This window comes from Ferrimonas sp. YIN67, from assembly GCF_057219095.1.
In genome coordinates this window covers 1-225676 of record NZ_JBXVVJ010000009.1, presented here as the reverse complement: position 1 = coordinate 225676, position 225676 = coordinate 1, and the positions used below count along the sequence as shown (strand labels likewise).

Sequence of the window (225676 nt, the reverse complement as noted above, 5' to 3'; positions counted from 1 at the left end):
GTCACTCAGTAAACATTAAGAAATGATGATTTCTCAATCCTACGTGAGTGCCCACACAGATTGTCTGACAAATTGTTAAAGAGCTTGCTTCGTTACCGAAGCGGGATGCGCATAATACACCATCCGATTTTGAAGTCAAGCAGAATTCGTAGAACTCTTTTTGACTCAAACTTCAGCTTTCTAGGCTTTCGCCTTGAATTCTGAAGAGGAGCGCCATTTTATCCAGTAAACTTAGCCAGTCAAGGACTTTTTAGCAAAGTTTTCTGTGTGGCTGCTGCCGTGCTGAACGGTTTGTTCAAGCCCCTAAGCGGCTTGTCCCCGTCAACGTGGAGCGCATTATAGGGAGGTTCTGACCGAACGCAAGCGGGTTTGGCAAAAAAACGCATCGACTGAACACACTTTCACCCATCGCTGTTTTTACCCCCGTAAACAGACCAAATCTTGCGCTACACAGGCCGGATCTGCTCAAATCCTAGCTCTCGAATGCTACCTTGCATCGCCTTGTTAGGCGTCGCCCCGGTGTAGAGGAAGATCGCCTCGGCTCGCTCAGGCAAGCGGATCCCCAGAGTATTGAGTTGATGACGTGTCCGCCTAGCGATCGCTTCGCCAGAATCGATCAATTCAACCTTGTCCCCGAGCACCTGCGCCAACTCTTCAGCCACCAATGGAAAGTGGGTACATCCCAGAACCACCTGATCCGGTGAGGGCTTGGCATCAAGAAAGGGAGATAGGATCTCTCTAAGGTGCACCATATCGGGTGGCTGGCCCGCCAGTTTGGCTTCGGCCATACGCACCAGCTCACTACTACCGATCCGTATCACCTCAACGTGTTGTGCAAAGGCGTCGATCAATTGATCGGTATAACGACGCTGAACCGTGCCTGGAGTGGCCAGAAGGCCAATGACCCGACGGCGAGATCGTTCCGCCGCAGGCTTGATGGCCGGGACCACACCGATCACCGGCACGGCTAGCTGCCGGCGCAGTGGCTCCAACACCAAAGTACTGGCGGAATTGCAGGCCACCACCACCAAAACCACCCCATGTTCGCTCACCTGTTTCTGGATCAGGGCAACACACCCTGCCACCAACTCATCGGCAGGCAATTCGCCATAGGGGAAACGCGCCGTATCGGCTAAATAGCGGATTGGCGCATGGGGCAGTGTCGCCCTAAGGTGACGGTACACCGATAAGCCACCAACGCCTGAGTCGAATAAGAGAATGGAACCCATAGATCTCGTCTGCTAAGTAATAAGCTGGAATGTGTGCATGGGCATTTTCACATAGGCCGTGCTTTCCACCAAGAACACTGGACTTGGCAACACAGGTGGTTAGAATTTGCCCCCTTCAATATTATCGCTCGGAGAATTACATGGATCTGGCTGCACTCGATCCCCGCCATTACGAAGATCAGTTGGCCGAAAAGGCCGAGCGCATGCGCGCCCTCTTCGCCCCTTACGCTACCCCGGAATTGGAAGTGTTCCGCTCCGAGCCCGAGCATTACCGGATGCGTGCCGAGTTCCGAGTCTGGCACGAAGGTGAGGCTCTGGACTACATCATGTTTGACCAGGCGCGTAAAGAGCGTGTCGCCGTGACTCAGTTCCTGCCAGCCAGTGCACTGATCAACGAGTACATGACAAAGCTGCATGCCGCGCTGCAACCCAACCCCGCATTGCGCCACAAGCTGTTCCAAGTGGATTTTCTCTCCACCCTCAGCGGTGAGTTGGTGATCAGCCTGCTATACCATCGCCAACTGGATGACGTTTGGCAGGAGGAGATCAAGGCACTGAAAGATCGTTGGGGAGAGCCTAAGGTTCACTTTATTGGGCGGGCACGCAAACAAAAGGTTTGCCTGGATCAGGACCATGTCGACGAGATCCTCCATGTTCATGGACAGCCCTATCACTACCGTCAGACTGAGAATAGCTTTACCCAGCCAAACGGTAAGGTGGCAGAAAAGATGCTGGAGTGGGCAGTCGACGCCACTCGGGGTAGCCAAGGTGATCTGCTCGAGCTGTACTGTGGCAATGGCAACTTCTCATTGGCACTGGCCCAGAACTTCCGCAAAGTCTTGGCGACCGAGCTGGCCAAGCCTTCCGTGGAGGCGGCACAGCACAACATCGCCAAAAACCAGATCGATAACGTCACCATCTTGCGCATGTCGGCAGAAGACTTTACCGATGCGGTCAATGGAGTTCGAGAGTTCCGTCGCCTCAAAGGGATTGATCTAAAAGCCTATGACTGCAACACCATCTTTGTGGATCCGCCCCGTTCTGGGCTCGATCCGGCGACGGAAAAAATGGTGCAGGGTTACGACCGGATCCTCTACATCTCCTGCAACCCGGAAACCTTGTTGCACAACATGGAAACTTTGGGCCAAACCCATAAGATCACTCGTTTCGCCCTGTTTGATCAGTTCCCCTACACCCACCATATGGAAGCGGGTGTGCTGCTAGAGCGGAAATAGCGAGACCTGTTTCAAAGTCTTGTGGGAGCACTCTTCACAGAGCCCTACCAAACCCGCCCTGTGGCGGGTTTTTTATCGGTCCCCGTCACCCATGGGTAGATTGTGCCGTAGGGACCCGCTGAGTAAAATCGCGAAAAGTCACTGTACGTTTTTTTTCTATCCCTTAGCGTTGTCTCCAACAGCAAAAAAGAGATCATGCAAACCATGGCTACAGTAGGTAAATACAAGCGGATCGCACTCGCGGCAACCATCAGTCTCTCCTTTGGCGCCGCTGCCAAACAACCTAACGTCATTATCATCCTGACGGACGACCAAGGTTGGGGGGATGTGGGCTATCACGGGATTGAAGATATCCATACGCCCAACATCGACAAACTCGCGGCGGGAGGCACCTCCTTCGCTCAGGGCTATGTGACCGCCTCGGTCTGTGGTCCTTCCCGCGCCGGACTGATCACCGGTCTGCATCAACAGCGTATGGGTTATTACGGCAACGGCCCTCTGAGTGTCATTCCTCACGAGCAGCAAAACCTGCCAGAGATGCTGAAAGAGCTAGGCTACCAAACCGGCATGATCGGCAAATGGCATCTGGGTCAGGAAGAAGACCAAATGCCCTGGCGACGGGGTTTTGATTTTTACTATGGGTCCCCGCATGGTTCGCACGACTATTTCCGCTCTGCTGACAGCAAGAATGAGAAGCGCAAGCGGTACCTGCCCATGCTGCGCAATGGCGAAGTCGACACGCCAGTTCAGGAACGGGGTGACTACCTAACCGACGTATACACAGACGAAGCGGTTAACTTTATTGAACAACATAAAGAGGAGCCCTTCTTTCTCTACCTGGCACACAATGCAGTCCATTTCCCCTGGCAAGTCGCGGATCGCTACATAGAGCGGCTGGCCGAACTACCGGTCGAGCACGAGGAGCGCCGCTTTTTCGCAGGCATGGTGCTAGCGGTTGATGACAGTGTTGGCCGCATCATGGACAGCCTCAACCAGCATGAACTGACGGAAGATACGCTGATCTTTTTCCTTAGCGATAATGGCGCCCCCAGAGGCCAGGGATTTACTGCCCCAAAGCAGAAGCAGCGGGGGGAAACCACCATGGCCAGCCCGGGCGACTTCAATGGCTTTAAAGGGGATACCTATGAAGGCGGCCTACGCGTTCCCTTTATTGCCCACTGGCCTGGCACCATTCCTGCCGGCCAAGTCTATCCACACCCCGTTGTCAGCTATGACATGGCTCCTACCATCGTGGCACGCTCAGGCATGACACAACCGAGCAAAGGATTGTCGTTTGATGGTGTCGATCTGCTCCCTTACCTGACAGGCAAGAGAGCAGAAGATGACCGACCCCATGACACGCTGCATTGGCGCCGGGATAATGATTACGCTATCCGTGATGGTGATTGGAAACTGACTTGGAATAGTCAAAGCGGTCCCCAGACCATACGCCTGTTCAATCTGGCGAATGATCCGGGGGAGCGGGAAGATCTGGTCAACAAGTATCCGGAAAGGGCCCAGATGCTGCAGGATAAGTTTGACGAGTGGGACAGCAGCTTGCCGGATAACATGGGTGGGAAGAACCCTGCCAACCGTAACTACGAGTTTTCCAAAGGCAAGCGAACCCACGTCGGACGCTTCAACGAGCAACAGGAATCTCAATAAGGGCTAAGAACTGCCAATAAGACTTCCCCGCCTTCCCGGCGGGGAAGGTCTTTAACTCTCTGTCGGTTTTCGATACTTGTTTGAGTTCTGCAGGGCTTCCCCCCCCATGGCCAGCATGGCAACCTGCAATACCAAACGCTCACTCAATGCCTGGCGCTCAGACCGAGGCAGATCCAGCGCCTCGGAGCCGGAGGAGAATACCAGCACGACCATGGCCTCCGCCTGGGCATAAGATAGCTCCTGTAAGCGGCCAGCCCGGCTCTGCAGATAGTCATTGAGCTCATCGGTAAAATGGCGGATCTCCCGGTTCACTGCGAAACGAAATGCCGCCGACGTCCCGGTACGTTCACGCAACAGCAGGCGAAACACGTTGGGGTTGCTGTCGACAAACTCCATAAAGATCTCGATGGAGGCCCGCACCACGCTGCCTCCCTGCTCGGCCCGCTGCCGTCCCTTTCGCATCAGCTGGCGCAAGGTCAACCCGCCCTCATCCACCATATTGAGCCCAAGCTCTTCCATATCTTTAAAATGGCGGTAGAAAGAGGTTGGCGCGATGCCCGCTTCGCGAGCCACTTCCCGCAGGCTTAAGCTGGAGAAACTGCGCTCGGCGCTAAGCTGGTTGAAGGCGGCATCCACCAAAGCACGCCGGGTCTTCTCTTTTTGCTGCGCTCGGATCCCCATGGCTTCTCACTCTCATCATTCAAATCAGGCAAAACAGGGTGATAGTAACCCTATTGGGGCAAATTCGCATCCGCTCAGACCCACCACTTGCATTTGCGGTTGGATTTGGGACAATGGCTTACACCTGTACGCTGAAAGTGTTGTCACGGATGAACAAACAACCCCCTCTGATCTGGCTCAATATTGCCGTCTTTAGCCTGACCTTCACCCTCTCGCTGGTGGCCGTCCCCTGGTATGGCCTGGCACAGGGCTACTCCCTGGCCAGCCTTCTGATCGCCGTCCTGTTTTCCCTGTGGAGCGGCATCGCCATCACCGCAGGCTACCATCGACTCTGGTCTCACAGAGCCTGGCAGACCCACCCCGTTATTCAATGGTGGCTGGCCATCGGCGGTGCCATGGCGGCCCAGAACAGCATCCTGAACTGGGCCTCAGATCACCGTACCCATCATAAACACGTCGATGACAATGAGCGGGATCCCTATTCCGCCGGGCGGGGATTCTGGTTCAGCCATATGGGCTGGATGCTGAGGGAATATCACGGTGAAACCGACTTGCGGAATGTGCGAGATCTGCAGAAAAACCCCATCGTCATGCACCAGCATCGACACTATGGCAAATGGGTCGCCTTAACCAACATCGGCCTTCCCTTAGGACTCGGTGCACTCTGTGGCGATCTCTGGGGCACCCTGCTGCTGGCCGGTGTTCTGCGCCTCACCCTGGTACATCACTGCACCTTCTTCATCAACTCCCTGGCCCATATCTGGGGAAGCCAACCCTACAGCGACCGGCACAGCTCGCGAGACAATGGCTTGTTGGCCCTGCTCACCTATGGCGAGGGCTACCACAACTTTCACCACACCTTCGAATACGACTACCGCAACGGCGTACGCTGGTGGCAGTTCGATCCCACCAAGTGGCTAATCCAGCTGCTCACCCGATGTGGCCTGGCCTGGGATCTACGGCGAGTTCCCGGGGAGCGGATCGAAGCCGCCCGCCTGGCGATGCAGCTCAAAACCAGTCAAGCGCAATTGGCTCAGCAGCCTAGGATGGAAGAACGGCTCGCCCTCCTCGAACAGGAGTACGAACAACTGCTCGCCAAGTTGCAAAGCTACTACTCAGAGAAGCAACGCTTGCTGAAAGTGCATCGACATAGACTGGATCGCAAGGCTCGTCGGCAGCTCAAAGAACTCAAAGCCGCCCTCGAACAACAACAGCGACAATGGCAGCAACTGCGGAGCCAGTTACACACCCAACTCTGAGCCGATAGAAACAAGAAGTCCCGCTGATCTCAGCGGGACTTCTTTGTCAAATTTCCTCGTCAGGGAGCAAAGCTGATATCCATCCACACAAGACGGGAATCTGAGCTAAGGCTCCCATCTGGCTCCCCGACGCCATTATCGTCGTACATCCATTCAGAACCATTTTCCCCTGACAGCGGCCAGAAAACACCTGAGCCAACAACTCCTTCAATATTGGGATCCGCCAACAGCTTATGGATCAACAAGTAGTCGTGGCGCATACCATCAAAACCGGTCCAAACAGCCGGCACTTCATGACTCGAAGGATTCGGTAGGCTTCCTTGATACTCATCGGCACCGGCACTTTTAGGCGTATGCACCACGGAATTAAAAGCACTGTAGCGGTCAAAGTCTGCCGCAAACAGCATCCGCTCCAAAGCAAGCCGATCACCCTTGTAGCTGGGATCACCATTAATGGCAATGGCCCGCGCATTAACGTCATGATCGTTGGCAAGGTGGCCCATCAGGACAAAAGGAGCAGAATCACTCACCCCCCCCCGGCGTCCCTGATCATCAACGATGTAATGCCCTTTGCCCTGGGCACTGATGTAGTCTGAGATAAATTGGAGCTGATCGGCATTACGCGCCGACATGTAGGTTTTCCCCTCGCGCGACATGGGAGACTCAAGCTGAGTAGCCAGAATACTAAAGCGGCGACCATCATTGAGCACCAGAGGAATATCGACGAAATTGGTGCTCATCAGATTTAATGCTTCGAACGCATCCTCGTCCATCCAGTTCGAGCTATCAAGCGCCGGCAGGCGGGCACCCAACCCAGGATTGCTCCACTTAAAGTCTCTAAACGTCCGCATTCCGTTATGATCCAGCGGATACTGAGAGAACAAGACAAAAGTATTTTGTCCTGAAAAATGCCCATACCCATGCGCATCCTCCGGCAGCCCACCGCGATTACCGTCTCCATTGACGTCAAATGAGATACCGTCGCCGGAATTTGACTCTGCGATATAACGGTAGCGATACGTCAGCCCTTCATTGCCATACTGACCAACGGCTAAGTAATTCGCTTCGAACTCGTCAATCGCCGTCGAATCAATATGGTACGGGTAAGGTTTCCCCGTAACTTTTGCCGACACACCGGTCAGCAGCAGGACATCAGGACGTTTGCCGTTCCTATCATCTATCCCCTGTTCTGACACCTTACTTTGGATTATCGCCGCCAGATTACGCAGGTAGGTCACATCATCGCGCCCTGTTTCTGCCAATAACTCAGACCACCCCTTGTCATGGTCGTACGTCATATCCACATGGAAGGTGGCAAAGCGCACCGTATCCGTGAAATAGCTGTGGTTATTGCTTGAATCGCTGCACGCCGTGAGGGCCAGGGCTGCCAGGGCCAGGCCGAGGGTTTGAAACTTCATGGGGGGAGACTCCGTACTGCGTTACCCGAAGAGTTGGCGCCAAAATATGATGTCTGTCCCCTTCATTCAAGAGAGAGAACAAAGATTTGCTGGGCTTTTAGACGAAAATCCACCCACTGGGGTAAACTCGGTCGCAGTCCCAAGACACAGGAATCCCTCATGACGGTAAGATTAACCGAATACAGCCATGGTGCCGGCTGCGGCTGCAAGATCAGCCCCAAGGTGCTCGACACCATGCTGCAAAGCCAGCTGGATCTGAAACCGGACCCCAAGCTCCTCGTGGGAAATGCGTCCCGCGACGATGCCGCCGTGTATGCCCTGGATGACAAAACCGGGATCATCAGCACCACGGATTTCTTTATGCCCATCGTCGACGATCCCTTTACCTTTGGCCGGATCGCCGCCACCAACGCCATCAGCGACATCTATGCCATGGGCGGCACGCCGATGATGGCCATTGCCATCCTCGGTTGGCCGGTGAACCTGCTGGGGCCGGAGATCGCCCAACAGGTGATCGACGGCGGCCGCGCCGCCTGCCGGGATGCGGGGATCATGCTGGCCGGTGGCCACAGTATCGATGCTCCCGAGCCGATCTTTGGCCTGGCGGTCACCGGTCAGGTAGAGCTGGACAAACTCAAGCGCAACGATACCGCCCGGGCCGGTGACAAGCTGTACCTGACCAAGCCTCTGGGGATCGGGATCCTGACCACGGCCCAGAAGCAGAAGAAGCTGGAAGCGAGTGACGATCAGATCGCCATCCAAGCCATGTGCCAGCTCAATACCATTGCCACCACCCTGAGCCAACTGCCAGGCGTCAACGCCCTGACCGATGTGACCGGGTTTGGCCTAGGTGGCCACCTGTTGGAGATGTGTCAGGGGGCCGATCTGCAAGCCCAGATCCAGCTGGACCAGCTGCCCCTGCTGCCGCGGATCGATCACTACCTGGCCCAGGGCTGCATTCCGGGTGGTACCCATCGCAACCACGACAGCTATGGTGACCAGATCGCCCCATTGGATGATCAGGCCAAGGCCCTGCTGTGCGATCCCCAAACGTCTGGTGGTCTGCTGATCGCCGTTTCGCCGGAGCATGCCAGCGCCCTGGAAGCCGTGCTGGCCGAGGCCGGTCTGCCGGATCAATGCATCGGTGAGCTGAGCGCCTACCAGGGTGCCCTGCGGATCGCCCATGTCTGATCGGATCCCGGCACGCGACTACGCCGAGTTGCTGCTTGGCAACACGCCCATGATCGATCTGCGGGCCCCGGTGGAGTTTGAAAAAGGTGCCTTCCCGACCTCCATCAGTTTGCCCCTGATGAGCGATCAGGAGCGGGCCGCCGTGGGAACCTGCTATAAAGAGCAGGGCCCGCAGGCGGCGATCGCGCTGGGCCACCAACTGGTCAGCGGCGCGACCAAGCAGGCCAGGATCGATGCCTGGCTCGCCCAGGTAACCGCTCAACCCGACACCGTGCTCTACTGTTTTCGTGGTGGCATGCGCTCCGAGATCAGCCAGCAATGGCTCAAGGAGGCAGGAAGGGATCGCCCCTTCGTTGAGGGAGGCTACAAGGGGATGCGCAGCTTCCTGATCGAACAAACGGATCAACTGACCGTCGACGCCAATATGGTGATCGTCGGCGGCATGACCGGCTGCGGCAAAACCGATTTCCTGGTGCCCCGGAGTGACAGCGTCGATCTGGAAGGACTGGCCAACCACAGGGGCTCCAGCTTCGGTCGTCAACTGACCGAACAGCCCACCCAGATCCAGTTTGAGAACACCCTGGCTTTGGCGCTGATGCGCCACCGGGCCCGTGGTGCCAAACAACTGGTTTTGGAAGATGAGAGTCGACTGATCGGTCGTGCCTCATTGCCACTGGAGATGTACGAGCGGATGGCCCTGGCCCCGAGGGTGATCCTGGAGGTGAGTACCGAAGATCGTATCGAGCAGATCCTCAAGGATTATGTGACCGACATGCAAGCCGCCTTTATTGCCCGAGATGGCCTTGAGGCCGGCCACCAGGCGTTCAGTGAGCACCTGCTCGCCAGCCTGAGCCGGGTTAAGAAACGCTTGGGGCCGGTACGCTATCAGGCGCTCAACAGCATCATGGAGGAGGCACTTCAGGCCCAGCTGAGCCAGGGCGAGTTGGATGGTCACAGGGATTGGATCGCCCAGTTGCTGAGTGATTACTACGATCCCATGTACCACTATCAGCTCAGTAAAAAAGCCAGCAAGCCCCTGTTCCAGGGGCCACCCGATGCCGTTGCCGAGTTCCTCGATCAACGTAATCGGCAAGGCTAAACACAACAAGGCCGCCCTTTGAGGGCGGCCTTGTTACGCCATAGAAGCCTTAACTGTCGCGAGGCGGCAAGATCCGCTGCCAGGGCAGCTCCTGGGAACCCAATACCATGTAGTTGGGATTCTCCAGGCTTTCTCGCTCGTTATAGCTCAGGGGCTGATAACGGGTATCGACGATGACCCCCCCGGCCTCTGAGACGATGCACTGAGAAGCCCCGGTATCCCACTCACCGGTCGGGCCCAGCCTCAGGTAACAGTCCGCAGCCCCTTCCGCCACCATGCAGCTCTTCAACGAGGCACTGCCAAAGGGCACCATCTCATAGCTGCGGGCAGGATCCAGGCGGGCCATTACGGTTTCCCGACGCTGGCGTCGGCTCACCGCTATCTTCAGTGCCTCGCTGCCACCGACATCCCGACAGTGGATCGCCTCCAATGCGCCCTGGTAATACTTGAAGGCTCCATCGCCGCGAGTCGCGTAATAGCATGCCTCACTGATTGGGGCATAGATCACCCCAAGGACGGGCACTCCCTCCTCCACCAGGCAGATGTTGACGGCAAAATCGCCACTGCCGGCGATAAACTCCTGGGTGCCATCGAGGGGATCAATCAACCAGTACTGCTGCCAATGGCAACGCTGGGACAAAGGGATCTCGGCGTCCTCTTCGGACAGGATGGGGATCTCCGGGGTCAACTGGGTCAAAGCGGAGACAATCAATCGGTGTGCGGCCAGATCGGCACTGGTCACCGGGGTGTTATCGGACTTGGTCAGGGCCTCGTACTGGCCCTCTTCATAGATCACCCGGATCTGCTTTCCTGCCTGGATCGCAATCTCCATCACCGGGTCTAGTAATGCGCGTAGGCGACTCACTTCACCACCTCTTAACTACGACACACCTTCCAGTTTCAGCCTCTTTTGAGCCAAAAACAAGGCGCTGATTGAGCGAGACTCGGAAAAGTCCGGCCTCGCCAGTAAAGAATCCATGTCATCCAGTGCCCAGGGAACCACCTCCAACGGCTCGGGCTCATCCCCTTGCAAACGGCTGGGGTAGAGATCCCGAGCCAGCAGGATATCCATCCTCGCCGAAAAATAGCTGGGCGCCAAGGCCACCTGGTGCAGTGGCTCTAGCGTACGGGCACCATAACCGATCTCTTCCTGCAACTCCCGATTGGCCGCTACCATCGGCGTTTCACCTGGATCGATCAAGCCCTTGGGGAAACCCAGTTCGTAACTGTGGGTCCCTGCCGCATACTCCCGCACCAGCAGTACGGTATTGTTATCCAGCAGGGGCACCACCATCACCGCACCACTCATGGTGCCACGCATCCGCTCATAATGGCGCTCAACGCCATTACTGAATCGCAGATGCAGCTGCTCCACTTGAAACAGGCGACTCTTGGCAACCAGCTCTGTTGCCAGGATCTCAGGTTTTTTGTTGCGGCTCATTACATGCTGTCCTTAGCTCAAAGACCGGGGATGGGTCCGTTATAGTTCAGCGGATAGGCGCCGCTGTCATCCGGCTTCCCCAGGAACACCAGGGCCTGACGCAGATCGGCTGGCTGGCCGTCGGTTTCCCGAATGCTGGCCTCAAGTTTTACCTGGTTCTGCGCCAGCAATAGCGCCTCCCCTTCGACACCTATCTGGTTCTCCGCCGGATCCACCGTCAGCTGGATATTGCCCTGCTGGCATCCCAACTCTCCGGCGATACTCCCCAGCGGATAGTGACCAAACTGGTTGCGTACATCCAGACCATTCACCAGCAGACGCCCATTCAACTGATCGCACCAGGGGCTACCCTGCGCCAGGGTGCGAAGATTAAGGGTAACGTCGCCCTTAAGCTCGGTGCGCAATGGCAGGCGGGCATCCCCCACCAGCCATCCGATCGGTGCCGACAATCTCAACCCCTGGGCCTGCAGGCCGGTAAAGCCATACTGCACCTCACCCCGTCCTTGCACCTGGGGGCCATCCAGACGAAACGCTAATGCCGCTTTACCGGTCAGCAGGCGTCCTGGAAACAGTTCCCAGCTCAACTGCTCAAGCTGACGCCCCTGAACATTGAGCTGGCCGATTTTGCCCTGCCACAGGGTACCCGAGACCCCCTGAGCATCTATTCCCGTTGGTTTTGGCGCCAACTGCCATACCCAGGCAGCGGGTACATGGGCCAGCAGAAACACCAGATACACAAAAAAGCCAGCCAGGCCGTACTTCAACATCTTCAACTTACTGTCCCTCAAGGCTTGGCGATCTGCAAACGACGCACCTGGATCAGACCCGCCTGCTGTGACGCCGTCACATCCAGGGCCTCCACCACCACGCCCTGCTCTTGACCCAAATCGGCCAGCCACGCCATCAGGGTTTCGAACTGGGTATCCTCGAGCCACAACTGCAACTTATCTCCCTGAGGCTGCATCCGGCCAATCTTGAGCCCGGCGGATGCGGCACTGCGACTGGCGATCTGGCTCAAACTGCCACCACCGCTGGTTTGCCCGCCGCTCTGACCGGCCAGGGTGACATAACGATTGGCATCCTGCTTCATCTGATTCAGGGCAATTTCGCCGCCTCGCACCGAGCTGCGAGCATCCTCGACAGAATTTGCCAGCGGCAGCCAGATCCCGTAATAGAGGATCGCCAATAGCAACAAGGGGCCGGCAATGCTCATCTTGCGACGCTCGGACTCGGTGCGCTCAAACCACCATTGCTGGAGCTGCTCCCAATACGCACCCATTATTTTGTCCTCACAGTGACGGTACCGGATACACCCTGCTCATCGTTATTCAAAGCACCAACATCCACTTGAAAATCCGATGCGATCGCCTCATTGAACGATTCGAACTGAGCAAAGCTTTTGCCATTAAGCTGCAGGCGGATCTCCCCTCGACTCGCATCGAAACGGATCCCTTCGGGCCGGATCCCCTCTTGGGCCGCAAAGGCCGGTGTCAGTTTCGCCAGCATATCGGTCAGTTCACCGCCTCCACCGCCCCCACCCAAGCCGCGCAGCTTGGCGCGCAACTGGCTGGCAGGGTTCACCACGCGCTGCTCATTGGGAAACAACTGGCGATAGATCCGCACCTGTTCATCGGCCAACTCAACGCGTTTCTGCTTCAGTTGGTAGAGGCTCAAGCCGTTGTGCGCCAGCCCCATCAGGAACAAGATCCCAGCCGCGATCCCGACTTTGGCCCAGATCTTAACGGCCTTGCCCAGCTCCCGCGCTGGCGCATAGAGGCCGGTCAGCAGGTTCATGGGGGCCTTGGCAAACCCTTGCGCCAACAACTGCATCGGCAGCTCCAGGGGCTGACCCTCGGCGGCGATCCCCTCGGGCAATTCGCAATCACTGAACAGGGCCCAGGGCAGCTCTGGATCCACCGGCAAGCGCTCGGCCAGTGCTTCAAACCAGTCCGCCTCAAACACCTGACCGGCCGCGGGCCCCTGGCGCAACAGGATCTGTGACTCCAGTTGCAGCAGCGACAGGGCTGTCTCCGGCACCAAGGGCAAGGCCAGCAGATCCGGCACCATGCGGGTACAGGGAAGCTGGGCATCCGCCAACCAGGCTTGCCATACCACCATCTGAGACTGGCTGACTACGGCCACGCTGAGCTGTTCGCCATTGCGGGGGCCCAGCACAAAGTGCAATTGCTCCACATCCTCGGCCAGCCCCTCTTCCAGCATAAAGGGCACCGCCTTCGCAGCCTGGCGCTGAGCCTTGGCTGGCAGGCTGACTTCAGTCAGATTGATGGCACTGCTGTCTACCAGCACATCCACCGGACGGCCACCGGCACGTTCGGTCAGGCTGGCCAAAGCAAATGCGTTCGGCAGCACACCGGAGCTGATCACTCCTTGCTGTTCATCGGACCAGGTGATCCAGGGGATCGCTTGTTGGGCGTGACTGCCCAAGCGTACGACCAGTCGTTCGCTCACTGTTGGCCTCCATACTGGCGGGTTAACACCGTCAGGTTGTTATCCCCACCACGTCGTAAAATACTTTCCAATCGAAACACCGCGTTGTCCACCTTGGCACCACCGCGGAGTCGAAAATAATCGCTGTCTACCGCCACCGTGCCCTTGGTCTGCTCGGACAAGTCCGATAACCGTGACAGGGCGGACTCTTCCCAGAACTTGGCGGTACTCTCCCAACCATCGCCAGGGCGATTATTGATCAGGCTTTGCGCTTCACTCAGGCTCAAGCGTCCCTCCAACATCCCCACCAGCAAAGCGGCATGTTCCTCGGTGACCGTATTCACGTTAAGCACCTGGCGATCGTTTCCAGGGATCACACAGAGATAATCGCTCAAATACTGGTACAACTGGGCCGAGCTGCCCAACACCGCACGCAATTCACTGTGATGACTCATCAGCTGGTTCGGACTCCGATAGGGAAACTGGCGCGCCTCATACTCAGGATCCTCGGCGCCAAAGCTGCCGGAGGGATCGCTGTCGGCATCGACAAAATCTTTGATCCGATCGGCCAGCAATTCGGCGGTATATCGGTCCACCTCCAAGGCTTCCAGCATGGCGATAAACTGACGGCCCGCCAAGGGGGTCTGGTAAGGATCTTTTTGTTTTTCCTGCTGAGTCAGCTCCTGAGACAGCCCATTGAGATTAAAGCAGGCGCGCAGATCTTCGATGTTTCCTCCGATCTGGCCGTGATCGACCGGATACACCACATCAGCGGTGGCCCAATACTGCTGCAGATGCACGGTACCATCGGCATCCTCGAAGTCCTGTTTCAGCACCCGCATGGCCAGGGCCTCGGAGGAGAGTGCATACCAGTAGGCCTGATCGAAGTGATTGAGATTTACCGTGCGCCGTATCGACAGCTGACTGCGCTGGGTCATCGCTGCCCCCAGGGTCACGATCACCGTCAGCACCAGCAGCACCGTCAGCAAGGCGACCCCTCGTTGTTTACGCCTCATGTGCCTGTGCCCCCGCCATTGTTGCCGGAGCCACCGTCATTCTCTTCCTCACTCTCGTCATTGCCACCGCTGCCAGCTCCCTGGTTACTGTCGTCCTGCTCATTGAGGGAGAAGCCATCGGGCAGCAGGAAGTGACGGCGGATCACCCCCAGATCGGCCAACTCCATCTCTACGGCAACGGCCTGAGGAAAGGATTCGCCATCGGTCTGGGTTTGCCAACCACCGTCGAGGTAGAAGGCAAACTTGAGATCCACCACACCATCGAGCAGATCCAGGCTGATCGGCTCCTCACCGGCAACCGGATCCGGATACAGGGTGTAGAGTCGCTGAAGCTTCTCCTCCTTGATCCGGTAGATCACCTGTTGCAGGGAGCCCCGAGGCAGACGCCCCTGGGGATTGAGCCAGCCCAGGCGATAGAAGCGGATCCCCTGGGCATCGGAGTTCACCAGATTGCCGCCATACTCAAACAGCTTGCTGGAAACATCACCGTAAGCATCACGGCTGCCCCGGGGCACCATCTGGCCAAAATCCCGCTCCAGCATGGTCATCGCCAGCTGCAGATCTTTCAACCGCCCCTGGGCTTGCTGACTGATCTCATCGGAGGCGATCACCTGCTGCATCACGTTGGCCGTGGCCACGCCCAGCATGGCGAACACCGCCATCGCCAGCAGCATCTCCATCAGGGTAAAGCCACGGAGACGCCGGGCACCACGCTTAGCTGGGATCGGCGACATAGGTCTGTACCTCGGCCACGATATTTTCGAAGCTTTGTTCCAGGCTGACCGACACCTCGATCATCCTCAATTTCTCATCGGATGCTTTCACCACCCGCTGTTGCCAGTACCAGGTCCGATCGGCCAGCTCGGTTTGACCCCGCTTGGTGCCCAGCTCGGGAAACGGGCTCTCCAGCCTCAGATCGACCAGGCGGTTGTGCACCACATAGTTGGCCAGGGTTCGCTCTTGCAGGATCGGTACCGAATTGAGCTGAATACTGGCGGTATTGATCACCGCAATGGCAGCAGTGGCGAAGATCGCCAACGCCATCATCACCTCGATCAGGGTAAAGCCACGCTTTCTCTGGCTCTGCCTTATTGGGCCCAGTGCGCTCACCGCTCCTCCTGTTCATGTACCCAGGCGATGCGGCCCAGCATATCGCCGACCAGCTCGAGATCCGCGGTGTCACTGCCCCGCTCAATCGAAGAAAAGATCAGGTTGAACCCCGTCATCTCTCCGGACGGCATCAGCAGCAACTGGGGCTCTGGACGCTTGCGCTTCTCCTCTTCGGACAGCTCAAACAGGGACTCATCCAGGCCAAAGTCGGACGCTTTGTCTTCATCCCCCTGGGAGAGGGGCAGCCCCTCCAGCTCCAGGGTCATCTCGACCTCTTCCGGCATGCGCCGCTCTCGGTAGAAGTCATCCCTCTGGTGCTCCTCCCAAGCTTGGTCATCCAGATTCCAACGGGCAAAGAAGTAATGATCCGGCTCGATCACCACCCCCACCAGTTCGCCAGTCATCGCCGCCTCTTCCAGCGCCATACCGACCACCAGGCGGAACTCGTTGCCCGCCTTCATCATCGCCTCGCGGCGCTTATCGCCGCCCAGGGTGATGGCCACAGCGCCGATCATAAAACCGATCAGCGCCACCACCAGCAACAGCTCAAGCATGGTAAAGCCCCGCTGCCGCGGGGCTTTAGCCAGGGAGTGACGGACGCCGCGGGGCATTACTGGAAGTCGGCCAGGTTATAGTTGCAGATATCGTCGTCGGTACCAAACTGCTGGTCTGGTCCGGCGGAGCAGAGATCAAAACGACCGTTCGCACCCGGGCTTTCCAGGTAGTACTGGCCACCCCAGGGATCGGTCGGCAGACGCTGGATGTAACCGCCTTCCTGGTAGTTGCGAGGCTCAGGGCGAATGTTGGGACGGCTGACCAGGGCTTCCAGCCCCTGCTCCGTGGTCGGCAGGACACTGTTATGGGCATAGTACATGCTGATGGCATTCTCCAGACCGGAGATATCCGCTACCGCCTTTTGCCGGTTCGCCGTATCCCGGTTGCCCATGATGTTCGGAGCCACCAGGCCTGCCAGGATCCCGATGATCACCAGAACCATCATCACTTCCAGCAGGGTAAAACCGCGCACGTTACGGCGCTGTCGCAGTTGTCGTTTCATTTCAGCCTTTCCTCAAAAAATCTCTTTCAATTAAATCATCTGGTTCAGTGCAAGCATCGGCTGCAGGATGGAAATTACGATAAACATCACGATCCCCGCCATGGTGACGATGATCAGGGGCTGCATCACCGCCAGGGCGATGGTCATAGTGGCCTCAAACTCCCGATCCTGGTTGTCCGCCGCTCGTCCCAGCATGCTGTCCAGTTCTCCGGATTTCTCACCGGAGGCGATCATATGCAGCATCATGGGGGGAAACAGTTTGGTTTGCTGCAGCGACGCCCGTAATGATGCCCCCTCACGCACCTTGGCCGCCGCCTCAGTCACCGCCGTTTTCACCTTGAGGTTCAGCAGCACGTCCGAGGCGATCTTCATCGCTTCGAGCATGGGCACGCCGGAGCTGGTCAGGGTACTCAGGGTGCGGGCAAAGCGTGCCGTATTGAGTCCGCGTGAGATCTTACCGATCAGCGGCATTCGCAACAGGGTCTCGTGCCAGCGCAATTTGAAATTGGGATTACGCAACGCCTGGGTGAACCCCAAGATCGCCAAAACGATCAGCCCTAGGATATAGAGTCCGTAATCGTTTAGAAATTCACTGCTGTCGATCAGGAACTGGGTGGTGGCGGGAAGCGCCTCCCCCATATGATCGAACTGGGAAACCACCTTAGGCACCACGGAGGTGAGCAGGTAGTAGACCACGGACAGACACAGGAGGATCAGGATCACCGGATAGACCAGCGCCTGGGTCAACTTAGAATTGAGCTCCTGTTTGCGCTCGGTGTGGTCGGACAGACGCTCCAGCACCACTTCCAGGTGCCCAGATTTCTCCCCCGCCGCCACCATGGCCACAAACAACTCATCGAACACGCGGGGATAGTCGGACAGGGCTTCCGCCAGGGAATAGCCCTCAACCACCTTGGCCCGTACGGCCATCATCATGCTCTTGAGCCGTGGCTTTTCATTCTGATCCGCCACCGCCTTGAGGCACTCCTCCAGCGGCAAACCACCGGCCACCAGGGTGGCCAGCTGACGGGTGATCAGGGAAAGCTCTTTAGCACCGATCTTGGGCTGGAACAGGTTGCCAAAGGAGAAACCGCTGGCCTTGGCTCGCTTCTCCCGCTGGGCAGCCTCGGTGATGCTTACCGGCATCAACTGCTTCTCACGCAGTTGACTGCGTGCCTGTTTGGCGGTGTCGGCCTCGATCACCCCCTTGACCTGGCGCCCCTTGAGATCCAGTGCCTGATATTCGAACGCGGCCATGCCTTACTCCTCGCGGGTAACCCGCAACACCTCTTCCAGGGTCGTCACACCAGCCAGTACCTTGCCAAACCCGTCTTCCCGAATAGAGGGGGTGGTTTGACGCAGGTAGCGCTCGATGGCCAGCTCGCCCTTGCCGCTGTGGATCAGCTCACGGATGGTGTCGTCCACCTCCAGCAGTTCATGGATCCCGGTTCGACCCTTGTAGCCGCCGCCATTACAGGCCTCGCAGCCCACCGGCGAGTAGATCTTGACACCATCATCTTCGGCCAGCCCAAGCAGGGCTCGCTCCCGCTCATTGGGCACATGAGGCTGCTTACACTCGGGGCACAGGGTTCGCACCAGACGCTGGGCGACCACCCCCAGCAGAGAGGAGGAAACCAGGAACGGCTCTACCCCCATGTCCTGCAGACGGGTAATGGCGCCGGAGGCGGTGTTGGTGTGCAGGGTCGACATCACCAGGTGTCCGGTCAGGGATGCCTGTACGGCGATCTGTCCGGTTTCCAGATCCCGGATCTCCCCCACCATCACCACATCCGGATCCTGACGCAGGATAGCGCGCAGGCCCCGGGCAAAGGTCATGTCCACCTTGGTATTGACCTGGGTCTGGCCAATGCCTTCCAACTCGTATTCGATGGGATCTTCTACCGTCAGGATGTTGCGATCCCGACTGTTGATCTCGGTCAGGCCCGCGTACAGGGTAGTGGACTTACCCGAGCCGGTGGGACCGGTCACCAGCAGGATGCCGTGGGGACGGCGGATCAGGTGCTGGAAACGCTCACGGATACGCTGATCCATACCCAATTGCTTGAGGTTCAGCACCGACTGGTTCTTATCCAGCAGACGCATCACCACCCGCTCACCACGGGAGCTGGGCATGGTGGAAACCCGCACATCCACGGCTCGACCGCCAATACGCAGGGAGATCCGGCCATCCTGAGGCACCCGCTTCTCGGCGATATCCAGTTTGGCCATCACCTTGATCCGGGACACCAGCAATGAGGCGATCTTACGCTGTTGCTTGAGCACTTCCCGCAAGACACCATCGACCCGGAAGCGCACCACCAGATCTTTCTCGTAGGTTTCCACATGGATGTCCGAAGCACCCAGCTTGATGGACTCAGACAACAGGGCGTTGATCAGTCGAATGATCGGCGCATCGTCATCGGCATCGAGCAGATCTTCCGTTTCCGGCAGTTCGTCTACCAGGGAGGTCAGATCGTCATCCTTGCCAATGTCCTCCATCAGCTGCTGGGCTTCGGAGGAGTCCTGCTGATACAGCTCCGTCAGACGCAGATCGAACGCGCCGCGCTCCATCACGGTCAGGGGCAGGGGCTCACCGGCAAAACGACGGGCCTCGGTGAGCGCGGGCAGGCTGGCCTCGGCGATATGGCACAGGGTCCGAGGGTCCGCCTCGTCGTCGATCATGACACCGAAACGGCGGGCAAAGGCGAAGGGCAAACGACCGCTTGCCATGCTCTCCTGCTCACCGGTCGGCTCATCTCGTGGCTCCCCGCCCTCGGGCAGTTCAGGGTGAAGGTTCTCTTCACTCATTGGCGGACTCCACCTCGTCCTTGCCCAGGGCCTTGTTCATCCACTGACGCTCGTCACGCAGCGGGGTCGGCAGATCATCGCCGCCCTGATGACGCTTGAGCAGCTCGAAGATCTCCGGGCTCATCCCCTCAGGGACCACCCACTCCTCCAGAACCGGCACATCCGTATTGGGCATCAGATTGATGCCACGGGCCTGCTGCTTGAGCTGCTCACCCCGGAAGTAGTTGTACTTGCGGCCGGACAGGCCCGACATGGTGACGTCGTCACGGATGATGGTCGGCTTGATGAAGATCATCAGATTGCGCTTGCTCTTACGGGAGCTGGTGGAGCTGAACAGATGGCCGATCACCGGGATATCCCCCAGCAACGGGATCTTGGAGACACTCTCCTGCACATCCTCGTTGAGCAGGCCGCCCAGTACCACGGTCTGACCGGAATCGGCCAACACCGTAGTCTTCAGGGTGCGCTTACCAAAGGTGACGTCCACCGAGGTACGACCGTTGACGTTGGAGGTCTCCTGCTCGATCTGCAGCTGGACCGCATCCCCTTCGTTGATCTGCGGAGTCACGGTGAGCTTGATCCCCACCTCCTTGCGCTCAACGGTGGTGAAGGGGTTGTCGTTATTGGAGCCGGCGCTGGAGCCGGTGATCACCGGCACCTCGTCACCCACCACGAAGCTGGCTTCCTGGTTGTCCAGGGTGGTGATGGAGGGGGTCGCCAGCACGTTGGAGTTGGAGTCCGAGGCCACCGCCTGGATCAAGGCGGCAAAGTCGCCGGAGGCGATGCCCCAGGCCATGCCATTGACCTTGGCCAGGGCCGAGGCCAGACCGGAGATATCGCCATCAATATCCGGATTGTCGGTACAGGTCAGGTTATCTCCTGAGCCGGTACAGGTATTCGAAGCCTTGGTCGGGCGAGCGTTCCACACGCCGGCGCCGATCTCACCGATGGTGGTGCCAAAGCCGGTGTTGTACTGCACCAGGCCACCACTGGCCGAGCCGTACTGGACGCTGAAGCCCACCTCATCGCCCTCGGCGATCTCAACGATGATCGCTTCCACCAGCACCTGGGCGCGGCGGATATCCAACTGACGGATCACGCTCTCCAGGGTCTGGATCTGGTCCGGCTGGGCATTGATCACCAGGGCGTTGGATTCGACATGGGCCATGATGGTGATCTCGTTACGGCGGCGCTGTTGCTGCTGCCCTCCATCGTCGTTCTGCAGGCTCTCGGCGAAGCCCGACAGCACCTGCTGCAGATCCTCCGCCTTGGCGTACTTGAGGTAGACCACCTTGGTGTTGCCCGAGCTCTTCATCTCCCGATCCAGCTCACGCACGAGTGTGGCGGCGCGTTTTCGGGCACGTTCATCGCCACTGATCACCACGGAGTTGGTCCGCTCATCGGCTACCACCTTGGGAACCGAGCCCGCACCGGTGGATGCAGGCTGACCACCACCCCGGTACAGGGCATCAATGATCCGTACCATCTCCCCGGCAGACGCGTAGTTGAGCTTGACCACCTCGACCTTAGTATCACCCTGCAGATCGACCCGCTTGATGATCTCCACCAGTTTGTTCACGGTCACGGCGCGACCGGTGATCATCATGACGTTGGAGGGATCGTAATTCACCACGTTACCGCCGCGGGCGTTGTCATTGAGCTGACGCAACAGGGGCGCCAACTGCTTGGCCTCGACGTTGTACAGGGGCACGATGCGGGTCACCATCTCGTCACCCACTCCGGGGTTCTCATCGTCCGCCACCCGGATGTTCATGTCCTTGGCGTCCTTGTCCTTCACCACCTTGATGATGTTGGCCTCTTCCATTTCAACAATGGAGTAGCCATAGACCTGCAGGACACTGAGAAAGAACTGGTAGTACTGATCTTCGCTGAGCAGATCGTAACTGCGCACGTTGATCTTACCGCGCACGGTCGGATCAACGATGATGGTTTTCTCCAGGTTTTTACCCACGATGTTGATAAATTCCTGGATGTCGGTGCCCTTGAAGTTGGCGGCGTACTGAGCCGGCTCCTCGGCAACCGCAAAGGCGGCGACGCCCGCTAACATCCCCGCAAGTACCTGGTTGCGAACCCAGGGCAGTCGGCGCTGCTTAAAAGTCATGGTGCTTCCTTCGCTCGAAGTCGTTTATTGGGTTGGCAGGGCAAAGTCGATCTGGGTCAGTTGCCCATCTCGCTCCACCATCAAAGAGGCATCGGTGAGATCTTTGAGCTCACCCATCAGCTGCGCGGCCTCGGCCAAATTCGTCAGATCATAGCCATTGACGGATACGGCAATGTCATTGGGTTTCAAACCCGAAGCCATAAAGAGCTCTCGCCCCTCGCGTCCTGGATTGAGGCGGTATCCCTTGAGACCCCCATCACCCCGTACCGGCGAGAAGCTAATGTAATCAGTGAGTTTGCCCGGATCGGTGAGCATCATCTCGCGCGCCTGGGCCACGGCCCGGCCGGCGGCATCGGGATCCACCGCCGTGGTAGGCCGACTCGGCTCACGCAGGCGCTGAGTTTCGCTGGAGAGTTCCCGGGTGTATTCAACACCGTCCAACATCAGGGTCTCATAGCGGCCCTGGTTGAGGATGATGGCACGGTCTGCATACACTTCGTGCAGACTGGCATTGGTGCCCTCGATCTTATCACCGATCCCATAGGTTTCCTGGGCGCCACGGTTTTCGATCACCGCGATCCCTCGGTTCTCCACCGAGCTGGCCACCAGGCCGGTCAACAGGATACGCAGGCTTGTTTTGGGCGCATCGGTGATCAGATCTCGTGCCACCGGCTCTGGCTCGGGGGCGACAGGCTTGGCATCCGGCTTACCAAACAGGTTGAGTGCCAACAGGGGATCAATAGACACGGAGGAGGACCCGCCCCCACCCTGCACGGTCGGTCGCCATTGCACTTCACCACCGTCTGGCTCGGGAAGGATCTGCCAGGTGATCAATGCCGCCAGGTACAGACAGCAGAGTACCAAAATGAGCGTAAGGACCCGGGCCGTGGCGGCCTGCGGGATCCGTGCCAGCCAGCGCTGGATCGGTAATGAAAGTTCCATCGGTCGGGAAAATGCGTCCTGCGCCTGGGCCTTGGGCCGCGCGCTAACCTAAATTCAGTTGTTTGATGCTAACTTACGCCAAGGGCAAGTAACAAGCCAGCCTTGGCGAAACGGCACTTCATGGCGGAAAATACACGATTATGTTAACTTTGCCCGCCCAAAGTTGCTGTGAAGCTCGCCCCCCTTTATCAACCGTAGGCGTTTTGTGTGGCAAAACAAGGTACAAAAGGCTCGAATGCAGGAGATTTGACCAGCGTTCGGCTCGACAAATGGCTCTGGGCCGCCCGGTTTTACAAGACCCGTGCCCTGGCCCAGGAGATGATCAACGGCGGTAAGGTGCAGGTCAATGGCCAGCGCAGCAAGCCCAGCCGCAAACTGGAAGTGGGTGCCACGGTAACCCTGTGGCAAGGCTTTGACGAGAAGGAACTTGACGTCCTTGGTCTGTCGGAGAAGCGTCTTGGCGCTCCCCTGGCCGAGGCGCTCTACCGGGAAACGGAACAAAGCGTGCAGAAACGGGCGCAACGAGCGGAGCAGCGCCGCCTGATGGCGGATGCCGATCCCCATGCCCGCCGCCCGGACAAAAAGCAGCGACGCCAACTCCTTCGTGTCAAACACCAGGACGAGTAAAGATGATGACTCAATCCGACAAGTTATACCGCTACCTGTTCGACAAGGCCGATGTCCGCGGCGAACTGGTACAACTGAAAGACAGCTACCAGCAGGTCCTGGCGGCCACCGATTACCCGGTGGCGGTACAGCGCCTGCTGGGAGAAACCCTGGCGGCGACCGCCATGCTGACCGCCACCCTAAAATTTGAAGGTGAGATCGCCGTTCAGATCCAGGGCGATGGCCCGCTCCAGTTGCTGGTGATCAATGGTACCCATGACAACGTACTGCGCGGTGTTGCCCGCTTCCAAGGCGATGTGCCCCAAGGCGATCTGCAGAGCCAGATCGGCAAAGGTCACCTGGTGATCACCATCACTCCAACCAACGGAGAGCGCTACCAGGGCATTGTCGCCCTGGACAAGCCAAGCCTGGCCGCCAACATCGAGCAGTACTTTGCCCAGTCTGAGCAGCTCAACACCCGCCTGTGGCTTCATGCCGACGGTCAACATGCCGGCGGCATGCTGCTGCAGGAACTGCCCGCCAGCAACGTCGAAACCGACGTGGAATTCGAACACTTGGAGGCCCTGACCGATACCATCAAGGCCGAAGAGCTGTTCAGTCTGGAGGGCCAGGACGTGCTGTACCGCCTCTATCACGAGGAATCCGTACAGCTGTTCGAGCCTTCTGACGTCACCTTCCGCTGCGGCTGTTCCCGTGAGCGCAGCCTGTCCGCCCTGACCACAGTGGCCCAGACCGAGCTGGATGCGATCCTCGCCGAGCAGGGTCACATCGAGATGCACTGCGATTACTGCAACAGCCATTACCGTTTCGATGCGGTGGATGTGGCGGCCGCAAAACAAGGTGCCGCCACCGGCGACAGTACTCAGCACTGACATCCACTTTCTGCCCCCTTTAATAAAGCTGCCTTATGGCAGCTTTTTTATTTTTCATGTGAGCCGCATCACAACTACCCACAAATATGCCGGGTGCGATACACTGTCTGCGCCTAAGAGCCAGGAAATGGCCACCACTTATTACAAGGATTGAGGAGAGAATCATGGCAGTGATCCGCAAGGATTTGTGCGGTGCCGAACTGATCGCTGAAGCGATCCGCCGTAACGAGGGCCAACTGGCCGACAATGGGGCACTGGTGGTGGAAACCGGAGTCAGAACCGGCCGCTCACCCAAAGATCGTTTTATTGTTCAGGAGGCCGGCAGTGCCGCCGAGATCGACTGGGGTCAGGTCAATCGCCCCTTCGACCCAGGACAGTTTGACGCCCTGTGGCAACGGGTCGAAGATCATCTCAACGCCCGCGATCATTTTCTCTCTCATCTGGAAGTGGGTGCCGATCCCGAGCACTACCTGCCCATCATAGTGCGCACCGAAACCGCCTGGCACCAGCTCTTTGCCCGCAACCTCTTTATCATCCCCGAGCAGTGGAACTGCGGCGATAAACCCGCCTGGCAGATCCTCAATGCACCGGGCTTTGTCTGTCAGCCCGAGCGGGATGGTACGCACTCCGACGGGGCCGTGATCATCAACTTTGCTGAGCGCAAAGTGCTGCTGGCCGGCATGCGCTACGCCGGCGAAATGAAAAAATCCATGTTCTCGGTACAGAACTTCCTGCTCCCCGCCAAGGGCGTGCTGCCGATGCACTGCTCTGCCAATGTCGGCGAAGGGGGCGACACCACCCTGTTCTTTGGCCTATCCGGTACGGGCAAGACGACCCTGTCCGCCGATCCCAAGCGGGCGCTGATCGGCGATGATGAGCACGGCTGGGCCCCGGGTGGCGTCTTCAACATCGAAGGCGGCTGCTATGCCAAGTGCATCGATCTGTCCCGCAAGAATGAGCCGGTGATCTGGGACGCCATCCGCTTCGGCACGGTACTGGAAAACGTGGTCCTGGATAACAGTGCAACACCGGACTACGCCGACAGTCGCCTGACCCAAAACAGCCGGGCGGCCTACCCGCTGGAGCACATCGAGCGCAGGATCCCCGCCAACCGGGGTGCCGAGCCCCATGCCGTGGTGTTCCTCACCTGCGATGTTTCCGGGGTATTGCCGCCTGTGGCAAAGCTGTCCAAGGAAGCGGCGGCCTACCACTTCCTCTCCGGCTACACCGCCAAGGTCGGCAGTACAGAGATAGGGGCCAGCAAAGCGATCGAATCCACCTTCTCCACCTGTTTTGGCGCCCCCTTCTTCCCACGCCCTGCCGGCATCTATGCCGAACTGCTGATGAAGCGGATCGAACAGTTTGGCAGCCAGGTCTACCTGGTGAATACCGGCTGGACCGGTGGTCCTTATGGCGAAGGGCAGCGTTTCGATATCCCGACGACCCGGGCCATCATCGATGCCATCGTCTCCGGGGAGCTGGACACCATCGAGACTCAGCACCTGGACGGCCTGAACCTGGAGGTGCCTGTCGCCATCAGCGGCGTCGAGACGGCCCTGCTGACGCCACGCCAGACCTGGCAGGACCCAGCCAAGTACGATGAGTTTGCCGCCAAGCTGATCGCCGAATTCAATGCCAACTTCGACCGTTACGAGGTCGCCGACAGCATTATCCAGGCTGGCCCTAAAGTCTGATCCCCTCAAATGGCAACGCCACCCCAATGGAGTGGCGTTGCCGTCTCAGATCCTCAAGATTGAATGCCATAAACGGAAAACTGGGCGATTTGCTAACACTAGTGCCCGGACTCGATCTCCGCTCCCTTGGGCAATCGCACCTTGATCTCCAGTCCGCCTTCACGCCGATTCGCCACATGGATCTCCCCACCGTGACGCTCAATGATCCGCTTGACGATCGCCAGGCCAAGACCTGAGCCAGCACCACCCCGGGCCTGATCCCCCTGCTCGAAGGGCTCAAACATTCGTCGCAACCGCTTCAGCGGGATCCCAGCACCATTGTCCTCGATCTTAAACCAGACCCACTGAGACTCCTCACCACTGCTGATGCGGATCCAGTCCTTGCCGTAACGCCGGGCATTCTCCACGAGGTTATTGATCACCCGCTTGATTGCCACCGGCTGAATCCGCACCGGCACCACCTGCCCCAGCACCAGCTCCAACTCACCGGCGCGCACCTCCTCCAGATGCGCCACTTCGGTAAGCAGTTCGTTGACGTTCAAGGCAATCACAGGCTCCGCCTCGTGGCCCCGAATAAAGGCGATAAACTGATCGATGATGGCATTCATATCGTCGATGTCATGCTCAATCCCCTCCTTGAGGAAGCCATCCTGCTCACTCATCATCTCGGCCGACAAACGGATCCGGGTCAGGGGGGTGCGCAGATCGTGGGAGACCCCGGCCAGCAACAGGTTGCGGTCCGACTCCAGCGCCACCATCGACTTGGACATCTGGTTAAACGCCTTGGTGACCTCCACCACTTCGGCACTGCCCTGCAGCGGCAACGGCTGAGGGAAATGCCCCCGTGACACCGTCAGAGCCGCCCGTTGCAACCGTCGTAAAGGGCGACTCTGCATGCGGGCAAACCACCAACCACCGAGCACCGACAGCACACCGATGGCAAACAGGTAGATCACCAGAGGATTGTTTACGAAGGAGTTATCAAAACTGGACAGAGAGACCCGGATCCAGGCCTCAGGCGCCTGGGGGGGGCTGATCCAAACCCGGAACTTCTCCCCGGTGGAGAGCTTAACCATCGAAGGGCCACCCAGATACTCGCTCATCTGATCCGACAGCAGACGGTAGTGTCGTGCTTCTGGCAACCCCGCCGTCAAAGCCTCCTCGGCAGTGAACACCTCCATATAGGGATCACTCTCCAGCTTGGCCTTCAATGCATCGAGGGGCGTCAGATGCTCAATATCCAGGCGCAACTCATGAAACACCAGATCCACCTGGCGCGCCAGCAACTGCACCATCTGCTGGGTCGACGGCTTCACCACATAGGCCAGCACCGACAAATAGGAGACCAGCTGGTTGATCACCAGCAGCGAGCCGATCAGCAACACGGTCTGGCCGAAGTTGCTGCGTGGCATCAGGCTCCAGCGCACTAGTGAGCAATCCCGTCCGGCACGAACACATAGCCCAGACCCCACACGGTCTGGATATAGCGTGGATTAGAGGGATCCACTTCGATCAGGCGACGCAGACGGGACACCTGCACATCGATGGAACGCTCCAGGGCACTGTAATCCCGCCCCCTGGCCTGGTTCATCAACTTATCTCGGCTCATGGGCTCCCTGGGGTGGGTCACCAGCACCTTGAGGACGGCAAACTCACCGGAGGTCAGGGAGATGGACTCCTCACCCTTCAACATCTCACGGGTTGCCAGATTGAGTTTGTGCTCGCCGAATTCGACGATCTCCTCGGTCTGGGAGGGCGCACCGGGCACTTCGGACGGGCGACGACGCAACACCGCCCGGATCCGGGCCAACAGCTCGCGAGGATTGAACGGCTTGGGCAGGTAATCATCCGCCCCCATCTCCAGACCAATGATCCGATCCACCTCGTCTCCCTTGGCGGTCAGCATCACGATGGGGATCGGGTTCTCCTTCTCGCGCAGACGACGACAGATGGACAGGCCATCCTCACCGGGCAGCATCAGATCCAGCACCAAGAGGTGAAAATTCTCCCGCTCCAGGTGACGATCCATCTGCTCGGCATTGGCGGCACTGCGCACCTGAAAGCCCTGCTCCACCAGATAGCGCTCCAACAAACCGCGCAAACGAATATCATCGTCGACAACCAAAACCTTTGTGGTTTCCTGTTCCATACTCTTATCCCCAAACTTTCAGCTTGTTAGCCAATCTGTTTGCATTGTAAGCCAGGCACGAGCCTTGTCACGGAGCGCTTCGTTGCAAGGTGTTTCTCCACCACTAGCCGAAGGGCTTGTAGCTGATCCGATTGACGTACCACACCTTCTCACCCGCGGGAGTGCGTACCACCACCTCGTCATCCACCTCCTTGCCGAGCATGGCCCGGGCCAGGGGCGAGTCGATGCTGATCTTGCCTTTGGCCACCTCGAACTCATCGGGCCCCACCAATTGGTAGTGTTGCACCTCGCCGTCCTCGGACTCCAGCTCCAACCAGGCCCCGAAGAAGGCCTTGCCTTCCTGGCGCGGATCCGGCTCGACCACCCGCAGCACCTCCATCCGTTTGGAGAGGAAACGGACCCGGCGATCGATCTCCCGCAACCGCTTCTTGCCATAGATATACTCGGCATTCTCGCTACGGTCCCCCAGTGCGGCGGCTTCCGACACCGCCTGGGTCACCCTGGGGCGCTCATCCTTCCACAGAAATTTCAATTCCGCTTCCAGCGCATTCCAGCCGTCTTTGGTAATTAAATTAGCCTTTTTCATTGCTCTAAAACCTAAAAAGCACCTGTGCTAAGGTGTCCATCATTTTCCGTTTGTATCCCGTCAAGGCGAACTTAAGCAAGTCTATGGAATCGATCTCTCATACTATTGCCCAGGAATTGGGCGTTCGCCCGCAGCAAGTTACGGCTGCGGTCACTTTGCTGGACGAAGGCTCAACCGTTCCCTTCATCGCCCGTTACCGCAAAGAGGTTACCGGCATGCTGGACGATACCCAGCTGCGTACCCTGGAAAGCCGCCTGGGCTACCTGAGGGAGCTGGAGGATCGCCGCAGCAGCATCCTGACCAGCATCGAGCAGCAGGGCAAGCTCAGCGACGAGCTGAAAGCCAAGATCCTCCGTGTCGCCACCAAGACCGAACTGGAAGATCTCTACCTGCCCTACAAGCCCAAACGTCGCACCAAGGGGCAGATCGCCATTGAGGCGGGACTGGAGCCCTTGGCCGACCGACTGTTGGCCAATCCCGAATTGCTGCCGGAAGACGAAGCCGAGGGCTTCTTCAACGCCGAGGCGGGCTTTGCCGACAGCAAGGCAACCCTGGATGGGGCCCGCGCCATCCTGATGGAGCGCTTTGCCGAGGATGCCGCGGTACTCAACCACGTGCGCTCCCATATGAAACAGCACGCCCAGCTCAAAGCTGGCGTGGTGCCCGGTGCCGAAACCACCGGCGCCAAGTTCTCCGACTACTTCGAGCATAACGAACCCTGGTCCAAGGCGCCCTCTCACCGGGTCCTGGCCATGCTGCGCGGCCGCAACGAAGGGGTGCTCAGCCTGAGCCTGGACGCCGATCCGGATCGCGAAGCCGGCGATCGCTCCTCCATCTGTGAAACCCTGATCGCCCAGCAGGTGGGGATCGAAAACCAGGGCCGTGCCGGCGACAAGTGGTTGCAGCAGGTGTGTCAGTGGACCTGGCGGGTGAAGCTGTCCCTGGCCATGGAAACCGAGCTGATTGGCGATCTGCGCGAGCGCGCCGAGGCCGATGCCATCAAGGTGTTCGCCGAGAACCTCTCCGATCTGCTGATGGCCGCCCCGGCGGGCATGCGCCCCACCCTGGCGCTGGATCCGGGCCTGCGTACCGGCACCAAGGTCGCGGTGATCGACGCCACCGGCAAACTGGTGGCGACCGACACCGTCTACCCCCATGCCCCACAAAACCAGTGGGACCGCACCCTGGCAACACTGGCTAAGCTGATCCAGGCCCACGATGTGGAGCTGATCGCCGTGGGCAACGGCACCGCCAGCCGGGAGACCGACAAGCTGGCTGGTGAGCTGATCAAGGCTTTAGGCAAACCCGGCCTCACCAAGGTGATGGTCTCCGAAGCAGGGGCCTCCGTCTATTCCGCCTCCGAGCTGGCAGCGCAGGAGTTCCCGGATCTGGACGTGTCCATTCGCGGCGCCGTCTCCATCGGCCGTCGACTGCAGGATCCCATGGCCGAGCTGGTGAAGATCGATCCCAAATCCATCGGGGTTGGTCAGTACCAGCACGACGTCAGTCAGACGCAACTGGCCCGCTCCCTGGATACCGTGGTCGAAGACTGTGTGAACGGCGTCGGGGTGGATCTCAACCTGGCCTCCGCACCTCTGCTGACCCGGGTCGCCGGCCTGACCCGTACCCTGGCCCAGAACATCGTCAACTTCCGTGACGCCGAGGGCCGCTTCACCAACCGCAAGCAGCTGCTCAAGGTAGCCCGGCTTGGTCCCAAGGCGTTCGAACAGTGCGCTGGCTTCCTGCGCATTCGCCAGGGCGATAATCCGCTGGATGGCTCCGGGGTGCACCCGGAAGCCTACCCTGTGGTGGAGAAGATCAGCCAGCACACCGGCGTCCCCGTCTCCGAACTGATCGGCAACAGTGGCGTGCTCAAGTCCATCGATGCCAAACAGTTCACCGACGAACGCTTCGGCCTGCCGACGATCAACGATATCCTCAAGGAGCTGGACAAGCCGGGCCGGGATCCCAGGGGTCAGTTCGAGACCGCCCAGTTCGCCGAGGGCGTGGAGAAGATCACCGATCTGGAGCCGGACATGGTGCTGGAAGGGGTGATCACTAACGTCACCCACTTCGGAGCCTTCGTGGATATCGGCGTCAAGCAGGACGGCCTGGTCCATATCAGCGCCCTGTCCAACAAGTTCGTCGAAGATCCCCGCTCCGTGGTCAAGGCGGGCGACGTGGTCAAGGTGAAAGTGATGGAGGTGGACGTACCGCGCAAGCGCATCGGCCTCTCCATGCGCCTGACCGACAAGGCCAGCGAGCTGGCCGAACAGAAATCGGCGCCTCGCGGGGAGCGCAAAGGCGGTGAACGCCGCGAGTTCCGTGGCGAGCGACCACAGCGCAACGAGCGTGGCGGCCAACGCAATACCAGCGGTGCCGCCGGTGGGCTGGGTGGCGCCTTTGCCGATGCCTTCGCCAATGCCAAGAAGCGGCGTTAACCCAGCTTTGGGAACCTGAAACACCAAAGCCGCCCGGGCTTCATAAGCCGGGCGGCTTTTTCTTGGACTTTACCGCGGCAAGCCCTATTGCCAGTTCTCCTCATCCCACTGGCCCTGATCCCACACCAGGGGCTCACCCTGAGCCGGCGGCAGTTCGATGGGGTGCTGTGGCTGCACGCCCTGATCCGGGGACGTCTCACGGTCACTGCCGCAGGCCGCCAGGGCAAACAGGACACTGAACAGGCACCAACGCAGGTTCTCCATCGCCCTCACCTCACTGCGCCACAATGGCCGAGTGGAAGTAGACCTGGTAGCCCGCCAGCAGGGCGTCATAGATCGCCTCCGGGGTGGGCAGATCCGCCGGGCTCAGCTCATACTGACCGGAGCCGTCCCGGGGTAACAGGGCATGACCCAGTTCGAAGCGCACGGCATTACTCAGCAACAGACCATCATCCTCAGGGTTTCGCACCGTAAAGTTGGCCTGGGTATAGAAGATCGCCTTAACCACGTCCCCCTCACTCCAGTCGTAGTCGATGCGAAAGGCGTTATCGAGCCGTGCCGGATGATCACAGAAGTTCAGATCCCGGCTGTAGCGTGCCAGATCGCTGGTGATCAGATCCGGCTGCGCCCCCCGGGAGGCCATGGGCTGATCCGGCACCCAGAGTTGCAGACGCTTTACCTGCCCCTGCTCATCCATCAGGGTAAAGGCCCCCAGGGTAAAGGGCAGGCCACCATAGTGCTGTGTATTACCGATCCAATGACCCGGATTACAAAGATACTGGGGACGGTCGTCCTGCCCCTGCAGTGCCTCCACCGCTTCCTGTAATTCGGCCACGTACGCACTCAAGGTCGTCAACTCTTGCTGCTGGGCCTCTCCCTGAGAAGTCAGGTAGGCAAAATTTTCATTCACCTGAGACGCTCGAGCGGCCTGTCCGGCCTCAAAGGTGTGGGGGATCTGAGCCAGGGCAAGGGGACTGGCGAGCAGGCTCGCCAGCAGGCAAAAAGTGGGTTTCATTGGGCTTACTCCAGCTGCATGTCATCGTTCGGCATCACCCCGTCCGGGGCTAACGGGGCTGAAAATTAACAGTTCCCGCACCCGGTCGCGAATCGAAATTGTATCCTCCGTCGTTACAATGCCCGCCTCACTGCCGCCCAAGGCCAGGGATTGGGGTACCTCCCGATCGGGAGCCGATAGACGGAGGCCATCCGGGTCCCGCCCCCACGAGAGAGGATCCCGGAACAGACAACTGGTCAGGATTGAGCCCTAGCCTTTACAATGGTCCCAAGGTCAACCCCATTCTCAAGGCAGGGCTGTGGCAAAAGATCGTTTCGCCAATCTGGATTTAAATCTGCTGCGCACCTTTCAGATCCTGGTCCAGGAAGGGAATATGCGCCGCGCCGCCGCCAGGCTGCACGTCAGTCAACCTGCGGTCAGCCATGCTCTGCAGCGATTGCGCCACCATTTTGATGATGAGCTCCTGATCAAGACTCAAAGCGGCATGACCCCAACTCCCTATGCCAGCGCCCTGGCAACACAGCTCGAGCCTGTGCTCAACGCCCTTTCCGAGGCGGTCAATCACCAGGAGTCCTTCTGTCCGGCGCAACTCAAAGGAAAGTTCCGCGTCGCCCTCTCCCCCCAGATGGCCCCCTATTTCGGCGAGCCTCTCTATCGGGCATTCAGCGCACAGGCGCCCAATGCCGATCTTGAGCTGTTTGACTGGTCACGCCATACGCCGGTCGATCTGCTTAATGGCGAGATCCAGGTGGGGATCAACTACCGGGTACCCAATCTTTCCAAGGCCCTGATCGCCCAGCCCCTACTGGATGACTGGGGCCATCTCGTCGTCCGCACCCAGCACCCCTTTCGCGGCTCCAAGATCACGCCTGAGCAACTGGCCCAGTATGAACTGGCCTGCCAGGTCAACCCCGGCCTGACGGATCACGTCACCCAGATAGAGAAGATCATGCGGCTCCATGGCCAGTCCGTTAGCGTTCGCTTCCGTACCACCTCACTCAAGGCGATCTTCGACACGATTCATCAGCATAACCTGATCTTTCCCTGCAGCAGTCTGGTCCTTCCCCTGGACGATCCCCGGTACCGCACCATCGCCTTCGATGTCGCCGCCGAGCATCGCCGCTTCCCTCTGCTCGCCTACTATCACAGGGGCCATACGAACAACGACGCCAACCTTTGGCTGATCCAGTTGCTGACCGAGATCATCCGCCAGCAAAGTCCCTCACCGCCCACCCCTGATTAATTTCTCTTATCAGCGAATTCAACAGAGCGAATTAGCCACACCCGTCGACGATATGTAGGCTGCGCCCTCCTCTTGTCCGATGGACGACGCCCCTGCTCCGTTGACTCTCCCACTCAGAATACCGCTTAGGAGATCCCATGCGACTGCTGACTTCGCTACTGCTTTGCCTGCTCACCGCCCCCCTTGCCGCCGAATCCTTTTCCCAGGGCAAATCCATTGGGTTTCAATTGGGCCAGGCCCGCTACCAGACCGATGGCCTGTATGACGATCTCCACTATGACAAGGAGAAACTGGCCTGGGGGGCCTGGTTCGCTATTCCCATGGTGGATTGGGCTGATCTGGAGATCCATTACCACTACCTGGGGCGTTACGAGATCGGTAACTCCGGCCTGGAGTACTGGCGTGATACCTTCCACGGCGTGACCGGCGTTTTTAAAGCCCACACCCAACTCGGTTCCCGGCTCCAGATCTACGCCCGAGGAGGCGCCGGAGTCTTATTGATGGAGCAGAAATTCCGACTGTTCGACGGAAGCAAGATGCACAAGAGCTACAGTGGCGGAACCACATTGCAGCTGGGGGTTGGCGCGGCATTTGCCCTGAATCAACGACTGAGGTTGACCGCCGACTATGACACTCACCTGTTTGCCATGGACAGCGGTCTGAGTACCCACCTCCAGTCTCTCACTGGGCCCCGGTTAGGGCTTAGCTACCGCTTCTAACCGACAAAGCCATAGCCAAGGAAGGCAAAGGCCAGCAGCTGGCCACTGTTGAGCACCACCGCCAGCCGATGCAGCCAGATAAAACGTTGTGAGTGTCCTATCCTGCAAGCCCAACACGTCGCCGGCATGAGCCACAGCGCCGACAGCAAATACCCCATCAGGCAGATCGTCAAGATCGACACCTCCCAGGCCGTCCCCACCAGCCAGCGCAACAGCAAGGCGATGGCACACAATGCCGCCAGGTAGATATAGAACCAGGGAAAGAACCCGTGAAGGAAGTCGGTGGCCGTCGCCCGCTCAAAGCGAGAAAACAGTAGAGGGGCAAACAGCAGCTGGAAAGTCAGCATGCCGCCGAGCAGAGTGGCCAGCAATAGGGCATAGAGGGTTTGCAGCAGGGTCATCGGCGCTCCTGCACTGATCTCCTGCTCTTGAGTGTAGCCGCCTCAGGGGGAGTCGCGGTTCAGATAGTTCGACATTCAGGCCATAAGCCCCGCTTCAGCGCCAATAGCCCACCCTTAGGTCGAAACATGGAACAGGGCCGAGACTTTGGGCTCCGCCACGTTTTGATAGAAGCGCTCGACGATCCCGGCAAAGCGGGCATAGCCTTCCGGGTCCAGCTCCACCGCCGGATGGTAGGGAAACGCTGGCTCACTGGCATGCCGGGCCGGGCCGAGCCGCTCCATCACTGGGCGGGCCTGGGCCAGCAGCGCCTTGAGGCTCTCACGCTCCGCTGCCGCCTCCTCGTGAGACGCCTCCTCCTGATCTTGCTGTTGTCGCCCTTGCCTGCGTTTTCCCGGGATGGTTAACGCCTCATCGTGTTCCGGATCCAGCCCACGCTCGGCCGCCCCCTTTTCCAGCGCTTCGGGCCGGGCAATGGGCGGACGCACCTGGGCTTCCCTCGCCGCCTGCTCCGTTGCCGGGTTGCTGGTGGCGATGGGGACTTGGGGAAAGTGGGATACCAGGAACACACGCCCTCCTCATCGACGCAGGCCTTCCTGTTTAATTTACCACCAATTTCCGCTCTGTGTAGAAATCAACCAGTAATTGAAAGGTTTCATCCGGATGAGAGACAAAAGGTGCATGGGATGCCTTACCTATGATCCGGCTAACCGAGTCGGGAGCCAGGGCATCCACCTGAGGGATCCCCCGAGCAGGTACCAGAGCATCGAGACGACCATAGAGACGCAACCAGGGGCAGGACAAGTGGGCCAGCTCCGGGCGCAGATCAGCCTCGGCCAGGATCGTCAGGCCACCGGCCAGGGCCTGGGCCGTGGCCCTGGGTTTGCTCATCACCGCTCTTTTCAGCTGGCGTACATCATCCCGAGCCGTGGGCGATCCCATCGCCTGAAGGGCAAAAAAACCGGCCAGGGTTTTATCCAGATCTTCCTCAAGTTGCTGAGAGAAGCGCACCAAAACCTCGGGCTGGATCCCGGGCCACTCTCCCTGGGCGGCGAATCGGGGGGCACTGGCGAGGGTGATCAGGGAGCCGACTCGCTTGGGCTCACTCAGCGCCATCTGACTGATCACCAGCCCCCCAAGGGACCAGCCCAGCAGGTGACAGGCCCCCTCTGGCAGGGCCTGCCACAGGGTCTCGGCCAATCTGGGAAGACTGTCAGGCTGAGCAATGGGCGGCGACTCCCCAAATCCCGGCAGATCGACACACCCGACACGAAACCCCAAGGATGCCAGGCGGGGAGCCAGCCCCTGCCATACCGCCCCATTCATCCCCCAGCCATGCACCAGCAACAAGGGGGGACCTGAGCCCTGCCATTGAATGTGTACAGGGACGTCGTGGGATCCTAGGGTAAGACTCATGAACATAAACTCCGTATGGCAGTGGCTGGGCGGCAGTGTACCCAACCGTTGCCAGCTATGTCAGCAGACCATTGAGCAGGGGCGGGGTCTCTGTGCCCACTGCCTGGCAGACGCCGAGCCCGGCCCCCTGTGCCTGGGGTGCACCTCGCCCCTAGTCAGCACCCCACCTTACCTGTGCGGCCGCTGTCAGCGGCGCCGGCGCTGGCGCCCCACGGTATGTGCCTTTCCCTATCATAACCCTGTGGGCTACCTGGCTGGCGCCATCAAGATCCAACAACAGCTCTCCCTGATAGAGCCTCTCTGTGATGCCCTGATCTGTCGGTTGGACGCTCTATGGCAAGCCGGCGCCCTGGAACCTGTCGACGCCCTGGTGCCTATCCCCATGCACCCCAGCCGTCTGCCGGTTCGCGGCTTTAACCACTCATTGCTGATCGCAGACCAACTGGGCAGGCGGCTGAATTTGCCGGTACTCGAGAATCTGGTGATCAAATGCCAGGCCACCACACCGCAACACGATCTTCAGGGAAAGAACCGGCGGCGGGATCTCACGGCGGCCTTCGAGGCCCCGCTCCCGACGCGACGTTGGCGGCGTCTGGCCCTGGTGGACGATGTGATCACCACGGGGGCGACCATGACCGCCGTCACCCGCACCCTGGGACGCCAGGGACACGGCATCGGCCAGTACTGGGCCCTGGCCAGCGCCCTGTCACGCTCGTAAAAAGTGCACTAACGCAACCCTGGCAGCAGGAACAGGCTGTTGGCGAGCAGGCGCTCCCCCCCCAACCAGAAATTTCGAAACAGGGGATTATCGGCCAGCAGCAGGTACTGACCCTTCCCATAGGGCTCCAGGACCGCCGCCGACTCCTGGCTCAATTGCTGCTGATACACCTCGTCCATAAAACCGGACAGCAGCAGCTCCTGAGAGTAGTGCGCCAAAACCCTACCCCGCTCTGCCTGCAGCGCGATCTCGGCATCCTTCATCATCGGCAGACGGGGTGACAGACCAAATCCCAGGGGATGGGTCGAGTCCAGCTGCCAGCTAACGATGGCACCGCCTATGGTGCGCCGAGCCTGATCCTGCCGACGCGCACCAAACTGCCTAGCCTGAGAGACATGGTCAAATGCCGGCGCAAACTCCCCCTTCTGCTGAACTCGTGTATCGAGCAACCCCCAGTTCGACAGCCTGGCCACCGCCCGTTTCCAGGCCACCAGGGTCCCCCCTCGCTGAACAAACCCCTGGATCAGCGAAGCCATGGAGTCCGGCAACTGGCCATAGGCGCCATCGACCAGGAACAGATGGGTGTATTGCTCCAGCGGCACTCGCGCTGCGTATTCCGCATCCATCAGGGTCACCTCCAGCGCCAACACCTGATCCAGGTAGTGCCAGAGCATTCCCGCTTCACTCTGGCTGACATCCCGACCGATCAAGATCAGAGGCTTCACCGGCTTGGCAAAATGGAAGCGACGCCCTCCCGGATCAAATCCCGACAGGGCCCGGCCTGAGCGGATCGCTGTGGCCGATAAACCAAGATCGGTACGGATCGCCGCCAAATGGACAGTCAGTTCAGGCTGATCACCGAAAATCAACAGATCCCCCGGCTCCACAGATACTGCCCCTTCGCGTGCAGCAAGCACCCCGGCGTGCTCGGCAAAGCGTACCCGGATCCCCGCCTGCTGCAGTCGATACAGGGCCGCCGGTGCCTGCCGTTCATTCCAACGGATATGCCAGTAGAGTGCCGGTGAGGAGACTGGTGCCTCCAAAAGCCGTGGCGTTGCCTGCAGTTTGGGGATCTCCTGCACCGGCACCATTAACAGATCAAAGGCCAGCTCCAGGGAAAACGCCGAGACATCGTAGAAGGTGGGATCGACAAAGCGTGTCCGTCGCTCCAGCAACGCCTGCAGCAAACGAAACTGGGGCTGGGCAAAGGGAACAAACAGGTCGTCCGCGACAAAGGTGCCCGACTCCGTGCTGATCGCCTCATCCAGATAGGCAAATTCGATACCATGACTGGCCAGCATTCGGACCAGCTCCCGGCTCCGGCCTCGATCCCCTCTCGTCCCCAGCAGATAGCCAGCCCCGGACTGTTGCTGCGCCGCTTTCAGGCTGGCCCGGTAAAACTCACTCTGGTACTGCTTCAGGGCCGGGGCCTCCGCCAAGGCACCCCGCACGGCAGAAAAGGAAGTTGCCAGGTGATTGCGGATCCCCAGAGCCAGGGTGATCTCCCCCCGATCTGAACTGCGCACCAGGCCGCGGGCACTCGCCTGCTCAAACAGCAGGCCGACAGATCCATTGATATCGGGATAACTTGAGCCCTTACCGTAGAAGAAGTCATCAAACACCTCCCGACTGAAGTAGGGCTGAGGCAGGGCGTCCAGCGCATCGGCGTGGTAGCGGGCCAGCCGCGTTGTCAGCGCCTGGTTTGCCTTGGGCGTCAGGGGGTGGACGCGTTCCGGCACACCCGGCTGAAAGAAGTAGCTGCTCTGGTGGCTCATCTCGTGATAGTCGCCAACCAGATGGGGGAGCCAGCGCTGGAACAAAGCCACCCTTCCCCGGCTCTCCGGGTGCACCTGATAGAGCCAGTCCCGATTGAGATCGGCCCAGAAGTGATTCACCCGACCACCGGGCCAGCCCTGGTAATGCTCCCGGTGCCAACGGGAGCCATTGGCAACCTGCCCACGATAACCGTTAACCCAATTGACAAAGCGATCATAGCCGTCGGGATTCTGGATCGGCGTGAGCAGGATGATCGCCTCATCGAGCCAGCGACGCACCTCCTCATCCTGACTGGCCGCCAGATGATAGGCAAACAGACTGGCGGCATGGGCCCCACTGGCCTCATCTCCATGGATACTGTAGGCCAGCCAGATCACCAGGGGGGTATCAACCCTCTTACCCTGGCGGACCTCGGCTCGACGGGCCAGGATCGCCTCCCGATCGGCCAGGTTGGCCGGACTGGAGATCACCGCCGTCCACTGGGTTCGCCCCTGATAGGAGACGCCAGCGGACTCCAGTTCAACACGCTCGCTGCCATCGGCCAGGCGCTGCAGATAGTGGCTGATCTCGTCATAGCGCCAATGGCGAGCGCCGATGGCGCCGGCAAAGTGCTGTTGGGGGCTGGGGATCGAACCCGCATACGCCTGATCCGGCAGAAACTCAAAGGCCTGAGCCGGGACGAGCAAGGCCCAGACGCCGAGCCAGAGCCAGCAAAGTGACGCGAAGCGACTGCCGTTCATCCATGGATCCCCTGTTGTCCTTATGACTGCAGTGTAACAATCAGTTGGATCCAGGTGCCAGCAAAGCGTGATCTCGATAACATCCTGGGGCTATAATCGCCGTCCAGTTATGGGTATGATTGAGTATCCGAGTTATTTACTCAGGCTTTAAGAGACGCATTTATGATCACCATTACCGAGGCCGCCCAGGAACACTTTGCCAAACTCCTGGGACAACAGCCGGAAGGCACCCACATCCGTGTGTTTGTTATCAATCCTGGTACACCTCAGGCCGAGTGCGGCGTGTCTTATTGCCCGCCGGATGCGGTAGAAGAGGACGATACCGAGCTGGAGTTCAATGGCTTCAACGCCATGGTGGACAGCAAAAGCATCCCCTTCCTGGAAGAGGCGCTGATCGACTACGTCACCGATCAGTTGGGCAGCCAGCTCACCCTGAAAGCCCCGAACGCCAAGATGCGCAAGGTCGCGGATGATGCGCCGTTGCGCGACCGGGTGGAGTATGTGATCCAGTCCCAGGTTAATCCCCAGCTGGCTGGCCATGGCGGCTTTATCAGCCTGATGGAGCTGACCGAGGACGGCATCGCGGTGATCCAGTTTGGTGGAGGCTGTAACGGTTGCTCCATGGTCGACGTCACCCTCAAGGATGGCATCGAAAAACAGCTGCTGGAGCACTTCGAAGGTGAACTGAGCGCCGTCAAAGACATTACAGAGCACGAGCACGGCGAGCACTCCTACTTCTGAGTCTCGACCAACGAAAAAGCCGCACTCAATAGAGTGCGGCTTTTTGCTGTTAACCCCATTACCGATGGAGGCAAGGCCAGGTGCTAATCAAAGGGCAACCAGGTCCGTCGGCGCCACTGCCAGCCAAAGTGCCCCGCCAGGAAGAGCCCTCGAGCCAACATAAAACCATTAAAAGCCAACCAGAGGCCATGGTTCCCGAGTCCCTGAACCAGCCACCACAAAGCAAAAAAACAGCCGGACGACAGCACCATGGCATTACGCATCACCGCTCCCTTGGCTGCCCCAATATACACACCATCAAACAGGAAACAGGTAAAAGCCAAGAGGGGGTAAAGCCAGATCCAGGGTAGATAGGTGGAGGCCGTAGCACGGACCGACTCGATGTCGGTCAGCAGGCCGATGATCCCCTCGCCGCCAAGCCAAAATGCCAGGGCAAAGGCCCCGGCTGTCAGGGCCGACCAGAACCACCCCAGCCACAGCGCATCGGCCACCATGTGGCGATCCCGCGCGCCAACCCCCTTGCCCACCTCCGCCTCCGCCGAGTAGGCAAAACCGTCCAGGGCATAAGCGATCAGCAGGGTGAAATTCATCAGCACCGAGTTGGCCGCCACGATCTCATCCCCCATCCGAGCCCCCTGGGCGGTGACAAACAACATGCACACCTGCAGACACAGGGTGCGCAGGAAGATATCCCGGTTGAGCCCCAGCAACTTGCCACTGCCAGACAGGGTGAGAGAAGCCAGGGTGCTGCGGCACTTCAACTCAGCAGGGAGTTGGCGCCAGATCAAAACGCAGGCAAGCACCAATGCCCCGTAGTCGGCCAGCACACTGGCCCGGGCAGCCCCTGCTACGCCCCAGTCCAGGCCCAGCACAAACCAGAGATCCAAGCCGATATTCAACCCATTGGTCAGGATCAGCAGCAACATCGCCGCCCTCGGCTGTTGTCGGCCCAACAGGTAGCCCAGGGCGGCCAGGTTCAACAGGGCGGCCGGTGCACTCCAGATCCGGTTGGCAAAATAGATCCCCGCATAGTGCTGAACCTCGGCACTGCCCCCCACCAAATTCAGTGCCAGTGTGGCGATGGGTTGCTGCAGGATCAGCAGGGTCAGGGCCAGAAAAAGGGCCATCAACGACGCCTGAAACAGCACCCGTAACTGGCCCAAGGGATCACCCCGACCATAGGCCTGGGCCACCAGTCCTGTGGTGGCCATGCGTAAAAATCCAAGGATCCAGAATAAAAAGGTTATAATCATCGCGCCGACGGCGACACCGCCGAGGTAAAAGGCATCGCTCAGGTGCCCAATCACCGCCGTGTCCACCAGCCCCAGAAGGGGAATTGTTATGTTGGACAAGATCATAGGAACGGCCAGTGCGAAGGTGCGACGATGCGCCTGCGGCTGCCAAAGTACGGCGGGGAGGGTCATAACGCTTATGGGTTTCCAATTATGATGAATCGAGTTTTTGCGCTGGCCACCAGCCTGTTGCTGGGGATCCTGTCCTGGCCGGCCTTGGCAGTGGTGATCTTACAGTACCACCACGTCAGCGAAAACACGCCGGCGATCACTTCGGTGACACCGGCGCAGTTTGAGCAACAGATGGCCTACCTGGCCGATAATGACTTCAATGTGGTTTCGCTAAGCGACGCCCTGGAAGCGATGCGCGCCAAGCAGGCCCTGCCCGCGCGCAGCGTGGTGATCACCTTCGATGATGGCTATCAGAATATCGCCGTCAATGGGCACCCGATCCTGAAGCGGTACGGATTTCCCTATACCGTCTTTATCAATCTGGAGCCGATCGAAAACCAACGCCGTAATATGATGAACTGGGATACTCTGCGGCAGATCGCAGCGGAAGGTGCGACCATCGCCAACCACAGTTATGCTCATGACCACCTGATCCGCCGCCTTCCCGGTGAGGATATGGCGGCGTGGGAGCAGCGTCTCCAGAACGACATCGAACGCACCGAGGCTGCCATCAAGGCAGAAGTGGGCCATAACATCAAAGCGCTGGCCTATCCCTACGGGGAGTACAATCAGGCCCTGCGCAAATTGCTGGAGCGCATGGACTATGTCGGGATCGGACAGCATTCCGGGGCCGCAGGCCCCTACTCCAGCCTGACCGCCATTCCGCGCTACCCGGTCGCAGGCCCCTACGCCGACATGGACAGCCTGAGGGTAAAGATGCATTCACTGAACATGCCCGTCGTGGCGATCGACGGTGAAGAGTCCGAGCTGGTTAACCGCAACCGACCGAGCCTGACCGTCAAACTGGACGGTAACGATGTGCGCACCAATGAGCTGATGTGCTACATCCAGGGCCAGGGTGCCAAGTCCCCAACCTGGCTGGATGATCAGACCTTCACCATCCAGGCCGATCTGCCCATGCCAGCTGGCCGAAGCCGTTACAACTGCACGGCCCCGAGCCGCAGTCAAAGCGGCTACTACTGGTTCTCCCAGCCCTGGATCCAGGCCAATGCCGACGGCAGTTGGCCGGCTGAGTAAAGCATTCAAGGGCACCTCACGAGGTGCCCTTTTTATCACCCTGCCCTGCTCCCCCTTAGACCCGTCTCATTGTCAGGCCTGACGTTTATTTGCACAAACCGCTCTCCCCAAGCCAACTGAACTTCCCTAACATGGGGCATGTCTCAAGGAAGGGGATCACCATGACAATCAAGCGCCTATCTGGCCTCTTTTTCCTACCGCTGCTGTTTGCCTGCAGCAATGCTCCCGTGCAGGACACTGCCCAGCCCTCAATCTCAAAGCTGTGGGGAGAGGCCGGTGAACTCTGGTCGCCTGACAGCCGCCTGCCCTGGTTCGGTCACAGCGGCTACCGGTTTGGTGGGGTGGCCCTGCCACTGCGCCAGCCCATCACCCACAGGGTGACCGATTACGGCGCCACTCCCAATGATGATCAGGATGATACCCAGGCGTTTCGCACCGCCTTGGCGGCAGCTGCGGGGGGCGTTCTCTACGTCCCGGAGGGCACCTATCGGCTGACCGAGAGGCTGAGCATAGAGCACAGCAATACCGTCCTTCGAGGCGCAGGGGTAGGAAGAAGCATCCTGCACTTCCCCAAAGATCTGCAGACGGCCTACCAGGCCGAGCCCCGCACCTATACCTACAGTGGTGCCTTTCTTACCGTACAGGGCAAGCACCGGGATGAGGGGGAATACGGGCTGCTCACAAGTCAGCCCAGGGGCAGCCGTCAGTTTACCCTGGACTCGGTCACAGGACTCTCCATCGGTGATGATCTGCGTATCAGACAGAGAGGCAGCGTCGCCCTGGCGGCCCACCTTTTTGCCGACGATCCCTCTATGGATCCCGAGTCTGACAACCAGACTCAAGACGTTCTCACCGACTTTATTGCCCGTATTGTGGCCATCGAGGGTAACAGGGTGACTCTGGATCGGCCCTCGCGCACCGATATCCACCCCCGGTGGATCAAGCGGATCAGCCGCTGGCAACCCACAGTCAGCGAAGTGGGGATCGAAGACCTGACCTTTGCCATGTCCGGGAAGGCCAAGGCACCACACAACCAAGAAACCGGTAATAATGCCATCGAGTTTCGCAGTGTTGCCCACAGCTGGATAGCCAATATCGAGGTGCTCGATGCGGACAATGCCATCAAGCTGATCGACAGTAAGTTCTGCAGCGTCAGCCGGACTCGTACGGCCCCCGACCAACGCGATCCTGCACAAACGGGCCATCATGCATACTGGTTCACCGAGCACAGCCAGGATAACCTGATCGAATACGCCGATGTTCCCGGCCTCTGGGTCCATGCCCTTTCCGTTGAGTCCTACTCCAACGGTAACGTGTTTCAAAAGTCACGCTTCGACCGACTGCAGATGGACCACCATATGTGGGCCCCCTACGAAAATCTCTTTACTGAGCTACATACCATAAACCGTACCCGGCTCTGGCAGTCCAGCGGGGCCAAACACAAACCCAGGGGGCCCAACGCGGCGGCACGCAACACCGCCTGGAATATCAAGGGAGAGGCTGGAAACTGGCACCGTCTGCCCGATGAATCCCGCTTTGCCCAGCACAATGTCATTGGCGTACCCGGGTATTCGCCTGTCCCTCGCCCCAACCACACACGGACAACCGGTCGATTGGTCGAACCATCTGAAAGGCTCTCCCCCGCCAACCTCTACCAGGCTCAACTCGCCTACCGTCTTCGATTCGCGCTTTGAGCCCACCTTTGGCATGGTCTGCAAATGAACATGCCAACAAATGCCACTCCCCATTACCGCCTTTGAGCGAAGTGCCAAACGCACATCAGAAGGTCAAATCGACGCCAATTGACACGCCCAACCAACCGCGAAAAAACACACCGCCAACCAGGCATTTACAAACTAGACACTTCCATAGGGAAATTTGCAATCATTACCATCGCCTCGGTCGGTTCAGATGCCCTAGTATGGGGTGAAATTCTCACCAGGACGCCGAAATGGCTGAACGGTCTTGTGGTCTGACGAAACGTCTATCCAATGCACAGTGATTGCCAATGCCTAGTGACCCTTGTGGTACTCACCTGCATGTGTTCGCCCAAACTACAGTGCACCGGCCTCAACGCCCGTGCCCAAATTCATGCCCGCCGGGATGGCGGCGCTGCCCAAATAAAAAAAGTTTGTAAGGATGCACTATGAAACTTAGGCACAGCCTCACTCCGCTCATACTGACCCTGCTCTACGGCTGTGGAGAATCCTCCTCGGACTCAAACTCCCCACCCGTCATCGAACAGGGCAAGGCGGTCAGCACCACGATCAGCCAGAATAACAGCCCAATCGCCCTCAACCTGGCCCTCAATGCGACAGATCCCGACAATGACCCCCTGAGCTGGCGGATCACCTCCCAGGTCAGCCATACCAATGGCATCGCCAGCGTCAGTAGCGATGGTCGGGTCGCCTTTGAGCCACGAAAAAATTTCTTAGGGAAAGAGTCTTTCACCGTCGAGGTCAGTGATGGCCGGGGAGGCAGTGCGGAGGTCCAAATCAATCTCACTGCCGTCGTCCACGATGACAGTCGCGATCTGAGCCTTTCCACACTCGCACTCAAAGTCGAGGACAAGCTGATCCCAGCCGACACCCAGGTGGCCACCGTACTCTTCCAGGGCGAGGCACCGGATGGGCAGTCGGTAAGGCTGGCCGGTGACGATGCCAGCCTGTTTGAATTGCGGGACGATGAGCTCTGGGTCTCTCCCCTGCAAGATCTGGCGGCTGGCGACTACCAGTTGCGCCTGGATCTTGTCGGCGCCCCCAACGAGGGTACCCCCATCACCTTCCGGGTGGTGGAGGGCAAGCAACTGAGCGAGATCTGGGGCCTTGCCGGAGATAGCTGGGATAGCACCAGCCGCCTGCCCTGGTTTGGCACCAGTGGTTACCACTTCGGTCACGATCCCCTGCCCCTGCGTCAACCTTACACCCATGTTGTCACCGATGAGGCGTTCGGTGCCGTACCCAATGATGGCAAGGATGACACCGAAGCGTTCAAGCTGGCGATCGCCACAGTCAGTGAGATCGCCACCGATGAGGCTCCCGGCGTGCTCTATATCCCCGCCGGTGAGTATGAGATCCGTGAGCAGCTCTTTATCACCACCCCTAACGTGGTGATCCGGGGAGCCGGCCCTCAGTTAACCAGCCTTCATTTCCCGCTGGATCTGGAGACCGCCGCGCCCAACCCGGATATTGACTACACCTACAATGGTGCCTTCCTGATGGTGCAGGGCGAGCACATCCTTGAAGGCGAGTATGAACTGGCCGCCGATATGATCCGTGGCGATCGCACGGTCACTCTGGTGGACGCCTCCGGGCTGGAGGTGGGGGATATGCTCTCCATCCGGCAGAGCGGCTCCGACGAATCCGCTCGGCACCTGTTTGCCGGCCATCCGGATATCGATCCCCAGGAGGATAACCTCAATCGCGACCCACTGATCAGCTTCGTCGCTCAGATCACAGCCATTGAGGGTAACAGCCTTACCCTGGATCGCCCCAGCCGTACCGATCTCAAGATCAAATGGAAGCCTAACACTGGAAGCACCGTCAGCAAGTGGCGACCGAGCGTCTACGAAGTGGGCATTGAAGACCTGACCTTGCGCATGTCCGGCAACCCATCCCTGGGTCATAACGACGAAACCGGCAACAATGCCATCGAGTTGAACAGTGTCGCTCACACCTGGATCCATAACGTGCAGATCCTGGATGCCGATAACGCCATCAAGATGAACAACACCAAGTTCAGCACCATCAGTGATAGCGAGATCGGACTCCATTGGCGCCATAGCAAGTACATCGCGGGTCACCATGGGGTCTGGTACACCTGGTACAGCCAGGACAACCTGATGGACAATCTGGATATTCAAGGTAAGCGCTGGCACGATCTGTCCGTGGAGTCCTACTCCAATGGCAACGTCATGATGAATAGCCGGTTTGATCTGCTACAGCTGGACCACCATATGTGGGCGCCCTACGAAAACCTGTTCACCAACCTTCATACTCAAGAGATCAAAGAGCTGTGGAAGAGTGGCGGCAACGAAGATGAGCCCCGCGGTCCCCAGGCGGCTGCTCGAAGCACCACCTGGAGCATCACCTGGGAGCTGGGCAACCCACCAAACCTGCCGGAGGTGAAGGACTTTGTACAACAGAATGTCATCGGCATTGGCGGGTATGATCCTGAGGACAGCAACAGCTTCGGACACTGGGTCGAGCCAACAAACAACGTCTACCCGCACAACCTGTATGAAGCGCAGCGGGCCTGGGCAGAGGCGCAAAACGCACCGCAAGATCCAGCCGTGCAATAAGCACTAGGAGCCGGCCGCTCTCGCGGCCCCCCTAACGAGCTTTTTACCTGGCTTAGAGTGTGATCAGGATCCGAGTTCCCCCAAACGGGAACTCGGATTTTTTCTGCTCCTGTGGCCAAACACCGCCTCCAGCGCTCCGATGAGAGGGCGCCAATGTCCTGCATCCCCCTTAGTGGGATCAGCCACCTTATATGGGGGGAGCCTCACTCGTTCAAAAGGGATCTGCGTTACCTGTGCTAAGACCCCTGACACTCGCCACAAGGCACAATCAGAACGAAAAATGCCAGCCGGTTTCCCTGGCTGGCATAATCTCTGTTCCTCTGCCTGTTTACGGTGCTAATCCGGGTACTGGGTGATCACCGGATAATCCGCCTTGAGCCGGGCCATGGAGACCCTGCGGATCTCGCCGACCCCTCCCTCGGGTCGAAAGATCGCCTCCAGCTCCCCCCTGGGATTGATCAGCACTATGTCCGCACTGTGATCCACCAGGTAATCCTCACCGGTACCCTCCCCATTGGGATTATCCACCAGGGCGTAAACCAGGCCCAGTGCCTGGGTCAACCCATACAGCTCGCTGTGGGGACCGGTGACAGCCATAAATGCCGAATTGAAGAATCGAATGTAGTCCGCCAGTCGTCGAGACGTATCTCGGCCCGGATCCACACTCATCAAGATCACCTGAAGCGGCACCTGACTCGGTGTCACCTTAAGGCCGTCATAGGCTCGGGCCAGATCGGCCAGGGTCGTGGGACACACATCGGGGCAGGAGGTATACCCCACAAACAACAGGCTCCAGCGTCCCTTTAGCTGCGCCTTGGTAAATCGCCCATTGCTATGATCGGTCAAGCTGAACTCAGGCAGAGGCCGCGGCTCTTCGAGCCACAGGGCCGACACCAGGGGCCGCTCGCTGGCGCCTCCTCCAGCCTGTTGCGCCATAACTCCCAGGATCAGCGCCAGGATCCCCACCAAGATCAACCACTGCCAGCGCAGCGTCATAAGCCGATCCTCAGGTAATGATCCGCCAGCAGCAGCACAAACAGCGCCAGCAGATGCCAGATGGAGAGCAGGAACAGCTTCATGCTTGGATAGCTTTCTGGTTGAAACTTCACCTGCCAGGCCCGCCACAGGAACCAACTGCATAACCCACTGGCCCCGACCAGGTAGAGGGCCCCACTCATCCCCACCAGCACAGGTAACAGGCAGGAGAGGGCATAGAGGAAGCTGTAGAGCAGGATCTGGGTCCGGGTATAGGCCTCACCGTGAGTCACCGGCAGCATGGGCAGGCCGGCTTTCGCATAATCGGCTTTACGGGCGATGGCCAGCGCCCAAAAATGCGGGGGCGTCCAGGCAAAGATGATGATCACCAGCAGCAAACCGTGCCCATGAAAGTCGCCGGTCACAGAAGTCCAGCCCAGCAGCGGCGGCATCGCCCCGGCCAGCCCTCCGATCACAATGTTCTGGGGAGTCGCCCGCTTCAAAAAGCCGGTGTAGATCACCGCATAACCGATCAGGCTGGCGAAGGTCAGCCAGGCGGTCAGCGGATTAACCCCGACATAGAGCAGGATAAAACCTAGGGTACCGATCACGGCGGCAAACCCCAGAGCCTGGATCGCGCCAACCCGCCCCCTGGGCAAAGGTCGATTATGGGTTCGAGCCATGATGGTGTCGATGCGTCTATCCAGCAGATGATTGATGGCCGCCGCTGAGCTGGCCATCAAGCCGATCCCGCCCAGCCCAAAGAGCAGGGCGGACAACGGCACCCAGCCATCGGTGGCCAGACACATGCCCACCAGGGCGGTCAGCAACATCAATGCCACCACCTTGGGCTTTGTCATCTCAAGGTAATCACGCCAGGGCCAGCTGAACGCCAGGATCGCTGGTGACTCTACTCTATCCATACCGACTCCTTTGCCACGCTTGATGGTTGGCGGCCACTACGGCCAATAACAACAGGGCCGCAACGCCATTGTGGGCCACGGCCACCGCCAGCGGCAGGCTAGCAGCCACGTTAAAGATCCCCAGCGCCAGCTGCAGCAGCAGCAGACCTCCCAATACCTTTGCCTGACCATGTAATCGACGTCGCTTCAGGTTCCACCAGAGCCCCACCAAGATCAGCGCCGTGATCACTGCCCAGATCCTGTGGCTCACATGTATGGTCATCCGAGCCGGATAATCCAGAGTGCCAAATTCATAACTTGGGGCTGGCGGCGGCAGGGGCTGAAACGCCTCACCGAGCGTCAGGCTGGCGGCCCAATCTCCCTCGCAGATCGGCAGCGTCGTACAGGCCAACGACGCATAGTTGGCCGAGGTCCAGCCCCCAAGCATGATCTGGATACAGAGTACCAGCAGACCCAGGGACGCCACCTGCCTGAGCGTGCCGGCACTCGGCCGCCGGGGACGTTCAGGCCCAAGGCGCAGCCAGAGCAGAAATAGCAGGCTCAGGACGGTAAAGCCCCCCAACAGGTGGCCCATGACCACCACAGGAAGCAGTTTTAGGGTCACGGTCCACATCCCCAGGGCCCCCTGGAAGCCCACCATGACCACCAGTATCCAGGGCAGGATCCGGGGGCCCTGAGACCGACGGAGGGAGAGCAGAGCCAGGCCAAGGATGCACAGACCCAGAGTGCCAGCCACATAACGGTGGATCATCTCTGCCCAGGCCTTGGCAACCTCAACCGGTCGTTCGGGGAAGCGAGCCTGGGCGGTTGCGATCTGATGATCCTGGGGCACAGCCAGATAACCATAACAGCCAGGCCAGTCCGGACATCCCAGGCCCGCATCCGTTAGACGAGTAAAGGCACCCAGGAGGATCACCAGCAAGGCCAGGCATAGAGTAAACAGGGTAAAGTGCCTCATGATCCCCCCTAGCCTATCCGTGAAAGCTTAAGTAGCTTACGCAGATCGGTGAGCAGATCCCGGCCCAGTCCGGCCGGCTGTGCCGGAGCCCGATAACCCATTACCCAGTGTCCCATGGGATCGACCACCACCAGGTTATGCTCCTGCAGAGCCTGGATCACGGGCTCAGTCGCCCCCGCCAGGACCACCTTCCTTGCTTCCAATTGGGCCCTGGCCCGAGGATCGCTGTCATCGGTCACGAAGATCACTGGCACCACCCGCTCCTGCTCCCGCCCAAGCGCGAGATGCACTTGCTGGATCAACGCCAACCGAGCCTGACAGGCTTGTGCACACTCCGTCGGCAGCAGGGTGACGATCTGCCAATGCCGAGGGCTCGGATCGTCTTGCTTAAGGTGGCTGTAGTCCAGTTGATTGAGCAGATCACCACGATTGGTGCTGGCGCCTTGGTAGAGGCCCAGCTTCAGTGCGAAATAGGCGGCCAACACGGGCAGGGCAAAAGCCATAAGCAGGCCGATGAGGGTGCGTTTTGAAGTACCGGAGGACATGCCGTTCTCCCCAAAAGGATTCCATCTTTATCACCGGTACTGCGGGCGACATGCTGATTGTTTTCGTGCGGTTCTCCGCCGCATTTAACCCAAGTTATCGACCCTGTGGCGCCGATGCAAGCTGCCTTGCCAGCCAACGAGAGTAGCGATCACCAGGCAAACCAGTGCCAGGGAAAACCACTGCAGGGCATACGCCTGGTGTTTCTCCGGTGCCAGGCTGATAGGACGCCAGGGCCGGTCAAATCCCAGTGTTTTCGGCTGTTCGAGCCACAGCAATGCGGGCACCACTTCGTGCCGCCAGTGCCCAGACAGCTCCTCCCAATTGAGTGCCTGGATCCGCACCACTCCCTCGAGGGGCTCGGGCAACAGGGCATTCGCCAGCCGATTGTGTCCCGGCTGCACCAGTCGCCCCAGCAGTTCCGAGCGCAGGGGAAGTATCGGCAGTTGCGGCAGACGGTCACGCCATGCGGGTGCCTCAACAAAGCCAAGATCCACCAGGAGCCAAGGAGCTCCCGACTCGATCTCCACCGGCACCAACCAGCGATAACCGATCCGCCCCTGGTAACTTTGGTTATCCAGCAGCAGGGCACGATCCCCTAACCAACGCCCGGTCCCAGAAAAGTGGTAACCGGCCATGTCACCACCGGGCAATGGCCAGGACAGCCACTGTTCGCCCCGCTGTTCCAACACCGCCATGGCACTGCGCTTCTCGTCGGCTCGGTCCAGCTGCCACAATCCCAGCTTGACCAACAAAGCCGTGGCCAGCACAGTGAGTAACAACCCGAAACGTTTCATGGCAGTCCCTCAGATCCGAAAGCCAGGCAAGGAGCCGATATGATCACCCTGATAAAATGCCTCATTGTCCTTATGCTGTTCACCATACTGTTCAGCCTGGCCCGGGCCGGGCTGGCCATGCTCAAGGGGGAGCCGGCCATGACCCGGCACCTGGGTCGGCGTGTGGGCCTTTCGGCTTTGGTGCTGCTCCTACTGGTCCTGGCCATGGCAACCGGTCTGCTACCCGCTAACCCTCGTCCCTATTGACACCGCGGCCTTATAGGACATAGACGAACACGAAGAGACAGAGCCAGACCACATCGACAAAGTGCCAGTACCAGCTGGACGCCTGAAAACCAAAATGATTATCCGGAGTGAAGTGGCCTTTAAGCACCCGGAAGAACATCACGATCAGCATGATGGTACCCAGGGTAACGTGCATGCCGTGAAACCCGGTGAGCAAAAAGAAGGTGTTGCCATAGATCCCCGAACTCAGGGTCAGGCCCATTTCAGAGTAGGCGTGAACATACTCCTCCACCTGCAACACCAAAAAGGCCAGCCCCAGGAGGATGGTGACGCCCAGCCAGGCCGTCAAGGCGGTACGTTTGTCCCGTTCCAGCCCCACATGGGCAAAGTGCAAGGTCACCGAGGAGATAACCAGGATTATCGTGTTATAGAGGGGCAGCCCCCCCCACCCCATCGCCTGGGTCTGGGTACCATCCGGCGTCTTCAACAGAGGCCAAACCGCTTCGAAAGCTGGCCACAACACTTCGTGGGTCATGGCATTGTTGCCCGCTCCCCCCAACCAGGGTAGAGCGATCATCCGGGCATAAAACAGGGCACCAAAAAAGGCGCCGAAGAACATCACCTCGGAAAAGATGAACCAGGACATGCCTTGACGGAACGAGCGGTCCATCTGGCTGGAGTAGAGGCCACTCATGGACTCCTGGATCACGTTACGGAACCAGCCCACCACCATAAAGAGGATCACCGCGATCCCCGCCAGCAAGACATAGCCACCAGGGCCGCCTCCGCTGTCCAGGCTGGCGACGTAATTCCCCGCCCCCAGGGCGATCAGGAACAGTCCAACGGCTCCGACTATCGGCCAGGGACTCTGGGCGGGTACGTAATAGCGTTCGTGTTGATGCATGGTTTCACTCTCCTTATCCACGCCCCATCGCCTGCTCGGTGATGTTATAGAGCGTGTAAGACAAGGTCAGGGTTCGGATCGACTCTGGCAACTCGGGATCCACATAGAACACCAACCCCATTTCGGTTTCTTCACCCGCTTCAAGTGGCTGATTATTGAAGCAGAAGCACTCAATCTTAGAAAAATAGAGGGCGCCCTGGCCCGGGCTGACTGAAGGGATCGCCTGACCCACGGTATCCTCGTCGGAGCGGTTATGGGCCAGAAACGCCACCTGATGGGTTTCGCCAGGATGGACCTGGATTTTTTCCACCTTAGGCTCAAACTCCCAGGGCATATCACCGCGGACATAGGTGACAAACTCCACGGTGACGGTTCGGGCCGGATCTACGGTCTCGCTGGCTGTGGCTGCCTGGGATGAGGTTTTACCGTTGATCCCCGTGATATCGCAGAACACGTCATAGAGGGGAACCAAGGCAAAACCAAAACCGAACATGCCCAGCACCACCAGCAACAAGGTGGTGATCAGTCGCTTGTTTGCCGCCGCTTTATGGCTCATTTCAAACCCCCTACTTCACCACGGGAGGGGTATCAAAAGTGTGTAACGGGGCTGGCGAGGGAACGGTCCACTCCAACCCTTCTGCCCCATCCCAGGGCTTGGCCTCCGCCTTCTCCCCGCCCCGAACGCATTTGATCACGAGCGCCAGGAAGATCAACTGGGACAAACCAAACAGGAAACCACCGACGGAGACCACCTGGTTGATGTCGGCAAACTGCAGAGCATAATCCGGGATCCGCCGCGGCATACCCGCCAGACCCAGGAAGTGCATGGGAAAGAACAGGATATTGACCGAGATGATGGAACACCAGAAGTGCCATTTCGCTAAGGATTCGGAATACATGTGACCGGTCCACTTGGGCAGCCAGTAGTAGGCACCCGCCATGATGGAAAATACCGCCCCGGTCACCAGGACATAGTGGAAATGGGCAACGACAAAGTAAGTATCGTGGTACTGGAAATCGATGGGGGTCATCGCCAACATCAGTCCGGAGAGGCCCCCTATGGTGAACAATACGATAAAAGCCAGCGCAAACAGCATGGGGGCTTCGAAGCTGATCGCTCCCCGCCACATGGTGGCGACCCAGTTGAACACCTTCACCCCGGTCGGCACAGAGATCAGCATGGTGCAGTACATAAAGAACAGCTCCGCCGCCACCGGCATGCCCGTCGTAAACATATGATGGGCCCATACCAGGAAGGAAAGACCAGCGATGGAAGCCGTGGCATACACCATGGAGGCGTAGCCGAACAGTTTCTTACGGGAGAAAGCCGGGACAATGGCGGAGATCACGCCAAATGCCGGCAGGATCATGATGTACACCTCGGGATGACCGAAGAACCAGAAGATATGCTGGAACATCACGGGATCCCCGCCCCCGGCGGCATCGAAGAAACTGGTACCAAAGTACTTATCGGTCAACACCATGGTCACTGCGCCCGCCAATACCGGCATCACGGCGATCAGGAGGAAAGCGGTGATCAGCCAGGTCCAGACAAACAATGGCAGCTTCATCCAGGTCATGCCCGGCGGTCTCAGGTTGACGATGGTGACCACCACATTGATGGCGCCCATGATGGAACTGATCCCCATGATATGAACGGAAAAGACAAACAGGGCCGTGGAATTTCCAGAGAAGGTGGTGGAAAGCGGCGCATAGAAGGTCCAGCCAAATGCCGGGCCGCCGCCCTCCATAAACAGACTGCCGATCAGCAGGGCAAAGGCAAAGGGCAGGATCCAGAAGCTCCAGTTATTCATCCTCGGCAGGGCCATGTCCGGCGCCCCAATCATCATGGGGATCATCCAGTTGGCCAGCCCGGTAAAGGCGGGCATCACGGCACCAAACACCATGATCAGGCCATGGACTGTGGTCATCTGGTTGAAGAAGTGCGGATCCACCAGCTGCAAACCGGGCTGGAACAGCTCGGCGCGGATCACCATGGCCATGGCCCCACCGACCAGGAACATGGCAAAACTGAACCAAAGGTAGAGGCTGCCGATCTCCTTATGGTTGGTGGTCAGCAGCCAGCGCATCACACCGCGAGGCTGGTCATGATGGTGATGTTCGTCATGGGTGTCGACATGGCCCAGCTGATCCCGCTGGCGCTCGGTAACGGTCGTTGTCATCGTTATTCTCCTGCTACTGGCCAGCCAAGGCATTTACATCGGCGGCCTGGATCAGATCGCCGGTATTGTTGTCGAACGCGTTGCGCTGATAGGTCACCACGGCAGCAATCTGCTCGGCGGTTAGAAGGGTGGAAAATGCGGCCATGGCAGTCCCAGGCCGACCGTCTCGCACCAACGCGATGTGTTTGCTGGCCTCTCCCAATGCCACCGTGCTGCCCTTGATCGGCGGAAACGCCCCGGGCAGGCCCAGGCCATTGGCCTGGTGGCAGGCGGCACAGCTGCCGGCGTAGATCTTCTCGCCCTCTGCCATGGCACTGGCCATGGTGAACGGGATCGGTGCAGGTTCGGGCAGGGAAACCGTATTGAGCTCCGCTTCTCCCCCTTTCACTTTGGGTGCTTCCCCCTCGTCCGACGCCGCAGGCTCACTCAAGGGATCACCGGCTACATCGGCGGCCTGGATCACCTCACCTGTGTCATTGCCAAAAGCATTGCGCTGATAGGTCACCACCGCAGCCAGTTCCTTCAGGGTCAACTGAGCGGCAAAGGCCTGCATCGCGGTACCGGGACGGCCGTTGGCCACAACATCGATATGTTTGGCGGGATCACCCAAGGCGATCGGGTTATCCTTGATGGCGGGGAACACGCCCGGCAACCCCATGCCATTGGGCTGATGACAGGCGGCACAACGACCGTTGTACACCTGCTCTCCCAGCACCATGGACTCTTCCATGGTTAAGTGTTGGGACAGGGAGGCTTGCTCAGCATCCGCCGCCGCGCCAGCGAGCCGTTTTTGTTCAGCCAGCCAGGCATCGAACTCCGCTTCTGGCAGTACCTCAACAACCACTGGCATATAGCCATGGTCTTTGCCGCACAGCTCGGCACACTGTCCCCGGTAGATCCCGGGCTCGTCGACCCGGGTCCAGGCTTCGTTGATAAATCCGGGGTTGGCGTCCTTCTTGACCGCAAAGGCAGGCACCCACCAAGAGTGGATCACATCATCTGAGGTCAGTAGGAAGCGCACTTTGCGGTTGGTGGGCAGCACCAAAGGCTTGTCGACTTCCAGCAGATAGTTCTCACCCTTTGCTGCCAGGTTATCGATCTGTTCCCTCGGGGTAGACATCAGGCTGAAGAAGCCAACCTCTTCACCAAAATACTGGTAGTGCCACTTCCACTGGGAGCCGGTGATCTGAATGGTCAGATCCGCATCGCTGGGATCTTCCATTGCGATCAGGGTGCTGGTGGCGGGTACGGCCATGCCGATCAGGATCAGGAAGGGCACCACGGTCCAGGCGATCTCCACCTTGGTGCTTTCATGGAAATTGGCGGGAGTCACTCCCTTGGCTTTGCGATGATGGATCAGTGAATAGATCATCACGCCAAAGACCAGCAGGGCGATCAGGCAACAGATATAAAAAATGGTCATATGCAGGCCATAGACCCGCTGACTGATCTCGGTCACCCCAGGCGTCATATTCCAGAGCGACTCATTGGCGATGGATGGCGATACCATCAGGGCCAGGCACCAGCCCAACAGCTTGTACGTCACAGACACTTCTCCTCTGAGCATTGCTTTCGCAACGACCAGAAAGAGCTTGCACAGTACAACCTGGCTCTATGTCAGCTCCTTCCCCGAACGGGCATGGGCATACGCGTGTCCAGCTGCGCAACATCTGCCATTACAACTGCCTAAATTTGTGCAATGTTTCCGGAGTTTAAGCTACAGGCTGTGCGTTAGTTGATCAAGATCACAAAAGCACTTCGGAGTAATTATTCAGTGAACAAGATTCGGAAGGTGAAGGGTTTCCTGATTGGCGCCCTGGATCAGAAATGCAGGACAATAGGCACGCTTCTGTACGAGCTGTAAACGCCGTCCATCCCGCTCATCTATTTTTGGCAACCAAGCAAAGGCCACGGCACAGGTCCCCCCCAGCATGGCCTGCTCCAGTGCCCACAGCGCCTCCACATCATCACTGCAGCGCACACGAAGGACACGGCGGGCATCGATCCCGGCCTGGGCCAGCAAGGAAAGCCAATTGTCGGCCGGAGGGTTGATCAGGACTATCCAGCCAGCCTGTTCGGCCAGTTCGCGCAAAGCAGGCATCAAGGCCCCGAGGACATTGACGCCCGCTCCGGGTGAACAGCAGGTCGACTGGGCGGTGGACCAGGGCCGGCGGGTGCCTTGCCAAAGGCCAGGATGATTGTGCGGCGTTCCCTGCTGCGTTTTCATTATTGCCAGTCTCCGTTTCTGACGACGCCTACGGCCAAGCCCTCAATGGTAAGGGGGATCTCTGCCAAATCGACGACAATCGGTTCATATTCTTCATTTTCGGCGTGAAGATAAACGACGTTACCCTGTTTTTGAAAGCGCTTCACCGTCACTTCATCATCGCCCACCCGGGCCACTACAACCTGGCCATTACGGGCCTCTCGGGTCTGGTGGACGGCCAGCAGATCACCATCGAGGATACCAATCTCCTTCATGGAGTCTCCGCGCACCCTCAGCAGATAGTTGGCCTCGGGACGAAACAGGGTGGGATCCATCTGATAGTGGGATTCCACATGCTCCTGCGCCAGGATGGGCTCACCAGCGGCGACCCGACCAATCAGCGGCAAACCCAGTTGCTCTGGCTCAGGCTCGTTATAAAGGACCCGGATCCCCCGGGAAGTGCCGGGTACGATCTCAATATAGCCTTTGCGTGCCAGCGCCTTGAGGTGCTCTTCCGCCGCATTGGCACTGCGAAAGCCCAGCTGACGAGCGATCTCCGCCCGGGTTGGCGGCATTCCGGTGTCCAGCATGTGCTGGCGAACAAGGTTAAACACCTGTTCCTGGCGAGGCGTCAACGGCTTCATGGCGATCCCTGTGTATTCGTACAGTATTGATACTGTAATCATATACAGGTAGCTGGTGATTTCAACAGCAATCTGTTGTGGATGAGGAAAAACTTCGAGGAAACTGGTCCGATGATGACGGCAGAGTGGACAAAATACAGCCACTCTTTGCGAAGCACTTGCCGCTCTGAGAGTCAGATAGCTGCCTGCCTAGCGCTTTGGGTGTACACTCTGCGCAACTCATTCAATATCCCAGAGAAGCAACCCTCGTGAGCAACACAATCCTAAACCACTGGCAGCGACCGGTCAGTTGGATGCAAAAGCTGATGGTGAAGAGCAAGCCGATCCCGGAACGGCCGATTACCGAGTTGGATCTCGATCTCAGTCGACCCATCGTTTATGTCCTTCCAAACGACTCTTTCTCCGACCGTCTGGCACTGCATGAGTGTTGCCTCAAACTCGGTCTGCCCAGCCCGTTCGAGCCTCTAGAGCTCAAGGGAGAGATCTTCGAACGCCTGGTGGCATTGGAAGGAACCACGCCCCTGTTCGGACAGGGTAATGGCACCGACTTCAAGGCCCGTTTCGAGCGTCTGCTGCAACTTCATCGGGATCACGAGGAACTGGACGTTCAGGTCGTGCCGGTCAGCCTATTGTGGGGCCGAAACCCCGGTAAAGAGGAGAGTGTCAGTGCCACGCTGCTCAACAAGAACAATCCAACCTGGCTGCGTAAAACCCTGATCCTCTCCGTCCTGGGCCGGGATAACTTTATCCGCTTCTCCCGCGCCGTTTCTCTGCGTTATATGGCAAACAATCATGGTACCGACGGCACCATCGCCAGCAAGCTGGCGCGAGTCGCACGGGTCCACTTCGGCCGCCAGCGCACCGTCGCTACGGGGCCACGCCTGCCGGACCGTCAAGCCCTCTTCCATGCCCTGCTTGCCGCCCCGGCCATCAAGAGCGCCATCGCCGACGAAGCCAAGAGCAAGAAGATCTCCGAAGAGAAAGCCCGTCAGCGAGCGCGGGAATACCTGGACGAGATCGCGGCCGACTACTCGGACAGCCTGTTCCGGATTGGGGATCGCGTCCTCACCTGGTTATGGAACAAACTCTACCGCGGGATCAACGTACGAGGTGCCGAGCAGGTCCGCCAGCTATCCCAGGATGGCCACGAGATCGTCTTCGTGCCTTGCCACCGCAGCCATATGGACTACCTGCTACTCTCCTACGTGATCTATCGTCAGGGTATGGTCCCACCGCATATCGCGGCCGGGGTTAACCTGAACTTCTGGCCGGCCGGTCCCATCTTCCGCCGGGGTGGTGCCTTTTTTATCCGCCGCTCTTTCCGGGGCAATAAGCTGTACTCCACCGTCTTCCGCGAATACCTGGATCAGCTGTTCAAGCGGGGTTACTCGGTGGAATACTTCACCGAAGGCGGGCGTTCCCGTACCGGCCGCCTGCTGCCGCCCAAGACCGGCATGATCGCCATGACCGTCAACTCCGTCCTGCGCGGCCTCGAGCGCCCGGTCACCCTGGTCCCTGTCTACCTGGGCTACGACCACGTGATGGAGGTTGCCTCCTACCATAAGGAGCTCGCCGGCAAGAAAAAGGAAAAAGAGAGCGCCTGGCAGGTATTCTCCGCCATCCGTAAGCTGCGTAATTACGGCCAGGGTTATGTGAACTTCGGCCAGGCCATCACCATCCACCAGTTCCTCAATGAAGCCCACCCCCAATGGCGCGAAGAGAGTAACCCGGATGAGGGCAAACAACCTTGGCTGACACCAGCAGTCAATCAACTGGCCAACCAGTTGATGTGCAACATCAATGATGCCGCAGCGGCTTCCGCCATGACCCTGACCTCCAGCATCCTGCTGGCCACCGAGCAACACGCCATGGAGCGTGGTGCACTGGAAAGACAGCTGGATCTCTATCTGGATCTGCTCCGCGCCGTCCCCTATACCCCTCACACGACGGTACCGGAAGGGGATGGCAAGGCGGTACTGCAGCAGGTGCTGGATCTCAACAAGTTCCAACTGGCAACCGACCATATGGGCGAGATCGTCAGCATTGCCGATGGGTCTGCGGTGACCATGACCTACTACCGTAATAACAGCCTCCATCTGATGGTACTGCCCGCCCTGATCGCCGCCCTGCTGCTGCGCCGTGGCTGCCAGACCGAGTCCCAGCTGATCGATCAGATCCAGGCGATCTACCCCCTGCTGCAAGCTGAGTTGTTTATGGGGCTGGATCAGGCCAACGTAGCCCGTCAGGTCCAGGGGCTGATCAACGAGCTGGTGCGCCATGAACTGCTGGAGGTGTGTGAGCAGGGTCTGAAACCTCGCCAGAGTCGCCGTGCCGAGCTCTGCAACCTGGCGGATCTGATCCAGGAAACCGCACAGCGCTACGCCATCGTCCTGTCGCGACTGCAGCAGGAACCGACCATTGAGCGGGCAGCCCTGGAGAAGGACAGCACCGCCCTGGCAGAGCGCATGTCACGCCTTCACGGGATCAGCGCACCTGAGTTCTTCGACAAGAAGGTCTTTGCCACCCTGACCTCACGGCTCAAGGAGCTGGGGCTATTGGGGGAGGAGGCCGATACCGATCGCGTCAATGAACTGTGCGAGATCGTGGTCCCCCTGCTGACCACCACGGTACAAAATACCCTGGCACAATCCCGCTAAGGGACAGGCTCAAAACAAAAAGGGCGGCAACGCCCTTTTTTTGATCCCGCTCCACAGTCACTGAAATAGACTCAAATGATGAAACCGACCCATTGCAACCATGTGCTGCGTCTCAAAGACCAACGCTTAGCTGTGGCACAACGCCCCTTCAATGCTCGCGGTGCCACGGTCGCGCGATGCCCACGCTGCCTGATCGCCGAGGCCCACTGCTGTTGCCAATGGGCACGCCCCGGCAGCAGCTCGATGCACTTCGTCCTGCTGATGCATCACAAGGAGCCGATGAAGCCCACCAACACAGGTCGCCTGATCGCCGAGATCCTGCCCGATACCCAGGCATTTTGCTGGGATCGAACCGAGCCGGAACCGGCCCTGTTGGCCCTGCTGAAGGATCCCCGGTACCAACCCATGATCGTCTTCCCGGCCACCCATGCCGAGCCCGAGCGCGTGGTGGAACGGATCGAGGTCGCTGCCGACAAACAGCCCCTGTTGATCCTGCTGGACGGCACCTGGAAACAGGCCCGGCGCATGTTCCAGAGCGACTACCTCGACGGCCTGCCAGTGCTCTCCATCACACCCGGTACCGCCAGCCGCTACAAACTGCGCAGTGCCGCCCACGAGCATCAGCTGGCCACCGCAGAGGTCGCGGCCCAGGTATTGGCCCTGGGCGGTGACGAGCGAAACGCCCAAGCCCTGGATGCCTACTTTCAGGTGTTCTCCCAGCGCTACTACGCCGGTAAGCGGCAGTTGCCCGTTAGCGCGCAAGGCGAGCCCTTCGAGTTCTTACAAGGGATGAAATAAGGCTGCGACCGCTGCCAGCAAAAATGCCGTGCTTCAGGCACGGCATTCTTGCAAACCATGACTCGTCGCCTTGAGCGGCCTCGACTAAGGCTCAACGGCCATCAGCCGCAAAACCATACCCTCACTGGCCACAACGCGCACCGACTGACCGACCGGCAGGGCTTGATCACAGCGAACCCGCCAGCGAGTGTCGCCGATCTGCAAACGGCTCTCACCGGCCGGTAGATCCTGCTCGAGTACCCACTGCCGCCCCACCAATTGAGCCGCCCGATCATTGAGCATCGGCTGCTGGGTTTTATCGTTGTATCGACGAAACAACTTCCAATATCCCACGCTCAGCATGACAGCCATCGTGCCATACGTCATAAACTGGCCCGCCCATCCCCATTCGGGGAAACACCAGGCCAGCAGCGCCATCAACAGGGCCGCTGCTGCTGCCCCCAGCAGGAAGCCGCCAGTCCCCAGGGCCTCGGCCCCAAGCAGAAGAAGCCCCAGCAACAACCAGTGCCAAGCCTGAATTGCCTCAAGCCACGCCATGAATCACCCCTTTTTACCCGTATCTTTGAGCAGTTCGGCGACGCCAGCCACTGAGCCTATGATCCCACTGGCTTCCAGAGGCATCATCACCAGCTTACTGTTATCCGCCATACCAACCTCTTTAAGGGCCTCCACGTACTTCTGTGCCACGAAGTAATTGATCGCCTGCATATCCCCTTCGGCAATCGCCTTGGACACCATGGCGGTGGCATTCGCCTCCGCCTCGGCCAGCCGCTCTCGAGCTTCCGCCTCACGTTTAGCGGCTTCCAACTGGCCTTCCGCCTTGAGGATCGCCGATTGCTTTTGGCCCTCCGCCACCTTAATGGCCGCCTCACGCTCCCCTTCCGCTTCCAGGATGGAGGCACGCTTCTCCCGCTCGGCCTTCATCTGACGGGCCATGGCATCCACCAGATCCATCGGAGGCGAAATGTCGCGGATCTCGATACGGGTCACCTTGACCCCCCAGGGGTCCGTCGCTTCATCCACCTTGATCAGCAGTTCGGCATTGATCCTGTCCCGGTTAGAGAGCATCTCGTCGAGTTCCATGGAGCCGAGCACGGCCCGAATGTTGGTCATCACCAGATTCTGCATCGCCAACTCGAGGTTATTCACCTCATAGGAGGCCCGAACCGGATCCTGCACCTGAAAAAAACACACCGCGTCCGTAGTGACCTGGGCGTTATCAGCAGAGATCACCTCCTGGGGCAAAATATCCAGCACCTGCTCCATCATATTTTGCTTTCGGCCAATATTATCCACAATCGGTATGATCACCGTCAGGCCCGGATTCAGTACCCGGGTAAACTTGCCAAATCGCTCGACCGTATATTGGTACCCCTGGGGCACCATTTTGATCCCGGTCAATATCAGCACCCCGGCCAAAACCAGCAGTGCCAAGGCAATCACTTCACTTCCCAACATCCATTCTCTCCCTAATTTTCAATAATCGAAGCGAGGCGAGGCGCCTCGCAAAAGCCTACAATTGGTTAAGGCGTCGCCACCAGGAACGGCTAAGCCGAACGGGGGCAAGTGCCGTTATCCAGAGTTGTCAACAAAGTTACCCACAGCCCCATCTAATCCATGCATGAGCCAGTTTTGGTCTAATCTTATCGCTCCCTGCTGTTGGAGATGCCGTTATGAGCCCACTTCTCATCCGTCTTGGCGCCCTGTTTGCCCTAAGCCTCCCCCTCTGTACGCTTGCCGAGCCAGCTTCCGAGGAGGCCTCGGAGCAGATTGAAGTCCAAGAGCCCACTGCCTCAACCTGGCAGGAACTCAAGGACACGATACAACCTCACTGGCAGCAAGGAGTGGAAACCGGGCAGCAGCGCCTGACAGCCCTGTACCAAAGCAGCTCAGAACTGGCGGAGGAGTACTACCAGAACGTCAGTAAATGGAGCCTGGATACCTACGACAACCTGGTGATCTGGTGTGATGAGCAGTACGACCAGATGCTGCTCCTGGCCGCAGATTGGGCTGGCGATCTCAAATCTCAGCTGGATGAAAAAGTGGCCGCCAACCAGCAAGCCAATAGCAAAGATCATCCGAAACACACCACCCCGGCACAGGAGCAGTCATTCAATCCAGATTAAACAGGCGCTTTTTCTCCGCCTTGGACAACTCAGCGGTAGCGCGCACCCCCTTAAGGGTCTCGGCGATCCCGTAGGCCCTTTGCACGGCGGGCCGCGCTGCAATCCGTTCCAGCCAGGCCGCCATGCTCGGGAACTGGCTCAGATCCTGCCCCTGGCCCTCCCAAAGACGTGCCCAGGGATGGATCGCCATATCCGCGATGGAGTAGGCATCCGCGACATACTCCCGACCTGCCAGGTGCCGATCCAGCACACCGTACAGGCGAGCTGTTTCCTTGATATACCGCTGCTGAGCATAGGGAATGGTTTCCGGCGCATAGTGATTAAAGTGATGGTTTTGCCCCGCCATGGGCCCCAGCCCCCCGACCTGCCAGTACAACCACTGCAGCACCTCGTTTCGTGCCCGTGGCAAACGGGGCAAAAACTGTCCCACCTTATCGGCCAGGTATTCCAGGATGGCACCGGACTCAAATACGGAGATAGGTTCTCCCCCGTCCGCAGGAACCCGATCAACGATGGCCGGCATTCGATTGTTGGGGGCGATCCGCAAAAACTCGGGATTAAACTGATCCCCGGCCCCGATATCCACCGGCACGATGCGATATTCGACCCCGGCCTCCTCCAGAAACAGCGTGATCTTATGACCATTGGGTGTGGGCCAGTAGTGCAGTTCAATCATCCGTGTACTCCCTTAAGATCCTTACAATAAAACTAAACCCGTGTGTCCTTGCGAGCAAGCCTCAACATGCCTCAGCCCCCTGTCCCGACAATGCCAGCTGCAATCGGTTATAGAGGTAAGCCACCCCGAGCAGGGTGATCCCCAGGCCCAGGAAAGAGGCGACGCGCCATAAACCGTCCAGATCGGCCATGTCCCACAGGAAGATCTTGGCGATCACCAGCAGCAGAACAGCCGTCCCCACCTTCTGGATCTGCAACACTCGCCAGTGAGCCGCAGCCAACATCAGGCCCACGCCGATCAGCAGTCCCAACAATGAATAGCCGTACAGCTCCCCGATCAGCATGGGCATCCCGGGAACCAGCCCTTCGTGCCACAGGTGACGGATCTGCAACAGGGCAAACACCAGGGCCATACCGGCGGCAACCCAGAGCAATGGCTCCCGCCAGCGGTCGTGTCTTAGCCATGGCTGAATGGCCAGCAGCAGGGGGGGCACACCATAGATCAACAACAGAACGTTCCACACCGGGGTCGTGCCGATCACATGCTGGGTTACCAGAGGGTTGGCCAGGATGGCAAAGAGGGCATACAGCCCCAACGCCAGCACCAATTGTCCATCGGCCAACCAGGGCAGGATCCGGCTTTCACTGTGCACCGCCCGGTAGCGATAGGCGGCGCTGCCGGCCAGCAACACCATCACGTAGATCCCGGACTCTACCCAGGAAAACTCTCTAACAAACAAGTCGCCATACAGTTGGTAACGGGTGATGGCAGCCACTGCCAGGGCGCCCAGTTGCACCACGCCGGCCTCGAAGCTGATCCTCAGCGGACCACGCTCCCCCTGGTGGGCCAGCAACACCAGCGCCAGCAAGCCAAAAAGGAAACAGCCCAGGTAGGTGATGAGCAAAGCACCACTTGAAGCGCCATAGGCTGGCAGCCAGGGATTGATCGTCAGGCGGATCAAGACCGCCAGCAGCAAGACCCTGGCGGCCCAGTCCAAGCTTGGGTTTGGCAGGTAGCGCTGCAACGCCACCAGGGAGAGCCACTGGGCCGCCAACGCCAGGGTCAGGCGCAGATCGGTAAAAGTGGCGATCAGGGTCAGGCTCAGGGCCGCCTGCAACGCGAGCAACAGCACGGCGGTCACGGCACTCTCTCCGGACTGGCGCCGCCATAGATACAGAGCCACACCGTAACCCGACAGCAGCAGCGCCGGGATCCCGGCAGGCAGATAACCCGCGCCATGGGTAAAACGCAGATCCACCAGAATGATCATCAACAAAGGGACCGAACAAGCCAGTAGCGCCATCGCCACCGACGACCGGCGCCAAGCCAGGCTGCCCGCCAGCCCCAAGGCAACAAGCGTAAACAGCCCCGCCATGACCAGATAACTGATCTGCCAGATCTCGGCCAGCGGTAACGCCAGAATGTCGCTATGCCAATCCAAGGACTCCAGCACCAGGGGCAAGATCGCCAGCCAGGGCCAGCACCAGGCTCGAGCGAGTCGATGACGGGAGAGCAGCAAGGCCAGGACAAACAGACCCGCCGCCCCTGGGTAAAGCGCAACCGAAGGCGTTTCCAGCGCCAGCACCCCCCACTGGGCCAGCCCCAGCAGCAGCCAGAGCAGCGTCAGGCTTTGTTGCAGCAACAGCGGTCGTTGCCGTGCCCGTCCCCCACAGTCCAGTCCCAAGCCAAACAGCGGAACACCAAAGCCGAGCCAGGCAAGCAATATCAGATAGACGCTGCGCAGCCCCTGCAACTGAGCCGGTTCGGTCAAAGAGATCCCAAGCCAGAGCAGAGCCAGCAGCCAGATCCCCCACCAGAGCCAATCCCGGTAGATCCAACGCAGCAAAATAAAGCCACCGGCGGCCACGATCAGGGCGTAGCCCAGTGCCGCCGCCATCTCATTGCTGCCGGTACTGACCAGCAGAGGCACGGCAAAGGCGCCCAGGATCCCCAACGCCGCCAGCACCGGACCATGGCGCAGTGCCAGCCCCATCCCCAACAGCGACACCAGTGCCAGCAGGCCAAAGGCCCACCCCGGCGCCAGCCATTGATAGAGGGGGCCACTGGCCAGGGCACAGCCATAGAGGATCAGGATCCCGGCTCCGGCAACGGCCGCATGGATCTGCCCCGCCTCCCGGTTAACCTTGAGCCAACTGGCCAGGCCGATCAGCCCGGTAGCAAGCAAAGCGGCGGCCGCCACTCGGATCGGCGGCGTCAGCAGACCGGACTCCACCGAGTAATGGATCAGGAAGAGCCCCGCCAGGGCCAGGGAGAGGCCACCGCACAGCACCATCCAGTGGGTTTTGACAAATTCAAGCCAGGCGGGAGGCTGGGCAAAGGGGTCCAGGGTAGATTGGGGGAACCTCGCACTCACAGGAGAGGCAGGCAGAGTCCCCTGGCGGCTGGGAAGTGTTGCCGACTCAGCCAAGGGCTCATCCCCCTTTTCCTGATCCTCTGGTGGGGCAGGCTGTTCAGATTCGCGATGCGGCTGGGGGGCCTGAGCCAGGAGCATTTGCCGCAACAGGGCGATCTCCCGCTGCAGCTGAGCCAGTTCCCGGCGCAACCGGGCTTGGCCAAAATAGGCCACATACCCCATCACCACGCCGATGATCAGGGCTAACCCCAACCCCAGTGCCAGCCATTCCATAAGCCTGTCCCCAGCAATCCCTTCCATCGACTCTTCTCACCAGCGCGAGAAAAGGGCAACAAGGTCAAAGGTGAATGTTCAATGCAAACAAAGCAAATGCAATTGATAATGAAGGGGGGCTAACGAATAGCCCCCCTTCCCTGTCGACTCGGATCCGTTCGTTATTACGGACAGGTCAATTACCACAATGATGCTGGTTGCGATAACCGCCACCCTCACCACTCTCTATGGTCACCAGACCACCATCTTTAAACATCACAAAGCCAGTTTCGCTGGTGTCCTGACTGTCGGGCTGGTCCAGATGGCCCAGGCAGCTATACCCCACCTGGTAGTCACCGGCGGACAGAAAGCCCAGGCCGAAACGCCAGGCACCCGTCCTGTCCTGATGGATCCAGGCCGTTGCCAGGGGCGCAGTCCGACTCGGATCGGGCTCCAGCACCATATCCCCCATCTCTGGCAGCGGGGTACCCGCCGGATAAAGGTAGGCAACATGACTGAACAGGCTGCCCTCACCGGCTCGATCCGCAAAGCTGGCTTCACAGTCCTGGATCCAGCTCTCAGGCACCGTCCCGGACAGATGACCCATGGTACCGTTGTCGATCCAGCGTCCCCCATGGTGTTCCAGCCAGTAGCCCTGCTCATCGTGGATCAGGCCCTGGCGCAGATCCACCTCCCAGGTAAAGGCATGATGCTCACCGTTTCGCAGCTGCACCTCACCCAGATCAAAGTAATGCTGTCGACCATAGAGAGGATGACGCCCCTGGCCATCCTCGACAAAGGAGCCTGTATCGCCTTCACCGGCGACCCATTCCAACCGCACCCGGTAGCGACCCGGTGCCATGGCATGGTTCTCCAGCAGCCAGTAGGCGTTGTCCCCCTGGTGCGCCAACAGATCCACCCTGTGTTGCCGCAGATCCAGTTCTACCGGGGTTCCACCGCCCATATGGCCCCCCATATGCCCGTCGGGTGTCAGCACCAGACGGTCGGCATGCAGGAACAAGTGGGTGACGCCATCGGCGGGGGCATCAGACAGGGCGATAGAGAAGGTACTGGTATCCGTGGGTGGCTCAGTAGGGGGATCGGCCATCGGTCCCTCTCCACCGTCTCCGCCACCACACCCCACCAACAAGCTGGTCAAGATCAAAGCTAGGCGTTTCATGCTCACCTCCCTGAAACATTAGCTAGAGGTCATATTGTGGCTCGATTGCCCATAATTAGCTTGATCGAGATCAATGCGACAGTGGATACAAGGAGCGGGCGCCAAAGCGCCCGCTCCTTACTCGATAAACACGATTAGTGATGCTTGTGATGACCTGTATGACCGGCCACAGCCTCACCCATCCTTGGCTTAAGCTGCATGGTGGTGATACAGGTACGGCTGTCCTCAAATGTGGGCAACACCTCCTTGGCTTCCAGCAGGCCGAACTCTGGATGCTCGTAATGGAAGGTGAACGCCAGATTGCGCCGGGCCGGCACCCAAAAGTCGATAAAGCCGTCGTGCTGAGTGGTGATCATCCGATTCAGCACCTCCTCACCGCTGTCGACATCCACCGCCGACATATGCATGGGCTCACCGATCAGTTCACCGGTACAACCCGTTGGCACGTGGTTGCCGCAAGGGTGGGTGAAAGTCACCCAAGGGGCGATGGAAAGAAAGAACTCATCTTCCGGAATGGCGACATTGGCCTCGGTGCCATCGGCAAAGAGGGCGTTGATCCGATCGGGATGGATACGCACCACAGTGCCATCGTCGTTGCGATACCACTCATGGCTTTTGAGCACGGCGGCCTTATGATCCAACTGGGCGAACTCGGAGGCGCCGAAGCCAGCGGTTTCATTCTGGCCGCAGGCAGACAGACTCAAAGCCAGCACCAAGCTGGCAGACAGGGTTTTCCACATTGTATTACGTCTCTTGGATATTACGGGAAGCCCGTCTTGGGGCTTCCCGGGTTAGTGTGTATTTCGGCCAGTGGCCGCAACCGATCCCCTTTGGTGACGCGGGGTCGGGTGTCACCTTGACGGCAGGTTACGCCCGCAAGCGGGCTAACCTGCCCTACGAAGCGGCCTTCCCCGGATCCCGTCGGTAGATCAGCAGATAGATCGCCGGGATCACAAACAGCGACAGCAATGGTGCACTGCTCTGCAAAAGCGCATGCCGCCCACCATGGGGGCGTTGGTGTTTGTGCATCACCTCATTTGACCTCGGTTACCTTGCCCAGCCCTCGCCGGTAGATCAGCAGATAGATCGCCGGGATCACAAACAGCGACAGCAATGGTGCACTGCTCTGCAAAAGCGCATGCCGCCCACCATGGGGGCATAGGATTTAGTGCATCACCTCATGTTTCCCCTTCCGCCTTAGCCAAGCCACGCCGGTAGATCAGCAGATAGATCGCCGGGATCACAAACAGCGACAGCAATGGCGCAGTGACCATGCCGCCCACCATCGGAGCCGCGATCTTCTGCATCACCTCGTTCCCCGTTCCACCGCCCCACATAATGGGCAGTAACCCGAAGAAGATGGTGGCTACCGTCATCGCCTTGGGTCGAATGCGCATCACTGCGCCTTCTATCAAAGCGGCCTTGAGATCCTCGGCGCTGGCCATCTGGCCCCGTGCCTTGTAGGCCTTGATGGTGTTATTGAGATACACCTGCATCACCACGCCGAACTCCGCGGCCACGCCCGCCAGGGCGATCATCCCCACGGCCACGGCCACCGACAGGTTGTAGTCCAGCAGATAGAGCAGCCAGGCGCTGCCCACCAGGGCAAAGGGCAGGCTGAGCATGATCACCGACGCCTGAGCCACGGAGCCAAAGGTCATCATCAGCAGCAGGAAGATCACCGCCAGCATCACGGGGATCACCAGCTCCATCTTGGCCTCGACCCGCTGCATATACTCGTACTGACCGGCGAAGCTGACGGAGTAGCGTGGCGGCAGGCTGAGCCGCTCATCCATGGCCCCGCGGGCCTGCTGAATGTATTCACCGATGGAGATCACCGCGGGATCGATATCCACAAACACCCAGGAGATCAGCCGGCCATTTTCACTGGCCAGCATGGGGGCACCGTCCGAGATGGTCAGGGACGCCAGGTTTTCCAGGGGCACATATTTACCCGTCTTGGTCAGTACCGGCAGTTTGCGCAGCTTCTCGATGTTATCCCTCAGCTCCCGTGGGTAACGCACATTGATGGGATAGCGCTCCTGGCCCTGCACCGACTCCCCCACGGTCATGCCGCCGATGGCCATCTGCACCACGTCCTGAATATCCTTGAGGGTCATGCCGTAGCGCGCCGCTGCGGTCAGGTTCGGCTCAATGTCGATGTAGCGGCCGCCACCGGTGCGCTGGGCAAAGGCCGAGGTGGTCCCAGGCAGTGGCGCCAGGATCGCCTCAATTTCACCACCGATACGTTCAAGTTCCTCGACGTTCGCCCCGGAGATCTTCACCCCCACCGGGGTACGCACCCCGGTGGAAAGCATGTCAATCCGGGTCTTGATCGGCTGCACCCAGGCATTGGTAATGCCCGGCACCCGCACGGTGCGCTGCAGTTCGGCAATGATCCCCTCCATGGTCATCCCCTCGCGCCACGCCTCCTGTGGCTTGAGCATGATGGTGGTTTCCAGCATGGTCAGGGGGGCCGGATCCGTCGCCGTATCGGCCCGCCCAACCTTGCCAAACACCCGTTTCACCTCGGGCACCGTTTTGATCAGGCGGTCCGTCTGCTGCAGGATCTCCGCCGCCTTGCCGGCACTGACGCCCGGCAGGGTGGTGGGCATATAGAGCAGATCCCCCTCCGCCAGCTCGGGCATAAACTCCGAGCCCATGCGGGAGATGGGCAGGTAGGCACTGGCCAGTGCCACCAGCGCCACCAACAGGGTTACCTTGGGAAACTTCAATACGCCGGTCAGCAGCGGTTGGTAGAGGGCGATCAAGATCCGGCTGACCGGATTCTTCCGCTCATCGGGGATCTTGCCCCGAACGAAGTAGCCCATGAGTACCGGGATCAGGGTGATCGCCAGTACCGCCGAGGCCGCCATGGCAAAGGTCTTGGTGTAGGCCAGGGGGTGGAACAGGCGCCCCTCCTGGGCTTCCAGGGCAAACACAGGAACAAAGCTCAGGGTGATGATCAGCAAACTGAAGAACAGCGCCGGGCCGACCTCCACCGAGGCCTCTTTGATCAGGCGCCAATGGGCCTCCCCCTCCGGGGCCTTGCCATGCTCCTCCCGATAATGCTCGAGATGTTTGTGGGCGTTCTCCACCATCACGATGGCGGCATCCACCACGGCACCGATGGCGATGGCGATCCCTCCCAGACTCATGATGTTGGCATTAACCCCCATCCAGCCCATGACAATGAAGCTGATCAGGATCGACAGGGGCAGGGAGACCACAGCCACCAGGGTGGAGCGGGCATGGAGCAGGAACACCAGGCAGACCAGGGCCACCACGGCGATCTCCTCCAGCACCTTATGCTTGAGGTTATCGACCGAGGAGAGGATCAGCTCACTGCGATCATAGGTGGGAACGATCTCGACCCCTTCGGGTAGGCCCGACTGGATCTGACCCAGCTTGGCCTTGACGTTCTCAATGGTGGTAAGGGCATTTTCACCGTAACGCATCACCACGATGCCACCGACCACTTCCCCCAAACCATCCAGCTCGGCGATGCCCCGGCGGGCCGCCGGCCCCAGACGTAACTGGGCCACATCCTTCATCAACACCGGGCTGCCGGACTCGGAGACAATGCCTAACGGAATTTCCTCGAAATCCCTGAGAGACTGGCGATATCCGGACGCGGTGATCATGTATTCGGCTTCCGCCATCTCGATCACCGAGCCGCCCACCGAGGCGTTATTGTTATCCAGCGCCTGTTTCACCGCCATCAGATCCAACCGGTAGAGCGCCAGCTTATGGGGGTCCACCACGATCTGATAAGCCTGCTCCATGCCGCCGACCGTGGCCACCTCGGACACCCCGGCCACGCTCTGCAGCTCCAGTTTCAAAAACCAGTCCTGCAGGGATCGCAGCTGAGCCAGATCCTGCTTCCCTGTGCGGTCCACCAGGGCGTACTGGTACACCCAGCCGACGCCGGAGGCATCCGGCCCCAGCGCAGGAGAGACCCCGGGAGGCAGCTGCTCCTGGATCTGCGACAGATACTCCAGCACACGGGAGCGGGCCCAGTAGATGTCGGTGCCATCTTCAAAGATCACGTAGACGAAGCTGTCACCAAACATGGAGAAGCCCCGCACCGTCCGCGCCCCCGGCACCGCCAGCATAGCGGTGGAGAGCGGGTAGGTGATCTGATCTTCCACCAATTGGGGGGCCTGCCCCGGATAGGAGGTCTTGACGATCACCTGCACATCGGACAGATCCGGCAAGGCATCCAGCGGCGTGCTGCGCATCGCCTGCCAGCCATAGAGGGCGATCACGGCGGTGATGATCAGCACCATGGCCCGTTGTCGCAGGGAGGCACTAATGATCTTTTCTAACATGCTGCCTCCAGACACTTGCGTTGATGATCAGCACCACCAATCAAGAGCCTTTGCCTTAATGAGGCACTGATGATTTTCTCTAGCATCACTGCGCTTCCTTAATGGTTGTGACCGGCATGGGGGTCCGCGCTCTGGCTTTCACTCTGCTGACTCATCCGCCGCAGGCTGCCCTGGATACTGGCCTCGGAGTCGAGCAGGAACTGGCCGGAGACCACCACCCGATCGCCTTCGTTGATCCCCTCGAGGATCTCCGCCTTACCCTGGCTCATCATCCCCAGGCGCACCGGCACCGAGGCAAAGCCGGCATCCTCACGTTGCACCACCACCCGGTTCTCCCGACCGGTGAGGATCAGCGCCTCCGTGGGCACCGTCAGCAGATTGCGCTTAGGCCCACCATACAGCTCGACATCCACCAGGGTGCCGGGGCGCAGCTGCCCCCCTGGCTGATCTTCGGGATTGGGCAGCTTGATCCGAACCTGCATCGCGCGCGTGGTGGGATCCAGCTCCGGATAGATGTAATCGATGCTTCCCTCGATCTCGAACAGCCCCTGGGCGGCAGCGGTCACATCCGCCGGCCTGCCCAGCTCCAGCCAGCTCTGCTCATTCTCAAACACATCGGCGATCACCCAGACGGTAGAGAGATCCACCAGCTCAATCTGGGTCTCTCCGGGCTGAATGTACATGCCATCACGCATCGTCAGGCGGCTCACCACCCCACTGCGATCGGCATAGAAAGGCACGCGGTACAGGCTATCTCCGCTGCGCTCCAGTCGGCGGATCACCGATTCCGAGATCCCCAACAGCTCCAGGCGCAGACGGGCCTTGCGCAGCAACTCACTGCCCCTTTGCTTATCGCTTTTGAGGTAGTCCAGGGCCTGCAGATAATCGTCCTGGGCGTTGATCAGCTCGGGCGAGTAGAGCTCATAGAGCAGATCCCCCTTGGCCACCTGCTGGCCCACCGTCGTCACCGCCAGTTTCTCCACCCAACCGGTCACCCGGGTGTGAACATGATGGATGGCATCCTCGTTGTACTGCACAGTACCCAGAGTCTTGATGTACTGCCACAGAGTGCCACGCTCCACCGCTTCGGTGCGCACACCCAGGGCCTGCTGCATGCCGCCGGAGATCCCCACCACGATCTCCTCGGTGGCCGCCCCCATGGTCACCTGCTCCAGGTTCATGCCACAGATGGGGCAAGTTCCCGGCTCATCGGACACGATATGAGGGTGCATGGGACAAACATACTTGATGGTGCCTTCCGCTGCCGTCTCGGTGCCGGGCAATGCCTCGGGCAGGGGATCCAGGCCCAATGTCTTGGCCTCGCCATGACTGGCATGACTCGCGTGCGCACCCACCTCTTCCTCCTCCTCACCGCTTTGCAAGATCGGCGTCAGGAACATGTTACAGATGGGGCAGCGATCCCCCTTCGCGCCCGTTTCCTCCGGATGCATGGGACAGGCATGAGTATGAGCCGTCCCCTCATGAGCGGCATGCTCCTCACCGTCAGAAGCCACGGCCTCAGTGGGCGTCAGGAACATGTTGCAGATGGGGCAGCGATCCCCCTCTGCGCCCGTTTCCTCCGGATGCATGGGACAGGCATGAGTATGAGCCGTCCCCTCATGAGCGGCATGCTCCTCACCGTCAGAAGCCACGGCCTCAGTGGGCGTCAGGAACATGTTGCAGATGGGGCAGCGATCCCCCTCTGCGCCCGTTTCCTCCGGATGCATGGGACAGGCATGAGTATGAGCCGTCCCCTCATGAGCGGCATGCTCCTCACCGTCAGAAGCCACGGCCTCAGTGGGCGTCAGGAACATGTTGCAGATGGGGCAGCGATCCCCCTCTGCGCCCGTTTCCTCCGGATGCATGGGACAGGCGTGAGTATGAGCCGCCCCCTCATGAGCGGCATGCTCCTTACCGCCAGAAGCCACGGCCTCAGTGGGCGTCAGGAACATATTGCACAGGGCACAACGATCCCCTGCAACCCCGGTTTGCTCCGGATGCATGGGACAGGCATGGGTATGAGCCTGCCGTTGTACGACCGACGGTGACGCCGCCGGCTGCGCTTGGGCCAAGGTCCAGGCCACCGGTGCCAGCATCAAAGCCAGCACGATCGCGGTTGCCACTCGGGTCGTCCTTACAGCGTGCCGGCTCTGGCCGTCACAGTCGCATTTGTTACACATGGCAGGCTCTCCTTCAGGCCTTAGTGATGGCCATGATGACCATGACCGGCCATGGCGCTCTTCTCACTCATGGGCGTCAGGGCCATACCACACTTCGGACACTCATCGCCTTCATGACCGAGGATCTTCGGGTGCATGGGGCAGTGGTAGACCGAGGCGCTGTCGCCCCCTTTGGGCTCCAGCCACATGCCACATTTTGGACAGCTGTCCCCCTTTACCCCGGTCACTTCCGGGTGCATGGGGCAATCATGGGTATGAACCGCTGCGTGTCCGGCCACAGGCTCCAACTTCATGCCGCACTTGGGGCATTCATCACCGGCCTGACCGGTGATCTTGGGGTGCATAGGGCAGGCATGGGTATCGGCCCCAGCCACCATCTTACCCATCTTATGATGACCATGGTGACCGGCATGGGCTCCCTGGTGTGGACAATCTTTTGTTTCACCGGACGCCCCCTTGTGCTTTGCGCAACAGGAGGCCTTGCCAGAGTGGGATTGGGCTTGAGCGTGGGGACAGTGATGCTCGGCAGCGGACTCGGCGGCGTGAGCGGGCACAAAGGAAAACAGGATCGCCGCAGCGGCGACCATCAATACGGGAAAGGACAGCTTGGTCATGATGACTCCAAATTATTCGTTACCACCGAGCGTTCTCGGCGGCAGATACAACAGGCTGGCGAATAGGGATCGCAACAGCACGTCCCGAGCAAAACTCAGTACGGACAACAGGTTCGAATAAAAGGGATCAGGCTATCGGAGGAGGACTGTCGACCGACAGAACCACGGCATGAAAGGTCTGGATCTTCCCGGCGCACCGCTGCGGCCGAGAGGGCAAGGAAAAGGTTACCTGACTGACAAGGGCCACCCCGGCTGGACTGAACACCTTGCACTGCCCACATTCGCCCTCACAGGGCGTCTTGGCATCATGGCAATCGACCGGCATGGGCTCATCACAGCAGTCATGCTGGGCCATCGCCATCCTATCGCAATGTGGTTCCGGGGTGGATTGAGCATGGTCGTCATGCGCCATGGTGGTCATATCGACCGGCATCGACGGCATCAAATGGACACGAGCAACCGCACCCTGAGCAAACAGGGCGAAGATCAGCATAAGCACACTGAGCAGTCGCATCGATATATTATCCTTCACAAATATAAGTCACAGTGTGACCCAAAAGGGACACTCTGCCAAACCATAACATTCACATTTTGCGCCAGTTCACAAAGAGTTGGAGTTTGACCCTCACCGTCGCACCGAACATCTGGACGACGACCAGCACAAAGAGACCAGCCATTGACCGGCTCAATCACCTTGCCAAAGCGACGAGCCAAAGAAAGAGCGAAATAGCTAACCAATGATCCGCTCAGCAAAGGGAAGAAAGATCTCATTGACCCTCAGTGGCCGCTCAGAGAGGAAAAATTGACGACTGCGGCCCCATAAAGCGGACGCGACCGCCTGCCCCTGCTCCCGAGCCACCTCGGCCGCTCGACTCTCAGGGGAGTACCTTTGCACCGTCAATGGTCCCTTACGCATCCGAGCACTGCCAAACAGGGCCTCCCCCAAGGGTTGACTGCCCAGGTTCTGAAAATCGATATCCCCCGCGGCAAAAGTCGCCAGAGGCACCTCGGTCAACGCATAGACCCAGGGCACACCATCCAACCTGAGCAAAACCTCTCGGCACCAGATGGGCTCGGCGGCCTGCCACCCGGGTCCCGCCTGGGCAGCCGGAGCCCGCCACTCACACAGACACTCCACCTCGAATCGACGGCACTGGGTCTTCAATCTCAGGGTCAGTGAGTTGGGATCGGTCAACCAGCTAGCCAGAGCAGGGCCTGGCTCTAGGGCATCGATGAGGGTTACGGCTTGCATCCGGGGTCCTTTGGGTCAGCGTAGCCCAATAGTATCAGACCCCATCGACTTGCCAAAACCGCCACGAGAAAGGTAGATTTCAAATAATCCACCTGTGGGAGAAAATACTTGTGAAGACCCTGATTGGCCTACTTATTGCTGCGATAATGGTCATCTCGCCTGCCCAGGCAGACATCCATGCCAAGCTGACAGCAGGGGATGTCGCCCACGATAACTACGGCTACTATGGCCTGGAGCCGGAGATCGTCACCAACTACCTGACCGAGGGACGCCGCTTTGGTTATGTCCGGGTCGAGGTCGAATTAATGCTCAAAGATCTCGAGACCATTGAGATCGTCGAGCACCATGCGCCCCTGATCCGCGCCACTGTCGTGGAGATCCTGGGGCAACAGAGTGAAGCCCAGATCAAATCCCTCACCGGGCGAGAAGCGATCCGGCGGGACTGCTTTGATACCATCAACGCCATCCTGACCGAGGAGACCGGCCAACCCCTGCTGGCCAACCTGCTGTTCACCAAATACCTGTATGACTGAACGAGATGTAGGGCAGTGTTAGCTCGCGTAGCGAGCGTAACCTGCCATCCACATCTCGTCGAAGTGCAGGGCCGCTCTTTCATCAAAAAGCCCGTGATGCAAAGCGTCACGGGCTTTTTGCTGTCTGCAAAGTGACGCTTATCGTCGCGTCCGACTGTCCAGCAGGGCCTGAGCCACGCCGACCAACAGTCCTCCCAGGTGGGCATAGTTGGCCATGTTCATCATCCCCATAAAGCCCAGCACCAGCCAGAGCAGCAGGAAGCCGACATAGGCCGGCGGCAGCGCCAGGGGCGAATGGGGGTTGAAGCGACCGCTGATCCAGCAATAGCCCACCAGAGCGTAGACCACCCCGGACAGGCCGCCGAAGTTGGGTCCCACCAGGGCAAACTGCGCCAGGTTGGGCAAGGTTCCCGCCACCAACAGCAAGATGGCCAAGGTACCAGCGCCACGCTCCCGCTCGATACGCCCCCCCAGATACCACCACCACAACAGGTTGAACACCACATGCATGGCAGAAAAATGGATCACCGATGGGGTGAAGAAGCGCCACCACTGTCCACTGGCCATCGCCTCCCAGCTGGCAAAGAAGTGGGTCGCATTAAAGATGCTTTGGGCAAAGCCAATGTTCCAAAACAGCCAGATCCCACCACACACAATCAACAGCGACAGGGTCAAGGGCCCAGACTGAGTGATCAACGACTGGAGAAACTGCAATCCGGGCGCACCGTAATCGAACCTGGCACCCTCACCACGCTGTGGCACCGCGCCGGACTCCCAGGAGGCGGCCATATAGCGACGGTGGTAAGGATCGGCCAGGAAGCGTTCATACTCCTCACGACCCCGATGATACAGGGGGGCTTCTACCACAATGGCGATCCCATCCTCGGCCGGCTGCAACTGAGCCGCGATCCCCTGGGTCGCCATATAGTCCACCAGCGCCTGGGCGGCACGAGGATCGCCGAGGACGCCGACTTCCATCATTCGCCCGTCTCCTGGGCCGCCAGTTGCTGTGTCAGGCGGTGTTTACTCCAGCCCTCGAAACCGCCATCCAGGCTATAGACCTGCTCGAAGCCCTGCTCGGCCAGGTAGGCGGCGGCTCCTTGGCTGGAGATCCCGTGGTAGCAGCACACCACCAGGGGATCGTCGAACTCGGCATTGAGAATAAATTCGGCCAGGTTGCCATTGTGCAGATGCACGGCTCCTGGAATGTGCCCCGCCGCATAGGCATTGGCATCACGGATATCGACGATCTGCACCCCGTCCTGTTCGGCCAGGGCATCAAACTGTGCCAGAGGCAGGCATTGATACTGGGTCATAAGGATCTCTGCTAAACACTTTGCTCCAGTGTACTGACAGCGGCGTAGAGAAACAAAATGCGATGATCTCGCCACCGTCGACGGAGGCCGTTTTTTGTTGATGGCCTGTGCAGCGGTCGATCACGCCGCTGCGCGGCTAACCAACCCGACGAAACTAAGGGTGAACCTAGCTCTACATAGGGAGGCTTAGCGCAGCGTAAGCCATCGTTTTCCAGCTCCTGAATCAACGCGGTGACCCACCATAATGTGCAACGGCAGGTTACGCCGCTGCGCGGCTAACCTGCCCTAGGAAACTAAATTGGTTTGTCGCGCTGGCGACGGCAGCTTAGCTCTTTGAAGAGAGTGAGGCTTCGCCCGGCTACGCGCCCGCCACAACCCCCTTTGCCTTCACTGCGGCGGCTCCTGACGAGTCTTTTACGTTGAGTCATGCTTCGCCAGAAACAGCGGTAACTCAACCTCCAGAGTCGGAGCCGTCCTCGACGTCGGCGAAAAGACGGGTGGAGCATCAGCCCAAGTCAACCACCCAGGCCCATGAAACCACACTCGCAAAAAGGCCCCGATCCCACTGGGGGATCAGGGCCTGGAGCAATTCAGCGAAAGATCCTGCACATGAGACCCGGGTTAGGCGACGGGCTCATGATCCCCGCTGACACGCCCCAGAAATCGAACTCAATAACTGGTATCGACCGCCTTGGGCGGAAAACGCCGGTAGAGGGTCGGCAGCACCAACAGGGTAAGCAGGGTCGAAGTGATCAAGCCGCCGATGATCACCATCGCCAGGGGGCGCTGCACCTCGGAGCCCACACCGGAAGAGAGGATCACGGGAATAAGCCCCAATGCCGAGGTCAGCGCGGTCATCAGCACAGGACGCAAGCGGCTGATCGCCCCCTCAAACACCGCCGTTCCCAGCGCTTCACCAGTCGCCAGCCGCTGGTTGATGGCGTCCACCAGCACCACGCCGTTGAGCACCGCCAAACCAAACAGGGTGATAAAGCCGATGGAGGACGGCACCGACAGATAGGTGCCGGTGATCCACAAGCTCAACACCCCGCCGATCAGCGCCAGCGGGACGTTAGCCATCACCAGCATCGCCTGACCCACGGAGCCAAAGGAGAAGAACAGCAACAGGGCGATCAGCGCCACCGAGATCGGCACCACGATGGCCAGGCGCTTTTGCGCCCGCTGCTGACTCTCATACTGGCCGCCGATCTGCACCGCGTAACCGGCGGGCAAGTCCGCCTCGGCCTCGATGATTGCGTAGATATCGCTGACCACAGAGCCCATGTCCCGGCCCACCACGTTGGCCTGGATCACCACCCGGCGCTGCACGTCGTCGCGCCGAATGTTGGGCGGCGCGGATTCCATGGCGATCTCGGCGACGTCCCCCATGCGCACCAGGGCGCCGTCGGGGCTGCGCAGCACCAGGTTGGCCAGCGCATCCGGATCCTGACGGAAGGACTCCTGGTAACGCACCTGGATGTCGTAACGGGCGTTGCCATCGATCACCTGACCGGCGTTGACGCCCCCGACACCGTCGGACACCAGCTGCAGCACCTGATCCACCGTCATGCCATAGCGTGCCAGGGCGTAGCGATCCGGCCGCACCACCAGCTGCAGCTCGCCGGCGATCTGCTCCATTGCCACGTCGGAGGCACCGTCGACGCGTTGCACCAGGGCTTCGATCTCACCCCCTTTGTCGGCCAGCACATCCAGATCCGGGCCGAACAGCTTGATCGCCAGTTGGGCGCGCACCCCGGACAACAGCTCATCCACTCGGGTGGCGATGGGCTGGGAGAAGGTCAGCAGCAAACCCGGATGAACCGACAGCTTGGCCTCCATCAGCGCCTGCAACTCAAAGCGATCCCGGGCCGAGGTCCACTGCTCAATGGGCAGCACCCCAACGTAGATCTCGATGTTGTTGATCGGCTCGGGATCGCCGCCTATTTCTGGGGCACCAATGCGGCTGACCGCATAGGTAACCTCGGGAAACTCCATCAGCAGGGCTTCCAGCTTGGGTGCCACCGCCAGCGAGGTCTCCAGGCTGGCGGTGGGGGCCAGGGTCACCCGGATATTGAGCGTCCCCTCCTCCAGCTCAGGCACGAACTCGGTGCCCAGGCGCGGCACCACCAGTGCCGTGGCCAGCAGCAACGCCAGCGCACTGGCCACCACCGCCTTGGGCTGGTCGATCACTCGACCCAGCAGCCGCCGGTAGCCGTTTTCGATCGGTACCAGCAGCGGGCTGGGTTTGACCTCCACCGGCTTGGGGAACAGATAGGCCGCCAGCGCCGGCACCACCACCAGGGCGGTAAACAGCGCCGCCAGCATGGCCAGGATGATGCTCACCGCCATCGGCTGAAACATCTTGCCCTCCACCCCCTCCAGGGTGAACAGGGGCGCAAACACCACGATGATGATGCTGGTAGCGAAGAACACCGGCCGTGCCACAGCTTTGGCCGCCTCGGCGATGCGCTGGCGTGCCGTCTGGCTACCTTTCGCCGACAACTGCTTGAAGATGTTTTCCGCCATCACCACCGAGCCATCCACCAGCATCCCGATGGCCACGGCCAGGCCGCCCAGGGACATCAGGTTGGCAGAGAGGCCAAAGTAGGCCATCACCATCAGGGTCAAACCGATAGCGATGGGAATGGACACCAGCACCAGCAGCGTGGCCCGCAGATTGAGCAGGAACAGCGCCAGGATCACCACGATCAGCACGAAGGCGATGGCCAGCGCGTCCCGCACCGTGGTGACCGCCTTGGCCACCAGATCGGCGTTATCATAGTAGGGCTCCAGCACCACACCATCCGGCAGGGCCGCGCGGATCTGCGGCAGTCGCGCCTTGATGGCATCAATGGTGGTCTTGGTGTTGGCGCCCATGCGCTTGAGCACCACGCCGGAGACCACTTCGCCCAGGGCCTCCACTTGCCCTTCGTCATTGCGACGGGTCATGGTCAGGGCACCCACCCGGATCTCCGAGCCAAAGCCGACCTCCGCCACCTCTGCCACCGTGATCGGCGTGCCGTTGAAGGTGATCAGCGGCAGCGCCCGGATCGCATCCAGCCCGGCTTCACCGGCCGGTATAAAGCCGTAGCCCCGCACCACGAACTGCTCCTCGCCCCGGGGCATAAACCAGCCGCCGGTGTTGCGGTTGTTGCCCTCCAGCGCCGCCGTCAGATCGTCCAGGGTCAGACCGAACGCCAGCAACTTGTCCGGATCAACCCGCACCTGGTATTGGCGCACTTCGCCACCAAAAGAGAGCACTTCGGTGACGCCGTCCACCGGCATCAGCATCAACTTCACCAGGGTGTCGTTGAGCGAACGCAGTTGCATGATGTCATAGCCACTGCCCGGCTCGGCCCGCAGCAGATACTGGTAGATCTGACCCAGACCCGAGGTATTGGGACCCATCTCCGGGGTGCCGACGCCGTCGGGAATGATCTCCCGCGCCTCCTGCAGCTGGGCATTGACCTGCTGACGGGCAAAGTAGATATCTGTGCCCTCTTCGAACACCACAGTCACCATGGAGAAGCCGGTGCGGGACAGTGAGCGCACCTGAGTCACCCCAGGCAGGGCGTACATAGACGCCTCCAGTGGGTAGGTGATCAGTTGCTCCACCTCCTCCGCCGCCAGCCCTTGCGCAGCGGTATTGATGTCGACCTGGATGTTGGTCACATCGGGAAAGGCGTCGAGATCCAGTTTCGGCACCAGCGCCAGGACGCCACCTAAAGCGGCCAGCAGCAAGAGCACCACCAGCAGGCGGTTATGAACGGCCCAGCTCGTCAGTCTATCCAACATGATCGCCCCCCTTCGCGGCGAGGCACACGATACGGCACGGATGCACCGCACTCTCCCCAAGAACCGTCAATCTATCCAACATGATCGCCTCCCATCACGGCAAAACCGAGCGTATGGCTAAGGTGCACGGCACCCTCTTTAAAAACCGTTAATCCGTCTAACATGGTCGGTCCGCCTTAGTGATCGTGCGGATCAAAGCCCGCCTTCATCAGTTCGGAATTGAGGAAGAAGGCGCCGCGCACCACCACCTGCTGGCCGGCTGTCAGACCCGCGATCAGGTTCTGACCGCGTTGGCTCTGCAACACCTCGACTTCGACCATCTCAAACCGATCGGCATCGTCCTGAGCCAGGGTAAACACCGCCCAGTCGCCATCCGGCCCACGCACCAGGGCGCTGTCCGGCAGCACCACTCCCTGATAGGCGCTCTGCACCAAGTAGGCACTGGCGAACTCACCAACGTGCAGCTGGTGCTGCGCGTTGTCGATCTGCAAGCGCACGGATTCGGTCCGTGTCTGTGGATCCATTCGGTGCTCTCGGCCGATCACTTTCGCGTTATGACGCAGGCCCCCGGCCTCCACCACCAGGGTGTCGCCCAGCGCGACGCTGTCCACCAGGCTGGGCGGCACCTTGGCCTCGACCCACAGCTGGGACTCGTCGGCCAACTGCATCAGCGGCGTGTTGGCGTCGATGTTCAATCCCAAGATCAGATCGTCCTGCTGGACAATGCCGCCGATGGGCGCTTGATAGACGAAGTTGCCCAACTCGGTTTTGGGATCGTTCAGGGCGGCGATCTGGGCCTCGGTCATGCCGATGGCGATCAGATCCAGTTTGCGGGTCTGCACATCGATGCGGGCCTGCTGGAAGCGACTGCCGGAGACCGCCTGGCGGCCCAGCTCGGAGACCCGCTGCCACTCCGCCACGGCCAGCAGGTAATCGCCCTGCAGCCGGGCGATCTCACTGGAGAGCAGAGTAAACAGCGGCTGGCCGGCGGTGACGGTGGCACCGGCGTTGACGTGGCGCGCGCTGACGCGAACGGTGATCGGCAAGGAGATCTGCTGAGTCAGGGCCGGGTTGGCGACGATCTGGGCCGGGGCGCGACCATCGAAGCGGAACTCGCTGACGACCACACGATCCAGGGCGATCCCCGCCAGGGCGCGCTGCTCGGCGTCAAAGCGCAACTCTGGCTCCGCCTCTTCGTCGTCATGGCCGTGGCCCCCGTGCGGATCGGCATCGTCATGTGCTTCGTCGCCATGCTCATCATCGCCGTCGCGGTGATCATCGTGCGCATCATGACGCTCGATCTCTTGCTCATGCTCATGCTCATGCTCATGCTCGGCATGGCCCTCGAGGGTGGACTCGCTCACCACCGCCGCAGTGGCTGGGTGGTCGTGGCCGTCGCTGGCCAGCAGGGGGGTAGCCGTAAACGACAGAGTCAGCAACGCCGCCGCGAACGGGGAGAATTTCAGGGTATTCATGGTTTGTTCCTCAAGACGTTAACGGGCTTGGCGTTGTTGCAGCCAAAGCTCCAGATCACCGCGGCTGGCCATCAGCGCCAGCCAGGTGCGGGCGCGCTCGGCGCGCAACTGCGCACCACTGGCCCAGGTGTCGGTCAGCTGTTGCTGGGATTGCAGATAGTCGGTGGTGGTGATCTCACCGCCCCGCCACTGCCGCTCCAGCAGTGTCTGACTGTCCTGCAGTGGGCCATCGGCCAACCCATGCCACTGGGCTACGCTGTCGCTGTACAACGCCAGTTGCTGGCGCAGGGCATCGAGCTCAATGTCCAGATCGCGCTGCTGACGGAGGAACTCCTGCTCGGCGATGATGATCCCCTGATTGGCCTGGGCGATCTCACCGCTGAAGCGGTTACGGATGTTAAGGGGGATGGCTACACCGACACTGAGGCTTTGATCCTTGCCGTCACTCCTGGCGCCGACACTGAAGGTGGGATCGGCCTTGGCCTGGCCCTGGCTCAAACTGAATTCGGCACGAGCCGCCTTCACCGCCTGATAGGCCGGTTGCAGGGCAGGTAAGCGGGTACGGTCGACCGGGGTCGGCGCAGGCAGTGCGCCCAACGCCAGAGATCGCGCCCGGGCCAAAGACAACAGGGGCTCGCCCCCCAAGCGACTCAGCGCCGCCTCGGCTTCGATCAACGCCCGCTGGCTGTCGCTGCGCGACGCCGCCAGACGGGCCAATTCCAACTGCAGCAACTGACGATCCAGCGGGGCGATCTCCCCCACCTTCACCATCTGCTGCGCCAGACTCATCATGACTTCGGTGCGCTGCTGCGTCTGCTCTGTGTAGGTATCGGTCTGGCGCGCCAGATCCAGATCCACCCAGGCGGTCAACAGGGCCGCCAGCTGGTCATTGCGCAGCAGGGCGTATTCGGCCAGCGCCTGCTGCGCCTGCAGTTGCGCCAGACGGGTTTGCAGACCGCGCTTATCGCCCCGGTCATAGCCCTGGCTGAGTGACAGGCTGTACTCGATCTCATCTTCACCGCCGAAATTCTCGGCTTCCAGGCCCAGCTCCGGGTTGTAGAGGGCCTGATCGGCGGTCTCCACCGCCAGTTGTTGTTGCCTGAGGCGCGCCGCCTCGGTTTGGATCTGTGGCAGTCGTTCAAGCTGGGTCAATATCGACTCGCTCAATGCACTACTGCGCAGATCCGCCGCCGCATTCTCGGCGGCAAGACTGACTGGCGAAAGGCAAACGCCCAGCGCCAGTGGCAGTGCCCAATAACGGGCACGGGAAATAATTTTCATGGATCTATCCTGCGAAAAGGAAAATCAGGCCAACGCCTTTGAACAAAAGCGGGCCCAGTTTGGCTTTAGCAAGATCAGGCTATGGGAGGGGGGGAAGCGGAGGTTAAAGCGGGCGGCAGGTAGCCATGGCTTGTCGTGGCAACCCACTCAGCCCGTGGCACGATTGGCATCGCCGACTCGACGACGATGGCGGTCGGGGCACTGTGGCAGCCACATTGAGTACACAGCTCCATCTTGGAGGCGTCACTGTGGCTCGCCTGGCTGGGCTCATCGTAAGATTGCGCCAGTCCATCCAGCTTAATGTGCTGGTGTGCTTCGGGGGCATGAGAGTCATCGGCGGGCGCCAGGTGCCATTGATGCCCCCCTAGACCGGCCATGGCGGTCTGGGCGAACAACATCAAGATCAAGGCGGCGATCGTCTGGCGCATGACACTCACAAAGTAAAAGGACTGAAAGTAAGAGGGAGGTAATCACTGAGAGTTCCCTAAGCCGTAAACTTTTACACAGGAACCACATTCAGAACAAGGCGGAAGGCGCACGAACCCACTTACCGGATACAACAACGCCCTCCCGAAGGAAGGCGTTGATATCACAGCAATGGCGCTTAATCCCAGTTGAGGATCACCTTGCCGGACTGACCGGATCCCATCACCTCGAAGCCCTTCTGGAACTCATCGATGGGGAACTGGTGGGTGATGATCGGGCTGATATCCAAACCGGACTGCAGCAAGCTGGCCATCTTGTACCAGGTCTCGAACATCTCCCGGCCGTAGATCCCTTTGATCACCAAGCCTTTGAAGATCACCTGATCCCAGTCAATACCCATGTCACCCGGTGGAATACCCAGCAGGGCGATCTTACCGCCATGGTTCATCGCTTCGAGCATGCCGCTGAAGGCCGAAGGCACACCGGACATCTCCAGGCCCACATCAAAGCCCTCGGTCATGCCCAGATCGGCCATCACATGCTGCAACTCCTCCTTGGCCACGTTGACGGTACGGGTCGCACCCATCTTGGCCGCCAGCTCCAGGCGGTATTCGTTGACGTCGGTGATCACCACATGACGGGCGCCCACGTGCTTGGCCACGGCCGCAGCCATGATGCCGATGGGACCAGCCCCTGTGATCAGGACATCTTCACCCACCAGATCAAAGCTCAGGGCGGTGTGTACCGCGTTGCCCAGCGGGTCGAACACCGAGGCCAGTTCATCGCTGATGTCATCGGGGATCTTGAAGGCGTTGAAGGCCGGCAGCACCAGGTACTCGGCAAAGGAGCCCTGACGGTTGACGCCAATGCCCGTGGTGTTGCGGCACAGGTGAGTACGGCCACCACGGCAGTTGCGGCAATGGCCACACACCAGATGGCCCTCGCCGGAGACGCGATCGCCGATCTCGAAGCCTTTCACTTCCTGACCAACCTTAACCACTTCGCCCACATACTCGTGGCCCACGACCATGGGCACCGGAATGGTCTTTTGCGACCACTCGTCCCAGTTGTAGATGTGCATGTCGGTGCCGCAGATCGCGGTCTTGCGGATCTTGATCAGGATGTCGTTGTGGCCGATCTCTGGCTTCGGTGCATCCACCATCCAGATCCCTTTTTCCGGGTGCAGCTTGGAAAGAGCTTTCATGGTGGCTTCCTCAGATGATCTTCAGTTCTTTACCGATGCGGATAAAGGCTTCGATCGCCTTATCCATCTGCGCATCAGTATGGGCGGCGGACATCTGGGTGCGAATGCGGGCCTGACCCTTGGGCACCACGGGGAAGGAGAAGCCCACGACATAAATGCCTTCCGCCAGCAGGCGGTCGGCAAACTCGGCGGCCAGCGCCGCATCGCCGATCATCACCGGGATGATGGCGTGCTCGGCACCGGCCAGGGTGAAGCCCGCCGCGCCCATTTCTCGGCGGAAGCGCTCGGCATTCGCGTACAGACGGGCACGCAGCGCAGCGCCATCCGCCATCATGTCGATCACTCGAATGGAGGCGGAAACAATGGCCGGAGCCAGGGAGTTGGAAAACAGGTAGGGACGGGAGCGCTGACGCAGCCAGTCGATCACCTCTTTCTTACCGGAAGTGAAACCGCCGGACGCACCGCCCAAAGCCTTACCCAGGGTGCCGGTGATGATGTCGACCCGATCCATCACACCACAGTGCTCATGGGTACCACGACCACCTTCACCGACGAATCCTACGGCGTGGGAGTCATCCACCATCACCAGGGCGCCATATTGGTCCGCCAGATCGCACACGGCTTCCAGGTTGGCGATCACGCCGTCCATGGAGAACACACCGTCGGTGGCGATCATGATGTTGCGAGCACCGGCTTCCTTTGCCGCCTTCAGGCAGTTTTCCAGTTCGACCATATTGTTGTTGGCGTAGCGGAAACGCTTGGCCTTACACAGACGCACGCCGTCGATGATGGAGGCGTGGTTCAGCGCATCGGAGATGATGGCATCTTCCGCTGTCAGCAGGGTCTCGAACAGACCGGCGTTGGCGTCGAAGCAGGAGGAGTAGAGGATGGTGTCTTCCATGCCCAAGAACTCGGACAGCTTCTGCTCCAAAGTCTTGTGGATGTCCTGGGTACCGCAGATAAAGCGCACCGAGGCCATACCAAAGCCGTGATCATCCAGGCCAGCTTTCGCCGCTTTGATCAGCTCAGGGTGGTTGGCCAGACCCAGGTAGTTGTTGGCACAGAAGTTCACCACCTGATCGCCGCTGGCAACGGTGATGGCGGTTTGTTGGGCGGTGGTGATCACGCGCTCGCTTTTGTACAAGCCGTCCGCTTTGACCTGATCGATCTGATCACGGATCTGCTGATAGAAGGCAGAGGTAGACATGTTTTCTCCTGGAACACCGGGATCGGTGGAATAATATTGCCCATCATTCTAACGCTGGCCAAAGTAAGTTTCAGCTCAGTTGAAGCAAACCAATCATAGTGGCTGTAAATCGATCAGAATAAGGACTTTGACACTAAAGCGCTGGCTGTGCGAGGGCACGGTAGTGGGCCACCAAGGCCTCGAATTCGGCTCTTGACTCGGCACTCACATAACCATGAAACAGGGCCAGCACCTGCAGTACTCCCTGGTACACCATGGTCTCGGTGATGGGAGACTCCAGATGTTGAGTGTAGAGGTGACTGATCCAATGGGTCACCACCAGCTTGATCCCCTCGGCAAAGGACTCGAGGTACGCCTCTTCCATCGTCAGCACCCCCTGCTGCTTGAGCAACTTAAGGGTGGTGATCGCATCCGCCAACACCTTGTGATGGGCTGCCAGGTATCGTTTGTGCAACTCAGGATCCCTTGAGAGGATGTCCGACAGGCTGGCGTAGAGGAAACGGAAGCGCCACATCCCCTGGAACATGCTGTCCAGATAGCGCTGCATCAGGCTGGATGGGTTGTCGTCGTGCGGCGTAAAGCCCTCGGCCAGGTACTGTTCGTACTCGGCAAAAATGGCACGAATGATCTGTTCTTTATTGCGAAAATGGTAATACAGGTTACCCGGGCTCATCCCCAGATGCGCCGCGATATGGTTGGTGGTGGTGGCGCGTTCGCCATGTTCGTTGAACAAGGCACAGCTGGCCTCGATAATGCGTTGCTTGGTCTTCACGTGAGTCCCACCATGGGTAATGTGCCGATGATGTCCGGAGTTTGTACAGATGTGCGCTAGGTTAGCATCGCCCTCCCGCCATTTGAAAGCCTAGGCGCCCTTCCCTATCATCAGGCCAACTTTGTTCGGAACGCCATTATGAATCGCTTAATTTACAGCCTGATCCTGACCCTCCTGCTGCCGCTGGTACTGCTCTACCTACTCTGGCGTAGCCGCAAAGAGCCAGCCTATCGGCAGCGCCTCGGCGAACGCCTGACCCGGGTGCTGCCTCGCCAAGGCGGTGGGATCCTGGTGCACTGCGCCTCCATGGGGGAGACCCTGGCCGCCCTGCCCCTGATCCGGGCCCTGCAGGAGCGCTACCCGAACAAGCCCCTGACCATCACCTCCACCACCCCAACGGGCTCGGCCCAGGTTCAACAACAGTTCGGCGATAGCGTCCAGCACTGCTACCTGCCACTGGATCTGCCCGCCCCCTGCCGGCGCTTCATCCAGGCACTCCAGCCCGAACTGGTGGTCATGGTGGAAACCGAGCTGTGGCCCAACCTGATCCATGCCGCCAAGGCCCAAGGCGCGCGCGTGATGATCACCAATGCCCGCCTGTCGGCCCGCTCGGCAAAGGGCTACGCCCGTTTTCCCGCTTTGGTGGGCCCCATGCTGGCTCAGATCGATGGCGTAGCGATGCAAAACGAAGTGGATGGCGAACGCCTGGTGTCACTGGGACTGGATCCGGCCAAGCTGACGGTATGCGGCAGCCTCAAGTTCGATCTGGCCGCCAAGCCCGATCTGGCCTCAGGAGCGATGCGGCGGGAACGACTCGGCAATCGCAGCGTCTGGTGTGCCGGTTCGACCCATCCCGGTGAATTTGAGCAGGCTCTGGAGGCACACCGCCAGCTGCTGTCGATGCATCCGGATCTGCTGCTGATCCTGGTGCCCCGTCATCCGCAACAGTTTGAGCCAGCCTTCACCCTCAGCCAGCAAAGCGGATTTGCCACCGCCCGGCGCAGTGAAGGGGACAGGGTCGATCCCAAGGTTCAGGTACTGATCGGCGATACCATGGGGGAGCTGCTGTCACTCTATGGCCTGGCGGATGCCTGTTTCGTCGGTGGCAGCCTGATCGAGCGCGGCGGCCACAATCCGCTGGAGCCGGCAGCACTGGCCAAGCCGGTGCTGATGGGACCGCACTACTTCAACTTCGCCGAGATCGGCAAAACCCTCACCCTGGCCAACGCCATGAAGGTGATCAACAACGGCGATGAACTGGCGGACCAACTGGAGCACCTGCTCTCCCTGCCTGCCCAGGCTCAGGCCATGGGTAAGCTGGGGCGACGAGTGGTGGAGATCAATCGTGGCGCCACCCAGCGCCAACTGGCGGTCGCGGAAGCACTGCTCGATAACAAGCGACGGGAAGCTGAGGGTTGATCAGTCTGGCGGTGACACAAGCGCTGTTCGATAACGAACGACGGGAAGCTGAGGGTTGATCAGTCTCGTCAGCTTACGCGGCTGCGCCGCTAAGCTAACCTACGAAGCGGCTCCTGCTCTTTCCTAGAACCTAGCAGGGCGAAGCCCGCCCGGAAACCTGGGCCCCCGGCTCAGGCTGCCGTGTACCCCTCAATCAGCGCAGGCCAGTCCCGCTCCGGCACCCAATGCAACTCCTCAACCCGGCCCAGCTCCTTGTGCAGGGAGCGCTTGAGCCGTTCCATATTGGCCTTCATCCACCCCTTGTGAGGGCGACGTCGCTCTCCCCGGTCGAAATCGATCAGGTAATACTCGCCACCACTTTGCAGGATATTGCGCGCATTCAGATCCGCGTGGTAGATCCCGGCATCATGGAAGCGGGCGATCATTGCCCCCACCTTGCGCCACTCCCGCTTACCCAAAGGTCCCTGCTGCAACGCGCCCACCAGATCCCGGCTGTCCGGCAGCTTCATGGTGATCAGATCGGCCCGGTAACGACCAAACAGCCGAGTCAAACGGGCGGCTACCGGCTGGGCAACCGGCAAACCCTGCTGCCACATCCACTCCATCAGGGCCATCTCCCGGTAGGGCCGGCTACGCTCCACGCCCGTGTAGAGGAAGGTGTCATTTAGCAGCTTGGCCGGCAAACCACCGCGCCAGTAATGACGCAGCACACACTCCCCCTCTTGCAGGGCAAAAAACCAGGCCGGATTACGACCGGAAGCATCGGAGCTGCCGGTCAGCCAGCCCTGTTGCTTCAACCATTGGGGGTCAAAACACTGGGGAGAAAAGTCGGTACTGGCGATGTGATTGGCCAAAAACAGGGTGTGCGGAGCTTGCTGTAGGGTTTTCATCGTTAAGGGGATCCTTGGTTGAACTCGCTATTTTATTTACAATCCGCAATCCAGAGCAAACTCAGGTAGTCCCACACCCATGTCCAAACACAGCGCCCTGCTTCACGCCCCCAGCTCCATCTGTATTCTGCGGCTGTCCGCCATCGGCGATGTCTGCCATGCGGTGGCCATGGTGCAGGCGATCCAGCGGCGCCACCCCCAGGCGGCCATCACCTGGATTGTGGGTAAGGTGGAAGCCATGCTGCTCAAAGATCTTCCCGGGGTCGAGTTTGTGATCTTCGATAAAGGCCTCGGCAACAAAGCCTATGGCGATCTCTGGCAGCGCCTAAAGGGGCGCCAGTTCGACGTACTGCTGCATATGCAGGTCGCCCTGCGAGCCAATATCGCCAGCCTCGGGATCAAGGCCAAGGTGAAAGTGGGCTTTGACAAGGCCCGCTGCAAAGAGGGTCACAGCCTGGTGACCAACCATCGCATCGCCGCCCAAACTGCCCCACACGTCCTCGACGGCTTTATGGCCTTCGCCAAGGAGCTGGACGTCCGTGATCTCCAGCCCAGCTGGCAGATCCCGGTGAGCGACGCCGACTGCGCATTTGCCGCCGAGCAGATCCCCGACGAACAACGCACCCTGGTGATCTGTCCCGCCGCCAGTAAGGCCGAGCGCAACTGGCTGCCCGAGCGCTACGCCGCCGTGGCCGATGCGGCCGCCGAGCAGGGACTTAAGATCCTGGTCTGTGGTGGCCCGACTGAGATGGAGCGAGAGCTGGCCGACGCCATCCAGTCCCACACACAAACCAAGCTGACCAACCTGGTGGGCCAAACCAGCCTCAAGCAACTGCTGGCTCTGCTCGGCCGCGCCACCCTGGTGCTGGCACCCGATACCGGTCCGGCTCATATGGCCACGACCCAGGGTACCCCGGTCATCGGCCTGTACGCCCACTCCAACCCTGGGCGTACCGGCCCCTACCTCTCCCAGCAGTACGTCGCCTCCACCTATCGCCAACACGTTGAAGCCCAACAGGGCAAGCCCCTCAAGCGGATCCCCTGGGGGACCCGGGCCAAGGGCAGCGAGCTGATGCGCAGCATCGAAGTCGCTCCTGTGCTGATGATCCTCAACACCCTGCTGGCCCGCCTCTAAGGGCTTTCCCTCTTAACTCCAGGTAGGCAAATAGCGCCTATGCTGATACAGGCTGGCACCTTAGGTGCCAGCCTGTATCGTTTGGGAAAGGGGAAAAGCATGAAAGTCACCGTCTTTGGGGTGGGTTATGTCGGCCTGGTGCAGGCCGCCGTCATGGCAGAGTTTGGCCACAGCGTCTGTTGTGTCGACGTCGATCAGGCCAAGATGGAACGACTGCAGCGGGGGGAGATCCCCATTTTTGAACCGGGACTGGAGTCCATGGTTCGCCACAACCATCAGGCGGGAAGGCTGCAATTTACCACCGATCCCAAGGCGGGGACGGATCACGGCGAGGTGATCTTCATCGCCGTGGGCACCCCGCCGGATGAGGATGGCAGCGCCGATCTCAAGTACGTGCTGGCCGTAGCCACCACCATCGCCGAGCATATGACCGCCCCCCGGGTGGTGGTCAACAAGTCGACAGTCCCGGTCGGCACCGCCGACAAAGTAAAGGCCAGGATCGCTGAGGTATTGGCCCAACGCGGCGCCGAGATCCCCTTTCAGGTGGTATCCAACCCAGAGTTCCTCAAAGAGGGCGCCGCCGTTGCCGACTGCATGCGCCCGGACCGCATCGTGATCGGCAGTGACGACGCCGAGGCCATCGCCATCATGCAGGAGCTGTACGAACCCTTTAACCGCCAGCAGGATCGCACCGTGGTGATGGATGTGCGCAGCGCCGAACTGACCAAATATGCCGCCAACTGCATGCTGGCCACCAAGATCTCCTTTATGAACGAAATGGCCAACCTGGCGGAGAAGCTGGGAGCCGACATCGAGTCGGTACGCCGCGGGATTGGCTCGGATCCCCGCATCGGTTACCACTTTATCTATCCCGGCTGCGGCTACGGCGGCTCCTGTTTTCCCAAGGATGTTCAGGCGTTGATCCGCACCGCCGATGGCATTGAGCAGGATGCCGCCATCCTCAAGGCCGTGGAATGGGTCAATCAGCAACAGAAAAATGTGCTGTTTCGCAACCTGCAGCGCCACTTCGGCGGTGATCTGGCCGGCAAGACCATCGCCCTCTGGGGCCTGGCCTTCAAGCCCAATACCGACGACATGCGTGAAGCCCCCAGCCGTGTGTTGATGGAAGCCCTATGGCAGGCCGGGGCACGGGTAAGGGCCTACGATCCCGAAGCGATGGAGGAGACCCAGAGGATCTACGGCCACCGGGACGGACTCATGTTACTGGGCACCAAGGAAGCTGCCCTGCACCGCAGCGATGCCCTGGTGGTGTGCACCGAATGGCAAGCTTTTCGCGCGCCGGACTTTGATCTGATCAAGCAAGAGTTGACGCACCCGGTAATAATCGACGGCAGAAACCTGTACGATCCGCTGCGGATGGCCAGGAAGGGCTTTCACTATTACGGCATTGGACGCGGCCAGAGCATACAAAGGGAGTAAGCATGAAGATCCTTGTCACCGGCGCCGCCGGCTTTATCGGCTTTTTTGTCAGTCAGCGCCTGTTGGCGGAGGGCCACCAGGTGGTGGGCCTGGATAACCTCAATGACTACTACGACGTCAGCCTCAAACAGGCGCGCCTGGATCATCTGATCGCCAACCCGGCATTTTGCTTTATCGAACGGGATCTGGCCGACCGCCCCGCCATGGCCGAGCTGTTTGAACAGCACCAGTTTGACCGGGTGGTCCATCTCGCCGCTCAGGCCGGAGTGCGTTACTCCATCGATAACCCCATGGCCTACGTCGACAGCAACCTGGCCGGGATGATGACCATCCTGGAAGGCTGCCGCCACAGAAAGGTGCCCCACCTGGTGTACGCCAGCTCCTCCTCCGTCTACGGCATGAACGAGAAGGTGCCCTTTAGCGAGGCCGATGCGGTGGATCACCCCATCAGCCTCTATGCGGCCACCAAGAAATCCAACGAGCTGATGGCCCACACCTACAGCCACCTGTACGGTCTGCCGGTGACCGGTCTGCGCTTCTTTACCGTATACGGCCCTTGGGGCCGCCCCGACATGGCGGTATTCAAATTCACCCAGAAGATCCTCGCCGGTGAGCCCATCGACGTGTACAACCACGGCAAACTGAGCCGTGACTTCACCTACATCGACGACATCGTCGAGGGGGTGGTGCGGGTAATGGATGCCGTGCCCAAGGCCGATCCCGACTGCCGCTGCGAGCGCCCGGACCAATCCAAGGCGCCCTACGCCCTGTTCAACATCGGCAACCATCAGCCAGTAGAGCTGCTGACCTTTATCCAGACCCTGGAGCAGGCCCTTGGCGTCAAAGCCAAGCTGAATCTGATGCCGATGCAGCCTGGCGATGTGTACACCACCTACGCCGATACCGAGCAGTTGCAACAGGCCGTTGGCTTCAGCCCGGACACCTCACTGAGCGAGGGGCTCAAGCGCTTTGCCGACTGGTACCGTGAGTTTTACCGCAGCAACGCATAACAGTATTTGGGCCAAGCACCCATTACGCCGAATACCGAAAAGCCATCATGAATATTCTTGTATTTACTCGAACCAATACCTCGATGAACGCCCTGCGCCCCGAGGCCGAAATGTTCATCAACTTCGTCAAAATGGGGCATAACGTCACCGTTTTTACGCAAAAAGAGACAGATTACGCCAAACGTTTCGAGGCGTGCGGCCTCAAGGTCGTTGATTGCTATCCCAAACGCAAAGTCTGCCTGGATACCATTCGAGAGCTGCGGGCCGAGTTGCGCCGACAGAAGTACGACGTCATCTATGCGACCAACTCCAAGACCATCCCCAATGCAGCGTTTGCCGCCATCGGCTTTGATGTGAAGGTGGTCAGCTACCGGGGGACCACAGGCGGGATCTATCGACACGATCCCTCCGCCTACCTCACGCAGCTGCATCCCAGGTTGGATGGCACGGTCTGCGTCTCCGAAGAGGTCCGCCAGGACGTCCTGAAGCGGGTCTGGAAAAACCAGGACAAGATCGTCGCCATCCATAAGGGTCATGAGCTGAGCTGGTATCAGAAGCAACCGGCCGATCTCACCGAATTTGGCATCACCAAGGACGACTTTGTGCTGATCTGCGCCGTCAACGCGCGCCCGAGCAAAGGGATCCCCGTGATGATCGAGGCCGCACAGAGCCTGGCCGATCTGCCCAATCTCCACCTGCTGCTGGTGGGCAACAACATGGAGCAGTATCGCCCCCTGATAGAGCAAAATGCCATGAAGGAGCGGATCCATATCACGGGTTACCGCAATGATGCACCTGAGCTGATTGTCGCCAGCGATCTGCTGGTACAGCCCTCCATCAGCGGCGAAGGGCTGCCTCGAGCCGTGATGGAAGCGATGAGCTATGGCATTCCACCGATCATCACCACCACAGGCGGCGGCAAGGAGATCGTGATCGACGGCCAGACCGGCTACGTGGTCCCCACCCACGACGCCGCCGCCATCGAAGACAGGGTCCGGACACTCTACCGGGATCCCGCCCTGTTAAAGAGCATGTCCGAGCATTGCAAGGCCAGGATCGGGAATGAATTTTCCTGTGAAACCTCGACCCGGAAGTACCTGGAATACTTCGCGTCGCTCTAACGGCCCTACCGAAACAAAAAAGAGGAACTCAAGACTGAGCTCCTCTTTTTCATTGCCAAATGTGCTGAAACGGTGATCCGCTACTGCCTGTTGGCGCGCTTATTCAGCTTTTCCTGACGTGTCAAAGTCCACAAACCCGCATACTTGGTAAAGTTGTTCTGGGCATACCCTACCGCGATTAGAAAGCCCACCGGGCCATCGAGGAAACCTCGGCGTACCACATAGACATGGAAGAAGGTCCAGAAGGATCTCAACAGGGCCAGCAGCAAGCTGTGACAGCGCTTGCCCTTCTGGAAATACTTCTGGCTACCCAGCCAGGCATACTCCATGTTTTTGTGCATGGCGTGGCCATAGTTACGATGGGTAAAGTGCAGCAGGCGTCCCTTCAGGGTGATGGTTTCCCCCTGGGCATGCAGAATGGTTTCATGCACCTCAGCCTCGGTAAAACTGGCCCCCTCGCGCCATACCATGCGCAGCGGCGCCCGCGCACTGCGGCCATAATCCAGACGTTTACCGTAGACGGTCACCGCCCAGGGCATCTTCACCGCCACCACGTCACCGCGCTCCCGGTTAAGCAGGTCCCGCACCGAGTCCTGCAACTCAGGATCCAGGGCTTCATCGGCATCGATGGCCAGCACCCAGTCTCCTGTAGCCTGTGCTAAAGCGCGCTGCTTCTGCTTACCAAAGCCCGGCCAGTCGGTCTGCCACACCTTATCGGTGTAACGGCGCACGATATCGAGTGTGCCGTCGGTGCTGCCGCTGTCAAAGACGATGATCTCATCGGCCAGATCCTTCACGGACTCGAGGCAACGCTCGATCCGATCCTCTTCATTCATCGTGATGATGGTGACCGACAGGCGGTACGCTTTATCCATGATTCACCAAAATTTGTAGTAGTTAAGCTGACGACGCATCTTCCAGTTTCGCCAGAAATTCGCCGGCTTCCTGTCTTTCCAGCCCGCGGCCAGCATCGCTTCTACGGCGGTCAGCACCCGCTGGGCCGAGCCCCCATTGAGATAGGGGGTGATGCTTCGGCCATAGTTGGCGATCGCGAGATCCCGTGCGGCGTCGGCTATCAGTGCTCGCTCAATGGCCGGCGCCAACTGGGCTGGCTCACTGATGTCGATCATACAGGCTTGGGGATCCCGGTTTCTGAAGGTCACCACAGGCTTTTGCAACAATAAAAACTCCTGCAATATCGAGGAGTTGTCACAGACCATCAGATCGGCACGATGCAGCAACTCCACCACCTTGTCGGTGCCATGGAACTCCACATTGTCCCCGGCCAACGCTCGATACTTTGCCACCGTCTCCGCCGCCATTTTCGGGTGCAGGGTGATCAACCAATGCCAGCGGTCATCAGCACTGAGGCGGCGGATCTCGTCATGCAGGGCCTCGGCACTGGAGAGCTTGGGGCTGAAAGTTGAGGCATAGAGGATGGTCGGGCGAGACACCGAGTTGGTTTCAGCCACAGGGTTCAGCAGAGCATCCAGCTTGATCCAGCCCGTCTCCACCACTTTAAAATAGCCCCGCTTTGCGGCCAGAGGCGCCAGCATGCCGGTACGTCCGGGCCCCTCGGTGCAATAGAGATCAAACAGCCCCCGCTCCGGGTACTGGTTGCCCCGCTTATCCTCATTGAGCCCGTGGAAAACCTGAACCTTAAGGCCAGGCAGGAATCCTGGGATCCGATCCCCCGGCGCAAAGACGGCATCGGGATGATAGCGCACCGCTTCACCCACCCCGGACAGGGCACATTCATCCTCCGCCAGCAGGGTGGGATCGATCTCATTGCCGATCAGCAACCACCGAACCTCATGGCCCTGGGCCAGGGCCTCACGCTGCAACGGTCGTAAAATGGCAAAGGAGTAGTCTTGTTCAACGTAAAACAGCAGTTTCACCGCGACGCTCCGACAAACTCAAGGGCTGGCTTACAGCTCAACTTTGACATGGACATACCCCTCTTTGGGCTCCTTCGAAACCAGGGTGTATTCGAGATCGCTAAGCCCTTCGGCACTGGCGGGTACCAATCCGCGAGAGACGATGTCCTGATACTGGCGGTTCTTCTCAATCATTTTCTTTGCCAGTTTCTTATCCGTTTTCACCCCGGAGTTGGAGACCACGGTAAAGCGATCGCTGGAGTCATCCATCTCCTGAAACTCGCCTTTAAGATCGACCACGGGACACAGACCCGCCTCCAGAATTCGGGTCCGCAGGTTGTCATCCTCCTGCCCCCAGTGCCAGAAACGATTGCTCAGGCCATTAATCGTCTCGAAATCTGCCTTGGAGATGCTGACCACGCCCCCCATGTAGACGGAAGCTAAGCACCGCTGTGAACCGTCTTTGGCAAAGACCTGCGACGCCAGTCGCAAGGGAGAGGATGGGCAGGCGTAGCTCACATCCCGAGGGATCATATCGACATCATGGAAGCAGAAGTAGTCGAACTTATCCCAGGCCAGGTGCGCCCCAACGTTCAACAGCTTCGCCCGGTTAAAGGGCTTGCTGTCGACCTGATCGACCACGAAGATCTCAAAATCGATCCCCTGAGCTTCGATGGTACGGCGCAGATCCGGCAGCAGGTGTGCCAGGTGCACATCCCGGTTACGAAAAGGGATGATCAGGGCCAGGCGCTTATCACTGCGCAGAGAGAAGTTTTCCGGAATGATCCGCTTGGCACGAATGCGCTCATAGGCGGGCTGGATCATCTTGGCCCGTTCGAGGGACATAAACTGGTATCGGCCAGCATGGATAACCGATAGCGCTTGAGCATCTTGTTCAACAATTCGTTTAACCGGACTCATCTTCAGCAGAGATGACTTAACCATCTGGCCAAGCGCATAGCGTGCTGCCATGCGCTTGACCAGACCCAGCTTCAAATGACGTGACTTGGCCATTCGCCCAAACCTCGTGTCAACCGTATCGCTCGCTTCAGGGGTGACTGCGTGTTTCACTCCACTCTCCTCATTATAAACAACCGCTGTCATCCGCTTCAGCCTATCCCCATGCCGCTCTCCAGCATGAGCCTCTCGTCCTGATCTTATATGGGTGTCGATGAGCGCGCGATGCGCCTCAAAATGGCCGACGAGTGTAACAGTTTTCACTCAATTCGACCTACGCGGATGACAGATTTTAAGGAAGCGCTCGCATCATTCCCTGATACCTTTGGGCTTACGTCTGACCCTTCGGTAACGCTTCGCGATGACTTGGGCTCACCCTGAGTACCCCGCCGCTTATGAGGGAAGGCTAGCCACCAATGATCTCGCGGCTGCGAGGCCCCAGCCATCGCTTCAAGGCGACCACAAGACCCAGGGTTGTTAATAGCACCAGAGATGCATAGATGCTTGATGCCAGCAAACTGCTATCGAACCAGCGACCCATTCCGGATCTCAATCCCCACTTACCGAAAGCAAACAAGACGTAGCCATGGAGGAAAAACATGGGAAAAGAGATCGCCGCGATCCAGGACAAAGTCGGCCACTCCCTGTGTTCGAACCAATCGACAAAGGCCATGGCGAGCAGGATTATCGACATCTTCTGGATCAGCATCATGTCGATCCCATTAAAACCAATCCCATCCTTAGCATAGCTTCCAGAGATCTGGTCAATGTAAGTATGAATATAGAGCGCCGTGAAGATAATACTGACAAACAGCCACCAGTACCTTCGCAGCCCGACAAATTCCTTCTTGTGTTTGGCGGCAAAAATACCAAACCAAAACAAAGGAAGATAATACAGCACGTTCTGCATTACATTGGCAACAGCCAGAGGACGATGGAGCACTGACGAAATAATAAATCCAAGCACCAACATAATGCCTTGCGTGCGGATTGATTGGCGTCCGAACCAGATATGGAGGGGGGCAATTAGGAAGATGACCACGATAAATGGGATATACCAATAAGCCGTCATATGACGACCACTCAAAAGACCAGTAACCAGCCCCTCCATGCGGCCAACATCACCAAAAGCTGCAGGAAAACTTCCTTTGACCACCATATAGATCAATACAAAGGTCGAACAGATCAAATATGGCTTAATAACAAACCGATACTTTCTAAGTATGAACTTATGATAGGAGAAATTCTCTTTCATCAACCACTGAAACAAGAAACCACTGATAAAAACAAAATAGGTAGTCCCCCCAGTTATAATATTAAAGAATAGAGTATTCTCGTGGCGAAATTCACCAATTGTGCTATGTCCTATGACAATAAACAATATAGCAATTCCACGGAAATAATCGAAAGACCTCAAAAACACGTAAGTTTAAACCTCAATGACAAACAGGACACATATTTAAAATTATACACTTAGCTAGCCAAACAACGCTGATGACGTAGACTGGACACATCAAAAACAAATCTACTGCAATCCACAAACAAAACGTCAGAGAAGAACATCAAAAAACCATAACAACCCCGCCAGCAGTTAGCCCCCATCCTTTACAGAACCTTCGATAACTCTTGAAAAATACTAATTTGAATGAGTTATTTTCCGACTATCGACCAAGTCCAAAACTACATCAGTAACAAAATAGTCGGCAACATACACCATTTATGGATAAGAAAAAAGTAACGCCAGTTCAATATGAGAGCACCGCGAGAGGTAATATCCTGCCTTTACCACAAATCAAGACTTCACGATATACTCTACTGTTTTGACCTAGTATGCCATTAGAGAAGTCCTTTCAATAGCTAGGCGAGATTACAGTAACTTGTCTTAAACCAGGGAAAAACTAATACTAAGCTCAATATCCACCTCTAATTGATCAGGTTTTCTCAACCAATCTTGAACGCTCTTTTTATAGAGCTCTCCCTTGGTCAAAGATATGCGTTCACATAAATGTTCAAATCCCATCCCGCTAGAGGAAACTATCGAAACAAGTTTGATTTTGTCAGGCTGAGAAAGTATGAACACTTCTATAGGAAGCTTTGAAGGTAACAAAGTAACGACACTCTCTAGACTTTGATAATCCTTGATATTCTCTCGGGGATGGGCTTTAACCTCTACCTGAAAACCCATACTTAGAAGTTTTTCACATATTCTTCGATACAAGCTAACTTTAAGTTCTTTTGTACACCCATCTAAATCATCGATCGGCTGTGTCAGCAGAATGACTCGATTCTGACTGAATTCAGAAATCATATCGTCTTGAACCTTGAACACTCTCTTCAGCCACTCTGCATCCTCCAAACTGTGCAAAAAAGTCAACTTGGTTGCCTTATCTCGGACTGAAATATGTACATTTCCTGGATTTAGCACATGAACTTGGCTACATCGCCTTGTATCACCAAACGCACAACAAGGAGATTTACCTGTAACTCGCCGAGAAATTCTTTTTAGTGTCTTGATTTTTATTTCCACATAGTTTCCCACACCATCTTCCATCACTTGGTAATAAGGAAACAGCGTCAAGAACATCCTTGACACCCTGTTAAAATCATTGAACAGAAACAACTCTGAGCACTTTCTATCTCTAAGAATGCTAGCCAAATGTGAGCATTCCCCGGAGACAATAGAGATGAAATATTTTCTCTGCCAGCCTGTACTTGGTAGGGGGGAAGAGCTAAACCATCGAAACAACTTACCAGAAAGCTTGTTTTTTATGTTTCTAACCAATGAATGACGAGAGACTTGATGATAGAAAATGTTGTCTGGTAACTGAGATGTATCGATTACTCCATAGAACAACTCTTCCTGATCATAAAGACCGACTATATGAGAATCTACAGTTGGCCTAGCCCTAGCTCTCATAAGAGCAAAGAGTAAGTGGCGAACTGTCAAACAAATATAGATTTCACGACATTTCATAATAAACCAGACGATTAAAAAAGGCTGTTTTCATAGCATTAAACAGCCCTTAAAGTTACTTAACAACAAACTTGGATTAGCTTTTCAACAAAGTCCAATCCAACGGAGTTCCTCGTGGTATTGCCTGCAAAGCCACCTTTCCCAGCACTTGCTCATAGTGCTTAGGGGCCAACCCAAAGCCCGGCCGGATGCTGCGAACATTGTCTGCGGTCAAGGCTTCGCCGGCTTTGACATCCTTCACCACATAGAGGGAGCGACGGAACTTGGCGTTACCCTTTTCGCTCTCGGTGCGCTGGTAGTTCGCCTGCCCCATCGCCTGCCAGGCCACCTTGGTGCTGTCACAAAGGTGTTTCAGCTCCGCCGGCTCCAGCGAAAAGCTGTCGTCAGGCCCGCCACCATCGCGGTTCAGCGTGACATGCTTTTCAATCACCGAAGCGCCAAGGGCGACACTGGTGATGGCCGTGGTGTTATCGATGGTGTGATCGGACAGCCCGGCGACAACACCAAAGCGCTGAGCCAGATCCGGAATGGTGCGCAGGTTGTATTCCTCTGCCGGGGCAGGATAGCCGCTGACACACTGAAGCAGCACCAGCTGCTCGCAGCCTGCCTCACGGGCCGCCGCAACGGCTTCGGCGATCTCTTCCTCATTGGCCATACCGGTGGAGATGATCATCGGCTTGCCGGTCTTCGCCACGTACTTGATCAAGGGAATGTCGATCGCTTCGAACGAGGCGATCTTGTAGGCTGGCGCCCCCAGCTCTTCCAGCATATCCACAGCCGTGAAGTCGAAGGGCGAACTGAAGATGGTAATACCCAGCTCTTTAGCCTTATCAAATAGTGGCTTATGCCACTCCCAAGGCATTTGCGCCCAGGTGTACAGCTCATGCAGATTCTTACCATCCCACAGGCCACCGTGGATCTGAAAATCCTCGCTGTCACAGTCGATGGTAATGGTGTCGGCGCTGTAGGTCTGCAATTTGATGGCATCGGCACCGGCTTTGACCGCTTCTTCCATGATCTGGAAGGCACGGTTGATGTCGCCGTTATGATTCGCCGACAGCTCAGCAATGATATAGGGCGGTTGATCCGGGCCAATGGCACGACCTGCTATGGAAAATTCTGCGCTCATAACTCTTTTCGCTCTAATGGATCTCGAATAAATGTGTCGGCAGCAACCCGTCGGTAACCCGCGGTCGCAAACAGAGCCTGCGACGCCTGGTTATCCGCGAGTACCGTGGCATGGATCCTAATATCGGGATGCTGACGGTCTAACTGAGCCAATGCCCCCTTCGCCAGGCCTTTGCCAAAGTGCTCCGGGGCCAGAAATATGGAAACCAAATAGTTCGCTTCGGACTGACGATCCAGCCGGACAACCCCGGCGGGTTCAGGATGATCGGACCCTGATTGAAACTGGATCAGATAAAAGTAGTCGGTGTCCGAGAGCAGTTTCTTTTGCATCCAGGCTTGATGCTCAGACCAGGACGGCACCTTGGGATTAAGGGCAAAACGGCGAGTCTCTGGCAAACATTGCCATTGATAAACCTGCTCGATATCCGCCGACGTCGCAGCGCGCAGTGTTACCCGCGACAGGCTCTCTGCTGCCCCCAAGTACGTCAGGACTCGCTCCGCTCCCCTGCCATCACACAGGCTGAAGCAGTTGCGCTGATAATCCTGATATTGCTCACTCAACCTCTCTAAGGCATCGAGCAATTGGCTGGCGATCTGCGTGACTGGCACACTGATCGCTGCATTCGCCGCGACCAAATTGGTGCAGATCGTTTCCTGATTTTGCGCCAGGGGCACGACGATACTGGGCAGGCCCAGGCAGGCACGCTCCCAGGAAGTCGAGCCCGGTGCGCCGATGGCCAAGCCATGTTCGGCCATCAAACCGGCCATATCGCTGCAAAAGTCGATATGGCGGATCCACGCCTGCTGCTGACGACAGAAGCTCGCGACGGCGTCATAGTGGGGTGCCCGCTGACTGAGCAGCACGGTCACTTGCACCTCGGCTTTTCGTGGCAACAGCGCCTGCAGCACCGCCAGGGTGGCATTGGGCTGATCGATCCCGCCCATGGTCACCAGGATCCGATTCGGATCCCGCTGTCGCCCCTCGACCGACTGACGGTTCTGGGCAAAAGCCGGGCTCAGCAAGGCATAGTCGGTGCCCGTCAGGCGCTGACAGTTTGTGCCCACTTTCGCGCGGTACTCGGCGGCTTGCCGGCCCAGGGTTTGATCCAGCAAGAGATCACAGGCGTGTTCCCGCAACAGATCGTCGATCACCATCAGTTGGCACTTCAGGCCTTGCTTGATCTGCTGCTCCCAGCCTTTAGGGAGCCCATAGTGGTCCACCACCAGCCAGTCGCAGTGACCAGCCTGCGCCAGCAATTCCTGACAATCCTGCTGCCACGGCACCTGTAGCCAGGCGGCGTAATCCGCTTCGAAGCGAGGCACCATTGCCGACTCTGGCCGAGTCAACTCGATGACCTCGAAACCACGCTGACGGATCAGTGGGATCAGATCGCCGGGTTGCGACCGACAGGCAAACACCACCTGATCACCCCGCGCTTGTAGCGCGGCGGCCAGCACCAGGCAGCGCATCACATGACCGGAGCCGATCAATGATGAGGCATCGGTGCGGATCAGAATGCGTTTGGCGGCTTTGGTCTGATTGCTCATAACAGCTGAAACAGGGTTTCCGCCCGGAGCCAATCTTCCGGGGTATCGATGTCCTGAACCCGGTGGCGCTCCAGCAAGATCAGCCGGGACTGCTGACCAAACAGGGGCGTCCCAGCCAACCAGGCATCTGCCCTGCCCCAGTAAAACTGACCAGCATCGTGGAAGGCTTCTTCCAGATCCTGTGAGCGGGTGGTGAAGTGCTCCGGTTGAAACATCGACACCTGCCCCTCGGCATCACATTTGAGCGCACGCTGGATGGGGAAAGGGAAACTGGTGGCGGTGAAGGCATAGTGACAGCCTTGCTCCTTCATCATCGACAGGCCCTCAAGCAGCTTATTGCTCTGCACAAAAGGCGCGGTCGCATAGAGGCAACAGACGTACTCAGGTGCCCAGCCCTGATCCTGGCACCAGCTCACGGCATGGCGGATCACCTCCACCGTGGTGGCATGATCATCGGACAATTCAGGGGGGCGAACGAAGGGCACCTCGGCACCGTATTGCCGGGCCACCTCGGCGATCTCATCATCATCGGTGCTGACAAGGATACGATCGAAGCAGCCGGCGGCTTTCGCCGCTTCGATGGACCAGGCGATCATCGGCTTGCCATGAAATGGCTTGATGTTCTTGCGGGGGATCCGTTTGCTGCCCCCGCGGGCCGGGATCACGGCGATCTTCATTGATCACCTTGCAGAATATCGGCCAGTGTCGCCACCACAGTGTCCTGCTGTTGCTCCGTCATCAGATGGAACATCGGCAGGGAGATGGCCTCCTGGTAATAGGCTTCAGCCTGGGGATAATCCCCCGCCGCAAAGCCCATCTCCCGGTAGTGTGGCTGCAGGTGCACCGGAATGTAGTGCAGGTTGACGCCGATCCCCCGCTCCCTCAGCTGCTCAAATACCTGACGATGGGTCAGGGCAATGGCATCGAGTCGCAGACGGATCACATACAGATGCAGCCCGGAGTACGTCTGAGGCAACTGGTAGGGCAGTGTCAGGGGCAAGGTTGCCAGCAGTTGGTTGTAACGCTCAGCCAACCGGTGACGGGCCGCAACAAACGCATCGAGGCGCTCCATCTGGCTGACGCCCAGCGCCGCCTGCAACTCGGTCATCCGGTAGTTGAAGCCCAGATCGATCTGCTGATAGTACCAGCCTCCGTGGGAGGGCTCGGTCATCAACTCTGGATCCCGGGTTACCCCGTGACTGCGCAGCAGCGCCATTCTGGCCGCCAGGGCATCGCTATTGGTCAACGCCGCGCCGCCTTCGGCGGTGGTCACGATCTTCACCGGGTGGAAGCTGAAGACGGTGATGTCGCTGTAGCGGCCGCAGCCGATGGGGGCATCCTGATAGCGGCCACCGATGGCGTGGGAGGCATCTTCAATCACCGCGAAGCCGTATTCATCGGCCAGGGCACGGATCGCCTGCATGTCGCAGGACTGGCCACACAGATGCACGGCGACCAGCACCTTAGGCAAACGCCCCTGCTCCCTGGCCGTCGCCAGTTTAGCCGCCAGGGCCTGAGGACACAGGTTATAGGTGCGGGGATCAATATCGACGAAATCCACCTCGGCGCCACAATACAAACCGCAGTTGGCCGAAGCGACAAAGGTCACCGGCGTGGTCCACAGCCAGTCGCCTTTGCCCAACCCCAATGCCAGACAGGCTATATGCAATGCCGAGGTGGCACTGTTGACCGCCAGGGCATGTTTGGCCCCGGTATGGTCTTTCAGCGCCTGCTCAAACTTTGGCACCTGCGGGCCCTGAGTCAGGAAGTCCGACTGCAGGACATCGACGACGGCATCGATGTCCTGCTGGATGATCTCTTGTTTACCGTAGGGGATCACCTTCTGCGCTCCTTATACGGCGAAGTCTGGATCGACGTGCTCAACGATCAACTCACGCAGACTCTCGACGGTTTCCCACTCGGTGTTGGTGCCGGAGTTGTACTTAAAGCCGAACGGCACTTTCTCTGCCTTATGGTGCGCCAGGTATTCGTCTTCGCTGTAGGTAAAGGACACGGAGGGCAAAATGGCGTAGTAAGGACCCAGATCAATGGTATTAAGCGAGTCGGTATCGGTGATCATCTCTTCGTGCAGCTTTTCACCCGGGCGGATCCCGACAATACGGGTCTTCGCCTGAGGGGCCACGGCGGTCGCCACATCGGTGATCTTGTAGGAGGGGATCTTAGGAATGAAGATCTCACCGCCCAGGTGATTGCCCAGGGCAAACATCACCAGGTTAACGCCATCCTGCAGGGAGATATTAAAGCGGGTCATCTCTTCATGGGTGATCGGCAGCACGCCCTCGTCCCGCTTGCCCAGGAAGAAAGGGATCACCGAGCCACGAGAGCCCATCACGTTACCGTAGCGCACCACGGAGAAGCGAATATCCTTGGAGCCCTTGATGTTGTTGGCGGCAGTGAACAACTTATCGGACGCCAGCTTGGTGGCACCATACAGGTTGATAGGGGCACAGGCCTTATCGGTGGACAGGGCGACGACATCGTGCACGCCACACTGCAGGGCGGCATGGATCACGTTCTCCGCACCATCGACATTGGTACGAATACATTCGGTCGGGTTGTACTCGGCGGTATCCACCTGCTTGATCGCTGCCGCATGGATGATCACATCCACCCCTTCACAGGCCTGGATCATCCGATCGCGATCCCGCACGTCACCGATGAAGAAGCGCAGCATCGGGTAGTCATAGGCCGGGTACTTCTGCTTGATCTCAAACTGCTTCAGCTCATCCCGGGAGTAGATGATGATCTTCTTCACATCAGGATAGCGGTCGAGGATCGTCTCGATAAATTTCTTACCAAAGGAGCCTGTGCCACCTGTGATCAATACTGTTTTATTGTTTAACATCCAAACTCCAGGAAATTCATTGCGTTGCCGTTAAAACTGCCATTCAACGGCATGACTGTTCGGCTGATTCGACGCCTTAATACGGCCATCAGAAAGCTCAATATCGGCGACCCGGCATAGACCGCTCCGACTTATATGCTGGCAATTATACCAAGCATCGCCGACAGCAAACAGCGGCCACCCCCACAGCTTAGACCGATACCGAGCCTCTCCGACCCTAGTACCTAAACGACGCCACAGCATCAAATCTGGTGCCTCAACACCAAGATGAGTGGCGTGTGGTAACTGACACTTACAGGGGGAACTTAAACTTGAAGGGAGTTTGGCTCAGACATGCTAATCCATTGAAAGGGTTGTACAGGGGGCCGGCTGTATATTCTGAACCACCTCAATCAGTTCGGTCGTAGAGATAGCCGGCGTTCGTGGCAGATAAATCACCTCGCAAAATGCCATCAGATGATCAAACCGGCCTTGCCAGTCATCCCCCATCACCAGGCAATCAGCCTGATAACGTCGAATATAGTCAGCCTTTTGCTCCAGAGACTCCTCCAGAAATACGCCATCAACACAGGAAAGAGCATCAACAATGCGCATTCGGCTCTGCTCCGAACAGATGGGATTACGCTGCTTCTTAGTGAAGGTCAATTGATCAGACGAAACGCCAACAATCAAGCTGGATCCCAAGTCTCGAGCCCGCTCAAGGATGTTGAGGTGCCCAACATGAAACATATCGAAAGTGCCAAAAGTAATGACACGCATAGCTGCCCTTATGCCAAACCATGGCAAGTCTGAAAGGCTACCTTAGTAGCGCTCTTTTACATTGATACATCACTCCAGGAGTCACTCCCAAAGCCTTGTACATTTGGTATTCTCCGATCAATCTCTTCGGCATCCGCTTAGCACATTTGCGCTGTAACGGACCCACTATCACTCGTTCACCGCCGCCCCCACCGGGACCTAGATGACCCCATATCAAGGAGCACAGACTTCACCCTCTGACTCACGATAACGAGCCACATCCGTAGCATTCGTTTGGGGTTTGAGAGTTGACAAAAAATCGATACGGCTATGCCAAACTCAAAGAGCAGATCGCTCTGCGTAAAGCCGGTGCGAACATCAACTTTGGAGAAGATAGCGGAGCATAAATTGCCGCAATTTTGCACCCCAACCGAAACCCTAGTGTATAGGGATACATCTTCGGGCAATTGGCTTCAACCACACGAGATTAATGACCATGCCTGGCATTCCAGCTTCACAAATTAGCCAATCTTGACCGGACTCATAAGTACCAGATAGATCAAAAAATCCGCCAGTAACAATGTGGCTTTCTCCGGTAATTCAAGGCATCGGCACACTTGAACTTGGGGCCGCGAGAACTTCTGGGCACTGGATTGCCCGGAGCACAAGCAGCCTCTGCCAGTATACTTGGTGCATCATGTATGTCATGTGCCACGACGCTCACAAAAAGATCGCAGCTTAGCTGCTGGCCCATTCCCCGTCAGAAAAAAGATAATTTCTTGGCCATCTTGCATATCCAATCTTGGAAGTCTGAGTCATTATCCTGGCCTTACTGCCCATAATCGACTCCCAAAGCACTGTGTCTCACATGCTGTTTGGAGTAAGGATCTTGGAGGCAGCAAACAGTAGGAGAGTGTTCTAGAACTTTGTACACTGAGTGCCTCCAATACAACCGTAGACATGAGTGATATGAGCCAACGTGCAATCTATCCAGGGACCTTCGATCCCATCACCAACGGCCATCTTGATCTGATCATTCGCGCCAGCCGCATGTTTGACCGCGTCATCGTCGGCGTGGCCGCCAGCCCCAGCAAGAAACCCCTGTTCTCGCTGGAGGAGCGTGTCGCCCTGATCCAGGAGATCTGTGCCGACATAGAGAACGTGGAGGTCGTCGGCTTCTCAGGGCTCCTGGTGGATTTTGCCAAGCAACATAACGCTCGGGTGCTGGTTCGAGGCCTGCGTGCCGTTTCCGATTTTGAGTACGAATTTCAATTGGCCAATATGAATCGTCGGCTCTATCCCGATCTGGAGAGCGTGTTCCTGACACCGGCCGAGGAGAACTCCTTTATCTCCTCCTCCCTGGTCAAGGAGGTCGCCCTGCACGATGGCGATGTTCAGGGCTTCATCCCGGCACAGGTGGTTTCCCCCCTGATGGCTAAGCTAGGCAAATAAAAACGATCACGCTCAGCGCTGGCAGCGCCCACAATAGACTGTGGCTCGCTGCCCCAGCTTGATCTCCTTCAGTAGCGCGCCACATTGGTGACACGGCTCTCCCCCGCGGCCATACACGTGCAGTTGCTGGACAAAATAGCCAGGCTTACCATCAGCCTGGGTAAAGTCCTTCAGTGTCGTCCCCCCCTGCTCAATGGCGCGACTCAATACCCTCTTTACCTCAGACACCAACCGCTCCAGACGCGCCATGCTGACGCTGCCCGCGACAGCAGTCGGCCTGATCCCGGCTGCAAACAATGCCTCATTGGCATAGATGTTCCCCACTCCCACCACCACCTTGTTGTCCATTAAGGCTGTCTTAATGGCCCCGGTTTTACCTTTCAGTGCCGCCCTTAACTGACCAGTATTAAATGCCAGGGTCAAAGGCTCAGGTCCCAGGTTGGCTAGCAGAGGCTGCGCTTCCAGAGGCAACTGCCACCAGATGGCGGCACCGAAGCGACGGGGGTCGTTAAGGCGCAATACCGCATTATTCGCGAGTACCAGATCCAGGTGATCGTGCTTGCCTGGCTCAGGGGCGGGCTTGAGCGCCCGCAAGCTGCCGGACATTCCCAGATGCAATATCAATATGCCCGCCTCTGTTTCCAGCAGCAGATACTTAGCCCGGCGCCGGACGGAAAGGATGGTCTGCCCTACCATCTGCTGGATCTGCTCGCTTACAGGCCAGCGCAAATTTGGGTTTCGGACCCGCACCTCGGCGACACGCTGCCCCTCTAGGTGGGGTGCGATCCCTCGGCGCGTTACTTCAACTTCGGGTAATTCCGGCACGACGATCGATCTCCATCATTGGGGTCGGGGCAACATGGTTTCCATCTGCTGATTGACCAGACGCCACCACTGTTCGTCGGTCAATAACTTGATCGCATTGATGTGGGGGTATAGCAAGGCGGTATGGGGATAACCACTGTCATCCAAGTAAACATCCACCTGGATATGACCCGCCGGATCCGGCTCAGGTTTGGCGATCGGCACCATTCGGGCGTTACGCCACGCCCCGGCCAGCCCCGCCAGTTGATCAACTGGTCGTTCCGGCTGAGACCGCCACTGACCCTCATAGTGGCGCACCACCAAGTCTGAAAAGACCAGCGACTCCAAGTGAGCCTCCTCCGGAAGCAGGGGAAAACTGTTGTGATCCCCACCGGTCATCCGCCCCAGGGTCATCAGCAGGATCCCGGCACCGGCTACCAGGAGGATCAGCATGTTGTTGTATGTTTTTGTTCGCTTCACCATCTGCGTCCAGTCCAATTCGTTTTGGCTCAGTGTAGGGTGTTGAGCAGACTAAGGAAATAGGAAGCAGGTAGCATCGAACAGGGAACAGGGAACAGAGAGCAAGAGAAACAGCTCTTCCTGCATTCTCCACTCTGTCAGCGCAGCGTCCTGTCTTCTGCAATTAACGGAAGGCAGGGAAAGCAGGAAAAACAGCTCTTCCTGTAATCTGCACTCTGTCAGCGCAACGTCCTGTCTTCTATCTCCCCTCATCTGTCGGTTTGCCCGGCAGTGTCACCAGGACAAAAAACCCAGTCCGGAGACTGGGCTTCTTCAAGAGGCAAAAACCAATTACTTGATTTTGGGCTCGCAGTACAGAACGTGCTTGCGGATGGTTGGATCAAATTTCTTGATCTCAAACTTCTCTGCCATTGCACGCTCGGATCTTATGCCAGCGGAAGTGGTGTCTCAGTGCTCGCCAGCGTTTTCTGGGCACAAAAAAACCCAGTCCGGAGACTGGGCTTCTTCAAGAGGCAAAAACCAATTACTTGATTTTGGCTTCTTTGTACAGAACGTGCTTGCGGATGGTTGGATCAAATTTCTTGATCTCAAACTTCTCTGGCATTTCACGCTTGTTCTTGTCAGTGGTGTAGAAGTGACCAGTGCCAGCAGAGGACACCAGGCGGATCTTCTCACGAATACCTTTCTTAGCCATCGTTTAACTCCTTAAACCTTTTCGCCACGGGCACGCAGTTCTTGCAGAACTACTTCGATGCCTTTCTTGTCGATGATACGCATGCCTTTAGCGGACAGACGCAGTTTAACGAAACGCTTCTCACCTTCTACCCAAAAACGATGGGTGTGCAGGTTAGGCAGAAAACGACGCTTAGTGTGGTTTTTAGCGTGGGAAACGTTGTTCCCAGTTACCGGACGCTTGCCGGTAACTTGACATACTTTAGACATTTCAGTCTCCAATTTTAGCTCGAGCATCATTGTGCCTCGTATGGCCGTCGCCCGAGGACACACGAAGGGCGCATTTTATACAAGATCCCAAGGCAAAGATCAAGCCAGGTCCCTTTTGACTGCGCCTCACATCATAACCAGCCCCGTTCTGCGAACGAGCAACTGTGTCCACTGCCTACCACGACATGGTCCAAAACCGGTACATCGATCAGTGCCAATGCCTGCTGGATCCGCCCCGTAATGTGGCGATCAGCCTGACTGGGTTCAGCCACACCGGAAGGATGATTATGTGCCAGGATCACCGCAGCCGCATTGGCTGTCAGGGTTGTTTTTACCACCTCACGCGGATACACGGATGCCGCATCGATAGTACCCCGGGACAGTTGTTCCAGTTTAATCACCCTATGCTGGCTATCCAGCAATAGCAGTAAAAACCGCTCCTCCCCCAGGCCCTGCAGGTGGCTGCGTAGATACTCCCTGACCGCTTGTGGCGAACTCATAACCGAGTCCCGGACCAGTTCACAAGCCAGTGTTCGACGCGCCAACTCCAATGTGGCCTGCAATTGTACGTATTTCGCCTCACCAAGGCCATGAATGGCGCAAAAATCCTGCTTGGTTGCGGCCAATAATGGCGCCAGACCACCAAATTTCTCTAATAAGCCCCGCGCCAACTCCACGGCACTGCAACCTGGCACCCCGGTTCGCAAAAAAATGGCGAGCAGTTCAGCGTCGCTAAGCGCGGCCGGCCCTTGTGCTATCAAGCGCTCTCGTGGTCGCTCCTGGTGGGGCCAGTGGTGAATGGCCATGATCTTCCCTTCCTTGTATTCGCCCCTGCCGACTCCCTTCGGCACTGTGTTATCTTAGGCCACTCTTCCAAAGCAGCGCCCGGAACAAGAGTTCAAAATGAGTAAAGCCAAAATTTTGCTTGGCGTCAGCGGTGGGATCGCCGCCTACAAAGCCCCCAACCTGGTACGTCGCCTGCGTGAGCAAGGCGCGGATGTCCGTGTGGTACTGACCAAAGGTGCCCAAGCCTTTGTCACCGAGATGTCACTCCAGGCCGTCTCCGGTCATCCCGTGGTGCACGACGTGCTGGATCCGGCTACCGAGTCCGCCATGGGTCACATCGATCTGGCTCGCTGGGCCGATACGGTGATCATCGCCCCCGCCAGCGCCAACCTGATTGCCCGGATGGCCGCCGGTATGGCAGACGACCTGTTAACCACCGCCGTACTGGCCACCGAAGCGCCGGTGATCCTCTGCCCCGCCATGAACAAGGTGATGTACAGCCACCCGGCGACCCAGGCAAACCTGAGCCTCCTGGCTGAACGGGGGATCGATCTCTATGGGCCCGCCGCCGGCGACCAGGCCTGTGGCGATGTCGGACCAGGCCGCATGCCAGAGCCGGAGGAGATCGCCCAATACTGGGGCGAGCAGCATCAACTCGCAGCCGGACAGCCACTCGCTGGTAAACGCCTGCTGCTCACCGCTGGCCCAACCCGCGAACCTTTGGATCCCGTGCGCTACATCTCCAACCACAGCTCCGGCAAGATGGGCTTCGCCCTGGCCGAGCAGGCCCGTCGTCTGGGCGCCGAGGTTACTCTGGTGAGTGGACCGGTGAACCTGGCCACGCCAACCGGCGTGGAACGCATCGACGTCGAGTCCGCCCAGCAGATGCTGGATGCCGTCCTCGATGCCCTGCCAGGCCAGGACATCTTTATTGGTTGCGCCGCCGTGGCCGATTACCGCGCCGCCACCGTTGCCGAGGGCAAAATCAAGAAGTCCAAGGACAGCATGACCCTGGAGCTGGTGCGCAATCCGGATATCCTGGCCACCGTGGCCAGCCATAAATCCCGTCCTTATACCGTTGGATTTGCTGCCGAAACCCACAATGTGGAACAATACGCCCGCGATAAACTGGCCCGCAAAAAGCTGGATCTGATCGCCGCCAACGATGTCTCCCAGCCGGGACAGGGATTTAATGCCGACGGCAACGCCCTGACCCTCTATTGGGCCGATGGCGCACAGAGCCTGGGCCATAGTGCGAAAGCCGACCAGGCCCGCCAACTGTTATTGACCATTGCCAAGCGATTGCCTACCGATGAAAACACCGATTGAACTGAAGATCCTGGATCCCCGTCTGGGGAGTGAATGGCCCCTGCCGGATTACGCTACCCCTGGCTCTGCAGGCATGGATCTGCGCGCCATGCTGGATGCCCCCCTGATCCTGAAGCCTGGCCAGACTGAGCTGATCCCCACGGGCATGGCGATCCACATCGGCGATCCTGGCCTGGCGGCCACTATCCTGCCCCGCTCTGGGCTGGGCCATAAGAAAGGGATTGTCCTGGGTAACCTGGTGGGTCTGATCGACTCCGATTATCAGGGCCAGCTGTTTGTGTCCTGCTGGAACCGGGGCACCGAGGCTTTCACCATGGAGCCGGGAGAGCGCATTGCCCAGCTGATGTTCGTCCCCGTCGTGCAGGCGGCATTCAAGCTGGTCGACGAGTTTGACGCTTCTGATCGCGGCGAAGGTGGTTTCGGCCACTCGGGAACTCAGTAACACAGGAGCCTGTTCATGGCAGCCAATAACAAAAAAAATCGCCGCCAACACATCCTTGAATGTTTGGCACGGATGCTGGAAACCTGCCCGGGACAAAGGATCACCACCAAGGCACTGGCTGCCGAAGTTGGGGTCTCCGAGGCTGCGCTGTACCGTCACTTCCCCTCCAAGGCACGCATGTTCGAAGGACTCATCGAGTTTATCGAAGATACCCTGTTGTCACGCATCAACCTGGTGATGATGGAAGAGAAGGACACCATGAACCGCTGCCAGATGATCCTGCAGCTGCTGCTCACCTTCGCCGAGCGCAATCCCGGGATCACCCGCCTGCTGACCGGCGATGCATTGATCGGCGAGCAGGAGCGTCTGCGCGAACGGATCAACCTGCTGTTTGGCAAGATCGAAACCCAGATCAAGCAGGTGCTGCGTGAAAAGAGCCTGCGCGAAGGTCAGGGCTTCTATCTGGAGGAGGGGATGCTGGCCAACCTGCTGCTGGCCTGGACCGAAGGGCGGATCGCCCAGTTCGTCCGCAGTGACTTCAAGCAACTGCCCACCGCCGACTTCTCCGAACAGTGGGCCTTTATTCGTAAGCAGTTACTGCAGAGCTAATAGTTCATACACCTGACCAGTTGAGTCTTCCCGTAGCAAGGCAAAATGCCTTTATCTGCAGGAAGACTCAATGTCGAACTTAATCTCAATCGTTCTTTCCAAAGAATTGATCCGCAATCAATTCTGAAGCTGGCTTCTGCTGATCTCGCCAGAATGCTTCTTTCACGAAAGACAAGCGCTCTCTGTTCACCTCGCCTACCAATACTCCACCCAGGCATTCCAGTAACCCTGTGAAATCCTCAGCCCTCATACCTGCCGTGTAGGTATCATAGTCGAGGTTTAATCCCCGACTTTCTGCCTTGTATCGCTCCAGATCCGGCGTGTACAGGATGACACAGTCACGATAACGCAGATAATCGTAGAGAATGGACGAGTAGTCCGTGATCAGGCAGTCTGCATCCCCCAGTACCGAATAGATATCAAAGTTCCCTTCCAATATCTGAATATTATCCAGCCCGCACGCGAGAGACTTGTCGTACTGTGTATTGGGATGGAACTTCACCGCAAACAGAGCATCATTGTCCGCCATCAGGGCATTGATCGCAGTCAGATCCAGCTTCAGATCGGCCATGATATCTCCCCCTGAATCACGCCAGGTGGGGAGGTAGAAAAACACCTTGTTGTACTTGGCGAAGAGCGCCTGCACCTCCTGCTCCCGCGCTGACAATACCAACTGCCGGAAGGCGTTCGGATGGCCGATATGGTCCAACCTGGGATAGCCATATTCCAGGCACTGCTGCGCATCGATGCGAAAAGCCTGGGAAAAGAACTGTGTCATCAGTGGACTGGTGGACAACACATAGTCAGGCTTTCTGAACAGGTGCGGCCGACGGATGCGATTAGGGTTGAACCTGTCTTGCTTAAACCGCTCAGCTAGCGGCCCCTCTTCAATCGCAAACTCGATCTTCTTCAGCGGCAAGCCATGCCAGAGGTTGACCGCAGTTGCCCCTTTCGACAGAAAGTAACTGATATCGCGCAGGTAGGTGGTGTAGAAAAAATACTGGCTGGTTGCGCAATACCAGGCGCCTCGTGCCGACCCGGAAAGATGGCATTCGTAACCTAACGCGCGCATCTCCTCTACTTGTGTCTGGCGCTTCGCAATCCAGATACAGCGCACATCGGTTCGATGCTCCTGCAGATAGTGAAAAAGATACTTCGCGTTATCCTTAAAAGCCCCATTATGGGTACCAAATACCGCCTGCTTTTCACGCCGTGGCATTAAGCCTGTCAGGTGGTAAAAAGACACCTTGAGCCAGTTCCTCTTGAGCAGCTCAAAAGCAAACTTAAGCATCAATTATCCTTTTCAATTAAAGACGGTCCATCCGCAATGCCCTTGAATAAGCACTGAGTCCGCCCTATCCCAAATAGCCCAACTCTGAAACGCATGGCCCCAGAGCCGGGCTTCATGCCTTATGCAATACCGTACTGTTCACGGTAGGCGCGGACGGAGGCCAGCTCAGCTTCGCGGCCGCTCTGCTGCTCCAGGTAGGTGATCAGATCACCCAGGGTGACGATAGACACCACGGAGCAACCAAAGTCGCGCTCCACTTCCTGAATGGCAGATAGCTCGCCCTTGCCCTTCTCCTGACGATCCAAAGCGATCAGTACCCCGGCCAGCTCGGCGTTATTGGCCTGGATGATCTCCATGGACTCACGGATCGCGGTGCCGGCGGTGATCACATCATCCACCAGCATCACCTTGCCGGTCAGCTCGCTGCCCACCAGGTTGCCGCCTTCGCCATGATCTTTGGCCTCTTTGCGGTTAAAGCAGTAAGGCATATCACAGTCGTGGTGATCGGCCAGTGCCACCGCCGTGGTAGTGGCGATCGGAATGCCCTTGTAGGCAGGACCAAAGACCAGATCAAACTCGATGCCGGAATCCATCAGGGCGGCGGCGTAAAAGCGTCCCAGCTTGGCCAAGTCACTGCCCCGATTAAACAGACCCGCATTGAAAAAGTAGGGGCTGGTACGGCCAGATTTCAGGGTAAATTCCCCAAAACGCAGTACGTTACGGTCGAGGGCAAACTCAATAAACTCTTTCTGGTAGGCTTTCACAATGTCTCCAAAGCTTGGTCAGTGGGTACAGGCAAAAAAAGAAGCGGCCACGCCACTTCTTTTTAGTCATTAATCTTGGTTGTAAGCGGCTTTTTGCGCGGCGATCAGATCGGCAATGCCATCTTTGGCCAGGGCCATCATGGCGTGCATCTCATCAAAGGAGAAAGGTTCACCTTCGGCGGTGCCCTGCACTTCAATGATGCGGCCATCTTCCGCCATCACCACATTCATATCGGTTTCGGCGGTGGAATCCTCGGAGTAATCCAGATCACACACAGGCTGACCTTTGACGATCCCCACGGAAACGGCGGCAATCGGCTGCTTCAGCGGGCTGATCTTCAGCTTGCCGGTGACCTTCAGGTAATCGATGGCATCCATCAGAGCCACACAGGCGCCGGTGATGGCGGCGGTACGGGTGCCACCATCGGCCTGGATCACATCACAATCGATGGTAATGGTGTGCTCACCCAGGGCCTTGAGATCCATGGCGGCCCGCAAGCTGCGACCGATCAGACGCTGGATCTCAGAGGTGCGACCGCTCTGCTTACCGCGCGCCGCTTCACGATTGTTGCGGCTGTGGGTCGCACGGGGCAACATGCCGTACTCGGCGGTGACCCAACCCTGGCCCTTGCCTCGCAAGAAGCGTGGCACCCCTTCCTCAACGCTGGCGGTACAAATCACCTTGGTGTTACCAAAAGCGATCAGCACTGAGCCCTCGGCGTGGGCGGTAAAGTTACGGGTGATCTCCACCGGGCGCGGCTGGGCCGCAGTTCTTCCGTTAGAACGCATGTCGCTATACCTGATCTATGAGAAATTGCGCGACATTATAGCGGTTGAGCGGCAGCAATCCCACTCCCGACGTGGTGTTATCCCCGCCGTCTAATGGCTATACTGGCGGGGTTTTTTCCTAATTGAGTCCCGATCATGACCCACTCCATGACCGCCTACGGCCGCGGTGAAATCAAAGCCGACTGGGGCAGCGCCTCCTGGGAGATCCGCTCCGTTAACCAACGCTACCTGGAAACCTACCTGCGCCTGCCTGAGCAGTTCCGTGGCCTGGAGCCCGTCCTGCGCGAGCGCCTGCGTAAGCGCCTGGCCCGGGGCAAAGTGGAAGTGAACCTGCGTTTCGAACTGGCCCAGAAAGCCGATACCCTGCAGATGAATGAGTCCCTGGCCCAGCAGCTGGTGGACAAGGCTCAGCAGCTGCACACCATGGCGGGGATAGGCCAGATCCAGTTGGTCGATCTGCTCAAATGGCCCGGCGTACTGGAGACCGGTGAACAGGACATGGATGGGATCAGCAAAGATCTGCTGGCCAAGTTTGACGAAGTGGTCACCGACTTTATCGCCGCCCGTGCCTCCGAAGGTCAGGCGATGGAAGCCCTGATCCAGCAGCGCCTCGACGCCATCACCGAGCAGGCCGCGTTCGTCCGCGCACGCATGCCGGAAGTCATGACCTGGCAGCGTCAGAAACTGACCGACCGCCTCGCCGAAGTCAAAGACGATCTCGATCCCCAGCGCATCGAACAGGAGATGATCCTGATGGCGCAAAAGCTGGATGTGGCCGAGGAGCTGGATCGCCTCGATGCCCACGTGGCAGAAACCCGCAAAGTGCTGAAGAAAGGCGGCGCCTGTGGCCGACGCCTGGATTTCATGATGCAGGAGTTCAACCGGGAAGCGAACACCCTGGCCTCCAAGTCCATCAGCAGCGATATCACCGCCGCCGCCGTCGAGCTCAAGGTGCTTATCGAGCAGATGCGCGAGCAGATCCAGAACATCGAATAATGTGTTTACTCTAGTATTTTTTCAGTAAAAACAAAAAAGTACCCGACGCAGTGTAGGAAACGCTGGTGACAAGACCCCATATTTGTCTACTATTGTAACCACCAAGTGGTGACAAAAATGGTGACAAGACGACGCCAAATGTCATGGTGACAAAGCATCGTTTCATGGAGGAAATGTCGAATGGGGAAACTGACCGCTAAACAGGTCAACAGCCTGAGAAAGGCCGGTGATACCGGACGCTACAGCGACGGGGCAGGCCTTTACTTTCGTGTAAGCACAACCGGTGGCTGCTCCTGGGAGCTGCGCTATGCCATTGCTGGCAAGCGCAAAGCTCTCAGCCTCGGTCAGTATCCCGACCTCCCCCTTGCCTTAGCACGTGAGCAAGCCCTAGAGCACAAGAAGATGCTCCGTCAGGGCGACGACCCGCTGCTAGAACGCAAACGTGCCCAACAGGCACCCATCCAAACCATCTCAGAGCTGGGGCAGAACTGGCTCAATGCCGTTGCCCGACGGATCCAGAACGATGAGATCTATCGCCGTGTGTTCGAGAAAGATATCGAGCCGGAGATCGGCGAGTTTCCGCTGAATAAGATCACCGCCATGGATGTGCAGCGCGTCCTCAAAGCCATCGTAGACAGCAACCGTCCTTCCATCGCCAACGATGCCCTGATGTACATGAAGCAGATGTTCCGTCATGGCATAAAGCTGGGGCTACTGACGCACAACCCAGCTGAGGCATTCAACAGCATGGATGCCGGTGGCATTGAGCAGGCCCGTGACCGGGTATTGTCCCTCTCAGAATTAGCCACCACCTTTAAGGTGTTGCGTGGCCACCCACTGCAGTTTTCCCGTAGCAACTACCTGGCGGTCTGCCTGTTGGTCAGCTTGGGGGTACGCAAAATGGAGCTACTCGCCGCCCGGTGGGAGGAATTTGACCTCGAAAGCAGTATTTGGGTGATCCCTAAAGACCGCGCAAAAACCAATGTTGCTTTGACCATACCGCTGACCGCCTCCGCAACGACTTGGTTGCAAGAGTTACAAGTGATCGCCGCAAGCAGCCCTTATGTGTTCCCTAACCGGCGTGTCAGCAAGCGCTACGGCCATGTCAGCCCCGACACCCTGAACGCCGCCATCAAGAAGCTGTCCAGCGACGATAAGCCCAAGTTTGAGCACTTCACCGTGCATGATCTGCGCCGCACCTTCCGCAGCCTGCTGGCCGAAATTGGCACGCCAAGCCATATTGCCGAGCGTTGCCTGAATCACAAATTGCGCGGTGTCGAAGGGATCTACGACCGCTACGACTACTTTGACGAACGCAAAGTGGCCCTTACCAATTTAGAGGCAGTAATCAGTGGTGCAGTTTGACAGGGAGAAAGAAGCCATGGAGTCCGCAAAGCTGATGACCATTGAGAACCGGCTAACATACAATAATGCTCAACTGCTAGACATCGAGCTTGTCGACCCGATGAACGAGTCCCTCATCGGTCAACAGTCGGCCAATATCTTTGCCTGGATGTGGGAACACTATTTCAATCTCGAAGACCATATTGAGCAGATCTTAGGCCACTATGGTTTAGGTGACGATGGTTTGTCTTTGGCTAAACCGTTCATTGAAAAGATGGAGCAAACCTGTGAATTACTCCGCACGGAGGTCCCCTCTTCAATCCAATTTGCAAAGCAACAGTACGCATTTAAGGTCACTGAGCCTAACGCGCTAAGCATGCGATTGGATGCCCTAGAACAAGCGCTGCAAGAAAATACGCATAAGACTGGCGAGCAAGGCTCTAGCGGGAAGGCCACCACCGTTCGAACACCGAGACCACCATCGCGCTTTACCCAGTTCCTTGTGTCCTTATTGGAGGGGAAGCCGAACTTACAGACCCCCGAAGTCCTGCACATAATTGATAGTCTGCCTCCAAACGACCCCCTGTTTATCAAACACAGGATCGAATTTGTGAGGGATGAGCCCGGCATGATTTGTTGGGAATGCCGTGAAACGGAGCAGAGCGGCTCCTTAGATCGTGGCAACCTGAAATACGCCATGAATAAGGCCCGCAAGCGTATGGCCGAAAACCGCCGTAGACAAAGATCCACAAGCCAGGGTTGACGGTTAGTCTATCCATCAACCCATCAACTTCAGCTTCGTATGTGAACCCATTTCATAGACGAGGTTGATATGACCCACATTGAGCGCGGGGCTCACGTCCCCATCTATCAAGAACCCACGAATCCGCAGCGTGTAGCTCTGCTTGCCCAAGCTAACGCTATTGAAGGTCTGGTCGGGGAATCCGAACGCAAGAACATCACCGGAACCAGCCGAGCCTGGTGGTACAAACTGATCCGCCAAGGCCGTGCTCCGGCCGGGATCCGCCTGAGCGCCAACTGCACCCGCTGGAAGCGCAGCACCCTGTTGGCCTGGGTAGAGCAAGCTGTACAGGAGGCGTCCAATGACTGATCCAATTCCAATTGCAAACCGTGGCTTCGAGGAAGATGCACTGGGAATGGTCATCAACAATGGCGAACTAATTTCCAAAGAACCGAGCCTTAAGGAAGAGCACTTTACCATCCCTGTGCACCAGCAGATCTTCCGTGCCATTAAAGCCTTGGAAAAACGCAACGAACCGATCGACGTTTCGACGGTTTTCACTGAATTGGAGCAATTGGGGCCGGACCATCCTGGTCCGAGGGCTTTACACATTGCGCACAATACGATTGGCAACAGCTCGTTTGCTCATCGCAAGGCCAAGTTGATGGAGTACACTAAACTTCGTCTTGTCCACAATGAGCTGCGTGAAGTGATTGAGTTCAAGGGCAGCCAATTTCCTAGGTTGGAAGAGGTGCGTCGCAAGCTTGAGCATTGCGTTATGGAATTGGCAGAGTCGATCAACCCTTTACTCATTAATCCGATTACAGTTCTGCCCGAAGTTAATCCCACAATCGAACTGACAAACCCTCCAGGGATCATCGGACAGATGGTAAGGGACATCCTCCAACAATCGTTGCGCCCCCAACCTGATCTGGCGGTAGCCTCTGGGCTATACGCAATGTCCTGCCTGTTTGCACCGTATCGGCTGTCTTGTACCGGCGGTAAGCTGTCGACGATCATCGTGTGCCTGGCCCCCAGCCGAAGCGGTAAAGATCGGCCCTTGGAGTATGCAAGGGAAATTGTTGGCATCGTTACCCAGAACGGGATCCACGGTAACTTCAAGAGTGCCCAGGAGATCTTCCGTAACTTGCTGGAAGACCCCGGTAACCCCTGTGCTTTCTATGCCATCGACGAGGTGTCCCAGTTCTTTGTCAGCACCAAAGGTCGTAACGCCCCTGACTACTTGGTACGCATCACCAGTGATCTGCTGAGAATCTCAAACGGCCATCGTGTCGACATTAATGGAGATACGGCTCGAGAGCTGAAAGAGCAGTACCAAAAGCGGGTACAGAAGGCACGCAGTGCACAGGCCAAGGCCGCCGAGGGGACTGCGGAGTGGAGCAAATGGGAAGAGGAAACCAAGGTTTACGAAAAGTGCATCGAGGCCCTCAAAGAGGGATTGCGCAACCCCGTTCTGAACCTGATTGGTTTCACCACGCCGGAAAGCATGGACGGAGTACTAACGGCGGAAGATGTCAGTACTGGCTTCATGAGTCGGCTGCTGCTGGTCGATGGCGGAACCGGTATTCCTGAAAAAGTCTTAAAGGTCTTGCCGCGCCTGCGAGTCGATAGCGAGATCCAATCCCAGCTTGCGGATGCCGTTATACAAGTAAAAGCTGACAGATTGGAGCCGATGGCCATGACAGATGAAGCCCAAATCTATCTGGATTGGCTGGACAATCAACTGGAACAACTACGCAACGAACCGGTGATTGGCACTATGTGTGCCGGAGCCATGGAGGTCGTTACCAAGGTGGCTTCATTAATTGCCAGCATCGAGGGTGTCGTAGACAGGCTCCATTTGGAATGGGCTTGGGCTTTTGTCCGTCAAGACCTGACCAACAAGGTGAACATGCTGCGTACCAACAACGTGATGACCGGACAGGCAAGCCAGGACGAGAAGCGCGAGGCCGCCAAAGTCAGACTGCTGAATCTGATGAAGTCCGGTAAATCCCTGGCCATATCCACCCTCAAGCAGCGCTTTATGAACAACAAGGCCTTCAAACAGGACACCGGTATCTTCGATATGGCTCTGCGTGAACTGGTTGAACAGAAGCTGCTGTCTAAAGAGAAGGACGGCAAACGCATCGTCTACAACAAGTAGCAGCACAGTGAGCCGGCGAGTATCACCGGCTCTCTACTGCTGATCACACTCCTGATCAAACGGATCAACTATACAGCCCGTTGGTAAGTGATCAGCACAATGAGTTGGTCTAGCTGCTTCTCTGTGTCTTTGCCCAATAAGAAGTAACCATCCAGCGCTACACATTGACCTATCTACCTCGCGCCTTATAGCACGCCGGTTAAGCCAGGTTAGATAACGAATAACCTCTGATAACAACCAGATAAGCGCGAGCCCGCAACAACTCAGCGTTTCCGGGCATCAGTTACTTATTACTGCTCTTATTGAAGCAACGATCTTCACCCAGCCTGCGAGAGCAAGCAGTGAGGTAGGACGTGACAATGAGGATATGCTGAATGCATGGTCAGATATTTGATGTACTCTTCCAGTTATGGCTGCCATTTTTCTGATCCATAGAGAATAAAACAGCAAACCTGGATTCCGGAGGTATGTATGAAAACAATTTCCTTAGGAAATGCCGAAAAAGACCTTAAATCAATACTGGACGAAGTTGATCTGCTTGATGATGCCATTCGGATATCTCGGAGTAATGGTCCAGACGCGGTTATCATGTCGATGGGTTCTTACAGCTCCCTCATGGAAACGTTGCACCTACTTAGTTCCCCGGCTAATGCCCAAAAACTCAGCGAATCGATTGAACAGCTAAAGCGTGGCAAAACTATCAAGCGTTCACTCAAAGAATAGTAATGCACCTCCGTACCTTTGGTGCAATACAGCAATGGAGGTTGCCAACATTCGATCAGCAATCACCTCCGCTCCCATCTTCTTCATCGTCCGGAGCCCACAATGGGTCGTCGTTGTCATCGGCTACCTGGTGCCAGTCCTCGCTTCGCAAAATGGTCAGGATTAACTTGGAGTAGGACTACTTGGCTCGATCCTAAGCCATAATCGAGGCACGGGCCCGTCACTTACTCGAGCAAGCGGGGGAAGTCACACAAATTGAATTGAGAGTCCAGAGGGGAGCCTTACGCGCCTGCCGAAGATAACGCGCAAGAAGACACTCCCACACACTGTTGTCTATTGCGCTTCGATTTAAACGGCACTTCTCAGATGAACGCAACACTTTCCTAGCAATAGGAAACAGAACGCCTTAGAACAGACCTTCCACCATCACTCCTTCGCTACTGCCAGACAGTCTGCACTTTCTCCCCTTAACTCGAAGGCTCCCCTGATCGGCCATATGCCGTCTTCGCACAATTCGTTATCTAAAAGGAATGGGGTTGATGGATTAGTGGCGAGCATTAGCATCGTAGATTTCTCGCATCTTGTCTAAACATTGTTAAGTCGACAAATCGATAGTATAAAAACCAGACAAGAATTGATGGGGTCAAGGAATGACCATAAGCCAATATGCATAGCGAATATATCGCACATCAACGGTCAACAGATGGCGATGTTCAAAGCATCGAGTCTCACCTCCAAGAGGTGGCTCAACTTAGCTGTGGTTTCGCTAATAAGTGTGGACTACCAGCAGCCGGAGAGCTTATCGGCCTACTCCATGACTTCGGAAAATACAGCCAAAACTTTCAGTACTATCTGCGCTCTGCAACTGGCCAAATCAATCCAGATGATGATGAGTATGTCGATGCCAAAGGGATGAAAGGCAAAATCGACCATTCAACCGCTGGGGCACAATACATCTATCAAGCACTGAGCCAGTATGGGGGCATAGGACAAGGCGAACTGTGCGCACAGATATTGGCATTGTGTGTAGCTTCGCATCACAGTGGTTTAATCGATTGCCTTGCAGTTTCAACACAACGCGGTGATGTGTTTGGCCAACGCATGAGCAAGGAAGACCAACAAACCCACCTAACTGAATGCTGCGATAGTGCCGATACAACGGTGGTAGAGCGCGCACAGCAACTGGCTGGAGCTGACCTTGTCAGTCAGTTTATGGCGATTATAAAACCATTACTGACTGAACCTTCTGAGACCGGTGCCAGTTTTGTCCCACATTCACGAATCGCAGCGTTGCAACTGGGTCTGCTCACCCGCTTTCTATTCAGCTGCCTAATCGATGCCGACCGATTAAACAGCGCCGAATTCGAAGATCCGGCACGCAAAGCGGCGCGCTTATCCCGTCCTAACTTCCCAGATTGGCCAATAGCCATCAAGCGCTTAGAACAAAAACTGGCAAGTTTCAAAATTCGCAGTCCCATCGATCCGATCCGCCAGCAAATAGCCGAACAATGTCGACTACGTGCCAACGACCAACCTGGGATCTATACGCTCACCGTTCCAACTGGTGGCGGTAAAACCTATGCCAGCTTGCGATATGCGCTCCATCATGCACACGCGCATCAACTCGAACGCATCATATATATCATCCCCTACAACTCCATCATCGAGCAAAATGCCCAAGTGATGCGCGACGCCTTGGAGCGAGAGAAAGACCCTCATCCGTGGCTTTTAGAACACCACTCTAATCTGGAGCCAGAGCAGCAAACCTGGCACAGCAAACTGGTCAGTGAGAATTGGGATGCCCCCATAGTGATCACCACTATGGTGCAATTTCTTGAAACCCTATTTAGCGGCGGCACCCGCAGCGCTCGCCGCATGCACCAACTGGCCAAAAGCGTTATGGTGTTTGACGAAATTCAAACCCTGCCAATCAATTGCACCCATCTATTTTGTAACGCCCTGAATTTTCTGTGCCAAACCGCCGGCAGTACCGCCCTGTTATGCACAGCCACCCAACCCTTGTTAGACAAACTGCAAGCGTCCAAGAATGGTCGATTGCAACTAGCGAAGAACAACGAGTTGGTGCCCAACGTTCCTCAACTGTTTTCCCAACTCAAACGGGTCGAGATCGTCAATCGCTGCAAAGCCGAAGGCTGGCAAGCCGAAGAAATTGCAGCATTGCTACAAACCGAATTTGCCCGTCACAGCAGCTGTCTGCTTATCGTGAACACCAAACAATGGGCCATCGACATGTATCAGCACTGCGTCGAATCTATTCCTGAAGACGCTCTGTTTCATCTAAGCACCAACCAATATCCGGCCCACCGACAGGCGATGCTCACCACCATCCGCCACCGCCTAGACAAACAACTGCCGGTGCTCTGCATTAGTACCCAATTAATCGAAGCCGGCGTCGATGTCGACTTTGCCTCTGTAGTGCGTTTTCTGGCCGGACTGGATTCGATTGCCCAAGCGGCCGGGCGGTGCAATCGCAATGGCCGGCATCCGTGCGCACAGGTGCATGTGGTCAACCCCGCACAAGAAAACACCCGTCAACTCGCCGATATTGAGATAGGCAAGCAACGAACCTTGCGGGTGTTCAGTGAAAACTTTAACGATTGGCTCGAACCGGCAGCGATGACCCGCTACTTCCAATACTACTTCTTCGACCGCCAAACCCAAATGCGCTACCCCTGCACCGACAGTCAGGGCAAAGCCAGCAGCTTACTGACACTTTTGGGCAATCATGACACCAACCCCAGATACCGAAACCGTCAAGCCGAGGGCAAACTCCCCTTACTGCAACAAGCGTTTATGGAGGCAGGCCGGGTATTTAAAGCCATCGACGCTCCGACCCATTCGGTAATTGTCCAGCATGGTGAAGGACGTAAGCTAGTGACTGAACTGTGCGCTGTCGCCAAACAATTTGATGCCGCTCGCTACGCCACTGCACTGAAAGCGGCCCAAAAATACAGCGTCAATGTCTTTCCCAAGGTCTGGAAAGAGCTGAGGGAAGCCGATGCCATTGCCGAAACCCAGCCCGGCGAAGGGCTGTATTACCTAAAGGAAGAATTTTACAGCGAAGCCTTTGGTTTAAGTACTAAACCGGTGGCATCGCCAACGTTTTGCTGCATTTAAGGAGAGAACCGGTGGAGAACACCCCGAAAAACAGCCTCAGCTTTCGAGTCTGGGGACGCCATGCCCTGTTTACCGATCCCGTTACCAAAATGGGCGGTGAAAAGTGCAGCTACCATGTGCCCACCTATGAAGCGTTAAAAGGCGTATTAAAATCGATTTACTGGAAGCCAACCCTGATCTGGGTGATTGATAAAGTGCGGGTTATTAAGCCCATTCGCACTCAAACCAAGGGCACCAAACCTTTGGTTTGGGGCGGCGGCAACAGCTTGGCAATTTATACCTTTCTGCACGAGGTTGAATACCAGGTTCAAGCACATTTTATCTGGAACGAACATCGCCCAGAGCTGGCCAAAGATCGTATCGACGGCAAACATTTTGCCATCGCCAAACGCATGCTGCACAAAGGCGGAAGGCAAGATATCTTCCTAGGCACCCGTGATTGTCAGGCCTATGTCGAACCCTGCGAGTTTGGCCACGGTCAAGGTGCCTACGACGAGTTAGATCAGCTTGGCTTTGGTCCGATGTTTCATGGCTTTGACTACCCCGATGAAACGGGTATCAACGAACTGCACAGCCGCTTTTGGCATGCAACCATGCATCACGGCGTCTTAACCTTCCCGACTCCAGAACAATTTGATGGCACAGATACGACTCAGGTTAGGCGTTTAGTCCGTCCGATGCAGGCAAAAGCTTTTGAACTCGGCAGTTCATTGCAGAGCGTTGACACAGAGGAAGCGCAATCATGAGTTGGCTCAATAAGCTGCATCAAACCTATCAGACCGCCAACCAGCGTGCGTTTGAAGACGAAGCCGGGATGATGCCGATATCCCACACTCTACAAAATGCACACATTAACATTGTGCTGGATCAAGAAGGACAATTTAAGCGTGCACGCGTGCTTGAGAAGACCCAAATTATTTTACCAGCAACAGAGAAGTCTGCGGGCAGAAGCAGTGGCGAAGCTCCCCACCCTCTCGCAGATAAGATCCAATACGTCGCTGCGGATTACGCGGAATATGGCGGACTCAAAAAAGCCTATTCCCAAGGTTATATAAATCAATTGCAGAACTGGGTTAACTCAGAATGCACCCACCTTAGAGCCCAAGCCGTGTTGAACTACGTCAAACAAGGTCGGGTGATCGCAGACTTAGTCGCCGCCAACATCTGTTTCATTGACCACAACAACACCTTATTGACTTCGTGGCCCACGGACAGTGAGCAACCGACGCCGCTTCTATTTAAAGTGCTGCCAAAAGAAAAAGGGCAACTGGACCAAGGCAACGCACTGGTCTGCTGGACAATCGAGTGCGAAGGCGATCCATTATCCGACACTTGGCTGGATACCAGCTTGCAACAGGCATGGATCAACTACGATGTCAGCCAAGGCGGACAGCAGCAGTTATGCCTGGTAACGGGACAGATGGCTGCAGCCGCCACTAACCATCCGGCGAAACTACGACACACTGGGGATAAGGCCAAACTCATCTCTGCCAATGATAACTCCGGCTTTACCTTTCGTGGCCGCTTTACCGACAGCAGCCAAGCCGCCAATGTCAGCTTTGAAGCCACCCAACAAGCTCACAATGCGTTGCGTTGGCTTATTGCCCGTCAGGGAGTACGCAACGACGACCAGGTCATTGTCGCTTGGGCCATCTCCTGTGACGATATGCCATCGCCGTTGGCAGAATCCGATCCATGGGACAATATCGATGATCTCTCGCAAGTCGCAGCTCCTGTTCAAATAACCGAGGCTGGAAGCGATCACAGCTTCGATTTAGGCCGAAGTTTTGCCAGCGAATTCAATAAGCGACTCGCAGGCTACCAAATGCGCTATCCGTTAGAACTCTCCGATAGCATCGTCGTTATGGGACTGGACTCCGCCACGCCGGGACGAATGGCCATCACCTACTATCGTGACTTTACCCCGCAGGAATATCTGCAAAACCTGGCGCTGTGGCAAAGCCAGTTTGCTTGGTGGCAACGGGCCAGCAAAGAAAAGCAAAATCAGGGCTACCCAGCTTGGTTCGCCAGTGCCCCCAGCGCCTGGACGCTTCTGCAGGCCACCTATGGCGACATCCTCGACAGCAATAAATCGCTCAAGAAGAACCTCACTGAGCGCATACTGCCCTGCATCACCGAAGGGCGGCCACTGCCCATCGATATATTACGCCGAGCCGTACAGCGCGCGAGCGCCCGACACAGTTATAAAAGCAACGAACAATGGCAATGGGAGCAGAACCTCGGGGTCGCTTGTGCGCTTTACCGCGGCTACTTCTATCGCCACCCCAAGCCTGCATCAAGGAGAGACTACGCAATGGCACTTGAACCTCATAACCGTTCGCGGGATTACCTCTATGGTCGCCTGCTGGCGCTTGCCGACAATATCGAGCAATTCGCTTTAGATAAAGCGCAAGAAAAACGACCCACGTCCGCCGCTCGCATGATGCAGCGGTTTGCCGACCGGCCCGCATCAACTTGGCTTACCATCGAGAAATCCCTGCAGCCATATCTGCAACGCCTACACAGTAACGCCGCTGGCTTTGCCATTGATCGCAGTCAAAAGCTCGATGAAGTTATGGGCCTGTTCGCCAGTAACGAATTTTGCGATGACAGAGCCCTGACAGGCGAATTTTTATTGGGCTTTCATTGCCAACGCTTGAGTTTACGGCAAAAGAAAGCCGGACAAATGGATCAAGAACAACAGGAAGGAGCCGCACAATGACACTCAGCAATAAAATTGATTTCGCTCTAATTTTTACCGTGGACAGCGCCAATCCCAATGGTGATCCGCTTAACGGCAACCGGCCACGAACAGACTATGATGGTTACGGCGAGATCACCGACGTTTGCCTCAAGCGCAAGATCCGTGATCGCCTACAGGAGTCCGGTCAATCTATCTTCGTTCAATCCGATGAAAAGAAAACCGACGGTATGCCGAGCCTGAGAACACGAGCAGAGTCGAACGAATTCGGTGTCGGAAAAGATACATTCAATACAAAAAAAACCACGATTGCTCAAGCCACGGAGATTGTTTGTAAAAAATGGCTGGATGTCCGCGCCTTCGGGCAGGTCTTTGCTTATAGCAAAAGCACCGGAAGTGAAGGAATCTCCCTACCGATCCGGGGTCCAGTCACTATCCAGTCAGCCTTTAGTCTTGAGCCCATCAGTATCTCCAGCACCCAAATCACCAAAAGCGTTAGCGGCGAAGGTGACGGCAACAAAAAAAGCGCCGATACGATGGGCATGAAACATCGGGTCAATCATGCCACCTACGTCGCTTATGGCGCTATGACCCCACAACTGGCTGAACGCACCGGCTTTAACAATGAAGATGCTGAGCTGATCAAAGCCGTTCTGCCCCGTCTATTTGAAGGAGATGCCTCTTCAGCGCGACCCGAAGGCTCCATGGCAGTCAGTAAAGTGATTTGGTGGCAACACAGCACTAAATCCGGCCAATACTCCTCCGCCAAGGTGCACCAAACCCTGAGATCACACCTCGCACAAGGACTACCGCTGGATAACTCGGCCTTAATTGACAGCCTGAGGCCCGCCTTGGATGGGCTGGAGCCCGAGATCATCGAAGGGTTCTAATCATGACCGACACGCGCCTGATCCCGCTATCGGCCCTGCAGCACTACGCATTTTGTCCACGCCAATGTGGCTTGATCCACAACGAACAGGCCTGGGCTGAAAACTACCTGACTGCACAGGGCCAGCAACTGCACCAGCGGGTGGATCACGGTGCACCGGAGACTCGCAAGGGGATCCGCTATGAGCGAGGTGTACAGATCTGTGCGCCTCGCTTAGGCCTGACCGGTAAACTGGATCTCCTCCAACGCGATCTCAATAGCGGCCAACTGACACCCATCGAATACAAACGGGGTAAACCCAAGCTGCACGACAGCGACCAGTTCCAGCTCTGCGCCCAAGTGCTCTGCCTGGAGGAAATGACAGGCCAACGCATTACTGAGGCCGCGATCTGGTACTGGCAAAGGCGCGCCCGGCACCCTGTCTCCATCAATGAAAGACTCAGAGAACGCACGCTTAGCGTAGTCGCTCAGGTCCGAGCCTTATTCGACGGCGGGCAAACGCCCCCTCCGTTACCAGCAGCGCACTGCAACGCCTGCTCTTTGCTCGATCTTTGCCAGCCGTCTCTGACCAAAAACGATTCAAGTAAAGCCTATATCGACCGTTTATTTGATAAGGAAGGCAGCCCATGAAAAAGCTGCAAAATAGCCTCTATATCACCAGAGACGGCGCTTACCTGCATAAACAACGGGAAACCTTAATGATCGAGCAACGTCTCGATGGCAAGAAACACATACTGATGCAGTTGCCCATCCATTCCATCAGCAATATTTTCTGTTTTGGCAATGTAATGGTGTCGCCCCAAGTGATGGGTCTTTGCGGCGAACGAGGAACCAATCTGGTATTTTACGATCGTCACGACCGCTATCTGGCACGTGTAATAGGCCACCAAAACGGCAATGTCCTGCTGCGCCGTCAACAATACCAGCGCTCCGAAAGGGACCCACTCCCTATCGCCCGCAATATCCTGGCCGCCAAGGTCCAATCATCCCGTCGTGTGCTGCAACGCTATCAACGCACCTACGGCACTACCACCGACATCGACACGTCCGCCAGTCGCCTGAAGGGGATCATTGATGCGCTTAAAATCCAAACCGATATGGATAAGCTGCGCGGCCTGGAGGGTGAAGCCGCCAGGCTCTATTTCGGGGTATTTGATTGCCTAATCACAAACCAAGCGTTTCAGTTTTCTGGGCGCAACCGGCGTCCACCTAAAGATCCTATTAACGCTCTGCTCTCCTTCCTGTACTCCATCGCCGGAAAGGAGATCAGTGGCGCCCTACACGGTGCGGGGCTCGATCCCCAGGTCGGGTTTCTTCACTGCGATCGTCCGGGGCGTGACAGCCTGTCCCAAGACCTGCTCGAAGAGTTTCGTGCTCCCATCATCGATCGCCTAGCGCTTTCTCTGGTCAACCGCAAGCAGTTGAATAACAGTGACTTTCGTAGCGACACCCTTGGCAACATCCGCCTCACCGACGAAGGCCGAAAACAAGTTTTGCAAGCCTGGCAAAGTAAAAAGCAGGAGGAATTAACCCACCCTTATCTACAAGAGAAAGTGCCATTCGGACTGCTTCCCCATATCCAGGCGATGTTGTTGGCCCGCCATCTGCGTGGCGACCTTCAGCACTATCCACCCTATGTGATGCGCTAAAACAATAGTAACGGTCTCACGACAAGGAGCCTGTGATAATGATGATCCTGATCACCTATGATGTCTCTTTTGATGATCCAGAAGGCCCAAAGCGGTTGCGGCGCCTAGCCAAAGTCTGCCTCGATTTCGGCACCCGAGTCCAATACTCCGTGTTTGAGTGCGATATCACTCCTGCCCAATGGGTACAGCTCAAGGCTGCACTTCTCGATATCTACGACCCATGTCTCGACAGCCTGCGCTTTTACAAGCTTGGCAAGTCCTGGCGATCCAAAGTAGAGCACCATGGGGCCAAACGCGCGTTAGATCTCTTTAAAGATGTCCTGATACTGTGATCGCCAACCTGTCGTGCTCACTGATACCCCGGCTGGTTGGCGACAACACAATGTTCTTTAAAAACATATAATTAATCACAGCGCTGTCCGTTCAGCCCTAGTTGAACGTACTGCCACCACTTAGCTTGGCGACAATAGGCAATTCAAGATAGGCTAGATAAGCCTCTCCTCTGAGGCAGTCGCGCCCCCCGCGGGCGCGTGGATTGAAACTTTGCTCTTTGCCCTGGAGGTTGCCCTGGACGCGTCGCGCCCCCCGCGGGCGCGTGGATTGAAACCATAAATCGTAAACACTGGTGACACCCAGAACTTGTCGCGCCCCCCGCGGGCGCGTGGATTGAAACATCCACTGATGGGGGCACACAATCAAAGCCTATGTCGCGCCCCCCGCGGGCGCGTGGATTGAAACCGTGACTTGCTGATGAAGGCGCGGCCCGAGGTGGGTCGCGCCCCCCGCGGGCGCGTGGATTGAAACAGTCCCAAGCGGAACGCCTTCCTGGACAATGCCAGTCGCGCCCCCCGCGGGCGCGTGGATTGAAACCACAAGGAGGGGCTGGCCGATGCCTACCCCGGCGTGTCGCGCCCCCCGCGGGCGCGTGGATTGAAACATGGATGACAATGATGAAGGTGGAACCACGGCCAGTCGCGCCCCCCGCGGGCGCGTGGATTGAAACCGTTATTTACATGGTGATCCTGATTGGTCTGGGAGTCGCGCCCCCCGCGGGCGCGTGGATTGAAACACATCCAGTCTGAGTTGGAGCGTATCACCAACAAGGTCGCGCCCCCCGCGGGCGCGTGGATTGAAACGGATCACGTTGTCGTTATCGCATGGGCCGAACCGGTCGCGCCCCCCGCGGGCGCGTGGATTGAAACTGCCTCACGTCCTTGTGTGGCTTAGTTATTTATCGTCGCGCCCCCCGCGGGCGCGTGGATTGAAACCATTATTTTCGACCCGGCTTTGTTTGGGTCATCGGTCGCGCCCCCCGCGGGCGCGTGGATTGAAACATTGAGCACGTAGTCAAGGTGGGGATCCTGGTCGCGCCCCCCGCGGGCGCGTGGATTGAAACAGGGCCTGCTTGCCGGCCGCGGTCAGGTGGGCGCGTCGCGCCCCCCGCGGGCGCGTGGATTGAAACTACCTGACAGGCGAAGCCTCTAAAGCCTGGACGGTGTCGCGCCCCCCGCGGGCGCGTGGATTGAAACTTTGGACTGGTGCAAATACTTTTTAGCATGGCATGTCGCGCCCCCCGCGGGCGCGTGGATTGAAACTCTTCCCGTGGCGGGGTTTGGGTTTCGAGCAGATGTCGCGCCCCCCGCGGGCGCGTGGATTGAAACCAGGGCTATGCGCCACTGCGGATAGGCAAAGTCAGTCGCGCCCCCCGCGGGCGCGTGGATTGAAACCTCAGTGAGTTTTAAATTGCGCACTTGGTGTCACTCGTCGCGCCCCCCGCGGGCGCGTGGATTGAAACTTGAAGCATGGGCCGAAGCGCTAACCAGAATCGCGTCGCGCCCCCCGCGGGCGCGTGGATTGAAACCCTGATGCCACGCCCGGCATCAGCCAGGGACGGGCGTCGCGCCCCCCGCGGGCGCGTGGATTGAAACTCGGATGAAATACTGAGCCAAGAGGATCATGAACGTCGCGCCCCCCGCGGGCGCGTGGATTGAAACTGGTCTGGTGGACCGGCTGGCCAAAGCCCTAGAGGTCGCGCCCCCCGCGGGCGCGTGGATTGAAACGATGACGTAACACCACAGCATTACTGGATATATCGTCGCGCCCCCCGCGGGCGCGTGGATTGAAACGTCACCAGCTTGATGATGGATACCTTTGCAAGTCGTCGCGCCCCCCGCGGGCGCGTGGATTGAAACGGTGTACCTGCCCAATTCCTAGACCCAACCCAGTGTCGCGCCCCCCGCGGGCGCGTGGATTGAAACTTGTTAACCACGACCCTGGCAACCTCGATAGAGTGTCGCGCCCCCCGCGGGCGCGTGGATTGAAACGTATTATCGGCCATTGTTATGTTGTCCTGTTTGGGTCGCGCCCCCCGCGGGCGCGTGGATTGAAACACCAGAGCGCACCCGATCTGCGTCCGCCTCGTACGTCGCGCCCCCCGCGGGCGCGTGGATTGAAACCATGTCGCGCCCATGAAGCGCCTGAGTCCTTTCAAGTCGCGCCCCCCGCGGGCGCGTGGATTGAAACTCCGTAACGTCGATCAAGTTCAGCTCCAGCAGCACGTCGCGCCCCCCGCGGGCGCGTGGATTGAAACCATGAAATTCCGCACCATGGCGCGGCCAATCAGGGTCGCGCCCCCCGCGGGCGCGTGGATTGAAACATGGATATGCTGGCGCTCAACCCAGATCAAGACGTCGCGCCCCCCGCGGGCGCGTGGATTGAAACCTCGACCTCGTCATCCAAATCCCCAAAGTCCCCAGGTCGCGCCCCCCGCGGGCGCGTGGATTGAAACTATCGATCCACCTTCCGGCCTACACCAACATGCTGTCGCGCCCCCCGCGGGCGCGTGGATTGAAACCGGTATGAGGTGCCTTGCCCAGACTGTGGCCATCAGTCGCGCCCCCCGCGGGCGCGTGGATTGAAACCAGATTTGTTGGTGCAGATAGGAGCTGAACGCCACGTCGCGCCCCCCGCGGGCGCGTGGATTGAAACTTTGGTGCTGACGATCAGCCGGCCGCGACGCCGCGTCGCGCCCCCCGCGGGCGCGTGGATTGAAACATATTTCAGCGGTGCCGGTTTAATGGACTCAGGCTGTCGCGCCCCCCGCGGGCGCGTGGATTGAAACAGTCCCGCCCTGCTCGATGCCCTGCGCCAGCCCAGGTCGCGCCCCCCGCGGGCGCGTGGATTGAAACTCCTGGTCGTCGTTGGGGTGGGGGAGGGCGTTGGTGTCGCGCCCCCCGCGGGCGCGTGGATTGAAACCTCGCAACCGCGACGCTCGTAACGCCCGTCGTAAGGAGTCGCGCCCCCCGCGGGCGCGTGGATTGAAACCCCGATGTAATTGTTGGTACTTATCCCTGTACTGTCGCGCCCCCCGCGGGCGCGTGGATTGAAACCCCCTGTTGGTCCGGTATTGCAAAAAGGTAAGCAGGTCGCGCCCCCCGCGGGCGCGTGGATTGAAACCTCCAACTGCTCGGAAAGAAGGTCGATGTTGTAGGTCGCGCCCCCCGCGGGCGCGTGGATTGAAACACTTCGCGGCGGGCTCTACCGTGGATGTCTCCAAGTCGCGCCCCCCGCGGGCGCGTGGATTGAAACTCGATCACCCCATCGTCAGGGGTCCACACCACCTCATGTCGCGCCCCCCGCGGGCGCGTGGATTGAAACCGCTGTCCGCCGAGATTGGGCTGCTGAAGGAGCGTGTCGCGCCCCCCGCGGGCGCGTGGATTGAAACTTTACCGCAGACAAAGAACTGGCCGAGACCCGGAGTCGCGCCCCCCGCGGGCGCGTGGATTGAAACGTCGTGGGAGAACGCTTTAAGCTCAAGCTCCGGCGTCGCGCCCCCCGCGGGCGCGTGGATTGAAACCAGTTCGGAGGTGATTGCCAGCAGGTCGTCTGGGCGTCGCGCCCCCCCGCGGGCGCGTGGATTGAAACAAGCGCGTGGGTATAAAAATGATCGCGTGGGGGAGTCGCGCCCCCCGCGGGCGCGTGGATTGAAACTTTGATGGGGGTGAATCATGCTCGAAATGATGCTGGTCGCGCCCCCCGCGGGCGCGTGGATTGAAACTCGTCGCGGTAAGTGGTGGTGGTGTTGCGGGTAAAGTCGCGCCCCCCGCGGGCGCGTGGATTGAAACACCGATCCGAGGTACTGGCGCAGTCATTACAACAAGTCGCGCCCCCCGCGGGCGCGTGGATTGAAACCGGTGACTTTAAGGCTTGGGCCAAGGGGGTCAAGTCGCGCCCCCCGCGGGCGCGTGGATTGAAACTCGCTCGAAGCGGAACAGTCGGTGATCGGTGGTGGTCGCGCCCCCCGCGGGCGCGTGGATTGAAACCACAGACCTAACTCGAGTCATAAGACTTGCTGGAGTCGCGCCCCCCGCGGGCGCGTGGATTGAAACTCCATCGTCAGCTTGCGCTTGCCTGCCAGCTTTGGTCGCGCCCCCCGCGGGCGCGTGGATTGAAACCAGAGGGCGCAGTTTGTCATTAATACGGCTGCCGTCGCGCCCCCCGCGGGCGCGTGGATTGAAACCTTTACGAACTGGATGGCGGCATCTAACGCGATGTCGCGCCCCCCGCGGGCGCGCGGATTGAAAGGACTGTGATAGTGCAAAGAGTGATTATCAAGTACATGCGCAATGTCCGACCAAGTTGATTTCAGGCTGCGATCACCGAGGCGATGAACCTGGCTTTGGAGCAAACTGGCTAACTGGCTCAATCGATATATAAAACCAAAGATTGAACGGGCAAAGTGGTGACAAAAATGGTGACAAGTGCACTTTCTTCCCAACCCAAACTTCGCCACAAGCCCCGCCAAGACTGAAGATTAAACCTTTAACAATCAAACAGATCCAGAACATCGAATAGCACCCACCATTTCCAGTTCCAAGCCGCCTACGGGCGGCTTGTTCGATCCTGCCTTGCCAAATTGCCATGCACTTTGCGAAATTCCGAACATCTCGGATGAAAAGTACAACATAAACAGAATAGTAAGTTCTGGCCCCAATCCTGCTTTATCGACATGGTTATCTCTCAGTCGGTGATCTCTAGATGGCGGCCCCAGCATTCAAAAACCGTATATTGATAACCCTTACGCGGCTCGACCGTTCACTTCGCATGGCCATTGGGATCATGGCCTTTGGGGCCAGCAGCGTCACCGGCTGCGTAGAAGCAAAAACGGAAAATCCGACCCCGCAAGCAACCCTGACCTTTGGCATCGTACCCCAGCAGGCCGCCAGCACCCTGGCGAAAAACTGGGTACCACTGCTAGACGAGATAAGTGCCCAAACCGGTCTGACACTTGAGTTTCAGACCGCTCCGGATATCCCCACCTTCGAACAACGGGTTCGACAGGGCGAATACGACATCGCCTATATGAACCCCTATCACTACACGGTTTACCACCAGGTTCCTGGCTACATCGCGATGGCCCGGCAAACCGGCAAGCAACTGGTGGGTATATTGGTAGTTGCCAAAGACAGCCCCATTCAAGACTTACACGAACTCGCGGGACAGACACTGGCGTTTCCGGCCCCCGCGGCCTTTGCCGCCAGTGTTCTGCCTCGCAGTCATCTTGCCGCCGCTGGCCTAGCGATCACACCCAAATACGTGTCATCCCACGACTCAGTGTATCGCTCCGTCGAGCAGGGCTTTTATCCGGCCGGTGGCGGCGTGTTCCGGACCTTTTACAGCACAGATCCCCAGGTACGCGACGGCTTGCGGATCCTGTGGCAAACCCCGCCCTATCCGGCCCACGCTTTCGCTTACCATCCCAGAGTCAATGCCAATGTCGCCGGTCGGATCGCTCGAGCACTGTTCCGGCTCAGCGAATATCCACAAGGCCAGGCCTTGCTCGACACCATCAAATTCAGTGGCATCGGCCCGGCGAAGGACAGCGACTGGGATCCAGTCCGATCGCTGGGGCTGGATCTGCTTGAGAGTGGGACAAAAGAATGAACCTGCGTGCCAAGACAGTGATCGGTGTTGCCAGCATCGAAGCGATCTTACTTGTGGTGTTGGTTTGGAGCAGTCTCGACTTCCTGCAGCGCTCCAATGAAGCGCAGATCATCTCCCGAGCCAATACCGGCGCGGTGCTGTTTGCGGCGCTGAGCAAAGATGCGGTGATCGCCACGGATCTGGCCACCCTGCAGGTATTAGTGGATGAAGCGGTCAGTCAGGCCGAGGTGGCCTACATAGCCGTGTTCGATGCAAAACATCGGCGAATGGCCAGCGCAGGGCTTAGCCCACAAGCGATAGCACAACGCAGCCCGGACACTCGCTTGGATCAGCTCAAGGACAACACCTTCGACGTCGCAGCGGAGATCCATGCCGCCGGCACCCGGTTTGGCCAGGTGCAGCTGGGGATCACCGTCGACCGTTTCACCGCCCTGCTCGCCGCCGCAAGAACCCGTTTAGTTACCATTGCCGCCGCCGAGATGGCACTGGTTGCCCTGTTCTCCATCTTGTTGGGTGCCTACCTGACCCGAAGCCTTGGTAAATTGCAGTCGGCAGCCAGACGTTTGGAACAACAGGGGCCGGGCCATCAGGTTCAGCTGCCCGGCAACGATGAACTGAGTCAAACCGCCCATGCCTTTAATGCCATGTCCCGCCAGCTGGCAGAGCAATACCAGCAGTTGGATCAGGCTAAGGAGCAAGCGGTTCATGCCAATCAGACCAAATCCCGATTCCTTGCCACCATGAGCCATGAGCTGCGCTCACCACTGCACGCCACCTTGAGTGCGGTAGATCTGCTACTGGACACGCCATTGGATAAAGAGCAGCGCCTGTACGGTCAGTTAGCGCGAGATTCCGGCCAGAGCCTGCTCAGTGTGATCAATGACATCCTCGACTTTTCCCGCATCGAAGCGGACCAGCTGCACCTGCGGCTCGCCCCTTTCAACCCGGAAGAGGTTGTCGACTCGGTATTGCAGATCCTCTCCCCGAAAGCCAACGGAAAAGGGTTGGAGCTGGCCAGTTGCATCAACAAACGGGTACCCCAGCAGATCCTTGGCGATCATGATCGTACACGTCAAATCCTGCTCAACCTGGTCGACAATGCCATCAAATTCAGTGAACACGGCACCATCAACGTCGAGCTGGACTGGCACGGTAAAGGGGAACAGGGGCAACTGCGCTGTACCGTGGCCGATCAGGGGATCGGCATTCCTGCCAAACAGCAAGCCAAACTGTTTCAAGAATTTGTTCAAGTCCACGACGACAGCACCAGCCGCTTTGGAGGCACCGGCCTGGGCCTGGCCATCAGTCATCAACTGCTCAAACTGATGGGCGGTGAGCTACTTCTGGAAAGCGAAGAGGGACAGGGTAGCACCTTTGCGTTCCGCCTGGATGCCCCTGCCCTGTCCCCTGCCGCCATCGACACGCCGCACCCAACCAAGGTTTTTGTCTTACATCCCCAAAAGCGCTACCGCCAGACCCTCTGCCAACAATTGGCCCATTGGAACTGCCAATGCGAACACGGCGCCGATCTGGGCGCCTTGTCCCGAGCGAGACTGGGCGATCAGATGTTTGAACATATCTTGATAGACAGCGCCCTACTGCTGGCATTGAGTCCGAGTCAACTGGCGAATCTGCGCCGGGATTGGTTGAGAGATAGGGGGCAGGTTGTGATGCTGGCCGGGCAGCAGTCGGTCGCGACACTGCAGCTCAAAGCCACCCTAAGGCTTGATCAGCTCCTCACGAAACCCATCAGCGCCCGCCGCCTTCGGCAGATACTGTGGCCAGTGGCTTCTTTACCCGTAGATAGCCCCAGACAGAATGCCTCAGCCCCCCTCCACGGCGACATAAAGTTACTGGTGGTGGAAGACAGTCGGGCCAACCAAATGGTGGCCAAAGCCATACTCAGTAAAGCCGGTTACCAGGTGACACTGGCTGGCAATGGACAGCTCGCACTGAATGCCTTAACTGCCGAACGCTTTGATCTGATCCTAATGGACATCCGCATGCCAGAGATGGACGGTTTAACGGCGAGCCGGCTATGGCGGCAACGTGAAACCGGAGAACCGGTGCCCATCATTGCACTGACTGCCAACGCCCAGCCTTGCGACATTCAAGCCTGCCTGGACGCTGGAATGAACGATTTTGTTGCCAAACCGGTCAATCGACAAACACTGCTCAGTATCCTGCACCAGTGGTTGCCCCAGCACAATGTCACTCCCCTGGCCGGTGTTCAGCATAAAGCGGCCGCCTCCCAGACCAACTCCAAGCCTGCGTAGCGGCCTGTCAGGGTTGGCCAGCATGACAAAAGCCAAAGGGCCGCTCATTGAGCGGCCCTTTGGCTTCGTTAACGCGTCGTTTGCAGGGAAGCGTCTCGTCTTTGGCCTATCAGGCGCGGCGGCCCTGATAGGCGGCCAGCATCCAGGATTCCTTCTCCTGCTGGCTGATGTAATCACTCAGCAGGGAGACCGTGCCTTCGTCGCCCAGTTCGGAGGCGGCGGACAGGATCTGACGTTGCAGCCGCAGCAGGCGCTGATAGGAGGTGAGGATGTTCTCGATGGCAAGATGGCCGTCGTGCACATCCTTGGCCTCTTCAATGGCACTACGGATCAGGTAATCGGAGAAGCCGTGCAGGGGCTGGCTGCCCAGTGTCAGGATCCGTTCTGCCAGTTCGTCCACCTTGACCAGCAGCTGATCGTAGATCTCCTCAAACTTGGCGTGCAGCTCAAAGAAGTTGGCCCCCTGGACGTTCCAGTGGAAACCCCGCACATTCATGTAGAGCACTTGATAGTTGGCCAGCAAGCCGTTCAATTGCTCGGCCAAAGCCTGGGCGCCGCTTTTCTCCAGTCCAATCAAGTTGGTGCTCATGGTACTACTCCTGTGTCTTCAATAAGGTTGGCGTCGTGCCGATGAGCAAACAATACCCACACCTGCCTCAGGGCGATAATGGAGTGTTCGAATCACGGTTATCGAGAAAATCTCACGCCACGTAGAGGCGATAAAAAAACGGCCAGAGCCGGGTGGGGCTCTGGCCGCTCGAAAGACGTCGGCATAGCAGCTTTGATTGGCTTCTGCGGCGACTCGACAGCAGCGCAACTCTGACTTACAGCTGCTGACGAACCAGGGTGGTCCAGTAGTTCACACCGGTCATCAAGATGGCGTCATTGAAGTCGTAGTTGGGGCGATGCAGTGCATTGCCTCCGGTACAACCCGCTTCGCCGTTGCCCATCAAGATGTAGCAGCCAGGCACTTCCCGCTGCATAAAGGAGAAGTCCTCACTGATGGTTAGTGGCTGACACGCCCCGTCCACGTTGTCGGCGCCCACCACCGTTTGAGCCGCGCGGATTGCATGCTCGGTCGGCTCGGGGGCATTGATGGTAGAGAGGAAGCTGTTATTGAAGTGGTACTCATAGTCCACCCCGGCAGACTGGCACTGACCCGCCACCACCCGCTCAATGGCCGCTTCGATCTTGGCCAGCGCTTCGTCGGTGAAACTGCGGGTGTCGCCGGAGATGGTCACCTCAGAGGGGATCACATTGACCGTGCCGTTGGTGGCAAACTCGGTCACTGAGATCACCGCAGTTTCATTGATGGCACTGAGGTTTCGAGACACGATGGTCTGCAAAGCACAGACGATTTGCGCCCCCACCACGATGGGATCCGTGCCCATATGCGGCATGGCAGCATGACCACCGGTGGCTTTCACCTTGATCTCAAAGCTGCTTTCGCTGGCCATAATCGAACTGGGGCGGGTGATGATCTTACCGGCCGGCAGGCCCGGCATATTGTGAATGGCGTAGATCGCTTCCATCGGCCAGCGGGTGAACAGACCATCGGCGATCATTCCCTTGGCGCCTTCGCCGCGCTCTTCATCCGGTTGAAAGATGAAATAGACAGTTCCATCAAAATCACGGCTTTTGGCCAGTTCGGCCGCCGCCCCCAGCAGCATGGCAGTATGGCCATCATGGCCACAGGCATGCATTACGCCCTCATGCTTAGAGGCGTGGTCGAAGGTGTTCTCTTCCTGGACAAACAACGCATCCATATCGGCGCGCAACCCAATCGCGCGATCGCTGTTGCCGCACTTGAGCACGCCCACCACACCGGTTTTTCCAATATTGCGGTGCACCTCGTCGAGACCAAACTCCTCCAGCTTTAACGCGACAAATTCGGCGGTCTGGTACTCTTTGAGCCCGGTTTCAGGATACTGATGGATGTGGTGGCGCCATTGAACGATCTGTTGCTCGAGAGACATGACTTTTCCTTACGAAGAAAGGCAGCCCGGGGGCTGCCTTGAGTAACACAGGGCTTACTTGGCAGTGGCAGGCTCGAGCTCGACAGGCGCTTCCCGCTTCTTGGCGCTGAACTTAACGAAGGCCATCATGGATCCAATCACCACGACCATGGCCAGCAGGCGCATCGGGGTGACGGCTTCACCCAGGGCGAAAATGGCCAGGATGAAGGAGGAGAGTGGCATCAGGTTCAGTGCCATACCGGAACCGTCAACGCCGACATTCTCCATGGCGTAGATGTAGACCAGGTAGCTCAGGCCGGAGATCCCCACGCCCAGGATGGCAATGCAGAGGATCCGCAGCGGAGAACTGAACACATTCAGGGCGCTGGAGAAGTCGGCACCGGCGAAGACGAGGTAGACGCCAAAGCCTAGGGAAGCGAAGACAAACTGGTGGAACATGGTGGCAACGGAGCCATATTTCTCCGCCAGCTTGGCACGGGCGTAGGCACAGCATGAGAAGCTGGCGGCACTGAGGAAGCAGATCAGGTGGCCGATGTTAAAGCCCTGGGTCTCGGACTCGGGGTCCATCACCAGGATGGCCACACCGATGAAGGCAAACAGGGCGGAGAGCAACTGAATGGTGGTGAAACGTTCGTTGTGACGGAGGAAGCCGACGGTCAGGATCAGAATGGGGATCAGGCCCTGGATCACGCCGTTTTCAGAGGCGGTGATGTAGTCCAGGGAGAGGAAGGAGAGGAAGCTGAACGCGCCCTGGCCAATGATCCCGCAGGCTGCGGCCCAAAATACATCTTTGCGATTGCCCCAGCTTAACTTGAAATCCTGTTTCTTGGTCATCTTGCCCGAGGCCAGGCCGACATTAAAGACGATCCCCAAGGTAATAAAGGCGACGGTATAGCGTAGCCATACCAGGACCTGTGCGTCCATCACTTCGAGGATAGGAGTGCCAACAATCCAGGGGATCCCCCAGAGCAGGCCAATAAAGATCGCGGCAATCCAACCTTTGGTTACGTTAGTCATTTTCTCTTCCTATGAATTCGTATTGAGTCTTTCGTTGTTATTGTTCGTTGAGCAGGCGGCCATAGCCGGGGCAGTGCGCTTTTTTGCCCACCAGATGCATGGCGTGCCAAAACATGGCGGAGTTACTGCAAACAACGGGGATCCCGAAGCGATCCTCGATCTCTTGAATGTGGTCCAGTACCCTCAGGTTGGTGCAAGACATGAAGACCACCTCGGCGCCCGAACCAGGCAGGATCTTTTCCAGTCCTTCGAGCATGGACTCCTTGGCGATCTTGGTGATCTCCGTGTCTTTCTCGATGCCGAGGGAGCCCAGGGTGGCAACCTCGAAGCCGGCATTGGTTAATTGTTGATAGAGAGGGAAGTTCACCTCCGTTGGATAGGGGGAGAAGACGGCGATGCGACGCGCCCCCAAGTGTTTGAACGCGGCCTGAGCGGCGGTCCAGGGATTGGTGGTCGGCAAGCCTTCTCGATTTTTGTTCAGTAGCTCACCGACACGCTGCTCACCGATGATGATGGAGGCGGAGGTGCAGCCAAATGCCATCACATCCATCGGCAAACCATCGGCGATCAGATCCGATGCATCGCTGATCCCCTTGGCAATGGCATCCAGAGCCTCGGGCGTCATCTCTGAGCTGTAGTAGACCCGCGAGCTGAAGGCCGCCGCCTGGGTGCCGTACAGTTTGGCCCAATCCATCTCCAGGGAGTGGTCGGTACTCAGTTGCACCAAGCCAATATGGACCCGGTCGATTCGGGGAGCCTGAACATGCTCCAGGGGAACTTGAAAGGATTTGAACTGCTCGATATTTTCCATTGTCTCTCTCCATTGGCGGTGCCCTGTCACGGCACCGCATAGGTCGTTTGGGCTCAGTCGATGATGATCAGCTCTGGCTCGGCACGCTCGTGCAGCCACTCAGCACCGTTCTCAGTAATAACGATGTTCTCTTCATGCACCATGGACTTGCTTGGGGCATACACCATGCCCGGCTCCAGGGTCATCACCATGCCAGGCTTAAGCTCGGTGTTATCCGTGGCGGTGTTGGAGGGACGCTCGGTCAGTTCCATGCCCAGGCCGTGACCCAGACGCCCGACGTCGTTGCCCATGGCACCATTGGCTTCCAGCACGGACCACATGGCGTGGTAAATATCGGAAGTGGTGTTGCCCGGCTTAGCCGCTTCAAAGCCTTTGGTGGTGGCTTCATAGATGGCGCGGTAAGCTGCTTTACTCTGCTCGCTGGCGTGACCAAAAGCCCAGTTGCGATCGAAGTCGGAGAAGTAACCGTCGCGGACTGCACCGGTATCGATAATTAGGATATCGCCCGGTTCGATCACCCGATCGGTAGGACCCATGATGATGCTGTCGTACCCGTCCGGACCGGAACCCGCAATGATGTAAGGACACTCATCTGCACCGGCGCTAAGCATGTCGATACGAAACTGTTTGCAGATCTCACGCTCGGTCATCCCGGCCTTGGCATAGCCCGGGATCTTCTTAAAGCCTTCATTGGTGATGCGGCAGATCTCGCGGGTCTTGGCGATCTCTGCTTGGGACTTCACCTGGCGCAGGTTATGGACCTGCAAGGAGCAATCGACAAACTCTTTTTTCACCATGGTGGTCAACGCCATGTAATTGGCCACTGGCATCCGCAGGTGGGACTCTATCCCCAGGGTGGCACCGACACGACCGTGCTTACAGGGCAGGCTATTCAAGGCACTGGCCACCAGACTGATCCCGTCATCTTCCGGCCGTGGTGACGGCCAAGTGATGATGTTCTCGATCCAGGTGCCGGCCATACCGGTGGCACCGATCTCGGGAATGATGGCGATTGGCTTTCCTTCAGCGGGAACGATCAGGAACCAAGGACGGGTTGGGCTATGCCAGAACTGAGTGTGGAAGCCGGTGAAATAACGCACATTCGGCTCTGTAGTAAATAGCATGGCGTCCAACTTCATGTCGTGCATGATCTTCTGGGCCTTCGCAGTACGCTGCTCAAACTCTGTGACATCAAAACCGCGTTGCAATACCTGGCTCATGGTGTTCTCTCCCTTATCGATGCTCACAGGTTCGGATTGGCCCGCCCCAATGACGCACAGTCAACTATTGGTTACTTGTGTGGCCATGGTACCCATCCCAACCCCAATTGATGTGATTTAGATCACAGAGTCAACACTTGAGACCTCAAAGTTCTTTGGGATTCATTTGGAATCGAAATAAATTCCATGAAATACAGACATTTACCATTCAGGGGCATTCTCTGTCGAATTGAGCCCCCCTCAATAAAGTTAACGTTAGTTAACTTTTGTCCGTGGGAACCTTGCCAAGAACCCGACTGTTGCCCTAGAATGGCATCAACACTTGGTAACCGAAATGCACTTCGTTGGCGCTGATGCCGTCTGTCGTCACCACACTGACCGAGTGTCATACGGAGCATTCGGCGTTTGAGAGTCCAGGTCCGAGTGCAGTCTTATTGAAAACCGATCAGAGCCAGTCTGCGATTCTGGCCTTCAGAGGAATTGACCATGAAAAAAATCATCCATACCGAACAAGCCCCAGCCGCCATTGGCCCTTACTCTCAAGGCACTAGTCTTAAGGATATTGTCTTCACTTCCGGTCAGCTGCCTTTGGATCCGGAAACCATGGCGTTTGTTGAGGGTGGGATCACTGAGCAGACACGCCAATCTCTGACCAACCTGAAAGCCGTACTGGAGCAAGGTGGCGCCTCTCTGGAAACGGTGCTCAAAACCACCTGCTTCCTCTCCGACATGGAAAACTTCGCGGCCTTTAACGAGGTCTACACCGAAGTCTTTGGCACCTCTGCACCGGCCCGCTCCTGCATCGAAGTCGCCCGTCTGCCGAAAGATGCCCTGGTGGAAGTGGAAGCCATCGCCTTCATCGCCGAGTGATCTCGGCTCATTGAGTGTTAAAGCGAGTTTTTGTTCATGATCACGTTAGCAAGCAACCGGTTTTACAACGGTGAGAACAGCCCACTGTTCAGCCATCGATTGGCGCAGCAGGCTCGTCAGTTCCACCGCCAGATCCAGGGCTACCAGCCCACCCCTCTGGTGTCTTTGCCCAAGTTAGCCCAACAACTGGGGATCAAATCCCTGCTGGTGAAGGACGAATCCCATCGCTTTGGACTCAATGCCTTTAAAGTGCTGGGTGGCTCCTATGCCTTGGGTCAGGTGCTGGCCCAGCACCTGAACATCGAGCTGGATCGGATCGATCTGGCCCGCATCGCCGAGCAGCTGCCGGCGCCGATCACCTTTGTCACCGCCACCGCGGGCAACCATGGCACCGGGATCGCCTGGGCGGCTCAGCAGATGAAGCAAAAGGCCGTGGTTTACATGCCCAAGGGCTCACCACAGGCCAGCGTCGACCGCATCCGCGGCCTGGGTGCCGAATGCATCGTCACCGAGGTGAACTACGACGACACCGTGCGTCTGGCCAGCGAAACCGCCGACAAAGAGGGTTGGATGCTGGTGCAGGATACCGCCTGGGATGGCTATGAGCAGATCCCCACCTGGATCTCCCAAGGCTACATGACCATGGCCGATGAGGCCCTGGAGCAAGCCAAGGCGCTGGATGAGCAACCGAGTCATATCCTGCTGCAAGCGGGTGTGGGTGCCATGGCCGGCGGTGTGCTGGGTTACTACGCCGATACCCTGGGCGCCGACAACTTCACTGCGGTGATCGCTGAGCCAGCTGCGGCCGACTGCATCTACCGCTCCGGCACCAGCGAAGCCGGTGAGATGACCGCCGTTGGCGGCGACTTGAGCTCCATCATGGCCGGTCTGGCCTGCGGTGAGCCCAACCCGGTGACCTGGCCGATCCTGCGCCAGTGCAGCCAGGTGTTCGCCTCCTGCAGCGACAAGGTGGCGGCCACCGGCATGCGTGTGCTGGGCAACCCGCTGAAAGGCGATGCGCCGATCACCAGTGGTGAGTCCGGTGCCCTGTGTCTGGGCATGCTGGTAGCCATCGCCAACAGCGATAATGCCGCCGAGCAGATGGCGCAATTGGGTCTAAATCAAGACTCCGTGGTGCTGCTGTTCAGCACTGAAGGGGACACCAACCCGGAGCGTTACCGAAGGATCGTTTGGCAAGGTGAACTGAGCAGTTAATACCCGTGATGAAAGCGAAATGGTTTTGCCATTTCGCTTTTCCCTTTGTCAGTGGCACCTTAGTGGCTTGAACTCGGCCCAAACCACTGGCTAAGATCAACGACGACCTTCCACCCCATTCCATTATTGAGGGCTCCTCTGTGACCGCATCTTTGCATATAACTTTTTCCGATAAAGATCGCGAGTTGTTGAACAACTACTTCCGCTTTGCCGACTCCATGGCGGATCTTATTGGCCCCCATTGCGAAGTGGTGATCCACTCTCTGGAGAGCTTTGATCAGTCGGTGGTGAAGATCGTCAATGGTCACCACACCGGGCGCCAGGTTGGCTCGCCAATCACCGATCTTGGACTGAAAATGCTGAAGGAGTATGAGAAAAATGGCGAGGTTGCTCCGAAAAGCTATTTCACCCAAGGCAAAGACGGTGAATTACTCAAGTCCACGACTCTGATACTGGCAGGCGAAGGCGGCAAGGCCATTGGCCTGTTTTGCGTCAATATGAATCTGTCGCACTCCTTCTCCGACATCATCAAAACCATGATGCCGCAGATGGCCAGCCCCACGGTGGCCGTCGCTGAGAACTTTGGCACCTCGGCCAATGACGTGATCCAGCACTCACTGGATCGAGCCATCAGCGATGTTCAGGCGGACAGCAGCATCACCCCCAAGAGCAAAAACAAAGCGATTACCCGAGTGCTGTTTGATAGCAATATTTTCGAGTTGAAAGAAGCCACCGCCATGGTCTCCGAACGCCTGGGGATCAGCCGCCACGCTGTGTACAAGTACCTGCGCGAGTTCCGCTCGGCAGAAAGATGAATTACCCTCGGCTCCCCCTCGAGAAAGGCCGATAGGTAACCTTTATCCATCCTCCGCCTGCTCTAACTGATCTCACGCAATGGGATCGGGGCCAGATGCAACCGCTCCGCCAAGTCGCCCTGACAAGAGCCACAGCCGAGGCCGGCGCCGGTGCACTCGCCCAGTGCCGCCACCGAGTCGGCCCCCGCAGCAATGGCCTCACTCACCTGCCGCTCAGTCACCTGACGACAGGCGCACAGCATGGCCCCGGTTGCCCGGCTTTTGGGCACCAGGATATGACGCAACTGACGGGCCTCGAACGGCTGGCTGAGCAGCTCACTGAAGCCGCTGCCGAGCAGGCTGTCGCTGTCGGCACCGATCTCCCATAGCCACTGCAACCGGTCGCCATCGCTCATGGCCACACAGGTTCGCGCACCGGAGCGCCCCTGCAGCCGGCGCCACTGTCCCTGCCGGGGCAGGCGCAGTGCCAAAGTCTGTGCCAGGGCCGTCGGACTCAGTTCGGACGCGATATGGTAGAGGAAGCCTCCGTCGACCGGGATCCGGCTCCAATACCGCATGCCACCCAGAGACAGTGGCCTGACGCTCAGCAGCGTCGCGACGCTGGATACGGAGACCGGCTCTATCTGAACCTGGGATTGCTTAAAGGCCGGTTGACCGGAAATGGGATCGCACAGCGGTGCCACCAGATCGTTGATCCAGGCCTGGGAGGCAAACTGACCATTCCAGTGCAGGGGCATAAACAGCTCCCCCGGCCTCACCGCATCGGTGATCTGCAGCTTGAGCACTGCCTCACCCTGGCCATTGCTCAGCCGCACCAGCTGGCCGTCTCGCAGTTGCTGTTGCCCGGCGTCCCTAGGGTGGCACTGCACCAGGGGCTCGGGCGCATGTTGGTTCAGCTTGCCGGCCTTGGCTGTGCGGGTCATGGTGTGCCACTGATCGCGCCAACGGCCGGAGTTCAGCCGCATGCCCCTCTCCGTCGTTGCGGGCACCCTTGAGACAGGGGCGGCAATGGGTACCAGTCGGGCCCGCTGTTCGGCCGTAAAGAAGCGGCCATCGGCACACAGACGCTGATCCTGTAGCTGCAACGGCCCTCCCGCGGGTTGCGGCCACTGCAGCGGCGCCAGGGCGTCGTACTGCCGTTCGTTTAATTGTGCCAATGCCGAGATATCAAAGTCCCGTCGCTGATCGCCCGCATTGTCCAGGCCGGATAACTCGGCGTGTTCACGGAAGATCGCCGCCGCACTGGCAAACTCGAAGCCGTGGCCAAAGCCCATCGCCTTGGCCATCTGACAGATGATCCACCAATCCGGCTTGGCCTCTCCGGCAGGCGGCAGAAACGCCCGTTGACGGCTGATCCGCCGCTCCGAGTTGGTCACAGTGCCATCCTTCTCGCCCCAGCCTTGCGCCGGCAGCAACACATCGGCCAATGCCGTGGTGTCGGTCTGGGCCACGCAATCCGAGACGATCACCAGGGGGCAATCCGCCAGCGCCCTGCGTACCCGCGCCGAGTCGGGCAGGCTCACCGCCGGATTGGTGCCCATGATCCACACCGCCTTGATCTGGCCGCTTTCGATCCCGTCGAACAGATCGACCGCCTTCAGGCCCGGCTCGGTGGCCAGGGTGTCGACCTGCCAGAACCGGCTGATCCGCTGATGCGCTTCCACATCGCCAAACTCCATGTGCGCCGCCAGGGTATTGGCCAGACCGCCGACCTCACGACCGCCCATGGCATTGGGCTGACCGGTAATGGAGAAGGCGGTGGCGCCGGGCCTGCCGAAGCGGCCACTGGCCAGGTGACAGTTAAGGATGGCGTTGCCCTGATCCACCCCTCGATCCGATTGGTTAATGCCCTGGGAAAACACCGTCACCACCTTGTCGGTCGCCGCAAACCAGTCAAACAGCTGAGTTACGGCGTCGACGTCAACATCGATGGCCGCCGCCACCTGCGCCACATCACCGGCTCGTGCCGCCAGCTCCAGCGTCGGCAGTACCTCATCCAGTGAGGCCAGTCGGTCTGGCGTCAATTGACCCTGCTCACGCAGGTAGTGCAGCAGACCATTAAATAACCTGATGTCGGTGCCAGCCTTGAGCGCAATGTGCAGATCGGCGCCATGACAACTGGCGGTGCGGCGGGGATCGATCACCACCAGCTTCATCTCGGGCCGCTTCGCCTTGGCCGCCAGAATGCGCTGGTACAGCACCGGATGGCACCAGGCCAGGTTGGAGCCGGTGAGGACCACCAGATCCGCCAGCTCCAGATCGGCATAGCAGCCGGACACCGCATCCGCCCCCAGTGCCCGTTTGTGGGCCGCCACGGCGGAGGACATGCACAGCCGGGAGTTGGTATCGATATTGCCGCTGCCGATAAAGCCCTTCATCAGCTTATTGGCGACATAGTAATCCTCGGTGAGCAACTGACCCGAGACATAAAACGCCACCGAGTCGGGGCCATGGCGATCCAGGGTGTCACGCAACTGACTGCCGGCATAGGCCAACGCACGGGACCAGCTTTCGCGCTGACCGCGGATCTGCGGATAGAGCAAACGGCCCTCGGGATCTGTGGTTGCCCCCAGATTCATGCCCTTGGTGCACAACTTGCCGAAATTGGCCCGGTGATCCGGATCGCCGCTCACCGTGGTGATCCCATCCTGATGTTTCGCCAGCACTCCACAGCCTACTCCGCAGTAGGGACAGGTGGTCCGAGTCGTCCCTTGTGACATCGCTGCACTCCTTTGGCTCAATACAAATGACTCAATGAGTCAAACCCAGTGCAAAGATGACGCCATGCTGACAAAAGCAAATATGGCACTGTTTAATAAAGGAAAAAAACCAAGGACCCCCTCTCTTCAACGCCTCATCTGCCAGCAATGCACCAAAATCGCACGCGGCTGCAACACGGCTGTGCAGATCTGTGCATTCACCTTGGCTGCACTGTTGCCAGAACACTCCAAACCGATATGAACAAGCCTTTTACATACAACAGCTTAGATCTGAGTTTTACCCACCAAGTGATATTGGCACCGCTTTTGCGATAGGCCTTGCCAGAACGCCAGAGCGCCATGCCAGAACGCGCACCGCTGGCTCAGCCGATGCAAACGAGGAATGCAGTATGAACAGGGACAGTTTAACCACAGCAGCAAAAGACGGCGCCTCTTCCGGGCAAACGCCCAGGGTGTCTCTGGTGGGTGCGGGCCCCGGCGATCCGGATCTGCTCACCGTCAAGGCCCTGCGCTGCATCGAGCAGGCCGATGTGATCCTCTACGACAACCTGGTCAGCGACGCCATCCGCGCCCTGTTTCCCAAAAACACCACGGCCCTGTTCGTCGGCAAAGCCAAAAACTGCCACAGCATCGGCCAGGACCGGCTCAACGAGGTGATCGTCGAGCTGGCCCAAAAAGGCCTCCGTGTCTGCCGACTCAAGGGTGGCGATCCCTTCATCTTCGGCCGCGGCTCCGAGGAGATGCTGCGCCTGCATCAGGCCGGGATCCAGACCGAAGTCGTGCCCGGCATTACCGCCGCCAGCGGCTGTACCAGCTACGCCGGCATTCCCCTGACCCACCGTGGCCTGGCCCAGGCCTGCACCTTCGTCACCGGCCACGCCCAAAGCGGTGAGGCGGGACCTGACATAGATTGGCAAGGCCTGGCCCGGGGCAACCAGACCCTGGTGTTCTACATGGGCCTGAGCCAGTTACCCAAGATCACCGCCGAGCTAACGGCTCAGGGTATGCCGCTGGATACCCCCGCCGCCCTCATCGAGCAGGGCTGCCGTCCCGAGCAACGGGTGATCGCCAGCCAGCTCAGTCAGCTGGTGCAGGACAGCCAAATTCATCAACTGCAAAGCCCGACCCTGATCGTCATCGGTGAGGTCGTCAGCCTGGCCGATCAACTGGCCTGGTTCGGCCCCCTGACGCAGTCCGGCATGCCACAGGCGCTGAGCGCCTAAGCCCGAACACACCGAATTTTATTAGGAGTAGCCCCATGAGTGAACTCACCCCCAAGCAACGCATCGTCGTCGTCGGCAACGGCATGGTCGGACACAAGTTGATCGATGCCCTGAGTGCGGAAGACCAATTTGAGATCGTCACCTTCAGCGAAGAATCCCGACTGGCCTATGATCGGGTCCAGCTGACCAAGTTCTTCGAGACCGGCGACGCCAGTACCCTGGCCCTGACCGACGAGGCTCAGTACCAGCAAGCGGGCGTTCAATATCAGCTCAACGCCCGGGTCACCGGCATCGATCGGCAGGGCAAAACCGTGCAGCTGGAGAGCGGTGATAGCCTGAGCTACGACAAGCTGGTGCTGGCCACCGGCTCCTTCCCCTTCATTCCGCCGGTACCGGGCAAAGATCAGCCCCATATTCACCCCTACCGCACCATTGAGGATCTCGAAGCGATCCAGGACTCGGCTCAGCAGAGCAAGGTGGGCGTGGTGATCGGCGGCGGCCTGCTCGGCCTGGAAGCGGCCAATGCCCTCAAGACCCTGGGGCTGGAAACCCATGTGGTGGAATTCGCCCCCCGCCTGATGGCGGTTCAGCTGGATGGCGGCGGCGGCGCCCTGTTGCGGGAGAAGATCGAAGCCCTCGGCGTGCGGGTTCACACTGAGAAGAACACCCAGAACATCGCCCCGCACCCGGACAGCGATGCGCCCACCCGCTATCAGTTGCAGTTTGCCGATGGCACCACCCTGGATACGGACATGCTGGTGTTCTCCGCCGGCATTCGTCCCCAGGACGCGCTGGCCCGCCAGGCGGATCTCGAGATCGGCGAGCGCGGCGGCATTGTTATCGACGATCACTGTGTCACCTCGGATCCCGAGATCTACGCCATCGGCGAATGTGCCCTGTGGCAGGGCCGGATCTTCGGCCTGGTCGCGCCGGGTTACACCATGGCCAAGGTGGCGGCACAGCACCTACAAGGCCAACAGGACAGCGCCTTTACCGGCGCCGACATGAGCACCAAGCTCAAGCTGCTGGGCGTCGAGGTCGCCAGCATCGGTGATGCCCACGGCAACAGCGAGGGCAGCCTGAGCTACAGCTTCACCGACGAAGCCACCGGCGTGTACAAGAAACTGGTGGTGGATGAGTCCGGCACCAAGCTGCTCGGCGCCGTCCTGGTGGGCGACAGCAGCGACTACGGCAACTGGCTGCAACTGTGCCTCAACGACATTCCCCTGCCACAGCCACCGGAAACCCTATTGTTCCCCGCCGCCGCGGAAGGCGGTGCCGCTCCGGCCATGGGCGTCGACATGCTGCCGGACAGCGCGCACATTTGTTCCTGTCACGACGTCACCAAGGGGGACCTGATCGCCGCCATTGAAGATGGCTGCCACGATCTGGGCGAACTCAAGGCCTGCACCAAGGCCGGTACCGGCTGTGGCGGCTGTTCGGCGCTGGTGGGCGACGTGCTCAACAGCCAGTTGGCCAAGATGGGACTGGAGGTGAATACCGACCTTTGTGAGCACTTCGGCCACAGCCGCACCGAGCTGTACGAGATGGTCCGGGTTAAGGAGCTGCGCACCTTCGACGCCGTCCTGCGGGAATGCGGCAAGGGCGAGCACGGCTGTGAGATCTGTAAGCCGGCGGTCGGCTCCATGCTGGCCTCCCAGTGGAATGATCACATCCTGGATCCCGCCCACCTGCAGCTGCAGGACACCAATGATAACTTCCTCGCCAACATGCAGAAGGACGGCACCTACTCCATCGTGCCCCGCGTGCCCGGCGGTGAGATCACCCCGGACAAGCTGATCGTCCTCGGTGAGATCGCCAAGGAATACAACCTCTACACCAAGATCACCGGCGGCCAGCGGATCGATCTGTTCGGTGCCCAGCTGCACCAGCTGCCCCCCATCTGGGAAAAGCTGGTGGAGGCGGGCTTCGAGACCGGTCACGCCTACGGCAAGGCCCTGCGCACGGTGAAATCCTGTGTCGGCAGCACCTGGTGTCGCTACGGGGTGCAGGACAGCACCGGTATGGCCATCGCGATTGAAGAGCGCTACCGCGGCGTACGCTCACCGCACAAGGTGAAGATGGCCGTCTCCGGCTGTACTCGAGAATGTGCCGAGGCCCAGAGCAAGGACTTCGGCGTGATCGCCACCGAAAACGGCTGGAACCTCTATGTTTGCGGCAACGGCGGCATGCGTCCCCGCCATGCGGATCTGTTCGCCACGGATCTCGACGACGCAACCCTGATCCAGTACATCGACCGGATCCTGATGTTCTACGTCCACACCGCCGACCGCCTGCAGCGCACCTCGGTCTGGATGGAGAACCTCGAAGGCGGCCTGGCGCATCTGCAACAGGTGGTGATCGAGGACAGCCTGGGCCTGTGTGCCGAACTGGAAGCCCAGATGGCCCACCTGGTCGACACCTACGAATGTGAGTGGAAGAAGACCCTGGAAGATCCGCAGAAGCTCAAGCGCTTCAGCCACTTCATCAACAGCGATGAACCCGATGCCGCGGTGCAGTTTATTCCCGAGCGGGGCCAGATCCGCCCCGCCCCGAAAACCGAATTTTCGCAAGAACAACGTATTGACGTATTGGAGGTTTCCTCATGAGCCAATGGATAGATATCTGCCCCCAGGATGACGTGGTGCCCGGCAGTGGCGTGTGCGCCCAACTTGGCGACGCCCAGGTTGCAGTGTTCCGCACCGGCGACGACCAGTTCTACGCGGTGGGCAACCACGATCCCCTCGGCGGCGCCAACGTGCTGTCCCGCGGCCTGATCGCCGAGATAAAGGGCCGGCTCACCGTCGCCTCGCCCCTGTACAAGCACCACTACTGCCTGCGCACCGGCCAGTGCCTGCAGGATGAGCAGGTGCAGCTGCCGGTCTACCCGGTCCGGGTACAGGACGGCTTAGTTCAGCTGGCCAGCTAACCCCAACCATTTCGCTTTGGGCGCCCCGGCGCCCTTCCCCCTCACCTTGGGCCGTGCCGGCCCCGGGTTGGGCGGTCGCGCTCAGTCGCCGTGCCGCCGCCATGCAATACAAGGAGTGTTTACCGATGGACACAGGTATTAAGATCTTTTCCTTCACCGGAAAAATGAAAGTCCTCCACCTCAGCTGGATGGCCTTTTTCATCACCTTCGTGGTGTGGTTTAACTTCGCGCCCCTGCTCGGCGTGGTCCAGGAAACCCTCGGCCTGACGCCTGCCGAGATCAAGACCCTGCTGATCCTCAACGTCGCCCTGACCATCCCGGCCCGGGTGATCATCGGCATGCTGACCGACCGTTTCGGCCCCCGTCTCACCTATGCGGCGCTGATGGCCATCTTCAGCCTGCCCTGCTTCGCCTTCGCCTTCGCCCAGGACTTCGAGACCGCAGCCCTGGCGCGTTTCCTGCTGGGCGGCATTGGTGCCGGCTTTGTGATCGGCATTCGCATGGTCTCTGAATGGTTCCCCGCCAACGAGCTGGGCACCGCCGAAGGGATCTACGGCGGCTGGGGTAACTTCGGCAGCGCGGCGGCGGCCATGAGCTTGCCCGCCATCACCCTGTTGATCGGCGGTCCCGAGGCCTGGCGCTACGCCGTCGCCCTGACCGGCGTCCTGAGCCTGGTGTTCAGCGTGATCTGGTACCTCAACGTCACCGACACGCCCAAAGGCTCGACCTACTTCAAGCCGAAGAAGTCCGGCGCCATGGAAGTGACCAGCCGAGGCGATCTGCTGTTCCTGCTGATCATGAAACTGCCCATGTACGGCGCCTTGGCACTGCTGACCTGGAAGCTGTCACCCAATGGCGTGGCCCTGCTCAGCGAGACCGTGACCTGGGTGGCCTACGCCGGCCTGGTGCTGCTCTACCTGCTGGAAGCCGCCAAGACCATAGAGATCAACAAAGGCCTGTTCAGCGCCGATGTCCCCGAGATGCACCGCTACCCCTTCAAGCAGGTTGCCGTACTGAACGTGCTCTACTTTGCCACCTTCGGCTCCGAGCTGGCCGTGGTCTCCATGCTGCCGCTGTTCTTCGCCGAAACCTTCGAGCTGGACATGGTCTATGCGGGCCTGCTGGCCTCGGCCTACGCCTTTATGAACCTGGCTTCCCGTCCCGGTGGCGGCTGGCTGTCCGATAAGTTCGGTCGCAAGAAGACCCTGATCATCCTCACCGCCGGCCTGGCCCTGGGCTACGGCCTGATGGCGATGATCGACAGCAGCTGGCCCCTGTTCCTCGCCGTTGCCGCTGCCATGGCCTGCTCCTTCTTCGTCCAGGCCGGAGAAGGCGCGGTGTTCGCCACCGTGCCCCTGATCAAGCGCCGTTTGACCGGGCAAATTGCCGGCATGACCGGTGCCTATGGCAACGTCGGTGCCGTGGTCTACCTGACCGCTTTATCCATGGTCAGTTATCAGGCATTCTTCCTCATTATCGCCGCCACCGCCCTGGTGGGTCTGGCCGCCCTGTTCCTGCTCAAGGAGCCCAAGGGCCATATGGCGGAAGTCAAAGAGGACGGCAGTGTGGAGCTGATCAATGTCGGCTAACCCCGATCACCCCCTGACGGAGCGCGCAGTCCCGCTGCGCGATCCCAAGCTGAGCCTCGGCGGTCACTCGATCGCCGGGCTTAAGCCGGAAAATCAGGATGCCTTTGCCGCCCGGGCCGGCGATCCGGTGCAGAGCTACTACAAGGGCCAGATCGCCGCCCTGGCCGACGGCGTCTCCTCCGCCAGCCACGCCGCCGCCGCGGCTCAGTTGGCGGTGTGCGACTTCATCTGTGACTTTCAGGACACCCCGCCCAGCTGGAGTACCGGCCGCAGCGCCGCCAAGGTGCTGGATGGGATCAACCGTTTCATGCTCAGCCGCAGCGCCGAGCAGCAATGGCTCACCACCTTCAGCGCGGTGATCCTCAAATCCCACACCGCCTTCCTCCTGCAGGTGGGAGACAGCCGCATCGCCCGCCTGCGCGGCGGCAAACTGGAGATCTTAAGCCATAGCCATCAACGCCAGCTGGGCCAGCGCCAGGTACTGACCCGTGCCCTGGGGGCCGATCCCCACCTTGAGGTCGATCTCAGCCAGACCGAGCTGGAAGTGAATGATCTCTTCCTCCTCACCAGTGACGGCGTGCATGACTTTGTCTCCCCCCAAGAGTTCGAAACCCTGCTGGCCGATGCACCGCTGCAGACGGATCTCGAACGACTCAGCCGAACCCTGGTTAAACAGGCGTTGGCCAACGGCTCCGACGACAACCTCAGCTGCCTGCTGGTGCGGGTGGACGCCCTGCCCGATACCGATCGGGCCAGTCTGGACCAGGCCCTGTACCAACGACGCATTCCACCCGTGCTCAAGCCGGGCCAGAAATTGGATGGGTTTGAGATCCTCGAAGTGCTGCACGCCAGCCCCCGCTCCCACCTGTATCGGGCCCGGGACGGCGAAACCGGCCAGGAGTGGGCACTCAAGGCCCCCTCGGCCAATTTTGAGGACGATCCCCTCTATCTGCAGGCCTTCATTCATGAAGCCTGGATCGGCAGTCAATTTCGCCATCCCAACCTGATGAAGACTCAGCCGGCCCCGGCCGACAGCCCCTTCCTCTACCTGCTGTGCGAGCCCATCGAAGGCCAGTCCCTGCGCCAGTGGATGCAGGATCACCCCAAACCCAGCCTGGCCCAGTGTCGGCCCATCCTGACGCAAGCCGTCTCCGCCCTTCGGGCGATGCAGCGGTTGGACATGGTGCATCGGGATCTAAAGCCGGAGAACTTGATGATCGATCATCAGGGCCAGCTCAAACTGGTGGATTTCGGCGCCACGGCGGTGGCCAGCCTCAGCGAGCGGGCCGATCGGCTCGGCGAGGAGTGCGCCCAGGGCAGTGCCCATTACACGGCACCGGAATCGATCCTGGCGCTCAGCGCCGATCACCGCAGCGATCAGTTCTCCCTGGGGGTGATCGCCTACGAGATGCTGACCGGTGAGCTGCCCTACCCGGGCAAGGCACGGAGAGATAAATTGGAAGAGTGGCGTTATCTGACGGTGCAACAGCATCGGCCGGATCTGCCCTTCTGGCTCGATGAAGTGCTGCGCCGGGCGGTGGCGGTCAATCCCAAGCAACGTTATCCGGCCTATTCGGATCTGCTGACGGATCTCACCCAGCCTTCAAAGGCGCTGCTGCAGAGTCGCCAGGAGCGGCCCTTGCTGCAACGGGATCCGGTGCGTTTCTGGCAATGGCTGGCGATTGGCCTCGGGCTGCTCAATCTGGTGCAATGGCTGACAGACCCCTGAGTGACCCGGCATGGTTATCCCGGCCTGCCACAAAGCGCGCAAGGTGATGCGCCTGCCACTTGGCCGCCACTCTGCTCCGTGTTAACATTTCGCGCCTCAATTTCACGGTTGAGGCCCCGCCTCGACGCTTTCGCGCACCCAGCGCCTATGAAGCCGCCTACACTGTGCTGGCATTGACTGTTTCAGGAACTCATACCATGTCTCGTCGTGGCAATCTGTTTATCCTCGCCGCCCCCAGTGGCGCCGGCAAATCCTCACTGATCAGCGCACTGCTGAAGGACAAGCCCGCCGATATGCAGGTCTCCGTCTCCACCACTACCCGCGACATGCGCCCGGGAGAAGTGGATGGCGTTCACTACCACTTCGTCGATGTGCCACGTTTCAAGGCACTGATCCAGCAGGGCGCCTTCTTCGAGTATGCCGAAGTGTTCGGCAACTTCTATGGCACCTCCAAGATCACCATTGAGCAAACCCTGGAGCAGGGGATCGATGTCTTCCTCGACATCGACTGGCAGGGTGCCCGCCAGGTGAAGGCGCTGATCCCGGACGCCGTCGGTGTCTATATCCTGCCACCGTCCCGCGCCGAGTTGGAGCAACGCCTGCGCAGCCGGGGGCAGGACAGCGAAGAAGTGATCGCGGGTCGCATGGCAGAAGCCCTGAGCGAAATGAGCCACTATGACGAGTTCGATTACGTTATCGTCAATGCAGATTTCGACACGGCCCTGGGCGATCTCAAAGCGATTGTCCAGTCACAACGTAGCCGTCTTGCTAGGCAGGTGGAAGCCCACAGTGTTATGCTTGAAGATCTGTTGGCACAATAGCTGACTTCATGTACACTTTTGCGTCATTTTTCCAATCGTTCACAGACAGGAGTTCCTCGTAAATGGCACGAGTTACTGTAGAAGACGCCGTAGATAAGATCGGCAACCGTTTCGACCTGATCCTGGTTGCTGCCCGCCGCGCACGCCAGCTGTCCGTTCAGGGCAAAGAAGCTCTGGTTGACGAAGAGAACGATAAATCCACCGTGATCGCCCTGCGCGAGATCGAGCAAGGCCTGATCAACTCCAACACGCTGGATGAGCAGGAGCGCCAAGCCGAGCGCGAAAAGGAAGCCGCCGAACTGGCCGCCGTTGCTGCGATCGCCGAGGGCCGCACCCTGTAAGACCCGTGACCCGGAAACGCTGCACCAAAAGTGCAGCGTTTTTGCGTCATCGGCAGCAATTCGGAGGTCGCCGTTGTACCTGTTTGAAAGCCTGAAGGAACTGGCATCCAGTTATCTCGAACCCGAGCAGGTGGAGCAGCTCACCCAGGCATACATTTGTGCCCGGGATGCCCACGAGGGGCAGATGCGTTCCAGCGGCGATCCCTATATTACCCATCCGGTTGCAGTCTCCCGCATCCTCGCCGAAATGCGCCTCGATCACGAGACGCTGATGGCTGCCCTGCTCCACGATGTAATTGAAGACACCGAAACGACCCAGGAAGAGCTGGCGGAGTTGTTCGGTGATGATGTTGCAGAGCTGGTCGAAGGGGTCTCCAAACTCGATAAGCTCAAATTCCGCGATCGGGAAGAGGCACAGGCAGAAAACTTCCGCAAGATGGTCATGGCCATGGTGCAGGATATCCGCGTGATCCTCATCAAGCTGGCTGACCGTACCCACAACATGCGCACCCTGGGCGCCCTGCGTCCGGACAAGCGTCGCCGTATCGCCCGGGAAACCCTCGAGATCTACGCCCCGCTGGCCAATCGCCTGGGGATCCATAACGTTAAGAACGAACTGGAGGATCTGGGCTTCCGCGCCATGTATCCGATGCGCTATCGGGTATTGAAAGAGGTGGTCTCCAAGGCTCGTGGTAACCGCAAGGAGATCATGAACAACATCGAGGCCGCCATCATAGGCCGGCTCGATGAACTGGGCGTGGACTATCGCCTGCGCAGCCGCGAAAAAAACCTCTACTCCATCTACAACAAGATGGTGAACAAAGAGATCCAGTTTGAACAGGTGATGGACATTTATGCCTGTCGCATCACCGTCAGCAGCATCGACACCAGTTACCGTGCCCTTGGAGCGATGCACACCCTGTATAAGCCGATGATCGGTCGCTTCAAGGATTACATCGCCATCCCCAAGGCCAACGGCTATCAAAGTCTGCACACTTCCCTGTTTGGCCCCCACGGGGTGCCCGTGGAGATCCAGATCCGCACCGAGGATATGGATCAGATGGCCGACAAGGGTGTCGCCGCGCACTGGCTCTATAAGAGCGACGATGACAACGCGACCACCACGCAGATCCGTGCCCGTAAATGGATGCAGAGCCTGCTGGAGCTGCAGCAGAGTGCTGGCAACTCCTTCGAATTTATTGAATCGGTGAAGAACGATATGTTCCCGGACGAGATCTACGTATTCTCGCCCAAGGGCCGTATCCTCGAACTGCCAGTGGGCGCAACCGCCGTCGATTTCGCCTATGCAGTCCACACCGATGTGGGCAACCAGTGTGTCGGCGCCCGGGTCAACCGCAAGGCCTACCCACTAAGCCAGCCGCTCAAATCCGGTCAGACCGTTGAGATCATCACTGCGCCGGGTGCCAGGCCTAATGCGGCCTGGCTCAACTTTGTGGTCTCGGGCAAGGCCCGCGCCAAGATCCGCCAGGTACTGAAAAACGTCGAACAGACGGAGTCCGTCAACCTGGGCCGCCGCCTGCTCAACCACGCCCTGGGGGAGCTGCGCCTGGATGACATTGCTGAAGATCAGGTTCAGAGCGTGATCGCGGACTCCAACTACGACAACTTGGACAGCCTGCTCTCCGCCATCGGCCTTGGCGATGTGATGAGCCTGGTAGTCGCCCAGCGACTTCGTGGTGATGCCGACTCCCTCAAGGCACGGGAAGACTCCAAACTGCCCATCAAGGGTGCCGAGGGGATGCTGGTCACTTTCGCCAAATGCTGTCGCCCCATCGAGGGTGATGACGTGGTGGCTCATATCAGTCCGGGCAAGGGGCTGGTGGTCCACCGAGACACCTGTCGCAACATCGTCAAGTCCATGGAGTCCGATCCGGAGAAGTTTATGCCGGTAGAGTGGACCGATGACGTGGATGCCGAGTACGTCACCGAACTGCGAGTCGAGATCGTCAACCACCAGGGCGCATTGGCCAAGCTGACCTCGGTCGTGGCCAGTGCCGAAGCCAATATTCAGAATTTGAATACCGAAGATAAAGACGGGCGGATCTACGCCATCAACATGACCCTGACGGTGGCCAACCGGGTGCATTTTGCCAATGTTTTGCGCAAGATCCGGGTGCTGCCAGAGGTGATGCGCGCCTCCCGAGGACGTAACTAAGGACCCCCTCATGGCTGAGAAAATCATTATCCATACCGACAAGGCGCCCGCCGCCATTGGCACCTACTCCCAGGCCGTCAAGGTCGACAACACCGTTTACCTGTCCGGTCAGATCCCACTGGATCCCGTCACCATGGAGAAGGTCAGCGAAGAGTTTGAGGCCCAGGTAGTCCAGGTCTTTAAAAACCTTCAAGCCGTATGTGAAGCCGCAGGCGGCAGCCTGCAGGACATCGTCAAACTGAACATCTTCATGCTGGACCTGGCCAACTTCGCCAAGATCAACGAGATTATGGGTCAGTACATCCAGGAGCCCTACCCGGCCCGCGCCGCCGTCGGCATCAAAGAGCTGCCCAAGGGTGTGCTGGTGGAGATGGACGGTGTGATGGTGCTGTAAGCCCCCATTATCCCAAGAAAACGGGGGCCTGAGGTCCCCGTTGTTGTATTCACAGAGTCAAACAATATGAGCCCAGAACGCCTCGCCCGCATCAATGCCATGCTGGATAACCGCCAGCCGGACCTGACTGTCTGCCTGGAGCATATCCATAAACCCCATAACCTGTCCGCCGTGATCCGCACCGCCGATGCCGTCGGGATCCCCGAGGTCCATGCCATCTGGCTGGCCGAGCAGGGCCGGATCTCCAATCACAAGGCATCGGGCTCGAGTCAGTGGGTCGATATCCGCAGCCACAATAATACTGCCGAGGCGGTTAGGCATTTTCGCGAGCAGGGGATGCAGGTGATCGTCACCAACCTGTCGGACTCGGCCAAAGACTACCGGGAGATCGACTATACCAAGCCGACAGCCCTAATGATGGGCAATGAGCGTGACGGGATCAGCGCCGAGGCCCTGGCGTTGGCCGATCAGGAGATCATCGTCCCCATGGTGGGCATGGTACAGTCCCTCAATGTCTCCGTGGCGGCCGCCCTCATTCTCTATGAAGCCCAGCGTCAGCGCCAAGGAGCTGGCCAGTATGGCCAGCGCAAGCTGGATGAGGCGCTCTGCCAGCGCCATCTGTTCGAGGGGGGCCACCCCATCTTTGCCAAGATCTGTCGGCAGAAAGGTCTGCCTTACCCTCATATCGATGAGCTGGGCCAGATCCAGGCCGACGACAGCTGGTGGCAAAAGGTGCAGATGAACCGCAGCGCTTGGGAACACCTGGATGATGAGGCGAGTCTCTAAGCACCAAACAAAAAGCGGCCCCAGAGGCCGCTTTTTATTTTGCACGTTCACCCCTGTTGTCTACAGTTTTTGTTACTTATCCGTTACTTTTGGGACTGGTACGACCGGTTTTTGCTATCTGAGTCGTGCCCGCCAGCGCCATACTGTCGGATATAGAGGCTACGTCATGAAACGTGCCCGATCAGAGGCCGAATACGGCCCATAACGATACAAGACTGGAGAGAATAATGAGCAACGACCTTCGCACGCCGCTCGATATGCTGGATCACTGGTGCCAGCAACAACCGGATCAGGTTTTTCTGCGTCAGCCCAAAGGGCGCCAGCTCACCGACTATACCTGGGCCCAAACCCGTGAGCTGGCCTACCGCCTCGCCGGTGCCCTGCGCCACTTGGGACTGGAGCGTGGCGAAAAGGTGGCCATCCTATCCAAAAACTGCGCCGAATGGTTTATTGCCGATCTGGCCCTCCAGGCCGGAGGTTACATCTCCATCCCCATCTATCCGACGGCCAACGAAGACACCATCCGCTATGTACTCAGGCATTCGGGTGCCAAGGCGGTGTTCATCGGCAAGCTGGATGATCCCCAATCCCAAGCCAATGCCATTCCCGACGACCTGCTGCGCTTTGACATGTCCTACCCCAGCCTGCCAACTCAATATGCCTGGCACCAACTGGTTGAAATGGCTGGGCCACTGGACGAGCCCAGGCCACAGCTGGATGAAGTGATGACCATCATCTACACCTCCGGCAGCACCGGCGATCCCAAGGGAGCCGTCGAGACCTACCGGGCCTACAGCTGGGCGGGAAGCACGGTCAGCAAGCACCTGGGGGCCACCCCCCAGGACCGGGTGATCAGCTACCTGCCCCTGGCGCACATTACCGAGCGGGTCTACATCCAGGCATCCAGCATCTACTGCGGCATGACGGCCTATTTCGCCGAGGGCCTCGACACCTTTATCGAGGACGTTAAGGTCGCCCAGCCTACCTTTTTCCTTTCCGTACCGCGCCTATGGACCCTGTTCCAGAAGAACATCATCGACAAGGTGGGCCGCAGCAAGCTGGAACTGCTGCTGAAGCTGCCTATCATCAAAAACATCGTCGCCAAAAAGATCCGAACCCAATTGGGCCTTGCCAGTGCCAAGGTACTCGGGTGTGGCTCCGCCCCCGTGTCCCCGGCCCTGCTGGAGTGGTATCGAGGGATCGGCATGAACATCACCGAAGCCTGGGGCATGACGGAAAATGGTGCCTATGCCACGCTTAACCTGCCATTTCGTGCCGATAAGATCGGCACGGTCGGGGCACCTGGGATCGACTGCGAGGTGAAGATCGGCGACAACCAGGAGCTGCTGTTTAAGAGTCCGGGACTGTTCTCTGGTTACTACGGCAATGACGAAGCAACGGCACAGGCCTTTACTGAAGAGGGTTTCTTCCGCACCGGTGATCAAGCTGAGATCGATGCCGATGGCTTCGTCACCATCATTGGCCGGGTCAAAGACAACTTTAAATCCGCCAAGGGTAAATACGTCAGCCCAGTGCCGATTGAGCGCAAATTCGCCCAGGACAGTCATGTCGAGCTGGTCTGCGTCATTGGCTCCGGCGCCCCTTATCCAGTGGCACTGGTCCAGCTATCGGAGGGGGCTGCCCTGCTGCCGCAAGCCGAAGTCAAGGCATCACTGCTGTCCACCCTGCGCCTGGTTAACGCCCACCTGGAGTCCCACGAAGTTGTCGGTGGTGTACTGATCGTTAACGAGCCCTGGACCGTAGAGAATGAGGTTCTGACGCCCACGCTGAAGATCAAGCGTCACGTTCTGGAGCAGCGTTACGGCGAGACCATCAGCACCATGCGCAACGAAGCGATCCTTTGGGAAGCGGAATAACGCCATCCCATCGGCTCCATAAGGGGCTGATCCTTAAGTCACGGGCTGCTATTATCTGGACAAACGTACAGTAATTGGAATCGCGCCCGTGACTGCTCTTGCCACTTTGGATCCCCTGGCGGAACTGCCCATTACCACCCTCAAGGGCGTGGGTGACAAGCTGGCACAGAAGCTGGCACGCCTTGGGATCATGACGGTCCAAGATCTGCTTTTCCACCTGCCACTGCGCTACGAGGACAGGACCCGAGTCTGGCCCGTTGCCGAATTGACACCCGGCCAGCACGCCACCATCGAAGGCGAAGTACTCAGCGCCCACGTCAGCTATGGCCGTAAGCGGATGATGACGGTCAAACTGGTGGATCCCAGTGGCCCCATCACCCTACGTTTTTTTAATTTTGCTTTGGGTCAGAAAGAGAGCTTTCGCATCGGTGCACAGGTGCGTGCCTTTGGCGAGATCCGAGCCGGACTCAAGGGTCTGGAGATCATCCATCCCGAGTACCACGTACTTGGCGAGCAGACCTACCCCCTGCTGGAAAACAGCCTGACGCCTGTCTATCCGGCCACCGAGGGGCTCAAGCAGGCCAGCCTCAGAAAACTCTCCGATGAAGCCCTCAAGCTGCTGGCACGCAAACCCTTGCCAGAGTTATTACCCGACGGCCTCTATCCGGACCAACTCCCCCTCTCCCACGCCATCCAGTTTATCCATCGACCGGCGCCGGACGTCAGCCTGGCGCAACTGGAAGCCGGAGAGCACCCGGCCCAGCAGCGCCTGGTGCTGGAGGAGTTGCTGGCACAAAACCTGTCGATGCTGCAGATGCGTGCCAACCTTGGTGGCCATCAAGCCCTGCCGCTGACGATCATCCCGACGTTGGAAGAGGACTTCCTGGCCAGCCTGCCCTTTTCCCCCACCGATGCACAACAGAGAGTGGTTCGGGAGATCCGTGCCGATCTGGCTGGCACCGAGCCCATGATGCGCCTGGTACAGGGGGATGTTGGATCGGGAAAAACCCTGGTGGCTGCCCTCGCTGCCCTGACCGCCATCGGCCAGGGTTGTCAGGTCGCCCTGATGGCGCCCACTGAGTTGTTAGCGGAGCAGCATGCCCTGGCATTTTCCAATTGGTTCAAGCCATTAGGCATTGAGGTCGCCTGGTTGGCAGGTAAGCTCAAGGGCAAAGCCAGAGATACGACCCTGGCGGCCATTGCCGGTGGCGAGGCCCAGATGGTGGTGGGTACCCACGCCATATTTCAGTCTGCCGTCAGCTTTGATCACCTGGCGTTGGCCATCGTCGATGAGCAACACAGGTTTGGCGTCCACCAGCGACTGGAACTGAGGGAAAAGGGCCTGAAAGATGGTCGTTACCCCCATCAGCTCATCATGACCGCCACCCCGATCCCACGTACCCTGGCCATGACGGCGTACGCCGATCTGGATGTCTCGGTGATCGATGAGCTGCCTCCGGGACGAACCCCAATCAGCACGGCGGCGATTGCGGACACCAGGCGCCCCGAGGTGATCGAGCGAGTACGCCAAGCCTGTGCCGGCGGCCGCCAGGCGTACTGGGTGTGCACCCTCATCGATGAATCCGAGGTCCTGCAGTGTAAGGCGGCGGAAGATACGGCGGAGGAATTAACAAAAGCCCTGCCGGAGTTGAAGGTTGGCCTGGTGCACGGTCGCATGAGGGCGGACGAAAAGCAGGGCATCATGGACGCCTTTAAGAGCGGCGCACTGCATCTGCTGGTCGCCACCACGGTGATCGAGGTAGGCGTCGACGTCCCCAACGCCAGCCTGATGATCATCGAAAACCCTGAACGACTGGGCCTGGCCCAGTTGCATCAGCTACGAGGCCGTGTCGGAAGAGGGAAAGTGGCCAGCCACTGTGTCCTGCTGTACCACCCGCCGCTGTCCAAAACGGCCATGGCTCGCCTTGGTGTGCTCAGGGAGAGTAATGATGGCTTCTTGATCGCCCAGCGCGATCTGGAGATCCGGGGGCCGGGTGAAGTGCTGGGCACCCGGCAGACAGGACTGGCAGAGCTGAAGATCGCCGATCTGGTCCGGGATGCCCACCTGATCCCTCAGGTACAGCGCCTGGCCCAGCACCTGATGCAGCAACACCCCCGCTGCGTGCCCGCCATCATCGATCGTTGGCTGGCCGGGCGGGAGATCTACGGGCAAGCCTGATCTTTGGACAGACTTGCTTACAAAACGCAAAACCCCAAGCGTGACGGCGGTGCTGGACTCCGGCGCCAAACTCGTCACAATAGGTATTCAAATCAGGAAGATGAGTGTTCCTAATGTATCAAGACGATGACGATCAGAGCCGTTCCAATCTCAACCAGCTCGCCCTGATTGTGGTATTGCTGGTAATGATTGCCTGTGGTGCCGGATGGTACTACTTCCTCCGACAGGCCCCGGCGCCTGAGCCCGATCCTGTGCCCCAGGTAGTGGTGAATGAACCAACCCTACCCGAGCAACCCTTGCCCACTGAGCCGGTGCCTGAGCCAGAACCGAAACCGGAGCCGATCCCTGAACCCGAGGCGAAACCAGAGCCGGTTGAGGAAGTCGAGCCCGTGGTACAACCGGATCCCCTCCCGGGACTGGATAACAGCGATCCCTTTGCCCAGGAACAACTCAACCTGATCGCCGATGGCATGATGATCGACTCCGCCGTGCGCGACAATAACCTGTTCCGTCGCCTTGTCGTCTTCGTCGATAACCTGGCCGGGGGCGAAGTCATGCGCCAGCAGGGTCCGTTTGAGCCTCTGAAGCAGGACTTTATTGCCCTGGAGGTAAACAACAGCCTGTATCTGGATCCGGAGGGATACCGCCGCTATGACAAGCATGCCGACTTCCTCTATCGCCTCAAAGAGGATCTGCTACGGGATACATACCTGAGGGTGGAGCCCCTGCTGGATGAAGCCTATCAGGAGCTGGGCTATGACGCCGGACGCTTCCGCGGCACCCTGCTCAGCGCCATCGACCTGTTGCTGCGTGCTCCGGAATACGAACAGCCACTGCTGCTGGAAAGCCATACGGTGAACTACCAATATGCCGATCCGGCCATCGAGGATTACTCCGATGCCCACAAGGTGATGATCCGCATGGGCCCGGACAATACTCGCAAGATCAAGTCCCTGCTACGCCGCTTCAAGGCGGCCCTGAACGAATAAACCGCCGTCGCGGTTAGTCGCTAGCTTATCGCTGACAGCTGTTAGAACAACAGGGCCGCCCCAATGGAGCGGCCCTGTCTGTTTTGTGAGTCCAAACGCAGCTTGTGTTCCCGCGCTAAGAACTAATGGCTAACAACTAATAACTGCTCTTAAACTTGCAACGAAAAGGTCACCGGGCCGTCATTGACCAGCGACACCTGCATGTCGGCGCCAAACTGCCCAGTCTCCACCTTCACCCCCTGGCTGCGGCAATAGGCGACAAAGGCTTCATAATACTTTTCGGCATCCACCGGAGCGGCCGCGCAGGAGAAGCTCGGCCGTAGCCCTTTCTTGGTGTCTGCCGCCAGGGTGAACTGACTGACCACCAACAAACTGCCTCCGACGTCACGGACATTCAGGTTCATCTTGTCGTCATCGTCGGCAAAAACACGGTACTTCATTACCTTATCCGCCAAACGTTTCAACTTGTCGGCATCATCGTCTCGTTCAACCCCCAGCAGCACCAACAGGCCGCCATCGATGGCACCCACCACCTCGTCGGCCACTTCCACCTTGGCCCTGGATACCCGTTGGATCAGTGCGATCATTCTCGTTCTCTCTGGCTCTTAAAATGAGCGCTATGATCCCGCGCCCTTCCCCTCGGTGCAAGCCCGGCTACCGGCATCAAAGTACTCGGGGATCGCCGCCGTGATCGCCGCCCCCAGCAGCACGATCAGCCACGACAAATAGACCCAGACAAACAGGATGGGGATCACCGCCAGGGCACCGTAAATCGCTTCATAGGAGGGAAAAGTGGTGACATACCAGGCGAAGCCCTTCTTGCTGGCTTCAAACAGCATCGCGGCGAGAAACGCCCCCAGCAAGGCATGCTGAAACCGCACCCGCATATTCGGCACCAGGGTATAGAGCATGGTAAATGCCGCCACCGACAGCAACAGGGGCAGGCGACCGATGAAGAAGGCGTAAACACCGGAAAAGCCCGTTTCGGAAAACACCTTGAGGGACACCACGTAGGAGGTCACCGCAATGCTTGCTCCCATCAGGATCGGCCCCAGGGTCAGGATCATCCAGTACAAGGAGAAGGAGTAGACCCAACGCCGATGGCTCTTGATGGCAAAGATCCGATTCAGCGCCTTATCGATATTGGAGATCAGCAGCAGGGCCACGACGGCCAGCGCCAACACCCCCACCGCGGTCATCTTCGAGGCATTCCCGACAAATTCAGTCAGGTACTGCTGGACCGTATCGCCAGCGGCCGGAACAAAATTCTGGTAGACGAAGGACTCCAACTCGGCGCGAGCCCCTTCAAACCCAGGAAAAGCCGAAAAAACCGACAGGACAACGGCCATCATAGGCACCAGAGACAGCAGGGTGACATAGGCCAGATGACCGGCGGTGATCTGCAATCCAATACGCTGGCTCCGCTCCCAGCAAAATGGGATAAATCCCAATCCATGGCGCCAATCCGCCCGCTGCAGACGTTCAACCCATTGCGGCACCTTCATTTACGACTCTCCATAAAAACTTCTGGCGACTGTGCTTACATTAAGGCAACATTTCCAGAGATCAGACCAAATTACAAAGCCTTTTGGGAGGAAATATGGCACAGGGCTCCACAGGTAACGTTATCGCGGCGATCTGCAGCTTCTTCATTCCCGGGCTTGGTCAACTGGTACAGGGGCGGATCCTGGCTGCCCTGGTGTTTTTCCTGGTAACCGTGATCGGTTATGCCACCTGGTGGCTCATTGTGCCGGCCGTGATCGCCGGAATCGCCCACCTCTGGGCCATCATAGATGCCGCCCGCTATCCGTCCTGATCCTTTACTTAGGAGCGACTATGCAACGCCTATTATTAATCTTGGCACTCGCCCTGCCACTGACCCTGGGAGGCTGTCAGAGTGCCTACTACGCCGCCGCCGAGAAAGTGGGCTACCACAAACGGGAGATCCTGGCGGATCGGGTCGAGGATGCCCAGGAAAGCCAGCAGGAGGCTCAGCAACAGTTTGGTTCGGCACTGGAGCATCTGAAAACCCTGGTCGCCTTCGATGGCGGCGATCTGGAAGCCGTCTATGACGAAGTAAAAGACGAATACGAGGATGCCCTCGACGCCGCCAACCGAGTGCGTGATCGCATCAACGGGGTCGACAGCGTGGCCGAGGCGATGTTTGAGGAGTGGCAGGAAGAACTGGAGCAGTACCAGTCCGCCAACCTGCGCCGGGACAGTCAAACCCAGCTGCGGGAAACCCGCCGACGCTACGACGCCATGCTGGTGGCCATGCGCCAGGCCGAAGCCAAGATGGAGCCGGTGTTACGCCGCCTCAAGGACAACGAACTCTACCTGAAACACAACCTCAACGCCCGGGCCGTTGGCGCCATTGGACGCGAGTTCGATGCCCTGGAAGGCGAGGTGCAGAAGGTGATTAGCGAGATGAACCGGGCCATCGCCGAGTCCGACAAGTTTATCGCCACCCTGCAATAACCCAGTACGGGGGCACAGCTCCCCGTTTGCGGTCTCACTCGGCAAAATCCCGGTTACCGATTTCCCATCCTTCCCCTTATGCTTTAAAGTGCCGCCCGCCCCCGGCCAACCTTTAACCGAACGATGTGACCGCCATGACCGAAAAACGCCTGAACAAATTCATCAGTGAATCCGGCTTCTGCTCCCGCCGCGAAGCCGACAAGTTGATCGAGCAAAACCGGGTCACCATCAATGGGCGCTATCCTGAGCTGGGCACCAAGGTGCAGCCTGGCGACAGCGTGGAGGTGGACGGCAAGCGGATCCGCGCCAGTGCGGCAGATAAAGCAGATCGGATCTACATCGCCTACAACAAACCCATCGGGATCACCTGCACCACAGAGCGCGACGTTCAGGGCAACATCATCGATGCCATCGGCCACAAGAAAAGGATCTTTCCCATCGGCCGACTGGATAAGCCTTCAGAAGGATTGATCTTCCTGACCAGCGACGGCGACATCGTCAACAAGATCCTGCGGGCGGAGAACGCTCACGATAAGGAATACGTGGTCACCGTCGACAAGCCCATCTCAGAGCGCTTTATCGAGCGGATGTCCCGAGGCGTGCCGATCCTTGGTACCGTGACCAAACCGTGCAAGGTCAGCGTGGTGAGCAAGTTCGTATTCAAAATCATCCTGACCCAGGGGCTGAACCGGCAGATCCGCCGCATGTGTGAATACCTGGATTACGAAGTGACCGCGCTCAAGCGCACCCGCATCATGAATGTGTCGGTGGAGGGCCTGCGCCCGGGTCAATGGCGAGATCTCACCGCCACCGAGATGGCCGAGTTGAACGCCGCCGTAGCGGGCTCCAGCAAAACCGCCGCCGAAGGCCATATTCGCCCCGCCAAACGGATCAAACCAGGCAGTGAAACACGTCCAGACAAACCACGCAGCGGAAGTCCCCGTCGCCCCAGCGGCATGGGCGAAGGCCGTGGTGTCCTCGATCGCCCCCAACAGAGCCAGTCACAGCGCAGTGACGGGGCAAACAGCGGCAAGGCTCGTCGTCAGGAACCGGCCAACCCTAAAACTGTCTACGTCAATCCCAACAAGACGAGCAGCGACAAGCCAGCCAAGCCGACAAAGAAAAAGCCCGGTGGCAGCACCCTGACCCTCAAGCGCAAAGGCTAATCACCCCGCTACTTTAAAAACCGGCCACCATGGCCGGTTTTTTATTTCCCGACTCGGTTGATGGCCAGGACACCAAGCTGTGGGATCAAAAACGGCACCCCTGGGGGTGCCGTTTTGTCTCAGCGGTGCCGAATAGAAAAAGGGCATCGTCAAACGATGCCCTTCATGCGGCCAATACCGGACTTAGCCTTTGGCTTGACGGCTGTCGCGCTTACGCTCGTTTTCGGTCAGCAGCTTCTTACGGATACGGATGTTTTCCGGAGTCACTTCCACCAGCTCATCAACATCGATGAATTCCAGGGCTTGTTCCAGAGACATATCCAGTGCCGGAGTCAGGGTTTGCGCTTCGTCGGTACCGGAGGCACGGACGTTGGTCAGCTGCTTACCCTTCAGGGCGTTCACGGTCAGATCGTTATCACGGCTGTGGATACCGATCACCATGCCTTCGTACACTTCGGTACCGTGACCCACCATCATACGACCACGCTGCTGCAGGTTGAACAGGGCATTCGTCAGGGCTTTACCGGTCGCATTGGCGATCAGAACACCGTTGGTGCGCTGGCCGATCATGCCGCCTTTGTGCGGGCCGTACTCGTAGAACGTGTGGTAAAGCAGGCCGCTGCCTGAGGTGATGGTCATAAACTCGGTCTGGAAACCGATCAGGCCACGAGATGGCATGATGAAGTCCATACGAATACGACCCTTGCCGTCTGGCGCCATGTCAGTCAGCTCAGCTTTACGCAGGCCCATCTTCTCCATGATGGTGCCCTGATGCGCTTCTTCCACATCAATGGTTACGGTCTCGTACGGTTCTTGCAGCTCACCGTCGATCTCACGCATGATCACTTCCGGACGGGATACCGCAAGCTCGAAGCCTTCACGACGCATGTTTTCGATCAGGATCCCCAAGTGCAGCTCACCACGACCGGAGACCTTGAACTGATCTGGGTTACCGGTTTCTTCAACGCGCAGAGCTACGTTGTGAACCAGTTCCTTCTCCAGGCGCTCCAGAATGTTACGAGAGGTCACAAACTTGCCTTCCTGACCACAGAAAGGAGAGGTGTTCACCTGGAAGGTCATAGTCACGGTTGGCTCGTCAACAGACAGGGCCGGCAGCGCTTCCACTTCGTGTGGACAACAGACAGTATCGGAGATCTTCAGCTCACCCAGACCGGTGATGGCGATGATGTCGCCCGCTTCCGCTTCTTCGATCTCGTGGCGTTCCAGGCCCATGTAGCCCATCACTTTGCCCACTTTACCGTTGCGTACGTTACCGCCAGCGCATTCGATGGTGACCTGTTGGTTCACCTTCACTTTACCGCGCGCCACGCGACCAACGCCGATCACGCCCACGTAGGAGTTGTAATCCAACTGGGAGATCTGCATCTGGAAAGAACCTTCTGGATCGGCATCCGGGGCAGACACTTCATCAACGATGGTCTGGAACAGATCAGTCATGTCCTCTTTCTGAACGCCTTCCTCGCTGGAAGCCCAGCCGTTCAGGGCAGAAGCGTAAACCACTTTGAAGTCCAGCTGTTCGTCGGTCGCACCCAGGTTGTCGAACAGATCGAAGACCTGATCCATCACCCAGTCAGGACGCGCGCCTGGCTTATCGATCTTGTTGATCACTACGATTGGCTTCAGGCCCAAAGCGAAGGCTTTCTGGGTTACGAAGCGAGTCTGAGGCATCGGGCCTTCTTGAGCGTCAACCAGCAGCAGAACGGAATCCACCATGGACATCACACGCTCAACTTCACCACCGAAGTCGGCGTGCCCAGGGGTATCCACGATGTTGATGCGGTAATCATTCCATTTGATGGCGGTGTTCTTCGCCAGAATGGTGATCCCACGCTCTTTCTCGATGTCGTTGGAATCCATGACGCGCTCGTCCAGATCGACGCGGGCGTCCAGAGTGCCGGACTGGCCCAGCAGTTTATCAACCAGGGTAGTCTTACCGTGGTCAACGTGGGCGATGATCGCCACGTTACGCAAGTTTTCGATGCTCAAAGTGATCTCTCCGGGCAAAGGGGTACAAGGAAAAACCCGGCCTAATATTAGGCTCGGGCTTATTACGACCCCTTCGCGGGGTAAATGTTGGTCGGTGAAGGCCGGCTCCCTGCCACTTCGCGTATCGCCAAGTGCCACAATCCAGCCCATCTCCGCTCCATCACCATGATCATGATAAGCATAATCATGGACGCGGCCCGCTGCTGGGCCAAGTTTTGGGCGGCGATTGTACTGGAAAGCGCCGGTTTCTGCGACCTATAACCAGTGAAATTAGCAAGCTGATGCATCGGAGCCGATCAAAACCCGCCTGGACACTGCCCGCAACCACCCCCTATGGCTTCCAAGCATGGCTCACGACGGTTGAATTCTCCATGCCAGGTTCTGACCCAGATCATGGGATAAAGGCGCGATGCACCAACTCGGAGCAATGGCTCATCGGCATACCCTATGGGCTCTCACCCGACACAATGCACCACTTTGGTGCACCACATCCAAAACAAGCACCACCATGGTGCACCAAACCATTATCCAATCATGTCCAACAGAACAAAACCCTTACTTAACAACAACTTGAAAAATTGGCACAAGCTTCGCTAATGCCGTACCATCTTTTCGTTGCCACTCGAATTTCCGCCATTGGAGGCTTATTAAGATGTCCGTCGAAAAAGTATTGAACCTGATTGAAGAAAACGACGTTAAGTTCGTTGATCTGCGCTTTACCGACACCAAGGGTAAAGAGCAGCACGTTTCTATCCCGGTGAACCAAATTGATGCCGACTTCTTCGAAGAAGGCAAGATGTTTGACGGTTCCTCCATTCAAGGCTGGAAAGGGATCAACGAGTCCGACATGATCCTGATGCCGGATCCGTCTACCGCCATCTTGTGTCCTTTCACCGACGTGGAAACCCTGAACATCCGCTGTGACATCATCGAGCCCGCCACCATGGAAGGCTACGACCGCGATCCACGCTCCATTGCCAAGCGTGCCAAGGCATTCATGCAGTCTACCGGTATCGCCGATGACGTCTTCTTTGGCCCAGAGCCAGAGTTCTTCCTGTTTGATGATGTGAAGTACAAGACCGACATGTCCGGCTCCATGTACTCCATCGACGCCGAAGAAGCAGCCTGGAACTCTGACAAGCACTATGAAGAGGGCAACAAGGGTCACCGTCCTGGCGTAAAAGGCGGTTACTTCCCGGTATCCCCGGTCGACTCCGCCCAGGACATCCGCTCCGCCATGTGTCTGGTACTGGAAGAGATGGGTCAGACCGTCGAAGCCCACCACCACGAAGTGGCCACTGCCGGTCAAAACGAGATTGCCTGTAAATTCAACAGCATTGTAGAAAAAGCTGATGAGATCCAGGAGATGAAGTACGTGATCCACAACGTGGCCCACGCCTACGGCAAATCCGCTACCTTCATGCCTAAGCCCGTGGTTGGTGATAACGGCTCCGGCATGCACTGTCACCAGTCCCTGAGCAAAGACGGTGTCAACCTGTTTGCCGGTGACAAGTACGGCGGCCTGTCCGAAATGGCCCTGTTCTACATTGGCGGGATCATCAAGCACGCCCGTGCCATCAATGCCTTCGCCAACGCCTCTACCAACTCCTACAAGCGTCTGGTTCCTGGCTTCGAAGCCCCGGTCATGCTGGCTTACTCCGCCCGTAACCGTTCCGCTTCCATCCGCATTCCTGTGGTACCAAGCCCGAAAGGCCGTCGTATCGAGGTGCGTTTCCCGGATCCAACCGCCAACCCATACCTGGCGTTCTCCGCCATGCTGATGGCTGGCCTGGACGGCATCGTCAACAAGATCCACCCGGGCGAAGCCATGGACAAGGATCTGTACGACCTGCCGGCCGAAGAAGCCGCTGAGATCCCAACCGTGGCCTCCAGCCTGACCCAGGCCCTGGACTGCCTGGATGCAGACCGTGAGTTCCTGGTTTCCGGTGGCGTATTCTCCAACGATTTCATCGACTCCTACATCGAGCTCAAGCGTGCCGAAGTCGAGCGTCTGGACATGACCACTCACCCGGTTGAATTCGAGATGTACTACTCCGTATAACTCGTTGCCCTCTCCCCGTCTGGGGTAAGGACAAGCCAGCCTACGAAAGTAGAGCAACCTCTGTACCCTTAAAAACAACAATATTCAGAGGCAAATAGCCAAACCCACCCGGAATACCGGGTGGGTTTTTTTTCGCCAGTTCAAACACTACACTCACATTGAACCCCTTTGCCTGGAACCTGCCCCATGCGCCGACGCCTCTTACTTGGCATGCTCCTGCTGCCCTTCCTGATCAATGCCAAGATCTATACATGGGTCGACGAGCAGGGGCGGGTCCATTACTCCGATCAGCCAAACCAAGGCACCAAATCGGTGCAGCTCGAACCCAAAGCGCCCATTGTAATGGCTCCCCACAAGCCCAGAGCCTCCCCCTCACCGGAGGTCGCGACTGACTACCGGCTCTCTGTAGTCGTCCCGCAGGAGCTGGCCACCATTCGCAATAATCAGGGCCGACTGGAGGTGCAGATCGCTCTGGAGCCCGGCTTGGCAGAAGGTGCACGGCTACAACTGTGGCTCAACGATCAACTCGTGGACACTCAACCGAACCTCCTTCCCTTCACCTTGGACAACCTGGATCGGGGCGAGTATCGGCTCCAGGCCAAGGTAATTGGTAAAAACGGCAAAGTCCTTGCATTAAGTCCAGTCCGGACCGTTTATATGCACCGTCACTCTCGACTCAACCCGGCTCTGGGCCCGGTACCTAGGCCACAGCCGGGGATCAATGGCTCAGGCTGACCAAAGGACTTGCACCATAATGGTGCAATGCTAAGGTGGTGCATCATGGCAAAGCAACACAAGAAGGATGCAGCACATGGGCTCAGCCCCGGATCCCAAACTGTTAGATCATCTGTCCACGGCCATTCTGGTGCTCGATCATGAGCGTCGGGTGCATTACGCCAACCTGGCCGCTGAGGCGCTGCTCGGTTTAGGGGCCCGTCGCATGCTCGGCTGTACCCTGACCGATCTGTACAGCCAACTGTCTGCAGACAACGCCGATCTGGATCAGGCCCTGAGCGGTGATCAGGGGCAAGCGCTCTATGCCCTCTCCCTACTCACCCTGGACAATCAACATCACACGGTGGACCTGGCCTTTACTCCGCTGGAGCAGGGAAGGATCTTGATCGAGGCACGAACCGTGGATCAGCAACACAGGATCAGCCAGGAGCTGCAGCAATATGCCCAACATCATGCCGCCCAGCTACTGGTCCGCGGCCTGGCCCATGAGATCAAAAATCCCCTGGGTGGACTGCGGGGCGCTGCCCAGCTACTGGATATGGAGCTGGAGAGTGATGAGCTCAAGGAGTTTACCGGGATCATCATCGAGCAGGCCGACAGACTGCGTAACCTGGTCGATCGCCTGCTGGGACCTCAACACCCGGGCCATTGGGAAAATGCCAATATCCATCGGCAACTCGAGCAGACTGCCCGCCTGTGTCAGCTCGAAAGCGAAGGTCAGCTTGAGATTGAGCGGGATTACGATCCGTCCATCCCCGACTTCCTGATGGACAGCGAGCAGTTGCAGCAGGCCCTGCTCAATATCCTTCGCAACGCCATTCAGGCCATGGGCACGGCGCCTCAAAGCCGGGTCGGCAAGCTGATCCTGCGCACCCGCAGCCAAGGTGCCACCACCATCGCCGGTAAACGTCACCGCCAGGTGGTCGCCGTCAGCCTCATCGACAACGGCCCGGGTATCCCGCCCTGCCTGCGCGATACCCTGTTTTACCCCATGGTCACCAACAAGGCCGATGGCAGCGGCCTCGGCCTGTCCATCGCCCAGAACATCGTTAGCCAGCACCAAGGAAGGATCGATCTGGAAAGCTGGCCCGGGCACACAGAATTCACCCTGCTGCTGCCGCTGATCTTTAGTAAGGAGACACCGTGAGCGAACAAGTTTGGATCCTCGATGATGACAGCTCCATCCGCTGGGTACTGGAGCGGGCACTCAAGCGCGCCGAGATCAGCTGTGCCAGCTTTGCCAGTGCCGAATCCCTGTGGCAGGCCCTGGGAACCAGCCAGCCTGACGTGATCCTGTCGGATATCCGTATGCCGGGTACCGATGGCCTGACCCTGCTGACACGTATCAAGGGGGAGTTCCCGGATCTGCCCGTGCTGATCATGACCGCCCACTCAGATCTGGACAGCGCCGTGGGCGCCTATCAATCTGGCGCCTTCGAGTACCTGCCCAAACCCTTCGATATCGACGAAGCGCTGAACCTGGTTCGGCGGGCGTTGGAGCACAGCGCCAGCAAGACACGGAAGACGAAAACCAAACTTGAGGCGGTACCGGAGATCATCGGTGAGGCGCCGGCCATGCAGGAGGTTTTCCGCGCCATCGGCCGCCTGGCACGCTCCTCCATCAGCGTACTGATCAACGGCCAGTCCGGTACGGGTAAGGAGCTGGTGGCCAGCGCACTGCACAAGCACAGTCCCAGGGCCGAGCACCCCTTCGTGGCGCTGAATATGGCGGCCATTCCCAAAGATCTGATCGAGTCGGAACTGTTCGGCCATGAAAAGGGCGCCTTCACCGGGGCAGGAGGGCTGCGCCAGGGCCGCTTCGAACAGGCCAATGGTGGCACCCTGTTCCTCGATGAGATCGGGGACATGCCTCTCGATGTACAGACCCGGCTGCTCAGGGTGCTGTCAGATGGTCAGTTTTATCGGGTCGGAGGCCACAACCCCATCAAGGTGGATGTACGGATCGTCGCGGCGACCCACCAGGATCTGGAGCAACGGGTCGCGGAGGGACAGTTCAGGGAGGACCTGTTCCATCGTCTCAACGTGATCCGCATCCAACTGCCCCCGCTCAAGGAGCGCAGTGAAGATATCCCGGCGCTGACCCGTCATTTTCTGGCCAGCGCCGCCAAAGAGCTCGGGGGAGAGCCGAAACGCCTGACCCAGGAAGCGGAGAAACGCCTCTGCCAGTTCGCCTGGCCCGGCAACGTCCGCCAATTGGAAAATGCCTGTCGCTGGATGACGGTGATGGCCTCGGGGCAGGAGATCCTGGAGGCGGATCTGCCGCCGGAGCTGAACCAGCTCTCGAGCGACCTATCACCCGAGGATAACGATTGGACCGAGCAACTGGCCCGCTGGGTCGATCAGGCCCTGAGTCAGGGGGAGAACGATCTCCTGTCCCGGGCCCAACCGGCCTTTGAACGCACCCTGCTGAAAGTGGCATTGCGCCATAGCCAGGGTCACAAACAGGATGCCGCCAAGCTGCTGGGCTGGGGGCGCAATACCCTGACCCGAAAACTGAAAGAGTTGGATATGGAGGCGTAGCGCTTGGCGCGGCTATACCGGATCCTGGTGCACAATCACATCGGAGCCGGGATATGCGGCACGGAGACGCTCCTCCAATGCATCGGCAATGGCATGGGCCTCCCGCAGCGGCAGATCCGCGTCCAGTTCCAGATGCATTTGGATGCACAAGGTGTTGCCAGAGGTGCGGGTACGCAGATCATGGATCCCACGCACGCCGGGATCTTGTTCGGCCAGCTCCACCACCCTGAGCCTGACATCGGGTGCCGCTTCCCGGTCCAGCAGGAGCTGCACCGCCTCCTGGCCAAGACCATAAGCGCCATAGCCGATATAGAGGGCAATCAACAGGGCGAAGGCGCCATCTGCCCACTCAATGCCAATGCCCGCCAGGACCAGTGCAAGCAATACGGCGGCATTGAGCAGCAGATCACTGCGGTAATGCAGGGCATCGGCGGCAATGGCCGTCGAACCGGTCACCGAGACGGCCCGCTTCTGAATGGCCAGCAAGAGCAGGGTTGCCACCATCGCCAGAAGAGTCACCCCGATCCCCAAGTGAGAATGGCTTATCGGCTGCGGGGACAGGAGGCGTTCTGTCCCATGGAGAGCCAAGAGCAAAGCCGAGCCGAGTATAAACCCGGACTGTACCAGGGTCGCCAGGGGTTCAGCCTTTCCATGGCCAAAACGATGGTGTGCATCGGCAGGCTGCAAGGCCACCCTCAAGGCGTAGAAGTTCACCAGAGAAGCCATGGCATCCATCATGGAATCGGTCAGGGAAGCCAACAGACTGGCTGAGCCGGAGTAAGCCCAGGCCGCCAGCTTAGTCGCAATCAACAGCAATGCCGTGGCAACCGAGGCCCGTGTGGCCAGTCGGATCCAAAACGCATAGCGGGCATCACTCGGTTGCACCATTCCATGCTTCCTTTTTTCCGTAGTTTGCAGATCCTAGCAGAAACCCGGCGCGCGATTTTGGTACAGTCTGTTTATTGGTTTGGTCGACCCGCATCAAATCCCACGAATACCGCTTTAGATCAAGCGGTAAAACAGTGTAAAAGGCGCTTGGGCGCGAGTTTACCTTAGGTTAGGCTTTACTTCGAAGTGCGTTAAGAGGGCAAAATATGAACCGGATCCTCCTGGTTGAAGATGATAAAGATCTGTGTGAGTTGCTAGGACAATTATTGGAACTCGAGGGCTTTGAGCTGACCATCTGTCAGGATGGTCCCTCCGGCCTGGCTGCCGCCCAGAGCGGTGAGCACAATATTATCCTCCTCGACGTCATGCTCCCTGGCATGAATGGCTTCGATGTTCTTCGCCAGCTTCGCCAGAAAAGCCAGGTGCCAGTACTGATGCTGACCGCCAAAGGGGACGACATCGACCGGGTTGTCGGCCTGGAGATCGGCGCCGACGACTACCTGCCAAAGCCCTTTAACGATCGCGAACTGGTTGCCCGGATCCGGGCCATCCTGCGCCGCACCAAGGATAACGAGCAACCTGTCAGTGTCGAAAAGGAAACCGGCGAGAGCGATCAGGTGCAACACAGCGATCTGCTGCTTTACCCCCGCCGCCAGGAGGCCTGGGCCCGGGACGAACAGCTGGCGCTGACCGCAACCGAATTTACCCTGCTCCTCGAACTGGTGCGCCACAGCGGCGAAGTGATCAGTAAAGAGATCCTGTCCCAGGAGGTGCTGGGGAAGAAGCTGATGCCATTCGATCGCAGCCTGGACATGCACCTGTCCAACCTGCGTCGTAAACTGCCAGAGCGCATGGACGGTCGTCCCCGAGTCAAGACCGTTCGTGGCAAAGGCTACATCTGGCTCGACTGATGAACTCAAGCCACTCGATGAAACTGCCGAACTTCCTGTTCTTCAAGCTCCTGCTGGCATTCTGGGTTACCTCTTCGCTGATCCTGGGCATGGTGATCGGCCTGCCCTACCTGCAGAAGCAGCTGGACAGGGACAATATCGATCCCCGCCAGGAGCAGATCCTGGAGCGCACCGCCGAACGGCTCGAACTGGCTGATGGACGTGCCCTGCACAGCATCGGCCAGCTATTGCGCCAGGAGCAGATGATGCAGAGCGGAGATCAGAACCGGATCCAGTTTTATGTGGTGGACAGCAGCGGTCAGCCCATCAGCACCGCGCCACGCTTCCTGCCCCGGGACGTGCGAGACTTCCTGCTGGATCCGACCATCTACTACACCGCCCTGACCCACCGCTTTCCCGAAAGCATGGTCTTTGGTCCGCACCCGATCCACCTGCGTGACAGCGAGTATTTCCTGATCGGCCGGATCAAGGCCAACCATGAACGCCCCTGGCTGTTCTCATTGATGGAACACCCCTGGGCCTTCCTGCTGGTCTCCATCGCTTTCTCCGGCTTAGTGTTCGGGGTCCTCGCTTGGCACCTGGGTAAGCCCCTGCGCCACCTGAGAGAAACCGCCCGAGCGTTGGCGACCGGTGATCTGGAAGCTCGTGTCGAGGGAGAGCCCCTGCAACGCCGGGACGAACTGGGCCAATTGGGCCGCAGCTTTAACCAGATGGCAGACTCGGTCACCACCATGCTGAAGGGACAGCAGCGTCTGCTGTCCGACATCTCCCACGAGCTGCGCACTCCGCTGACCCGGATCCAGCTCAGCCTTGCCCTGGCCCGAAAGAAAGGTCAGGAGAGTGCGGAGACACAGCGGATCGGCCGCGAAGCCGAGCACCTGGATGACATGATCCGAGAACTGTTGGCACTGTCTCGCCTCAATATGCAGATCACCGAGCGTAAATCCCCGCTGGATCTGGCCGAAGCGCTGCGTCCCATCCTGGAAGACGCCAAGTTCGAAGCGGAGCAACTGGGCAAAACCCTGATCATGAAGCTGCCGGCGAACTTGCCTTATCAAGGGATCGACACCCTGCTGCAGCGGGCCGTGGAAAACCCCCTGCGCAACGCCATCCGCTATGCCAACTCCAAGGTGACCGTTGCCCTGGTGCATCGCAAGGACGACATCCTGATCCGCATCAGCGATGACGGTCCCGGTGTGCCCGACAGCGAGCTGGGCACCATCTTTAAGCCCTTCTACCGGGTGGATGAGGCCCGAGATCGCAACAGTGGAGGCTGGGGGCTGGGTCTGGCCATCACCTATGGCGCGGTCGAGGCACACCAGGGACAGATCAGCGCAGAGAATCGTACGCCACACGGCCTGAAGGTCACCATACGGCTACCTGCGCTCAAAGGCCTGCAGTAACGTTTACGATCCGGTCTCCAACGGCAGGGCCGGATCGCTCCCCCAATCGGTCCAGGAGCCGTCGTACACGGCCCAATCGGTGTAACCACACAGCTGGGCAGCCAACGCCAAAATGCAGGCGGTGACTCCACTGCCACAGCTAAAGAGCAGACGACGTCCGGGCTCTGCCCCGATCCCGGTTAAACACTCCCTGAGCACTGCCTCGGAGGCCAAGTGCCCTCCACAAAGCAGTGCGCCATAGGGCAGGTTGACCGATCCCGGGATCCGGCCAGCCCGTACACCCGGCCTGGGTTCATCGACCCGTCCGGCAAACCTCTCTGGAGCACGCGCGTCCACCACCAGGGCTCCCCGCGCCTGTTGCGCCCTCAGCGAATGACAATCTACCAGCATGGCGGCGTGGAGGGACAGGTGACAGGGTACCGCTGGCACTCCTTCAGGTTCGCCCTGCTCCACCGGATACCCTGCCTCACGCCAGGCGGGCAAGCCCCCATCGAGCACCGCGACCTGGCTCATCCCCATGGCCTTAAGCATCCACCAGGCCCGCGGCGCGGAGAACACACCTTGGCTGTCATACACCACCACAGGATCCTGGGCCCGGATCCCCAGGCCCCCCAGGCACTCAGCAAAGCGTTCGGCCGAGGGCAACATGTGGGGCAAGGCACTGTCGGGATCGGCAAAGACCCTGTCAAAATCGAAGAAACGGGCTCCGGGGATCCGGCAACGGCGCCACTGCGCCTCGGGATCCTGGCCACTGCCAGGCAGGAACCAGCTGGCATCCAGTAGCACCACGCTCTCCCGGTGACGGTTCAACCAACGGACATTGATCAGATCAGGCAACATGCTTTCTTCCCTATTGCTGTGGCTATTAGGACAGAGGCTACCCCAGGAACGTCAGAGGATCTTGCTTTTTCCCATGCCTCGCACTTGCACCCAGGCCTCAGGCACAGTAAAAGGTGCATCATCATAACGAGAGGAGCCCGGCATGTTTGAGATCGCCCTGTATGAACCTGAGATCGCCCCCAATACCGGGGCCATCATCCGGCTGTGCGCCAACAACGGCTGCCGCCTGCACCTGATCGAGCCGTTGGGGTTCGATATGGAGGAGAAGAAGCTGCGTCGGGCCGGATTGGACTATGCCGAGCTGACCACGGTGACGCGCCACGCCAGTTATGACACCTTCCTCGAGGCCATGGCCGGACGCCGGATCTTTGCCCTGACCACCAAGGGCAGTCGCCCCCACACCGAGCCCGAATACCAGGCCGGTGACGTGCTGATGTTCGGCCCGGAAAGCCGGGGCCTACCCGCCGAGGTGCGTGAAACCATTCCGGGTGAGCAAAGGATCCGCATTCCCATGCTGGAGGGGGCCCGCAGCCTTAACCTGGCCAATGCCGTCTCCATCGTCAGCTACGAAGCCTGGCGTCAGCATCACTTTGCCGGCGCGCTCTGATACACTGGATCCGCTAGCCGTCCACCGCGTAGAACCGTGAGAACCGTACCATGTCACTGCAAGATCAACTGATGAAGGCCGGGCTTGTCAGCAAGCACGATGCCAAGAAGGCCAACAAGGCCAAGCACCGGGCCCTGAAGTCCGGCAAAAAATTTGTCAACGAAGCCAAAGATCTGGCCGCGCAGAAGAAGCAAGAGCAGGCCGAGAAGGATCGCCAGCTCAATGCCCAGCGCAAGGCCGAAGCCGATCACAAAGCGCTGCTGGCCCAGATCCGCCAACTGATCACCGTCAACAGCCAAAAGCGTGACCGCGGTGAGATCTCCTACAACTTCTCCGACGGCGGCAAGATCACCAAGATCTTCGTCACCGAGGCGTTGCAGCAGGGTCTGATCAATGGCCAACTGGCCATCGCCAAGCTGGATGAGAGCTACCACCTGATCCCCACCGGCATCGCCGAAAAGGTGGCCCAGCGTGACGACAGCTTTATCGTCCTGATCAATGACCGCGCCAGCGAGCAGGAAGTGGATGAAGAGGATCCCTACGCCGACTACCAGATCCCAGACGATCTGATGTGGTGATCCGGCTAGCGCCGAAGTGGTTAGCACTCAGCCGCTAGCCGTTAGCAAAAGCCCGGGCCCCTCAACATTGAGGAGTGCTCGGGCTTTTTCTTTGTTTTAACGCTCCTGCTCACTCTTAGACAATGAGCCCGGCCACCCTCGCTCTTGTCACAAGAGGTTCCTGGACTTGTTGTTTGTAAAGCTACTGAGATTGGGGCGTCCCGCCTCTAATGGCTAATCGCTAACGACTAACGGCTGCTCTATTGTCCCACCCCCTCCAGCAGGATGCGATTGTCCCCCTCAAACGGGTTCTCATGGGAGGTGCTGATAAAGCGCAGCTTACCCCCCTCCTCGATCCGTACTCCCAGGGAATAGGTCATACGGGGATCGATGCGCGCCGGATCATAGTGCAAGGCGAAGACAAAGGGCGGCGGCCCCTGCACCTCCAGGGTCTCACTGACGATCACCTCCGCCGCCACATCCTGCTTGGACACGTCCGCCAGGGTCACCGTCATTCGACTGCCGGGTGCCAACAACACCCGCTCCCGGTAGAAGGCCTCGCCACTGACCGTGGCCAGGACGGCGTCCTCCTCGGGCAGTGGCTCTGGCCCACAGGCGGTCAGCAGACCCGCCGCCAATACCATTAGGATCCGTTTCATCCTGTCTCCTTCTGTGGCGTTATGCGTTAAGGCTAGCGGCCCGCGTACCAAAGAGCCACACCTCTCTGGTCGTCGGTTCACTCACTGGAACAGCTGCTCGGGACGGATCAACAAGGCCCGGTAATGGGGCGAACCTGTCTTATCGGAGATCACGTCGATCTCCACCTTAACGTTCTTGGTATCGTAATCGATCTCGTTGATCTTACCGGTAATATTACCGCCCTCAAACAGACCGATGGATCCCCCGAAACCGAACATGGTGTTGCGATCCCCCTGATACTCGGTTACTGAGGTAATGGGGCTAAACCAGTCATAACCCCGCTCCTTGCCGTACTCCCAGAGTTGCTGCACCGTGCCCTTGGCCTCGTCGATCTTGTACTCCACGAAGCGGCTGTACCGGTCCTTATAGAAAAACGGTTGGGACAGGTGACGACCATCGCCATTATCGAACACCGTCAGGGTACCCTTGCTGCTCAACCAGGCCGTATGCTGGGTGTAGCTGAAATCAAAGTCCCCCTCGCACTCGCCCTTCTCGCTGCAGGCGATCGCCCTGCCCTTGGCATCCACAGGCTTGAGCAGCTTGGAAGCCAGCTCGCCCCGCCAGCCCTGGCTGGGTCCGAGGATCCACTTCACGGCTTTATCCCGGCCGATCTTGATGGCGCTGGCCTGATGGCGCGGTGAGATAATGATGCTGTCGTCACTGGGATCGTAAGCGATGGAGTTCACATGGGCCCAGTTGCGTCCGGCCCCCACCCCAAGGGCATCGCCAAAGGGGGCATCCGGCTCCAGGATCACCTCCTGCCCTTCGGCATCCACATTGCGGCTGATGCACACCGCTGACGCATCCAGGGCGAGGATCAGATCGTCCCGCAAGGGATCCAGGATCTCCGGCAAGGCCCAGACATCCAGCAGGTTGCCGCTCTTATCGACTTCGATAATATGGTCCCGCACCGTATGGACCCGCTGGCCATCTTCGCGCAGGTAGTTACGCTTGGCCACCCGCAGCAGGACCGTTCCCTGGGGGGTTTCCACCGATTCGTGGGAGGCATCCATAAAGCCGCGAGGCAGCTTCTGATCCAGGGCAATGCGCCCCAGCATATCCATCTCGTACCAGTGCTGTCCCTGGACAAAGGTGTAGCTGCCGGTGGCCGTCGGGTTGAGGCCCATCAAGTAGCCCCGACGGTTGACGTCGACGTCTTTGCCGTCATACACCGCGGCCTGATCCAGCCACCAGCGGACCTCCCCCTGGGTATCGATCAGGTAGAGCATGGGCACCGCATCGAACGGCAAGGATCCCCCCGCCGGATTGGCATCCATCAGGCCATCGCTGGCCCCCTTGTTGCCCGTCCAGTGCAGATCGGAGCCCTGGGGCAGCAGAGTATGGCTGTTGATCAGATAGAGGCGATCCTCAAAGCCCGGCGCCACAGTCTTGACCTCGACCTGCTGCATCTCGGAGGTCGAGCGATTGTCCATATAGCGATTGCTGATGGAGCCGGTGCGCACCTCATACTGTTCGGTCACCGCCTCTCCCGCCAACTGGTAGCTGACGGTCACCCGGTTCAAATGGTTGGAATACAGGCCAAACAGGGGAATGCCATCATGGGTGAGCAAACTGCTCGAACCCACAGGGTACTCGATGCTGACACCCTCCTCACCTTTGCCCTGCACCACCACCTGAACATCACTGATCTGTCGGCCCGCCAGCTCGATCACCGCCGTCAACGGGGCATTGCCGTAGGGATCCACCACTACCGCTCCCAGTTTGCCCACCGCCGGGGCGGCCGGCAGACTCACTGCCATGGCGCTGCCCATCCATCCCAACGCCACCGAAGCCGCCACCCGTTTCATCCACATCCTATTGTTCCTTTGCTGTCTTTTGCCCTTGAGCTTATCCAGATAGGACCCTCCGGTTCGCCAATCGTGCCCCGGGAAACCGGGGAAAATGCAAAAGTGGGAGCCAAGGCAAGACCATAATTCACATAAGGAAAAGAGTTTTTCTCCGGAAAGCGGCTCTAACGTCAGCTCCATATTTATCGGGCAGCGGTGGAGGCGCAATGATGTGGGGCCCTTAGAGCCGAGGTGTTGGGTCCTGGGTCCTGGGTTCTAAGGGCGCAGAGACCAAAACCGGAGAGCACTCAACGTGCGTCCGGGAGCGCACAATTCGGAACGAGTATTTAACAGGGCAACTTCAGTGCCTGACAGAGAAAACGCATAAAGGGATCGGCGCCCTGGTAGGCTTCTTCCATCACATCAAGCAGCCCCTCACCCAGCACCTGTTCATCGGTCAAAGGCATTACCCCGATGAAATCCTTGCGCCTGAGATCCTCCAGCATGGGGTTCTCCTTGTCATAGCCCTTGGGGGGACGGATCAAACTGTCTCCCTGCAGTGCGAAACGGCTGCAGAACTCGCCATCATCCCGGGCTGCCAGCCAGCGGAGACTGGACCTATCAATCGCTTCCCGAATCGCCGCCAGCGCCTTGGGATCGGGATGCCAGATCCCCACCCCGATAAAGCAATTTGCCGGCTCGATATGCAGGTAGTAACCGGGGGCATGGACATCCTTGCCCAGATCATGGCGAAACTGGATCCCCACATTGGTCTTGATCGGCGACTTGTCCTTGGAGAAACGAGTATCCCGGTAGGGTCGCATCAGACTGCCGCCGACTTTCTTCGCCTCCGCACGAAAGCGGGGGGCAAACTGTGCCAGGCGAGGCGCAAAGCTTTGGATCAGATCCAGGGCGGGCCTTCGTACCTCCTGTTCATAGCGCTCCTTATTGGCGGCAAACCACACCCGTTCATTATGACTGGCCAGCTCGGTCAGGAAAGCCAAGCTGGTCGGGGAGAAATATCCCATTGATGAACCCATCTCTTCCTCCTCGTTCGTCGTTCTCTGTCTATTCTGGATCTTCGATACCGGATGACTTCCACCATCGCCAACACAGCAAGAACTGATCCCGGTCAAGTCGTTACCCGCCAGCCCCCCCTATAGTCGACAGGGACGGGACTTGTTGATCCAAGGAGGCCAGTATGCCCGCTCAACACACAACACAGATCAGGAACGTCGCCCTGCTCGGTCACACCGGCAGTGGCAAATCCAGTCTAATCGAAGCCCTGCTCTACCAGGCCGAAGCGATACGCCACCGTGGCAGGGTGGACAACGGCACTAACCATGCCGACTTCACCCCGCAAGAGATCCAGCACCACCACAGTTTAGAAGCCTCATTCCTCTCCCTCGACCACCACGACCACCATATCAACCTTATCGACACCCCCGGAATACCCGACTTTTTTGGCCGTGCCCAGATGGTACTGCCCGCGGTAGAGAGTGTCCTGCTGGTGATCAATGCCGGACGGGGGATCGAACAGATCACCCAACGAGCCTTCGAGGATGCCCGCCGCCAGGGTCGCTCGATCCTAATAGTGATCAACCACATCGATGGTAACGAAGCGCTATTGGCTGGCGTGCTGGATCAGATCCAGGTGCAGTTCGGTCATGGATGCCTGCCTCTGAACCTGCCCTCCGCCGACGGCAAAGCCGTGGTCGATTGCTATTTTAAGCCCGATGAAGCGACACCGACCCTGTTTGGTGACGTCAAGAGCAGCCACGATGAACTGATCGACATCGTTGTCGAGCAGGATGAAGCCCTGATGGAGTTGTTCCTGGAACAGGACGAATCTATCGAGCCCGAACAACTGCATGCACCGCTGGAGCAGGCCCTGCGTCAGGGCGAGTTGGTGCCCGTCTGCTTTGCCAGCGCCGAACAGGATATCGGCATCGACCACCTGCTGGAGGTGCTGTGTCAGGTGATGCCGAACCCCACAGAGGCCAACCCTCCTCAATTCGTCAATGGTTTCGGTGATGATGCCAAGCCTGTCGCGATCGGCTCAGAGCCCGATGCCCACCTGCTGGCCCATGTGTTCCGCGTCGCCATCGATCCCTTTATTGGTCGGCTCGGCGTGTTCCGCATCCATCAGGGTCGCATGTTCACCGGGCAAAAGCTGTTTATCGGCGCCGAGCGCAAGCCGGTCAAGGTGAGCCATCTGCTCAAGCTGCAGGGTAAGAAACAGCTGGAGATCCACGAAGCCCTGCCCGGCGATATCGTTGCCCTGGCCAAGCTCGACGGCCTGGAAGTGGGCGCGATCCTGCATGACAATCATGAAGAAGATCACTTCCACATGATTGAACCGACCCTGCCCCAGCCACTGTTTGGCCTGGCCGTTCGGCCGAAGAAGCGGGGTGACGAGCAGAAGCTGGCCGAGGTCCTTCACAAGCTGGTGGCCGAGGATCCCAGCCTGCATATTCACCATGCCAGCGAAGAGAATCAGACCGTACTGCAGGGGCTGGGGGACATGCATGTGCAGATCGCCCTGGAGAAGGCTCAGAAGGTGTTTAACCTGGATATGGACACCCAGAAACCCGCCGTGGCCTACCGGGAGACCATCAGTAGCCAGGGGCGGTTCCGCTATCGCCACAAGAAGCAGACTGGAGGAGCCGGCCAGTTTGGCGAAGTGGAGCTGATGGTAGAGGCCCTTCCCCGGGACAGTGGCTTCGAGTTTGCCTCCAAGGTGGTGGGCGGCGCGATCCCCAGCCAATTTATTCCCGCCGTGGAAAAAGGCGTGCGCGAGGCGATGAACGAGGGCGTCCTGGCGGGCTTCCCGATGCAGGACATTCGAGTGACCGTCCTCGATGGCAAGCACCATCCGGTGGACTCCAAGGAGATCGCCTTCCATATGGCGGGGAAAAAAGCCTTCCTGGAAGCGGTTCAACTGGCCGTCCCGGTGATTCTCGAACCCATCGTCGACATGCATGTCCAGGTCAGTCAGGACAAGGTCGGCGACATCACCGGCGATCTCAGCTCACTACGCGCCATGGTGTGCGGTACCTCAGCCCTGGCGAATCAACAGGTGGAGATCAGTGCCGAAGCTCCCTTGGCGGCCCTGGATGACTACGCCACTCGCCTCAAGGCGATCACCGGTGGTGAAGGCCAGCTGAGCATGGCGTTTTCCCGCTATGACGTGGTGCCAGAGCGGGTCCAGCAGGAGCTGAGCCGCCAATAGCGCTTCACCCCAGCGTCGAGGGGCACATCTGTGCCCCTCGCTTGTCCTTGGCCTCTGCTGCCACTAGGCTTTGGCCACCATATTTCTCCCAGCGAACACCATGAAACCACTCACCTCCAAGTTTGAGCGACTCACCCTGCGACGGCTTCTACTGCCAGCCTTGCTGGCGTGCATCCTCCAACCCGTCTGGGCGGCCGATGCTCTGTTCAAGATCCAGGGGCTGAAGCTCGGGCAGATCAGCGACGCCGAAGGACTCACAGGGATCACCCTGCTGCGTTTCGACGCCGGCGCCGTTGCCTCGGTCGATGTGCGCGGAGCTGCTCCGGGCACTCGAGAGACCGATCTGCTCAAGCCGGAAAACCTGGTCGATCGGGTGCACGCCATTGTCCTGTCCGGCGGCAGCGCCTTTGGCCTGGATGCCATGAGCGGTGTCGCCCATCAGCTGGAGCAGGAAGGGATAGGGTTCGACACCGGCGTCGCCCGGGTGCCCATCGTTACCGGTGCCGTGCTGTTCGACCTCGCGCTGGGGGATCCCAAGTCCCGCCCCGACTTCGCCATGGGGGCCGCCGCGGCTCGGGCCGCCAATCGCCGCCAAGCAGAACAGGGCAATGTCGGCGCTGGCACCGGTGCCAGCGTCGGCAAGATCCGCGGCATGACACACGCCACCAAGAGTGGACTGGGGATCGAGACCCTGGAGCTGGATAATGGCCTGGTGGTGGCCGCCATCGTCGCGGTGAACGCCTGGGGAGACATCTTTGATCGCCAGGGGCAACAGATCGCTGGCACCCGTAACGACGCGGGCGATGCCCTGGTCAATGGTACCGAGTTGATCCGCCAGGGCGCGGCCGCCAGTGGCTTTGTCGGTCGCAACACCACCATCGGGGCCATCATCACCAACGCGACCCTAACCAAGTCTGAGGCACTCAAGATCGCCCAGATGGCCCATGACGGCTATGGCCGCGCCATTCGCCCCGTCCATACCCTTAATGATGGCGACGCCATCTTCGCCGCAGGTACGGGGGAGATAGGGTCGGTCAATATCAACACCCTGGGGGTACTGGCTGCCGAGGTGATGGAGACCGCCATCCACAATGCGATCTGGCAGGCCCGCAGTGCCGGTGGCCTGCCTGCGGCCAGTGATCTGCAACCGCCGGACTACCCCCTCACCAACTGACGACGCGGGCAAAACTGGCTAATGGGGATGTTTCACACCACCAGATAGGCCAAACTAGGCGCAATTCATTGAACAGAAAGACCCTATCGTGAAGCAACATCATGTCGCCCTCTTATGTGGCGGTGGCGACACCGAACATCAGGTGTCCCTCGTCTCCGCCAGTTTTATCGAGCAGCTGCTCAGTCAATATCCGGATCTGCAGATCCGACGGTTTGAACTGGATCATAAAGGTCAGTACCGGGATCAAGATGGTGATCCCTATGAATTGACCCCCCAGCGCCAACTGGTCCGCACCGATGGGGCCCAGATTGCCCCCTGGCCCGTTGACGCCGTGATCCCCTGTATCCACGGTTATCCCGGCGAGACTGGCGATCTTCAATCCTGGTTTGAGTTGATCGACCTGCCCTATCTGGGCTGCGGCAGTGAAGCCAGCAAGCTGTGCATCAACAAGATCAGCAGCAAGCTGTGGTTCACCGCCCTGGGGATCCCCAACACCCCTTATGGCTTTATCACCGACCCGACCCAGGCCGAACCTGCCCACCGGATGCTGGACCAATATGGTGCCCTGTTTATCAAGGCCGCCTGTCAGGGCTCCTCGGTGGGCTGCTACAAGGTCGAGAGTCATGACGCGTTGGACCAGGCCCTGACCGATGCCCTCTCCTACGGCCCCTATGTGCTGGTGGAGCAGGCGCTGATCGCCCGCGAATTGGAACTCGCCGCCTACGAGTTCAACGGCGAGCTGGTGATCACCCCACCCGGTGAGATCCTCACTCCGAACGACGCCTTCTACAGCTACGAGGAAAAGTACGATCAGGACAGTCACACCGAGACGGCAGTGCTGGCCAGAGATCTCAGCCCCAAGCAGATCACCCAGCTGCAGGACTATGCTCGCCGCGCCTTTGTCGGCATGAACCTGCGCCACCTGTCCCGCATCGACTTTTTCCTAACCCAAGATGGTCAAATCTATCTGAACGAGATCAACACCTTCCCAGGAATGACCCCGATCTCCATGTTTCCCAAGATGCAGGCCCACCACGGCCACGATAATGGCGAGTTCTTCTATCATGCCATCAAGGACCTGCTCGGCTAGTCCCCAAAATACACAAAAGGGACCCAGATGGGTCCCTTATTGCCATGTGAGTACTGGCCTCACTTCTTGTTCATCATCGCCTTGAGATCGGCAAAGGGATTGTGGGTCGCCGCTTCGCGCTTGAGATCTTCCCCCGCCTGCACGGTACTGCCGTATTGCGCCGCCTGGGTGTATTTTTCGTGCTCGTTGTCGTGGCAAAACAGGCACAACAGTTCCCAGTTGGAGCCGTCGCTGGGGTTGTTGGTGTGATCGTGATCGATGTGGTGCACCGTCAGCTCGCGCAGATTGGAGTACTGGAACTCACGGGCACAACGGCCACACACCCAGGGAAACAGTTTCAACGCCTTGTCGCGGTATCCCTGCTCCAGGGACGCATAGTTTTTTGGAATAACGGCCATCGAATGGCTCCCATCAGTGAAGATCAAACCGGGTTGGCCGCCAACTATATCAAAGCGCCGAGATCCCGTCAGGTTCTCCCCCTCGACCTGTGGCATTCGCCGCCTGGCATCCAGCCTTCGCAGCGTGCATTACGCCAGCAAGGCGGAACCAAACAGGTGAGGATGCAACAGCAAGAGCGTGGCAAACAGGGCCAGAGTCAACAGCGCCAGCCAGGTTTCATGACGACGACCCAGTCGGCCTGGCCGCAGGCGCGGCCGTACCCCGCGGGACCACTGACGCCAGATGGCGATCAGACTGTAGAAAGCAAAGGCCCCAAACAGCAGGACATCCGCCTGACTGCCATTGGCCAGCAGGTGCGCCACCGCCCAGCAGAGGACAGCCAGGGACATGGGGTGAGCGGTCTGGCGGCTGATCGCCCCACCAAGTTGCGACAGCAGCAGGAGATAACAGGCCACCAGCATCAGCAGGGGCGCCAGGTGTCGAGACCAGAGGGGGGGAGACCAGATCTGAATGTCTGGGGCCCGGGACATGCCCAGCCCCAGCAACACCAGTCCGGCAAGGGCAATCAGGCTGAACAGGGCCCGGTAGGGCCCCTCACCCAAACGTCGCTTGAGCGACTGTGTCATCGGCGTTGCCACCAGGGTATGAGGCACAAAAAACAGCAACAGCCCCAGAGCCAATTCCGTCATTCATGCCTCCTCATCCCGGTGAACCGGGCAGGCAAGGCCGGATCAGAACGGGGATCCGGACTCGGTGATCGCCACTTCCTTTACCTGACCAAATTCCCTGGCCACCGGCCGGATCGCATCAGCTTCTCCCACCATGACAAACTGCAGTTTGTCCTTGGGGAAATGTCTGTCGATCAATGCCCGTGCCTCATCCAAGGTTAGTTCATCCACCTGGGCCTGGAAGCGATTGATCTGTTCGGCATCCATACCGTACAGGTGAAGGGTGGCCACCAGATCGTTAAGCTGCTCCCCGGTTTCAAACCGCCTTGGGTATTGCCCCTTCACATAAGCCTTGGCCGAGTCCAGGGTGGCTTGGTCCAACCCTTGTTGCCAAAGACGCTGATAGGTCTTCAGCGCCAGTGCCATCGCCTCCTGAGTGGTTTCGGTCGCGGTAAAGGTGCTGATGGCAAAACTGCCATGCTGACCCAGAGCCGCAAAGCGAGAGCGGGCTCCGTAAGTGAGTCCCGCATTGACCCGCAGTTCATCATTGAGCCAGGAAGTAAAGCGCCCCCCCAACACCGTATTGATCACCTGCAGCGGCACATAATCCGGGTGGCTGCGTGGCACACCAGCGCCGCCGATCATAAAGGTGGTCTCCCGGGCATCGGCTTTATCCACCAGCAACACCCGGGCCGACTCCGGTGCCATCAAGGGGGCCGTCAGATCCGGCGGCGTCGGGGTATCACCATCACGCCAGGCACCGAAGTGCCGTTCCACCAGGGCCAGCACTTCGTCGCGATCAAAGTCGCCACTTAAGATCAAGGCGCTGTTGCGCGGCTGATACCAGCTGCCATGGAACATTTTGAGATCAAAGGGATCCATCACCGCGATGCTGTCCGCCTCGCCGACACTGATGTTGGCATAGGGGTGTGCCCCGTAGATCAGGCTGTCAAAATAATGCCCTACCACCTGACGTGGACTCTCCTGCTGTCGGGCCAGCATCGCCAGATAGCGATCCCGGGCCTTCTCCACCTCGTCGACGGGAAATGCCGGGTGGATCAACACGTCTGCCATCAAGGGGAGCATGGCCGCCAGATCCTTACGCATAAACTTGGCACTGAGCTGAGTGCCTTCTTTGCCCGCCTGGGCATGGATCCTGGCCCCCAGACTTTCCACCTGCTGTTCCAGGGTGGCTTTGCTCATGCCTTCGGTACCGAGCAGCAACCCCTCGGCAGTCATTGCCGCCATGCCGGGCTCACTGTCGTTCACCGCCCCGGCCCGAACCAGGGCCGTAACACTGATCAGAGGCACCTTATCATTGGGTACCAGGTAGAGGGTCAATCCGTTATCCAGGACTAACCGCTCATAGGTTGGCAACCGGAAGGTCGGCCCCCCCTGGGCTGGCTGAGGGGCAACGAAAGAGGGTGCGTCGGCCTGTAGGTTCGACCCGGCCGCACATCCGCCCAGGGCTACGGCGGCACACAGTGTCATCACTTTTTTCATCAGTCCCGGTCCTCCTCGGCGGCCAGCACACCGACGGTACGCTGAGACTTGATCAGATAGGTTTGCGCCACCCGCTGAATGTCGGCGGCGGTGACCGCACGGTAAGCATCCGGGGTACGGTATAGCTGACGATAATCGCCAAAGAAGATCTCATACTGACCCAGGCCGTCGGACAGGCCGTTAAGGGTCTCCTGGGATTCGTAGAACGCCATCAACTTACGGTTCTTCACTCGTTCCAGTTCCTCCTCGGTTACCGGCGCCCTGGCCAGCTTATTAATCTCGCTGATCATGGCGGCTTCCAGGTTACCGATATCGGCCTCAGGCGAAGCAATGGCATAGAGGTAGAGCAGGTTGGGATCCAGGCTCATGGGCAGATAGCCATCCACCGCCACCGCCAGCTGCATCTCATCCACCAGGGTTCGGCTCAGCCGGGCCCTGTTGCCATCGATCAACAGGGCCAGGGCCAGATCCAGTGCATAGTAGTCACCGGCGTCCGTGGCTGGCACCTTGTAAGCCAGCATCAGGTTGGGGCTGGACACCGAGGGCTTCTCCACATAGACCCGGCGTTCACCGGTCTGCACGGGTTCAACGGTACGCACAGAAGCCGGGGGAGATTGGGCCGGGATCGGGCCAAAGTACTGCTCGGCGTAGGCCTTAACCTGATCAAACACCACGGCGCCACTGATCACCACTACGGCATTATTGGGGGCATAGTAGGTACGGTGAAACTCGGTGAGATCCTCCAAAGTCCAGGCCTGAATGTCGGAGGCATGGCCGATCACCGGCCAGCTATAGGGGTGAGCTCGAAAAGCGCTGCCCTTCACCTCTTCGGACAGCATACGCCAGTTGGAATTCTCCAGTCCGGTGCGTCGCTCCGAGTCCACCACCCCACGCTCGCTCTCAACGATCTCGGGGGCAATGTTGAGGTGGGCGATGCGGTCCGCTTCCAAGCTGAAGATCACCTCCAATGCCGTAGCGGGAAAAAAGTCGGTATAAACGGTCAGATCTTCCGTGGTGTAGGCGTTGTTGGCACCGCCCGCCGCTTCCATGGTGCGATCGAACATCTTGGGCCCATAATGCTTGGAACCATTGAACATCATGTGTTCGAAGAAGTGGGCCAATCCGGTGATCCCCGGGACTTCATTGCGTGAGCCTACCTTCCAGAACAGATACATGTTGGCATTGGGCAGGGTGTCGTCCTCCACCACCATCACCTTCATGCCGTTATCCAGGGTAAAGCTCTGGACCGGATCAACACTGGTGGCCTGCGCCCCAAATGCCAGCGCCAGACCCACTCCGGCCACCGCGGTTCGGATCCCCATCTTATTCTCCCGTTAGTGTTTTATTTCCATAATTCAAAAGCGTATATAACACGCCTTTTCTTAAACTCGGACCCGCACGAATGCCGATAGTTGCATCTCGGCGTTACCGAAGGGGGTGTCCCTGGGGATCGAAAGCGGCGCGCAAACTCGGCGTCACCTCTTGAGGATCCAGTGACAGCACAATTTCGGGAGCCATCCGCCAGATCGCCTCGGCCAACTCAGAGCCCGGAGACGCCCCCAGGTAGGCGTGGTGCAGTAGCGACAGGGCCTCATCAGGATTGGCCTGGGGGATCTCGTCATCAAACAGCGCCAGGGCCAGCTCAAACATGGCCCGGGGCAGGCGGCCATAACGGATCGCCAGCCGGTACAATTGGGCCGCCCGGGTCGGGTCGGCATCCACGCCGTCCCCATCCAGGGTACGCTGGGCGAGATCCGCCAGGGCTTCGGGGTAGTGCTGCTCGGCGGCGACCTGCAGCCAACCGATCGCCTCTTGGGGATCCGCCTCGCCCCCCTCACCGGCAAACAACATGATCGCCAGCTGATACTGGGCATGGGGGTAGCCCGCCTGCGCCCCCTGCCTGGCAAAGTGACGGGCTTGCTCGAGATCAGGCTCTCCTAACAGGCCTTGATAATGCAATACCGCCAGGTTGGCCATCGCCTCGGGGTGATCCTGCTCCGCCGCAGCGATCAGACAACTCAATGCCCGGCCGGGCTGCACCTCATAGCCCTGACTGCCGCTGAGATGAAAATACCCCAGCAGGGCCAATGCATCGGCATTGTTATCAGCCGCAGCGGCCTCGATCAGCTCCAGGGCCGCAGCCCGATCGACCGGACCGGCATAGCCATGCAGGAGGGCCACGCCGTGCTCGAAGCGCGCCCCCGGGTGCCGCTCGGCCGCCTGGGCAAACCAGTGGGCCGCCTGGGCCAGATCCTGCGCCGAGCCCTGAGTGTCCACCGCCTCACTATCGTTAGCCTGGGCAAAGGAGTGTTCCCGCTGACGCCGCATCAGCCCCCGGGATTTCAGGGAGAGTCCCACCAGATATTGGGCCTCGGCGTCGTCCTGCATCACCGCCCGGTAACACAACTCCCGACCCGCCTCGGCATCCACCGGCTCAAACTGCCAATCGGGTACCTGAGTTTGCAGCAATAGGGGGGAGAGATCGGCACAAAGACGGGCAGCATCCTTGACGCATTTGGCCGCCAGCTTCACCAGCTGCTCCGAGGTCAGCCGATATTTTTCCGGATGGGCCCCCTTGTTGCCATCATTGCGCAGCTTGTGCAGTCGGCGGGCCAGGCGCATATCGATCCGTTTGGCCTTCGCCAGCTGCTCGATACGGTCATACAGGTTCTTGCTGCGAAAGGTGATCTCCGCCTGCTCACCGAGTGCCGTGGTCAACCGGTGGGCCACGCTGCGCAGATGCACCAGGGCATAGGTGGGCACATCCAGACAGTAGCTGCGCGCCAGCTGGTAGTCGTCAAACAGGGCGCGGTCATAGCGGCGCACCAGCTCCAGATCATTCATTGAAGGGTCGCATCCGATGCGGCGTGAACATGATTGCCGAGTCTACCAGCTTGCGCTCGCCGTACCAGCCGAGCGGCCAGGATCTGCTGCCGCCGTCGATCCAGCGGGTAACGCCAGGCCAACAGCAGCATGGGCAACAACAGCAGGCAGGGCCAGATCACAAAGCCCAGCTTCAAGCCCCAAATGGCCTCTGGCGAGATCGCCCCCTTGCCGGAAAACCCCAGCCAGGCGGCCAACCCCAGGGCGATGGCACCGCCGATCCCCTGGTTAAACTTGGTGATCAGGGCCTGAAAGGCGAAGAGGATGGCGGCCCGCTCCCGACCGTTCCTCCAGCGGTCATAATCGATGATATCCGCCAGCATGGAGGGCAGGGCCAGGGAGGAGAGGCCCAGGAAGAAACCGAAGCCGGTCATGATGGCGATCATGGGCCCGAGCGACTCCGCTCCCGGCGTCAGGACCAGCACCGCCAGCAGGCAGATGATCATGCCTATTCCGGCTAACGCCCAGGCCCGGTGCTTATCGACGCGCTTGAGCAACTGCAGCCAAAGGGGCATTCCCAGGGCCATCGCCAACGTCATGGGCATGGCGATCTTAGCCACCGAATCCCCATGACCCAGATAGAAACTGGCGTAGATCACGAACAGGGAGGAGACCGCCCCGGTCGCCAGACCAAAGAGGATCTGGGTGAGCAGGAAGTAACGCAACAGGGGGACCGAGCGAAGCACCCCCAGCAGATCGGCCAGGCCAGGGCGTTCATCGCGATGCAGTGGCGGCTCCGCCACCCCGCGCCACATCAAAGCCAGTCCCAGGGGCAGGCTCAGCAGGATAAACAACGCCAGCAGTCGGAACACCTCGGGGGTAAATCCGCTCTGCCCCAGCAGCAGCATTGGGCTGGCCATAAACAGCAGTCCGCCGGCAAAGCCCAGCAGCTGACGCCACAGGACGATGCGACTGCGTTGATGGTAATCGCCGGACAGCTGGGCCGCCATGGCACTGTGGGGGATCTCCACCGCCGTCCAGCCCAGGGTGATCAACAGATACCAGCCCAGCAGGTGGCCCATGCCCGCCTGTGCCGGGGGCTGGAACAGGGGCCAAAGCCCCAACAACACCAACCCCACCCCCAGCGCCATCCAGGGTTTGCGTCGCCCGGTACGGTCCGATAACCAGCCCAACAGGGGATCCGTCAGGCCATCGAAGATCCGGGCCACCAGGGTGGCGGTGGCCAACCCGGCGGCCGTTACGGCCGTGTACTCGAGGTAGAAGGCGGGCAACATCGCCGCCGTGGGCGACATCAGCATGGAAAGGGGCAGGTTAAGCAGACCAAAGAGCAACAACTGCCCCCCGGACACACTCGGATGCTTGCTTGGGTTCATAGACGAGACGTACCGATGACGGCAGAGCCCCATCGGGCTCCACCTTTCAGGGGATCAGCCCTGGGGGGACATCACGCTCTGACCCTCCTGGGTGGCCAGTTGTGCCAGCTCCTTGTCGATCAGGTAGAGGCCCTGTCCATCGCCACCAACCAGCTCGATCTTATCGATGATCCCCTTGAACAGCTTCTCCTCCTCATGCTGCTCGGCCACGTACCACTGCAGGAAGTTAAAGGTGGAGTAATCCTGATTGGTGAAGGCCGCATGGGCCAGTTCGTTGATCTTGCGGGTCACCAGCTGCTCATGGGCATAGGTCTTGGCAAACAGATCCTGGAGATCAGCAAATTCATGATCCGGCGCCTCGATGGCACCGAGCATGGGCAGACCGCCAGCTTCCCCCACATACTGAAACAGGCGACGCATATGGCCCATCTCTTCGTCAGCGTGGGCCAGCATAAATTGGGCAGCCCCTTCGAACCCCTTGTCTTCGCACCAGGCGCTCATCTGCAGATAAAGGTTGGAGGAATAGAACTCGAGGTTGATCTGTTCGTTGAGCTTATCAACCATGGCTTGGGCTAGCATATGGGACTCCTTGTTCTGCCAATGCACTGACGCCATTGTGTCAGATCACAAAGACAAAACCCAACCAACCACAAAAAGTTAACACTTGCTCACTCTGCAACCGGCGAAACCCTGTACAGGAGCACCAGAGGTTGATGACGACGATAGGCAGTAAAAGGTCCGGCAATCGCCTCGGGCACGGGATCGTCGGCCAGATCTCTGGGACAGAAACCCAGATTGAGATAGAAGGCCGTCAACTCAGGCAGGGAGAAACACCAGAGCGGTTCCCTCCCCTCGGCCAGCACGAACTGCATCAGCCGACGAGCCTCCCCCTGCCCCCGGTATGCCTGGGCCACTCGCAGCGCCCGCACCAGCCAGTGGCCGTCCCTGGGGCTCAGGCGCACCGCCGCGACGATCCGTCCCTCCCGACGGATCACTGCCACCCGCTCATCCCTGCGCACCGACTCTTTTTGCCCCTCTTCGGCATAGAAACGACTCGCCAAAGGGGCTTGTTGGGGCGTCAGCCAGCCACACTCACAGCTCACGAGGTCATTGCTGCCTTCACATAGACATCGAAGCGGTTCTTCTTGGTGGCGATCACCATGGTCGGAGCCTGTCCTGCCAGGTCTTCGGCATAGTCAGGTCGCTTCACCACCACCCGCTTTGTCGCCAAGGCCAGGGCCGGTGCCAGCAGGCCATCGGCATCGAGATCAGCACCCACCAGATCCTGGAACACCCGCATCTCCTTTTTCACCTGGGCCGACTTGGCCCGGTGGGGGTACATGGGATCCAGGAACACCACATCCGGCTGCAGCTCGAGCTCGGCCAGGGCCTCGATGCTGTTTCCGGGGAACAGGTGCATGCGTTCACGGATCCAGGGACCGATCTCTGCATCGGCCGACGCCCGGCGCAAACCATCCTCCAGCAGCGCCGCCACCACAGGATGGCGCTCCAGCAGAGTCACCTCACACCCCAGGCTGGCCAAAACAAACGCGTCACGACCCAGTCCGGCCGTCGCATCCACGACCGAGGGGCAGGCACCGCTCTTCAAGCCAACGGCCTTGGCGATGGACTGACCACGGCCGCCACCAAATTTTCGTCGATGAGCCACCGCGCCACCGATCAGATCCACCTCGATGGCGCCCAGCTTAGGCTGGTGTCGATCATACAACCGCAACCTGCCCTGCTCGATGATCAAGCGAAACTGTGCGTCATCATCGTGCTGCAGCGCCCAGCGCCAGGCCAGATCGCTCAGGCAATCAGGGGTGTCGGTATTCGGATCGAGGTAGATGGGAAACATGGCTCTCCGGACGCGTTGGGGGGAATGAGCGGGAGAGTAGTGGAAAGGATCACAACAGACAAGGGCCAGCATGGCTGGCCCTTGTCGAGGGAGGCTAAAGGATCAGGCCGCATCCTCTGCCAGCAGTGGGCTGTCCAACTGCAGATCGCTATGGGCCAGGGCTTCTATGGCACGCTGCTGCCAACCCGCCGCAGGCGCAGGCAAACCAGCGACCTCCAAGATGGCGAGTACGCTTTCCATCATCACCAGATCGTCCCGCAAGGGTTTTGCCGGTGCCAGGGTCTGACGGGACGATTGGAACTGGAAGCCCAGCATCAATGCACGACAGCGCTCCGCCAACAGTTCAACGCCTTCGGGATCCAGGGCCAACTCACCGGCCTCGACGGCCATATTCAGCACGTCCTGCAACACAGTCGTCAGTTCATTGACCGAGCTACGCAGGGCGATCTGACGCTGGTCGGCCGCACGACGCCACAGTTCGGAATAGTTCACCAGCATTTCCAGTTGAGCCATCACCTCATCCTGGATCAACCGGGTCCGCTCGGACAGCAGCAGAACAACCACACGCTCCGCATTGGTCAGCTTCATCTCCTTGACCTGCTGGAACCAGAGCTGACGACGTCCCAGTGCCATCTGCACCAGGGCGGCCATCATATCCTCCTTGCTCAAAAAGTGACCGTACAGGGTACCAACCGAACACTCTGCGACACGGGCGACATCCGCCATACGAAAATCCAGGGCGCCTTTACTGCGGGCCGTGCTCAAGGCTGCCGCCAAGATACGTTGCTCACGCGATTTGAACAGTTCCGACTTGTTCATTTATTTTTATTCCTTTTCTTCTTTTTTTGGAACGCTGGCCAAAACCAGCCCATTACCCTCGATGCTATCAAACCAAAATCATCTTCATTCGACTGAGTTACAGATCACACAAATGGCGGAATAAATCCTTTTTGTACAATCAGTTGCGAGCATATGTGTGACCTAGCAAAAGGGAGAGGAAAGTGGAAGTCGCTAAAATCTGTTTCGTTCACAAGAGATCGCCTGACGACAACGCCTAACAACAGGATCTGTCGCTACCCGGGTTCCGGTTCTGTTGAAGACTTGAGAACCGGCTCACCGACAACCTTGAACGCGCATGGTTCGCACGAGCAAGGCCAGTTCCTGGTGACCAAACGTACAGTGTAAATGTGGCGGCAAGGAGTGGCCCCAGGCACGATCACCCCGCCCGCCAATCCATCTCCCAAGAGACACCCATCTTATCGGCAAAGAATGAAAACAGCGCCGCACCACAGAAGCACGGGCATAAAAAAGCCAGGCCCTTGGGCCTGGCGAGTCATTGCACGATGGCAGGATCAGCCAAGGATCCCACTGTGTCGCAACAGGGCATCCGTGCTGGGCTCCCGGCCACGGAACGCGGTGAACAGGGTCATCGGCTCATCGCTGCCGCCCCGCTCCAGGATCTGCTCGCGGAAGTCCGCCCCGGTCTCGGGATTGAAGATCCCCTCCTCCTCGAAGCGGGAGAAGGCATCGGCGGAGAGCACCTCGGCCCACTTGTAGCTGTAGTAGCCCGCCGCATAGCCGCCGGCGAAGATATGGCTGAAGCCATGCTGGAAACGGTTGAACTCCGGTGCCTTGACCACGGCCACCTGGCTGCGCACCTCGTCCAACATGGACTGCACATTGTCCTGCCCGGCGTACTCCAGGTGCATGCGGAAATCGAACAGGCCAAACTCCAGCTGACGCAGCATCACCATGGCGCTCTGGTAGTTCTTGGCCGCCAGCATCTTATCCAGCATCGCCTTGGGCAAGGGCTCCCCCGTCTCGAAGTGACCGGAGATCTGGGCGAGGGCCTCCTCCTCCCAGCACCAGTTCTCCAGGAACTGGCTTGGCAGCTCCACCGCGTCCCAGGGTACGCCGTTGATCCCGGCCACACCCGCAGCGTCCTCGACGGCCGTCAACATATGATGAATGCCATGGCCAAATTCGTGGAACAGGGTCACCACCTCATCATGGGTAAACAGCGCCGGCTGATCGCCCACCGGTGAGGTGAAGTTGCAGGTCAGGTAGGCCACTGGCTTCTGCAGGCTGCCATCGGCCCGCACCCGGCGGCCCTGACAGTCGTCCATCCAGGCGCCACCCCGCTTGTGCTGACGGGCATAGAGATCCAGATAGAAGCTGCCCCGCACCTCGCCATCGGCCCCGACAATATCGAAGAAACGCACACCGTCGTGCCAGCGGTCAAACTCGGCCCGCTCCGCCACGGTCACGCCAAACAGGCGCTCCACGGTGTAGAACAGCCCGGACAGCACCTTGTCCTCGGGGAAGTAGGGCTTGAGTTGCTCATCGCTGATCTCGTAGAGATCCTGCTTCTGCTTCTCGGCAAAATAGGTCACATCCCAGGCATTGAGTTCATCGTGGCCAAACTTGGCCTTGGCGTAGGCCGCCAGAGTCTTAAACTCCTCACTGCCCTGAGCCTTGGAGGCCAGGGCCAGCTCGTTGAGGAAGCTCACCACCTGATCCGGGGTTTGCGCCATCTTGGTGGCCAGGGATTTATGGGCATAAGTCTCAAAACCCAGCAACTGGGCCAGCTCGTGGCGCAGCGCCAGGATCTCACTCATCAGCGGCCCATTGTCATACTGGCCAGCATGGGGGCCCTGATCGGATGCCCGCGTGCTGAAGGCGGTGTACACCTCCTTGCGCAGCTCGGGATCATCGGCATAGGTCATCACCGCCAGATAGGAGGGAAACTCCAGGGTCAGCAGGTAACCGGACAGCTCCCGCTGCTCGGCGGCCTGCTTGGCGCCGGCCAGGGCATACTCGGGCAGCCCCTTGAGCGCGGCCACATCGCTGATCTGCTTGGTCCAGGCATTGGTGGCATCCAGCAACTGGTTGGAATATTGGCTGGACAGCTCGGACAGACGGCTGACGATCTCGCCATAGCGCTTCTGCTGGGCCTGGGGCAGGCCAATACCGGACAGCTCGAAGTCGCGCAGGGCGTTTTCGATGGTTTTCTTGCGCGGCTGGGACAGCGCGGCGAAACCTTCGCTCTCGGCCAGCTGCTTGTAGGCCTGGTATAACCCCTTGTGCTGACCCAGCCAGGTGCTGTACTCAGACAGCAGAGGCAGGCAGGCATCGTGGGCGGCGCGCAGGGCATCGCTGCTCACCACGGAGTTCATATGGCCCACTGGCGACCAGAGCTTGGACAGGGTGTCTTCCGCCTCGTCGATGGGGGTAACTAAGCTGTCCCAGGTCCAGGGACCGCCAGCCGCCAGGGTGGCCTCCACCGTCTCGCGACAGTGTTGCAACGCCTGCTCAACGGCGGGCTGAACATGTTCGGGTTTGATCTGGGAAAACGCCGGCAGGGCCTGTGGCTCGAGCAGGGGGTTGGTCATATGAGACTCCTAGGTTCCTTGGCAAAGGGCCGACGCAAGGCGCGGCATGCATATCTCAAAGGTGGGGCCCAATCGTGCGAACTTCAAGTGCCTCGAAGACGACGGGCCTGAACTAGGCTTGTGGGATCGCCCCAATGCAACAGGCTCCCTCATGGAAAAACCCAGGATCGCCGCCAACCGTCCCGCCCGAGTCTCCCTGAAAGCCGGCCAGGAGTACTGGTTCTGCCGCTGCGGCCGCTCCGCCAGCCAGCCCTTCTGCGATGGCAGCCACAAGGGGACCGGACTCACCCCGCAATCCTTTACACCGGATAAGGACGGCGAGGCCAGTCTGTGCCTGTGTAAGCAAAGCAACAATCAACCCTATTGCGATGGCAGCCACCGGGGGATCCGACCCCAGGATGTGGGCAAGGCCGCCAATATCAGTGGCGACGCCCCCCAGGCCAGCCCCACCCCGGAGGAGCCCCACGTCGCCTTCATTCATGCCCTGGCCCGGGGCGAGTTCGGTGCCCACGGCCCCATGGTGGCCATGGGGGTACCTCGAGAGCGACTGCCCAGCTGGGACGACATCCAGCTGCTGGCGGCCCAACTGGCCCACCGCCCCCTGCTGGACAATGCGCCGGTGAGCACTGAGCTGGTGATCGGCCCCCGGGCTGCCAAGCCCCTGCGTCTCTCCATGCCGCTGTTCGTTTCGGACATGAGTTTTGGCGCCCTCTCCTCGGAAGCCAAGATCGCCCTGGCCAAGGGGGCCGAACTGGCAGGGACCGGGATCTGCTCCGGCGAAGGGGGGATGCTGTCGACCGAGCAGCAGGCCTGCAGCCACTACTTCTATGAGCTGGCCAGTGCCAAATTCGGTTTTTCTGAAGACAAGCTGCAGCGGGTTCAGGCACTGCACTTCAAGGCGGGCCAGGCGGCCAAGACCGGGGTGGGAGGACACCTGCCGGGCAACAAGGTGACCGAGGCGATCGCCGCCGTACGGGGCCTGGCCCCGGGTCAGGACGCCATCTCACCATCCCGCTTCCTCGATCTGATCACACCGGCAGACTTTCAACGCTGCGCCGATCGGATCCGCGAGCTAACCGGGGGGATCCCCATCGGCTTCAAGCTCTCCGCCAACCATATCGAACAGGATATTCACTTCGCCCTGCTGGCCAGCGCCGATTACCTGATCCTCGATGGCCGCGGGGGCGGCACCGGTGCCGCCCCCCAGATCCTGAGGGATAACATCAGCGTGGCGACCATTCCCGCCCTGGCCCGCGCCCGTCGCTGCCTGGATGATCAAGGAGCCGATGGCGTCACCCTGATCATCACCGGCGGCTTGCGCACCCCGGCAGACTACGTCAAAGCCCTGGCCCTGGGCGCCGACGGCATCGCCATTGCCAATGCCGCGATCCAGGCCCTGGGCTGTGTCGGCGCACGCCTATGCAACACCAACCTGTGCCCGGCGGGGATCGCCACCCAGGATCCCAAGCTGCGTGCCCGACTGGATCCCGATGAGGGAGCCGCCCGGGTTGGCCGCTTTCTTACCGGGGCCAACGAGCTGATGAAGCTGCTGGCCCGGGCCTGCGGTCACGAGCGCCTCGACCAGTTCAGTCTGGCCGATATCACCACCCTGGATCGGGAACTGGCCGCCATGGCGGGGATCCCCTACGCCGGGTTGGCGCCCTGACATTCGGCGAACCTTGTCCCTTAAAACTGCATCACCAGATGGACCCCGGCCCAGGTTTGGTGCCCTTCGATCCCCTCTTCACGCACCACCTGCCGGTGTGCCTCGGTGTGCTCCACCAGACCGACGACCCCCAGGTTTTCGCTGATCTGATAGGCCAGCTCCGCCCCGAACGCCATATGGTTCTGCCCGCTGTGATCCGGGTTGGCATAACCGTAATCCAGCCCGGCAATAACATAAGGGGTCAACGACAGACGCTCCGTCACAGCAAACTCCCGCTGGATCCCAAGCTCCAGGAAACCGCCCTCGGCTTCGGTGCTGTATACGTAATCCACGAACGGCTCAAACCATTCCAGTCCGCCATAGGCCAGCCCTGCCCCCAGTTCATTATCGGACTCACCATCCCGAAAGAACTCCAGCCGGGTATAGCTGCCATAAAGGCTCAGATCGCCCAGCTCGAAGCCGTACTCGACGCCCAGATCCAGTTCGTCATAGTCCACATCCGAGTCCGCCGCGTAACCGTAGGCGGCGCTCAGGACTAGGCCATTGTCGAAAGCCGCAGCCCCGTTGGCCCAGACGATCCCGCCCTTCTCCAGGTTATCCCGACCTTCCGAGATATATTTGCTGTCATAGCCCAGACCCAGTTCAAGATCGGCGGCAAAGGTACCCGCTCCGGTAGCACAGAATGCCAGGGCCAAAAGAGATCGCTTCATCATGTTTCGCTCACAGGTTGCTGAAATGGGCGTCAATCCGCTATTGAGAATAGATTGTATTCGCAATAGCCCGGGCCGTATTGTGACGCGGATCATGGGTCGCCACAATGCCTCCTAGAAAACACGTACCTCTGTCAGGGAGTGGGTCTTGTTAGGGTATTTCACCCACGATGTCGGCAACCTTGCATCCCACATCGACTCGCTTCACCATCACCCGAAGCCCCATGCACTACGACAGGCCGCGCCCGCCCAAGCCGTGGTAAGAGTGCCGTTGCGGTTGATCCTGAGCAACAATCGGGTCAACACAGTAAGTCATAATGAGTCCACGTTTTGCCCCAGCAATGGGCTGTCACGGGCTTAATCGATAAGGGCAATCCCTTGTTTTCGATTGAGCCAGGCCCCAGTTACAGGTACAACTTCGCCATTCCTATCTGCCACCGTATGCGTCATTCACGGCAGAACTGACGTGCGCACATCGCCCACGCATAGAGCTAATCAAAAGGATCATTTTCATGGCACAGCAATTTGACTACATCGTTCTTGGCGCCGGCTCCGGCGGGATCGCCTCCGCCAACCGCGCCGCCATGCGTGGCGCCAAGGTACTGCTGATCGAGGCTCAGCACCTGGGTGGCACCTGTGTGAACGTCGGTTGCGTGCCGAAGAAGGTGATGTGGTTTGGTGCCCAGATCGCCGAGGCCATCAAACTCTATGGGCCGGATTACGGCTTCGATACCACCCTCAATGGCTTCAGCTGGAGCAAGCTGGTCGAAAGCCGTGAAGCCTACATCGAGCGCATTCATGGCGGCTACAACCGTGGCCTGGACAGCAATGGCGTCACCCTGGTCCGTGGTTTCGGTACCTTCGTCGACAGCAAGACCGTCGAGGTCAACGGCGAGCACTTCACCGCCGACAACATCCTCATCGCCGTCGGTGGCCGCCCTACCATCCCGGCCATTCCGGGTGCCGAGCACGGCATCGACTCCAACGGCTTCTTCGCCTTGACCGAACAACCCAAACGCGTCGCCGTGGTGGGCGCCGGCTACATCGCCGTCGAACTGGCGGGTGTACTGCACAGCCTGGGCAGCGAGACCCACCTGCTGGTACGCAAACACGCACCGCTGCGTAACTTTGATCCCATGGTCACCGAGACCCTGGTGGAGCTGATGGCGCAAGAGGGCCCAACCCTGCACACCCACTCCATCCCCAAAGAGGTGGTAAAGGAAGCCGACGGCTCCCTGACCCTGCATCTGGAAAATGGCGAAAGCCTCAACGTCGACAGCCTGATCTGGGCCATCGGCCGCGAGCCGTCCACCGACAAGATCAACATCGAAGCGGCGGGCGTACAAACCAATGAGCGTGGCTTTATCCCCGTCGACGAATACCAGAACACCAATGTGCCTGGGATCTACACCGTGGGTGACATCATGGAGGGCGGCATTGAGCTGACACCTGTGGCGGTCAAAGCCGGACGCGCCCTGTCCGAGCGCCTGTTCGGCGGCCAACCCAATGCCAAGATGGATTACTCCCTGGTGCCCACCGTGGTGTTCAGCCACCCGACCATCGGCACCCTGGGGCTCACCGAGCCGCAAGCCCGCGAGCAGTATGGCGACGACAATGTGAAGGTGTACACCTCCTCCTTTGCCGCCATGTACACCGCGGTCACCGCCCACCGCCAGGCCACCAAGATGAAGCTGGTGTGCGCCGGGCCGGAGGAGAAGATCGTCGGCCTGCACGGCATCGGCCTGGGCATGGATGAGATCCTCCAGGGCTTCGCCGTGGCGGTGAAGATGGGCGCCACCAAGGCCGACTTCGACGCCACCGTTGCCCTGCATCCGACCAGCGCCGAAGAGTTTGTTACCATGAGGTAAGCGGGCTTTCGCCTCGGAGAAAGGGACGGTTTTTACCGTCCCTTTCTCGTTTCTTCTACCTGACTGACAACCGTCAATCATGCTTCAAATCACATTTCAATGACTCTGACCCCTTGAACGCTTCACAGCCAGCAGGCTCGCTCGGCCTATCAGTTCTAGCTCAGCTAACCGACGACTCCCTACCTGATCCCCCCTTTCAATCCAATCATCCCGATCCCCCTCGCATCCAAAACCCGACCGCGATCACAAATTCGCAACACAACCTTCCTCGCAAAGCCCAGACGCCCAGCGAAAAGCAAGCCAAGTCGCTGTTTATATTAACAAAAGCCAGTTGTTAACGGACTGTTTGATCAATATCAATCATCTCTTATTTAGCTCGCCCTAATGGATGACATGCTAAATAAGTGTCCCCTAATCTAAAGGTGAGGAAAAAATATTGAAGTGCTCTTTTGGCACTTCGCCCATCACTCAAAGGGGGACGTGATGAAAACCTTAGCCAAAACCACCCTGGCTGTTGCACTGGTGGCCTTCGCCACCGGCGCCTTGGCCGTCGACGGCGGCAACCCGAAAAAGGGTCGCCATCTCTACAAGAAACACTGCAAAGCCTGCCACAGCGAAGCGACCATGGAACTCACGCCCATGTCCAAGACCATGGCCCAGTGGGACCGCTTCTTTCAGCGCGATCAGCACAAGAAGCAACCCGAGGTGTTCGAACAGTTGAACGACAAGGTTCTGCTCGACATCAACCAGTTTCTCTATGACCACGCGGCCGATTCCGATCAGCCTGCCACCTGTGGTTAGACCCTGATCTGGACCAAGGAGTGTCCCATGAAAACCCTGACAGCCACCCTGGTATCCCTGGCGCTTGCCGGGATCACCGCACCTGTCCTGGCCAATAGCCCATCCCAGGACGATCTCAAGCTACGCATCGATGAACTGACCGAAGAGCTGGAATACCTCTCCAGCCGAGTGGATAAAGCAGAGCGCCATGCCGCCACGGACCGGGTACAGTTTACCGGTGATCTGCGGGTTCGTGCCCACAGCCTGCACTACCAGGACGTCACCTGGAATCCCGCCATGCTGGTGGACTTCAACGACTTTGGTGCCAAGGCGATGTCCGGCGCCTTTGGCGATCCCCAGAGCCCAGACTCACCTCTTGGCCAGATGATGGCCGCCAATCCGGCCCTGGCCCAGGCCTTTATGAGCGGCCAGCTGCAGGGAGTGATGCCTTATGTGCTGGCCCCCAAGCAGACCTATGATCTCAACAACGACATCCTCTACACCACCCGGCTGCGGCTGAACCTCAAGGCCAAGGTGTGGGACAACGTCGACTTTGCCGGTCGCCTCACCATGTTCAAAAACTGGGGCGACAGCACAGGTGTCCAGGTGTTTGACTCCTGGCGCAGCTTCACCATGGACGGCACCAATGGCGGTAACCCCAGCGGTGACTGGCTAAGGGTCGAACGGGCCTACTTCGACTGGAGAGACATAGGTGGCTCCCACTTCTACCTCTCCATCGGCCGGCGTCCCTCCAGCTATGGCCCTCCGAGCCACTTCCGGGAGAACGAGCTGCGCGGCGGCACCCCATCCGGTCACCTGGTCAACTTTAACTTCGATGGCGTAACTCTGGGCTACAAGCTGGGTGAAGTAACCGGGATCGACGGCCAGGTGGTGCGCTTCTGCTATGGCCAGGGCTATGAGTCCCAGTGGGGCAACGGTGAACTGTTTGGTGACATTGTCACCGACGACACCCAGCTGGGCGGCTTCAACATCGATCTGCTCAACGACGGCAACCATTTTGTGCAGATGACCCTGTTCGGCGCCAAGGACATCAACGACGGCTTCAAAGGGGTGATGGCCTTCCCGACTCAGCTGGCGGGGATCTTCGCCCCCACCATGTATCAGGACATGCAGAAGTTTGAGGACTTCAACTTCGTCACCCGGGTTCAACCCTCCAGTGTGATCGGCGACATGTATCTGGGTGGCCTGGGTTACCAGTATGAGAGTGACGATGGTTGGGTTGGCTTTGCCTCGCTCGGCTGGACCCGTACCGAATCCAACGGCAACGCCGGCCTGTTTGGCGGCATGATGAGTGATGCCCGTTTCGAAGCGGCCCTCAATGCCGACGGCAGCGAGATCATCATGGTGCCGGTGGCCGCCCAGGATCCGGGCGATCACAACGGCTACGGTGCCTACGTAGGAGTGCAGATCCCCGCACCGGGCGGCAAGTTCGGACTGGAGTACAACTACGGCTCCAAGTATTGGACCCCCTTCACCCAGGCCCAGGACGATCCCATCGGCAGCAAACTGGCCACCCGCGGGCATGTCGGTGAGGCCTACTACATCTTCGACGTAAACCCCAAGATGTTCATCAAGGTCGCCGGCCTTTACTACGACTATGAGTACAGCGGCAGTGGCTCTCCGGTGGGGGCGCCCCAGAGTGTGGATGAGATCCTCTCTGGTACTGCCTACTCCATGCTGCCAGTGATCGATACCGCCTATGATCTCAACGCCTCATTGACCGTGCGGTTCTAGAGGCCCAGCGCCGGGGTGCAAGCCCCGGCTTTCGATTACAAGATCAGGAGGATCATCATGAGAACCGCCATTACCTTAGGCATCGGCTGGCTCTGGTTGCTGGCCACTGCGCCGCTGGCCATCGCCAACCCCCATGCCGACTTTATTCAGGGCCCCATCGACAGTGGTCCGGAGGCCACAGCCCAATGCATCGAGTGTCATGAAGACCACGCCAAGGACTTTATGAAAACCTCCCACTGGACCTGGTCGCTACCTCAGGAGCTACCGGGCCGCACCGTGGATCGGGGTAAGAAAAACGTCATCAACAACTTCTGCGTCTCCATCACTTCCAACGAAGCACGCTGCACCAGCTGCCACGCCGGTTACGGCTGGGAAGACGACAGCTTCGACTTCACCGATATGACCAAGGTGGACTGCCTGGTATGCCACGACACCACGGGAACCTACGCCAAGGAGGGAGCCGGTGCCGGCCACCCCATGGAGAAGGTCAACCTGCTGAGGGTCGCCCAGAACGTTGGCGCCCCGGTGCGGGATAACTGCGGCACCTGCCACTTCTACGGTGGCGGCGGTGACGGCGTGAAGCACGGGGATCTGGACTCCAGCATGGGCTATCCGGACCGTGCCACCGATGTGCATATGGACGTCGATGGTCTGGATCTGCAGTGCCAGGCCTGCCACCAGGCGCCCGACCACAACATCGCTGGCCAGGCCATGGGCGTTTCCCCCGGCGGTCAGAACCACTTCGACTGTGCCGAGTGCCACAGCGCCGCGCCCCACGACAACGCCAAGCTGGACAAGCACGTAGCCAGTGTCGCCTGCCAGACCTGCCACATCCCCAGCTTCGCCAAGAACGAGCCCACCAAGCTCAGCTGGGACTGGTCCACCGCCGGCGCCGATCGGGAAGAGACCCTGGACCAGTATGGCAAGCATGATTACCTGAAGAAGAAAGGCGATTTTGTCTGGGGTAAGAATGTGGTACCGGAGTACGCCTGGTACAACGGCTTTGGCGACGCCTACTCCGTGGGTGACAAGATGGATCCCGATGGCGTGACCAAGCTGGCCTACCCGCTGGGGGACATCACAGATCCCAAAGCCAAGATCTACCCCTTCAAGGTCCATCGCGGCAAGCAGATCTACGACGCCAAGCAGCGAGTGTTCATTACTCCGAAAACCTTTGGTGACGGGGGCTACTGGAAGACCTTTGACTGGGACCAGGCGGCTCGCCTCGGCATGGCGGCCAACCCTGAGCTGAAGCGTCTGGGGCTCCAGTACAGCGGTGAGCACAGCTTTGCCGAAACCGAGATGTGGTGGCGCATCAACCATATGGTGGCGCCGAAAGAGGATGCCCTGGGCTGCATGGATTGCCACGGCAAAGGACAACGCCTCGATTGGCAGGCCCTGGGTTATCAGGGCGATCCGATGAAAACCGGGGCCCGCCAGCTCAAACCGGACTGATTCTCCGTCCCCTACGGAGTTGGGATGGCCTCGGCCATCCCTTTTTTTGTCTGAGACTTTTACAAAACTGACACTCAGACAAAATGCCCACCGGCTCTAATACGCCACCGTTCACAATGTAACCATAAGTAAATACAGCTTTTTCCACGATCCAGTCGGTTGTTTTTCTACCTCTCGCACACCTATTGTTACCGGCGCGCAACACCACAAGCACATAAAAACAAAGAAACTCTTTATCCCTGAGAAAGGAGAATAAACGTGAGACGACGACATCTCGCCCTGGCTGCCATGATGGCGGCACTAACCCCGGGTGGCGCTGCCCTGGCCGCCCCCAACATCCTGGTCCTGAGCATGGATGATGCCAACCAGGAGCACTTTGGCGCCTTCGGTAATCCATTACAGCCCAGCCCCACCCCAACCCTGGATCAGCTGGCCTCAGAGGGGATGATCTTCACCCAGGCCCATACGGTATCCGCCAACTGCGTACCATCACGAAACGCCACCCTGACCGGCATGTACCCACACCAAAGCGGCGTAGAAGGCTTCCGCCAGATCTGGCGTTCACGGGCAACGCCTGTTCCAGCCACTCTCAAAGAGGTCGGTTACTTGACCGGGATCCTGGGCAAAGACGCCCACTCCACTCCCTATGTGCCCTACCCCTGGGATCTGCTGGGCGAGGAGTCGCTGTCAAAAGATCCCCAGTCCGTCTACGACTGGGCCCTGGCGGCCTTCAACCAGGCCAAAGATCAGAACCAGCCCTTCTACTACCAGATCAACACCCATGATCCCCATCGCCAGTTCTGGGGACTGACACCCGACCTGATCGAAAAGCCAACCCAGACCCCCATGCCCTCCTATGTCTACGGCTACGATGACGTCACCCTTCCTCCGAGCCTGCCGGACCTCCATGAGGTCCGGCTCGAGGTGCAGTACTACACCTCCACCCTGCGCCGGGGTGACGATTTCATTCGGCATATGCTCAAGGCCCTCGACGACAGTGGCCTGGCTGAAGAGACCATAGTGGTGTTCTATGCCGACCATGGCTGGGCCTTCCCCTTTGCCAAGTCCAACCTCTGGAACGCCTCGACCCGCACTCCCCTGATCATCCGCTGGCCCGGTGTGATCGAGCCGGGCAGCGTCAATGATCAAGATCTGGTCTCCATGGTGGATCTGGTCCCAACCCTGCTCGATGCCGTCGGGGTGGAGAGCGGTGAGCAACTGCCCGGCACCTCTTACCTGGCCCTGCTGCAGGGCCAGCAGGATGGCGCCGATCGCTCCCGGGTCTACACCACCTACTATGAAAACTCCGGCGGCCATCGTCGCCCCATGCGTGCCGTGGTCAGTGCCAACCATCACTACATCTTCAATCCCTGGTCCAACGGCAGCACAGTGATGGCCTCCACCACCCAGGGCACCGCCTCCTTTGAAGCCATGGCGGCAGCCGGGGCCACCGATCCCGCCATCCAGCAACGGGTGGATCTCTATAACCACAGGGTGGTGGAGGAGCTCTATGTGGCCGCCTCCGATCCCCACCAGCTGGACAACCGGATCACCGATCCCAGCCTGGCTGGGATCCGTCAGGGCCTGCAGGCGGACCTGCTCAACTGGATGGTTGAGACCCATGATCCCGCCCTCTCTGCCTTCCTGGTGCGCGACAATCCGGCAGCTCTGGATAACTGGATCGGCCTGCAACAGCAGGAGTCCGACAAGCGCAAATCCTACGAACAGCTCAAGCGCAACTATGAAGTGCCCGCGCCCATCTTCTTCCTGAGCAACGACTACTACAACCTTCGTGCCGGTGACAGCCTGACCCTCAGCGCCGACGACGGCGTGCTGGCCAATGACTTCTTCGCCTACGATCAGCAGGGACTCAGCGCTCGGTTGATCCAGGGCCCGCAAAAAGGAACCCTTCAGCTGGCCAGTGATGGCAGTCTGCAGTACCAGGCGAACCCGGGAGCGACCGGTACAGATACGGTGATCTACCAGGCCGACACCCTCACCGGCGGTCAGTCGGACCAGGCCAGGATCACCTTCACTCTGGTGGGTGACGACAAGGCTGCCACCCTGGCCTCGGACACCTTTGAACAAGCCCAGCTGCAGGGCTGGAACAACAGTACCGGTGGCACTCTGGAACTGCACTCTGCGGCCGCCTTTACCGGAGAGCAGGGAGCCCGCATCAAGCGGGGTGCCAACATGAGCCGCAGCTTCAGCACCCTGGGTCACAAGGGGATCACCCTCCAGTATGCCCGCCGAACATCCGGCCTGACCGGCGACGTGGCCTTCAGCGTGGAGTGGTCTCTGGACGGCACCGTCTGGCAAAACCTGGAAACCACCCAGGAAACCGACTGGCAGATCATGGATATGGAACTGCCCGCCGCCGCCGACGATCAGGACACCCTGTGGATCCGCTTTGCCACCAACGGCACCCTCAACGCCGAACGCGCCGAGATCGACAATGTCTCGCTGCAGGGAAGCCCCCTGTCTGTCGACAATCAGCCGCCAGCCTTTGTGGTGGATCCCATCGCCCTGGCCGACGCAGTCCAAGGACAGGCCTACAGTGCCAGCCTGAGCGGCTTCGCCAGTGATCCGGACCTGACGGATATCCTCAGCTTTGAGCTGATCGACGGTCCTACCTGGCTTGCTCTGAGTTCAGACGGCATTCTGTCCGGCACCCCGGAGTTGACCGGAGTCGTCAACGCCACCGTCAAGGTGAGTGATCCCGCCGGCGCCTTCGATACCGCCCCCCTGGTGTTCACCGTTGCTGCGGCTGAGCCAACCCAGCCTCTATTCTTCGATGATGTGGAAACGGGCACCCTAGATCCTCTCTGGAGCAATACCGGAACGGGCGTGATCGAGCCTGCCACCGCCGCCAGCCATGACGGTCAAGGTGTGGGGATCCGGATCAAGAGGGGCGCGACCCTGAGCCTGCAACTGGACACCCAGGGACACTCGGGTCTCAGCCTCAGCTACGATCGCCAGGTCGTCGGCCTGATCGCAGAGGAGCAGCTGACCGTTCGCTGGTCCGACGATGGCAGCAACTGGACCGTGCTGGAGCAGACCCAGGACCCCAACTGGGCTAACCAGCGCTATACCCTGCCAGCGATGGCCACCCTGCATCTGGAGTTTGATCTGCAATCGGACCGCCTGGCGGAAAAGGCGCATATCGATAATGTCCTGATCCGGCCAAACTGAGGCCACAGGAAGGACGGGCTCGCCCCGTCCTTCCTCCATCATCGACCCTCCCCACAACACGCCTCAGCCCGGTACACCACCGGCTCAAAAACCGCCCCCCCGGGAAACCCGCCTGCCCACTCCGCTCTGCTCAAGCCATAACACCGCCTCTTGACGAAGACGGGGGCCAAAGCCGTTAGAGTTCACTAAGATGATGACAAACGGACACGGAAGCGCACTATGACCCAAGATCGATACATCCTTGCCCTGGATCAAGGCACCACCTCCAGCCGCGCCCTGTTGTTTGATCGCGACGGACAGATCGTTGGCAGTGCACAGCGAGAGTTCACCCAGCACTATCCACAATCGGGCTGGGTTGAACACGATCCCATGGAGATCTGGGCCAGCCAGCGTGCCACTCTCACCGAAGTCCTGGCTCGCTGCCAAGTCAAACACGAGCAGGTCGCCGCCATCGGCATCACCAACCAGAGGGAAACCACGGTGATCTGGGATGCCAATACCGGCGCGCCAATCCACAATGCCATTGTCTGGCAGTGTCGCCGTACCACGGAGCTGTGCCAGCGTCTCAAAGCCCAGGGGCTGGAGCAGCACGTCCGTGACACCACAGGCCTGGTGCTCGATCCCTACTTCTCCGGCACCAAGATCGCCTGGCTATTGGATAACGTTCCCGGCGCCCGAGAACGTGCCGAGCGAGGCGAGTTGCGCTTTGGCACCATAGATAGCTGGCTCCTCTGGAACCTGACCGGTGGGACGGTTCATGCCACGGATCGCACGAACGCCAGCCGCACCCTGCTGTACGACATCCATCGCCACCGCTGGGATCCCGTGATGCAGGATGCGCTGGGGATCCCCGCCAGCCTGCTGCCTGAGGTACGCAGCAGCCAAGAACTCTTTGGCTATGCCCGCATCGGCCAGGCGCAGATCCCTATCGCCGGGATCGCCGGGGATCAACAGGCTGCCCTGTTTGGTCAACTCTGTACCGAGGCAGGCCAGGCGAAAAACACCTATGGCACAGGCTGTTTTATGTTGATGCACACCGGCCAGAATCCGGTGCACTCCCAACACGGGCTACTCACAACCCTTGCCTGCAGCGCACCGGGGGAATCGGCCTATGCCCTGGAGGGCTCTGTCTTCATGGGGGGAGCCTGCATCCAGTGGCTGCGGGACGAACTGGGCCTGATCCGTGATGCCGCAGAGACCCAGGCCATGGCCCAAGCCGTCCCGGACAGCGCCGGGGCCTATCTGGTACCCGCCTTTACCGGCCTGGGAGCGCCCTACTGGGATCCCCATGCCCGGGGTGCCCTGGTTGGGCTGACCCGGGGCTGTAACCGCAACCACATTGTTCGTGCAGCCCTGGAAGCGATCGCTTACCAGAGCAAGGATCTGCTCGAGGCCATGCAACGTGATGCCGACACGCCATTAAGCGAGCTCAAAGTGGATGGGGGCGCGGTGGCTAATGACTTTCTGATGCAGTTCCAGGCCGATATGCTCAATATTGCTGTCTTGCGGCCTGTTAACCGGGAAACCACGGCGGCGGGTGCGGCCTACCTGGCTGGATTGAGCACGGGCTTTTGGCTCGACCAGTCCGCTTTGGCCAAAATCTGCCAGGCCGGCCAGCGTTTTGAACCGGCGATAACGGCGCAGCAACGTCAACACCGCTATCGAGGCTGGCAACGCGCCGTGGCCCAATGTCGCCATGAGATGCCACCAAAGGAAAATGAATAATCCAACCTTGGGTTACAGCCCGGACAAGGGAATAAAAAATACCGTTCACAATCCCGATCCGGCCCACACTTTTGATGCTGTTTTCGCTCATTAGTGCGACATTTTCGCCATCGGGGGCTCTAATAGCCGCATTATCGAACAGGGATCCCCTCCATGGCCATACATCACTGCCCCGCTCACCGGCTCCACCTTTGGGCACGCCCAACGGTGCTCGCCCTGTGTTGCGTCGGTGCCTGGTTCCAGCTGGTGCCCCTGCTGGCGATCGGCCTTCTCTCCTGGGTACTGCTGACCTGGCACGTCTTTGCTGGCGGCCAAAGTCAGTCCCTGCTGCTGGAGACCGAACGGGAGATCATCGCGCTACAAAGCCGCTTTGAGCGCCTGGCTCTCTTCGTCATCGGGATCCTTGTTATCATGTTGCTGTTGCACCTGTTGTGGATGCATCAACTGCGTCTGGCCATGGTACTGCTCTTCACCTCCAGCCTAATTAAGCTGGTCTGGAACGTGATCCATATGGGCCGTCCCGGACTCCCCGCATGCCTTACCACACTCGCCGGTGCCGCCAGCCTGCTCTATATTGTGGCCGCCTAAGTTCACAAGCTGGCCGTCCCGACTTGACACAAGTCACGTCAGACTCTTACTTTCAGCCAGTTAAGTCTATTTCCCTAAAGGTGGTTTATCCGGTGACGGACATCACGCTAACGGCCGCCCTGGCACGACTCCAGTTTAGGCTCGATGCCCTGGACCCAAGTGCACTGGGCGCCCGTTGCATTCAACTGTGTGAACCTGTGACTCCCCCGCCGCTGATCGCCTGGCTGGCGGCTCAAACACAGCACCCCAAGATCTATTGGCGTGGGCGCCGTGAGGGTGAAGAGATCGTGGCTCTTGGGGCGGCTCAGGATCACCACCTGGGCACCCTGCCCGACGCCGAAACCCTGGATCGCCTCTACCACGACTTTCTGCGAACGGATGAAGAGCAGTCCTTGCGCCTATACGGCGGCCTGGCGTTCGATCCTAAGCAACCGGCATGGGAGGGCTTCGGCCAAGCCCGCTTCGTTTTGCCACGCCTGGAGATCCGCCGCCAAGGCCAGCACGCCCAGCTATGCCTCAATCTCTCAGGCCTGACGCGGGACTGGCCTCTGGAACTGCAAGCGGCCCGCAGCACCCTGGCCAATATCGTACCCGCCCGGCCTCTGCCACCACTGGGCCCCGCCCATATCCTGTCGCGGCACGATACGCCTCAGCGCTCTCGCTGGCAGGAATTGGTAACCCAGGTGATCCATCCCAGCTTCAATGCCGACACCCCCAAGGTGGTGCTGGCCAGGGAGACCCGGCTGCGCACCAGTGCCCTGCCTAATCCCTGGACTGTACTGCACGCCTGGCAACTGCTTAACCCCGGCAGTTATCAATATGGCTTCCAGTTTGAACCCGAGCAGACCTTCCTCAGTTGCTCTCCGGAACGCCTTTATCAGCGGCAGGGACGAGAGTTGTCGACGGAAGCCCTGGCAGGTACCACGACACGTGGTTTTACCGAAGCGGAAGATCTGGCCCTGGCGAATGCCCTGCTCAATGACAGCAAGAACAGCCATGAAAATCAGCTGGTACGTGAGCACATAGAGCAGCAATTAAGCCCTCTGGCTGACTATGTTGGCGTCGAGGAATCCCCCAGCATCCTGAAACTTAACCACATTCAGCATCTGCACCGGGGGATCCGGGCGGAGCTTAAAGCCGGGGTCAACGATCTGCAGTTGCTCCAAGCCCTGCACCCAACACCAGCGGTCGGTGGGCTGCCACGAGATCCCGCCATGAGCTTTATCCGCCAGCGGGAGGGCTTCAACCGAGGCTGGTATGCGGGGGCTTGCGGCTATCTGGGCAGTCAGGATTCGGAATTCTCCGTCGCCATACGCAGCGCCCTGTTCAACCGGGATCAGATCACTCTGTTTGCCGGTGCCGGGATCGTCGCCGACTCTGAGGCCGACTCGGAATGGCAGGAGCTCAACAACAAACTCACCACAGTACTGGGGATCCTCAACGGTCTATGAGCGTCAAATTATGAATCACTGCGCCGATCTGAATCTGTTATGGGCCCGCTTGCTGCTCGAGGAGCTGCACCGGCTCGGTGTGCGCCACCTCTGCCTGGCTCCCGGTTCCCGCTCAACGCCGTTAACGCTGGCGGCGGCGGATCATGATGGCTTTTCCCGTCACACCCATTTTGATGAACGGGGCCTGGGGTTTGCCGCCCTGGGACTGGCCAAGGCCAGCCACAGTCCGGTGGCGATCATCACCACCTCGGGAACGGCAGTGGCCAACCTCTACCCAGCCGTGATCGAGGCATATCAGACCCGAGTTCCCTTGCTCGTCCTGTCCGGCGACCGACCGCCAGAGCTGATCGACTGTGGCGCTAACCAGGCGATCATCCAACCGGCGATCTTCGCCGACTATGCTCGCCGCCTGGATCTGCCCGCCGCCGATCTCAATCTGCCGCCCCAGGCCCTACTCAGCCAGATTGACCATGCCCTGACCGATCTCGACCGGCCTCTGCACATCAACTGCATGTACCGCGAACCCCTCTATCCCGATGCCAAGCGCAGTGACTTTTCTACTTATCTGGCGCCGCTGGAAGCGTGGCGAGGCAGTAAAGAGCCCTGGGTCCAGGCCCCCACCCAGAGTCACTCCGCCCTGCCCAGCCCGGCCCAGTGTGCCGAGTTTGCCCAGGCCAAAGGCGTCATCGTGGCGGGCAGCCTGAGTCCGGATCAGGATCCGGCTCAGCTCCTGATCCTCTCCCGCCTGCTGGGCTGGCCTCTGCTGGCCGACAGCCAGAGCCAGCTACGCCAACGTGATGGCGTGATCCACCATATCGATCAGCTCTGGCACTGCCCTAAGTCCAAAGCCTTACTCGGCGAGGCTGAGCACCTGCTGCTGGTAGGCAGTCGAATACTGTCCAAACGCCTGCTTGACTACATCGGCCAGCACCCCTGGCAGCGCTTCTGGCATTACCTGCCCCAGCGCGCCAACCTGGATCCCAGCCATCGTCAGAAATGCAGTTTTGTTGGCAGTCTCGGCTTGCTGCCCACCCTGCCCTGGGGAACGGCGACGCACCATAACTGGGCTGCGGCACTGTTCGAGCAAAACCAAACTCTGGAAGCCACATTGGCTCAGTTCGAGCACGGCCCCCTCACCGAACTGTCCGCCGCACGTACCCTGTCGGCACAACTGCCACAAGGTAGCCAGTTATTTATCGGTAACAGCCTGCCTATCCGTCTCTACGACATGCTGGCCAAGCCGAATGCCCATGCCCCAACCATCTGGACCAACCGGGGCGCCTCCGGGATCGATGGCCTGCTGGCCACCGCCTGCGGCGTGGCCCTGGCCACCACCGCCCCGACCGTGCTGAGCATTGGCGATCTCTCTCTGCTGCATGATCTCAACTCCCTGGCCCTGGCGCGCAGCCTGCAAACCCCCTTGGTGATCCTGGCCATCAATAACGATGGCGGCAGCATTTTCAATCTGCTCCCGGTGCCAAATGAAACCCTGCGACAGGACTACTACCGACTGGGTCATGGCCTCACCTTTGCAGGCGCCGCCGCCCAGTTTGAACTGCCCTACCACAGGCCAGACACTCTGGACGCCTTTAGCCAGGCCCTGGAGCAAAGCCTGGGCCACAGAGGGGCCAGCGTGATTGAGGTCATGGTGCCACCGGAGGAGTCTGCCAAGTTGATCATCCAGCTGGCCGAGCAGATCCAGCATGGCACGGCCTGACACACGGCTTCATGTCACCCAATGGGGAGATCCGGCCAAACCGGCACTGGTGCTGCTGCATGGCTTTCTCGGCAGTGCCGAGGATTGGCAGGGCTGTGCGTCCGCTCTCGGCGCACGCTTCCACTGCCATGCCATTGATCTGCCCGGTCATGGCCACAGCCACGGGATCTGCCTGAGCCAAACGCCGGGGTTCGAAGAAGTGGTCGAGCTCCTGCAGGGCACCTTGGCCCAACTGGGATCCTTCCACCTGCTTGGCTATTCCCTCGGTGGACGGATCGCCCTCCACCTGGCCCAGCACCTTAGGCGAGAAGCCCCGGAACGTCTGCTTAGCCTGACGCTGGAGTCCACCCATCCCGGCCTCACCGACGAGAAGGCTCGCCGCGAACGCCTGGCCGCCGACAACCGCTGGCATCAACGGATGCAAACCGGCCCTCTCACCGAGTTTCTGGATTGCTGGTACCGCCAGGGCGTCTTTGCCGATCTGGATGAGGAGCAACGCCACGCGATGATCACCGCGCGCACCGGCAATGATCCCATCGCCCTGTCGGCCCTCTATCTGGGCACCAGCCTGGGTCACCAGAAGGATCTGCGCGACATGGCAGACTTCCCCATCGTGCTGCTGACCGGCGAGCGGGACCGCAAGTTCACCCTGCTCGCCCAGGCCTGGGCTCAGTGCTCCCCCGCGCTCAACCATTCGGTGATCGCCCATGCCGGTCACAATATCCACGCTACGGTGCCGGAGGCCTTTGCGGCGGAGGTGATCCGGAAGGTTTTCGGCTGATTTATTGCTACACTGCGCGCAAAGGAACAACCGAGTCCGAACCTTCATGCAACCCAGCGCCCTGTTTCAATACCGACTGCCACTCGATACCCCGATCCAGTTTTCCGGCCAGACTCTGTCCCACCGGGAGGGCCTGTTGGTCAAGTTTGAGCAGGGGAACCGTAGCCATTATGGCGACTGCTGCCCCCTGCCCGGCTTTTCCCACGACACCCTACGCCAGAATCGCGACGCCCTCTTGACCTATTGTCATGGCAAGCACGCCGAGGTCGCCCTACCAGCAGCAGCTCGGTTCGCCCTGGACTGTGGCCGTTGGCATCAAACGGCGCATCGTAGCCTGCCATCGAGCCAGATCCCCCTATTGGCAGGCACACGGGAAGCCATCCTCGACCAGATCACCACCTTGCCTCAAGGCCCCGGAACCGCCAAGCTCAAGGTCGCCCGCGCACCGGTGGAGCAGGAGATCAGCCTCATCCATGAGATCCTGGCCAAACGGCCCAAGTTCCGTCTACGCCTCGATGCCAACCGAGGCTGGAGCTTCGAACAGGCCGCCACCTTTGCCGCCAGCGTGCCCCTGGCCGCCATCGACTATGTCGAAGAGCCCTGCGCCACGCTGGCTGACACCCTGAGGCTCTATAAACAGCACCGCCTGCCCCTGGCGTTGGATGAAACCACCCAGGCACAGGACTACCAATACGAAACGTTAGAGGGTGTTCGAGCACTGGTGCTTAAGCCCACGGTCATTGGGGGACTCGATAGACTGCAGGCCATCATAGACGCCGCCCACCATGACGGCGTGCGCTGCATCCTCTCCTCCAGCTTTGAGAGCAACCTGGGATTAGCCAACCTGGCCAGCCTGGCGCAAGAGCTGACGCCACAGGAACCCCCGGGGCTGGATACGCTTCAAGCCACCGGGGCCGACCTGTGCCAACCCAATATTTGGGGCATATCGAGGCCCCTAATCCCCGAATCCGAACTGGAGCGTCTGTTTTGACCCTGATCACCTGCCCCCTGCACACCGCCGCCCGTCGCTTCGGTGAAGCCATCGCCATCGACGGCCAGGGCCATCGGTTGAGCTACATCGAGCTGGACGGGCGTGTCAGCGCCCTGGCTGATGCGCTAAGCTCCCAGGGTGTCGAGCCTGGCCACCATATCGGTTTTATCGGCGGCAACCGCCTGGAGGCGATAGAGTTGCTTTATGCCGCCATGCGGATCGGTGCCGTCTTCGTTCCCCTGTCCCCACGCTTCCCCACCGAACAGGCACAACGACTGATCGATGAGCTGGATGTGCAATGGTTGTGGCAGGAGGGCGATCTGGCGAGCAGCGCCAAACCGCTCACTGTCGACTCCGGCTACGCAGAAAAGCTTTGGCGCTTCGATGCCTGTCAGGGCGTCAGCCTGATCCTCACCTCAGGTTCCAGTGGCGAGCCAAAGGCCGCCATGCACAACACCTTGAACCATCTCGCGGCAGGTGAGGGCAGCCAGGACCAGACGCCCCTAGAGCGGGGCGATCGTTGGCTGCTTTCACTCCCCCTGTACCATATCGGTGGCCTGGCCATCCTGTGGCGTTGCCTCACCTGTGGTGCCACGGCCGTTCTGCCCGATACCGGCAATTTAGAGCAAGATCTGCAGCAACAAGGGATCACCCATGTGTCACTGGTCGCCACCCAACTCAAACGCTTACTGACTGAACACTCAATTGCCCTGACCGGACTCAAGGTCTTGTTGCTCGGCGGCGGACCTATCCCACAGCCCCTGTTGGATGGCCTGAAACCCTTTCCACTAAAGGCCCTGACCAGCTACGGGATGACCGAAATGGGCTCGCAGATCTGCACAGGCCCAGCCAATACTCAGGGCCTATCCGGCTTCCCTCTGGCAGGACGACAGATCCGTCTCAACGACGGGCTCATCGAAGTGAAAGGCGATTGTCGCTTCATGGGCTATTACCATAAGGGCAAACTGAGTCAGCCATTCGATCGAGACGGCTGGTATGCCACGCGCGATCTGGGTCAGTTTGTGGGTGAGCAGATCAAGGTGACAGGACGCGCCGATAATATGTTCATCAGTGGAGGGGAAAATGTGCAACCTGAGGCGATCGAGGCCGTATTGAAGCGCTGCGAAGGAGTCGAAGAGGCCGTTGTGATTCCGATCCCCGATCCCGAGTTTGGCCATTTGCCCGTCGCCGTGATCAAAGGCCAGTGGGATCCGGCCATCGTAGAAAAGAGGGTGCTAAAAAAGCTGCCCCGCTTTATGCGCCCGCGCTCTTACCTTAACTGGCCAGCCGGGCCGGAGGCTACCGGCATAAAAGTAAACCGCAGGGCGATCGCCCAATACGTAGTAGAGAACGTTTAAGAACCAGGCACCGGGCACAGGGCAACAGACAAACAAAAAGGGACGCCGTAGCGTCCCTTTCCTATTCCTGGGCTGATCTCACAGACATACCGTAAGCACAGTAAGCACCCAGAGCCAACGGCAGGCCGACATCCCAGTAGATCAGCAACGATGAAGCAGTCAGCAGGGCCAACATGGGGTATGGAGGCAGCATCTGCCGCCGCACCCTAACCAGTAACAAAAAGGGACGCCGTAGCGTCCCTTTCCTGTTTCTAGGCTTATTTCACTTACATGCCGTAAGTGTAAGAAGCACCCAGACCCAGTGGCAGGCCAATACCCCAGTACAGCAGCAACCAAGCGGTCCATACGGTCAGCAGGGCCAAAGAGTACGGCAGCATCGCGGCGATCAGGGTACCAACACCTGTGTTCTTCACATACTTCTGACAGTAAACAACCACCAGAGGGAAGTACGGCATCAGCGGGGTGATGATGTTGGTGGAGGAATCACCGATACGGTAGCCAGCCTGAGCCAGATCCGGAGAAATGCCCAGCTCCATCAGCATAGGAACCAATACCGCACCGATCAGAGCCCATTTGGCGGATGCAGAGCCCATGAACAGGTTCACGAAACCAACCAGCAGGATCATACCGACAATGGTCACGCCCGCAGGCATGCCCAGAGACTTCAGGAAGTCGGCGCCCTTAACAGCCAGCAGTACCGCCAGATCGGAGGAAGCGAAAGCGGCAATGAACAGGGCACAGAAGAAGGCCAGTACGATGTACGCAGCCATGCCTTCCATCGCTTTAGACATGGACTTGATCACATCACCGGACTGCTTGTAAACGCCGTTCATGTAGCCGAAGACCACACCCGGGATCACGAAGAAGACGAAGATCAGCGGTACGATGGCCTGCATCAGCGGCGCGCTGAAGTCAGTCAGTTCGCCATTCGGCGCACGGAAAGTGGAGGACTCAGGCAGAGACACGGCGGCAATAAAGCCCATGGCAGCCAGCATAGCCAGACCCGCGTAACGGAACGCCTTGTTCTCACGCTCACTGATCTCATCCATCTGTGGCGGCTCAACGCCTTTATCCAGAGGAGTATTCTTGTTCAGACGTGGCTCCATCACCTTGTCGGTCAGGTACCAGATCACGGCAATGATTGGCAGGGTGGAGGAGGCGGCGAAGAACCAGTTGTTCAGCGGGTTGAGCTGAATGCTTGGATCCAGAGTCTGAGCAGAGGCCTGGGTAAAGGACTGCAGCAGCGGGTCAATGGCCGACGGGATGAAGTTGGCACAGAAGCCACCAGACACACCAGCAAAGGCGGCCATGATCCCGGCAATGGGGTGACGACCTACAGCGTAGAAGATCACGCCAGCCAGTGGGATCACCACCACGTAACCGGCATCGGTCGCGGTGTGGGAGATGATGCCGACACAGACCACAGCAGGCGTAATGAATTTCGCCGGGGTGATCTTCAGCATCTTCTTCAGAGCCGTGTTGATGAAGCCGGAATGCTCAGCAACACCCACACCCAGCATAGCCACCAACACCACACCTAAGGGGGCAAAAGCAGTGAAAGTGGTAACCATAGAGGTCAGGAACTGGGTCAGAGCCTCTGGGGTCAGCAGGTTCTTGATCGCCACCGCTTCGCCAGTGCGCGGATCAACCGCATCGAAGGTCATGGTGGAGAAAATGGCAGAGAGAACCCATACCACAATCATCAGACTAAGGAAGAGGATCGCCGGATCTGGCAGTTTATTGCCGACCCGTTCGATGCCATCAAGTATACGGGTCATACGCCCGTTTTCGGCTTGAGAGCTCATGGTTATTTTCCGTTATATTAGGTTTATACCTGGTTCAGACAGAGGATACTGCCATCAGTCAAGCCTAATGTCGCCACCATTAACCAATTTGCGGAGGAAACTCACAGCTTTCGACCTGGGGACACGCGTAGATAACACTGATGACACAGATGCATCAACAGGACTCAAACAGTATATATCCTTTCCCTGGCACAGGAGGGGGCGATGCTCTGGTACACCATGGATCACAACTGACGCTCGGAAGACCGACGAGTCACGTTGATGGAGAGAAGAGCAACAAGTTTGGCGGGCACCGGCTTGGAGCATCACAGAGCAAAGCGTAATACCAATCGCATTGAGTATTTACTCATTCAACTGACAGAAAAAAGGCTTTAGGCAAGGCAGCCAAGCGAAACTCAAGTGGCTCTAACGTGAGATTGGCTAGCACGGCATAAAGCCTTTTGATATCAACCCCATTGAGAAGTGCTCAGTGGCACAGGCTCGTTATTGTGATAGCTCAAAAGGGCCCACCATTCCTTCATGATCACACCCAGATCTTGCACCGCTGAGCGTTTCTAAAGAGACCAGATACTGAGTGCGATTGGTATAGCGGGTAACAGGTTAGCTGATAGAACCCTTGATCCCAGAGGGCAACAACCACACTAAGGGCTCGCTATACACTCGATATAGCCAAAGCCTCCTCCGTCTATCTAATGGCGATATCCAGGCGTCCTGGCCTTACCGAGACCAAAGACCTAAACCAGGGAACAAAGTCCAGCACTTAGCTTTCAGCCCTTGCTCATCATGCCACAAGCAGCCAGGTCGGCAGTCGGTGTCTGCTTACCTGCTTTCAGGGCGATAAATCAAAACAGGAAAGGCAGATACGAAAAAACCCAGCCATAAGGCTGGGTTCTTCGAAGATGGTGCTAATACCCAGAGTCGAACTGGGGACCTCACCCTTACCAAGGGTGCGCTCTACCAACTGAGCTATATCAGCATTGTCTTTCATGAAAAAACCCAGCAGGGCTGGGTTTTTTCGAATTGGCGTCTGGCGATGACCTACTCTCACATGGGAACTCCCACACTACCATCGGCGCAACTGCGTTTCACTTCCGAGTTCGGCATGGGATCGGGTGGGGCCAC

Annotated in this window: 194 protein-coding genes, 1 tRNA gene, 1 rRNA gene, 1 pseudogene and 1 CRISPR repeat array; of the genes and pseudogenes, 88 read left to right on the top strand and 109 right to left on the bottom strand. The window is 58.7% G+C overall.

The window, feature by feature from the left end; all coding sequences use genetic code 11:
- Positions 1–446: 446 nt before the first annotated feature.
- The gene (murI, locus tag AC2D8U_RS17905) at positions 447–1229 is read right to left on the bottom strand and encodes a glutamate racemase (protein WP_484620437.1); all 783 of its coding nucleotides are present in this window, start codon (positions 1227–1229) and stop codon (positions 447–449) included.
- Between the two features lie 140 nt (positions 1230–1369).
- Between murI and trmA the strand changes: the two genes are divergently transcribed.
- Together trmA and AC2D8U_RS17895 are read left to right on the top strand one after the other, a co-directional pair.
- Entirely contained in the window at positions 1370–2464 is a 1095-nt protein-coding gene (gene trmA, locus AC2D8U_RS17900; RefSeq protein WP_484620436.1) for a tRNA (uridine(54)-C5)-methyltransferase TrmA, read from the top strand.
- A 204-nt stretch (positions 2465–2668) separates the two neighbouring features.
- Positions 2669–4129: a sulfatase family protein gene (locus AC2D8U_RS17895; RefSeq protein WP_484620435.1), complete on the top strand. Its 1461-nt coding sequence runs from the start codon at positions 2669–2671 to the stop codon at positions 4127–4129.
- A gap of 51 nt (positions 4130–4180) precedes the next feature.
- Here AC2D8U_RS17895 and fabR read toward each other — a convergent pair whose 3' ends face one another.
- A complete protein-coding gene (gene fabR, locus AC2D8U_RS17890; protein ID WP_484620434.1) occupies positions 4181–4810 on the bottom strand; it encodes an HTH-type transcriptional repressor FabR in 630 nt (209 codons plus the stop codon).
- 149 nt (positions 4811–4959) lie between these two features.
- On the opposite strand from fabR, the gene AC2D8U_RS17885 reads away from it, so the two are divergent.
- Positions 4960–6069 carry an acyl-CoA desaturase gene (locus AC2D8U_RS17885; protein WP_484620433.1) on the top strand — a complete coding sequence of 370 codons (1110 nt, stop codon included), beginning with the start codon at positions 4960–4962 and terminating at the stop codon, positions 6067–6069.
- 59 nt (positions 6070–6128) lie between these two features.
- Here the strand turns inward: AC2D8U_RS17885 and AC2D8U_RS17880 are convergent, their stop codons facing one another.
- Positions 6129–7487 carry a hypothetical protein gene (locus AC2D8U_RS17880; protein WP_484620432.1) on the bottom strand — a complete coding sequence of 453 codons (1359 nt, stop codon included), beginning with the start codon at positions 7485–7487 and terminating at the stop codon, positions 6129–6131.
- A gap of 159 nt (positions 7488–7646) precedes the next feature.
- Here AC2D8U_RS17880 and selD point away from each other — a divergent pair, with 159 nt between their 5' ends.
- Together selD and mnmH are read left to right on the top strand one after the other, a co-directional pair.
- Positions 7647–8678, top strand: coding sequence for a selenide, water dikinase SelD (gene selD, locus AC2D8U_RS17875; protein ID WP_484620431.1), 1032 nt, complete (start codon positions 7647–7649; stop codon positions 8676–8678).
- Positions 8671–9777, top strand: coding sequence for a tRNA 2-selenouridine(34) synthase MnmH (gene mnmH / locus AC2D8U_RS17870; protein ID WP_484620430.1), 1107 nt, complete (start codon positions 8671–8673; stop codon positions 9775–9777). The genes selD and mnmH overlap by 8 nt, the downstream gene beginning before the upstream one ends.
- Positions 9778–9826: 49 nt before the next feature.
- Here the strand turns inward: mnmH and cysQ are convergent, their stop codons facing one another.
- From cysQ to gspC, 14 genes are read right to left on the bottom strand one after another with little or no spacing between them, the layout of a single operon-like run.
- Entirely contained in the window at positions 9827–10642 is an 816-nt protein-coding gene (gene cysQ, locus AC2D8U_RS17865; RefSeq protein ID WP_484620429.1) for a 3'(2'),5'-bisphosphate nucleotidase CysQ, read from the bottom strand.
- A 15-nt stretch (positions 10643–10657) separates the two neighbouring features.
- Positions 10658–11218, bottom strand: coding sequence for an ADP compounds hydrolase NudE (nudE, locus tag AC2D8U_RS17860; RefSeq protein ID WP_484620428.1), 561 nt, complete (start codon positions 11216–11218; stop codon positions 10658–10660).
- A 17-nt stretch (positions 11219–11235) separates the two neighbouring features.
- A complete protein-coding gene (locus AC2D8U_RS17855) occupies positions 11236–11985 on the bottom strand; it encodes a type II secretion system protein N (protein WP_484620444.1) in 750 nt (249 codons plus the stop codon).
- 17 nt (positions 11986–12002) lie between these two features.
- The gene (gspM, locus tag AC2D8U_RS17850; RefSeq protein ID WP_484620427.1) at positions 12003–12497 is read right to left on the bottom strand and encodes a type II secretion system protein GspM; all 495 of its coding nucleotides are present in this window, start codon (positions 12495–12497) and stop codon (positions 12003–12005) included.
- On the bottom strand, positions 12497–13687 hold the full coding sequence (gene gspL, locus AC2D8U_RS17845; protein WP_484620426.1) for a type II secretion system protein GspL: 1191 nt from the start codon (positions 13685–13687) through the stop codon (positions 12497–12499). The genes gspM and gspL overlap by 1 nt, the downstream gene beginning before the upstream one ends.
- Positions 13684–14682: a type II secretion system minor pseudopilin GspK gene (gene gspK / locus AC2D8U_RS17840; RefSeq protein WP_484620425.1), complete on the bottom strand. Its 999-nt coding sequence runs from the start codon at positions 14680–14682 to the stop codon at positions 13684–13686. The genes gspL and gspK overlap by 4 nt, the downstream gene beginning before the upstream one ends.
- On the bottom strand, positions 14679–15416 hold the full coding sequence (gene gspJ, locus AC2D8U_RS17835; protein WP_484620424.1) for a type II secretion system minor pseudopilin GspJ: 738 nt from the start codon (positions 15414–15416) through the stop codon (positions 14679–14681). The genes gspK and gspJ overlap by 4 nt, the downstream gene beginning before the upstream one ends.
- Positions 15397–15792, bottom strand: a complete 396-nt coding sequence (gspI, locus tag AC2D8U_RS17830; RefSeq protein WP_484620423.1) for a type II secretion system minor pseudopilin GspI — start codon at positions 15790–15792, stop codon at positions 15397–15399. Before gspI ends, gspJ begins: the two co-directional genes overlap by 20 nt.
- Complete coding sequence (gspH, locus tag AC2D8U_RS17825; protein ID WP_484620422.1) at positions 15789–16403, bottom strand: type II secretion system minor pseudopilin GspH; 615 nt, start codon at positions 16401–16403, stop codon at positions 15789–15791. The genes gspI and gspH overlap by 4 nt, the downstream gene beginning before the upstream one ends.
- On the bottom strand, positions 16403–16837 hold the full coding sequence (gene gspG, locus AC2D8U_RS17820) for a type II secretion system major pseudopilin GspG (RefSeq protein WP_484620443.1): 435 nt from the start codon (positions 16835–16837) through the stop codon (positions 16403–16405). Before gspG ends, gspH begins: the two co-directional genes overlap by 1 nt.
- Positions 16838–16879: 42 nt before the next feature.
- Positions 16880–18106, bottom strand: a complete 1227-nt coding sequence (gspF, locus tag AC2D8U_RS17815) for a type II secretion system inner membrane protein GspF (protein ID WP_484620421.1) — start codon at positions 18104–18106, stop codon at positions 16880–16882.
- Between the two features lie 3 nt (positions 18107–18109).
- Positions 18110–19657 carry a type II secretion system ATPase GspE gene (gene gspE, locus AC2D8U_RS17810; protein WP_484620420.1) on the bottom strand — a complete coding sequence of 516 codons (1548 nt, stop codon included), beginning with the start codon at positions 19655–19657 and terminating at the stop codon, positions 18110–18112.
- Entirely contained in the window at positions 19650–21779 is a 2130-nt protein-coding gene (gene gspD, locus AC2D8U_RS17805; RefSeq protein WP_484620419.1) for a type II secretion system secretin GspD, read from the bottom strand. Before gspD ends, gspE begins: the two co-directional genes overlap by 8 nt.
- Before the next feature lie 24 nt (positions 21780–21803).
- Positions 21804–22721, bottom strand: coding sequence for a type II secretion system protein GspC (gene gspC / locus AC2D8U_RS17800; protein WP_484620418.1), 918 nt, complete (start codon positions 22719–22721; stop codon positions 21804–21806).
- Between the two features lie 246 nt (positions 22722–22967).
- Between gspC and hslR the strand changes: the two genes are divergently transcribed.
- The 3 genes from hslR (at position 22968) to AC2D8U_RS17785 (ending at position 25914) form a co-directional block, all read left to right on the top strand.
- Positions 22968–23348, top strand: a complete 381-nt coding sequence (gene hslR / locus AC2D8U_RS17795; RefSeq protein ID WP_484620417.1) for a ribosome-associated heat shock protein Hsp15 — start codon at positions 22968–22970, stop codon at positions 23346–23348.
- Between the two features lie 5 nt (positions 23349–23353).
- Positions 23354–24220: an Hsp33 family molecular chaperone HslO gene (gene hslO / locus AC2D8U_RS17790; RefSeq protein ID WP_484620442.1), complete on the top strand. Its 867-nt coding sequence runs from the start codon at positions 23354–23356 to the stop codon at positions 24218–24220.
- A 164-nt stretch (positions 24221–24384) separates the two neighbouring features.
- Positions 24385–25914, top strand: coding sequence for a phosphoenolpyruvate carboxykinase (locus AC2D8U_RS17785; protein WP_484620416.1), 1530 nt, complete (start codon positions 24385–24387; stop codon positions 25912–25914).
- 98 nt (positions 25915–26012) lie between these two features.
- Here the strand turns inward: AC2D8U_RS17785 and envZ are convergent, their stop codons facing one another.
- The 3 genes from envZ to greB form a co-directional block, all read right to left on the bottom strand.
- Positions 26013–27326, bottom strand: a complete 1314-nt coding sequence (envZ, locus tag AC2D8U_RS17780; RefSeq protein ID WP_484620415.1) for a two-component system sensor histidine kinase EnvZ — start codon at positions 27324–27326, stop codon at positions 26013–26015.
- Between the two features lie 14 nt (positions 27327–27340).
- A complete protein-coding gene (gene ompR / locus AC2D8U_RS17775; protein ID WP_484620414.1) occupies positions 27341–28063 on the bottom strand; it encodes an osmolarity response regulator transcription factor OmpR in 723 nt (240 codons plus the stop codon).
- A gap of 103 nt (positions 28064–28166) precedes the next feature.
- Positions 28167–28649 (bottom strand): transcription elongation factor GreB, encoded by a 483-nt coding sequence (gene greB / locus AC2D8U_RS17770; protein WP_484620413.1) that lies wholly within the window; start codon positions 28647–28649, stop codon positions 28167–28169.
- Between the two features lie 83 nt (positions 28650–28732).
- Here greB and AC2D8U_RS17765 point away from each other — a divergent pair, with 83 nt between their 5' ends.
- Complete coding sequence (locus tag AC2D8U_RS17765) at positions 28733–31090, top strand: Tex family protein (protein ID WP_484620412.1); 2358 nt, start codon at positions 28733–28735, stop codon at positions 31088–31090.
- Positions 31091–31174: 84 nt separating this feature from the next.
- Here the strand turns inward: AC2D8U_RS17765 and AC2D8U_RS17760 are convergent, their stop codons facing one another.
- Together AC2D8U_RS17760 and AC2D8U_RS17755 are read right to left on the bottom strand one after the other, a co-directional pair.
- Positions 31175–31354 carry a hypothetical protein gene (locus AC2D8U_RS17760; protein WP_484620411.1) on the bottom strand — a complete coding sequence of 60 codons (180 nt, stop codon included), beginning with the start codon at positions 31352–31354 and terminating at the stop codon, positions 31175–31177.
- 10 nt (positions 31355–31364) lie between these two features.
- Positions 31365–32105, bottom strand: a complete 741-nt coding sequence (locus AC2D8U_RS17755) for a hypothetical protein (protein ID WP_484620410.1) — start codon at positions 32103–32105, stop codon at positions 31365–31367.
- 298 nt (positions 32106–32403) lie between these two features.
- On the opposite strand from AC2D8U_RS17755, the gene AC2D8U_RS17750 reads away from it, so the two are divergent.
- Positions 32404–33348, top strand: coding sequence for a LysR family transcriptional regulator (locus AC2D8U_RS17750; RefSeq protein ID WP_484620409.1), 945 nt, complete (start codon positions 32404–32406; stop codon positions 33346–33348).
- Positions 33349–33485: 137 nt separating this feature from the next.
- Positions 33486–34067, top strand: coding sequence for an outer membrane beta-barrel protein (locus AC2D8U_RS17745; RefSeq protein WP_484620408.1), 582 nt, complete (start codon positions 33486–33488; stop codon positions 34065–34067).
- Here AC2D8U_RS17745 and AC2D8U_RS17740 read toward each other — a convergent pair.
- The 3 genes from AC2D8U_RS17740 to bioH form a co-directional block, all read right to left on the bottom strand.
- The gene (locus tag AC2D8U_RS17740) at positions 34064–34468 is read right to left on the bottom strand and encodes a DUF4149 domain-containing protein (protein WP_484620407.1); all 405 of its coding nucleotides are present in this window, start codon (positions 34466–34468) and stop codon (positions 34064–34066) included. The two genes, AC2D8U_RS17745 and AC2D8U_RS17740, sit on opposite strands and share 4 nt — an antisense overlap.
- A gap of 114 nt (positions 34469–34582) precedes the next feature.
- Positions 34583–35035 carry a hypothetical protein gene (locus AC2D8U_RS17735; protein WP_484620406.1) on the bottom strand — a complete coding sequence of 151 codons (453 nt, stop codon included), beginning with the start codon at positions 35033–35035 and terminating at the stop codon, positions 34583–34585.
- 31 nt (positions 35036–35066) lie between these two features.
- Entirely contained in the window at positions 35067–35882 is an 816-nt protein-coding gene (gene bioH, locus AC2D8U_RS17730; RefSeq protein WP_484620405.1) for a pimeloyl-ACP methyl ester esterase BioH, read from the bottom strand.
- Here bioH and AC2D8U_RS17725 point away from each other — a divergent pair.
- On the top strand, positions 35881–36600 hold the full coding sequence (locus tag AC2D8U_RS17725; protein ID WP_484620404.1) for a ComF family protein: 720 nt from the start codon (positions 35881–35883) through the stop codon (positions 36598–36600). The two genes, bioH and AC2D8U_RS17725, sit on opposite strands and share 2 nt — an antisense overlap.
- Positions 36601–36608: 8 nt before the next feature.
- Here AC2D8U_RS17725 and AC2D8U_RS17720 read toward each other — a convergent pair whose 3' ends face one another.
- Positions 36609–39116, bottom strand: a complete 2508-nt coding sequence (locus AC2D8U_RS17720; RefSeq protein ID WP_484620403.1) for a M14 family zinc carboxypeptidase — start codon at positions 39114–39116, stop codon at positions 36609–36611.
- A gap of 162 nt (positions 39117–39278) precedes the next feature.
- Between AC2D8U_RS17720 and nfuA the strand changes: the two genes are divergently transcribed.
- Positions 39279–39857, top strand: a complete 579-nt coding sequence (gene nfuA, locus AC2D8U_RS17715; protein WP_484620402.1) for a Fe-S biogenesis protein NfuA — start codon at positions 39279–39281, stop codon at positions 39855–39857.
- Positions 39858–39940: 83 nt separating this feature from the next.
- On the opposite strand, the gene AC2D8U_RS17710 is transcribed toward nfuA, so the two are convergent.
- Positions 39941–41281, bottom strand: a complete 1341-nt coding sequence (locus AC2D8U_RS17710) for an MATE family efflux transporter (RefSeq protein WP_484620401.1) — start codon at positions 41279–41281, stop codon at positions 39941–39943.
- A gap of 24 nt (positions 41282–41305) precedes the next feature.
- Between AC2D8U_RS17710 and AC2D8U_RS17705 the strand changes: the two genes are divergently transcribed.
- The 3 genes from AC2D8U_RS17705 (at position 41306) to AC2D8U_RS17695 (ending at position 46658) form a co-directional block, all read left to right on the top strand.
- On the top strand, positions 41306–42358 hold the full coding sequence (locus AC2D8U_RS17705) for a polysaccharide deacetylase family protein (protein ID WP_484620441.1): 1053 nt from the start codon (positions 41306–41308) through the stop codon (positions 42356–42358).
- A gap of 161 nt (positions 42359–42519) precedes the next feature.
- Positions 42520–44052 (top strand): glycosyl hydrolase family 28-related protein, encoded by a 1533-nt coding sequence (locus tag AC2D8U_RS17700; RefSeq protein ID WP_484620400.1) that lies wholly within the window; start codon positions 42520–42522, stop codon positions 44050–44052.
- A 452-nt stretch (positions 44053–44504) separates the two neighbouring features.
- Positions 44505–46658: an Ig-like domain-containing protein gene (locus AC2D8U_RS17695; protein WP_484620399.1), complete on the top strand. Its 2154-nt coding sequence runs from the start codon at positions 44505–44507 to the stop codon at positions 46656–46658.
- A 336-nt stretch (positions 46659–46994) separates the two neighbouring features.
- On the opposite strand, the gene AC2D8U_RS17690 is transcribed toward AC2D8U_RS17695, so the two are convergent.
- The 5 genes from AC2D8U_RS17690 to AC2D8U_RS17670 form a co-directional block, all read right to left on the bottom strand.
- Positions 46995–47654 (bottom strand): SCO family protein, encoded by a 660-nt coding sequence (locus AC2D8U_RS17690; RefSeq protein WP_484620398.1) that lies wholly within the window; start codon positions 47652–47654, stop codon positions 46995–46997.
- On the bottom strand, positions 47651–48556 hold the full coding sequence (gene cyoE / locus AC2D8U_RS17685) for a heme o synthase (protein WP_484620397.1): 906 nt from the start codon (positions 48554–48556) through the stop codon (positions 47651–47653). Before cyoE ends, AC2D8U_RS17690 begins: the two co-directional genes overlap by 4 nt.
- Positions 48549–49514 (bottom strand): COX15/CtaA family protein, encoded by a 966-nt coding sequence (locus AC2D8U_RS17680; protein ID WP_484620396.1) that lies wholly within the window; start codon positions 49512–49514, stop codon positions 48549–48551. The genes cyoE and AC2D8U_RS17680 overlap by 8 nt, the downstream gene beginning before the upstream one ends.
- 8 nt (positions 49515–49522) lie before the next feature.
- Positions 49523–50059, bottom strand: coding sequence for a hypothetical protein (locus AC2D8U_RS17675; protein ID WP_484620395.1), 537 nt, complete (start codon positions 50057–50059; stop codon positions 49523–49525).
- A gap of 84 nt (positions 50060–50143) precedes the next feature.
- Complete coding sequence (locus AC2D8U_RS17670; RefSeq protein ID WP_484620394.1) at positions 50144–50854, bottom strand: SURF1 family protein; 711 nt, start codon at positions 50852–50854, stop codon at positions 50144–50146.
- Positions 50855–50893: 39 nt separating this feature from the next.
- On the opposite strand from AC2D8U_RS17670, the gene AC2D8U_RS17665 reads away from it, so the two are divergent.
- Positions 50894–51100, top strand: coding sequence for a DUF2909 family protein (locus AC2D8U_RS17665; protein ID WP_484620393.1), 207 nt, complete (start codon positions 50894–50896; stop codon positions 51098–51100).
- Between the two features lie 10 nt (positions 51101–51110).
- Here the strand turns inward: AC2D8U_RS17665 and AC2D8U_RS17660 are convergent, their stop codons facing one another.
- The 6 genes from AC2D8U_RS17660 to lexA all read right to left on the bottom strand — a co-directional run bounded on the left by AC2D8U_RS17660 (position 51111) and on the right by lexA (position 57016).
- Positions 51111–51983, bottom strand: a complete 873-nt coding sequence (locus AC2D8U_RS17660; RefSeq protein WP_484620392.1) for a cytochrome c oxidase subunit 3 — start codon at positions 51981–51983, stop codon at positions 51111–51113.
- A gap of 13 nt (positions 51984–51996) precedes the next feature.
- Positions 51997–52539, bottom strand: coding sequence for a cytochrome c oxidase assembly protein (locus tag AC2D8U_RS17655; RefSeq protein WP_484620391.1), 543 nt, complete (start codon positions 52537–52539; stop codon positions 51997–51999).
- A 10-nt stretch (positions 52540–52549) separates the two neighbouring features.
- The gene (ctaD, locus tag AC2D8U_RS17650; protein ID WP_484620390.1) at positions 52550–54166 is read right to left on the bottom strand and encodes a cytochrome c oxidase subunit I; all 1617 of its coding nucleotides are present in this window, start codon (positions 54164–54166) and stop codon (positions 52550–52552) included.
- 13 nt (positions 54167–54179) lie between these two features.
- Entirely contained in the window at positions 54180–55676 is a 1497-nt protein-coding gene (coxB, locus tag AC2D8U_RS17645) for a cytochrome c oxidase subunit II (protein WP_484620440.1), read from the bottom strand.
- A 261-nt stretch (positions 55677–55937) separates the two neighbouring features.
- Positions 55938–56393 (bottom strand): SulA-like leucine-rich domain-containing protein, encoded by a 456-nt coding sequence (locus tag AC2D8U_RS17640; protein ID WP_484620389.1) that lies wholly within the window; start codon positions 56391–56393, stop codon positions 55938–55940.
- Positions 56393–57016 (bottom strand): transcriptional repressor LexA, encoded by a 624-nt coding sequence (lexA, locus tag AC2D8U_RS17635; protein ID WP_484620388.1) that lies wholly within the window; start codon positions 57014–57016, stop codon positions 56393–56395. Before lexA ends, AC2D8U_RS17640 begins: the two co-directional genes overlap by 1 nt.
- A 248-nt stretch (positions 57017–57264) precedes the next feature.
- On the opposite strand from lexA, the gene plsB reads away from it, so the two are divergent.
- Complete coding sequence (gene plsB, locus AC2D8U_RS17630; protein ID WP_484620387.1) at positions 57265–59673, top strand: glycerol-3-phosphate 1-O-acyltransferase PlsB; 2409 nt, start codon at positions 57265–57267, stop codon at positions 59671–59673.
- Between the two features lie 78 nt (positions 59674–59751).
- Positions 59752–60471: a tRNA-uridine aminocarboxypropyltransferase gene (locus tag AC2D8U_RS17625; protein WP_484620386.1), complete on the top strand. Its 720-nt coding sequence runs from the start codon at positions 59752–59754 to the stop codon at positions 60469–60471.
- A gap of 84 nt (positions 60472–60555) precedes the next feature.
- On the opposite strand, the gene AC2D8U_RS17620 is transcribed toward AC2D8U_RS17625, so the two are convergent.
- The gene (locus tag AC2D8U_RS17620) at positions 60556–61008 is read right to left on the bottom strand and encodes an NfeD family protein (protein ID WP_484620385.1); all 453 of its coding nucleotides are present in this window, start codon (positions 61006–61008) and stop codon (positions 60556–60558) included.
- A 3-nt stretch (positions 61009–61011) separates the two neighbouring features.
- Entirely contained in the window at positions 61012–61929 is a 918-nt protein-coding gene (locus AC2D8U_RS17615) for an SPFH domain-containing protein (protein ID WP_484620384.1), read from the bottom strand.
- A 215-nt stretch (positions 61930–62144) separates the two neighbouring features.
- Here AC2D8U_RS17615 and AC2D8U_RS17610 point away from each other — a divergent pair, with 215 nt between their 5' ends.
- Entirely contained in the window at positions 62145–62597 is a 453-nt protein-coding gene (locus AC2D8U_RS17610) for a hypothetical protein (RefSeq protein ID WP_484620383.1), read from the top strand.
- Here the strand turns inward: AC2D8U_RS17610 and AC2D8U_RS17605 are convergent.
- From AC2D8U_RS17605 to AC2D8U_RS17560, 10 genes are all read right to left on the bottom strand, one after another.
- Positions 62584–63273 (bottom strand): glutathione S-transferase N-terminal domain-containing protein, encoded by a 690-nt coding sequence (locus AC2D8U_RS17605; protein WP_484620382.1) that lies wholly within the window; start codon positions 63271–63273, stop codon positions 62584–62586. The genes AC2D8U_RS17610 and AC2D8U_RS17605 overlap by 14 nt on opposite strands.
- Before the next feature lie 61 nt (positions 63274–63334).
- Positions 63335–65920 (bottom strand): DUF2339 domain-containing protein, encoded by a 2586-nt coding sequence (locus AC2D8U_RS17600; RefSeq protein WP_484620381.1) that lies wholly within the window; start codon positions 65918–65920, stop codon positions 63335–63337.
- Between the two features lie 175 nt (positions 65921–66095).
- Positions 66096–67079: a DUF4382 domain-containing protein gene (locus AC2D8U_RS17595; protein ID WP_484620380.1), complete on the bottom strand. Its 984-nt coding sequence runs from the start codon at positions 67077–67079 to the stop codon at positions 66096–66098.
- Between the two features lie 134 nt (positions 67080–67213).
- Positions 67214–67819 carry a CueP family metal-binding protein gene (locus AC2D8U_RS17590; protein WP_484620379.1) on the bottom strand — a complete coding sequence of 202 codons (606 nt, stop codon included), beginning with the start codon at positions 67817–67819 and terminating at the stop codon, positions 67214–67216.
- Between the two features lie 154 nt (positions 67820–67973).
- On the bottom strand, positions 67974–68108 hold the full coding sequence (locus AC2D8U_RS17585; RefSeq protein WP_484620378.1) for a hypothetical protein: 135 nt from the start codon (positions 68106–68108) through the stop codon (positions 67974–67976).
- Between the two features lie 149 nt (positions 68109–68257).
- On the bottom strand, positions 68258–71410 hold the full coding sequence (locus AC2D8U_RS17580) for an efflux RND transporter permease subunit (RefSeq protein WP_484620377.1): 3153 nt from the start codon (positions 71408–71410) through the stop codon (positions 68258–68260).
- 98 nt (positions 71411–71508) lie between these two features.
- Positions 71509–73533 carry an efflux RND transporter periplasmic adaptor subunit gene (locus AC2D8U_RS17575; RefSeq protein ID WP_484620376.1) on the bottom strand — a complete coding sequence of 675 codons (2025 nt, stop codon included), beginning with the start codon at positions 73531–73533 and terminating at the stop codon, positions 71509–71511.
- Positions 73534–73610: 77 nt separating this feature from the next.
- Entirely contained in the window at positions 73611–74204 is a 594-nt protein-coding gene (locus AC2D8U_RS17570; protein ID WP_484620375.1) for a heavy metal-binding domain-containing protein, read from the bottom strand.
- 127 nt (positions 74205–74331) lie between these two features.
- Positions 74332–74718 (bottom strand): hypothetical protein, encoded by a 387-nt coding sequence (locus AC2D8U_RS17565; protein WP_484620374.1) that lies wholly within the window; start codon positions 74716–74718, stop codon positions 74332–74334.
- Between the two features lie 216 nt (positions 74719–74934).
- Positions 74935–75456, bottom strand: coding sequence for a chorismate--pyruvate lyase family protein (locus tag AC2D8U_RS17560; protein WP_484620373.1), 522 nt, complete (start codon positions 75454–75456; stop codon positions 74935–74937).
- 110 nt (positions 75457–75566) lie between these two features.
- On the opposite strand from AC2D8U_RS17560, the gene AC2D8U_RS17555 reads away from it, so the two are divergent.
- Entirely contained in the window at positions 75567–75989 is a 423-nt protein-coding gene (locus tag AC2D8U_RS17555) for a flagellar basal body-associated protein FliL (RefSeq protein WP_484620372.1), read from the top strand.
- A 138-nt stretch (positions 75990–76127) separates the two neighbouring features.
- Here the strand turns inward: AC2D8U_RS17555 and glpG are convergent, their stop codons facing one another.
- The 9 genes from glpG to AC2D8U_RS17510 all read right to left on the bottom strand — a co-directional run bounded on the left by glpG (position 76128) and on the right by AC2D8U_RS17510 (position 87465).
- Complete coding sequence (gene glpG / locus AC2D8U_RS17550) at positions 76128–76970, bottom strand: rhomboid family intramembrane serine protease GlpG (RefSeq protein ID WP_484620371.1); 843 nt, start codon at positions 76968–76970, stop codon at positions 76128–76130.
- Complete coding sequence (glpE, locus tag AC2D8U_RS17545) at positions 76967–77305, bottom strand: thiosulfate sulfurtransferase GlpE (protein WP_484620370.1); 339 nt, start codon at positions 77303–77305, stop codon at positions 76967–76969. The genes glpG and glpE overlap by 4 nt, the downstream gene beginning before the upstream one ends.
- A gap of 669 nt (positions 77306–77974) precedes the next feature.
- Entirely contained in the window at positions 77975–81100 is a 3126-nt protein-coding gene (locus AC2D8U_RS17540; RefSeq protein ID WP_484620369.1) for an efflux RND transporter permease subunit, read from the bottom strand.
- Between the two features lie 176 nt (positions 81101–81276).
- Positions 81277–82575 (bottom strand): efflux RND transporter periplasmic adaptor subunit, encoded by a 1299-nt coding sequence (locus AC2D8U_RS17535; RefSeq protein ID WP_484620368.1) that lies wholly within the window; start codon positions 82573–82575, stop codon positions 81277–81279.
- Between the two features lie 18 nt (positions 82576–82593).
- Entirely contained in the window at positions 82594–83856 is a 1263-nt protein-coding gene (locus AC2D8U_RS17530) for a TolC family protein (protein WP_484620367.1), read from the bottom strand.
- A gap of 74 nt (positions 83857–83930) precedes the next feature.
- Complete coding sequence (locus AC2D8U_RS17525) at positions 83931–84284, bottom strand: hypothetical protein (protein WP_484620366.1); 354 nt, start codon at positions 84282–84284, stop codon at positions 83931–83933.
- A 176-nt stretch (positions 84285–84460) separates the two neighbouring features.
- Entirely contained in the window at positions 84461–85486 is a 1026-nt protein-coding gene (gene tdh, locus AC2D8U_RS17520) for an L-threonine 3-dehydrogenase (RefSeq protein ID WP_484620365.1), read from the bottom strand.
- Between the two features lie 10 nt (positions 85487–85496).
- Complete coding sequence (locus tag AC2D8U_RS17515; protein ID WP_484620364.1) at positions 85497–86693, bottom strand: glycine C-acetyltransferase; 1197 nt, start codon at positions 86691–86693, stop codon at positions 85497–85499.
- Positions 86694–86826: 133 nt separating this feature from the next.
- On the bottom strand, positions 86827–87465 hold the full coding sequence (locus tag AC2D8U_RS17510) for a TetR/AcrR family transcriptional regulator (protein WP_484620363.1): 639 nt from the start codon (positions 87463–87465) through the stop codon (positions 86827–86829).
- 138 nt (positions 87466–87603) lie between these two features.
- Here AC2D8U_RS17510 and waaA point away from each other — a divergent pair, with 138 nt between their 5' ends.
- Positions 87604–88884 (top strand): lipid IV(A) 3-deoxy-D-manno-octulosonic acid transferase, encoded by a 1281-nt coding sequence (waaA, locus tag AC2D8U_RS17505; RefSeq protein WP_484620362.1) that lies wholly within the window; start codon positions 87604–87606, stop codon positions 88882–88884.
- Between the two features lie 170 nt (positions 88885–89054).
- Here the strand turns inward: waaA and AC2D8U_RS17500 are convergent, their stop codons facing one another.
- Positions 89055–89774 carry a 3-deoxy-D-manno-octulosonic acid kinase gene (locus AC2D8U_RS17500; protein ID WP_484620361.1) on the bottom strand — a complete coding sequence of 240 codons (720 nt, stop codon included), beginning with the start codon at positions 89772–89774 and terminating at the stop codon, positions 89055–89057.
- A gap of 79 nt (positions 89775–89853) precedes the next feature.
- Between AC2D8U_RS17500 and AC2D8U_RS17495 the strand changes: the two genes are divergently transcribed.
- From AC2D8U_RS17495 to AC2D8U_RS17480, 4 genes are all read left to right on the top strand, one after another.
- Positions 89854–90909, top strand: a complete 1056-nt coding sequence (locus tag AC2D8U_RS17495; RefSeq protein WP_484620360.1) for a glycosyltransferase family 9 protein — start codon at positions 89854–89856, stop codon at positions 90907–90909.
- A gap of 99 nt (positions 90910–91008) precedes the next feature.
- Complete coding sequence (locus tag AC2D8U_RS17490) at positions 91009–92349, top strand: UDP-glucose dehydrogenase family protein (RefSeq protein WP_484620359.1); 1341 nt, start codon at positions 91009–91011, stop codon at positions 92347–92349.
- A 2-nt stretch (positions 92350–92351) separates the two neighbouring features.
- Positions 92352–93359 (top strand): NAD-dependent epimerase, encoded by a 1008-nt coding sequence (locus AC2D8U_RS17485; protein WP_484620358.1) that lies wholly within the window; start codon positions 92352–92354, stop codon positions 93357–93359.
- Between the two features lie 47 nt (positions 93360–93406).
- Complete coding sequence (locus AC2D8U_RS17480) at positions 93407–94480, top strand: glycosyltransferase family 4 protein (RefSeq protein WP_484620357.1); 1074 nt, start codon at positions 93407–93409, stop codon at positions 94478–94480.
- 80 nt (positions 94481–94560) lie between these two features.
- Here the strand turns inward: AC2D8U_RS17480 and AC2D8U_RS17475 are convergent, their stop codons facing one another.
- The 11 genes from AC2D8U_RS17475 to AC2D8U_RS17425 all read right to left on the bottom strand — a co-directional run bounded on the left by AC2D8U_RS17475 (position 94561) and on the right by AC2D8U_RS17425 (position 106589).
- Complete coding sequence (locus AC2D8U_RS17475) at positions 94561–95355, bottom strand: glycosyltransferase family 2 protein (protein ID WP_484620356.1); 795 nt, start codon at positions 95353–95355, stop codon at positions 94561–94563.
- A gap of 3 nt (positions 95356–95358) precedes the next feature.
- On the bottom strand, positions 95359–96378 hold the full coding sequence (locus AC2D8U_RS17470) for a CDP-glycerol glycerophosphotransferase family protein (protein ID WP_484620355.1): 1020 nt from the start codon (positions 96376–96378) through the stop codon (positions 95359–95361).
- A gap of 30 nt (positions 96379–96408) precedes the next feature.
- Positions 96409–97371: a galactosyltransferase-related protein gene (locus tag AC2D8U_RS17465; RefSeq protein ID WP_484620354.1), complete on the bottom strand. Its 963-nt coding sequence runs from the start codon at positions 97369–97371 to the stop codon at positions 96409–96411.
- A 349-nt stretch (positions 97372–97720) separates the two neighbouring features.
- Positions 97721–98737, bottom strand: a complete 1017-nt coding sequence (locus tag AC2D8U_RS17460) for an acyltransferase family protein (protein ID WP_484620353.1) — start codon at positions 98735–98737, stop codon at positions 97721–97723.
- 459 nt (positions 98738–99196) lie between these two features.
- The gene (locus AC2D8U_RS17455; RefSeq protein ID WP_484620439.1) at positions 99197–100231 is read right to left on the bottom strand and encodes a glycosyltransferase family 52; all 1035 of its coding nucleotides are present in this window, start codon (positions 100229–100231) and stop codon (positions 99197–99199) included.
- Between the two features lie 133 nt (positions 100232–100364).
- A complete protein-coding gene (gene pseI, locus AC2D8U_RS17450; RefSeq protein WP_484620352.1) occupies positions 100365–101417 on the bottom strand; it encodes a pseudaminic acid synthase in 1053 nt (350 codons plus the stop codon).
- The gene (pseG, locus tag AC2D8U_RS17445) at positions 101414–102964 is read right to left on the bottom strand and encodes a UDP-2,4-diacetamido-2,4,6-trideoxy-beta-L-altropyranose hydrolase (RefSeq protein ID WP_484620351.1); all 1551 of its coding nucleotides are present in this window, start codon (positions 102962–102964) and stop codon (positions 101414–101416) included. Before pseG ends, pseI begins: the two co-directional genes overlap by 4 nt.
- A complete protein-coding gene (gene pseF, locus AC2D8U_RS17440; RefSeq protein WP_484620350.1) occupies positions 102961–103641 on the bottom strand; it encodes a pseudaminic acid cytidylyltransferase in 681 nt (226 codons plus the stop codon). Before pseF ends, pseG begins: the two co-directional genes overlap by 4 nt.
- Complete coding sequence (pseC, locus tag AC2D8U_RS17435) at positions 103638–104804, bottom strand: UDP-4-amino-4,6-dideoxy-N-acetyl-beta-L-altrosamine transaminase (RefSeq protein ID WP_484620349.1); 1167 nt, start codon at positions 104802–104804, stop codon at positions 103638–103640. The genes pseF and pseC overlap by 4 nt, the downstream gene beginning before the upstream one ends.
- Positions 104805–104816: 12 nt before the next feature.
- Positions 104817–105830, bottom strand: a complete 1014-nt coding sequence (gene pseB, locus AC2D8U_RS17430; RefSeq protein WP_484620348.1) for a UDP-N-acetylglucosamine 4,6-dehydratase (inverting) — start codon at positions 105828–105830, stop codon at positions 104817–104819.
- Positions 105831–106166: 336 nt separating this feature from the next.
- Positions 106167–106589, bottom strand: coding sequence for an FAD synthase family protein (locus AC2D8U_RS17425; protein ID WP_484620347.1), 423 nt, complete (start codon positions 106587–106589; stop codon positions 106167–106169).
- 948 nt (positions 106590–107537) lie between these two features.
- Between AC2D8U_RS17425 and coaD the strand changes: the two genes are divergently transcribed.
- Positions 107538–108020: a pantetheine-phosphate adenylyltransferase gene (coaD, locus tag AC2D8U_RS17420; RefSeq protein WP_484620346.1), complete on the top strand. Its 483-nt coding sequence runs from the start codon at positions 107538–107540 to the stop codon at positions 108018–108020.
- 12 nt (positions 108021–108032) lie between these two features.
- Here the strand turns inward: coaD and mutM are convergent, their stop codons facing one another.
- From mutM to radC, 6 genes and pseudogenes are all read right to left on the bottom strand, one after another.
- Positions 108033–108845 carry a bifunctional DNA-formamidopyrimidine glycosylase/DNA-(apurinic or apyrimidinic site) lyase gene (mutM, locus tag AC2D8U_RS17415; protein ID WP_484620345.1) on the bottom strand — a complete coding sequence of 271 codons (813 nt, stop codon included), beginning with the start codon at positions 108843–108845 and terminating at the stop codon, positions 108033–108035.
- A 15-nt stretch (positions 108846–108860) separates the two neighbouring features.
- A complete protein-coding gene (locus AC2D8U_RS17410; protein ID WP_484620344.1) occupies positions 108861–109307 on the bottom strand; it encodes a hypothetical protein in 447 nt (148 codons plus the stop codon).
- A 327-nt stretch (positions 109308–109634) separates the two neighbouring features.
- Positions 109635–109721, bottom strand: a pseudogene (gene rpmG / locus AC2D8U_RS17405) (50S ribosomal protein L33); the annotation flags it as partial.
- A 106-nt stretch (positions 109722–109827) separates the two neighbouring features.
- Complete coding sequence (rpmG, locus tag AC2D8U_RS17400; protein ID WP_028116431.1) at positions 109828–109998, bottom strand: 50S ribosomal protein L33; 171 nt, start codon at positions 109996–109998, stop codon at positions 109828–109830.
- A gap of 11 nt (positions 109999–110009) precedes the next feature.
- Entirely contained in the window at positions 110010–110246 is a 237-nt protein-coding gene (gene rpmB, locus AC2D8U_RS17395) for a 50S ribosomal protein L28 (RefSeq protein ID WP_168662216.1), read from the bottom strand.
- A 131-nt stretch (positions 110247–110377) separates the two neighbouring features.
- Positions 110378–111052 carry a RadC family protein gene (radC, locus tag AC2D8U_RS17390; protein WP_484620343.1) on the bottom strand — a complete coding sequence of 225 codons (675 nt, stop codon included), beginning with the start codon at positions 111050–111052 and terminating at the stop codon, positions 110378–110380.
- Positions 111053–111149: 97 nt separating this feature from the next.
- Between radC and coaBC the strand changes: the two genes are divergently transcribed.
- The 3 genes from coaBC to slmA are packed head-to-tail and all read left to right on the top strand — an operon-like array spanning position 111150 to position 113412.
- A complete protein-coding gene (gene coaBC, locus AC2D8U_RS17385) occupies positions 111150–112361 on the top strand; it encodes a bifunctional phosphopantothenoylcysteine decarboxylase/phosphopantothenate--cysteine ligase CoaBC (RefSeq protein ID WP_484620342.1) in 1212 nt (403 codons plus the stop codon).
- Complete coding sequence (gene dut / locus AC2D8U_RS17380; RefSeq protein WP_484620341.1) at positions 112345–112803, top strand: dUTP diphosphatase; 459 nt, start codon at positions 112345–112347, stop codon at positions 112801–112803. The genes coaBC and dut overlap by 17 nt, the downstream gene beginning before the upstream one ends.
- Positions 112804–112818: 15 nt before the next feature.
- Entirely contained in the window at positions 112819–113412 is a 594-nt protein-coding gene (gene slmA, locus AC2D8U_RS17375; protein WP_484620340.1) for a nucleoid occlusion factor SlmA, read from the top strand.
- 85 nt (positions 113413–113497) lie between these two features.
- Here the strand turns inward: slmA and AC2D8U_RS17370 are convergent, their stop codons facing one another.
- The 3 genes from AC2D8U_RS17370 to rph all read right to left on the bottom strand — a co-directional run bounded on the left by AC2D8U_RS17370 (position 113498) and on the right by rph (position 116256).
- Positions 113498–114703, bottom strand: coding sequence for a CDP-glycerol glycerophosphotransferase family protein (locus AC2D8U_RS17370; RefSeq protein ID WP_484620339.1), 1206 nt, complete (start codon positions 114701–114703; stop codon positions 113498–113500).
- A 119-nt stretch (positions 114704–114822) separates the two neighbouring features.
- Positions 114823–115467, bottom strand: coding sequence for an orotate phosphoribosyltransferase (pyrE, locus tag AC2D8U_RS17365; RefSeq protein ID WP_484620338.1), 645 nt, complete (start codon positions 115465–115467; stop codon positions 114823–114825).
- Between the two features lie 69 nt (positions 115468–115536).
- Positions 115537–116256: a ribonuclease PH gene (gene rph, locus AC2D8U_RS17360; RefSeq protein WP_484620337.1), complete on the bottom strand. Its 720-nt coding sequence runs from the start codon at positions 116254–116256 to the stop codon at positions 115537–115539.
- Positions 116257–116391: 135 nt separating this feature from the next.
- Between rph and AC2D8U_RS17355 the strand changes: the two genes are divergently transcribed.
- From AC2D8U_RS17355 to AC2D8U_RS17285, 15 genes are all read left to right on the top strand, one after another.
- Positions 116392–117252, top strand: coding sequence for a YicC/YloC family endoribonuclease (locus AC2D8U_RS17355; RefSeq protein WP_484620336.1), 861 nt, complete (start codon positions 116392–116394; stop codon positions 117250–117252).
- 180 nt (positions 117253–117432) lie between these two features.
- Positions 117433–118617 (top strand): tyrosine-type recombinase/integrase, encoded by a 1185-nt coding sequence (locus AC2D8U_RS17350; RefSeq protein WP_484620335.1) that lies wholly within the window; start codon positions 117433–117435, stop codon positions 118615–118617.
- Between the two features lie 16 nt (positions 118618–118633).
- Positions 118634–119359, top strand: a complete 726-nt coding sequence (locus AC2D8U_RS17345) for a hypothetical protein (protein WP_484620334.1) — start codon at positions 118634–118636, stop codon at positions 119357–119359.
- A 69-nt stretch (positions 119360–119428) separates the two neighbouring features.
- Positions 119429–119707 carry a helix-turn-helix transcriptional regulator gene (locus tag AC2D8U_RS17340; protein ID WP_484620333.1) on the top strand — a complete coding sequence of 93 codons (279 nt, stop codon included), beginning with the start codon at positions 119429–119431 and terminating at the stop codon, positions 119705–119707.
- Complete coding sequence (locus tag AC2D8U_RS17335) at positions 119700–121502, top strand: DnaB-like helicase N-terminal domain-containing protein (RefSeq protein ID WP_484620332.1); 1803 nt, start codon at positions 119700–119702, stop codon at positions 121500–121502. Before AC2D8U_RS17340 ends, AC2D8U_RS17335 begins: the two co-directional genes overlap by 8 nt.
- A gap of 471 nt (positions 121503–121973) precedes the next feature.
- Positions 121974–122225: a type II toxin-antitoxin system Phd/YefM family antitoxin gene (locus AC2D8U_RS17330; RefSeq protein ID WP_484620331.1), complete on the top strand. Its 252-nt coding sequence runs from the start codon at positions 121974–121976 to the stop codon at positions 122223–122225.
- A 666-nt stretch (positions 122226–122891) separates the two neighbouring features.
- Positions 122892–125363, top strand: a complete 2472-nt coding sequence (cas3, locus tag AC2D8U_RS17325) for a CRISPR-associated helicase Cas3' (protein WP_484620330.1) — start codon at positions 122892–122894, stop codon at positions 125361–125363.
- Between the two features lie 11 nt (positions 125364–125374).
- Positions 125375–126109, top strand: coding sequence for a type I-C CRISPR-associated protein Cas5c (gene cas5c, locus AC2D8U_RS17320; RefSeq protein ID WP_484620329.1), 735 nt, complete (start codon positions 125375–125377; stop codon positions 126107–126109).
- A complete protein-coding gene (gene cas8c / locus AC2D8U_RS17315) occupies positions 126106–128085 on the top strand; it encodes a type I-C CRISPR-associated protein Cas8c/Csd1 (protein ID WP_484620328.1) in 1980 nt (659 codons plus the stop codon). Before cas5c ends, cas8c begins: the two co-directional genes overlap by 4 nt.
- Complete coding sequence (cas7c, locus tag AC2D8U_RS17310) at positions 128082–128954, top strand: type I-C CRISPR-associated protein Cas7/Csd2 (RefSeq protein ID WP_484620327.1); 873 nt, start codon at positions 128082–128084, stop codon at positions 128952–128954. Before cas8c ends, cas7c begins: the two co-directional genes overlap by 4 nt.
- 2 nt (positions 128955–128956) lie before the next feature.
- Positions 128957–129583 carry a CRISPR-associated protein Cas4 gene (gene cas4, locus AC2D8U_RS17305; protein ID WP_484620326.1) on the top strand — a complete coding sequence of 209 codons (627 nt, stop codon included), beginning with the start codon at positions 128957–128959 and terminating at the stop codon, positions 129581–129583.
- The gene (gene cas1c, locus AC2D8U_RS17300) at positions 129580–130602 is read left to right on the top strand and encodes a type I-C CRISPR-associated endonuclease Cas1c (RefSeq protein WP_484620325.1); all 1023 of its coding nucleotides are present in this window, start codon (positions 129580–129582) and stop codon (positions 130600–130602) included. The genes cas4 and cas1c overlap by 4 nt, the downstream gene beginning before the upstream one ends.
- Before the next feature lie 38 nt (positions 130603–130640).
- The gene (gene cas2, locus AC2D8U_RS17295; RefSeq protein WP_484620324.1) at positions 130641–130934 is read left to right on the top strand and encodes a CRISPR-associated endonuclease Cas2; all 294 of its coding nucleotides are present in this window, start codon (positions 130641–130643) and stop codon (positions 130932–130934) included.
- A 178-nt stretch (positions 130935–131112) separates the two neighbouring features.
- Positions 131113–135186: direct repeats of the CRISPR family, unit length 32 nt; unit sequence GTCGCGCCCCCCGCGGGCGCGTGGATTGAAAC.
- Between the two features lie 483 nt (positions 135187–135669).
- Positions 135670–136545 carry a phosphate/phosphite/phosphonate ABC transporter substrate-binding protein gene (locus tag AC2D8U_RS17290; RefSeq protein ID WP_484620323.1) on the top strand — a complete coding sequence of 292 codons (876 nt, stop codon included), beginning with the start codon at positions 135670–135672 and terminating at the stop codon, positions 136543–136545.
- Positions 136542–138821, top strand: coding sequence for a response regulator (locus tag AC2D8U_RS17285; protein ID WP_484620322.1), 2280 nt, complete (start codon positions 136542–136544; stop codon positions 138819–138821). The genes AC2D8U_RS17290 and AC2D8U_RS17285 overlap by 4 nt, the downstream gene beginning before the upstream one ends.
- 109 nt (positions 138822–138930) lie before the next feature.
- Here the strand turns inward: AC2D8U_RS17285 and AC2D8U_RS17280 are convergent, their stop codons facing one another.
- The 5 genes from AC2D8U_RS17280 to AC2D8U_RS17260 all read right to left on the bottom strand — a co-directional run bounded on the left by AC2D8U_RS17280 (position 138931) and on the right by AC2D8U_RS17260 (position 143845).
- On the bottom strand, positions 138931–139410 hold the full coding sequence (locus AC2D8U_RS17280; protein WP_484620321.1) for a Dps family protein: 480 nt from the start codon (positions 139408–139410) through the stop codon (positions 138931–138933).
- 235 nt (positions 139411–139645) lie between these two features.
- Complete coding sequence (locus AC2D8U_RS17275; RefSeq protein ID WP_484620320.1) at positions 139646–140797, bottom strand: M20 aminoacylase family protein; 1152 nt, start codon at positions 140795–140797, stop codon at positions 139646–139648.
- Between the two features lie 54 nt (positions 140798–140851).
- Positions 140852–141814: a DMT family transporter gene (locus AC2D8U_RS17270; protein ID WP_484620319.1), complete on the bottom strand. Its 963-nt coding sequence runs from the start codon at positions 141812–141814 to the stop codon at positions 140852–140854.
- Between the two features lie 37 nt (positions 141815–141851).
- Positions 141852–142625 carry a maleate cis-trans isomerase family protein gene (locus tag AC2D8U_RS17265; RefSeq protein WP_484620318.1) on the bottom strand — a complete coding sequence of 258 codons (774 nt, stop codon included), beginning with the start codon at positions 142623–142625 and terminating at the stop codon, positions 141852–141854.
- Positions 142626–142678: 53 nt separating this feature from the next.
- Entirely contained in the window at positions 142679–143845 is a 1167-nt protein-coding gene (locus AC2D8U_RS17260; RefSeq protein ID WP_484620317.1) for a M24 family metallopeptidase, read from the bottom strand.
- A gap of 486 nt (positions 143846–144331) precedes the next feature.
- Here AC2D8U_RS17260 and AC2D8U_RS17255 point away from each other — a divergent pair, with 486 nt between their 5' ends.
- From AC2D8U_RS17255 to AC2D8U_RS17245, 3 genes are all read left to right on the top strand, one after another.
- On the top strand, positions 144332–144715 hold the full coding sequence (locus AC2D8U_RS17255; RefSeq protein WP_484620316.1) for a RidA family protein: 384 nt from the start codon (positions 144332–144334) through the stop codon (positions 144713–144715).
- Positions 144716–144751: 36 nt separating this feature from the next.
- Positions 144752–145930, top strand: a complete 1179-nt coding sequence (gene dpaL / locus AC2D8U_RS17250; RefSeq protein ID WP_484620315.1) for a diaminopropionate ammonia-lyase — start codon at positions 144752–144754, stop codon at positions 145928–145930.
- A 140-nt stretch (positions 145931–146070) separates the two neighbouring features.
- On the top strand, positions 146071–146745 hold the full coding sequence (locus tag AC2D8U_RS17245; protein WP_484620314.1) for a helix-turn-helix transcriptional regulator: 675 nt from the start codon (positions 146071–146073) through the stop codon (positions 146743–146745).
- A 62-nt stretch (positions 146746–146807) separates the two neighbouring features.
- On the opposite strand, the gene AC2D8U_RS17240 is transcribed toward AC2D8U_RS17245, so the two are convergent.
- Positions 146808–149465, bottom strand: a complete 2658-nt coding sequence (locus AC2D8U_RS17240; RefSeq protein ID WP_484620313.1) for a nitrate reductase — start codon at positions 149463–149465, stop codon at positions 146808–146810.
- A gap of 389 nt (positions 149466–149854) precedes the next feature.
- Between AC2D8U_RS17240 and cobA the strand changes: the two genes are divergently transcribed.
- The 13 genes from cobA (at position 149855) to AC2D8U_RS17175 (ending at position 166498) form a co-directional block, all read left to right on the top strand.
- Positions 149855–150688: a uroporphyrinogen-III C-methyltransferase gene (cobA, locus tag AC2D8U_RS17235; RefSeq protein WP_484620312.1), complete on the top strand. Its 834-nt coding sequence runs from the start codon at positions 149855–149857 to the stop codon at positions 150686–150688.
- A gap of 35 nt (positions 150689–150723) precedes the next feature.
- Positions 150724–153297 carry a nitrite reductase large subunit NirB gene (gene nirB / locus AC2D8U_RS17230; protein WP_484620311.1) on the top strand — a complete coding sequence of 858 codons (2574 nt, stop codon included), beginning with the start codon at positions 150724–150726 and terminating at the stop codon, positions 153295–153297.
- Complete coding sequence (gene nirD / locus AC2D8U_RS17225; RefSeq protein WP_484620310.1) at positions 153294–153617, top strand: nitrite reductase small subunit NirD; 324 nt, start codon at positions 153294–153296, stop codon at positions 153615–153617. Before nirB ends, nirD begins: the two co-directional genes overlap by 4 nt.
- Positions 153618–153742: 125 nt before the next feature.
- Positions 153743–155206 (top strand): NarK family nitrate/nitrite MFS transporter, encoded by a 1464-nt coding sequence (locus tag AC2D8U_RS17220; RefSeq protein ID WP_484620309.1) that lies wholly within the window; start codon positions 153743–153745, stop codon positions 155204–155206.
- Positions 155196–156935 (top strand): bifunctional protein-serine/threonine kinase/phosphatase, encoded by a 1740-nt coding sequence (locus AC2D8U_RS17215; protein WP_484620308.1) that lies wholly within the window; start codon positions 155196–155198, stop codon positions 156933–156935. The genes AC2D8U_RS17220 and AC2D8U_RS17215 overlap by 11 nt, the downstream gene beginning before the upstream one ends.
- A 197-nt stretch (positions 156936–157132) precedes the next feature.
- A complete protein-coding gene (gmk, locus tag AC2D8U_RS17210) occupies positions 157133–157756 on the top strand; it encodes a guanylate kinase (RefSeq protein ID WP_484620307.1) in 624 nt (207 codons plus the stop codon).
- 62 nt (positions 157757–157818) lie between these two features.
- A complete protein-coding gene (gene rpoZ, locus AC2D8U_RS17205) occupies positions 157819–158097 on the top strand; it encodes a DNA-directed RNA polymerase subunit omega (protein ID WP_484620306.1) in 279 nt (92 codons plus the stop codon).
- 73 nt (positions 158098–158170) lie between these two features.
- Positions 158171–160273 carry a bifunctional GTP diphosphokinase/guanosine-3',5'-bis pyrophosphate 3'-pyrophosphohydrolase gene (gene spoT, locus AC2D8U_RS17200; RefSeq protein ID WP_484620305.1) on the top strand — a complete coding sequence of 701 codons (2103 nt, stop codon included), beginning with the start codon at positions 158171–158173 and terminating at the stop codon, positions 160271–160273.
- A 10-nt stretch (positions 160274–160283) separates the two neighbouring features.
- Positions 160284–160667, top strand: a complete 384-nt coding sequence (locus tag AC2D8U_RS17195; protein ID WP_484620304.1) for a RidA family protein — start codon at positions 160284–160286, stop codon at positions 160665–160667.
- Positions 160668–160733: 66 nt separating this feature from the next.
- Positions 160734–161453 carry a tRNA (guanosine(18)-2'-O)-methyltransferase TrmH gene (gene trmH, locus AC2D8U_RS17190; protein ID WP_484620303.1) on the top strand — a complete coding sequence of 240 codons (720 nt, stop codon included), beginning with the start codon at positions 160734–160736 and terminating at the stop codon, positions 161451–161453.
- Between the two features lie 227 nt (positions 161454–161680).
- Complete coding sequence (locus tag AC2D8U_RS17185; RefSeq protein WP_484620302.1) at positions 161681–163330, top strand: AMP-binding protein; 1650 nt, start codon at positions 161681–161683, stop codon at positions 163328–163330.
- Positions 163331–163436: 106 nt separating this feature from the next.
- On the top strand, positions 163437–165509 hold the full coding sequence (gene recG / locus AC2D8U_RS17180) for an ATP-dependent DNA helicase RecG (protein WP_484620438.1): 2073 nt from the start codon (positions 163437–163439) through the stop codon (positions 165507–165509).
- 113 nt (positions 165510–165622) lie between these two features.
- Positions 165623–166498: a DUF3014 domain-containing protein gene (locus tag AC2D8U_RS17175; RefSeq protein ID WP_484620301.1), complete on the top strand. Its 876-nt coding sequence runs from the start codon at positions 165623–165625 to the stop codon at positions 166496–166498.
- A 149-nt stretch (positions 166499–166647) separates the two neighbouring features.
- Here the strand turns inward: AC2D8U_RS17175 and dtd are convergent, their stop codons facing one another.
- Together dtd and AC2D8U_RS17165 are read right to left on the bottom strand one after the other, a co-directional pair.
- Entirely contained in the window at positions 166648–167085 is a 438-nt protein-coding gene (gene dtd / locus AC2D8U_RS17170; protein ID WP_484620300.1) for a D-aminoacyl-tRNA deacylase, read from the bottom strand.
- A gap of 30 nt (positions 167086–167115) precedes the next feature.
- The gene (locus AC2D8U_RS17165) at positions 167116–168003 is read right to left on the bottom strand and encodes a virulence factor BrkB family protein (RefSeq protein WP_484620299.1); all 888 of its coding nucleotides are present in this window, start codon (positions 168001–168003) and stop codon (positions 167116–167118) included.
- A gap of 95 nt (positions 168004–168098) precedes the next feature.
- On the opposite strand from AC2D8U_RS17165, the gene AC2D8U_RS17160 reads away from it, so the two are divergent.
- From AC2D8U_RS17160 to rluF, 3 genes are all read left to right on the top strand, one after another.
- Positions 168099–168314, top strand: a complete 216-nt coding sequence (locus AC2D8U_RS17160; RefSeq protein ID WP_484620298.1) for a hypothetical protein — start codon at positions 168099–168101, stop codon at positions 168312–168314.
- 20 nt (positions 168315–168334) lie between these two features.
- Positions 168335–168976, top strand: coding sequence for a DUF2959 family protein (locus tag AC2D8U_RS17155; RefSeq protein WP_484620297.1), 642 nt, complete (start codon positions 168335–168337; stop codon positions 168974–168976).
- 134 nt (positions 168977–169110) lie between these two features.
- Positions 169111–170142, top strand: a complete 1032-nt coding sequence (rluF, locus tag AC2D8U_RS17150; protein ID WP_484620296.1) for a 23S rRNA pseudouridine(2604) synthase RluF — start codon at positions 169111–169113, stop codon at positions 170140–170142.
- A gap of 183 nt (positions 170143–170325) precedes the next feature.
- Here rluF and typA read toward each other — a convergent pair whose 3' ends face one another.
- Positions 170326–172149, bottom strand: a complete 1824-nt coding sequence (typA, locus tag AC2D8U_RS17145) for a translational GTPase TypA (RefSeq protein WP_484620295.1) — start codon at positions 172147–172149, stop codon at positions 170326–170328.
- Between the two features lie 652 nt (positions 172150–172801).
- Between typA and glnA the strand changes: the two genes are divergently transcribed.
- From glnA to glnG, 4 genes are all read left to right on the top strand, one after another.
- Positions 172802–174211, top strand: a complete 1410-nt coding sequence (gene glnA / locus AC2D8U_RS17140; RefSeq protein ID WP_484620294.1) for a glutamate--ammonia ligase — start codon at positions 172802–172804, stop codon at positions 174209–174211.
- Between the two features lie 186 nt (positions 174212–174397).
- Positions 174398–174946: a DUF4124 domain-containing protein gene (locus AC2D8U_RS17135; RefSeq protein ID WP_484620293.1), complete on the top strand. Its 549-nt coding sequence runs from the start codon at positions 174398–174400 to the stop codon at positions 174944–174946.
- A 76-nt stretch (positions 174947–175022) separates the two neighbouring features.
- Positions 175023–176093, top strand: a complete 1071-nt coding sequence (gene glnL, locus AC2D8U_RS17130; RefSeq protein ID WP_484620292.1) for a nitrogen regulation protein NR(II) — start codon at positions 175023–175025, stop codon at positions 176091–176093.
- Positions 176090–177487 (top strand): nitrogen regulation protein NR(I), encoded by a 1398-nt coding sequence (gene glnG / locus AC2D8U_RS17125; protein WP_484620291.1) that lies wholly within the window; start codon positions 176090–176092, stop codon positions 177485–177487. Before glnL ends, glnG begins: the two co-directional genes overlap by 4 nt.
- A gap of 12 nt (positions 177488–177499) precedes the next feature.
- Here the strand turns inward: glnG and fieF are convergent, their stop codons facing one another.
- Positions 177500–178375 carry a cation efflux pump FieF gene (gene fieF, locus AC2D8U_RS17120; protein ID WP_484620290.1) on the bottom strand — a complete coding sequence of 292 codons (876 nt, stop codon included), beginning with the start codon at positions 178373–178375 and terminating at the stop codon, positions 177500–177502.
- 206 nt (positions 178376–178581) lie between these two features.
- Here fieF and AC2D8U_RS17115 point away from each other — a divergent pair, with 206 nt between their 5' ends.
- Together AC2D8U_RS17115 and AC2D8U_RS17110 are read left to right on the top strand one after the other, a co-directional pair.
- Positions 178582–179286 carry a response regulator gene (locus AC2D8U_RS17115; protein WP_484620289.1) on the top strand — a complete coding sequence of 235 codons (705 nt, stop codon included), beginning with the start codon at positions 178582–178584 and terminating at the stop codon, positions 179284–179286.
- On the top strand, positions 179286–180689 hold the full coding sequence (locus AC2D8U_RS17110) for an ATP-binding protein (RefSeq protein ID WP_484620288.1): 1404 nt from the start codon (positions 179286–179288) through the stop codon (positions 180687–180689). The genes AC2D8U_RS17115 and AC2D8U_RS17110 overlap by 1 nt, the downstream gene beginning before the upstream one ends.
- A gap of 3 nt (positions 180690–180692) precedes the next feature.
- On the opposite strand, the gene AC2D8U_RS17105 is transcribed toward AC2D8U_RS17110, so the two are convergent.
- The gene (locus AC2D8U_RS17105) at positions 180693–181529 is read right to left on the bottom strand and encodes a sulfurtransferase (RefSeq protein ID WP_484620287.1); all 837 of its coding nucleotides are present in this window, start codon (positions 181527–181529) and stop codon (positions 180693–180695) included.
- A gap of 142 nt (positions 181530–181671) precedes the next feature.
- Here AC2D8U_RS17105 and AC2D8U_RS17100 point away from each other — a divergent pair, with 142 nt between their 5' ends.
- A complete protein-coding gene (locus tag AC2D8U_RS17100) occupies positions 181672–182136 on the top strand; it encodes a tRNA (cytidine(34)-2'-O)-methyltransferase (RefSeq protein WP_484620286.1) in 465 nt (154 codons plus the stop codon).
- Positions 182137–182186: 50 nt separating this feature from the next.
- Positions 182187–182714 (top strand): DUF2058 domain-containing protein, encoded by a 528-nt coding sequence (locus AC2D8U_RS17095; RefSeq protein WP_484620285.1) that lies wholly within the window; start codon positions 182187–182189, stop codon positions 182712–182714.
- Positions 182715–182953: 239 nt separating this feature from the next.
- On the opposite strand, the gene AC2D8U_RS17090 is transcribed toward AC2D8U_RS17095, so the two are convergent.
- The 3 genes from AC2D8U_RS17090 to AC2D8U_RS17080 form a co-directional block, all read right to left on the bottom strand.
- Positions 182954–183352, bottom strand: coding sequence for a YbaY family lipoprotein (locus tag AC2D8U_RS17090; protein WP_484620284.1), 399 nt, complete (start codon positions 183350–183352; stop codon positions 182954–182956).
- A gap of 81 nt (positions 183353–183433) precedes the next feature.
- The gene (locus AC2D8U_RS17085) at positions 183434–185206 is read right to left on the bottom strand and encodes an aryl-sulfate sulfotransferase (protein ID WP_484620283.1); all 1773 of its coding nucleotides are present in this window, start codon (positions 185204–185206) and stop codon (positions 183434–183436) included.
- Between the two features lie 320 nt (positions 185207–185526).
- On the bottom strand, positions 185527–186219 hold the full coding sequence (locus tag AC2D8U_RS17080; protein WP_484620282.1) for a DUF2461 domain-containing protein: 693 nt from the start codon (positions 186217–186219) through the stop codon (positions 185527–185529).
- 161 nt (positions 186220–186380) lie between these two features.
- Here AC2D8U_RS17080 and fusA point away from each other — a divergent pair, with 161 nt between their 5' ends.
- The 3 genes from fusA to AC2D8U_RS17065 all read left to right on the top strand — a co-directional run bounded on the left by fusA (position 186381) and on the right by AC2D8U_RS17065 (position 190675).
- Entirely contained in the window at positions 186381–188411 is a 2031-nt protein-coding gene (fusA, locus tag AC2D8U_RS17075; RefSeq protein ID WP_484620281.1) for an elongation factor G, read from the top strand.
- A gap of 100 nt (positions 188412–188511) precedes the next feature.
- A complete protein-coding gene (locus AC2D8U_RS17070) occupies positions 188512–189585 on the top strand; it encodes a P1 family peptidase (protein WP_484620280.1) in 1074 nt (357 codons plus the stop codon).
- Positions 189586–189673: 88 nt separating this feature from the next.
- Entirely contained in the window at positions 189674–190675 is a 1002-nt protein-coding gene (locus AC2D8U_RS17065; protein WP_484620279.1) for a D-alanine--D-alanine ligase, read from the top strand.
- Between the two features lie 59 nt (positions 190676–190734).
- On the opposite strand, the gene AC2D8U_RS17060 is transcribed toward AC2D8U_RS17065, so the two are convergent.
- The 11 genes from AC2D8U_RS17060 to prlC form a co-directional block, all read right to left on the bottom strand.
- Positions 190735–191073, bottom strand: coding sequence for a YajD family HNH nuclease (locus AC2D8U_RS17060; protein WP_484620278.1), 339 nt, complete (start codon positions 191071–191073; stop codon positions 190735–190737).
- Between the two features lie 129 nt (positions 191074–191202).
- The gene (locus tag AC2D8U_RS17055; protein ID WP_484620277.1) at positions 191203–191763 is read right to left on the bottom strand and encodes an NnrU family protein; all 561 of its coding nucleotides are present in this window, start codon (positions 191761–191763) and stop codon (positions 191203–191205) included.
- 42 nt (positions 191764–191805) lie between these two features.
- Entirely contained in the window at positions 191806–193245 is a 1440-nt protein-coding gene (locus AC2D8U_RS17050; RefSeq protein ID WP_484620276.1) for a M16 family metallopeptidase, read from the bottom strand.
- The gene (locus tag AC2D8U_RS17045) at positions 193245–194567 is read right to left on the bottom strand and encodes a M16 family metallopeptidase (protein WP_484620275.1); all 1323 of its coding nucleotides are present in this window, start codon (positions 194565–194567) and stop codon (positions 193245–193247) included. The genes AC2D8U_RS17050 and AC2D8U_RS17045 overlap by 1 nt, the downstream gene beginning before the upstream one ends.
- Before the next feature lie 103 nt (positions 194568–194670).
- Positions 194671–196089, bottom strand: a complete 1419-nt coding sequence (locus AC2D8U_RS17040) for a DUF4145 domain-containing protein (protein WP_484620274.1) — start codon at positions 196087–196089, stop codon at positions 194671–194673.
- On the bottom strand, positions 196086–197462 hold the full coding sequence (locus tag AC2D8U_RS17035; RefSeq protein ID WP_484620273.1) for an MFS transporter: 1377 nt from the start codon (positions 197460–197462) through the stop codon (positions 196086–196088). Before AC2D8U_RS17035 ends, AC2D8U_RS17040 begins: the two co-directional genes overlap by 4 nt.
- 54 nt (positions 197463–197516) lie before the next feature.
- On the bottom strand, positions 197517–198041 hold the full coding sequence (gene ftnA, locus AC2D8U_RS17030; protein WP_484620272.1) for a non-heme ferritin: 525 nt from the start codon (positions 198039–198041) through the stop codon (positions 197517–197519).
- An 89-nt stretch (positions 198042–198130) separates the two neighbouring features.
- Complete coding sequence (locus AC2D8U_RS17025) at positions 198131–198565, bottom strand: GNAT family N-acetyltransferase (RefSeq protein ID WP_484620271.1); 435 nt, start codon at positions 198563–198565, stop codon at positions 198131–198133.
- The gene (locus tag AC2D8U_RS17020; RefSeq protein ID WP_484620270.1) at positions 198562–199320 is read right to left on the bottom strand and encodes a class I SAM-dependent methyltransferase; all 759 of its coding nucleotides are present in this window, start codon (positions 199318–199320) and stop codon (positions 198562–198564) included. The genes AC2D8U_RS17025 and AC2D8U_RS17020 overlap by 4 nt, the downstream gene beginning before the upstream one ends.
- A gap of 102 nt (positions 199321–199422) precedes the next feature.
- Positions 199423–200139 (bottom strand): TetR/AcrR family transcriptional regulator, encoded by a 717-nt coding sequence (locus AC2D8U_RS17015; RefSeq protein WP_484620269.1) that lies wholly within the window; start codon positions 200137–200139, stop codon positions 199423–199425.
- Between the two features lie 533 nt (positions 200140–200672).
- Entirely contained in the window at positions 200673–202712 is a 2040-nt protein-coding gene (gene prlC / locus AC2D8U_RS17010; protein ID WP_484620268.1) for an oligopeptidase A, read from the bottom strand.
- Between the two features lie 151 nt (positions 202713–202863).
- Here prlC and AC2D8U_RS17005 point away from each other — a divergent pair, with 151 nt between their 5' ends.
- On the top strand, positions 202864–204378 hold the full coding sequence (locus tag AC2D8U_RS17005; protein WP_484620267.1) for a glutamate synthase-related protein: 1515 nt from the start codon (positions 202864–202866) through the stop codon (positions 204376–204378).
- Between the two features lie 20 nt (positions 204379–204398).
- Here AC2D8U_RS17005 and AC2D8U_RS17000 read toward each other — a convergent pair whose 3' ends face one another.
- Positions 204399–205091 (bottom strand): hypothetical protein, encoded by a 693-nt coding sequence (locus AC2D8U_RS17000; RefSeq protein WP_484620266.1) that lies wholly within the window; start codon positions 205089–205091, stop codon positions 204399–204401.
- 509 nt (positions 205092–205600) lie between these two features.
- Here AC2D8U_RS17000 and gorA point away from each other — a divergent pair.
- From gorA to menE, 12 genes are all read left to right on the top strand, one after another.
- Positions 205601–206956, top strand: coding sequence for a glutathione-disulfide reductase (gene gorA / locus AC2D8U_RS16995; protein WP_484620265.1), 1356 nt, complete (start codon positions 205601–205603; stop codon positions 206954–206956).
- 480 nt (positions 206957–207436) lie between these two features.
- A complete protein-coding gene (locus tag AC2D8U_RS16990) occupies positions 207437–207757 on the top strand; it encodes a c-type cytochrome (protein WP_484620264.1) in 321 nt (106 codons plus the stop codon).
- A 27-nt stretch (positions 207758–207784) separates the two neighbouring features.
- Entirely contained in the window at positions 207785–209491 is a 1707-nt protein-coding gene (locus AC2D8U_RS16985; RefSeq protein WP_484620263.1) for a DUF3373 domain-containing protein, read from the top strand.
- Between the two features lie 57 nt (positions 209492–209548).
- The gene (locus AC2D8U_RS16980; RefSeq protein ID WP_484620262.1) at positions 209549–210946 is read left to right on the top strand and encodes a tetrathionate reductase family octaheme c-type cytochrome; all 1398 of its coding nucleotides are present in this window, start codon (positions 209549–209551) and stop codon (positions 210944–210946) included.
- A gap of 258 nt (positions 210947–211204) precedes the next feature.
- Positions 211205–214138: a sulfatase-like hydrolase/transferase gene (locus AC2D8U_RS16975; protein ID WP_484620261.1), complete on the top strand. Its 2934-nt coding sequence runs from the start codon at positions 211205–211207 to the stop codon at positions 214136–214138.
- A 219-nt stretch (positions 214139–214357) separates the two neighbouring features.
- Entirely contained in the window at positions 214358–215863 is a 1506-nt protein-coding gene (gene glpK, locus AC2D8U_RS16970) for a glycerol kinase GlpK (RefSeq protein WP_484620260.1), read from the top strand.
- A 153-nt stretch (positions 215864–216016) separates the two neighbouring features.
- Positions 216017–216451 carry a hypothetical protein gene (locus tag AC2D8U_RS16965; protein WP_484620259.1) on the top strand — a complete coding sequence of 145 codons (435 nt, stop codon included), beginning with the start codon at positions 216017–216019 and terminating at the stop codon, positions 216449–216451.
- 92 nt (positions 216452–216543) lie between these two features.
- Positions 216544–217902, top strand: coding sequence for an isochorismate synthase (locus AC2D8U_RS16960; protein WP_484620258.1), 1359 nt, complete (start codon positions 216544–216546; stop codon positions 217900–217902).
- A 10-nt stretch (positions 217903–217912) separates the two neighbouring features.
- The gene (gene menD, locus AC2D8U_RS16955; RefSeq protein ID WP_484620257.1) at positions 217913–219619 is read left to right on the top strand and encodes a 2-succinyl-5-enolpyruvyl-6-hydroxy-3-cyclohexene-1-carboxylic-acid synthase; all 1707 of its coding nucleotides are present in this window, start codon (positions 217913–217915) and stop codon (positions 219617–219619) included.
- Entirely contained in the window at positions 219606–220400 is a 795-nt protein-coding gene (gene menH / locus AC2D8U_RS16950; RefSeq protein WP_484620256.1) for a 2-succinyl-6-hydroxy-2,4-cyclohexadiene-1-carboxylate synthase, read from the top strand. Before menD ends, menH begins: the two co-directional genes overlap by 14 nt.
- A gap of 46 nt (positions 220401–220446) precedes the next feature.
- Positions 220447–221391 (top strand): o-succinylbenzoate synthase, encoded by a 945-nt coding sequence (gene menC / locus AC2D8U_RS16945; RefSeq protein ID WP_484620255.1) that lies wholly within the window; start codon positions 220447–220449, stop codon positions 221389–221391.
- Positions 221388–222749: an o-succinylbenzoate--CoA ligase gene (gene menE / locus AC2D8U_RS16940; protein WP_484620254.1), complete on the top strand. Its 1362-nt coding sequence runs from the start codon at positions 221388–221390 to the stop codon at positions 222747–222749. The genes menC and menE overlap by 4 nt, the downstream gene beginning before the upstream one ends.
- Before the next feature lie 266 nt (positions 222750–223015).
- On the opposite strand, the gene AC2D8U_RS16935 is transcribed toward menE, so the two are convergent.
- The 3 genes from AC2D8U_RS16935 to rrf all read right to left on the bottom strand — a co-directional run.
- Positions 223016–224554 carry an AbgT family transporter gene (locus tag AC2D8U_RS16935; protein WP_484620253.1) on the bottom strand — a complete coding sequence of 513 codons (1539 nt, stop codon included), beginning with the start codon at positions 224552–224554 and terminating at the stop codon, positions 223016–223018.
- Between the two features lie 900 nt (positions 224555–225454).
- Positions 225455–225530, bottom strand: a tRNA-Thr gene (locus AC2D8U_RS16930).
- A 49-nt stretch (positions 225531–225579) separates the two neighbouring features.
- A 5S ribosomal RNA gene (gene rrf, locus AC2D8U_RS16925) occupies positions 225580–225676 on the bottom strand; the annotation flags it as partial.

Coding starts and splice junctions, on each gene's coding strand:
- AC2D8U_RS17045 (WP_484620275.1), bottom strand. CDS start 194,567: ATGGGGATCCGAACCGCGGTGGCCGGAGTGGGTCTGGCGCTGGCATTT.
- coxB (WP_484620440.1), bottom strand. CDS start 55,676: ATGGTATCGCCATCCATCGCCAATGAGTCGCTCTGGAATATGACGCCT.
- gspK (WP_484620425.1), bottom strand. CDS start 14,682: ATGAGGCGTAAACAACGAGGGGTCGCCTTGCTGACGGTGCTGCTGGTG.
- AC2D8U_RS17725 (WP_484620404.1), top strand. CDS start 35,881: ATGAACATAAACTCCGTATGGCAGTGGCTGGGCGGCAGTGTACCCAAC.
- AC2D8U_RS17085 (WP_484620283.1), bottom strand. CDS start 185,206: ATGTGGATGAAACGGGTGGCGGCTTCGGTGGCGTTGGGATGGATGGGC.
- nirB (WP_484620311.1), top strand. CDS start 150,724: ATGAGTGAACTCACCCCCAAGCAACGCATCGTCGTCGTCGGCAACGGC.
- AC2D8U_RS17600 (WP_484620381.1), bottom strand. CDS start 65,920: ATGGAATGGCTGGCACTGGGGTTGGGGTTAGCCCTGATCATCGGCGTG.
- AC2D8U_RS17370 (WP_484620339.1), bottom strand. CDS start 114,703: ATGCTTAAGTTTGCTTTTGAGCTGCTCAAGAGGAACTGGCTCAAGGTG.
- AC2D8U_RS17535 (WP_484620368.1), bottom strand. CDS start 82,575: ATGAATACCCTGAAATTCTCCCCGTTCGCGGCGGCGTTGCTGACTCTG.
- AC2D8U_RS17215 (WP_484620308.1), top strand. CDS start 155,196: ATGTCGGCTAACCCCGATCACCCCCTGACGGAGCGCGCAGTCCCGCTG.
- AC2D8U_RS17765 (WP_484620412.1), top strand. CDS start 28,733: ATGGAATCGATCTCTCATACTATTGCCCAGGAATTGGGCGTTCGCCCG.
- AC2D8U_RS17475 (WP_484620356.1), bottom strand. CDS start 95,355: ATGGATAAAGCGTACCGCCTGTCGGTCACCATCATCACGATGAATGAA.
- AC2D8U_RS17745 (WP_484620408.1), top strand. CDS start 33,486: ATGCGACTGCTGACTTCGCTACTGCTTTGCCTGCTCACCGCCCCCCTT.
- AC2D8U_RS17585 (WP_484620378.1), bottom strand. CDS start 68,108: ATGCACAAACACCAACGCCCCCATGGTGGGCGGCATGCGCTTTTGCAG.
- AC2D8U_RS17155 (WP_484620297.1), top strand. CDS start 168,335: ATGCAACGCCTATTATTAATCTTGGCACTCGCCCTGCCACTGACCCTG.
- ftnA (WP_484620272.1), bottom strand. CDS start 198,041: ATGCTAGCCCAAGCCATGGTTGATAAGCTCAACGAACAGATCAACCTC.
- AC2D8U_RS16980 (WP_484620262.1), top strand. CDS start 209,549: ATGAGAACCGCCATTACCTTAGGCATCGGCTGGCTCTGGTTGCTGGCC.
- AC2D8U_RS17710 (WP_484620401.1), bottom strand. CDS start 41,281: ATGACCCTCCCCGCCGTACTTTGGCAGCCGCAGGCGCATCGTCGCACC.
- pseG (WP_484620351.1), bottom strand. CDS start 102,964: ATGAGCAATCAGACCAAAGCCGCCAAACGCATTCTGATCCGCACCGAT.
- tdh (WP_484620365.1), bottom strand. CDS start 85,486: ATGAAAGCTCTTTCCAAGCTGCACCCGGAAAAAGGGATCTGGATGGTG.
- AC2D8U_RS17185 (WP_484620302.1), top strand. CDS start 161,681: ATGAGCAACGACCTTCGCACGCCGCTCGATATGCTGGATCACTGGTGC.
- gspF (WP_484620421.1), bottom strand. CDS start 18,106: ATGGCCGCGTTCGAATATCAGGCACTGGATCTCAAGGGGCGCCAGGTC.
- gspH (WP_484620422.1), bottom strand. CDS start 16,403: ATGCCCCGCGGCGTCCGTCACTCCCTGGCTAAAGCCCCGCGGCAGCGG.
- AC2D8U_RS17050 (WP_484620276.1), bottom strand. CDS start 193,245: ATGAAAAAAGTGATGACACTGTGTGCCGCCGTAGCCCTGGGCGGATGT.
- AC2D8U_RS17605 (WP_484620382.1), bottom strand. CDS start 63,273: ATGATTGAACTGCACTACTGGCCCACACCCAATGGTCATAAGATCACG.
- AC2D8U_RS17355 (WP_484620336.1), top strand. CDS start 116,392: ATGACCCACTCCATGACCGCCTACGGCCGCGGTGAAATCAAAGCCGAC.
- gmk (WP_484620307.1), top strand. CDS start 157,133: ATGTCTCGTCGTGGCAATCTGTTTATCCTCGCCGCCCCCAGTGGCGCC.
- AC2D8U_RS17345 (WP_484620334.1), top strand. CDS start 118,634: ATGGAGTCCGCAAAGCTGATGACCATTGAGAACCGGCTAACATACAAT.
- AC2D8U_RS17015 (WP_484620269.1), bottom strand. CDS start 200,139: ATGAACAAGTCGGAACTGTTCAAATCGCGTGAGCAACGTATCTTGGCG.
- AC2D8U_RS17755 (WP_484620410.1), bottom strand. CDS start 32,105: ATGAAACCCACTTTTTGCCTGCTGGCGAGCCTGCTCGCCAGTCCCCTT.
- AC2D8U_RS17005 (WP_484620267.1), top strand. CDS start 202,864: ATGGAAAAACCCAGGATCGCCGCCAACCGTCCCGCCCGAGTCTCCCTG.
- AC2D8U_RS17480 (WP_484620357.1), top strand. CDS start 93,407: ATGAATATTCTTGTATTTACTCGAACCAATACCTCGATGAACGCCCTG.
- menH (WP_484620256.1), top strand. CDS start 219,606: ATGGCACGGCCTGACACACGGCTTCATGTCACCCAATGGGGAGATCCG.
- AC2D8U_RS17195 (WP_484620304.1), top strand. CDS start 160,284: ATGGCTGAGAAAATCATTATCCATACCGACAAGGCGCCCGCCGCCATT.
- gspE (WP_484620420.1), bottom strand. CDS start 19,657: ATGAGTGAAGAGAACCTTCACCCTGAACTGCCCGAGGGCGGGGAGCCA.
- AC2D8U_RS17490 (WP_484620359.1), top strand. CDS start 91,009: ATGAAAGTCACCGTCTTTGGGGTGGGTTATGTCGGCCTGGTGCAGGCC.
- AC2D8U_RS17040 (WP_484620274.1), bottom strand. CDS start 196,089: ATGAATGATCTGGAGCTGGTGCGCCGCTATGACCGCGCCCTGTTTGAC.
- AC2D8U_RS16985 (WP_484620263.1), top strand. CDS start 207,785: ATGAAAACCCTGACAGCCACCCTGGTATCCCTGGCGCTTGCCGGGATC.
- trmA (WP_484620436.1), top strand. CDS start 1,370: ATGGATCTGGCTGCACTCGATCCCCGCCATTACGAAGATCAGTTGGCC.
- AC2D8U_RS17885 (WP_484620433.1), top strand. CDS start 4,960: ATGAACAAACAACCCCCTCTGATCTGGCTCAATATTGCCGTCTTTAGC.
- menC (WP_484620255.1), top strand. CDS start 220,447: ATGCAACCCAGCGCCCTGTTTCAATACCGACTGCCACTCGATACCCCG.
- fieF (WP_484620290.1), bottom strand. CDS start 178,375: ATGGTGCAACCGAGTGATGCCCGCTATGCGTTTTGGATCCGACTGGCC.
- gspC (WP_484620418.1), bottom strand. CDS start 22,721: ATGGAACTTTCATTACCGATCCAGCGCTGGCTGGCACGGATCCCGCAG.
- dut (WP_484620341.1), top strand. CDS start 112,345: ATGAAAACACCGATTGAACTGAAGATCCTGGATCCCCGTCTGGGGAGT.
- AC2D8U_RS17655 (WP_484620391.1), bottom strand. CDS start 52,539: ATGAGCCATAAAGCGGCGGCAAACAAGCGACTGATCACCACCTTGTTG.
- AC2D8U_RS17055 (WP_484620277.1), bottom strand. CDS start 191,763: ATGACGGAATTGGCTCTGGGGCTGTTGCTGTTTTTTGTGCCTCATACC.
- AC2D8U_RS17070 (WP_484620280.1), top strand. CDS start 188,512: ATGAAACCACTCACCTCCAAGTTTGAGCGACTCACCCTGCGACGGCTT.
- AC2D8U_RS17855 (WP_484620444.1), bottom strand. CDS start 11,985: ATGTTGAAGTACGGCCTGGCTGGCTTTTTTGTGTATCTGGTGTTTCTG.
- murI (WP_484620437.1), bottom strand. CDS start 1,229: ATGGGTTCCATTCTCTTATTCGACTCAGGCGTTGGTGGCTTATCGGTG.
- cas8c (WP_484620328.1), top strand. CDS start 126,106: ATGAGTTGGCTCAATAAGCTGCATCAAACCTATCAGACCGCCAACCAG.
- AC2D8U_RS17665 (WP_484620393.1), top strand. CDS start 50,894: ATGATCACCCTGATAAAATGCCTCATTGTCCTTATGCTGTTCACCATA.
- AC2D8U_RS16935 (WP_484620253.1), bottom strand. CDS start 224,554: ATGAGCTCTCAAGCCGAAAACGGGCGTATGACCCGTATACTTGATGGC.
- pseF (WP_484620350.1), bottom strand. CDS start 103,641: ATGAAGATCGCCGTGATCCCGGCCCGCGGGGGCAGCAAACGGATCCCC.
- pseB (WP_484620348.1), bottom strand. CDS start 105,830: ATGTTAAACAATAAAACAGTATTGATCACAGGTGGCACAGGCTCCTTT.
- AC2D8U_RS17515 (WP_484620364.1), bottom strand. CDS start 86,693: ATGTCTACCTCTGCCTTCTATCAGCAGATCCGTGATCAGATCGATCAG.
- greB (WP_484620413.1), bottom strand. CDS start 28,649: ATGAAAAAGGCTAATTTAATTACCAAAGACGGCTGGAATGCGCTGGAA.
- AC2D8U_RS17260 (WP_484620317.1), bottom strand. CDS start 143,845: ATGAGCCAGGTATTGCAACGCGGTTTTGATGTCACAGAGTTTGAGCAG.
- cas4 (WP_484620326.1), top strand. CDS start 128,957: ATGACCGACACGCGCCTGATCCCGCTATCGGCCCTGCAGCACTACGCA.
- AC2D8U_RS17615 (WP_484620384.1), bottom strand. CDS start 61,929: ATGTTGGGAAGTGAAGTGATTGCCTTGGCACTGCTGGTTTTGGCCGGG.
- slmA (WP_484620340.1), top strand. CDS start 112,819: ATGGCAGCCAATAACAAAAAAAATCGCCGCCAACACATCCTTGAATGT.
- ompR (WP_484620414.1), bottom strand. CDS start 28,063: ATGGAACAGGAAACCACAAAGGTTTTGGTTGTCGACGATGATATTCGT.
- coaD (WP_484620346.1), top strand. CDS start 107,538: ATGAGCCAACGTGCAATCTATCCAGGGACCTTCGATCCCATCACCAAC.
- AC2D8U_RS17525 (WP_484620366.1), bottom strand. CDS start 84,284: ATGCGCCAGACGATCGCCGCCTTGATCTTGATGTTGTTCGCCCAGACC.
- rpmG (WP_028116431.1), bottom strand. CDS start 109,998: ATGGCTAAGAAAGGTATTCGTGAGAAGATCCGCCTGGTGTCCTCTGCT.
- cyoE (WP_484620397.1), bottom strand. CDS start 48,556: ATGGATAGAGTAGAGTCACCAGCGATCCTGGCGTTCAGCTGGCCCTGG.
- AC2D8U_RS17570 (WP_484620375.1), bottom strand. CDS start 74,204: ATGACCAAGCTGTCCTTTCCCGTATTGATGGTCGCCGCTGCGGCGATC.
- AC2D8U_RS17095 (WP_484620285.1), top strand. CDS start 182,187: ATGTCACTGCAAGATCAACTGATGAAGGCCGGGCTTGTCAGCAAGCAC.
- AC2D8U_RS17595 (WP_484620380.1), bottom strand. CDS start 67,079: ATGAAACGCCTAGCTTTGATCTTGACCAGCTTGTTGGTGGGGTGTGGT.
- envZ (WP_484620415.1), bottom strand. CDS start 27,326: ATGCCACGCAGCAACTTCGGCCAGACCGTGTTGCTGATCGGCTCGCTG.
- AC2D8U_RS17700 (WP_484620400.1), top strand. CDS start 42,520: ATGACAATCAAGCGCCTATCTGGCCTCTTTTTCCTACCGCTGCTGTTT.
- mnmH (WP_484620430.1), top strand. CDS start 8,671: ATGTCTGATCGGATCCCGGCACGCGACTACGCCGAGTTGCTGCTTGGC.
- rph (WP_484620337.1), bottom strand. CDS start 116,256: ATGCGTTCTAACGGAAGAACTGCGGCCCAGCCGCGCCCGGTGGAGATC.
- AC2D8U_RS17895 (WP_484620435.1), top strand. CDS start 2,669: ATGGCTACAGTAGGTAAATACAAGCGGATCGCACTCGCGGCAACCATC.
- AC2D8U_RS17135 (WP_484620293.1), top strand. CDS start 174,398: ATGCGCCGACGCCTCTTACTTGGCATGCTCCTGCTGCCCTTCCTGATC.
- glpK (WP_484620260.1), top strand. CDS start 214,358: ATGACCCAAGATCGATACATCCTTGCCCTGGATCAAGGCACCACCTCC.
- fabR (WP_484620434.1), bottom strand. CDS start 4,810: ATGGGGATCCGAGCGCAGCAAAAAGAGAAGACCCGGCGTGCTTTGGTG.
- AC2D8U_RS17100 (WP_484620286.1), top strand. CDS start 181,672: ATGTTTGAGATCGCCCTGTATGAACCTGAGATCGCCCCCAATACCGGG.
- AC2D8U_RS17165 (WP_484620299.1), bottom strand. CDS start 168,003: ATGAAGGTGCCGCAATGGGTTGAACGTCTGCAGCGGGCGGATTGGCGC.
- AC2D8U_RS17690 (WP_484620398.1), bottom strand. CDS start 47,654: ATGACGCTGCGCTGGCAGTGGTTGATCTTGGTGGGGATCCTGGCGCTG.
- nirD (WP_484620310.1), top strand. CDS start 153,294: ATGAGCCAATGGATAGATATCTGCCCCCAGGATGACGTGGTGCCCGGC.
- AC2D8U_RS17740 (WP_484620407.1), bottom strand. CDS start 34,468: ATGACCCTGCTGCAAACCCTCTATGCCCTATTGCTGGCCACTCTGCTC.
- gorA (WP_484620265.1), top strand. CDS start 205,601: ATGGCACAGCAATTTGACTACATCGTTCTTGGCGCCGGCTCCGGCGGG.
- AC2D8U_RS17335 (WP_484620332.1), top strand. CDS start 119,700: ATGACTGATCCAATTCCAATTGCAAACCGTGGCTTCGAGGAAGATGCA.
- AC2D8U_RS17410 (WP_484620344.1), bottom strand. CDS start 109,307: ATGGTGAAGCGAACAAAAACATACAACAACATGCTGATCCTCCTGGTA.
- AC2D8U_RS17620 (WP_484620385.1), bottom strand. CDS start 61,008: ATGGCGTGGCTTGAGGCAATTCAGGCTTGGCACTGGTTGTTGCTGGGG.
- AC2D8U_RS17485 (WP_484620358.1), top strand. CDS start 92,352: ATGAAGATCCTTGTCACCGGCGCCGCCGGCTTTATCGGCTTTTTTGTC.
- AC2D8U_RS17785 (WP_484620416.1), top strand. CDS start 24,385: ATGGCAGTGATCCGCAAGGATTTGTGCGGTGCCGAACTGATCGCTGAA.
- AC2D8U_RS17580 (WP_484620377.1), bottom strand. CDS start 71,410: ATGTTAGAAAAGATCATTAGTGCCTCCCTGCGACAACGGGCCATGGTG.
- AC2D8U_RS17240 (WP_484620313.1), bottom strand. CDS start 149,465: ATGTCACAAGGGACGACTCGGACCACCTGTCCCTACTGCGGAGTAGGC.
- AC2D8U_RS17020 (WP_484620270.1), bottom strand. CDS start 199,320: ATGTTTCCCATCTACCTCGATCCGAATACCGACACCCCTGATTGCCTG.
- hslO (WP_484620442.1), top strand. CDS start 23,354: ATGACTCAATCCGACAAGTTATACCGCTACCTGTTCGACAAGGCCGAT.
- AC2D8U_RS17565 (WP_484620374.1), bottom strand. CDS start 74,718: ATGCGACTGCTCAGTGTGCTTATGCTGATCTTCGCCCTGTTTGCTCAG.
- AC2D8U_RS17495 (WP_484620360.1), top strand. CDS start 89,854: ATGTCCAAACACAGCGCCCTGCTTCACGCCCCCAGCTCCATCTGTATT.
- bioH (WP_484620405.1), bottom strand. CDS start 35,882: ATGAGTCTTACCCTAGGATCCCACGACGTCCCTGTACACATTCAATGG.
- cobA (WP_484620312.1), top strand. CDS start 149,855: ATGAACAGGGACAGTTTAACCACAGCAGCAAAAGACGGCGCCTCTTCC.
- AC2D8U_RS17880 (WP_484620432.1), bottom strand. CDS start 7,487: ATGAAGTTTCAAACCCTCGGCCTGGCCCTGGCAGCCCTGGCCCTCACG.
- glnA (WP_484620294.1), top strand. CDS start 172,802: ATGTCCGTCGAAAAAGTATTGAACCTGATTGAAGAAAACGACGTTAAG.
- coaBC (WP_484620342.1), top strand. CDS start 111,150: ATGAGTAAAGCCAAAATTTTGCTTGGCGTCAGCGGTGGGATCGCCGCC.
- AC2D8U_RS17670 (WP_484620394.1), bottom strand. CDS start 50,854: ATGAAACGTTTCGGGTTGTTACTCACTGTGCTGGCCACGGCTTTGTTG.
- AC2D8U_RS17660 (WP_484620392.1), bottom strand. CDS start 51,983: ATGCATCAACACGAACGCTATTACGTACCCGCCCAGAGTCCCTGGCCG.
- AC2D8U_RS17705 (WP_484620441.1), top strand. CDS start 41,306: ATGAATCGAGTTTTTGCGCTGGCCACCAGCCTGTTGCTGGGGATCCTG.
- AC2D8U_RS17265 (WP_484620318.1), bottom strand. CDS start 142,625: ATGGAAAATATCGAGCAGTTCAAATCCTTTCAAGTTCCCCTGGAGCAT.
- gspD (WP_484620419.1), bottom strand. CDS start 21,779: ATGACTTTTAAGCAGCGCCGACTGCCCTGGGTTCGCAACCAGGTACTT.
- rpmB (WP_168662216.1), bottom strand. CDS start 110,246: ATGTCTAAAGTATGTCAAGTTACCGGCAAGCGTCCGGTAACTGGGAAC.
- AC2D8U_RS17560 (WP_484620373.1), bottom strand. CDS start 75,456: ATGCAAGCCGTAACCCTCATCGATGCCCTAGAGCCAGGCCCTGCTCTG.
- AC2D8U_RS17105 (WP_484620287.1), bottom strand. CDS start 181,529: ATGTTGCCTGATCTGATCAATGTCCGTTGGTTGAACCGTCACCGGGAG.
- AC2D8U_RS17110 (WP_484620288.1), top strand. CDS start 179,286: ATGAACTCAAGCCACTCGATGAAACTGCCGAACTTCCTGTTCTTCAAG.
- AC2D8U_RS17115 (WP_484620289.1), top strand. CDS start 178,582: ATGAACCGGATCCTCCTGGTTGAAGATGATAAAGATCTGTGTGAGTTG.
- trmH (WP_484620303.1), top strand. CDS start 160,734: ATGAGCCCAGAACGCCTCGCCCGCATCAATGCCATGCTGGATAACCGC.
- AC2D8U_RS17680 (WP_484620396.1), bottom strand. CDS start 49,514: ATGAGGCACTTTACCCTGTTTACTCTATGCCTGGCCTTGCTGGTGATC.
- cas1c (WP_484620325.1), top strand. CDS start 129,580: ATGAAAAAGCTGCAAAATAGCCTCTATATCACCAGAGACGGCGCTTAC.
- cas7c (WP_484620327.1), top strand. CDS start 128,082: ATGACACTCAGCAATAAAATTGATTTCGCTCTAATTTTTACCGTGGAC.
- AC2D8U_RS17280 (WP_484620321.1), bottom strand. CDS start 139,410: ATGAGCACCAACTTGATTGGACTGGAGAAAAGCGGCGCCCAGGCTTTG.
- AC2D8U_RS17035 (WP_484620273.1), bottom strand. CDS start 197,462: ATGAACCCAAGCAAGCATCCGAGTGTGTCCGGGGGGCAGTTGTTGCTC.
- AC2D8U_RS17285 (WP_484620322.1), top strand. CDS start 136,542: ATGAACCTGCGTGCCAAGACAGTGATCGGTGTTGCCAGCATCGAAGCG.
- dtd (WP_484620300.1), bottom strand. CDS start 167,085: ATGATCGCACTGATCCAACGGGTATCCAGGGCCAAGGTGGAAGTGGCC.
- rpoZ (WP_484620306.1), top strand. CDS start 157,819: ATGGCACGAGTTACTGTAGAAGACGCCGTAGATAAGATCGGCAACCGT.
- AC2D8U_RS17160 (WP_484620298.1), top strand. CDS start 168,099: ATGGCACAGGGCTCCACAGGTAACGTTATCGCGGCGATCTGCAGCTTC.
- gspJ (WP_484620424.1), bottom strand. CDS start 15,416: ATGTCGCCGATCCCAGCTAAGCGTGGTGCCCGGCGTCTCCGTGGCTTT.
- AC2D8U_RS17695 (WP_484620399.1), top strand. CDS start 44,505: ATGAAACTTAGGCACAGCCTCACTCCGCTCATACTGACCCTGCTCTAC.
- AC2D8U_RS17060 (WP_484620278.1), bottom strand. CDS start 191,073: ATGGCCGTTATTCCAAAAAACTATGCGTCCCTGGAGCAGGGATACCGC.
- ctaD (WP_484620390.1), bottom strand. CDS start 54,166: ATGACAACGACCGTTACCGAGCGCCAGCGGGATCAGCTGGGCCATGTC.
- menD (WP_484620257.1), top strand. CDS start 217,913: ATGAATCACTGCGCCGATCTGAATCTGTTATGGGCCCGCTTGCTGCTC.
- AC2D8U_RS17455 (WP_484620439.1), bottom strand. CDS start 100,231: ATGAGAGCTAGGGCTAGGCCAACTGTAGATTCTCATATAGTCGGTCTT.
- glpE (WP_484620370.1), bottom strand. CDS start 77,305: ATGACCCAGTATCAATGCCTGCCTCTGGCACAGTTTGATGCCCTGGCC.
- nudE (WP_484620428.1), bottom strand. CDS start 11,218: ATGAGCCGCAACAAAAAACCTGAGATCCTGGCAACAGAGCTGGTTGCC.
- AC2D8U_RS17350 (WP_484620335.1), top strand. CDS start 117,433: ATGGGGAAACTGACCGCTAAACAGGTCAACAGCCTGAGAAAGGCCGGT.
- AC2D8U_RS17175 (WP_484620301.1), top strand. CDS start 165,623: ATGTATCAAGACGATGACGATCAGAGCCGTTCCAATCTCAACCAGCTC.
- AC2D8U_RS17330 (WP_484620331.1), top strand. CDS start 121,974: ATGAAAACAATTTCCTTAGGAAATGCCGAAAAAGACCTTAAATCAATA.
- prlC (WP_484620268.1), bottom strand. CDS start 202,712: ATGACCAACCCCCTGCTCGAGCCACAGGCCCTGCCGGCGTTTTCCCAG.
- AC2D8U_RS17640 (WP_484620389.1), bottom strand. CDS start 56,393: ATGAAAACGCAGCAGGGAACGCCGCACAATCATCCTGGCCTTTGGCAA.
- glpG (WP_484620371.1), bottom strand. CDS start 76,970: ATGATGGAAGTCGGCGTCCTCGGCGATCCTCGTGCCGCCCAGGCGCTG.
- AC2D8U_RS17675 (WP_484620395.1), bottom strand. CDS start 50,059: ATGTCCTCCGGTACTTCAAAACGCACCCTCATCGGCCTGCTTATGGCT.
- AC2D8U_RS17590 (WP_484620379.1), bottom strand. CDS start 67,819: ATGTGGAAAACCCTGTCTGCCAGCTTGGTGCTGGCTTTGAGTCTGTCT.
- AC2D8U_RS17340 (WP_484620333.1), top strand. CDS start 119,429: ATGACCCACATTGAGCGCGGGGCTCACGTCCCCATCTATCAAGAACCC.
- dpaL (WP_484620315.1), top strand. CDS start 144,752: ATGATCACGTTAGCAAGCAACCGGTTTTACAACGGTGAGAACAGCCCA.
- AC2D8U_RS17760 (WP_484620411.1), bottom strand. CDS start 31,354: ATGGAGAACCTGCGTTGGTGCCTGTTCAGTGTCCTGTTTGCCCTGGCG.
- radC (WP_484620343.1), bottom strand. CDS start 111,052: ATGGCCATTCACCACTGGCCCCACCAGGAGCGACCACGAGAGCGCTTG.
- AC2D8U_RS17465 (WP_484620354.1), bottom strand. CDS start 97,371: ATGGCCAAGTCACGTCATTTGAAGCTGGGTCTGGTCAAGCGCATGGCA.
- AC2D8U_RS17275 (WP_484620320.1), bottom strand. CDS start 140,797: ATGTCTCTCGAGCAACAGATCGTTCAATGGCGCCACCACATCCATCAG.
- AC2D8U_RS17625 (WP_484620386.1), top strand. CDS start 59,752: ATGAAACCGACCCATTGCAACCATGTGCTGCGTCTCAAAGACCAACGC.
- rluF (WP_484620296.1), top strand. CDS start 169,111: ATGACCGAAAAACGCCTGAACAAATTCATCAGTGAATCCGGCTTCTGC.
- AC2D8U_RS17255 (WP_484620316.1), top strand. CDS start 144,332: ATGAAAAAAATCATCCATACCGAACAAGCCCCAGCCGCCATTGGCCCT.
- AC2D8U_RS16965 (WP_484620259.1), top strand. CDS start 216,017: ATGGCCATACATCACTGCCCCGCTCACCGGCTCCACCTTTGGGCACGC.
- fusA (WP_484620281.1), top strand. CDS start 186,381: ATGCCCGCTCAACACACAACACAGATCAGGAACGTCGCCCTGCTCGGT.
- waaA (WP_484620362.1), top strand. CDS start 87,604: ATGAATCGCTTAATTTACAGCCTGATCCTGACCCTCCTGCTGCCGCTG.
- cas3 (WP_484620330.1), top strand. CDS start 122,892: ATGCATAGCGAATATATCGCACATCAACGGTCAACAGATGGCGATGTT.
- AC2D8U_RS17000 (WP_484620266.1), bottom strand. CDS start 205,091: ATGATGAAGCGATCTCTTTTGGCCCTGGCATTCTGTGCTACCGGAGCG.
- AC2D8U_RS17610 (WP_484620383.1), top strand. CDS start 62,145: ATGAGCCCACTTCTCATCCGTCTTGGCGCCCTGTTTGCCCTAAGCCTC.
- AC2D8U_RS17540 (WP_484620369.1), bottom strand. CDS start 81,100: ATGTTGGATAGACTGACGAGCTGGGCCGTTCATAACCGCCTGCTGGTG.
- AC2D8U_RS17080 (WP_484620282.1), bottom strand. CDS start 186,219: ATGGGTTCATCAATGGGATATTTCTCCCCGACCAGCTTGGCTTTCCTG.
- AC2D8U_RS17720 (WP_484620403.1), bottom strand. CDS start 39,116: ATGAACGGCAGTCGCTTCGCGTCACTTTGCTGGCTCTGGCTCGGCGTC.
- AC2D8U_RS17270 (WP_484620319.1), bottom strand. CDS start 141,814: ATGACTAACGTAACCAAAGGTTGGATTGCCGCGATCTTTATTGGCCTG.
- nfuA (WP_484620402.1), top strand. CDS start 39,279: ATGATCACCATTACCGAGGCCGCCCAGGAACACTTTGCCAAACTCCTG.
- AC2D8U_RS17090 (WP_484620284.1), bottom strand. CDS start 183,352: ATGAAACGGATCCTAATGGTATTGGCGGCGGGTCTGCTGACCGCCTGT.
- lexA (WP_484620388.1), bottom strand. CDS start 57,016: ATGAAGCCGTTGACGCCTCGCCAGGAACAGGTGTTTAACCTTGTTCGC.
- selD (WP_484620431.1), top strand. CDS start 7,647: ATGACGGTAAGATTAACCGAATACAGCCATGGTGCCGGCTGCGGCTGC.
- pseI (WP_484620352.1), bottom strand. CDS start 101,417: ATGAGCGCAGAATTTTCCATAGCAGGTCGTGCCATTGGCCCGGATCAA.
- AC2D8U_RS17425 (WP_484620347.1), bottom strand. CDS start 106,589: ATGCGTGTCATTACTTTTGGCACTTTCGATATGTTTCATGTTGGGCAC.
- gspM (WP_484620427.1), bottom strand. CDS start 12,497: ATGGGTGCGTATTGGGAGCAGCTCCAGCAATGGTGGTTTGAGCGCACC.
- AC2D8U_RS17220 (WP_484620309.1), top strand. CDS start 153,743: ATGGACACAGGTATTAAGATCTTTTCCTTCACCGGAAAAATGAAAGTC.
- AC2D8U_RS17530 (WP_484620367.1), bottom strand. CDS start 83,856: ATGAAAATTATTTCCCGTGCCCGTTATTGGGCACTGCCACTGGCGCTG.
- glnL (WP_484620292.1), top strand. CDS start 175,023: ATGGGCTCAGCCCCGGATCCCAAACTGTTAGATCATCTGTCCACGGCC.
- AC2D8U_RS17500 (WP_484620361.1), bottom strand. CDS start 89,774: ATGAAAACCCTACAGCAAGCTCCGCACACCCTGTTTTTGGCCAATCAC.
- cas2 (WP_484620324.1), top strand. CDS start 130,641: ATGATGATCCTGATCACCTATGATGTCTCTTTTGATGATCCAGAAGGC.